General features: G+C 55.7%; 220 protein-coding genes, 3 tRNA genes, 1 other RNA gene, 1 pseudogene and 1 other annotated feature (2 of these 226 only partly in view). Of the genes and pseudogenes, 96 read left to right on the top strand and 129 right to left on the bottom strand.

Features of this window, described 5'->3' with window-relative positions:
• The 6 genes from P6287_RS09155 to P6287_RS09130 form a co-directional block, all read left to right on the top strand.
• A protein-coding gene (locus P6287_RS09155) for a mandelate racemase family protein (RefSeq protein ID WP_277974832.1) crosses the window boundary here: on the top strand, positions 1–829 show its 3' portion. Its footprint begins 326 nt before the window's first position; the window shows 829 of its 1,155 coding nt (coding positions 327–1,155); the start codon falls outside the window, past its left edge; its stop codon occupies positions 827–829.
• A 61-nt stretch (positions 830–890) separates the two neighbouring features.
• Positions 891–2,522: an ABC transporter substrate-binding protein gene (locus P6287_RS09150; RefSeq protein WP_277974831.1), complete on the top strand. Its 1,632-nt coding sequence runs from the start codon at positions 891–893 to the stop codon at positions 2,520–2,522.
• Complete coding sequence (locus P6287_RS09145; protein ID WP_064741146.1) at positions 2,519–3,544, top strand: ABC transporter permease; 1,026 nt, start codon at positions 2,519–2,521, stop codon at positions 3,542–3,544. The genes P6287_RS09150 and P6287_RS09145 overlap by 4 nt, the downstream gene beginning before the upstream one ends.
• On the top strand, positions 3,541–4,446 hold the full coding sequence (locus P6287_RS09140; protein ID WP_101764467.1) for an ABC transporter permease: 906 nt from the start codon (positions 3,541–3,543) through the stop codon (positions 4,444–4,446). The genes P6287_RS09145 and P6287_RS09140 overlap by 4 nt, the downstream gene beginning before the upstream one ends.
• On the top strand, positions 4,418–5,284 hold the full coding sequence (locus P6287_RS09135) for an ABC transporter ATP-binding protein (RefSeq protein ID WP_277974830.1): 867 nt from the start codon (positions 4,418–4,420) through the stop codon (positions 5,282–5,284). Before P6287_RS09140 ends, P6287_RS09135 begins: the two co-directional genes overlap by 29 nt.
• An 18-nt stretch (positions 5,285–5,302) precedes the next feature.
• Positions 5,303–6,058 (top strand): ABC transporter ATP-binding protein, encoded by a 756-nt coding sequence (locus P6287_RS09130; RefSeq protein ID WP_168197477.1) that lies wholly within the window; start codon positions 5,303–5,305, stop codon positions 6,056–6,058.
• A 636-nt stretch (positions 6,059–6,694) separates the two neighbouring features.
• Here P6287_RS09130 and P6287_RS09125 read toward each other — a convergent pair.
• Positions 6,695–7,333: an RpiB/LacA/LacB family sugar-phosphate isomerase gene (locus P6287_RS09125; protein ID WP_277974829.1), complete on the bottom strand. Its 639-nt coding sequence runs from the start codon at positions 7,331–7,333 to the stop codon at positions 6,695–6,697.
• 128 nt (positions 7,334–7,461) lie between these two features.
• Between P6287_RS09125 and P6287_RS09120 the strand changes: the two genes are divergently transcribed.
• Complete coding sequence (locus tag P6287_RS09120; protein ID WP_101764470.1) at positions 7,462–7,791, top strand: cupin domain-containing protein; 330 nt, start codon at positions 7,462–7,464, stop codon at positions 7,789–7,791.
• 16 nt (positions 7,792–7,807) lie between these two features.
• On the opposite strand, the gene P6287_RS09115 is transcribed toward P6287_RS09120, so the two are convergent.
• From P6287_RS09115 to P6287_RS09060, 12 genes are all read right to left on the bottom strand, one after another.
• Positions 7,808–8,305, bottom strand: coding sequence for a protein disulfide oxidoreductase (locus P6287_RS09115; protein WP_277974828.1), 498 nt, complete (start codon positions 8,303–8,305; stop codon positions 7,808–7,810).
• Positions 8,302–9,024: a DsbA family protein gene (locus P6287_RS09110; RefSeq protein WP_110866094.1), complete on the bottom strand. Its 723-nt coding sequence runs from the start codon at positions 9,022–9,024 to the stop codon at positions 8,302–8,304. Before P6287_RS09110 ends, P6287_RS09115 begins: the two co-directional genes overlap by 4 nt.
• Positions 9,024–11,024, bottom strand: coding sequence for a protein-disulfide reductase DsbD domain-containing protein (locus P6287_RS09105; RefSeq protein WP_277974827.1), 2,001 nt, complete (start codon positions 11,022–11,024; stop codon positions 9,024–9,026). The genes P6287_RS09110 and P6287_RS09105 overlap by 1 nt, the downstream gene beginning before the upstream one ends.
• 49 nt (positions 11,025–11,073) lie before the next feature.
• Complete coding sequence (locus P6287_RS09100) at positions 11,074–11,430, bottom strand: hypothetical protein (RefSeq protein WP_101764474.1); 357 nt, start codon at positions 11,428–11,430, stop codon at positions 11,074–11,076.
• A gap of 224 nt (positions 11,431–11,654) precedes the next feature.
• Positions 11,655–12,449: an SDR family oxidoreductase gene (locus P6287_RS09095; protein ID WP_277974826.1), complete on the bottom strand. Its 795-nt coding sequence runs from the start codon at positions 12,447–12,449 to the stop codon at positions 11,655–11,657.
• A gap of 124 nt (positions 12,450–12,573) precedes the next feature.
• Positions 12,574–13,158, bottom strand: coding sequence for a glucokinase (locus tag P6287_RS09090; RefSeq protein ID WP_101764475.1), 585 nt, complete (start codon positions 13,156–13,158; stop codon positions 12,574–12,576).
• The gene (locus P6287_RS09085; protein ID WP_101764476.1) at positions 13,155–13,592 is read right to left on the bottom strand and encodes a PTS sugar transporter subunit IIA; all 438 of its coding nucleotides are present in this window, start codon (positions 13,590–13,592) and stop codon (positions 13,155–13,157) included. The genes P6287_RS09090 and P6287_RS09085 overlap by 4 nt, the downstream gene beginning before the upstream one ends.
• A gap of 9 nt (positions 13,593–13,601) precedes the next feature.
• Positions 13,602–13,871, bottom strand: coding sequence for a hypothetical protein (locus P6287_RS09080; RefSeq protein ID WP_277974825.1), 270 nt, complete (start codon positions 13,869–13,871; stop codon positions 13,602–13,604).
• Positions 13,872–13,933: 62 nt separating this feature from the next.
• Positions 13,934–14,776 (bottom strand): class II fructose-bisphosphate aldolase, encoded by an 843-nt coding sequence (locus P6287_RS09075; RefSeq protein WP_101764478.1) that lies wholly within the window; start codon positions 14,774–14,776, stop codon positions 13,934–13,936.
• Positions 14,763–16,136 carry a PTS sugar transporter subunit IIC gene (locus P6287_RS09070; RefSeq protein ID WP_008110085.1) on the bottom strand — a complete coding sequence of 458 codons (1,374 nt, stop codon included), beginning with the start codon at positions 16,134–16,136 and terminating at the stop codon, positions 14,763–14,765. Before P6287_RS09070 ends, P6287_RS09075 begins: the two co-directional genes overlap by 14 nt.
• On the bottom strand, positions 16,129–16,443 hold the full coding sequence (locus tag P6287_RS09065; protein WP_008110086.1) for a PTS sugar transporter subunit IIB: 315 nt from the start codon (positions 16,441–16,443) through the stop codon (positions 16,129–16,131). Before P6287_RS09065 ends, P6287_RS09070 begins: the two co-directional genes overlap by 8 nt.
• A 10-nt stretch (positions 16,444–16,453) precedes the next feature.
• Positions 16,454–17,434, bottom strand: a complete 981-nt coding sequence (locus tag P6287_RS09060) for a 6-phosphofructokinase (RefSeq protein WP_101764479.1) — start codon at positions 17,432–17,434, stop codon at positions 16,454–16,456.
• Positions 17,435–17,867: 433 nt separating this feature from the next.
• Between P6287_RS09060 and dld the strand changes: the two genes are divergently transcribed.
• Positions 17,868–19,568: a D-lactate dehydrogenase gene (gene dld / locus P6287_RS09055; protein ID WP_277974824.1), complete on the top strand. Its 1,701-nt coding sequence runs from the start codon at positions 17,868–17,870 to the stop codon at positions 19,566–19,568.
• Positions 19,569–19,665: 97 nt separating this feature from the next.
• On the opposite strand, the gene pqqF is transcribed toward dld, so the two are convergent.
• The 8 genes from pqqF to P6287_RS09015 form a co-directional block, all read right to left on the bottom strand.
• The gene (gene pqqF / locus P6287_RS09050; RefSeq protein ID WP_277974823.1) at positions 19,666–21,984 is read right to left on the bottom strand and encodes a pyrroloquinoline quinone biosynthesis protein PqqF; all 2,319 of its coding nucleotides are present in this window, start codon (positions 21,982–21,984) and stop codon (positions 19,666–19,668) included.
• Positions 21,984–23,123, bottom strand: a complete 1,140-nt coding sequence (pqqE, locus tag P6287_RS09045; protein WP_101764482.1) for a pyrroloquinoline quinone biosynthesis protein PqqE — start codon at positions 23,121–23,123, stop codon at positions 21,984–21,986. The genes pqqF and pqqE overlap by 1 nt, the downstream gene beginning before the upstream one ends.
• Entirely contained in the window at positions 23,110–23,388 is a 279-nt protein-coding gene (pqqD, locus tag P6287_RS09040) for a pyrroloquinoline quinone biosynthesis peptide chaperone PqqD (protein WP_061720121.1), read from the bottom strand. The genes pqqE and pqqD overlap by 14 nt, the downstream gene beginning before the upstream one ends.
• Positions 23,389–23,392: 4 nt before the next feature.
• Positions 23,393–24,148 (bottom strand): pyrroloquinoline-quinone synthase PqqC, encoded by a 756-nt coding sequence (pqqC, locus tag P6287_RS09035; protein ID WP_101764483.1) that lies wholly within the window; start codon positions 24,146–24,148, stop codon positions 23,393–23,395.
• Positions 24,145–25,071 (bottom strand): pyrroloquinoline quinone biosynthesis protein PqqB, encoded by a 927-nt coding sequence (pqqB, locus tag P6287_RS09030; protein ID WP_277974822.1) that lies wholly within the window; start codon positions 25,069–25,071, stop codon positions 24,145–24,147. Before pqqB ends, pqqC begins: the two co-directional genes overlap by 4 nt.
• A gap of 55 nt (positions 25,072–25,126) precedes the next feature.
• Complete coding sequence (gene pqqA, locus P6287_RS09025) at positions 25,127–25,198, bottom strand: pyrroloquinoline quinone precursor peptide PqqA (RefSeq protein WP_002905689.1); 72 nt, start codon at positions 25,196–25,198, stop codon at positions 25,127–25,129.
• A 148-nt stretch (positions 25,199–25,346) separates the two neighbouring features.
• Positions 25,347–26,372 carry a dipeptidase gene (locus tag P6287_RS09020; protein WP_277974821.1) on the bottom strand — a complete coding sequence of 342 codons (1,026 nt, stop codon included), beginning with the start codon at positions 26,370–26,372 and terminating at the stop codon, positions 25,347–25,349.
• Between the two features lie 78 nt (positions 26,373–26,450).
• Positions 26,451–27,383 (bottom strand): ABC transporter substrate-binding protein, encoded by a 933-nt coding sequence (locus P6287_RS09015; RefSeq protein WP_277974820.1) that lies wholly within the window; start codon positions 27,381–27,383, stop codon positions 26,451–26,453.
• 322 nt (positions 27,384–27,705) lie between these two features.
• On the opposite strand from P6287_RS09015, the gene leuA reads away from it, so the two are divergent.
• Positions 27,706–29,391, top strand: a complete 1,686-nt coding sequence (leuA, locus tag P6287_RS09010; protein ID WP_277974819.1) for a 2-isopropylmalate synthase — start codon at positions 27,706–27,708, stop codon at positions 29,389–29,391.
• Here the strand turns inward: leuA and P6287_RS09005 are convergent.
• Positions 29,342–30,124 (bottom strand): helix-turn-helix transcriptional regulator, encoded by a 783-nt coding sequence (locus P6287_RS09005; protein ID WP_101764486.1) that lies wholly within the window; start codon positions 30,122–30,124, stop codon positions 29,342–29,344. The genes leuA and P6287_RS09005 overlap by 50 nt on opposite strands.
• A 1-nt stretch (position 30,125) precedes the next feature.
• Complete coding sequence (locus P6287_RS09000; RefSeq protein ID WP_347343283.1) at positions 30,126–31,079, bottom strand: NAD(P)-dependent oxidoreductase; 954 nt, start codon at positions 31,077–31,079, stop codon at positions 30,126–30,128.
• 129 nt (positions 31,080–31,208) lie between these two features.
• Between P6287_RS09000 and pqqU the strand changes: the two genes are divergently transcribed.
• The 3 genes from pqqU to P6287_RS08985 all read left to right on the top strand — a co-directional run bounded on the left by pqqU (position 31,209) and on the right by P6287_RS08985 (position 34,130).
• Positions 31,209–33,320 carry a TonB-dependent receptor PqqU gene (gene pqqU / locus P6287_RS08995; protein WP_277974817.1) on the top strand — a complete coding sequence of 704 codons (2,112 nt, stop codon included), beginning with the start codon at positions 31,209–31,211 and terminating at the stop codon, positions 33,318–33,320.
• A 133-nt stretch (positions 33,321–33,453) separates the two neighbouring features.
• Positions 33,454–33,705, top strand: a complete 252-nt coding sequence (locus tag P6287_RS08990; protein WP_101764487.1) for a type II toxin-antitoxin system prevent-host-death family antitoxin — start codon at positions 33,454–33,456, stop codon at positions 33,703–33,705.
• Positions 33,705–34,130 carry a type II toxin-antitoxin system VapC family toxin gene (locus P6287_RS08985; RefSeq protein WP_101764488.1) on the top strand — a complete coding sequence of 142 codons (426 nt, stop codon included), beginning with the start codon at positions 33,705–33,707 and terminating at the stop codon, positions 34,128–34,130. Before P6287_RS08990 ends, P6287_RS08985 begins: the two co-directional genes overlap by 1 nt.
• Positions 34,131–34,191: 61 nt before the next feature.
• On the opposite strand, the gene P6287_RS08980 is transcribed toward P6287_RS08985, so the two are convergent.
• The 3 genes from P6287_RS08980 to P6287_RS08970 all read right to left on the bottom strand — a co-directional run bounded on the left by P6287_RS08980 (position 34,192) and on the right by P6287_RS08970 (position 35,855).
• Entirely contained in the window at positions 34,192–34,746 is a 555-nt protein-coding gene (locus P6287_RS08980; protein WP_277974816.1) for an isochorismatase family protein, read from the bottom strand.
• 17 nt (positions 34,747–34,763) lie between these two features.
• A complete protein-coding gene (locus P6287_RS08975; RefSeq protein WP_192411906.1) occupies positions 34,764–35,189 on the bottom strand; it encodes a MarR family transcriptional regulator in 426 nt (141 codons plus the stop codon).
• 120 nt (positions 35,190–35,309) lie between these two features.
• Entirely contained in the window at positions 35,310–35,855 is a 546-nt protein-coding gene (locus P6287_RS08970) for a helix-turn-helix domain-containing protein (RefSeq protein WP_137385718.1), read from the bottom strand.
• A 96-nt stretch (positions 35,856–35,951) separates the two neighbouring features.
• Between P6287_RS08970 and P6287_RS08965 the strand changes: the two genes are divergently transcribed.
• From P6287_RS08965 to P6287_RS08950, 4 genes are all read left to right on the top strand, one after another.
• Positions 35,952–37,130 (top strand): benzoate/H(+) symporter BenE family transporter, encoded by a 1,179-nt coding sequence (locus P6287_RS08965; protein ID WP_277974815.1) that lies wholly within the window; start codon positions 35,952–35,954, stop codon positions 37,128–37,130.
• A gap of 152 nt (positions 37,131–37,282) precedes the next feature.
• On the top strand, positions 37,283–38,626 hold the full coding sequence (locus P6287_RS08960) for an SrfA family protein (RefSeq protein WP_277974814.1): 1,344 nt from the start codon (positions 37,283–37,285) through the stop codon (positions 38,624–38,626).
• Positions 38,627–38,628: 2 nt separating this feature from the next.
• Positions 38,629–41,601 carry a virulence factor SrfB gene (locus tag P6287_RS08955; protein ID WP_277974813.1) on the top strand — a complete coding sequence of 991 codons (2,973 nt, stop codon included), beginning with the start codon at positions 38,629–38,631 and terminating at the stop codon, positions 41,599–41,601.
• On the top strand, positions 41,598–43,970 hold the full coding sequence (locus P6287_RS08950; RefSeq protein ID WP_277974812.1) for a virulence factor SrfC family protein: 2,373 nt from the start codon (positions 41,598–41,600) through the stop codon (positions 43,968–43,970). Before P6287_RS08955 ends, P6287_RS08950 begins: the two co-directional genes overlap by 4 nt.
• 1 nt (position 43,971) lies before the next feature.
• On the opposite strand, the gene P6287_RS08945 is transcribed toward P6287_RS08950, so the two are convergent.
• The 3 genes from P6287_RS08945 to P6287_RS08935 form a co-directional block, all read right to left on the bottom strand.
• Positions 43,972–44,244 carry a barstar family protein gene (locus P6287_RS08945; RefSeq protein ID WP_176971878.1) on the bottom strand — a complete coding sequence of 91 codons (273 nt, stop codon included), beginning with the start codon at positions 44,242–44,244 and terminating at the stop codon, positions 43,972–43,974.
• Positions 44,245–44,246: 2 nt separating this feature from the next.
• Entirely contained in the window at positions 44,247–44,681 is a 435-nt protein-coding gene (locus tag P6287_RS08940; RefSeq protein WP_277974811.1) for a ribonuclease domain-containing protein, read from the bottom strand.
• 86 nt (positions 44,682–44,767) lie between these two features.
• Entirely contained in the window at positions 44,768–45,115 is a 348-nt protein-coding gene (locus P6287_RS08935; RefSeq protein WP_008110158.1) for a helix-turn-helix domain-containing protein, read from the bottom strand.
• A gap of 293 nt (positions 45,116–45,408) precedes the next feature.
• On the opposite strand from P6287_RS08935, the gene P6287_RS08930 reads away from it, so the two are divergent.
• Both P6287_RS08930 and oqxB read left to right on the top strand, forming a co-directional pair.
• Positions 45,409–46,563 carry an efflux RND transporter periplasmic adaptor subunit gene (locus tag P6287_RS08930; RefSeq protein WP_192411913.1) on the top strand — a complete coding sequence of 385 codons (1,155 nt, stop codon included), beginning with the start codon at positions 45,409–45,411 and terminating at the stop codon, positions 46,561–46,563.
• Positions 46,564–46,581: 18 nt separating this feature from the next.
• Complete coding sequence (gene oqxB / locus P6287_RS08925) at positions 46,582–49,734, top strand: multidrug efflux RND transporter permease subunit OqxB (protein WP_277974810.1); 3,153 nt, start codon at positions 46,582–46,584, stop codon at positions 49,732–49,734.
• Positions 49,735–49,847: 113 nt separating this feature from the next.
• Here oqxB and P6287_RS08920 read toward each other — a convergent pair whose 3' ends face one another.
• Positions 49,848–50,333 (bottom strand): Rrf2 family transcriptional regulator, encoded by a 486-nt coding sequence (locus tag P6287_RS08920; RefSeq protein WP_008110154.1) that lies wholly within the window; start codon positions 50,331–50,333, stop codon positions 49,848–49,850.
• A 158-nt stretch (positions 50,334–50,491) separates the two neighbouring features.
• Positions 50,492–51,691 (bottom strand): MFS transporter, encoded by a 1,200-nt coding sequence (locus P6287_RS08915; RefSeq protein WP_277974809.1) that lies wholly within the window; start codon positions 51,689–51,691, stop codon positions 50,492–50,494.
• A gap of 156 nt (positions 51,692–51,847) precedes the next feature.
• Between P6287_RS08915 and tus the strand changes: the two genes are divergently transcribed.
• From tus to P6287_RS08895, 4 genes are all read left to right on the top strand, one after another.
• Positions 51,848–52,777, top strand: a complete 930-nt coding sequence (gene tus, locus P6287_RS08910; protein WP_101764501.1) for a DNA replication terminus site-binding protein — start codon at positions 51,848–51,850, stop codon at positions 52,775–52,777.
• Positions 52,778–52,870: 93 nt separating this feature from the next.
• Entirely contained in the window at positions 52,871–53,434 is a 564-nt protein-coding gene (locus P6287_RS08905; RefSeq protein WP_101764502.1) for a fasciclin domain-containing protein, read from the top strand.
• A gap of 43 nt (positions 53,435–53,477) precedes the next feature.
• On the top strand, positions 53,478–54,032 hold the full coding sequence (locus tag P6287_RS08900; RefSeq protein WP_277974919.1) for a sigma-70 family RNA polymerase sigma factor: 555 nt from the start codon (positions 53,478–53,480) through the stop codon (positions 54,030–54,032).
• On the top strand, positions 54,029–54,673 hold the full coding sequence (locus P6287_RS08895; protein ID WP_101764504.1) for an anti-sigma factor: 645 nt from the start codon (positions 54,029–54,031) through the stop codon (positions 54,671–54,673). Before P6287_RS08900 ends, P6287_RS08895 begins: the two co-directional genes overlap by 4 nt.
• 89 nt (positions 54,674–54,762) lie before the next feature.
• Here the strand turns inward: P6287_RS08895 and fumC are convergent, their stop codons facing one another.
• Positions 54,763–56,160, bottom strand: coding sequence for a class II fumarate hydratase (gene fumC, locus P6287_RS08890; protein ID WP_101764505.1), 1,398 nt, complete (start codon positions 56,158–56,160; stop codon positions 54,763–54,765).
• Between the two features lie 197 nt (positions 56,161–56,357).
• Between fumC and manA the strand changes: the two genes are divergently transcribed.
• Together manA and P6287_RS08880 are read left to right on the top strand one after the other, a co-directional pair.
• Positions 56,358–57,533 carry a mannose-6-phosphate isomerase gene (gene manA / locus P6287_RS08885; RefSeq protein ID WP_277974808.1) on the top strand — a complete coding sequence of 392 codons (1,176 nt, stop codon included), beginning with the start codon at positions 56,358–56,360 and terminating at the stop codon, positions 57,531–57,533.
• A gap of 132 nt (positions 57,534–57,665) precedes the next feature.
• On the top strand, positions 57,666–59,165 hold the full coding sequence (locus tag P6287_RS08880; RefSeq protein WP_277974807.1) for a YdgA family protein: 1,500 nt from the start codon (positions 57,666–57,668) through the stop codon (positions 59,163–59,165).
• Positions 59,166–59,191: 26 nt separating this feature from the next.
• Here the strand turns inward: P6287_RS08880 and malI are convergent, their stop codons facing one another.
• Positions 59,192–60,220: a Mal regulon transcriptional regulator MalI gene (gene malI, locus P6287_RS08875; RefSeq protein ID WP_210081619.1), complete on the bottom strand. Its 1,029-nt coding sequence runs from the start codon at positions 60,218–60,220 to the stop codon at positions 59,192–59,194.
• A 174-nt stretch (positions 60,221–60,394) separates the two neighbouring features.
• On the opposite strand from malI, the gene malX reads away from it, so the two are divergent.
• The 3 genes from malX (at position 60,395) to add (ending at position 64,276) form a co-directional block, all read left to right on the top strand.
• Complete coding sequence (malX, locus tag P6287_RS08870; protein ID WP_110866061.1) at positions 60,395–61,981, top strand: maltose/glucose-specific PTS transporter subunit IIBC; 1,587 nt, start codon at positions 60,395–60,397, stop codon at positions 61,979–61,981.
• Positions 61,981–63,159 (top strand): MalY/PatB family protein, encoded by a 1,179-nt coding sequence (locus P6287_RS08865; RefSeq protein WP_277974806.1) that lies wholly within the window; start codon positions 61,981–61,983, stop codon positions 63,157–63,159. Before malX ends, P6287_RS08865 begins: the two co-directional genes overlap by 1 nt.
• 118 nt (positions 63,160–63,277) lie before the next feature.
• Complete coding sequence (gene add, locus P6287_RS08860) at positions 63,278–64,276, top strand: adenosine deaminase (protein ID WP_277974805.1); 999 nt, start codon at positions 63,278–63,280, stop codon at positions 64,274–64,276.
• Positions 64,277–64,342: 66 nt separating this feature from the next.
• On the opposite strand, the gene P6287_RS08855 is transcribed toward add, so the two are convergent.
• The 5 genes from P6287_RS08855 to P6287_RS08835 all read right to left on the bottom strand — a co-directional run bounded on the left by P6287_RS08855 (position 64,343) and on the right by P6287_RS08835 (position 70,128).
• A complete protein-coding gene (locus tag P6287_RS08855) occupies positions 64,343–65,383 on the bottom strand; it encodes an oxidoreductase (RefSeq protein WP_061720150.1) in 1,041 nt (346 codons plus the stop codon).
• Positions 65,384–65,460: 77 nt separating this feature from the next.
• Positions 65,461–66,378, bottom strand: a complete 918-nt coding sequence (gene araC / locus P6287_RS08850) for an arabinose operon transcriptional regulator AraC (protein ID WP_101764513.1) — start codon at positions 66,376–66,378, stop codon at positions 65,461–65,463.
• 67 nt (positions 66,379–66,445) lie between these two features.
• Entirely contained in the window at positions 66,446–67,432 is a 987-nt protein-coding gene (gene araH, locus P6287_RS08845; protein WP_008110235.1) for an L-arabinose ABC transporter permease AraH, read from the bottom strand.
• A 17-nt stretch (positions 67,433–67,449) separates the two neighbouring features.
• Entirely contained in the window at positions 67,450–68,970 is a 1,521-nt protein-coding gene (gene araG, locus P6287_RS08840; RefSeq protein ID WP_192411919.1) for an L-arabinose ABC transporter ATP-binding protein AraG, read from the bottom strand.
• Between the two features lie 174 nt (positions 68,971–69,144).
• Positions 69,145–70,128 carry an arabinose ABC transporter substrate-binding protein gene (locus tag P6287_RS08835; RefSeq protein ID WP_101764515.1) on the bottom strand — a complete coding sequence of 328 codons (984 nt, stop codon included), beginning with the start codon at positions 70,126–70,128 and terminating at the stop codon, positions 69,145–69,147.
• A gap of 365 nt (positions 70,129–70,493) precedes the next feature.
• Between P6287_RS08835 and P6287_RS08830 the strand changes: the two genes are divergently transcribed.
• Together P6287_RS08830 and araA are read left to right on the top strand one after the other, a co-directional pair.
• Positions 70,494–72,179 carry a ribulokinase gene (locus P6287_RS08830; RefSeq protein ID WP_101764516.1) on the top strand — a complete coding sequence of 562 codons (1,686 nt, stop codon included), beginning with the start codon at positions 70,494–70,496 and terminating at the stop codon, positions 72,177–72,179.
• A gap of 12 nt (positions 72,180–72,191) precedes the next feature.
• Positions 72,192–73,694 (top strand): L-arabinose isomerase, encoded by a 1,503-nt coding sequence (gene araA / locus P6287_RS08825; protein WP_277974804.1) that lies wholly within the window; start codon positions 72,192–72,194, stop codon positions 73,692–73,694.
• A 194-nt stretch (positions 73,695–73,888) separates the two neighbouring features.
• On the opposite strand, the gene yjfF is transcribed toward araA, so the two are convergent.
• From yjfF to ytfQ, 4 genes are read right to left on the bottom strand one after another with little or no spacing between them, the layout of a single operon-like run.
• Positions 73,889–74,875 (bottom strand): galactofuranose ABC transporter, permease protein YjfF, encoded by a 987-nt coding sequence (gene yjfF, locus P6287_RS08820; protein WP_101764518.1) that lies wholly within the window; start codon positions 74,873–74,875, stop codon positions 73,889–73,891.
• Positions 74,872–75,888 carry a galactofuranose ABC transporter, ATP-binding protein YtfT gene (gene ytfT, locus P6287_RS08815; protein WP_101764519.1) on the bottom strand — a complete coding sequence of 339 codons (1,017 nt, stop codon included), beginning with the start codon at positions 75,886–75,888 and terminating at the stop codon, positions 74,872–74,874. Before ytfT ends, yjfF begins: the two co-directional genes overlap by 4 nt.
• Entirely contained in the window at positions 75,881–77,401 is a 1,521-nt protein-coding gene (locus P6287_RS08810; protein WP_277974803.1) for a sugar ABC transporter ATP-binding protein, read from the bottom strand. Before P6287_RS08810 ends, ytfT begins: the two co-directional genes overlap by 8 nt.
• Before the next feature lie 56 nt (positions 77,402–77,457).
• Positions 77,458–78,414 carry a galactofuranose ABC transporter, galactofuranose-binding protein YtfQ gene (ytfQ, locus tag P6287_RS08805; RefSeq protein WP_008110249.1) on the bottom strand — a complete coding sequence of 319 codons (957 nt, stop codon included), beginning with the start codon at positions 78,412–78,414 and terminating at the stop codon, positions 77,458–77,460.
• 674 nt (positions 78,415–79,088) lie between these two features.
• Between ytfQ and ydgT the strand changes: the two genes are divergently transcribed.
• The 9 genes from ydgT to nth all read left to right on the top strand — a co-directional run bounded on the left by ydgT (position 79,089) and on the right by nth (position 86,355).
• Positions 79,089–79,304 carry a transcription modulator YdgT gene (ydgT, locus tag P6287_RS08800; RefSeq protein ID WP_167391211.1) on the top strand — a complete coding sequence of 72 codons (216 nt, stop codon included), beginning with the start codon at positions 79,089–79,091 and terminating at the stop codon, positions 79,302–79,304.
• 110 nt (positions 79,305–79,414) lie between these two features.
• Positions 79,415–79,858, top strand: coding sequence for a DUF2569 domain-containing protein (locus P6287_RS08795; protein WP_101764523.1), 444 nt, complete (start codon positions 79,415–79,417; stop codon positions 79,856–79,858).
• Between the two features lie 123 nt (positions 79,859–79,981).
• A complete protein-coding gene (rsxA, locus tag P6287_RS08790; protein ID WP_101764524.1) occupies positions 79,982–80,563 on the top strand; it encodes an electron transport complex subunit RsxA in 582 nt (193 codons plus the stop codon).
• On the top strand, positions 80,563–81,141 hold the full coding sequence (gene rsxB / locus P6287_RS08785) for an electron transport complex subunit RsxB (RefSeq protein ID WP_110866053.1): 579 nt from the start codon (positions 80,563–80,565) through the stop codon (positions 81,139–81,141). Before rsxA ends, rsxB begins: the two co-directional genes overlap by 1 nt.
• On the top strand, positions 81,134–83,332 hold the full coding sequence (gene rsxC / locus P6287_RS08780; protein WP_277974802.1) for an electron transport complex subunit RsxC: 2,199 nt from the start codon (positions 81,134–81,136) through the stop codon (positions 83,330–83,332). Before rsxB ends, rsxC begins: the two co-directional genes overlap by 8 nt.
• A complete protein-coding gene (rsxD, locus tag P6287_RS08775; RefSeq protein WP_101764527.1) occupies positions 83,333–84,391 on the top strand; it encodes an electron transport complex subunit RsxD in 1,059 nt (352 codons plus the stop codon).
• Positions 84,392–84,393: 2 nt separating this feature from the next.
• Positions 84,394–85,029, top strand: a complete 636-nt coding sequence (rsxG, locus tag P6287_RS08770) for an electron transport complex subunit RsxG (protein ID WP_101764528.1) — start codon at positions 84,394–84,396, stop codon at positions 85,027–85,029.
• On the top strand, positions 85,022–85,723 hold the full coding sequence (locus P6287_RS08765) for an electron transport complex subunit E (RefSeq protein ID WP_008110261.1): 702 nt from the start codon (positions 85,022–85,024) through the stop codon (positions 85,721–85,723). Before rsxG ends, P6287_RS08765 begins: the two co-directional genes overlap by 8 nt.
• Positions 85,720–86,355, top strand: a complete 636-nt coding sequence (gene nth / locus P6287_RS08760; protein ID WP_277974801.1) for an endonuclease III — start codon at positions 85,720–85,722, stop codon at positions 86,353–86,355. The genes P6287_RS08765 and nth overlap by 4 nt, the downstream gene beginning before the upstream one ends.
• A gap of 142 nt (positions 86,356–86,497) precedes the next feature.
• Here nth and P6287_RS08755 read toward each other — a convergent pair whose 3' ends face one another.
• Positions 86,498–87,187, bottom strand: a complete 690-nt coding sequence (locus P6287_RS08755) for a CTP synthase (RefSeq protein WP_277974800.1) — start codon at positions 87,185–87,187, stop codon at positions 86,498–86,500.
• Positions 87,188–87,840: 653 nt separating this feature from the next.
• Between P6287_RS08755 and dtpA the strand changes: the two genes are divergently transcribed.
• The 3 genes from dtpA (at position 87,841) to gstA (ending at position 91,080) form a co-directional block, all read left to right on the top strand.
• Positions 87,841–89,346 (top strand): dipeptide/tripeptide permease DtpA, encoded by a 1,506-nt coding sequence (dtpA, locus tag P6287_RS08750; protein ID WP_101764531.1) that lies wholly within the window; start codon positions 87,841–87,843, stop codon positions 89,344–89,346.
• A gap of 147 nt (positions 89,347–89,493) precedes the next feature.
• Complete coding sequence (locus P6287_RS08745) at positions 89,494–90,375, top strand: LysR family transcriptional regulator (RefSeq protein ID WP_192411927.1); 882 nt, start codon at positions 89,494–89,496, stop codon at positions 90,373–90,375.
• Positions 90,376–90,474: 99 nt separating this feature from the next.
• Positions 90,475–91,080 carry a glutathione transferase GstA gene (gene gstA, locus P6287_RS08740; protein WP_192234504.1) on the top strand — a complete coding sequence of 202 codons (606 nt, stop codon included), beginning with the start codon at positions 90,475–90,477 and terminating at the stop codon, positions 91,078–91,080.
• Positions 91,081–91,193: 113 nt separating this feature from the next.
• Here the strand turns inward: gstA and pdxY are convergent, their stop codons facing one another.
• The 5 genes from pdxY to anmK form a co-directional block, all read right to left on the bottom strand.
• Positions 91,194–92,054, bottom strand: a complete 861-nt coding sequence (gene pdxY / locus P6287_RS08735) for a pyridoxal kinase PdxY (protein WP_192411928.1) — start codon at positions 92,052–92,054, stop codon at positions 91,194–91,196.
• A 56-nt stretch (positions 92,055–92,110) separates the two neighbouring features.
• The gene (gene tyrS, locus P6287_RS08730; protein WP_008110275.1) at positions 92,111–93,385 is read right to left on the bottom strand and encodes a tyrosine--tRNA ligase; all 1,275 of its coding nucleotides are present in this window, start codon (positions 93,383–93,385) and stop codon (positions 92,111–92,113) included.
• Positions 93,386–93,524: 139 nt separating this feature from the next.
• On the bottom strand, positions 93,525–94,181 hold the full coding sequence (gene pdxH, locus P6287_RS08725; RefSeq protein ID WP_101764536.1) for a pyridoxamine 5'-phosphate oxidase: 657 nt from the start codon (positions 94,179–94,181) through the stop codon (positions 93,525–93,527).
• Positions 94,182–94,201: 20 nt separating this feature from the next.
• Entirely contained in the window at positions 94,202–94,531 is a 330-nt protein-coding gene (locus P6287_RS08720; RefSeq protein ID WP_192411930.1) for an MliC family protein, read from the bottom strand.
• A gap of 9 nt (positions 94,532–94,540) precedes the next feature.
• On the bottom strand, positions 94,541–95,662 hold the full coding sequence (anmK, locus tag P6287_RS08715) for an anhydro-N-acetylmuramic acid kinase (protein ID WP_101764538.1): 1,122 nt from the start codon (positions 95,660–95,662) through the stop codon (positions 94,541–94,543).
• A 275-nt stretch (positions 95,663–95,937) separates the two neighbouring features.
• On the opposite strand from anmK, the gene slyB reads away from it, so the two are divergent.
• Positions 95,938–96,405 (top strand): outer membrane lipoprotein SlyB, encoded by a 468-nt coding sequence (gene slyB / locus P6287_RS08710; protein WP_008110282.1) that lies wholly within the window; start codon positions 95,938–95,940, stop codon positions 96,403–96,405.
• Positions 96,406–96,445: 40 nt separating this feature from the next.
• On the opposite strand, the gene slyA is transcribed toward slyB, so the two are convergent.
• Positions 96,446–96,883 (bottom strand): transcriptional regulator SlyA, encoded by a 438-nt coding sequence (gene slyA, locus P6287_RS08705; RefSeq protein ID WP_007892783.1) that lies wholly within the window; start codon positions 96,881–96,883, stop codon positions 96,446–96,448.
• A 151-nt stretch (positions 96,884–97,034) separates the two neighbouring features.
• Between slyA and P6287_RS08700 the strand changes: the two genes are divergently transcribed.
• The 3 genes from P6287_RS08700 to P6287_RS08690 are packed head-to-tail and all read left to right on the top strand — an operon-like array spanning position 97,035 to position 100,140.
• Positions 97,035–97,271 (top strand): DUF1656 domain-containing protein, encoded by a 237-nt coding sequence (locus tag P6287_RS08700; RefSeq protein WP_008110284.1) that lies wholly within the window; start codon positions 97,035–97,037, stop codon positions 97,269–97,271.
• 6 nt (positions 97,272–97,277) lie between these two features.
• The gene (locus P6287_RS08695; protein WP_277974799.1) at positions 97,278–98,135 is read left to right on the top strand and encodes an HlyD family secretion protein; all 858 of its coding nucleotides are present in this window, start codon (positions 97,278–97,280) and stop codon (positions 98,133–98,135) included.
• A gap of 7 nt (positions 98,136–98,142) precedes the next feature.
• Positions 98,143–100,140, top strand: a complete 1,998-nt coding sequence (locus P6287_RS08690) for an FUSC family protein (protein ID WP_277974798.1) — start codon at positions 98,143–98,145, stop codon at positions 100,138–100,140.
• Here P6287_RS08690 and P6287_RS08685 read toward each other — a convergent pair whose 3' ends face one another.
• The 4 genes from P6287_RS08685 to P6287_RS08670 form a co-directional block, all read right to left on the bottom strand.
• On the bottom strand, positions 100,141–100,608 hold the full coding sequence (locus P6287_RS08685; protein WP_137385686.1) for a hypothetical protein: 468 nt from the start codon (positions 100,606–100,608) through the stop codon (positions 100,141–100,143). It abuts the gene before it with no gap.
• 130 nt (positions 100,609–100,738) lie between these two features.
• The gene (gene sodC, locus P6287_RS08680) at positions 100,739–101,257 is read right to left on the bottom strand and encodes a superoxide dismutase [Cu-Zn] SodC (protein WP_277974797.1); all 519 of its coding nucleotides are present in this window, start codon (positions 101,255–101,257) and stop codon (positions 100,739–100,741) included.
• A gap of 80 nt (positions 101,258–101,337) precedes the next feature.
• Positions 101,338–102,234, bottom strand: coding sequence for an aldo/keto reductase family oxidoreductase (locus P6287_RS08675; RefSeq protein ID WP_277974796.1), 897 nt, complete (start codon positions 102,232–102,234; stop codon positions 101,338–101,340).
• A gap of 71 nt (positions 102,235–102,305) precedes the next feature.
• Positions 102,306–102,545, bottom strand: coding sequence for a DUF1289 domain-containing protein (locus tag P6287_RS08670; protein ID WP_008110296.1), 240 nt, complete (start codon positions 102,543–102,545; stop codon positions 102,306–102,308).
• A 228-nt stretch (positions 102,546–102,773) separates the two neighbouring features.
• Between P6287_RS08670 and eptA the strand changes: the two genes are divergently transcribed.
• The 5 genes from eptA (at position 102,774) to rnt (ending at position 107,478) form a co-directional block, all read left to right on the top strand.
• A complete protein-coding gene (gene eptA, locus P6287_RS08665; RefSeq protein WP_277974795.1) occupies positions 102,774–104,411 on the top strand; it encodes a phosphoethanolamine transferase EptA in 1,638 nt (545 codons plus the stop codon).
• Positions 104,412–104,450: 39 nt separating this feature from the next.
• Positions 104,451–105,047 carry a TetR/AcrR family transcriptional regulator gene (locus P6287_RS08660; RefSeq protein WP_137385683.1) on the top strand — a complete coding sequence of 199 codons (597 nt, stop codon included), beginning with the start codon at positions 104,451–104,453 and terminating at the stop codon, positions 105,045–105,047.
• A gap of 49 nt (positions 105,048–105,096) precedes the next feature.
• On the top strand, positions 105,097–106,194 hold the full coding sequence (locus tag P6287_RS08655) for an alkene reductase (RefSeq protein ID WP_277974794.1): 1,098 nt from the start codon (positions 105,097–105,099) through the stop codon (positions 106,192–106,194).
• Positions 106,195–106,294: 100 nt separating this feature from the next.
• The gene (gene gloA, locus P6287_RS08650) at positions 106,295–106,702 is read left to right on the top strand and encodes a lactoylglutathione lyase (RefSeq protein ID WP_007892766.1); all 408 of its coding nucleotides are present in this window, start codon (positions 106,295–106,297) and stop codon (positions 106,700–106,702) included.
• 107 nt (positions 106,703–106,809) lie between these two features.
• On the top strand, positions 106,810–107,478 hold the full coding sequence (gene rnt, locus P6287_RS08645; RefSeq protein ID WP_110866034.1) for a ribonuclease T: 669 nt from the start codon (positions 106,810–106,812) through the stop codon (positions 107,476–107,478).
• Positions 107,479–107,513: 35 nt separating this feature from the next.
• Here rnt and P6287_RS08640 read toward each other — a convergent pair whose 3' ends face one another.
• Positions 107,514–107,849, bottom strand: coding sequence for a Grx4 family monothiol glutaredoxin (locus P6287_RS08640; protein ID WP_175501675.1), 336 nt, complete (start codon positions 107,847–107,849; stop codon positions 107,514–107,516).
• A gap of 364 nt (positions 107,850–108,213) precedes the next feature.
• Here P6287_RS08640 and P6287_RS08635 point away from each other — a divergent pair, with 364 nt between their 5' ends.
• Complete coding sequence (locus tag P6287_RS08635; RefSeq protein ID WP_110866033.1) at positions 108,214–109,005, top strand: C40 family peptidase; 792 nt, start codon at positions 108,214–108,216, stop codon at positions 109,003–109,005.
• A gap of 56 nt (positions 109,006–109,061) precedes the next feature.
• On the opposite strand, the gene P6287_RS08630 is transcribed toward P6287_RS08635, so the two are convergent.
• The gene (locus tag P6287_RS08630; protein ID WP_007892756.1) at positions 109,062–109,151 is read right to left on the bottom strand and encodes a YnhF family membrane protein; all 90 of its coding nucleotides are present in this window, start codon (positions 109,149–109,151) and stop codon (positions 109,062–109,064) included.
• A 274-nt stretch (positions 109,152–109,425) separates the two neighbouring features.
• On the opposite strand from P6287_RS08630, the gene purR reads away from it, so the two are divergent.
• A complete protein-coding gene (gene purR, locus P6287_RS08625; RefSeq protein WP_101764549.1) occupies positions 109,426–110,451 on the top strand; it encodes an HTH-type transcriptional repressor PurR in 1,026 nt (341 codons plus the stop codon).
• On the opposite strand, the gene punR is transcribed toward purR, so the two are convergent.
• Positions 110,448–111,359 (bottom strand): DNA-binding transcriptional activator PunR, encoded by a 912-nt coding sequence (punR, locus tag P6287_RS08620; protein WP_101764625.1) that lies wholly within the window; start codon positions 111,357–111,359, stop codon positions 110,448–110,450. The two genes, purR and punR, sit on opposite strands and share 4 nt — an antisense overlap.
• 110 nt (positions 111,360–111,469) lie before the next feature.
• Between punR and punC the strand changes: the two genes are divergently transcribed.
• Positions 111,470–112,672 carry a purine nucleoside transporter PunC gene (punC, locus tag P6287_RS08615; RefSeq protein WP_210081603.1) on the top strand — a complete coding sequence of 401 codons (1,203 nt, stop codon included), beginning with the start codon at positions 111,470–111,472 and terminating at the stop codon, positions 112,670–112,672.
• A 302-nt stretch (positions 112,673–112,974) separates the two neighbouring features.
• Positions 112,975–114,123: a cyclopropane fatty acyl phospholipid synthase gene (cfa, locus tag P6287_RS08610; protein WP_110866031.1), complete on the top strand. Its 1,149-nt coding sequence runs from the start codon at positions 112,975–112,977 to the stop codon at positions 114,121–114,123.
• A gap of 51 nt (positions 114,124–114,174) precedes the next feature.
• Here cfa and P6287_RS08605 read toward each other — a convergent pair whose 3' ends face one another.
• A complete protein-coding gene (locus tag P6287_RS08605; protein ID WP_101764552.1) occupies positions 114,175–114,819 on the bottom strand; it encodes a riboflavin synthase subunit alpha in 645 nt (214 codons plus the stop codon).
• Between the two features lie 197 nt (positions 114,820–115,016).
• Between P6287_RS08605 and P6287_RS08600 the strand changes: the two genes are divergently transcribed.
• The 6 genes from P6287_RS08600 to P6287_RS08575 all read left to right on the top strand — a co-directional run bounded on the left by P6287_RS08600 (position 115,017) and on the right by P6287_RS08575 (position 119,073).
• The gene (locus tag P6287_RS08600; RefSeq protein ID WP_222233545.1) at positions 115,017–116,390 is read left to right on the top strand and encodes an MATE family efflux transporter; all 1,374 of its coding nucleotides are present in this window, start codon (positions 115,017–115,019) and stop codon (positions 116,388–116,390) included.
• 134 nt (positions 116,391–116,524) lie between these two features.
• Positions 116,525–116,601, top strand: a tRNA-Val gene (locus P6287_RS08595).
• A 3-nt stretch (positions 116,602–116,604) separates the two neighbouring features.
• Positions 116,605–116,681, top strand: a tRNA-Val gene (locus P6287_RS08590).
• Between the two features lie 20 nt (positions 116,682–116,701).
• A tRNA-Val gene (locus P6287_RS08585) sits at positions 116,702–116,778 on the top strand.
• Positions 116,779–117,120: 342 nt separating this feature from the next.
• On the top strand, positions 117,121–118,533 hold the full coding sequence (pykF, locus tag P6287_RS08580; protein WP_277974793.1) for a pyruvate kinase PykF: 1,413 nt from the start codon (positions 117,121–117,123) through the stop codon (positions 118,531–118,533).
• 303 nt (positions 118,534–118,836) lie between these two features.
• Positions 118,837–119,073: a major outer membrane lipoprotein gene (locus P6287_RS08575; protein ID WP_007892735.1), complete on the top strand. Its 237-nt coding sequence runs from the start codon at positions 118,837–118,839 to the stop codon at positions 119,071–119,073.
• Positions 119,074–119,148: 75 nt separating this feature from the next.
• Here P6287_RS08575 and P6287_RS08570 read toward each other — a convergent pair whose 3' ends face one another.
• The 7 genes from P6287_RS08570 to sufA all read right to left on the bottom strand — a co-directional run bounded on the left by P6287_RS08570 (position 119,149) and on the right by sufA (position 125,762).
• Positions 119,149–120,135 (bottom strand): L,D-transpeptidase family protein, encoded by a 987-nt coding sequence (locus P6287_RS08570; RefSeq protein WP_101764555.1) that lies wholly within the window; start codon positions 120,133–120,135, stop codon positions 119,149–119,151.
• A gap of 61 nt (positions 120,136–120,196) precedes the next feature.
• Positions 120,197–120,613: a cysteine desulfuration protein SufE gene (gene sufE, locus P6287_RS08565; RefSeq protein WP_101764556.1), complete on the bottom strand. Its 417-nt coding sequence runs from the start codon at positions 120,611–120,613 to the stop codon at positions 120,197–120,199.
• 20 nt (positions 120,614–120,633) lie between these two features.
• The gene (gene sufS, locus P6287_RS08560) at positions 120,634–121,857 is read right to left on the bottom strand and encodes a cysteine desulfurase SufS (RefSeq protein WP_277974792.1); all 1,224 of its coding nucleotides are present in this window, start codon (positions 121,855–121,857) and stop codon (positions 120,634–120,636) included.
• Positions 121,854–123,131, bottom strand: a complete 1,278-nt coding sequence (gene sufD / locus P6287_RS08555) for a Fe-S cluster assembly protein SufD (protein ID WP_277974791.1) — start codon at positions 123,129–123,131, stop codon at positions 121,854–121,856. The genes sufS and sufD overlap by 4 nt, the downstream gene beginning before the upstream one ends.
• Positions 123,106–123,852 carry a Fe-S cluster assembly ATPase SufC gene (sufC, locus tag P6287_RS08550; protein WP_008102973.1) on the bottom strand — a complete coding sequence of 249 codons (747 nt, stop codon included), beginning with the start codon at positions 123,850–123,852 and terminating at the stop codon, positions 123,106–123,108. Before sufC ends, sufD begins: the two co-directional genes overlap by 26 nt.
• A gap of 34 nt (positions 123,853–123,886) precedes the next feature.
• Positions 123,887–125,380, bottom strand: coding sequence for a Fe-S cluster assembly protein SufB (gene sufB / locus P6287_RS08545; protein WP_101764559.1), 1,494 nt, complete (start codon positions 125,378–125,380; stop codon positions 123,887–123,889).
• A 7-nt stretch (positions 125,381–125,387) separates the two neighbouring features.
• On the bottom strand, positions 125,388–125,762 hold the full coding sequence (gene sufA, locus P6287_RS08540; protein WP_277974790.1) for a Fe-S cluster assembly scaffold SufA: 375 nt from the start codon (positions 125,760–125,762) through the stop codon (positions 125,388–125,390).
• A 390-nt stretch (positions 125,763–126,152) separates the two neighbouring features.
• Here sufA and P6287_RS08535 point away from each other — a divergent pair, with 390 nt between their 5' ends.
• On the top strand, positions 126,153–126,557 hold the full coding sequence (locus tag P6287_RS08535) for a hypothetical protein (RefSeq protein ID WP_101764560.1): 405 nt from the start codon (positions 126,153–126,155) through the stop codon (positions 126,555–126,557).
• A 30-nt stretch (positions 126,558–126,587) separates the two neighbouring features.
• Here the strand turns inward: P6287_RS08535 and P6287_RS08530 are convergent, their stop codons facing one another.
• Entirely contained in the window at positions 126,588–129,641 is a 3,054-nt protein-coding gene (locus tag P6287_RS08530; protein WP_277974789.1) for an FAD-binding and (Fe-S)-binding domain-containing protein, read from the bottom strand.
• Positions 129,642–129,846: 205 nt separating this feature from the next.
• Between P6287_RS08530 and ydiK the strand changes: the two genes are divergently transcribed.
• Together ydiK and rprA are read left to right on the top strand one after the other, a co-directional pair.
• A complete protein-coding gene (gene ydiK / locus P6287_RS08525; protein ID WP_101764562.1) occupies positions 129,847–130,959 on the top strand; it encodes an AI-2E family transporter YdiK in 1,113 nt (370 codons plus the stop codon).
• A 343-nt stretch (positions 130,960–131,302) separates the two neighbouring features.
• An RNA gene (rprA, locus tag P6287_RS08520) (antisense sRNA RprA) lies at positions 131,303–131,410 on the top strand.
• Positions 131,411–131,509: 99 nt separating this feature from the next.
• On the opposite strand, the gene ppsA is transcribed toward rprA, so the two are convergent.
• Positions 131,510–133,897, bottom strand: coding sequence for a phosphoenolpyruvate synthase (gene ppsA / locus P6287_RS08515; protein ID WP_277974788.1), 2,388 nt, complete (start codon positions 133,895–133,897; stop codon positions 131,510–131,512).
• 449 nt (positions 133,898–134,346) lie between these two features.
• On the opposite strand from ppsA, the gene P6287_RS08510 reads away from it, so the two are divergent.
• Together P6287_RS08510 and P6287_RS08505 are read left to right on the top strand one after the other, a co-directional pair.
• Positions 134,347–135,174: a pyruvate, water dikinase regulatory protein gene (locus P6287_RS08510; protein WP_110866022.1), complete on the top strand. Its 828-nt coding sequence runs from the start codon at positions 134,347–134,349 to the stop codon at positions 135,172–135,174.
• 195 nt (positions 135,175–135,369) lie between these two features.
• Positions 135,370–136,416: a 3-deoxy-7-phosphoheptulonate synthase gene (locus tag P6287_RS08505; RefSeq protein WP_277974787.1), complete on the top strand. Its 1,047-nt coding sequence runs from the start codon at positions 135,370–135,372 to the stop codon at positions 136,414–136,416.
• A gap of 7 nt (positions 136,417–136,423) precedes the next feature.
• Here P6287_RS08505 and P6287_RS08500 read toward each other — a convergent pair whose 3' ends face one another.
• The 16 genes and pseudogenes from P6287_RS08500 to P6287_RS08425 form a co-directional block, all read right to left on the bottom strand.
• On the bottom strand, positions 136,424–137,863 hold the full coding sequence (locus P6287_RS08500; protein WP_277974786.1) for a protein adenylyltransferase SelO: 1,440 nt from the start codon (positions 137,861–137,863) through the stop codon (positions 136,424–136,426).
• A 98-nt stretch (positions 137,864–137,961) separates the two neighbouring features.
• Entirely contained in the window at positions 137,962–138,705 is a 744-nt protein-coding gene (locus P6287_RS08495; RefSeq protein WP_101764567.1) for an EAL domain-containing protein, read from the bottom strand.
• Between the two features lie 314 nt (positions 138,706–139,019).
• On the bottom strand, positions 139,020–139,478 hold the full coding sequence (locus tag P6287_RS08490; protein ID WP_101764568.1) for an NlpC/P60 family protein: 459 nt from the start codon (positions 139,476–139,478) through the stop codon (positions 139,020–139,022).
• Between the two features lie 69 nt (positions 139,479–139,547).
• Positions 139,548–140,294: a vitamin B12 ABC transporter ATP-binding protein BtuD gene (btuD, locus tag P6287_RS08485; RefSeq protein WP_277974785.1), complete on the bottom strand. Its 747-nt coding sequence runs from the start codon at positions 140,292–140,294 to the stop codon at positions 139,548–139,550.
• Complete coding sequence (locus P6287_RS08480) at positions 140,295–140,840, bottom strand: glutathione peroxidase (RefSeq protein ID WP_110866017.1); 546 nt, start codon at positions 140,838–140,840, stop codon at positions 140,295–140,297.
• A 39-nt stretch (positions 140,841–140,879) separates the two neighbouring features.
• The gene (gene btuC, locus P6287_RS08475) at positions 140,880–141,863 is read right to left on the bottom strand and encodes a vitamin B12 ABC transporter permease BtuC (RefSeq protein WP_277974784.1); all 984 of its coding nucleotides are present in this window, start codon (positions 141,861–141,863) and stop codon (positions 140,880–140,882) included.
• 90 nt (positions 141,864–141,953) lie between these two features.
• Positions 141,954–142,316, bottom strand: coding sequence for a DUF2502 domain-containing protein (locus tag P6287_RS08470; RefSeq protein ID WP_277974783.1), 363 nt, complete (start codon positions 142,314–142,316; stop codon positions 141,954–141,956).
• 190 nt (positions 142,317–142,506) lie between these two features.
• Entirely contained in the window at positions 142,507–142,809 is a 303-nt protein-coding gene (gene ihfA, locus P6287_RS08465; protein WP_007892687.1) for an integration host factor subunit alpha, read from the bottom strand.
• 4 nt (positions 142,810–142,813) lie between these two features.
• Positions 142,814–145,201, bottom strand: a complete 2,388-nt coding sequence (pheT, locus tag P6287_RS08460) for a phenylalanine--tRNA ligase subunit beta (RefSeq protein ID WP_277974782.1) — start codon at positions 145,199–145,201, stop codon at positions 142,814–142,816.
• Between the two features lie 14 nt (positions 145,202–145,215).
• Positions 145,216–146,199, bottom strand: a complete 984-nt coding sequence (gene pheS, locus P6287_RS08455) for a phenylalanine--tRNA ligase subunit alpha (protein ID WP_101764574.1) — start codon at positions 146,197–146,199, stop codon at positions 145,216–145,218.
• Positions 146,200–146,270: 71 nt separating this feature from the next.
• Positions 146,271–146,396 (bottom strand) — a sequence feature (Phe leader region).
• Positions 146,347–146,391, bottom strand: coding sequence for a pheST operon leader peptide PheM (gene pheM, locus P6287_RS08450; protein WP_106120997.1), 45 nt, complete (start codon positions 146,389–146,391; stop codon positions 146,347–146,349). (Overlaps the previous feature by 45 nt.)
• Before the next feature lie 116 nt (positions 146,397–146,512).
• Positions 146,513–146,869, bottom strand: coding sequence for a 50S ribosomal protein L20 (rplT, locus tag P6287_RS08445; protein ID WP_007892678.1), 357 nt, complete (start codon positions 146,867–146,869; stop codon positions 146,513–146,515).
• 170 nt (positions 146,870–147,039) lie between these two features.
• A complete protein-coding gene (rpmI, locus tag P6287_RS08440; protein ID WP_004157374.1) occupies positions 147,040–147,237 on the bottom strand; it encodes a 50S ribosomal protein L35 in 198 nt (65 codons plus the stop codon).
• Positions 147,238–147,336: 99 nt separating this feature from the next.
• Positions 147,337–147,888: a translation initiation factor IF-3 gene (gene infC, locus P6287_RS08435; protein WP_036621995.1), complete on the bottom strand. Its 552-nt coding sequence runs from the start codon at positions 147,886–147,888 to the stop codon at positions 147,337–147,339.
• Positions 147,884–149,821 (bottom strand): annotated as a pseudogene (gene thrS / locus P6287_RS08430) (threonine--tRNA ligase). The gene infC and the pseudogene thrS overlap by 5 nt, the downstream one beginning before the upstream one ends.
• A 246-nt stretch (positions 149,822–150,067) precedes the next feature.
• Positions 150,068–150,829: a DUF481 domain-containing protein gene (locus tag P6287_RS08425; protein ID WP_101764576.1), complete on the bottom strand. Its 762-nt coding sequence runs from the start codon at positions 150,827–150,829 to the stop codon at positions 150,068–150,070.
• A 331-nt stretch (positions 150,830–151,160) separates the two neighbouring features.
• Here P6287_RS08425 and ghoS point away from each other — a divergent pair, with 331 nt between their 5' ends.
• On the top strand, positions 151,161–151,451 hold the full coding sequence (gene ghoS, locus P6287_RS08420; protein WP_277974781.1) for a type V toxin-antitoxin system endoribonuclease antitoxin GhoS: 291 nt from the start codon (positions 151,161–151,163) through the stop codon (positions 151,449–151,451).
• A gap of 89 nt (positions 151,452–151,540) precedes the next feature.
• Entirely contained in the window at positions 151,541–152,434 is an 894-nt protein-coding gene (locus P6287_RS08415; RefSeq protein WP_277974780.1) for a fructosamine kinase family protein, read from the top strand.
• Between the two features lie 4 nt (positions 152,435–152,438).
• Here P6287_RS08415 and P6287_RS08410 read toward each other — a convergent pair whose 3' ends face one another.
• Complete coding sequence (locus tag P6287_RS08410) at positions 152,439–152,975, bottom strand: YniB family protein (RefSeq protein WP_192233631.1); 537 nt, start codon at positions 152,973–152,975, stop codon at positions 152,439–152,441.
• Positions 152,976–153,117: 142 nt separating this feature from the next.
• On the opposite strand from P6287_RS08410, the gene hxpB reads away from it, so the two are divergent.
• From hxpB to P6287_RS08380, 6 genes are all read left to right on the top strand, one after another.
• A complete protein-coding gene (hxpB, locus tag P6287_RS08405) occupies positions 153,118–153,786 on the top strand; it encodes a hexitol phosphatase HxpB (protein WP_101764580.1) in 669 nt (222 codons plus the stop codon).
• A 157-nt stretch (positions 153,787–153,943) separates the two neighbouring features.
• Complete coding sequence (gene kduI / locus P6287_RS08400) at positions 153,944–154,780, top strand: 5-dehydro-4-deoxy-D-glucuronate isomerase (protein WP_277974779.1); 837 nt, start codon at positions 153,944–153,946, stop codon at positions 154,778–154,780.
• 13 nt (positions 154,781–154,793) lie between these two features.
• Entirely contained in the window at positions 154,794–155,555 is a 762-nt protein-coding gene (kduD, locus tag P6287_RS08395) for a 2-dehydro-3-deoxy-D-gluconate 5-dehydrogenase KduD (protein ID WP_277974778.1), read from the top strand.
• A 140-nt stretch (positions 155,556–155,695) separates the two neighbouring features.
• A complete protein-coding gene (locus tag P6287_RS08390; protein WP_192413536.1) occupies positions 155,696–156,286 on the top strand; it encodes a metal-dependent hydrolase in 591 nt (196 codons plus the stop codon).
• A 150-nt stretch (positions 156,287–156,436) separates the two neighbouring features.
• Positions 156,437–157,828 (top strand): L-cystine transporter, encoded by a 1,392-nt coding sequence (locus P6287_RS08385; RefSeq protein WP_008102914.1) that lies wholly within the window; start codon positions 156,437–156,439, stop codon positions 157,826–157,828.
• Between the two features lie 241 nt (positions 157,829–158,069).
• Positions 158,070–158,453, top strand: a complete 384-nt coding sequence (locus tag P6287_RS08380) for a DUF6515 family protein (protein ID WP_101764583.1) — start codon at positions 158,070–158,072, stop codon at positions 158,451–158,453.
• Positions 158,454–158,508: 55 nt separating this feature from the next.
• On the opposite strand, the gene osmE is transcribed toward P6287_RS08380, so the two are convergent.
• Entirely contained in the window at positions 158,509–158,844 is a 336-nt protein-coding gene (gene osmE / locus P6287_RS08375) for an osmotically-inducible lipoprotein OsmE (RefSeq protein ID WP_007892614.1), read from the bottom strand.
• Between the two features lie 192 nt (positions 158,845–159,036).
• On the opposite strand from osmE, the gene P6287_RS08370 reads away from it, so the two are divergent.
• The 3 genes from P6287_RS08370 to cho all read left to right on the top strand — a co-directional run bounded on the left by P6287_RS08370 (position 159,037) and on the right by cho (position 162,143).
• The gene (locus tag P6287_RS08370; protein WP_192413540.1) at positions 159,037–160,227 is read left to right on the top strand and encodes a multidrug effflux MFS transporter; all 1,191 of its coding nucleotides are present in this window, start codon (positions 159,037–159,039) and stop codon (positions 160,225–160,227) included.
• A 117-nt stretch (positions 160,228–160,344) separates the two neighbouring features.
• Entirely contained in the window at positions 160,345–161,172 is an 828-nt protein-coding gene (gene nadE / locus P6287_RS08365; RefSeq protein WP_101764585.1) for an ammonia-dependent NAD(+) synthetase, read from the top strand.
• A gap of 110 nt (positions 161,173–161,282) precedes the next feature.
• Positions 161,283–162,143: an excinuclease Cho gene (gene cho / locus P6287_RS08360; RefSeq protein WP_101764586.1), complete on the top strand. Its 861-nt coding sequence runs from the start codon at positions 161,283–161,285 to the stop codon at positions 162,141–162,143.
• A 78-nt stretch (positions 162,144–162,221) separates the two neighbouring features.
• On the opposite strand, the gene spy is transcribed toward cho, so the two are convergent.
• The 6 genes from spy to P6287_RS08330 all read right to left on the bottom strand — a co-directional run bounded on the left by spy (position 162,222) and on the right by P6287_RS08330 (position 169,117).
• On the bottom strand, positions 162,222–162,719 hold the full coding sequence (spy, locus tag P6287_RS08355; RefSeq protein ID WP_137385657.1) for an ATP-independent periplasmic protein-refolding chaperone Spy: 498 nt from the start codon (positions 162,717–162,719) through the stop codon (positions 162,222–162,224).
• 317 nt (positions 162,720–163,036) lie between these two features.
• Positions 163,037–164,032: a succinylglutamate desuccinylase gene (gene astE, locus P6287_RS08350; protein WP_101764588.1), complete on the bottom strand. Its 996-nt coding sequence runs from the start codon at positions 164,030–164,032 to the stop codon at positions 163,037–163,039.
• 45 nt (positions 164,033–164,077) lie between these two features.
• The gene (gene astB, locus P6287_RS08345; protein ID WP_277974777.1) at positions 164,078–165,406 is read right to left on the bottom strand and encodes an N-succinylarginine dihydrolase; all 1,329 of its coding nucleotides are present in this window, start codon (positions 165,404–165,406) and stop codon (positions 164,078–164,080) included.
• Positions 165,406–166,872 (bottom strand): succinylglutamate-semialdehyde dehydrogenase, encoded by a 1,467-nt coding sequence (gene astD / locus P6287_RS08340; RefSeq protein WP_277974776.1) that lies wholly within the window; start codon positions 166,870–166,872, stop codon positions 165,406–165,408. Before astD ends, astB begins: the two co-directional genes overlap by 1 nt.
• Positions 166,869–167,900: an arginine N-succinyltransferase gene (gene astA / locus P6287_RS08335; RefSeq protein WP_217546841.1), complete on the bottom strand. Its 1,032-nt coding sequence runs from the start codon at positions 167,898–167,900 to the stop codon at positions 166,869–166,871. Before astA ends, astD begins: the two co-directional genes overlap by 4 nt.
• Entirely contained in the window at positions 167,897–169,117 is a 1,221-nt protein-coding gene (locus P6287_RS08330; RefSeq protein WP_222181873.1) for an aspartate aminotransferase family protein, read from the bottom strand. The genes astA and P6287_RS08330 overlap by 4 nt, the downstream gene beginning before the upstream one ends.
• A gap of 878 nt (positions 169,118–169,995) precedes the next feature.
• On the opposite strand from P6287_RS08330, the gene P6287_RS08325 reads away from it, so the two are divergent.
• Positions 169,996–171,069 carry a porin gene (locus P6287_RS08325; protein ID WP_277974775.1) on the top strand — a complete coding sequence of 358 codons (1,074 nt, stop codon included), beginning with the start codon at positions 169,996–169,998 and terminating at the stop codon, positions 171,067–171,069.
• A gap of 90 nt (positions 171,070–171,159) precedes the next feature.
• Here P6287_RS08325 and P6287_RS08320 read toward each other — a convergent pair whose 3' ends face one another.
• The 7 genes from P6287_RS08320 to P6287_RS08290 all read right to left on the bottom strand — a co-directional run bounded on the left by P6287_RS08320 (position 171,160) and on the right by P6287_RS08290 (position 178,873).
• Positions 171,160–172,596, bottom strand: a complete 1,437-nt coding sequence (locus P6287_RS08320) for a YchO/YchP family invasin (RefSeq protein ID WP_277974774.1) — start codon at positions 172,594–172,596, stop codon at positions 171,160–171,162.
• 399 nt (positions 172,597–172,995) lie between these two features.
• Positions 172,996–173,793 (bottom strand): glucose 1-dehydrogenase, encoded by a 798-nt coding sequence (locus P6287_RS08315; protein ID WP_101764596.1) that lies wholly within the window; start codon positions 173,791–173,793, stop codon positions 172,996–172,998.
• Positions 173,794–173,804: 11 nt separating this feature from the next.
• The gene (locus tag P6287_RS08310; RefSeq protein WP_192413550.1) at positions 173,805–174,872 is read right to left on the bottom strand and encodes an ABC transporter permease; all 1,068 of its coding nucleotides are present in this window, start codon (positions 174,870–174,872) and stop codon (positions 173,805–173,807) included.
• Between the two features lie 20 nt (positions 174,873–174,892).
• Positions 174,893–176,413 carry a sugar ABC transporter ATP-binding protein gene (locus P6287_RS08305; RefSeq protein ID WP_101764598.1) on the bottom strand — a complete coding sequence of 507 codons (1,521 nt, stop codon included), beginning with the start codon at positions 176,411–176,413 and terminating at the stop codon, positions 174,893–174,895.
• A gap of 9 nt (positions 176,414–176,422) precedes the next feature.
• The gene (locus tag P6287_RS08300; protein ID WP_277974773.1) at positions 176,423–177,034 is read right to left on the bottom strand and encodes a DUF2291 domain-containing protein; all 612 of its coding nucleotides are present in this window, start codon (positions 177,032–177,034) and stop codon (positions 176,423–176,425) included.
• A gap of 42 nt (positions 177,035–177,076) precedes the next feature.
• Positions 177,077–178,012 carry a D-ribose ABC transporter substrate-binding protein gene (locus P6287_RS08295; protein WP_101764600.1) on the bottom strand — a complete coding sequence of 312 codons (936 nt, stop codon included), beginning with the start codon at positions 178,010–178,012 and terminating at the stop codon, positions 177,077–177,079.
• 63 nt (positions 178,013–178,075) lie between these two features.
• Positions 178,076–178,873 (bottom strand): GolD/DthD family dehydrogenase, encoded by a 798-nt coding sequence (locus tag P6287_RS08290; protein ID WP_192413554.1) that lies wholly within the window; start codon positions 178,871–178,873, stop codon positions 178,076–178,078.
• 377 nt (positions 178,874–179,250) lie between these two features.
• Between P6287_RS08290 and P6287_RS08285 the strand changes: the two genes are divergently transcribed.
• The gene (locus P6287_RS08285; RefSeq protein WP_277974772.1) at positions 179,251–180,069 is read left to right on the top strand and encodes a DeoR/GlpR family DNA-binding transcription regulator; all 819 of its coding nucleotides are present in this window, start codon (positions 179,251–179,253) and stop codon (positions 180,067–180,069) included.
• Positions 180,070–180,196: 127 nt separating this feature from the next.
• On the opposite strand, the gene cheZ is transcribed toward P6287_RS08285, so the two are convergent.
• The 15 genes from cheZ to otsB form a co-directional block, all read right to left on the bottom strand.
• The gene (cheZ, locus tag P6287_RS08280; RefSeq protein WP_101764603.1) at positions 180,197–180,838 is read right to left on the bottom strand and encodes a protein phosphatase CheZ; all 642 of its coding nucleotides are present in this window, start codon (positions 180,836–180,838) and stop codon (positions 180,197–180,199) included.
• Positions 180,839–180,847: 9 nt separating this feature from the next.
• A complete protein-coding gene (gene cheY, locus P6287_RS08275; RefSeq protein ID WP_008102871.1) occupies positions 180,848–181,237 on the bottom strand; it encodes a chemotaxis response regulator CheY in 390 nt (129 codons plus the stop codon).
• A gap of 39 nt (positions 181,238–181,276) precedes the next feature.
• Entirely contained in the window at positions 181,277–182,326 is a 1,050-nt protein-coding gene (locus tag P6287_RS08270) for a chemotaxis response regulator protein-glutamate methylesterase (protein ID WP_008102868.1), read from the bottom strand.
• Entirely contained in the window at positions 182,323–183,198 is an 876-nt protein-coding gene (gene cheR, locus P6287_RS08265; RefSeq protein WP_101764604.1) for a protein-glutamate O-methyltransferase CheR, read from the bottom strand. Before cheR ends, P6287_RS08270 begins: the two co-directional genes overlap by 4 nt.
• A gap of 103 nt (positions 183,199–183,301) precedes the next feature.
• Complete coding sequence (locus P6287_RS08260) at positions 183,302–184,978, bottom strand: methyl-accepting chemotaxis protein (RefSeq protein WP_137385648.1); 1,677 nt, start codon at positions 184,976–184,978, stop codon at positions 183,302–183,304.
• A 226-nt stretch (positions 184,979–185,204) separates the two neighbouring features.
• Positions 185,205–186,866, bottom strand: coding sequence for a methyl-accepting chemotaxis protein (locus tag P6287_RS08255; protein ID WP_192233601.1), 1,662 nt, complete (start codon positions 186,864–186,866; stop codon positions 185,205–185,207).
• A 317-nt stretch (positions 186,867–187,183) separates the two neighbouring features.
• Positions 187,184–188,863, bottom strand: a complete 1,680-nt coding sequence (locus P6287_RS08250; protein ID WP_277974771.1) for a methyl-accepting chemotaxis protein — start codon at positions 188,861–188,863, stop codon at positions 187,184–187,186.
• A 170-nt stretch (positions 188,864–189,033) separates the two neighbouring features.
• Positions 189,034–189,531 (bottom strand): chemotaxis protein CheW, encoded by a 498-nt coding sequence (gene cheW, locus P6287_RS08245; protein ID WP_008102858.1) that lies wholly within the window; start codon positions 189,529–189,531, stop codon positions 189,034–189,036.
• 22 nt (positions 189,532–189,553) lie between these two features.
• Complete coding sequence (gene cheA / locus P6287_RS08240; protein ID WP_217546858.1) at positions 189,554–191,524, bottom strand: chemotaxis protein CheA; 1,971 nt, start codon at positions 191,522–191,524, stop codon at positions 189,554–189,556.
• 10 nt (positions 191,525–191,534) lie between these two features.
• On the bottom strand, positions 191,535–192,566 hold the full coding sequence (gene motB, locus P6287_RS08235) for a flagellar motor protein MotB (RefSeq protein WP_101760735.1): 1,032 nt from the start codon (positions 192,564–192,566) through the stop codon (positions 191,535–191,537).
• On the bottom strand, positions 192,563–193,450 hold the full coding sequence (motA, locus tag P6287_RS08230) for a flagellar motor stator protein MotA (protein ID WP_007891047.1): 888 nt from the start codon (positions 193,448–193,450) through the stop codon (positions 192,563–192,565). Before motA ends, motB begins: the two co-directional genes overlap by 4 nt.
• A 132-nt stretch (positions 193,451–193,582) precedes the next feature.
• Complete coding sequence (gene flhC, locus P6287_RS08225) at positions 193,583–194,161, bottom strand: flagellar transcriptional regulator FlhC (RefSeq protein ID WP_101760736.1); 579 nt, start codon at positions 194,159–194,161, stop codon at positions 193,583–193,585.
• On the bottom strand, positions 194,161–194,511 hold the full coding sequence (flhD, locus tag P6287_RS08220) for a flagellar transcriptional regulator FlhD (protein WP_008102850.1): 351 nt from the start codon (positions 194,509–194,511) through the stop codon (positions 194,161–194,163). Before flhD ends, flhC begins: the two co-directional genes overlap by 1 nt.
• 1,057 nt (positions 194,512–195,568) lie before the next feature.
• On the bottom strand, positions 195,569–197,008 hold the full coding sequence (gene otsA / locus P6287_RS08215; RefSeq protein WP_101760737.1) for an alpha,alpha-trehalose-phosphate synthase: 1,440 nt from the start codon (positions 197,006–197,008) through the stop codon (positions 195,569–195,571).
• Positions 197,005–197,793, bottom strand: coding sequence for a trehalose-phosphatase (gene otsB, locus P6287_RS08210; RefSeq protein WP_101760738.1), 789 nt, complete (start codon positions 197,791–197,793; stop codon positions 197,005–197,007). Before otsB ends, otsA begins: the two co-directional genes overlap by 4 nt.
• 541 nt (positions 197,794–198,334) lie before the next feature.
• Between otsB and P6287_RS08205 the strand changes: the two genes are divergently transcribed.
• From P6287_RS08205 to P6287_RS08180, 6 genes are all read left to right on the top strand, one after another.
• A complete protein-coding gene (locus P6287_RS08205; protein WP_101761029.1) occupies positions 198,335–198,625 on the top strand; it encodes a hypothetical protein in 291 nt (96 codons plus the stop codon).
• Positions 198,626–198,786: 161 nt separating this feature from the next.
• A complete protein-coding gene (gene fucO, locus P6287_RS08200) occupies positions 198,787–199,938 on the top strand; it encodes a lactaldehyde reductase (protein ID WP_277974770.1) in 1,152 nt (383 codons plus the stop codon).
• A gap of 322 nt (positions 199,939–200,260) precedes the next feature.
• Positions 200,261–201,139: a manganese catalase family protein gene (locus tag P6287_RS08195; protein ID WP_101760741.1), complete on the top strand. Its 879-nt coding sequence runs from the start codon at positions 200,261–200,263 to the stop codon at positions 201,137–201,139.
• A gap of 133 nt (positions 201,140–201,272) precedes the next feature.
• Positions 201,273–201,470, top strand: coding sequence for a hypothetical protein (locus tag P6287_RS08190; protein WP_101761030.1), 198 nt, complete (start codon positions 201,273–201,275; stop codon positions 201,468–201,470).
• Complete coding sequence (locus tag P6287_RS08185) at positions 201,471–202,280, top strand: hypothetical protein (RefSeq protein ID WP_101760742.1); 810 nt, start codon at positions 201,471–201,473, stop codon at positions 202,278–202,280.
• A gap of 95 nt (positions 202,281–202,375) precedes the next feature.
• Positions 202,376–202,636: a hypothetical protein gene (locus P6287_RS08180; protein WP_101761031.1), complete on the top strand. Its 261-nt coding sequence runs from the start codon at positions 202,376–202,378 to the stop codon at positions 202,634–202,636.
• A gap of 34 nt (positions 202,637–202,670) precedes the next feature.
• On the opposite strand, the gene P6287_RS08175 is transcribed toward P6287_RS08180, so the two are convergent.
• The 4 genes from P6287_RS08175 to P6287_RS08160 all read right to left on the bottom strand — a co-directional run bounded on the left by P6287_RS08175 (position 202,671) and on the right by P6287_RS08160 (position 204,148).
• The gene (locus P6287_RS08175; RefSeq protein WP_101760743.1) at positions 202,671–202,937 is read right to left on the bottom strand and encodes a biofilm development regulator YmgB/AriR family protein; all 267 of its coding nucleotides are present in this window, start codon (positions 202,935–202,937) and stop codon (positions 202,671–202,673) included.
• A 62-nt stretch (positions 202,938–202,999) separates the two neighbouring features.
• Positions 203,000–203,290, bottom strand: a complete 291-nt coding sequence (locus P6287_RS08170; RefSeq protein ID WP_101760744.1) for a hypothetical protein — start codon at positions 203,288–203,290, stop codon at positions 203,000–203,002.
• Between the two features lie 120 nt (positions 203,291–203,410).
• Entirely contained in the window at positions 203,411–203,656 is a 246-nt protein-coding gene (gene ycgZ, locus P6287_RS08165) for a regulatory protein YcgZ (protein ID WP_007891089.1), read from the bottom strand.
• A gap of 213 nt (positions 203,657–203,869) precedes the next feature.
• Positions 203,870–204,148 (bottom strand): hypothetical protein, encoded by a 279-nt coding sequence (locus P6287_RS08160; RefSeq protein WP_137385641.1) that lies wholly within the window; start codon positions 204,146–204,148, stop codon positions 203,870–203,872.
• A gap of 196 nt (positions 204,149–204,344) precedes the next feature.
• Between P6287_RS08160 and P6287_RS08155 the strand changes: the two genes are divergently transcribed.
• From P6287_RS08155 to umuC, 3 genes are all read left to right on the top strand, one after another.
• On the top strand, positions 204,345–204,857 hold the full coding sequence (locus tag P6287_RS08155) for a GNAT family N-acetyltransferase (protein ID WP_101760746.1): 513 nt from the start codon (positions 204,345–204,347) through the stop codon (positions 204,855–204,857).
• A gap of 140 nt (positions 204,858–204,997) precedes the next feature.
• Positions 204,998–205,420 carry a translesion error-prone DNA polymerase V autoproteolytic subunit gene (gene umuD, locus P6287_RS08150; RefSeq protein WP_101760747.1) on the top strand — a complete coding sequence of 141 codons (423 nt, stop codon included), beginning with the start codon at positions 204,998–205,000 and terminating at the stop codon, positions 205,418–205,420.
• Positions 205,420–206,682, top strand: coding sequence for a translesion error-prone DNA polymerase V subunit UmuC (gene umuC, locus P6287_RS08145; RefSeq protein ID WP_110865986.1), 1,263 nt, complete (start codon positions 205,420–205,422; stop codon positions 206,680–206,682). The genes umuD and umuC overlap by 1 nt, the downstream gene beginning before the upstream one ends.
• 160 nt (positions 206,683–206,842) lie before the next feature.
• Here umuC and P6287_RS08140 read toward each other — a convergent pair whose 3' ends face one another.
• Together P6287_RS08140 and P6287_RS08135 are read right to left on the bottom strand one after the other, a co-directional pair.
• Complete coding sequence (locus P6287_RS08140) at positions 206,843–207,160, bottom strand: HigA family addiction module antitoxin (protein ID WP_137385638.1); 318 nt, start codon at positions 207,158–207,160, stop codon at positions 206,843–206,845.
• Positions 207,160–207,441: a type II toxin-antitoxin system RelE/ParE family toxin gene (locus tag P6287_RS08135; RefSeq protein WP_192413560.1), complete on the bottom strand. Its 282-nt coding sequence runs from the start codon at positions 207,439–207,441 to the stop codon at positions 207,160–207,162. Before P6287_RS08135 ends, P6287_RS08140 begins: the two co-directional genes overlap by 1 nt.
• A gap of 212 nt (positions 207,442–207,653) precedes the next feature.
• Between P6287_RS08135 and P6287_RS08130 the strand changes: the two genes are divergently transcribed.
• Complete coding sequence (locus P6287_RS08130; protein ID WP_110865985.1) at positions 207,654–207,905, top strand: hypothetical protein; 252 nt, start codon at positions 207,654–207,656, stop codon at positions 207,903–207,905.
• A 4-nt stretch (positions 207,906–207,909) separates the two neighbouring features.
• Here P6287_RS08130 and P6287_RS08125 read toward each other — a convergent pair whose 3' ends face one another.
• From P6287_RS08125 to P6287_RS08115, 3 genes are all read right to left on the bottom strand, one after another.
• Complete coding sequence (locus P6287_RS08125; protein WP_277974769.1) at positions 207,910–209,469, bottom strand: sensor domain-containing diguanylate cyclase; 1,560 nt, start codon at positions 209,467–209,469, stop codon at positions 207,910–207,912.
• A gap of 271 nt (positions 209,470–209,740) precedes the next feature.
• The gene (gene katE, locus P6287_RS08120; RefSeq protein ID WP_110865983.1) at positions 209,741–212,005 is read right to left on the bottom strand and encodes a catalase HPII; all 2,265 of its coding nucleotides are present in this window, start codon (positions 212,003–212,005) and stop codon (positions 209,741–209,743) included.
• A 270-nt stretch (positions 212,006–212,275) separates the two neighbouring features.
• Positions 212,276–213,409, bottom strand: coding sequence for a glutathione-independent formaldehyde dehydrogenase (locus tag P6287_RS08115; protein WP_277974768.1), 1,134 nt, complete (start codon positions 213,407–213,409; stop codon positions 212,276–212,278).
• A 222-nt stretch (positions 213,410–213,631) separates the two neighbouring features.
• On the opposite strand from P6287_RS08115, the gene P6287_RS08110 reads away from it, so the two are divergent.
• Positions 213,632–214,024, top strand: coding sequence for a NirD/YgiW/YdeI family stress tolerance protein (locus P6287_RS08110; RefSeq protein WP_137385635.1), 393 nt, complete (start codon positions 213,632–213,634; stop codon positions 214,022–214,024).
• 190 nt (positions 214,025–214,214) lie between these two features.
• Positions 214,215–214,829, top strand: a complete 615-nt coding sequence (locus P6287_RS08105; protein WP_192413569.1) for a response regulator — start codon at positions 214,215–214,217, stop codon at positions 214,827–214,829.
• A 66-nt stretch (positions 214,830–214,895) separates the two neighbouring features.
• On the opposite strand, the gene P6287_RS08100 is transcribed toward P6287_RS08105, so the two are convergent.
• From P6287_RS08100 to P6287_RS08080, 5 genes are read right to left on the bottom strand one after another with little or no spacing between them, the layout of a single operon-like run.
• The gene (locus tag P6287_RS08100) at positions 214,896–220,457 is read right to left on the bottom strand and encodes an ATP-binding sensor histidine kinase (protein WP_277974767.1); all 5,562 of its coding nucleotides are present in this window, start codon (positions 220,455–220,457) and stop codon (positions 214,896–214,898) included.
• Positions 220,454–220,840 (bottom strand): response regulator, encoded by a 387-nt coding sequence (locus P6287_RS08095; protein ID WP_101760756.1) that lies wholly within the window; start codon positions 220,838–220,840, stop codon positions 220,454–220,456. Before P6287_RS08095 ends, P6287_RS08100 begins: the two co-directional genes overlap by 4 nt.
• A 41-nt stretch (positions 220,841–220,881) precedes the next feature.
• The gene (locus P6287_RS08090) at positions 220,882–221,133 is read right to left on the bottom strand and encodes a XapX domain-containing protein (RefSeq protein ID WP_217546879.1); all 252 of its coding nucleotides are present in this window, start codon (positions 221,131–221,133) and stop codon (positions 220,882–220,884) included.
• 2 nt (positions 221,134–221,135) lie between these two features.
• The gene (locus tag P6287_RS08085; RefSeq protein ID WP_192413577.1) at positions 221,136–221,378 is read right to left on the bottom strand and encodes a DUF1427 family protein; all 243 of its coding nucleotides are present in this window, start codon (positions 221,376–221,378) and stop codon (positions 221,136–221,138) included.
• A 55-nt stretch (positions 221,379–221,433) separates the two neighbouring features.
• Positions 221,434–222,126 carry a hydrolase gene (locus P6287_RS08080; protein WP_101760759.1) on the bottom strand — a complete coding sequence of 231 codons (693 nt, stop codon included), beginning with the start codon at positions 222,124–222,126 and terminating at the stop codon, positions 221,434–221,436.
• A gap of 196 nt (positions 222,127–222,322) precedes the next feature.
• Here P6287_RS08080 and P6287_RS08075 point away from each other — a divergent pair, with 196 nt between their 5' ends.
• From P6287_RS08075 to P6287_RS08060, 4 genes are read left to right on the top strand one after another with little or no spacing between them, the layout of a single operon-like run.
• Positions 222,323–224,200: an amidohydrolase gene (locus tag P6287_RS08075; RefSeq protein WP_277974766.1), complete on the top strand. Its 1,878-nt coding sequence runs from the start codon at positions 222,323–222,325 to the stop codon at positions 224,198–224,200.
• A 3-nt stretch (positions 224,201–224,203) separates the two neighbouring features.
• Entirely contained in the window at positions 224,204–224,623 is a 420-nt protein-coding gene (locus tag P6287_RS08070; RefSeq protein WP_192413581.1) for a DoxX family protein, read from the top strand.
• Positions 224,610–226,235 carry an MFS transporter gene (locus P6287_RS08065; RefSeq protein ID WP_110865975.1) on the top strand — a complete coding sequence of 542 codons (1,626 nt, stop codon included), beginning with the start codon at positions 224,610–224,612 and terminating at the stop codon, positions 226,233–226,235. Before P6287_RS08070 ends, P6287_RS08065 begins: the two co-directional genes overlap by 14 nt.
• A gap of 36 nt (positions 226,236–226,271) precedes the next feature.
• The gene (locus P6287_RS08060) at positions 226,272–227,093 is read left to right on the top strand and encodes an alpha/beta hydrolase (protein ID WP_101760762.1); all 822 of its coding nucleotides are present in this window, start codon (positions 226,272–226,274) and stop codon (positions 227,091–227,093) included.
• A 390-nt stretch (positions 227,094–227,483) separates the two neighbouring features.
• Here P6287_RS08060 and P6287_RS08055 read toward each other — a convergent pair whose 3' ends face one another.
• On the bottom strand, positions 227,484–227,972 hold the full coding sequence (locus tag P6287_RS08055) for a GNAT family N-acetyltransferase (protein WP_192413583.1): 489 nt from the start codon (positions 227,970–227,972) through the stop codon (positions 227,484–227,486).
• Between the two features lie 95 nt (positions 227,973–228,067).
• On the opposite strand from P6287_RS08055, the gene P6287_RS08050 reads away from it, so the two are divergent.
• The gene (locus tag P6287_RS08050; protein WP_110865973.1) at positions 228,068–228,994 is read left to right on the top strand and encodes a LysR family transcriptional regulator; all 927 of its coding nucleotides are present in this window, start codon (positions 228,068–228,070) and stop codon (positions 228,992–228,994) included.
• 9 nt (positions 228,995–229,003) lie between these two features.
• Here P6287_RS08050 and P6287_RS08045 read toward each other — a convergent pair whose 3' ends face one another.
• Entirely contained in the window at positions 229,004–229,429 is a 426-nt protein-coding gene (locus tag P6287_RS08045; protein WP_110865972.1) for a DCC1-like thiol-disulfide oxidoreductase family protein, read from the bottom strand.
• 45 nt (positions 229,430–229,474) lie between these two features.
• On the bottom strand, positions 229,475–230,533 hold the full coding sequence (locus tag P6287_RS08040) for a nitronate monooxygenase (RefSeq protein ID WP_277974918.1): 1,059 nt from the start codon (positions 230,531–230,533) through the stop codon (positions 229,475–229,477).
• 109 nt (positions 230,534–230,642) lie between these two features.
• Here P6287_RS08040 and P6287_RS08035 point away from each other — a divergent pair, with 109 nt between their 5' ends.
• Positions 230,643–230,686: the 5' end (the start) of a flavin reductase family protein gene (locus P6287_RS08035; protein ID WP_101760766.1), read on the top strand. Its footprint extends 511 nt past the window's final position; only the first 44 of its 555 coding nucleotides appear in the window; the start codon lies at positions 230,643–230,645; its stop codon lies beyond the right edge, outside the window.

Genomic DNA, 230,686 nt, shown 5'->3' with positions numbered 1-230,686 from the left:
GGATTTGATTGGTCGCAAGCTCAAACAACCGGTCCACAAACTGCTTGGCGGTTATCGCGAGAAAATTCCCGCTTACGGCAGCACCATGTGCGGCGATGAGCTGGAAGGCGGTTTATCCACGCCCGATGAATACGCGCAGTTTGCCGAAAAACTGGTCGCGCGCGGTTATCAGGCCATCAAACTGCACACCTGGATGCCGCCGGTTTCGTTCGCGCCCAGCACCCAAATGGACATCAAAGCCTGCGCCGCGGTGCGCGAAGCGGTCGGCCCGGACATCGCCCTGATGCTCGACGGCTATCACTGGTACAGCCGCAGCGAGGCGCTCACCATCGGCAAAGCGCTGGAAAAACTCAATTTCGCCTGGTTCGAAGAGCCGATGGAAGAGGAAAGCATGGCGTCGTACGCGTGGCTGGCGGAAAACCTCAGCATTGATGTGCTCGGCCCGGAAAGTCTCGGCGGCAAACACCACAGCCGCGCCGATTGGGTGCGCGCTGGTGCGTGTGACATTCTGCGCGCCGGTGCTAACGGCGTCGGCGGCATCTCCGCCACCATGAAGGTCGCCAGCCTGGCCGAAGCCTTTGGTATGGATTGCGAAGTACACGGCAACGGTGCCGCCAGCATCGCGGTGGTCGGCGCTATCCGCAACTGCCGCTGGTACGAACGCGGTCTGCTGCATCCGTTCCTCGATTACGAACAGCCGCCGGCCTATCTCAACGCGCTGGTCGATCCCATGGACGCAGAGGGTTTTGTCCATCTGCCAACGCGTCCCGGACTTGGGGAGGACATCAATTTCGCGTGGATTGAGACACACACGCTAAATCGCTGGTAAGCGCCCAACACAAGCAGTACGGCATAAAAACGATAAACCTCTGACCTGCTGGACTTTGCTTATGAACCTGATGAACCCCTGCAGAGCGTGGTGCGCCGCGCTGCTGCTGCTCACCTGTAGCCCATCGTTGCTGGCGGCCACGCCAGACGACCAGCTGATTGTGGGCATGAACATGAATAACCTGCTAACGCTCGACCCCGCCGCCATGACCGGCAACGAAGTGGTCGGCATTGTCGTCAATCTCTATGACGGTTTAGTCGAGTTAGATCCGCAACAGCTCACCAACGTGCGCCCGGCGCTGGCGGAGCGCTGGGAGATCAGCCCCGACAATCGTCAACTCACCTTCCATCTGCGTGACAATGTCACCTTCCACTCCGGCAATCCGTTGAGCAGCGCCGATGTAATCTGGTCGATGCGTCGCGTGCTGCACCTGAACCTGGCGCAGGCCTCGGTATGGAAATCTTACGGCTTCAGCAAAGAGAACGTGGATGAGATGATTAGCGCGCCGGATGCGCGCACGGTAGTGATTCGCCTGCCCAAGCCTAACGATCCCAAGCTGGTGCTCTATTCGCTGGCGGCGCTCGGCAGCATGGTGGTGCTCGACAGCAAAACCGTGCAGGCGCAGGCGGTGAATAACGATTGGGGCAATCGCTGGCTCACCACCCACGAAGCGGGTTCCGGACCGTTCCGCCTGGATGTGTGGCAGGCCAAAGATGTGCTGCGCATCAGCCGCGATGCCCACTACTGGCGCGGTGCGCCGAAGCTGACGCGTGTGGTGTTCCGTCATCTGCAGGAGTCGCAAACCTTGCGTCTGATGATGGAGAAAGGCGATCTCGATATTGCCAGCAACATGGCGATCCCCGATGTAAAAGCGCTGCGCCACGATCCCGATCTCACCATCGACGCGGTACAAAAAGGCACGATTTATTACCTGGCGATGAGCATGAAGGACGATCACTTCGCCCATCCGCAGGTACGCGAAGCGCTGCGTTATCTGGTGGATTATCAGGGGATTAACAAAACGCTAATGGCCGGTTACGGCACGCTGCATCAGCGGCCAATTCAAGCCGGCATGCCGGCAACGCTGCCCGATCCTGGCTACAAGCTGGATGTGCCGCGCGCCAAAGCCTTGCTGGCCGCCGCCGGTTATCCCAACGGGTTTGATACCACGCTGCGCGTGCTGGCCGATCAGCCGTTCCTCAATGTCGCGATTGCGATTCAGTCCACGCTGATGCAGGGCGGCATTCGCGCCAAAATCATTACCGGCACCGGTAACCAGATCTACGGTGCGATGCGCGATCGTCAGTTCAATCTGCTGGTCGGGCGCGGCGGCAGCGGCGTGGAGCCGCATCCGCACTCCAGCCTGCGCGCGCTGGTGTACAACCCCAACAACGCCGACAGCGCGCGCCTCACCAATTTTCAGGGCTGGCGCACCGGTTTTTATGACGCGCAGCTGAACAGCATGATCGATAAAGCGCTGCTGGAGCGCGATGTAAAACAGCAGCAGCAGGATTACTTCGCTATCCAGCAGCGCTACGACCAGCTGATTCCGGCGCTGATGCCGATCTCGCAAATGACCGATTCGGTGGTGGTGAATAATCGGGTGCAGGATTACGTGCCGCATCCATCGGCCACCACTTTCCTGCGTGACGTATGGAAAACGCCAGACAGCCTGGCGGGAGGTGCGCAATGAAGCTGACAAAAAGCCACTGGCGGCGCCTGCGTAGCCGCACCGTTCAGGTGGCGATCACGCTGTTTGGCCTGCTGTTGCTGACCTTCTTTATTGGTCGTGTGATGCCGCTCGATCCGGTGCTGGCGATTGTCGGGCCGGATGCCGATCACAACACCTATCAGCAGGTTTATCACCAACTCGGCTTCGATAAACCGCTGTGGGTGCAGTTTGGTATCTATCTGCAAGGCCTGCTGCACGGCAATCTGGGGCTGGCGCTACTGACCGGGCAGCCGGTGATCAACGATATCCTGCGCGTCTTCCCGGCCACGGTAGAACTGGCGACGCTGGCGATTGTGATTGGTACCGGCCTCGGCGTCCCGCTGGGCGTGTGGGCCGCCGCACGCCGCAACAGCGTGATTGACTATCTGGTGCGTATCATTAGCCTGGCGGGTTACTCCACGCCGATCTTCTGGGTAGGCATGGTCGGTCTGCTGCTGTTTTATGCCCATCTCGGCTGGGTCGGTGGCGCGGGCCGTGTCGATTTCAGTCTCGATGGCATTGTGCCGCGTCGCACCGGTTTTCTGCTGATCGATGCCTTGCTGGTGGGCAACTTCACGGTGTTCAGCAATGCGCTCAATCACCTGATTCTGCCAGCGTCCCTGCTCGGCTTTCACTCGCTGGCTTACATCAGCCGCATGACGCGCAGCTTTATGCTGGCGCAACTGTCGCAGGAGTTCATTTTGACGGCGCGGGTGAAAGGACTCAGCGAATGGCAGGTGATTTGGCAGCACGCGTTCCGCAATATTCTGGTGCAGCTGCTCACGGTGGTGGCGCTGGCGTACGGCTCGCTGCTGGAAGGCGCGGTGCTGATTGAAACCGTGTTCTCATGGCCCGGTTTTGGGTCCTATCTCACCGGCAGTTTGATGCTCGGCGATATGAATGCGGTGATGGGCTGCGTGCTGGTGGTCGGCCTGATATTCGTGCTGCTCAATCTTCTCTCTGACCTGCTCTATCAGGTGTTCGATCCGAGGACCAAAGTATGACGATTTCTCTCGATACGCCGTTAGCCAGCCAGACGCGCGAACGGCTGGCGCGCTGTCGCCGCACCGGCGCGCGCATCGGCCATTTTCTCGGGCAAATGGCGCGCAACCCGCTAACCGCGATTGGCGGCGGCATCATTTTGCTGCTGCTGGTGGTGGCGCTGTTCGCACCCTGGATCGCGCCCTACCATCCGCTGATTCAGGATCTCAACAACGCGCTGACGCCGCCCAACGCGCAGCACTGGTTTGGCACCGATGAATTTGGCCGCGACATCTTCAGCCGTCTGGTATGGGGCGCGCGCATCACGCTGTATATCGTGCTGCTGGTCTCGATCACCGTGGGTCCGCTGGGCTTGCTGCTCGGCGTCACCGCCGGTTACTTCGGCGGCAAAGTGGATAGCGTGTTGATGCGCGTCACCGACATCTTCATCTCCTTCCCTAGCCTGGTGCTGGCGCTGGCGTTTGTCGCCGCGCTCGGTCCGGGGCTGGAGCATGTGGTGATCGCCATTACGCTCACCGCCTGGCCGCCGATTGCCCGTCTGGCGCGCGCTGAAGCACTGTCGCTGCGTCAGGCCGACTTTGTCTCCGCGGTGCGCTTACAGGGCGCCTCGTCACTGCGCATTTTGTGGAAACACATTGTGCCGCTGTGCCTGCCTTCGGTGATTATCCGCATCACCATGAATATGGCGGGCATCATTCTCACCGCTGCCGGACTCGGTTTTCTCGGTTTGGGCGCGCAGCCGCCGGATCCGGAATGGGGCGCGATGATCGCCAGCGGCCGCACATACATGCTGGAGTGTTGGTGGGTGGTGACGGTGCCAGGTCTGGCGATTCTGATCAACAGCTTAGCGTTCAACTTCTTAGGAGATGGCTTACGTGACATCCTCGATCCCCGCAGCGAATAGCGCTGCACCGTTGCTCGACGTGCAGGATTTACAGGTCAATTTCGTCAATGGCCGGCTGGTGACGCCCGCCGTGCGCGGCATCTCCTTCCAGTTGGGCAAGGAGAAACTGGCGATTGTGGGTGAATCCGGTTCCGGCAAATCCACCGTTGGCCGCGCGCTGTTACAGCTGCATCCACGCAGCGCGCAGGTCACGGCACAGCGCATGCAGTTTGGTGAGATGGACCTGCTGCGTGCCACGCCGGCGCAGATGCGCGCCATTCGCGGCAAGCGCATCTCCATGATTATGCAGGATCCGAAATATTCGCTGAATCCGGTGGTACGCGTGGGTGAGCAGATTGCTGAAGCCTGGCGCAGTCATCATCCCGGCCAGCGCGAGGTTGCGCGGCAGCGGGCGATGGAGATGCTCGACGTGGTGCAGGTGCGCGATCCGGGCCGCATCTATCAATGTTATCCGCACGAAATTTCCGGTGGTCAGGGCCAGCGCGTGATGATCGCCATGATGCTGATTACCGATCCCGAGCTGCTGATTGCCGACGAACCCACTTCGGCGCTGGATGTTTCGGTGCGTTTGCAGGTGCTGGCGCTGCTGGATGATTTGGTGAAACAGCGCGGTCTGGGGCTGATTTTTATCAGTCACGACATCAATCTGGTGCGGCGTTTCTGTGACCGCGTGCTGGTGATGTATGCCGGGCGCGTGGTGGAGTCGCTGGCGGCCAGCGAACTCGATCAGGCGCAGCATCCCTATACGCAAGGCCTCCTCGCTGCACTGCCCGATATGGATCAGCGTCGCGCGCGTCTGCCGGTGCTGCAACGTCAGGCCAGCTGGCTGCAACCCTAAGGAGCAATGATGAACGAGATGATCCGCGTGAGTAATCTCAACCTCAGTTTTGGTGAGGAGGAGCGACGTAATCAGGTGCTGTTCGACGTCAATTTGTCGATTCATCAGGGTGAAATCTTTGGCCTGGTTGGCGAATCCGGATCGGGCAAAACCACGGTGCTGAAGTGCCTCGCCGGGCTGTTCACCCACTGGCACGGCGAGCTAGCGATTGAAGGCGTGCCGCTGGCACATCGTATCGCGCGCGAGCGCTGCCGCAGCGTGCAGATGGTGTTTCAGGATCCGTACGGATCGCTGCATCCACGCCACACCATCGGCGATATTCTCGAGGAGCCGCTGCAGATTCACGGCATCGGCCAGCGTCAGCAGCGCGTTATCGCCATGCTGGAGAAAGTTGGCCTCAATCGCGCGTGGCAAACCCGCTATCCGCACCAACTTTCTGGCGGTCAGCGCCAGCGCGTTGCCATCGCCCGCGCGCTGATTCTCGAACCGCGCGTATTGCTACTGGATGAACCGACCTCGGCGCTGGATGTCTCGGTGCAAGCCGAGATCCTCAATTTGCTTAGCGATCTGCAGCAGCAGGAGAAGCTGACCTACTTGATGGTGACGCACGATCTCGGCGTGGTGGCGCATCTGTGCCATCGCGTGGCGGTGATGCAACACGGCAAAGTACTGGAGACGCTGGATGTCGATGCGCTGGTGCACAATCGCGCGCAAGTAGCCTATACGCAGATGCTGGTGGATGCGAGCCGGCAGGATAACGGGGTTTTGGTGTAGGGTCGCCATTTATGGCGTAATCCTTACTGATAAGGACATTTTGCTTTGAATAGGTAGCGGGCTCTGACACATCTGCTGCGTCACGGGCCGTCCTCGCGCCGCTAGCGCCTCTGGCAAAGATGCCCTTTTCAACTACACGCACTGAAGTTTAAGCAGGCCGGGGCCGCTTTTGGGCCGGCAATCCGCAGCGCTGAACGAAGCGAGGAAGCCAGGAGAGCCCGCAGGACGCGGGCGAAAGGCGGAGTCGGGACAAGGATGTCCCGTCTACGCCGGTCCGTCAGGCAGACGAGCGAAGTGAAGGTACCGCGATAGCGGCGCGAGGACCGCAGGACCAAAAGTGGCACCGGCCTGCGTACTCGTCACTGGCTTAACTAACATGCATTACGTCGTCTGTGGTGACTTGAATGAACAATTGAGACGTCTGCAACGGTTGGTCGGTAGGATAAATACGCGTGACTGTTGAATCGAAGGGATAACAAAATCGAGTGCTTCACTGACTCTGAAGCTGCCTTACTCTTAGCGTTTTCTCCGACATTTTTTCCGACATTTCCTCCGACATTTTGATGCCGGAGTGCAAATGAAGAAGGACATAAACAACAAAGCCAGGTTTCCCTGGCTTCGCTCAAACCGTTTTGATTACTGCGTCAGTTCACGCACAAAATCCACGATCTCCTGATTCTGCCCATGTTCAAACAGGCAATGCTGCAGGCGCGGGCCGCTCACGGCGGTTTTCACCAGCTCAGGATCGATGGCGCGCAGTGAATCAAGGTAATTCTCTTTCAGCAGCGCCGCTTTCACTTCGTTCAGAATGCCCGCATTACGCACCTGCGGCTCTTTGCGCTCTGGCGGGTAGCCGTGCCCTTTTTCACCGGTAAAGGCTTTTTCGAAAATAAAGCGCAGGTTTAGTTCCGCGCCCCAGCCGAAGCCTTTGGCGAACGGCAGCGACAGCGCATTGCCGTTGTTGATTTGCGCAAAAAGGTAAGCATCCGCCGGATCGATGCAGTAGCCGCACACCACGCCGGGATGCAGGTTGAGCGACATCAACGCGCCCTGGCCGGTACCGCAACCGGCCACCACGAAGTCCACCGCTTTGCTGTTAAGCAGTACGTTGGCCATGATGCCGAGGTGAATATAGGTAAGATGGTGATCCTGTTCGTCGCTCATACCGACGTTAAACACCTGATGCCCGAGCGGTTGCGCCACAGACTGAAGCTCTTTCAACACCGTTGCGTTCTTCGCAGCCTGGCTGTTTTCCATCATCAAAGCGATTTTCATGATCCATCCTCAGATTAAATTGAAACACTGTTTCATTTTAATCAAAGAACGTTAAAATGCAGCCTTTAAATGCCTTTTTGACTGTGAGTTAAGTCACATATTGACGATGCAACCTGCAAGGAGAAATCATGTTTATCTTTAAAAGCGCAACCCGACTGGACGATTTAGGCAACGGCGTAACGCGCCGAATACTGGCGCACGGCGGCACCCTGATGGCGGTGGAAGTCACCTTTAAGCAGGGTGCCGTCGGTCCGCTGCATCACCATCCGCATGAGCAGCTCACCTATGTGCTGTCCGGACGTTTTGCCTTCACCATTGATGGCGTTACCAAAGAAGTGAGCGCCGGCGATACGCTGTATAAAGCGCCGAACATTGTGCACGGTTGTGTGTGTCTGGAAGCGGGCGTATTGCTGGATACCTTTACGCCGCAACGCGAGGATTTTCTGGCGGCACCTTAACGTGCCGCCAGAACGATTAGCGGGAAGCCCACCAAAGTCGCAGTTTCAGCCCCCAACCGCTGGTCCAGCCGTTGCTGGTGCTGATGACTTTGCCCTGATGCAGCACGATAAAGGTCGGCGTGGCGTTGATATCCCAGCGCTGGCCGATTGCCCCGCTCTCATCATTGATCGCCACGCCTTGCAGCCCTTTCTTCTCCAGCCAGGTTGCCACGCGCGCGTCACTGCCGGAACGCAGCGCCACGCTCACCACCTTGTCACCTTCCTGACTCATCGCCGCCACGGTTGGCGTGGTGAGTTTGCACACCCCACACCAGGTTGCCCAGACGTACACCAGCACTGGCCGTTCCTGACTGAGTTCCGCCAGATTCACCTCACCTTGCAGCGAGGTCAGCGGTTGTTGCGCCAGGTCGGCAGGCAGCTGCGGTGCCCGCATCCAATCCATGCCCCACAGCGCAGCCGCGACAATCAGCACCAGCAGCAGTGCCTCACGCAGCCAGCGCTTTAATCGACTCATTGCTTCGCCTGCAGCGCGCCTTTCACTGCCGCTTCCAGCTGCTCATATGGCACCGCGCCGCTGATCATCTGGTCGCCCACCAGCGTGGCTGGCGTGCCCTGAACGCCGAGCTGCTGCGCCAGCGTCAGGTTGCTGTTGATGGTATCGAGGCTCACTTTGCTTGGCTCTTTCAGCTTGATGCCGGTTTTCTCCAGCGCCGCGTCGATGCTGGCGTTATCGTGATTGCCCTTTTTCGCCATCAAACGCTCATGCAGCTTTAGGAAGTTTTTCGGCTGTTGCTCCCACACGGTGAGCGCCAGACGCGCCGAGGTGAGAGAGGTTTCAGCACGGTACGGCAGCGGTTTAATCACCACCGCCACCTGCGGATAAGCCTTAATCAGTTTTTCGATATCGGCTTCAAACTTCTTACAGAACACGCAGTTGTAATCGGTGAAGTAGACCAGCGTCAGCGCCGGTTTTTCAGCGCCAATGCGCGGTGAACCGGCGTCGTTGAACAGCGCATCGTGGTTTTTCTTCACCATCTGCGCCACTACGTTTTGCTGCTGTTGCGCTGCTTCTTTATCAAAGGCATCAGCGGCTTCCGCCAGAATCGACGGATTCTGCACCAGGGTTTCACGGATCAGTTCTTTGATGCGCGCTTCCTGCTCAGGCGTAAAAGGCGCGGCCGCCAGTGCAGGCATGGCAAGGAACATCAGTGGCAGTAACAGGGATTTCTTCATTATTTTTTCGCCTCAGAGAGAGTGGAGATCACCGCTTCACGACTCAGCAGCGGTGACAAAATCTGGCCTTGCGGCAGTGCCGGGCCATAAATTTGGTTAAAAGGGATCGCCACGCGGTCGCGGCGGCGCAGGAATTCACCAATGGCGGGATCGGGCTGCGTCCAGTCGCCGCGTAGCAGCACCACGTCATCGGCTTTGAGCGCAGCACGCACATCGGGCTGATTCAGGACGCGAGATTTATTCACTTTACAGGTGATGCACCAGTCGGCGGTGACATCGACAAACACCCGTTTATCCTGCTCAAGTGCCTGATGGATCGCCGCTTCGGTCAACGGCTGCCAGTGCAGCGCCTCCTCTTCCGGCGAGATACGCGTCATCAGGAACAGCGCTCCGGCCAGCGTCAGGGTGATAAACACCACGCCCGCCTGCTGCAGCGCGCGACGTTTCACCAGCCAGCCACACAACACCACGAGTAACACGCCCGCCAGCACCAGCGCGAAGGTGCTGCCCCAATGCGGCACCAGCAACGTCACCAGCCAGAAGGTGGCGAGCAGCATCAACAGGCCGAGCACGCTGCGCAGATGCAGCATCCAGCGCCCCGGACGCGGCAGGCAGCGCGCCATGCCCGGTAACGCCGCCACCAGCAGCCACGGCAAACTCATGCCAACACCGAGCGCGACAAACAGCAGCCATAGCTGCGGCAGCGGTGCCGTCAGCGCATAAGCCACCGCCGTACCGAGAAACGGCGCGCTGCACGGCGTGGCCAGCAAGGTGGCAAACGCGCCCTGGCCGAAGTGGCCGAGCAAGCCGTCGCCGCCCTGCGTCGCCAGTTTGGTATTCAAACCCGACGGCAAGCGGAAATGCAGCAGATCAAACAGGCTGGCGCTAAACAGGAACATCACCAGCACCATCACCAGCAGGAAGCCGCTGCTCTGGAACTGAATGCCCCAGCCCAGCGCCTGACCGCTGAGTCGCAGTCCCGTCATCAGCAGCGCCAATAGCAGGAAGGAGAAAATGATTCCGGCGCTGGAGGCGAGAAACTGCTGGCGCGTCTGACGCTGCGTTTGCCCTTGCTGCTGCACCAGGCTGCTGAGCTTGATCGCCAGCACTGGCAACACACACGGCATCAGGTTGAGGATCAAGCCGCCGAGCAGCGCCAGCAGCAACACAGACCATAAGGTTTGCGCCGCATCGCCGGACACCAGCGTTTCCGCGCCGATATTTATCGCGCTTTGCTGCGCAATGCCACCATCCGCAACCACCAGCGACAGCGTTTTGCCGCGCAGATCCGGTGCCGCTTCGCCCCATTCATCGGTGACCGCTACGCGCGCGCTGAGCGTGTCGCCATTCACACGGATCGTCGGTGCCGCCAGCATGCTGCCTGGCGGATAATCGAAGAACAGTTCAGGTTGTTGCCAGCCGCCCTGACGCTGTGCGCGGATCTGCAATTCGCCACTTACAAAGCTGGCGTCGAGTTGATCGGTTAAGCCGCTAGCCGCCGGGATGCGCCCCATCGCCTCGGCGAAATCGCGGGCAAAATCGGCGTCTGCGGGCTGCGTCAGATCGAGGCTGAACGGGAAGTCGGTGAGGATACAAACGTCGCTACAGGTTGAGAGCGTCAGCGTTCCCGCAAGTTGCTGGCTCGACAGTTTCGCCAGCGCGATCGGCAGCGTGATATCGCCTTTATAGCCTTGCGTGGTCAAGCCGCTGACGTCAAAACGCTCGGGCGCGGGCCAGAACCATTGCGCCTTGACCGCCGGGGTTTGCCAGCGGATTTCCGGCGCAACGCCGCCTTCGCCTGGCGTGCGCCAGTAGGTTTTCCAGCCGGGTTGCAGGCGAATATCCAGCAGCAGTTGCTGATTATCGTTGTGGCTGGCGCTGCGCAAGCGCACTTCGGCGTGGCTGTTTTGCGCATTGCGCAGCCAGCCAGTATCTGCCGCCTGCGCAGTGATCGCGCAGCTCGCCAGCAGGAGCAGCAGGCTCCTGATCAATACAGTCATGTGAATTCTCCAGTGAATAACAGGGTTTACGCGATGTAACGCGCAGGTGTTATTCCCGGAAGACGCAAAAGGTCAGATGCCGCCGTCGCAGAGGTGGAAACAGCGGTGCGCGGCGATAGCCGACGCAAGTGGTGGTTTGTGTGAAGGTGGCGATCAGTGCCAGCAGCAACAGCAGGAAAGGCAATGCGGTATCAAGGATTGGCGCGGCGGCACTCAGCGATTTTGCGCTCAGCGCACAGGGTTTTTCGCTGCCGCTGGCATCATCACTGCTGTTGGTGTGCGCGGACGCGCTGACCTGCGCTAAAGGTGCGGAAGGCAAATTGAAGCTGCGCTGGACGAGACAAAACGCCAGCACCAGACAAACCAGTGCCAGAATCCATTTTGCGCGTGATAGCGATATCGTCATGCCGCAGCCTCAGAGAAAAGTGCGGGTATTTTAAGCATCTGCAGCAGAAACACCAAGCTTTGCTGTGTAAACTTTTGTCTTTGTGGTGCTCAACGCAGATCCGGCATCGTAGCGGCGCGATTTATCGCGCATCTAAACGAAGGCATATTATCCATCTAAACACGACGCAATCTATGGCGCCGCTACGATGATTGCGTCCATCAATATTTTATCGTTATACGGCGTTAAACAATATCATCCACCACGCCACCATCGACGCGCAGCGCGGCACCGGACGTCGCCGACGCCTGTTGCGAGCAAACATACACCACCATATTCGCCACCTCTTCCACCGTGGCGGCGCGTTGGATCACCGAACCTGGCCGCTGCGCCATCACAAACTCTTTCGCCAGCTCTTCCAGCGGCTTACCGGTGCGCTTCACCTCATCTTCCATCATCGCGGCAAAGCCATCAGAGAGCGTTGGGCCGGGCAACACGCTGTTTACCGTCACGCCGCTGCCCGCCACCACTTTTGCCAGACCGCGCGCCAGCGATAGCTGCGCCGTTTTACTCACGCCGTAATGCAGCATATCGGCGGGAATGTTCAAGGCTGATTCCGAGGAGATAAACACCACGCGGCCCCAACCACGCTGCACCATCTCCGGCAATAAAGCCCGTGACAGGCGCACGCCGGACATCACGTTGGTTTGCCAATAGGCGTCCCAGGTGTCGTCATCCACTTCATAAAAATCCTGCGGACCGTAAATCCCGGCGTTATTCACCAGAATATCAATTGGCGGCAAGCCGTTAAGCAGTTGCTTTACGCCCTGGGCACTGCCGAGATCGGCGATAAAGGTGTGAATTTTGGCGCCCGCCACTAATCCGTTGAGCTTCTCGCGCGCACGACTCACCGAGGCTTCACTGCGCCCGTTCAGCACCACTTCCGCCCCGCTGGCTGCCAGACCTTGTGCAATGGCAAAACCGATACCGCCAGTTGATGCGGTAACTAAGGCTGTTTTTCCGTGTAAATCGATATTCATCGTGCTTTCCTCTGTGAGCGTAATCACAAAGCCTGGTTCAGACAGGAGAAGATGCATTGACGAATCATGCGATGGTGCTGTCGGCCACAGGGCTGATGTGCGTTCAGCCTGCTGCCGACATTATTTAGCCCGAGGCCGATAAAGCCGGTTGAGCGCTGATCGGCAGCCGCAGTTGACGCTGTAACCAGGCGCAGGCTGCCGCCTGATCCGGATTGCGTGCGTTAAGCTGCAACACCGGACCCAGCGCCATCGGTTGGGCGGTTTCTGCTAACTTGCGCAGTTCTGGCAGATACTCCGCGCCCGGATGTCCCGGCATGCGATCGGTTAAACGAGCCTGATAACGCGCTACCGCCTCATCCGGCGTGATCGCCAGCCACAGCTCCAGCACCCGCGTCACGCCCGCCTGCTGCAATCCCTGCTGCAGCACCTCTTTCGGCTGGAAGCCAAACCAGGCATCGATGACATAGATACAACGCGTCGGCGCTTGCGCCACCACTTGCCAGATCGCCTGATACGCCGCACAACCTAACTGGCGATTGCGCAGGCGATCCACCGGCGCAAAGCTGGCCATAAAAGGCTCTTTCAGGCTATCCAGCGTCAGCACCGGAAAGCCGAAATGCTCGGCCAGCGCGCGCGTTAGCGTGCTTTTGCCGGAAGCCGGAATGCCATTCACCAGCACGACAATTTTCTCTTCTGTGTCGGTTGTCATAGGATTTCTATCACCTCCGCGGCACTGCTGGCCTTTCGCAGTCGCACCAGCGTCTCCTCATCCTCCAGCAGCGTAACAATCGCGCGGATGCCCTCTTCAATGTGGGCGTTACTGTCACGCGCACCGAACATAATCACGATGTCGGCTTTGTCACTGCCGTCGAATGAGATCGGCTCATCCAGCACAATCATGCTGAAACAATCTTTCAGCACGCCGGCCTCCGGCCGCGCATGGGGAATGGCGATGCCCTCCTCAAACACGTAATAGGCGCCATGCTCCAGCGTGTTAGCGATCACCGCTTCCGGGTAACTGGCTTTGATGTAACCGCCATTCACCAGCGGCAGCGCCGCCAGCGCGATCACTTCGCGCCAATCCCTGGCGCTGATCCCCACCTGAATCGCACTTGCCTCCTGCAGCAGCTGTTTAATACTCATACTGCCTCCTTAAAACGATTTGCGAATGGTGTTACGCAGTTCATCAATTTTGACAAACAACGGATCAATTTCCTGACGATAGTGTCGACTTTTGGCAAAGATATTTAATGCACGATTATATTCCAGCATTAATTGTTTTTGCGTGTCTGCCGCCTGCGGATTACTAGCCAACTGTTGTTCCAGTTCGCTTATTTTCCCGCTGATGGTTTCAGCCTGAAGATCTATTTCCTGTGAATCCTGGCTCTTATTATCAGAGCCCTTTTTCAAGAATCCAAACATAGCATCTCCTGCCCCGAATGGCGCCGGGCACCTCAGGTTGTTACGTCATGAGTAAGTCGGAATTAGCGGAACAGTTGAATCTTTTCTACCAGCACATTGGTAACGGCATCGTTGGCCGGCACAAGGAAATTACGCACGCTGTCGTTGACCTTGCCCTTTTCAAACGTCTGCTTGCAGTTTGCAACCCACTGCACATTCATCTCGGTGCCAACGTTGACTTTCTCAATCCCGCTGCGCACTGCAAGACGCATATCTTCATCGCTGACGCCGGTACCGCCGTGCAGCACCAGCGGCGTTTTAGTGGCATCGGTAATTTCCGCGAGGCGCTGATGCTGAATATGGGCTTTACCGGTGTACAAGCCGTGCACCGTGCCGATGGAGATCGCCAGCATATCGACGCCGGTTTCATCGACAAAGCGTTTGGCTTCATCGACGGTGGTAAACGCCGCATCGTTCATTTCCACCTCTTTGCCATCTTCCGAACCGCCAATCGCGCCCAATTCCGCCTCAACCGAAACCGCCAGCGGGCGCGCCATATCAATAACACGGCGCGTATTGGCGATGTTCTCTTCAATCGGTAAATGTGAACCGTCATACATAATTGAACTGAAGCCCGCATCCAGCGCGGTTTGGATAGCGTCCAAATCCGAACAGTGATCGAGGTGCAAACAGGTCGGCACGTTACGGCTTTCAGACAATGAGCGAATCGCATCCACCAATAATTTATGTCCGAGATATTTGGCGGTTCCGGTTGAGATCTGAATCATTAATGGGCTATTCGTTTTCTCCGCTGCTTTAAAAAAGGCGGGCAACATTTCCAGGCAGTGCAAATTAAAGGAACCGAGCGCTTTAAATTCACGTTCTTTAGCCACCTGTAACAGATCGGTAAAGTTATAAAGTTTCATGGAGCTTTTCCTCATGGGATTTAGACTTGGTGGATTTTCCGTTAACAAACCAGGCGATGAGAGTAATAAAGGCGATAAACAGCGCGACGAACAGCCAGTTATTCTGGAATGCATGGCCGAGCACCAGGCCGGTACTGATGACATCCGAATCACTGAAGGTGACGCCGGTAAAACCGTAGCTTTCCAGCATCGGCACCAGAATCGCCGGCAGGAAGGTAATGAACAGACCGTGCACGAAACCGCCGATCATTGCGCCGCGACGCCCACCGAGCGCATTACCGAACACGCCTGCGGTGCCACCGGCAAAGAAGTTAGTCAGCAATCCTGGCAGAATCATCGCCAGACCAAACATCGGGAACACCAGCATGCCAACCACCGAACCCAGCGTGGTGGCGAGGAAGCCGACGATCACCGCGTTCGGGGCGTACGGGAACATCACCGGGCAGTCGAGCGCCGGTTTTGCATCCGGCACCAGACGCATGGCGATACCACGGAAAGCCGGCACCAGTTCGTTCAGCAACAGACGCACGCCGCTATACAGCACGAACACACCGCACACGAACTGAATCGACTGCATAAAGGCGTACATCAGGTAGTTCATGCCGTTGCTGTACTGGCCGATAAATTCCGGACCGGCGGCGACCGCAGGGATCAGGTACATCGGCACCATCACCACCGCCATCGACAGATAGGTGTCCTGCAGGAATTTAAAGTTGTCGGGCAGTTTGAGATCTTCGGTGGAGCGTGACCCTTTGCCCACCACCTTTGCCACCGCCGCCGTTAGCAGATAGCCAATGGTGCAGAAGTGCCCGAGCGCCACGTCGTCAGAATCGGTGATGCGGCGCACCACCGGTTGGGCCAGCGCAGGCATCACCACCGCCATAATGCCGCCAAAAATGCCGCCGGTAAGGATCAGAGGTAAACCTGTCAGCCCCGCTTTATAGCCAATCACCGCACCGATGGTCGCCATCCACAGCAGCGCCTGTCCGGTAAGGAAGATGTATTTGAACGGTGTCAGACGCGCAATGATGATGTTGACGATAAAGATCACCAACAGCGTCAGCGCCACTTCTGAACCCAGCTCGCGGTTTGCTAACCCGGCAATGGCGGCAACGTCGGTGATATAACCCTGCATGCCAAAGCCGTGGGTGAAAATGGTGTTCAGGAAGGTCAGCGTACCGACAATAATGTTGATACCGGCCATCATAATTAAGAAACCGAGCAGGGTTTTAAAGGTGCCTTCCACCACCTTGCCCGCCGATTTTTTTTGCAGTAGCAGACCAATCAGGGCAATAAAGGCGATCAGTATCGATGCCTGCCCCAATAAGTCTTTTACCAGGAAGTCGATGACACTATTCATGATTAGCAACCTTTAAGTTACGTTCTTTCATAAACGCCACGATTTTCTCTTCAATTTCCGCTTTGTCGGTCAGCTTATTGAGAATAATCACCCGCTTGATCTGTTCCGGGCTGGCATCGGCATTTAACACATCAGCAAAGGCTTTCTGGGTTAAAATCATGTCGGATTTAAAGGCGTTGGCTTCAGAAATGGTGGTGTGATCAATATCAGCATCAATTTCGAGTTTCTTTAATACTGACTTGGCGCTCATTTCAATCGCAAAGCTTGAACCCAAACCACATCCACAGACACATAATATTTTCAGCATGGCTATTTCCTCACAGAATTTGCAGTTGTTTAGCGAGTTTATAATGATGCCCTTCCGTATCGACCAGGCGTTTTTTCATGCTTATTAAATCAATCGGAATCGGTCGATTACTGCCATTAATAATCACCGCTTTATTGCGCATTCCCGACTGAATACAACGCGCGACTTCACTGGCCATAATGGTGCCCTGATAAATCTCTTCACAGGTAGGATCGCCATTACGCAGGCCATAACCGATAATCGTTTTACGAATACGCACACCAATTAACGGTTCAATTTGTTTGATTAAGGTATCGATCGCGCCCTGAAAGCCCGGCGAATATTCACGGGTATAGCCTTCCGAGCACAAAATTATCACGCTGTTCTGCGCCGCCAGCCGCTGCGTGATGCGTTCCGCCAGCTCCTGCGGTGCAATCTGGCATTCCGGGATCAGCGCGAAGTCGGCATTGGATTTGATCGCTGACTGCAAGGTTAATTCACCGCAATAACCGCCCAGCAGCTCCACCATAAATACACGACCGGTTAAGGCGCGGCCGGTATTACGTAACTTCGCCACCTCTTTTAACACCTGCTCACAGGCGGTGGAGAAACCGATGCTGTAATCACTGCCAAAGACATCGTTATCGATGGTCATGCCGACGCCAAAACAGTTGACACCAAATTCGCTCAGCGTATGCAGGAATTGTAATGAGCCGTCTCCGCCCGCCATAATTAATACATCGATGCGCAGCGATTTAAGGTGTTTGGCGATCATCTCATATTCCGGGCGAATTAATTTCCTGCTGGTTCGTCCCGATTGCATCACCGGAATAGCGGCGATGGCGTAATCCACTAAATCACGTTGGGATATTTCCTGATGATTGTTTTCCAGCAAACCTGGAATACCACCATTAAATAACACCATTTCCGCTTGAGTTAAGCGCGATATTTGATACACAAAGTTATTAATCCCGGTGACATCGCCACCGCTGATCACCATGCCAATTCTCATTGTCATCATCCTTTATGCTGTGCGTCTGGAATTCATTCTTCCGATTAACCGCATTGTTATTTGCAACGAATGTCACACTTTTGCGATGAATTTCCCGAGTGAGATAATTGACAGCATCCAACAAAGGCTTATTTTTGTGATGTAAATCACATGGCATTTTTTACCTTAAAACCTTAATAACAAATAAAATCATAGGTTTATATTTATTTTGCGTAGTAAAATCAGCAACCCAAATAAACGCCCTCTTCGCGATTTTTATTTCGATCTATTTTGTGATTTCCCGCGCATTTTTATCGGTTCCTGCCGGTTATTTCGTAAAGTAAAAAGGGATAATGATTCCGTGCGTTATTTACGCGTCAGGGCCAGTGAATGATTGACTCAGTGCAGCTGCGCTTGTCCAATACCGTGGCAGATAAAGAATAAAGAAGAGAAAATGAGCATGCAGAAGGATATGTTGCGGAAGTTGGCCGCGGTGGTAGGTGACAAACAGTTATTAACCCATGCGGATGATAAAGCCTGGTACATAAAGGGGTTCCGCGTCGGGCGCGGTGACGCGCTGGCGGTGGCGTTACCGCAAACCTTGTTGCAGCTGTGGCAAACACTGCAGGTGTGCGTGGCGCACGATGTGATTGTGTTGATGCAGGCGTCAAATACCGGCGTCACCGGCGGCTCAACGCCCGACGGCAATGATTACGACCGCGATATCGTGATCATCAGCACCCGCCAGCTCAAAGGCGTGCAGGTGATCGATCAGGCGCGCCAGGTGATCGCCTTCCCCGGCACCACCTTGACCGAACTGGAGCACACCTTACAGCCGCTCGGTCGAGAGCCGCACTCGGTGATTGGATCATCCTGCATCGGCGCGTCGGTGGTCGGCGGGATCTGTAATAATTCCGGCGGCTCGCTGATTCGGCGCGGCCCCGCGTTTACCGAAAAATCCCTGTTCGCCCGTATTCATGAGGATGGTCGTCTGGAGATGGTTAATCATCTCGGCATCGAGTTGGGCGACACGCCAGAAGTGATGCTTGAAAACCTGGCGCAGCAGCAGTATCACACCGGCGAGCAAGCCGATTGGCAGGGTAAAATCTGGGCCGATGACTACGCCGACCGCTTACGAGATGTGACCGCGGATTCCCCAGCACGCTTCAATGGCGATCTGCGCTACTTGCACGACAGCTCGGGCAGCGCCGGTAAAGTGATGGTTTTCGCTGTACGTTTGCCCACCTTCGAAGCCAGCGCCGGCAGCGACACCTTCTACATCGGCACTAACGATGAGAACGTGCTGGTGGCGCTGCGCCGTTTCCTGCTAACCGAAATGAGCGAACTGCCGCTGCAGGCGGAATATATTCATCGCAACGCCTTCGATTTAACCGTGCGCTACGCCAAGCATATGTATCTGGCGATTCGCAAACTGGGCCCGCAGGCCATTCCGCAGATGATGGCCAATAAAGCCAAATGGGATGTGCACGTCAGCCACCTGAAATTCCTGCCGCGCAATTTTGTTGATCGGGTGCTGCAATTCTTCAACCAATTGACGCCGAGCTTTATCGCGCCGCGCATCATGGATTACCGCAGCGAGTATCAACATCATCTGATGATCAAAGTAGAGTCGCCGCAAACCGCCGAATTACAGCGCTTGTTACAGCAGTTCTTTGCTGAGCAGCAAGGCGGCTTTTTCCGCTGCAATACGCGTGAAGCGGCGGATGCGTTTTTAGTGCGTTTCGGCGTGGGCGGCTGCACCATTTCCTACTGCGATGCGCTGGGCTATAACCCCAACGAGCGGCTGGTGGCCTTCGACGTGGCGCTGCGTCGCAATGATGACGCGTGGCGTTTGACGCTGCCCGATCATCTGGCGGCGCAGGTACAGGTTGATTCGTGTTGCGGGCACTTCTTCTGCTTCGTCAATCATCAGGATTACGTGCTGAAATCCGGCTACGACGCGAAAGTGTTTAAGGAAGAGGTGAAACGGTATCTGGAACAGCGCGGCGCGAAGTATCCCGCCGAGCACAATGTCGGGCACCTTTATCAGGCGTCGTGTGAGCATGTCGCGCACTGGAAACAGCTTGATCCCACCAACAGCTGTAATCCAGGGATTGGTAAAACCAGTAAGAAGAAGTTTTGGCGGGAGATGTAGCATCGCACGTAGAGTGCGCATTCATGCGCACTCGGTCACCATAAATAGCGACCCTACGTAATGACGAATGATTTCACGTACGTTTCGGTTGAATCTTTCAGCTTTGATTGACCAAAATCAACCAGCGATGCCGTTCGCGCAGCAGACGCTGATGCAGTTGCTCAAGCTGCTGCAGCGTCAGTGCCTGAATAGCCGCGCGATTGAGAGTGGCCAGGCCGTGCTGCTGGCGCAGGGTTTCGAGTGCGGCCTCGCCATTGTCTTTGCTTGCGCATTGCGTCATTAAGCTTGCCTGCCATGCCGCCAGCTTTTGCGGCGAGATTGCCGCGATCTCGGAGACCATCTCACGCATAAAGCGTTTGCAGTGACCCAGCAGCGCGCGCCAGGAGATATCCGGTGATTGCAGCGCCAGCATCAAGCCATCCACATCCGCCACCCGCTGATAGCGCGCCGACACCACATAGCCAATTTGCTGATCCACGCGCAACCGCTGGAAGAAGCGCGTTTCCAGCATCAGCGCCAGCACGCGTAAAGCGGCCAGGCTGGCATCGTCGGCCTGCGGTAACGGCATAAACAGCAGCAGCGCCTGATCGCGCCCGTCGCAGGCGATGGGCACGATGCCGTGTTGCAGTCGTGCCGGCGGCGTGTCGCGCGCCAGATCCGGCGTAAAATCGCTGAGCAGATGCGCCACGCGCTGGCTTAATGCGGTATTGGTGCCGCACCATGCCGCCAGCCATTGTGGCGCGGGTAATGGCTTGATCAAGCGAGTGGGCAACGCGGCGAGCAATTGACGAATCACAATCGAAGGGGTATTCGCTGCGGGTTGCGCCAGCATCGGCGTGTTCAGCGCCAGTAATGCCTGATGCACGCTAAACAACGCGCGATCGGCGGATGCAGGCAAATTGAGCAGCAGCTGCCAGCTGGCATGCGTCTGTTGCCAGCTGCCGTTGCCACCCGCGTGGCGCAATTCCGCCAGCAACGGGCGTAACTGGCGCTGCCGCGACTGCGCGTCTTCCTCACTCAAGGTCTGATAAAACGCCGGACGCAGCAGCAGCGTTTCAACCTGTTTTACCGGTGCAATCAGCGGCAACGGCTGCGCCACGGGCGAGAGACGAGGGAGCGGAACAGCGGCTGAAGCAGGATAGAAGTGAAACGCTGCGGGTTTGGTCGCAGCCAACGACGGCGGCAGCCACTCGGCCAGTTGCAAGGTAAAGCCCTGCGTGTGATGCGGTGCGCCGTCAATCTGTTGCTGGGTGAGCAGACGCGTGCGCGGACAATCTGGCAACGCTGCGGCAAAATCCGTGAAGTTGTCTGGCAGCGCGCAACCCGGCGCGAAGCCCAACGCCCGGCCGCGCAACTGTTCCAGCGGCGACAAGGTCGCGAAATCTTCCTGCGCGAGCTGTGCGTAGTGCTGCAGCTGAATCGCATTACATTCAGCTAACGCAGCCAGATGCTGCCAAACGCGTTGCTCAATCTGTTGCGCCTGCGCCAGGGAAATGCGCCTGGCGCTAAAGCGCAGCGCCAGTAACGCTTGCTGCTCATCTTGCCATAACCAATGCGCGTCAAAGGTTTCGCATAACGCCTCAACGCGCAACTGCGCCAGCAAGATGCCGGGCGCTTCGTCCTGCCAGAATGCTGTTAATAAGGTGACATTGTCACGCACAGTCTGCTCATCGCCCGCGACCAACATCGTCAGCCAGAAATTTTCTTCACCGCCTGATAGCAGTAAACGATCGCCTTGCAACAGCGTAGCTTCAACAGCCGCAGCGCGTTCACCACCCGCCAACAAACTGCCGCCGAAGCGTGCCGCCAGCTGTTCGAGCTCATCCAGTGATTGCGGGCCTTGCAGCCAAAGTTCCATGTTTTCAGCGCAATACAAGCGGCTATGGAAATCGCGTAGTGCGAACTGCAACGCCGTGACATTGTCACCAAAAGCCTGCCGACTGCCGACGCGGAAGCGCTGGAAACGTCCCGGCAACTTATCCAGCACGGCAGCTTCACTCAGGGTGTCGGCATGGTTTTGCAGCAGTTGATACTCAGCCTCAATCACCGCCGTTTCCTGCTGAATGGCCTGCGCCGTCAGCAACGGTGCCGCTAACATGTCACACAGCCGCTGCACGCCCGCTGACAACGCTGCGGCTGGGAGCTGAAAGAAATAGGCGCTGCGGCTCAACTGCGTGGTGGCGTTCACCTGGCCGCCCTGCTGCTGCAGCCACGGCATCAGGCGATCGTCGCCGTGAAAAGCTTCGCTGCCGCAAAACAGCAGATGTTCCAGCAGATGTGCCAAACCCGGCCAGCGATCCGCTTCATCCAGACTGCCGGCCTGCACGCGCATCAGCGCCGCCGCCTCACGCGCGTCGGGCTGATGATAAAGATGGCAGCGCAGGCCGTTGGCGAGCGTAAGCTGGCGCGCGTGCATCAGGTGACGCGCTGCTTAAAGATCAGTTCGGAGTTACTGCGATTGCGGAACTGCAGCTGCTGGATTTTGATGTCGCTGCAGTTGGCTTCACGTCGTGCTTCGAGGATCTTGCCGTGATGCGGCGATTTGCTGCACACCGGATCGGTGTTATCGGCATCGCCGGTCAGCATAAAGGCCTGACAGCGACAGCCGCCAAAGTCTTTCTCTTTTTCATCGCAGGAGCGACAGGGTTCCGGCATCCAGTCAAAGCCGCGATAGCGGTTAAAACCAAAGGAGTTGTACCAGATATCGTCCAGCGTGCGTTCCAGCACCGACGGGAACGCAACCGGCAGCTGACGCGCGCTGTGGCACGGCAACGCGGTGCCGTCAGGCGTGACGCTGAGGAAGATCGATCCCCATCCGCCCATGCAGGGTTTCGGCCGCTCTTCATAGTAATCCGGCGTGACGAACAGCAGATTGGTGAGATTGCCGCTGGCGCCCATGCGCTGACGATAATCGGCCACCACCGCTTCGGCGTTGGCGATCTGCTCGCGCGTCGGCAGCAATCCTTCACGATTGAGCTGCGCCCAGCCATAGAATTGGCAAGTCGCCAGCTCGACATCGTCGGCTTCCAGTTCGATACAGAGATCGATGATTTTGTCGATCTGGTCGATGTTATGGCGATGCAGCACGAAATTCAGCACCATCGGATAGCCGTGCGCTTTCACCGCTTTCGCCATCTCCAGCTTCTGCTGGAAGGCCTTTTTTGACCCGGCCAGCGCCGCGTTCAGCGTTTCATCGCTGGCCTGGAAGCTGATCTGGATATGATCGAGTCCGGCGTCGGCAAAGGCGTCGAGTTTTTTCGCCGTCAGGCCGATGCCGGAGGTGATCAGGTTAGTGTAGAAACCGAGATCGCGCGCGGCGCGGATCAGCTCCGGCAGGTCTTTACGGGTAAGCGGTTCGCCGCCGGAAAAACCGAGCTGCACGCTGCCCATGGCGCGCGCCTGACGAAACACCTCAATCCACTGTTCGGTGGTCAGCTCTTTCTCCTGCTGGGAAAAATCCAGCGGATTGGAGCAATACGGACACTGCAGCGGGCAGCGATAGGTCAGTTCTGCCAGCAGCCACAGCGGTGGCGTCACGCTTTTACTCGGGTTCACGACACTGTATCCATTTTTGTTCGATGGCGGATTGCAGGAACTCTTTGACGTCGTCGCCGACACCGCCCGCGTCCGGAAAACGCGCATCCAGCGTGGCAACGATCGCCGCCACATCCTGTTTGCCATCCACCAGTTCGAGGATCGCCACGGCGGTCTCGTTCAGTTTGGCCATGCCTTCCGGATAGAGCACCACATGGCTATCCTGCGCCGCTTCCCACTGCATGCGGTAGCCGCGACGGAAAGCCGGAATCACATTATCTTTCATGTTGTTATACCAGTCTTGTGCTGTGCCAGGACACCTGATCGGTGACCGTATGATAAGGCGGACGTTGCAGCGCATACGCCATGGTCATGGCATCGAGCATGGTCCAGAGAATATCGAGTTTAAACTGCAGGATCTCCAGCATGCGGTTCTGCTGTTCGGCGCGGGTAAACACCTCAAGCGCCAGCGCCAGCCCATGCTCCACATCGCGGTTCGCCTGGCTCAAACGGCTGCGGAAGTAGAAATAGCCTTCCTCTTTGATCCACGGATAGTGCTGCGGCCAGCTGTCGAGACGCGACTGATGAATCTGCGGCGCAAACAGCTCGGTGAGCGAGCTACAGGCCGCTTCCTGCCAGTTAGCACGGCGCGCGAAGTTCACGTAGGCGTCCACCGCAAAACGCACGCCCGGCAGCACCAGCTTCTCTGACAGCAACACGTCACGTTCCAGCCCCACCGCCTCACCCAACTGCAGCCAGGCTTCAATCCCGCCTTCGTGACCGTTGCTGCCGTCGTGATCGAGGATGCGCTGTACCCATTTACGCCGCGTCGCCGCATCCGGGCAATTCGCCATGATCGCCGCATCTTTCAGCGGAATATTGGTTTGATAGTAGAAGCGGTTCGCCACCCAGCCCTGAATCTGCTCGCGCGTCGCCTCGCCATTGTGCATGGCAATGTGATACGGGTGATGAATGTGGTAGAACGCGCCTTTATCGCGCAGCGCCTGCTCAAACGCGGCGGGCGATAATGCTTCAGTGATGATCACGATGCAAACTCCTGCAGATGAATCGCCATGCCATCCCAACTCACTTCAATGCCCTGCTGCGTCAAATAGGCGCGCTGCGGCGATTGCTCATTAAGGATCGGATTGGTGTTGTTAATGTGAATCAAAATCTTGCGTTTGGCCGGCAGCGCAGCCAGCAACGCCATTAAACCTTGTTCTTCGGCCAGCGCTAAGTGGCCCATCGCTTTGCCGGTATTGTTGCCAACGCCGGTAGCGAGCAGCTCGTCGTCCTGCCACACCGTGCCATCAATCAACAGGCAATCGGCTTTTTGCAGCCACGGCATGATCACCGCATCCGGCTCGCCGAGTCCCGGCGCGTAGAGCAGCGTTTGGCCGTTGGCGGTGTTTTCAATGAACAGCGCCACGTTGTGGCCCGGCAGCGGGCGATCGCGATACGGCGAATACGGCGGCGCGTTGCTGAGAATCGGAATCGCGGTGAACTGCAAACGGTGGCAGACATCGACGCGGAACGGCTCCAGCGGCGTTAATGCATGATGCTGCAGACCGCCATTCCAGTGCTGCAACATGGTGAAAATCGGGAAGCCGCTGGTGAGATCGCCATGCACTTCCGGCGTGCACCACACCTGATGCGGACAGCCTTCGCGCAGGCTCAGCAAGCCGGTGGTGTGATCGATTTGGCTGTCGGTGAGAATGATGCTACCAATCGCCGTGCCGCGCAGCACACCCTTTTTGATCAGTTCTGGCGTGTGGGCGATTTGCTGGCTGATGTCCGGCGAAGCGTTGCACAGCACCCAATCTTCACCGTTGTCGCTGACAATGATCGAAGATTGCGTGCGCGCCTGCGCCTGAATGCTGCCGTTGCGCAGGCCGCTGCAATTGGCGCAGTTACAGTTCCACTGCGGGAAGCCGCCGCCCGCCGCTGAACCGAGGACTTTAATAAACATGAACGTTGACCAAAGAGAGAAAACAAAATGCCCGCACGAACGGCGGGCAGAAGTCTTAGCGGTTGGAGATGTACAGAGTCACTTCCAGGCCCAGACGCAGGTCAATAAACGCAGGTTTTTTCCACATAATGGTCTTCCTCATAAAACAAAAACGCAGAGAGATCTCTGCTGAAGAGGATTGCGACTGTGACTTAGATCACATCGCAATCCGTACGCGCGCAGATGTTGCGCCAATGTAGCGAGCAGATCAACCCTGATTCGGTAAGGGAATGGTGCTAATCCTGCCAAATTTGTTGCAACACGCGCTGCCAGTTGCCCCATGCAAGCTGCTCAAGTGCTGTTTGATCGTAGTCGAACGAACGCAACAACGCATAAAGATGCGGTAATCCGCTCACATCTTTCAGCGCCTCAGGCACGCTGATGCCATCAAAATCGGAGCCCAGCGCCACATGATCGCGGCCCATTATCGCGATCAGGTGCTCAACATGTTTAACAATTTCGATCAATGCGGTGTCGCTGTCGCGTTTTCCGTCGCTGCGCAGAAAAGCGTTGCCAAAATTCACGCCCACCACGCCGCCGCTGTCGCGGATGGCGCGCAGCTGATCGTCGGTCAGATTGCGTGGCTGCGCGCAGAGCGCGTGCGCATTGGAGTGCGTCGCCACCAGTGGCGCGGTTGACAGGCGCGCGGTGTCCCAGAAGGCTTTCTCGTTCATGTGCGACATATCGATCAACATACGATGGCGATTGGCAGCGGCGATCAGCTGCTCACCTTGTTCGGTCAAACCTGGCCCGCTGTCCGGTGAGTTGGGGAATGATCCGCTGACGCCTGCGCCAAAGCGATTGGGCAGATTCCAGAACGGCCCGATGCTGCGCACGCCCGCCTGGTAAAACGCATCAAGCGCTTCACCCTCGCCATCAAACCCGTCTGCGCCCTCAATATGCGCCACCAGCGCCAGCACGCCGTCCGCGCGACAGGCGGCAATATCAGCGGTGTTAAGGCATAACCGCGCCCGCCCATCAGATTGCGCCGCGAGCGTTTTCAGGATGTCGAGCTGCTGCCAGAGAATCGTCAGCGGATCGAGATTTTCCTCCGCACGCTGCGGCGCGACCTCTTTGACATAGCGCGCTGGCGGCACAAACATCGCGAACAGCCCACCGGCAAAACCGCCCTGCTGCATGCGCGGAAAATCGAGGTGGCCTTTTTCGATGCCGTGAAAAAAGGCCTGCGCCGGATCATCGCGATGATGCAGCCACAGATTAAGAAGCAGGTCGTTATGACCGTCGAAGGTTTTTAGCAACATGAGGGGATCTTTGACGAAACAACATGGCGCCATGCTACGCGCGCGCTGCTGTTTCGCCAAATGCGGGCGCACAAAGGGTTAGTTCTGCGCAACCTTTAAGCCGTGATAAAAAGTCGGTTTCACATCAAGATGCTGCTGGATCAAACCGTATTTCTGGTAGAAATCGGCGGTCTCCTGCTGCTGGGCGATGGTGGCATCATCAATGCTCTGCCAGTGCGATTTGCGGCGTGAGAAGGATTTCGCCGCCGCCTCTTTCGGGAAACCGATGATTTTTGCCAGCGTGGTGGAGTACTCATCGACATGGCTGTTGGCCCAGCGATCGGCGGCGGCTAAGCGATTGACGTAATCCTGCAGCGCCGCGCGTTTGGCTTCATCGTTTAGCGCGGCGTCGGTGGCCGCGAGGAAGCTGTTGCCGCTGGACAGGCCGACGCCGTTAACCAACACGCGTCCGGTGTGGGTCACTTCCGCCAGCGCGGTATAAGGATCCCACGTTGACCAGGCATCCACCGAACCGTTTGCCAGCGCGATGCGCGCATCCGCCGGCGTTAAGAAGCGCCAGTTGACCTCTTTATCGCTGACGCCCGCCTGCTCCAGCGCTTTGAGCGCCTCAAAGTGACCAATCGATCCGCGTCCGGTAGCGATGTTTTTGCCCTTTAGCTCAGCAACGGTTTTGATGGGTGAATCCGGGCTGACCAGCACCGCCAATCCTTCGGGCACCGATTTGCTCACCGCCACCGCTTTCACCTGCGAACCGGCCGCCAGCGAGAACAGCAGCGGCGCATCGCCAATAATACCGGCATCCACCGCACCGGCATTTAGCGCTTCCGCCAGCGGTGCCGCCGCCGGGAACTCGGCCCATTCGATTTTATAATTGAGGTTGTTCAACTGCTGCGCCGCTTCCATTTCGGCGTGCATATTTCCCTTTTGATCGGCAATGCGCAGCGTCACGGTTTCTGCCGTCGCCGCACCGCTGGCTGCCACGATCAATAGTGCCAAAGCTGCTCTTTTCATTGTGTTTTATCCCATCGCGCAAAACTCCAGCCTAACCCGCGCGTGCCAAATGACCGATGCCGATTTCGCATGAGATATGCCGCGTGGCGCATAAAGACTATGCATGCAATCACCGCAATTATCGTAGCGGCGCAATTTATTGCGCAATGTCGGGAGGAGCGCGGTGTCGCCTGAAAAATACGCGATTAATCGCGCCGCTACAGAGTGTGCGCGCAAGAGTCTGAACCCGGTTGTCAGTTATGCGCGAATGATTGTCAGCAATGCGCGAGCCGCGCCACGCGATGCTGGGCGAGACTGAACGCCATATCACAAGGAGATCGTTATGCTCACGCAACCCGCTGCAAAATACCGTCCGTTTCCGGTCATCGACTTACCGGATCGTCAGTGGCCCTCGCGCCAGCTGACGCAGGCACCGCGCTGGCTCTCTACCGACTTACGCGATGGCAATCAGGCGCTGGCGACGCCGATGGACAGCGCGCGCAAGCTGGAGTTCTGGCAACTGCTGCTGCGCTGTGGCTTTAAAGAGATTGAGGTGGCCTTTCCGGCGGCATCGCAGACCGATTTTGATTTTGTCCGTTTGCTGATTGAGCAGAAGCACATTCCAGACGATGTGGCGATTCAGGTGTTGACCCAGGCGCGCAGCGATCTGATTGATCGCACCTTCGACGCGCTGCGTGGCGCGCCGAACGCCATTATTCATCTCTACAACGCCACCGCGCCGCTGTTCCGCGAGCGCGTGTTCCGCCAGAGCAAAGCCGAGATTATCGAACTGGCCTGCGCCGGTGCGCGTCAAATTCGCGCCCGTTGCGAAGCGCAAAAGGATACCGCGTGGACCTTCGAGTATTCGCCAGAAACCTTCTGCTTTACCGAACCGGAGTTTGCGCTGGAGATTTGCGAAGCGGTGGCGGCGATTTGGCAACCGGGCCCGGCGCGTCCAATGATCATCAACCTGCCCGCGACCGTCGAAGTGAACACGCCGAACGTCTATGCCGATCAGATTGAGGTTTTCTGTCGCCACTTCAGCCAGCGATCGCAGGTGTCGATCAGCGTGCATCCGCATAACGATCGCGGTACCGGCATCGCCTGCGCCGAGCTGGCGCTGCTGGCGGGTGCCGATCGCGTGGAAGGCTGTTTGTTTGGCAACGGCGAGCGCACCGGCAACGTCGATATCGTTACGCTGGCGCTCAATCTCTACACTCAGGGCATCGCGCCGCAGCTCGATTTCAGCGATATCCAGCAGGTGCTGGAAGTGGTGACGCGCTGCAACCAGCTGCCAGTGCATCCGCGTCATCCGTATGCCGGTGAACTGGTGTTTACCGCCTTCTCCGGTTCGCATCAGGATGCGATACGCAAAGGCTTTGCCGCCCGTGCTGAGCGTGAAGAAGCAATCTGGCAGATGCCGTATCTGCCGCTCGATCCGCTGGATATCGGCTGCAGCTACGAAGCGGTGATCCGCGTTAACAGTCAATCGGGTAAAGGCGGCGCCGCCTGGCTGCTGGAGCAGAATCACGGTCTGCAGCTGCCGCGCGGCTTGCAGCAGGATTTCAGCCGTCTGGTGCAACAGCAAACCGACCAGCACGGTCAGGAGATGACCCATCACGCGCTGTGGCAGCTGTTTTGTCAGCATTACGGCTTAACACAGCCCGCGCGTTGTTTGCTGGAAGCGGAAAGTCACAGCGACGATAAAGGCGAAACGCGCCTTAGGGCGCGGCTGCAACAGGGCGCGCAGCAGTTGATGCTGGAAGGTAAAGGCAACGGCTTGCTCTCAGCCGCCGTTGCCGCGCTGCGTCAGCGCTATGACGTAATCATCACCATTGAGGATTATCACGAACACACGCTGGGCAAACGCAGCGACAGTCGTTCGGTGACCTACATCAGCTGCATTAATGCACGCGGTGAACGCGCGTGGGGGGTAGGCATTGATAATGATGTGGCGCGCGCTTCACTGCAGGCGCTGCTCAACGCAGCGCACGCTTTTCTGCCGCAGGAAAGTAGTTCGCTGGCGTGACGCCGAGCACGCGGCGAAACATCGCGCTGAAGGCGCTCGGGCTGTCATAACCGAGATCGAGCGCCACCGTCAGCACGCTATCGCCCTGCGCTAAGCGGGTTAACGCCACGCTCAGTCGCGCGCGGCGCACCCAGTCGCTGAATTGTAACCCGGTTTCGCGACTGAAATGGCGCGCCAGCGTGCGTTCGGCCACGCAGAGTTGCGTAGCCGCGCGGGCCAGCGTCCAGTTTTCCCCGGGCGCTTGCTGGATCTGCTGGCACAAACTCAGCAGCCGCTCGCTCTCCGGCAGCGGCAGACCAAACGGCAGCACATCCATCACGCGGATCTCATCGAGGATCAGCTCGTAAATCCGCTCGGCGCGGCTGCCGGGAACGTACTGCTCCGGCAGCGCCAGCGCGCTAACAATCAACTCACGCAGCAGCGGCGAAATCTGCACCACCTGACAACTGGCGGGCAGATCGGCGCGCGCCAGCGGATCCACAAACAGCGTGCGCGCGGCCACCGCGCCAACTATGTGCAGTGCGTGACGCGTCCCCGCCGGCAGCCAGACGCCGCGACTCGGCGGCACAATCCAGCTGCCGTGCTGCGTTTCCACTTTCACCACGCCGCTCAGCGTGTGGATCAGCTGGGCGCAAGCGTGGTGATGCCACGGCTCCGCGTCGCCATGCGCATAATCGTGCGCATAGGGCACCAGCGGACGATAGGCGAAGTCGAAGTTGAGCCGCGCACTCATGTTAGCGTTTCAGATATTGATAAACCGCCGCCAGATCCTGCTCGCCGTAACCGGCATCTACCGCTTGCTGCCAGACATCCACAATGTTTTCCAGCGCCGGCAGTTTGCTATCGCCCGCCGCATCCAGCGCCAGTTTGGCGTCTTTCAGCGCCCACACCAGATGCATCTGCGGCGTGAAATCGCCGCTGGCAATCATGCCAAGTTTCATTTTGGCGTACGGTGCCGCCAGCGGACCGCCATCCAGCACTTTCCACAGATCGTCGGTGCTGAAACCAAACTCTTCCGCCAGACGCGTACTTTCCGCCAGGCTCTGCATCAGACCAATCAGCCAGCTATTCACCACCAGCTTCATGCGCGAACTGGCGCCCGCCTCGCCCAGCCATTGCGTGCCTTTACCGATCGCGGCGAACACCTGCTCTGCGGCCTGCGCGTTGCTCTGATCGCCGCTGGCCATCACCAGGATTTGCGCATTCTCTGCTGGCGCTTTGGTGCCGGAAACCGGTGCATCGATAAACACCACGTCCGGACGCGTGCTTTTGAATTCCGCGATCAGTTGATCGTTGGCGGCCACGCCGATGGTGCCCATCTGGCAAATTGTCGCACCCTGCTTGAGCGCGGAGCTGGCGTCGTTCAGCGCCTGACGCGTGGTATCGCCGTCGGCCAGCATGGCGATCACCACATCCGCGCCACTCACCGCTTGCGCAGCGCTGTCGGCCAGCGTGATGCCTGCATCCAGCAGATCTTCGCCTTTGGCACGCGTGCGGTTCCAGCCGCGCACCGTGAAGCCTTTTTTCAACAGGTTAGCGGCAAACGCATGCCCCATCGCGCCCAATCCCAGTACCGCGACCACAGGTTGTTGACTCATCATTCCCTCTCTTTTGTGCCTTAAGACAAAACCGCCAGACTGACAGAATTTCCCTGTCGCAGCCAGGCCAGAGATGCGATGAAAAAACATTTTCAACGCCGCAATGATGAATAATCCGTCATACTATTTACGCTTTTCAAACAAATGATAAAACGATTAACATACGTGCCATTAATGTTCCATTCGGTACATTCCACGCCCTTTTTACGGTCTTTCATAATGAAAATAGCTTTACTGCGACAGGCTTCGCTGCTGATGCTGCCTGCGATGTTACCGGTCTCGGCGCTGGCGGCAAACGCGGCCAGCAACACCATGGTGGTGAGCGCGGCGCCGTCCGCATCCGGACTGTCTGAACTGGATACGCCAGCGGCAGTTAGTGTGGTGTCCGGCGACGATATGCGCCACGCGGCACCGCGCGTCAATTTGTCAGAAAACCTCAGCAGCGTGCCCGGTTTGCAAATTCAAAACCGCCAGAACTATGCGCAGGACCTGCAGATTTCGGTGCGCGGTTTTGGTTCGCGTTCCACCTTTGGCCTGCGCGGCATTCGTATGTACGTCGACGGGATCCCCGCCACCATGCCCGACGGCCAGGGACAAACTTCCAACATCGATATCGGCTCCATCGATCACATCGATGTGCTGCGCGGCCCCTTCTCGGCGCTGTACGGCAACTCGTCGGGCGGTGTGATTAACGTTGAAACCAAAACCGGACAGCAACCCACCACGCTGGAAGCCAGCAGCTGGTACGGCAGTTACGGCAGCTGGCGCAACAGCGTTAAAGCCAGCGGCGCAACCGGCGACGGTACGCAAGCCGGCGACGTCAACTACACGGTTTCCGCCTCGCGCTTTACCACGCACGGCTTCCGCGATCACAGCTCGGCGCAGAAAAACCTCGGCAACGCCAAACTCGGCGTGCGCATCGATGATGTCAGCACCCTGACGCTGCTGTTCAACAGCGTGCACGTTGAAGCGCAGGACCCGGGCGGTTTGACCGCCGAACAGTGGAAAAATAATCCACGCCAGGTCGCCAGCAACGTGAGCTTGTACGACGCGCGTAAAACCGTCGATCAGACGCAAGCAGGCCTGCACTATCAGCGCCAGATGAGTGAGAACGATGACCTGAGCGTGATGATGTACGCGGGTGAACGTGATACCACGCAGTATCAATCCATTCCTAAAGCCACTCAGCTGCGCGCAGGTTATCCCGGCGGCGTGATTGCTTTGTCGCGTCATTATCAGGGCATTGATACCCGCTGGACGCACCGCGACGCGCTGTTCACCATTCCGGTAACCTTCACTGGCGGGCTCGACTATGAAACCATGACTGAGAAGCGTAAAGGTTATCAAAACTTTAACGGCGACGAGTTGGGCGTACAGGGCGAGATGCGTCGTAATGAACGCAACCTGATGTGGAACCTCGATCCCTATCTGCAAACCGCGTGGCAGCTAACCGATAAACTGTCACTGGATGCAGGCGTGCGTTTCAGCACGGTGAATTTCGACTCCAATGACTATTACGTCACCGACAGCGATCCCGATGACAGCGGCAATCGTCGCTATCACCGCTGGTTGCCTGCCGCTGCGCTGAATTACGCCATTGATAACAGCTGGAACGCCTACGTTTCTGCTGGCCGCGGCTTCGAAACGCCGACACTGAATGAGTTGTCCTATCGCGCCGCCGATCAGGCCGGACTGAATCTCAACCTGCAACCTGCCACCAGCGAAACGGTTGAACTGGGCAGTAAAAAACGCATCGGCAACGGACTGTTAACTGCGGCGATTTTCCAGACTGACACCAAAAACGAGATCGTTTCCGACAGCAGCTTTGAAGGCCGCACCAGCTACAAAAACGCCGGTGAAACCCGCCGTCGTGGATTGGAGCTGGGCCTCGACCAGCAATTCGGCGAGAGCTGGCGCTTCAAAGCCGCATGGACCTTGCTGGATGCCCGCTACCGCTCTAACGCCTGCGGCACCGAAAGCTGCGACGGCAACCGCATTCCCGGCATTGCCCGTAACATGGCTTACGCCGGACTGGCTTACGCGCCCGATCAAGGCTGGTATGCCGGAACCGATATGCGCTACCTGAGCGATATCGCGGCGGATGATGAGAATGACGTGAAAGCGCCGTCTTATACCGTGGTCGGCGTGAACAGCGGTTATAAGTGGCTGGTGCAGAACTGGACGTTGGATCTATTTGGCCGCGTCGATAACCTGTTTGACCGCAACTACATCGGTTCAGTTATCGTGAATGAAAGCAACGGTCGCTATTACGAACCGGCGCCGGGTCGCAATTACAGCGTGGGCCTGACGGTGAGTTATGCGTTTCAGTAAATAAACGCGTTGGATAGATGATATTAAAGCCCTGCAAGCCGCTTGCGGGGCTTTTTATTGGTTAAATATTGTCCAGCACGGCATATTGCTTTATAGTTATGTAGCAACATCACTACATATCATGGAGGTCGTGATGACAGTGACGAGAATCAGCAGTCGAGCTTTTAATCAGGAGGTATCCCGGGCCAAGAAAGCCGCCGAGGAAGGCCCGGTTTATATTACTGACCGTGGCAATCCTGCACATGTTTTACTGACATTCGAAGCGTATAAAAAACTCACGGGTTCAAACCGAAGCATCGTAGATTCACTCGCCATGCCGGACGGCGTAGATATCGATTTTGAGCCAGAACGTGCGACCATAATCAACAGGGATGTGGAGTTCTAATGCGCTATTTGCTGGATACCAATGTTATTTCAGAATTACGTAAGGCAGGGACGCCTAAAGCCAATCCTCAGGTGATTGCCTGGGCTAAAAGCATTGATGCTGAAGAGATGTTTATTTCAGCATTGACGCTGATGGAAATTGAAAAAGGTATCCTTAAGTTCGCCCGTAAAGACCCTCAGCAAGCCCATCATTTACAGCGCTGGTATCAAGAGCAGGTTCTGACAGAATTTGCCTGGCGCACACTTTCAATTGATAGCAGCGTGGCCCGCCTTTGCGCTCAGCTGCATATTCCTGATGAACGCCCACACACCGACGCGCTGATCGCGGCGACAGCGATTCATCACGAGCTGATTCTGGTCACGCGTAACGTACGGGATTTTGATACCACTGGCGTGATGTTGCTGAATCCATGGCAGGAACGGTAGGCTCGCCATTCATGGCGTCCTGCAAGCCAGGTGCGCATGAATGCGCACCCTACGATGTTCCTTACTTCAACAACGCCAGCACATCATCGGTGGTGCCGGTTTCGCCCAGCCGCGGGAAGATACGCTCGACGCTGTTTTTATGCGTTTCGGCATTCAGGCAAGTCATGGCGTCGGTTGCCAACGTGACGTTGTAACCCAGCTCATACGCCTGACGCGCCGTGGATTCCACGCCGATGCTGGTGGCGATGCCGCAAATCACCACTTGTGTGATGCCACGCTGCTGCAGCTGCTCGTGCAGATCCGTATTATGGAAAGCGCCCCAGGTTTTTTTGGTAACGATGATGTCGCCGCGCTGCTGCGCCAGGTCCGGCACCAACGTCGCCCAATCGGCGGGCAAATCGCCAGCGTGTTTCGGCTGCTCATTACGGCCAGGCGCGCCGCCCGCAACGTTGACCAGCACCACCGGGCGCTTTTTCCCACGGAATGCATCGGCCAGACGCGCTGAGCGCTCAATCACTTCATGCGCCTCTAACGGTGCGACCGGCAACGCAACAATACCGTTTTGCAGGTCAATCACAATCAGCGCGATGTTGTCGTCAAGTGTAGTTAAAGCCATGTTGAGTCCTCTCAGGATTATTGGTCGGCAAGTCGTTGCAGTAAGGGAAGCGCGGCCAGCAGCGTGTGCTGTTCCTGCGGGTTCAGTTGCGTTGCGATGCTGTTGAGCAGCCAGTCATCGCGTTGTGCGCGGTTGGCAGCAATCAGTTTCAGGCAGGCATCGGTGGGTTGATAGCGGGTTTTGCGGCCATCCAGCGGATCGGCTGCACCCTGCACCATACCCAGCGTCTGCAGGCTCGCCACGGTGGCGCCCATCGACTGCGTGCGCACCCCTTCCAGCGTAGCCAATTCTGTTACCGTCATCGCGCCATCGCGCACCAGATAGCCAAGTACCGACACCTGCGGCCAGGTGAGATCGCCCGGCGGCGCCGATTCACGCAGGCGACGCGCCAGTTTGCCATTGATGCTGCGCAGTAACGCCGCCGCGCTGTTGAGGTCGCTCATGGCACCTTCTCCTTACTGATGAGCCGCGAGTATATAAATACGAAGGCAAACTGGGTAGTTTACCTTCGTATCAATTTGTAATTGTGCCGGATTGTTAGGTAGGCGCCATGCATGGCGATCCTAGGCGCGCTGCAGATAATGAATCAAACTGTGGAAACGCAGCGGCGTGCTGAGAGGATTGCGGTAGCTGTGCGGCGTATCGGCGGCGAACTGGCTGGCCTGGCCCGAAAGCAAGCGGCGCCATGTGCCTTCCACGCCCAGCAACAATTCGCCTTCCAGCACCACAACCTGCTCAATCACCCCGCTTTCATGCGCTGATGAATCACTCTGCGCGCCACCCGCCAGCGTCACTTCCAGCAAATCAAAACGCAGTCTGGCGTCGTACGGCAGCAGCGGCTTAACCTGCATCTGCGCGTTGGGCTGGCTGAAGGTCGCCACGCTGCCCGGCGGTTGATCGCTGCCCTGCACAAAGAAGGAAAACGGCACGTTAAAGCCAGTGGCAATTTTCCACAGCGTCGCCACCGTGGGGCTCGATTCGCCGCGCTCGATCTGGCCGAGCATCGCTTTGCTCACGCCGGTGCGATCCGCTGCCAGCGTCAGGCTCCAGCCGTTGGCCTGACGCAGCTGTTTCAGCGCCAGACTCAAATGTTGATGCAAATTTTCCATGTGTTCTCCCGAAAAGCTCGCGCGCAGTGTAGCACTTGTGCGCTATAACGCTCCATGCCACAATGTGCGTTATAACGCACAATCGGATGTGACCTGATGACAACCGCCACCACACGCAGTGCCTTCTCTTTTCCGATGCTGATTTCGGGTTTTATCGCCGTACTGGTGGGCTACAGCAGCACGGCAGCGCTGATCTTCCAGGCGGCGCAGGCGGCGGGCGCTTCGCCGACGCAGATTGGCGGCTGGCTGTCGATGCTCGGCGTAGGTATGGGGTTGGCCTCGCTCGGCTTATCGCTATGGACACGCATGCCGATCCTCGCGGCCTGGTCGACGCCTGGCGCGGCGCTGCTCGCCACCAGCGTGCAGGGTTTGACGCTGAATGAAGTGGTGGGCGTGTTTGTCGCCACCAACCTGTTAATTGTGTTGTGCGGCGTCACCGGTCTGTTCGCCCGCCTGATGAATCACATTCCGCAATCGCTGGCGGCCGCGATGTTGGCCGGGATTCTGCTGAAATTTGGCATCGGCACCTTTAGCGGTTTGCAGAGCAATTTCGCGCTGTGCGGCAGCATGTGTCTGGTGTGGTTGTTGAGCCGCCGCTGGCTGCCGCGCTACGCCATCATTCTGGCGTTGATCGCGGGCGTGCTGGTGGCGCTCGGCCAGCAATCGATCCACTTTCCGCCGCATGCGCTGGCGATCAGTCGGCCGGAATTCATCATGCCGCAGTTTACTCTGGCGGCGCTGATTGGCGTGGGTTTGCCCTATTTTCTCGTCACCATGGCGTCGCAAAATGCGCCCGGCATCGCCACCTTGCAGGCGCACGGCTATCAGCCGCCGGTATCAGCGCTCACCGGCTGGACCGGCTTTATCGCTTTAGTGCTGTCGCCATTTGGCGGGTTTTCGGTGTGTATCGCTGCGATTACCGCTGCTATCTGTATGGGCGACGATGTCGATCCGAATCCGGCGCGCCGCTGGATGGCATCGGCATTGGCGGGCGTGTTCTATCTGCTGACCGGATTTACCGGCGGATTGATCGCCATCATGCTGAGCGCCTTGCCGCCGGTGTTAATTGCCACGCTGGCGGGCCTCGCGCTGCTGGCCACGCTGTCCGGCAGTTTGCAGCGCGCCTTAGCCGAACCGGATCAGCGCGACAGCGCCATCGTGGCGTTTCTGATCACCGCCAGCGGTATTTCGCTGCTCGGCATCGGCTCCGCCTTTTGGGGTTTGCTCGGCGGCATGCTGACCTATGTGATCCTTTCCCCGCGCAGCCGCGCTTAAAATTTCAGCAATCTTCTCTGCACGCGGGAAAAACGCCCTGTTTTTCCCCCTTTATCAGCCGTTTGATTTCGCTGCATTTGGCTTAAGATCACTATCATCGCCAAAAACACACACTGTTCTGCCTCAGACAACCACCGATAAGGGCCCAACGAGTGGCAAAAACTTTTCTGCGCAGCGGCAATCTGGACACGGTACTGGCACTGGGTGAAAACGGCCAGCCGGTCTGGACGTCCGCGCTGCAAATCCGTGAAACCCTGCGCCTGCGCCGCCAAACCACGCTGGCCAATTGCCTCGCGATCCCGCAGGTCAACGAGCGCGGTGACCGCCTCGATTGGTACGCCCCGTTTACTGGCAAAGTAAAATCCTGGCTGGGTGCCAGCGATCACGAGCGCCGTCAGGCGCTGGAACTGCTGACGCTAAACCAGCAGGATCTGCAGGCGCTGAGCCTGCGCGCCCGCGACGCAGAGAATCCGGCGATGCGCTTGTTTGGTGCGTTGCTGAGCAAAACGTTGCAGTTCCCGGATCAGCAGTACGTTTATCTGGTGGATGGCAAACCGGTGATCACCTTCTGGGGCTTTGTTGATCCGCAGGCGCGTTCGCGTGATGACGCGCTGGCCTGCCTGCGCGATTCGCTGGAAGATGCGCTGCCGCCGCTGCTGCCAGAACCGCCAGCACCTGCTCCGCTGGTGGTTGCGCCGGTAATTGCGCCGCTGATCGAGGTGCCGCCTGCTGCTGCTCAACCGCTGATCGAGCCGGAACCTGAAGCCGAAGAACCGGCGGTTGAGGACATTGCTGAGGCCGCGCCTGAACCGCTACCCGAACCTGTCTCGCCGCCACGTCGCGCCTTTGCCGTGCGTCCGTTGATGCTGCTGTTGCCGGTTGCGGCGCTGGTGGCTGCGGGCGTCGCCTACTGGCTGCACAGCGCGCCGCAATCAGCTGCGATTCGCGTTGCGGATGTGCCGGTGCCGGTGAGTAAGCCGCCTGCCGTGATGGTTAAAGCGGAAAAACTCGCCGCCACGCTGCCACAAACCGCCGCCACCGTCGTTGCCGCCGCGCCGGTTGCCACACCTGTCGCGCCGCCTGAGGTAGTGGCTGAACACACCGAACCGGCCAAAGCCGATGATTTGGTGATGACAACCGAAGATGCGCGCGTTGGGTCGGTGAAATTTATTAACGGCACCTGGCGCGTCACGTTGCGTCAAACCAATCTGCCGACCGGCAAACCGCCAAGCCTGCGCTATCAAATCCGCAACGGCAAAGGCACCGCCACCATTACCCAGGGCGACAACATCCGCTGTAAAGCCGATGTCACCGCCGCGATGACCAGCGCCGGCAGCATGGAAGTGCGCAGCCGCTATACTGCGACCTGCAGCGATAAATCGCGTTACCGCATGCCGGAACTGGTGTGTAAAGCCGGTGATGGCATCGCCAGCTGTACTGCGCAATACGGCGCAGATCAGGTCTTCCCGTTGACGATTAAGCGTGAGAGTAAGTAAACATGTTGGCTCCCCTCATCGATGACAAACAGAAAATCACGCTGATTGAAGATAGCGGTGTGCAGTTTCTTGATTTTGGTTTGCGTTTACCTGCGTTGCAGGCTCGCCGCCAGTTCGTGCGTCAAACCGCCAACGGCCCGCTGCTGCGTCTCAACGTCGACGGTAACAGCGGCAAGTTCCTGCTCTATCCGGAAGATGGCGGCGCGGCGGAAGTGGTGCGTCCGGAAACGGATATCGCGCTAGCCGATTCCCTGAAGCTGCTGGCTCATCAATGGCTGCCGCTGCCGGTGCTGCGCTGCACCAGCGGACGTCGTTTTATCGGCGGCCCGGACAACTGGGCACGTCTGCATCTGGCGCCGCTGGCGCAACCCGACGCGGCAGGCAACACCCATCGCATCACCCTCGCCTTTGATACGCGCATTGTGTCTGAGCAGGATGGCGGCGAGCAGCACGGTTTAAGCAAAGCCGATGCGCAGAACGGCGTCAGTTTCGCCCTCGCCTGGCACAACTACGAGCTGGGTGAATTCCTCGACCATACGTGGGTTGATGGCTGGCTGCGTGAAACCTTTAGCCAGCAGGTGCATGCGCTGGAATCACGCCGTGAGCAGGAGCTGAACCAGGCGCTGCGTGAATTCGAATATCAGGCACACTATCTCAACCTGCTGGAACTGCTGGGCGAACAGCTTGATCTGGCGGAAATCTACATTCAGGCAACCTCGCTGCAAACCCCGGCGGTCAACGTCGATATCATTCTCGACGTCGGCAACTCGCATACCTGCGGCATTCTGGTGGAAGATCACGCCGAAGAGAGCAGCGGCCTGCGTCAAACCTACGAGCTGCAGCTGCGCGATCTCTCCGAGCCGCATCAGGTTTACAACGAGCTGTTCGACAGCCGTCTGGAGTTTGCTGAAACCCGTTTCGGCAAGGCCAACTTCTCGCTGGAGAGCGGCCGGGAAAACGCTTTTATGTGGCCGTCGCTGACGCGCGTAGGCCGGGAAGCCAGCCGTCTGGCGTTGCTGCGTGCCGGCACCGAAGGCAGCACCGGTTTGTCCAGTCCGCGCCGCTATTTGTGGGATGAAGCGCGCTATCAGCCAGGCTGGCGCTTCAACGCCAACGGCAGCAGCGATGAGCCGCAAGCCACCGCGCTGCCGTTCACCTTATTGATTAACGACGAAGGCCAGCCGCTGCACGCACTGGCGGAAGATGACCGTCTGCCGGTGTTCTCCGCCAGCTACAGCCGCAGTTCGCTGATGACCTTTATGCTGTGCGAACTGCTGGCGCAGGCGATGATGCAGATGAACAGCGTGGCGCAGCGCCAGCGCATGCCGCAAAGCCAGGCGCCGCGCCAGCTGCGTCATGTGATCCTGACGCTGCCGTCTGCGATGCCAAAGCCGGAGCGTGAGATTTTCCGTCGCCGCATGCAGGAAGCCATCGCGCTGGTATGGAAAGCCGAGGGCTGGCATCCGTCCGAAGAGGAATTTACCGCCGCCAGCCAGGCAAACAGCCTGCGACCGGTACCGGATGTGCAGATGGAGTGGGACGAAGCCACCTGCGGTCAAATGGTGTGGCTGTTCAACGAAACTCAGGTCAACTTTGCCGGCCGCGCAGAAGATTTCTTCAGCAGCATGGCACGCCCGGATCGTCCGCGTGAAGTTGACGAGCTGCCGGGTAAAAGCCTGCGCATCGCCTCGATTGATATCGGCGGCGGCACCACCGATTTAGCCATTACCCAATATCGTCTTGATGACGGCCAGGGCAACAACGTCAAAATCACCCCGCGCTTGCTGTTCCGCGAAGGCTTCAAAGTCGCCGGTGACGATATTCTGCTGGACGTGATTCAGCTGTGGATTCTGCCAGCGTTGCAGCAGAGCTTGCAGAAAGCCGGTTTGCAGTTGGCCGAACCGCTGATGAACAAGCTATTTGGTCACGACAGCCGTATGGACGGACAAGCCACGCTGCGTCAGCAAGTGACGCTACAGCTGTTTATTCCGCTGGCCCAGGCGGTGCTGGAGCAGTATGAAAATTGGGATCCGCTCGACAGCCACAGTGAAATCAACGCGCTGTTCGGCGAGCTGGTGCCGCAAAAACCGGCCAGCAGCGTGCTGGCGTTTGTGAATGGCGAAATTCAGCGCACGCTCGGCGGCGACAGCCGATTCGATCTGCTCGAAGTGCCGCTGGTGGTCAGCATGGCGCAGTTGCACGGCGAGTTCCTGCAACACCGTATGGCGATCATTCCGGCGCTGCGCGCGATGTGTGAAGTGGTGTCGCTGTATCAGTGCGATGTGCTGCTGCTCACCGGTCGTCCGTCACGCTTCCCTGGCATTCAGGCGCTGGTGCGACATCTGCAACCGCTGCCGGGCAGCCGTATTTTGTCGCTGGAAGGCTATCACACCAGCGACTGGTATCCGTTCAACAAGCAGGGCCGCATTGATAACCCGAAATCCACCGCCGCAGTCGGCGCGATGCTGTGCCTGCTGGCGCTCGATCTGCGCCTCAGCAGCTTCTGGTTCCGCGCCGGTGATTTCGAACCGTACTCCACCATTCGCTATCTCGGCGTGCTGGATGAGACCTCGGCGCTCAGCGACGATAATCTGTGTTACAGCGAGATCGATCTCGACAGCAGCAGCTTCGCGCTGGATCGCAAAAGCAGCTTCCGCATTCGCGGCAACGTTTGCCTCGGCTTCCGCCAGCTGGAGAACGATCGCTGGCCGGCCTCGCCGCTGTATAGCCTGAGCATTGTGGACCCGACGCTGGCGCGTCAGGTTGCCGGCGAAAGCGTACTGCGCATTAAGCTGGCGGTGCAGCCCGGCCCGGCTAATCTCGGCCCGGAGCGTTTGGTGCTGAGCGATGCGCGCATGGATGACGGCACGCGTGTGCCGCTGGAGCAACTGAGTCTGAAACTGAACACGCTTTCTGCTACCGGCAACGCGAATGCGCAATATTGGATCGACAGCGGGAGCGTCTGCAAACGATGAGAACTGCCAAAAAAGCCTCGCCGGTTACGCCCGCGAAACGTCTTAGCCTGATGCAGGAAACGCTGGATGGCGCGCTGAACTGGGTGGAAACCCATCAGGCGCACACGCCGCGTCTGGCAATGGAAGCTGAAACTCTGACGCTGCAGCTGCGCCGCGCGCGCGTGGAGAGCCATGCATTGGCGCGCCAGCTGGCGCGTCCGGTGACGCTGGCGCTGTTTGGCCAGTCGCAGGCGGGCAAAGCCTGGCTGCTGAGTGAGATGGTCGGTGATGCCCAGGGCCAGTTAATTGCGCGCCTTGGCGATAAAACCCTAAATTATTTCCAGAACATCAATCCCGGCAATCTCGATTTCGCCATCGCCACCCGCTTCAGCCACCAGCGTGAAACGCAATCCAACGCCTGGCCGCTGGAGATGACGCTGCTGAGCGAAGTGGAACTGATTCGTTTGATGCTGGCCTGTGCCAACACCGAACTGCAGCCGGACACGGCGCAGATCGATGCCGCGTTGCAGCGTTTGCAGCGCCACCGTCAGGATGAAGCGCAGCCTGGCCTCGATAGCGATGCGCTGATCACGCTATGGGCGTGGAGCCGTCGTCACCATCGTCATGCCGAGATTCTCGATCGTCACTTCTGGCCGCAGGCGGTAGCGCTGGCGCCGTGGCTCAACGTGGACGACCGCGTGCAGCTGTTTGCCCTGCTGTGGCCGGGACAGAACGCCTTGAACGAAAGCCTGCGCAGCCTGATGCATTTGCGCCACCAGCTGCGCCATGCGCCGCGCGTGTTAGCGCCACTCAGCATGCTGGTGGATGATGCCGCGCTGCCAGCAGAAAAACTGATTGGCAATGATGCCGACTGGCAGGAGATGATCGAAGTGTGTCCGATCGTCGCCAATCGCGTGGGGAAAGCGCAGCATGTACCGCTTGGATTGCTGTCGCTGCTGACGCTGGAGATCACCTTGCCGCTCAGCTCCACGCCGCGTCAGGCGCTGTACGATGATGCGGATATGCTGGAGCTGCCTGCACCGGGCACGCCAGCCGATCGCGCGCAACAGGATGAACTGTCGCAGTTGCGCAAACGCGATCCGCTGCGCGCCACGCTGCTGGAACAGAAACGTGCGCTGCTGCCGGGCCTGTACGCCGCGCGTCAGGGCATTGATCTGATGCTGATCTGTACCGCCGCCAGCCAGCGTCACGACACCGATGTCGCCGCCAGCGCGCTGCGCGAGTGGCACATACACCAAACCATCGCTGCCAGCGGTGAGAAGCCGCGTCTGATTTGGGCGATCACGCCACATGATGCGCGCTATCAGCAGCAGCAGATTAACGTTGATGAAGCGGTGCAACGCCAGATTGGTCAGCCGGGACAGAGTTGGGGGTCGATGCTGGCGCTGGATCGCGCGGGCGTCGATCGCATGGGCAGCTGGTTGCAGGATGAGATGCAGCCGGAAGCGCGCCGTGAGCGTTTAGCGTTGCAGCTCAGCGCGCTACAGCACAAGCTGGTGGAACGTTTGCAGCCGTGGACCGAATCCAGCGCCACGCCAGAACAGGCAGCTCGCAAGCAGGCGATTTCCGATACGCTGCTGAAATGCTTGCAACATCGCACCGGTTTGCACGGCGAACTATTGGAGCGTTTGCAGCCGTCGCGTGAAGCGGTGCGTCAGCTGTGGCTGAGCCAGAGCAGCAGCCATCACATTCAGCACAGCGCCAAAACCGCGGCCGCTGAGCAGAGCTATTTCGGCATCGGCTTCGAGTTCGATCTGTTTAAAGATGAGCCGGTCGCTGCCGCTGAGCCGCGCAGTTCGGGCGGTCAGCGCGATCAGCAGTTCCCGCAGCAGGTGTTTGCACTGTGGCTGGAGCACTTGCGTCAGTTGCCGGAGAGCCGCAGCCTGCTGGCGCTGCTCAACGTCGATAAGCCGACGCTGGAGATGCTGGTGGAAGAGTTAATAACCGCTAGCTTCCGTCTCAAGGTGCTGAGCAAACTGCAAAGCGCGCTTAACGAGCCGGATGCGCAGGCCAGCGCCCATGAAGCGCGTACCGATCGTCAGGTTTCACGCGCCATGACGGTGCTGGGAGATTTTGTGGCGTGGCTGGGCTTTTTACAGCGCCCGGAGAGCGAACGTCCTGAAAGCCGCGTCAATCGCGGTCAGACGATTTTCGCCCGTCCGCCTGCACCGAGCGTCAGCTTCTCGCCGGGACAGCGTTTGACGCGTCTGTCGGCCGCTCCCGCCAATCATACCGCTTACTACATCTATGACTGGCTGGTGGGGTTGAATTCGGTGATCGTTGAGAACAACGGCTACACCGGCGGCGGTGATTTGCCCGCTAATGCCCGCCAGATGCTGGCAATTTTGCTGTTACCGCTGCACGCGTAATTTATTCTCCACGCACCAGGCGCAGCTCGCCTTGCAACTGCTGCTGCGCCTCCTCCAGTAACGCCAGCACCGGCGCAAATTCGGCACTCTCGCTGGCGTCATCGGCATGCGCTAAATAGAAGGTGGCCGGCAGCGCCATGCCGCCGGTCAGCCAATCCCATAGCGCATCAAGATTGTTACCGAAATCCACTGGGCAGGCACTCTGCTGCACCAGCGCGCGGTAAAACGCCTGGCGATCTGACAAGTTTTCAAAGTCAAAATGGAGCGTCAACATGGTTAAGGCACCTGTTTGAAGCTGCGATAGTGATCGGTGGTGAGGAAAATCAATCCATCATTTGAGTAAAGCAGACGATCGGCATCGCGGTGGCCGCAATCGTAATTCACGTCAGCTTCATACCATTGCCTGCCCGCCCGCATCGGCAGTCTTCTTTCGCGGTTGCTAAAGCGATCGCCACCAATCGCGCGGCCCGGCAACACTTCACACAAGTTGCCCTTGCTGGGATTCCAGCCCTGACGACGCGCTTCATTTTTGGTGAGATAGAGATCGGGTAATGTGTGATGCTGCTGCACCCAACGCGCCACGGTGTTGGCATCGGTGAGCTGCGAAATATCGGGGTGGCTAGCTGACCATTTATCGGACAAACGCGGTTTTAGCCCGAGCCACAACGCGGCCAGGATCAGAATTAAGGCAATCCAGAGTTTTTTTGACATGGTGGCATCCTGAAAAACAGGACGACGATAATAACAGATTTAGGGCAGGGAAAAACGCGGGCCAGCAAAGCTGGCCCTGGCGGGGTTTACTGCATCGCGCTGGCGGATGGCGCGGCGTGACGACGCCATGCCCCCGGCGCTACGCCATACTGGCGTTTAAAGCTGCGGTTAAACGACTGCTGCGAGTCGAAACCGAGTGAAATCGCTACGTTAAGAATCGGTTCATTGCTGGTGGTCAAGCGATCCGCTGACTTCTTCAGCTTCTTCTCACGGATGTATTCGCCCAGAGGCAAACCTGTGTGCTCTTTGAACATACGCTGCAGGTGCCATTTCGAATAACCGGCGCGCCCCGCTACGGTATCCAGATCCAGACGCGTTTCAATATTGTTGTCAATCCAGTCAATCAAATCGTGAATAAATGCGGTGGTCATCATCTCGTTTTCTCCGGTCGCCGTTGCGAACAGTATCAGTATCAGTTGCAATTACACTTTAAGGTTGAACGACTATGCCAGTTAATGCAAGTTTTATTATTGCATTAAATGCCGCACTACGCGTAGGGGCTTTGATCCTTCTGCAACGTAATGATCAAAACCGCACATAAAGTGTATCAGATATTCTTGCAGATGCAGTTTGAGCAAGCCTACACTCGTGGCGTTTTAATGCAATCATAAAAGTTGCAGATTTTTCGTACGTCTCCTTTCATTTTCACCAAAGCGGAATAACAACAATGCATCTGCAAACGTACAGGGTTCAATGGGCGGTAAGCCTGTCAGGAGTGATGTTGCTGGGAAGCCTGCTGGCCGGTTGCGATCGCGGTGTGGCGCAAAACGCCCCGCCGCCACCGCCCGAAGTAAGTGTCGCGCAGGTGGTAGAGCAGAAAGTCAGCCAATGGGATAGCTTTAACGGCCGTTTCGAAGCGGTGCAGAGCGTGCAGCTGCGTCCGCGCGTTTCGGGCTATATCGATCAGGTTAATTATCGCGAAGGCGATGAGGTGAAAAAAGGTCAGGTGCTGTTCACCATTGACGATCGCACCTACCGCGCCACGCTCGAGCAGGCGCAGGCCGAACTCGCCAACGCGCGCAGCCAGGCTACGCTGGCCCGCAGTGAATCGGCGCGTACCGATAAACTGATCGGCACCAATGTCGTGTCACGCGAAGAGTGGGAACAGCGTCGCTCGGCGGCTAATCAGGCGCAGGCCAGCGTGCTGTCAGCACAGGCGGCGGTGGATATGGCGCAGCTGAATCTTGATTTCACCCGCGTTACCGCGCCGATTGAAGGTCGCGCCAGCCGTGCGATGATCACCACCGGCAACTTAGTGACCGCCGGTGACAGCGCCAGCGTGCTGACCACGTTGGTATCGCAGGAACGTATGTACGTCTACTTCGACGTCGATGAAGCCACCTATCTGCATTATCAAGCGATGGCGCGTAAAGGCGAAAATCGCGGGTCGCTGCCGGTAGAAGTAGCGCTGACCGGCGAAGAGGGTTTTCCGCATCGCGGCACCGTGGATTTCCTCGATAACCAGCTGACCGCCAGCACCGGCACCATCCGCATGCGCGCCTCGCTGGATAATCAGCAGCGTCAGTTCACACCGGGCCTGTTTGCGCGCGTGCGCTTGCCGGGCCGGGCCGACTTCACCGCCCTGTTGATTGACGATAAAGCTGTGCTCACCGATCAGGATCGTAAGTACGTTTACGTGGTCGATGCGCAAGGTAAAGCCCAGCGCCGCGATATTCAGGCCGGCGAGTTAGCCGATGGTCTGCGTATTGTGCAGCAAGGCCTGAAGCCCGGCGACAAGGTAATCGTTAACGGCTTGCAGAAAGTCTTTATGCCTGGCATGCCGGTGAACGCCCAACCGGTGGCGATGCGCTCCGCTCAATAACCTTCGAGACTGCCTTTTATGGATTTCTCCCGCTTTTTTATCGACCGACCGATTTTCGCCGCGGTGCTGTCGATTTTGATCTTTACCACCGGACTGATCGCCATTCCGCTGCTGCCGATCAGTGAATATCCCAACGTGGTGCCACCGAGCGTGCAGGTGCGCGCGGAATATCCCGGTGCCAACCCCAAAGTGATTGCAGATTCTGTGGCGACGCCGCTGGAAGAAGCCATCAACGGGGTAGAAAACATGATGTACATGAAATCCGTGGCGGGTTCCGATGGCGTGCTGGTCACCACCGTGACCTTCCGTCCGGGCACCGATCCGGATCAGGCGCAGGTTCAGGTGCAGAACCGCGTGGCGCAGGCTGAAGCGCGTCTGCCGGAAGAGGTGCGCCAACTCGGCCTCACCACGCAGAAGATGTCGCCGACGCTGACGCTGGTGGTGCACATGTTCTCGCCGCACGGCAAGTACGATTCTCTCTATCTGCGTAACTACGCCACCCTGAAGGTGAAGGATGAACTGGCGCGCCTGCCAGGCGTCGGTCAGATTCAGATCTTCGGTGCCGGTGAATACGCGATGCGCGTCTGGCTCGATCCCAATAAGGTGGCGGCACGTGGCTTGACCGCCTCCGATGTGGTCAGCGCGATGCAGGAGCAGAACGTGCAGGTGTCTGCCGGCCAGCTTGGCGCGGAGCCGCTGAAGAAACAGAGCGATTTTCTGCTGTCGATCAACACCCAGGGTCGTCTTGAGAGCGAAGAGCAGTTCGGCAACATCATCCTGAAAACCGCTGACGACGGCACGCTGGTGCGCCTGCGTGACGTGGCGCGCATCGAGATGGGTTCTGGCAGCTACGCGCTGCGTTCACAGCTCAACAACAAAGATGCGGTCGGCATCGGTATCTTCCAGGCGCCGGGCGCCAACGCCATCGATCTGTCAAATGCGGTGCGCGACAAAATGGCCGAACTGGCCACCCGTTTCCCGGACGATGTGCAGTGGGCCGCGCCGTACGACCCAACGGTGTTCGTGCGTGACTCGATCCGTGCCGTGGTGCAAACGCTGTTCGAAGCGATTGTGCTGGTGGTGCTGGTGGTGATTCTGTTCCTGCAAACCTGGCGCGCCTCGATTATCCCGCTGCTGGCGGTGCCGGTTTCGGTGGTCGGTACCTTCAGCATCCTTTATCTGCTCGGCTTCTCGCTCAATACCTTAAGTTTGTTTGGGCTGGTGTTGGCGATCGGTATCGTGGTGGATGACGCCATTGTCGTGGTGGAAAACGTCGAACGTAATATCGAGCAAGGCTTGTCGCCGACGGCGGCGGCGCATCAGGCGATGCGGGAAGTGTCCGGGCCGATTATCGCCATCGCGCTGGTGCTGTGTGCGGTGTTCGTGCCGATGGCGTTCCTGTCCGGCGTGACCGGTCAATTCTATAAGCAGTTTGCGGTGACGATTGCCATTTCAACGGTGATCTCCGCCATCAACTCGCTGACACTGTCACCGGCGCTGGCGGCGCTGCTGCTGAAGCCACATGATGCCGCAAAGGATATGCCGACGCGCATTATCGATCGCCTGCTCGGCTGGCTGTTCCGTCCGTTCAACCGCTTCTTCCAGCGCAGTTCGGATGGCTATGAATCGCTGGTGGGTAAAACCTTGCGTCGTCGTGGCGCGGTGTTCGGCGTCTACGTGCTGCTGCTGGCCGGTGCGGGCTTTATGTTCCATACCGTGCCGGGCGGCTTTATTCCGACGCAGGACAAGCTCTACCTGATTGGCGGCGTGAAGATGCCGGAAGGTTCGTCGCTGGCGCGTACCGATGAAGTGATTCGCAAGATGAGCGAGATCGGCATGAACACTGAAGGCGTGGCTTATTCGGTCGCCTTCCCCGGTTTGAACGCGTTGCAGTTCACCAACACGCCGAATACCGGCACGGTGTTCTTCGGTTTGAAGCCGTTCAGTGAACGTACGCGCACCGCCGCGGAAATTAATGCTGAGATCAACGCTAAGATCTCGAAAATCCAGCAAGGCTTTGGCTTCTCGATTATGCCCCCGCCGATTTTAGGTCTGGGACAAGGTTCGGGTTATTCGCTGTATGTGCAGGATCGCGCGGGGCTCGGTTACGGTGCGCTGCAAACCGCCATCAACACCCTTACCGGTGCGGTGTTGCAGACGCCGGGCATGATGTTCCCGATTTCATCCTACCAGGCCAACGTGCCGCAGTTGGATGTGCAGGTGGATCGGGATAAAGCCAAAGCGCAAGGCGTGTCGCTGACCGAACTGTTCAGCACGCTGCAAACCTATCTCGGATCGTCGTACGTCAACGATTTCAATAAGTTTGGTCGCACCTGGCGCGTGATGGCGCAGGCGGACGGCGATTTCCGCGATAGCGTGCAGGATATCGGTAACCTGCGTACCCGCAACGATCGCGGCGAAATGGTGCCGATTGGCAGTATGGTGAATATCACCACTACATACGGCCCGGATCCGGTGATTCGCTATAACGGCTATCCGGCGGCTGACCTGATTGGTGATGCCGATCCGCGCGTGCTCTCTTCGGCGCAGGCGATGCAGAAGCTGGAGGAGATGTCGACGCAGGTGCTGCCGAACGGCATGAACATTGAATGGACCGACCTAAGCTATCAGCAATCAACGCAGGGCAATACCGCGCTGATCGTCTTCCCGGTCGCGGTCCTACTCGCATTCCTGGTGCTGGCGGCGCTGTATGAAAGCTGGACGCTACCGCTGGCGGTGATCCTGATTGTGCCGGTGACTATGCTCTCGGCGCTGGTCGGCGTGTGGCTGACCGGTGGCGATAACAACGTGTTTGTGCAGGTTGGGCTGGTAGTGCTGATGGGACTGGCGTGTAAGAACGCGATTCTTATCGTCGAGTTTGCGCGCGAGCTGGAGATGCAAGGCAAGAGCATTGTCGATGCAGCGCTGGAAGCCTGTCGTCTGCGTCTGCGTCCGATCGTTATGACCTCGATTGCCTTTATCGCCGGTACTATTCCGCTGATTCTTGGTGAAGGTGCAGGTGCAGAAGTGCGCGGCGTAACCGGGATTACCGTGTTCTCCGGCATGTTGGGCGTGACGCTGTTTGGCCTGTTCCTGACGCCGGTGTTCTATGTGACGCTGCGTAAGCTGGTGACGCGCAAGCAACCACAGGCTGAAGTGCAAACTGTGTAAGGGTTTTAGGTGAAATGAACAATCCGGGCCGATGTGCCCGGATTTTTTTTGCGTGCAGATTGAGGCAATAAAAAAGGGCGTCATGAATGACGCCCTTACGGATGAGAGTGGTTTTAGCGGCCTTTTTTACACAGGTCGGCGAGTTCGAGATCGGGCAACTCTTCGCAGTTGCTGGTGTCGTTATGCTTCAGTTCGGCTAGCGCGTCAGCTACGGTGCGGGTTTCCAGCACTTTCAGCGACGCTTCTTCAGCCTCTTCAGCAATCGATTTGAAATACCAACACAGGTTGGCACTGACCAGACAACGCGGTGCCACGTCGGGACGTGACGCCCAGAGTTTTTTATCTTCAATCACAGAAGTATAAATGTCGCGCAGTGTGATTTCGGCGGCCGGGCGACCCAGATGAATGGAACCGGTGCGGCCAAGCGTTGAGACGATGATGCCGTCACGCGTGAGCGGAACCATAAGTTTCCGAATGAAACTGGGGTTCGCTTCAAGACCATACGCCAATATGGCACTGGTCGAGCGTTTGCCCAGTTGCTCCGCCATCGCTACGCTCAAAACCATCTGCAAAGCTGTCGGGAAGCGGTAATCAAGCATTTCAATATCCTGAGTTGCGGTTATCTTGTTGTTTTTATGCCGCGACAGTGAGTAATCAATGAGCAATAAATATAACAAACACTGTTGCTTTTTAGAAGTCAACGCCCGTGATCCAGGCACGTATTCCCCATTTAATCGGGCAGAAGCGCACAGGCTGCTTAGTTTATCACTCCCCTTTCCGACTGTGGGCTGGCCTGCGGCAATTTCTGCTGCAAAAGCGCGACCAACAGCACGTTAATCAACGCCAGAACGCATAGCAACCACAGCGTGGCGCTGGCACCGAGGTGCTGAAACACATAGCCACCAACCAGCGGCGTCAAGGCCTGGCCAATCAAGGCGGGACGCGCCATGCGCCCTAACACAATCGCGTAGGCCTCTGGTTTGACCATCACCAGCGGTAAAGTTCCCCGCACAATGGCACGCAAACCATTTCCGGCACCGTACAGCACCATGCTGAGCACCGCAAACTGCGGATAACACGCCAGCAGCAACAAGCCGAGCGCCACCAATCCCACCGAGAAAAAGGTGGTCCAGATCGGGTGACCGCGCTTGAAGGCGATGTCTACGATGCGCGATGCCACCTGACACGGACCGAGAATCGCACTGATGGCCAACGCCGACGCCAGCGTGTGACCGCTGGCCTGCAGCAAGGTGATCAGCTGCACCGAAATCGCCGTCATGATCACCGATGCGAGCGTGAAAATGCTGCACAGCAGCCAAAACAGTGTCGGTGCCAGTTCGTTGCCTTGCGCGGTCGGTTTTGCTTTGGCGGCGGCGATTTTCGCTTCTGGCGCGGGTAGCGCGTAGAGATAGGCGGGCAACACTGAAACACATAACAATCCGGCGATGGCAAAACAGGCGTTACGCCAATCCAGCCAGTGAATCAGCAGCGCGGTGCCCGGCCACACGATAGTGGTACAGAAGCCAGAAATCAGCGTAATACCGGTTATCGCGCCGCGTGCCTGGCCGCCATAGAGCGTGCCGAGCGTGGCAAACAGCGCATCGTACAGGCCCATCGCCATACCTACGCCGATAATCAGCCAGGCAAACAGAAACAGCGGCAGATTGTGGCTTAATCCCATGATCACCAGACCGATTGCCATCACCGCCCCGCTCGCCGCCAGCAATGCGCGGCCATAGGAGCGGGAAATCAGTCGCCCACTCAGCGGCGCCAGCAAACCGGAAATCAGCATGCCGAGCGATAGCGCGCCATACACCCATTGCTGCGACCAGCCGGTTTCCGCCACGATCGGATTGGCCATCACCGCCATCAAATAGAAGGATCCGCCCCACGACAGGATTTGTACTACGCCAAGCGTAACTATGGAGGCGGCAGGTGGCTTTGGCTGAGGCTTCACAACATTATTCCGTTAGCAGGCAAAGCATTGTTATAACACGTTCATCCAGCTTGAAAAATCCCACGTTTCCCTGCTTAACAAAATCCCTGCGCAATGCTGGCAGACCGGCACCCAAGCCAGTACACTGAAAGCATGTTGTAACTATGGAGGCGTTTTATGGCTCGTTATGATTTGGTTGCCGATCTGCACGAATGCGTTAATGCGCTGGAGGCGGGATTGGGCGCGTTACGTCAACACATTGAGCAGCAACCGCTGTTGATTGCGCGCGTGTTTAGTCTGCCGGAAATCGAGAAAGGCCGCGAACATGATGAAATTGAACGCATCGCGGTGACGCAGCATCTTGGTAAAACGGCACGCGACATGGCGCTAATGCATTACTGCCGCCTGTTTATGCAGCATCAATCGGAAAAGCTCAGCACCAAAGCCGCCGTGCGCTTGCCGGGCGCGATTTGCATTGAAGCCGACGGCGATGTGCATGCGCAGATTACGCAGCAGGTTGCCGAGATTAATACTTTGAAGCAGCGGCTGGAACAGCTGATCACCGTGGAGTCGGGCTTGCCGAGCGAGGCGCGCTTTGAGTTCGTCCACCAGCATCTGCGCGGGTTAATTACGCTTAACGCCTACCGCAGCGTCACGCTGCTCAACGCGCCGGACAGTTTGCGCTTTGGCTGGGCGAATAAAAACATCATCAAAAACGTCACGCGTGATGCGGTGGTAGAACAGCTGGAGCGCAGCCTGAAGGCCAATCGTGCGCAGGCACCGTGGACGCGGGAACAGTGGGCGGAGAAAGTGCAGCAAGAGCTGGAAGCAATCCTCGCGTTGCCAGCCGGTGCGAAGCTGAAAATCAAGCGTCCGGTGAAGGTGCAGCCGATTGCCCGCGTATGGCGCGCCAGCGAGAAGAAACAGGTGCAGCTTGCCTGCCCTTCTCCGCTGCTGGTGCTGTGCCGCGATCGCACGCAGGTGCCGATTCTGGGAGAACTGCTGAACTACGATGCCGATAACGTTGCCTGGCGTCATAAACCGCTGGCCGAGCCGCTGCATCTGATCATTCCGCGCCTGCATTTGTGGAGCGATCGGCTGGCGTAAAATTTATTTTTAAATCGCTGCATCCAATTCGCAGGCTGCCCTCGTATATCAGAGTGTGAGCAACTTCTTCGCTCCCTACTACGAGGATTTATGATGAAAAAGCTAATGAGCATTGCAGTCGTATCCAGCACTTTACTGTTCACCGCAGGTGCATTTGCCGCCATGAATGATGACTCCGTGATGGTCGGCGGCGCAGCGATGTATCCGCAAAAGAACATCGTTGAAAACGCGCTGAACTCCAAAGATCACACCACGCTGGTTGCTGCTGTTAAAGCGGCGGGTTTGGTGGAAACCCTCGAAGGTAAAGGTCCGTTTACTGTCTTCGCGCCAACCAATGCGGCCTTCGCCAAGTTGCCTGCGGGCACCGTTGATAGCCTGGTCAAACCGGAGAACAAAGCGAAGTTGACCAGCATCCTGACTTATCATGTGGTGGCCGGTAAATACGACATGAAAGCGCTGGAGAAAAAAATTAAGCAAGGTGGCGGACATGCCGAGCTGAAAACCGTCAACGGCCAACCGTTGTGGATTATGAATAATGGCCCGCACAATATTCAGCTGAAAGATGGTCAAGGCAATGTGGCGAATATCAGCACTTATGACGTCAATCAGAAAAATGGTGTGATTGATGTGATTGATACCGTCTTGATGCCTAAGTAATTGCCTATACTCGGATTGGGCATTTTAGCCAACCGGGAAGATGATGGATAACAGGCTTGCAGAACGGTTAGACAACTTATTGCCGGCGATCGCAAAAGGCGATCGCCGCGCGTTTGAGCAACTGTATCGACTTACGTCGCCGCACCTGTTCGCCCTCGCCCTGCGCATGCTGCGTCAGCAAGGTTGGGCGGAAGAGGTGCTGCACGATTGCTACCTCACCATCTGGAACCGCGCCGCCTCTTACGATGATGCCCTGAGCGCGCCGATGACGTGGATGACGCACATTGTGCGCAATCGCTGCATTGACGGGTTACGCAGCGGACAGGCGCGCCTGACGCTGGAGGCAGAAGAGTTTAGCGACCTGCTACCAATCACCAGCGAAGACGAACAGAATAACTGGCACGATCCGGCACAAGCCGATCGCCTGCGACACTGCATTGGCCATCTGAGCAGCGAACAGCAGCAAAGCATCACGCTCGCCTATTATCAGGGGATGTCCCACAGTGATATTGCCGCCTGGCTGCAACAGCCGGTTGGCTCGGTAAAAAGCTGGATTCGCCGCGCGCTGGAGCATCTGCGGGAGTGTGTGGGCCTATGAACGATAAATTACAACGCGATGAGGCCTTATCAGCCGAGTATGCGCTGGGCACCTTGAGTGGGCTGGCGCGTTTGCGCTTTGCACGCAGGTTGCGAAACGAGCCCGCGCTCGCGGCTAATGTTGCGCGCTGGCAAGCCCTGCTGGCGGGCCTGGATAATCAGCTTGCGCCCGTCACGCCACCGGAAAAGGTGTGGAAAAAGATTACATTGAGTTTGCCCGAGCAACGCGTCATTCAACCCAAACGCCATTATGCGGGCTGGCTGGCGGCTGCCAGTGTCGCGGCGTTCGCCCTGCTCGCCTCACTTTTCCTGCAGCAGCCGACGTTAACGCCGTTGACGGTACTGAACGACGCCCAGCATCAACAGCAATGGGTGGTCAGCGCGGACAGCAAACTGGCGCAGCTGAGCCTGACGCCGTTACATCCTGTGACCATCGCCGATAACAACAGTTTGCAGCTGTGGCTGATTCCGCCAGGCAAAGCGCCGATTTCATTGGGTTTGTTGGATAATCAGAAGGCAACGGATGTTGCGTTGAATAGCACGATTTCCCGCTCAGGCATCATTGCCATCAGCCTTGAACCGCGCGGCGGCTCGCCAACCGGGCAGCCAACCGGTCCGGTGTTGTATAGCGGGCAGCTATAAATCACCGCACAATCCGTAGCGGCGCGATTTATCGCGCAATCAATTGCGCCGCTACGAGGGTGCTACGTCTGCCAGTTTTTAACAGCGGTTTACTGCTTCATGCTGCCCACCATCTCCTCCGGACGCACCCACTCATCGAACTGCTCTTCGGTCAGATAGCCCAGCTTCAGCGCCGAGCCTTTCAGCGTCAGGCCTTCTTTATGGGCTTTCTTGGCGATTTCCGCCGCTTTGTCGTAGCCGATATGGGTATTCAGCGCCGTCACCAGCATCAGCGATTCGTTCAGCAGCTGATCGATGCGCTCGCGTACCGGTTCAATGCCAATCGCGCAGTGGTGATTGAAGCTGTCCATGCCGTCGGCCAGCAGACGCACCGATTGCAGGAAGTTGTGGATCACCATCGGACGGAACACGTTGAGCTCAAAGTTGCCGGACGCGCCGCCAATATTCACCGCCACGTCGTTGCCCATCACCTGACAACACAGCATGGTCAGCGCTTCGCACTGCGTGGGGTTCACTTTGCCTGGCATGATCGAGCTGCCTGGCTCATTTTCCGGGATCGCCAGTTCGCCAATGCCGCAACGCGGGCCAGAGGCCAGCCAGCGCACGTCGTTGGCAATTTTCATTAGCGAAGCTGCCAGGCCTTTCAGCGCACCGTGCGCGTGCACCAGCGCATCGCAGGTCGCCAGCGCCTCGAACTTGTTCGGCGCGGTGACAAACGGCTGTTTGGTCAAATCGGCCAGCGCTTTAGCGACGCGAACCGCGTATTCCGGATGGGTATTCAGGCCAGTCCCGACCGCGGTGCCGCCCAGCGCCAGCTCCGCTACGTGCGGAATACTGTTCTCAATGTGTTTGAGATTGTGCTCAAGCATCGCTACCCAGCCGGAGATCTCCTGACCGAGAGTCAGCGGTGTCGCATCCTGCAAGTGGGTACGACCAATCTTGACGATATCTTTGAAGGCGTCGGATTTTTCACTCAGCGTCTTTTTCAACACGTGAATCTGCGGAATCAGTTGCTCCCGCACGGCGATGACCGCGGCCACGTGCATGGCGGTGGGGAACACATCGTTGGAGCTTTGGCTTTTATTCACGTCGTCATTTGGGTGCACCAGACGCGACATGCCACGCTCGCCGCCAAGAATTTCACTGGCGCGGTTGGCCAGCACTTCATTCATGTTCATGTTGGTCTGGGTGCCGGAGCCGGTCTGCCAAATTGCCAGCGGAAACTCCTCGCTGTGCTTATCGGCCAGCACCTCGTCGGCGGCCTTAAGAATCGCCTGAGCGCGGTCGGCCGGAAGCAAGCCGAGATCCTGGTTCACCTGCGCCGCCGCGCGCTTGGTCAGCGCCAGCGCATGCACCAATGCCACGGGCATTTTCTCGGTTGAGATTTTGAAATGTTCCAGCGAACGCTGGGTTTGTGCGCCCCACAACTTATCTGCCGGTACTTCGATCGGTCCCATTGAGTCTTTTTCAATGCGATTGGCTGCCATGACTACGTCTCCTTAGCTCAGATTTTGAGGTTTCCGCTCTAAACGCCTTCCCGCGACGCCATTGAGCGAGCAAGATTGTCACATACAAGAATTTAACATTATGCGAGCCTATCGCCTTTATTGCACTTATTCGTGTATTTTCTATGGCACTTTCTGCTTTAATAAGCCTATTTACTTACGGTTATTAAGGGTAAACGATGCAAAAATTGAACAATTCGCTGCAAAATTACGCCTGGGGCAGCAAAACTGCGCTGACCGAACTCTATGGCATCGAAAATCCACAAGGTTTGCCGATGGCGGAACTGTGGATGGGCGCGCACCCGAAAAGCCCGTCTACCGTTGAGGTCAACGGCGAAGTGCGTTCGCTGCGTGAGGTAATTGATGCCGACAAAGTCGCCATGCTCGGCAAAGCGGTGGCTGAACGTTTCGGCGAGCTGCCGTTCCTGTTTAAAGTGCTGTGCGCCGATCAGCCGCTGTCGATTCAGGTGCACCCCAGCAAAGCCGCTGCCGAACAGGGTTTTGCGCGTGAAAATGCCGCGGGCATTCCGCTGAGCGCTGCCGAACGTAACTATAAAGATGCTAATCACAAGCCCGAGCTGGTGTATGCGCTGACACCCTTCCAGGCGATGAACGGTTTCCGTGAGCTGCATGAGATTGTCTCGCTGCTGGAGCCGGTGGCCGGTGCGCATCCGCAAATCGCTCACTTCCTCGAAAACGCTAACGAAGCCAATCTGGCAAAACTGTTCGCCACGCTGCTGTCGCTGCAAGACGAGGCCAAATCGCGCGCCATCGGCGTACTGAAATCGGCGCTAAATGCGGGTGAAGGCGAGCCGTGGCAGACCATCAAATCTATCGCCATCGATTATCCGGATGACAGCGGTCTGTTTTCGCCGCTGCTGCTCAATGTTATTACCCTGCAGCCGGGTGAAGCGATGTTCCTGTTTGCCGAAACGCCGCACGCCTATCTGAAAGGCGTGGCGCTGGAAGTGATGGCGAACTCCGATAACGTGCTGCGCGCCGGTCTGACGCCGAAGTTCATCGATATCCCTGAACTGCTGGCTAACCTGAAGTTTCAGGCAAAACCGGCCGCGACGCTGCTGACGCAGCCGCAGCGCGACGGCGAAACCCTGAACTTCCCGATCCCGGTTGAAGACTTTGCCTTTGCCATTCATGGGCTTTCCGCTGCGCCGCAAACGCTGGCACAAAACAGCGCTGCTCTGCTGTTCTGCATTGAAGGTCAGGCGATAATTGAGAAGTCCGGGCAACAGCTGGTGCTGAAGCCGGGTGAATCCTGCTTTGTCGCTGCCAATGAGTCGCCGGTCAACGCGGCAGGCACCGGACGTCTGGCGCGCGTGTTTAATACGCTCAACTGAGATCCGGCTGACGCTGCCAGCATTAACTGCTATTCTTTTAAACTATTAATTTAAAACGCCTGCGGGCGTTTTTCTTCACCCGTCGCGCACCGATCAGCGGCGTGCGGACGCAAGGATAAGGACGACACAGCGATGAAAAAGACCCAGGTTGCCGTAGGTGTGATTGTGGCGCTCGGCGTGATTTGGACTGGTGCTGCATGGTTTACCGGTAAACAACTGGAAAGCCATATGGATGAGATGTTGCAGAACGCCAACGCGCAGCTGAATGCTTACGCGCCGAACAGCCGTTTGACGCTGAGCTATCAGGATTATCAGCGTGGCGTGTTTAGCAGCAAAACCAAATTGGTGGTGCAGGCCAGCTCGCAAACCAATGACAATCCGCTGTTGAAGCCTGGTCAAAGTATCGTGCTGAACGAAACGATCGATCATGGCCCTTTCCCGTTCGCCCAGTTGAAGCGCGGCAGCCTGATCCCAAGTATGGCGTCCGTGCATACCGAACTGGAAAACACCGATGCGGTGAAGAAACTGTTTGAACTGACCAACGGCAAATCGCTGGTCAACGCTGATACCCGCGTCGGCTACAGCGGTGCGACCAATACCGATCTCAACCTGCTGGCGGTGGATTATAACAATCCGCAGACCGGCGATCGTCTGGCCACCAATGGCGGCACGCTCAACATCAGCGCCGACAGCAAAGGTGACAAAGTCAGCCTCGACGGCGACTTCTCCAGCATCGCGGTCACCAGCAAAAACCAGGTCGAACTGCCGGTGCTGTTTACGCTGAATGGCCTGAAACTGAGCGGCGATACCCATCTCAGCCCGGAAGGCGTGCGCGTCGGCGATCAGTCGATCTCTCTGGATAAACTGGATGCCAGCATCAACGGCCAGGAAGGTTTGTCGCTGGAGAAGCTGAAAACCACCTCGTCCTTCGACAATAAAGAAGGCAAGATTGGTGGCCAGCTGGATGTCGATGTTGACAAAATTACCCTGCAGAAGCAGCCGTTTGGTGAAGCTAAGCTGGCGATGAAGTTTGCGCAGTTTGATGCGCAGGCGGTGAAAGCCTTCTCCGATACTTACAACGCGCAGATGCAGGATCTGCTTAACCAGCCGGGCGTGGCGGAAGATCCGATTCGCTATCAGGCCAGCGTGCAAACCATTCTGCGTAATAACCTGCCAACGCTGTTGAAAGGCTCGCCAACGCTGAGCATCGCGCCGCTGAGCTGGAAAAATGAAAAAGGGGAAAGCACATTTAACCTGAACGTGGGCTTTAACGATCCGGCCACCGTGAGCGGCGAAGCTCAGAGTTTGGGCGCTGCAGTGGATCGCGTGCTGAAAACCCTCGACGGCAAGCTGGCGATCAATATGCCAATGGCAACAGAAACCATGCGTCATGTCGGTTTGGCGGAAGGTTATCAGGGTGACGATGCGCAGAAGCTAGCGGATCAGCAGGTTAAGGGTCTAGCAGCGATGGGCCAGATGTTCCGCCTGACGCAGCAGCAGGATGACAACATCGTCACCAGCCTGCAATACGGTAACGGCCAGGTCACCATGAATGGCGACAAGATGACGCTGGAGCAGTTTCTGTCACGCTATATGCTGGGCGCACCAACCAGCGAAGGTATGCCAGAGTAATTCATGGGGCGGCCAACTGGCCGCCCTTACACTTCGCCGCGCATTAGCTGCGGCGGCACAATCAAACTCTGAATCTCCGCTTCCGGCTGCGCCAGCCGCCGCAACATCCGCTCCGCCGCCCTTCTTCCTACATCACGCGCTTCACTACTGACAAAGGTCATGGTGGGATCGTGCAGCTCCCGCTGCGGATCGTCATTAAAGCCCACCAGCGCCAGCTGCTGCGTGTAGTAGCTATCCACCGCGCCTTCACCAAAGGTTCGCCCACAGCGTAACGCGCCAAAATAGCAGCCGAGCGCGGTGCTGCCGTTATGCGCCAGAATCGCGGTGATGCCGGGATGTTGACGCAACAACTGCAGCGTTAACGCGGACACGCTTTGCTGGCGATCGTCGCACTCGATAATCCAGTCGGACCGGAACGATAGGCCATATTGCAGCAAAGTGGCGCAATAGCCGCCAATCCGCTCGGCGCGCGTCAGTGACGATCCCAAACCGCCCATCCAGGCGATGCGCTGATGTCCCTGCCGAATCAGATACTCCGTTGCCATGCGCGCCGCCTGGCTGTTATCGGGCCGCAGTGAGTCGACATTGTCGAGGCTGCTGGCGCGCGAAGCGCAAACCAACGCGATGTTTTGCTCCTGCGCCTGCGGCACTAGCGTTTCTGCTTGCGCCGCCGCGCCGCCAAGCACAATGCCTTCTGCGCCCTGCGCCACCAGCGTGTCAAAACAGCGTTTAAGGTGTTGTCCGTGCTGACCGCTTTGTGTCAGCACCAGCACTTTGCCCTGCTGCTCCAGCACTTCACTGAGTCCGGCCGTCATCGCGGCATAAAAGGGCTGGCTGAGATCGCGCACGATCAGGCCGATCACGCCGCTTTCGCCGCCGCGCAAAATCGAGGCTGAGCGATTACGCACGTAGCCAAGCTGCTCAATCGCCTGATTAACGCGTATGGCCGTAGCGGGCGAGATGCGCCCTTTGCCGGAGAGCACCAACGACACGGTAGAGACCGACACCCCGGCGACCAACGCCACATCATGAATAGTGGTTTTCTGCTGGGACATAGTGTTCCGTTACCGACGTCCAAATTCAAAGAGATAAAACGTTACACTGATTGCACCAAAAATAAAGCCTGCAATTAGTCACTCTTTGTGATTATAGCCACAAAAATAAGTGGTAAAACGTTTTATCATCCTTGACCACATTGAAGCCTTTTACTTTTATTGCCAGGAGAATCTATGTCCGCCAGCCGCCCCAAAATGTCACTTTGGGAGTTTTTCCAAAGTCTGGGTAAAACCTTTATGTTGCCCGTCGCCCTGCTCTCGTTCTGCGGCATTCTGTTAGGAATTGGCAGTTCCCTCAGCAGTCATGACGTCCTGACGCTAATTCCTCTTCTCGATCAGCCTTTCCTGCAATACCTGTTTATCTGGCTGGCGAAGATCGGCTCTTTTGCCTTTAGCTATCTGCCGGTGATGTTTGCCATTGCCATTCCGCTGGGTATGGCGCGCGAGAATAAAGGCGTCGCCGCCTTTGCCGGTTTTGTTGGCTACGCGGTACTGAACCTGAGTATCAACTTCTGGCTCAACATCAACGGCATTCTGCCAACCACCGATGCGGCGGTGCTGAAAGCCAATAACGTACAAAACATTCTCGGCATTCAGTCCATCGACACCGGTATTCTCGGCGCGGTGATCGTCGGTATCGTGGTGTTCTGGTTACATGAGCGCTTCCACAACATTCGCCTGCCAGATGCGCTGGCGTTTTTCGGTGGGACGCGTTTTGTGCCGATCGTTACGGCGATGGCGATGGGCGTGCTGGGCCTGGTGGTTCCGCTGATTTGGCCATTCTTTGCACGCGCGATTACCGGCCTCGGCTGGGTGATTAACAGCGCCGGTGAATTTGGTCCGATGATCTTCGGTACTGGCGAACGTCTGCTTTTACCTTTTGGCTTGCAACACATTCTGGTGGCAATCATCCGCTTTACCGATGCGGGCGGCACCATGGATGTGTGCGGTAAAAGTGTTAGCGGTGCGTTAACTATCTTCCAGGCGCAATTGGCCTGTGCGGATACCCACGGCTTCGCCGAGAGCGCCACGCGCTTCCTGTCGCAGGGTAAAATGCCAGCCTTCCTCGGGGGTTTGCCGGGTGCGGCATTGGCGATGTATCACTGCGCCCGTCCGGAAAACCGTCATAAAATTAAAGGCCTGCTGATTTCCGGCGTGGTGGCTTGCGTGGTGGGCGGTACCACTGAACCGCTGGAGTTCCTGTTCCTGTTCGTCGCGCCGGTGCTGTATTTGATCCACGCGCTGTTGACCGGCTTGGGCTTCACCGTAATGGCGATGCTGGGCGTGACTATCGGTAATACCGACGGCAACGTGATCGACTTCTTCGTCTTCGGCGTGCTGCACGGCCTCTCCACCAAATGGTATTGGGTGCCGGTGATTGCTGCGGTGTGGTTCGTGGGTTATTACGCCATCTTCCGCTTTGCTATCAGTCACTTCAACATCAAAACGCCAGGCCGCGAAGTGGAAACCAACAGCGTGGCGCAGCAGGTTAATCGCGCGGCTGTGGGTAAATCTGGCTTTAATACGCCAGCGATTCTGTCGGCGCTGGGCGGCGTGGAAAACATCGCCTCACTGGATAACTGCCTGACGCGTCTGCGCATTACCGTGGTCGATATGAGCAAGGTGGATGATGCAACGCTGAAAGCCAACGGTGCGATTGGCGTGGTGCATGTAAATGCGACCAATCTGCAAGTGGTGATGGGCCCGCAGGTGCAGTCGGTCAAAGATGAGATGGCACACTTGATGAGCGCGACGGTGTAATGATGCAGGATTTCACTTTCAATCAGGTGGTGGATCGCCGCGGTAGCTGGTGTACGCAGTGGGATTTCGTGGCCGATCGTTTCGGCGTGGCGGACTTGCTGCCCTTCACTATCTCCGATATGGATTTCGCCACCGCGCCATGCATCCTCGAGGCGCTGCAACAGCGCCTCGCACACGGTGTGTTTGGCTACAGCCGCTGGCAGCATGATGATTTTCTTTCTGCCATTCAACATTGGATGCGCAGCCGTTTCGCTACCGAAGTGGCGGCAGAATCGCTGGTTTATGGCCCGTCGGTGATTTATATGGTGGCACAGCTGTTGCGCCACTGGACGCAGCCGGATGATGAAGTGCTGATTCACACCCCCGCTTACGATGCGTTTTATAACACCATCAATGGCAATCAGCGTCGCGTGCTGGAGCTGCCGCTGCAGCGCCACGCTAACGAATGGCTGTGCGACATGACGCAGCTGGAAAGTTTGCTGGCGCGTCCGCGCTGTAAAGTGATGCTGCTGTGCAGTCCGCACAATCCTAGCGGCAAAGTGTGGCGCGAAGATGAGCTGCGCCAGATGGCGGCGCTGTGCGAAAAGCATGGCGTTAAGGTGATTAGCGATGAAATTCATATGGACATGGTGCTGAGTGATGCGCAGCATACGCCCTGGAGCCAGGTAGCGCAGTCCGCCTGGGCGCTGTTCACCTCGGCCTCCAAGAGCTTCAACATTCCGGCGCTGACCGGCGCGTGGGGCATAATCCCTGATGAGCGCGATCGTCAGGCGTGGTTCCATGCGCTGAAGCAGCAGGATGGCTTATCCTCGCCAGCGGTAATGCCGCTTGCCGCTACCATCGCCGCTTATCGCGCGGGCGCGCCGTGGCTGGATGCGCTGCGCGCCCATTTGCGTGGCAACATGCAGCATATCGCGCAGCGCCTGAACACGGCTTTTCCGCAGCTTAACTGGCAACTGCCTGCCGCGACTTACCTGGCGTGGATCGATCTCAATCCGCTTGGCATTGACGAACAGGCGCTGCAACAGCGTCTGATTCATCAACACAAAGTGGCGATCATGCCGGGTTCGACCTACGGCGCGGCGAGTCGCGGTTATCTGCGTCTCAACGCCGGTTGCCCGCGCAGCAAACTGGATGATGGACTGGATCGCCTGATTGCCGGGCTAAAATCGTTCTAAAATGCCATGGATGCTGATTAATTCAGCATCCGTTTTGCTGTTTGCGCAAATCGCTGGCGCTGTTGCGCAAGATGTTTTTATAATCCTCTGCACTTTATGAAACTTAAGCGAGTGCGCCATGATTGATCCCAAACTCCCCCTTACCGACATCCACCGCCACCTTGATGGCAATATCCGCGCACAAACCATTCTCGACTTAGGTCGTCAGCATAATCTTGCGCTGCCCGCTGAAACGCTTGATGCATTGCGTCCGCATGTGCAGGTCACGGCTAATGAACCGGATCTGGTGAGTTTCCTGCAGAAACTCGACTGGGGCGTAAAAATGCTGGGCGATCTTGATGCCTGTCGTCGTATCGCGCTGGAAAACGTCGAAGATGCGGCGCGCGCTGGCATTCACTATGCGGAACTGCGCTTCTCACCGGGCTACATGGCGATGACGCATCAACTGCCGATTGCCGGCGTGGTTGAGGCGGTGATTGATGGTGTGCGCGCCGGCATTCAGCAATACGGCGTTGATGTGCGTCTAACCGGCATTATGAGCCGCACCTTTGGTGAAGAAGCTTGCCTGCGCGAGCTGGAAGCTTTGCTGGCACATCGCGAGGGCATCACCGCCGTCGATTTGGCCGGTGACGAGCTAGGCTTCCCAGGCAGTGAATTCCTCAGCCACTTTAATCGTGCGCGTGACGCCGGTTTCCGCATTACCGTTCACGCCGGTGAAGCCGCAGGCCCGGAAAGCATCTGGCAAGCGATTCGCGAGCTGGGCGCGGAGCGTATTGGTCACGGCGTGAAGGCGATTGAAGACCGTGCATTGATGGATTTCCTTGCTGAGCAGCGCATTGGGATTGAGTCATGCCTCACTTCGAATATTCAGACCAGCACCGTTTCGTCGCTGAGCAGCCATCCGCTGAAAACCTTCCTGCAGCACGGCATTCTCGCCACCATTAACACCGACGACCCGGCGGTTCAGGGCGTTGAGCTGGCCCATGAGTATGAAGTGGCGGCACCGCAAGCGGGATTGACGGCAGAAGAGATGCGTCAGGCACAGGATAATGGTGTAACCATCTCGTTCCTGAGTGATGCAGAGAAAGCCGCGCTGCGCGCGCGCGTAGCGGGATAAAAAAAGGTGCGCATAACGCGCACCTTAGATCGTAGGGTCGCCATTCCTGGCGATCTTTTAACAGAATTAACGCAACGACAGGGTCTGACGCTTCTCGGCGGACTGCAAGCCCAGCTCGATCAACTCCATCACCTGAATCGCCTCTTCTGCCTGCACCGGATTCGCACCTGTGCCCGCAATCGCATCACGGATACCTGCGTAGTACGCCGGATAGTTACCTGGCAAGGTCAGCAGCTCTTTCTCCACCATCACATCGCCTTCCGCCAGCGTCAGCGTGCCGTTGCGCATGTCGTAGCCCCAATCTTCCTGCGGCGGACGTTCACCCGCTTTCAGACGATCTTCCTGCGGATCCAGCCCGTATTTCACGTAGCTGCCGCGCGTGCCGTGCACCACAAAGCGCGCGGATTCCGCCGCCACCAGCATGCTGGCATGCAGCACCACGCGACGCGTAGGATAGGTCAACACCGCATGGAAGTAATCGGTGGTTTGCGCGCCCGGACGCAGCTCTGCCATATCGACATTGATCGCGACCGGCGTGCCAAACAGCTGCAAAGCTTGATCCAGCACGTGCGGTCCGAGATCGAACCAAATGCCGCTGCCTGCGCCTTTCATTTCACGCCAGCGCTGACGCACTTCCGGACGGAAACGGTCAAAGTGGGATTCGAAGTAACGCACTTCGCCCAGCGTACCGTCGTTCAGCAGGGATTTCAGCGTCAGGAAATCGCTGTCCCAACGGCGGTTATGGAACACCGACAGCAGCAGACCTTTGGCTTTGGCCAGCGCATCCAGCTCACGTGCTTGTGACAACGTCACGGTAAACGGCTTATCGACCACCACGTGTTTACCGGCGTTGAGTGCCGCTTTGGCTAATGGGAAGTGGGTGTCATTCGGGGTCGGAATAACAATCAGTTGCAGTGTCGGGTCGTCCAGCAGCGCTTGTGGATCAGAAACCACCTGCACTGACGGCCAGTCAGCATGCACTTTGCTGGCATCGCTGCTTGAGATCGCCGCCAGCTCAACATCCGGCGTACCGGCGATCAAGGGTGCATGAAAGGTTTTGCTGGCAAAACCGTAGCCGATTAGGCCGACACGTAATTTATCGCTCATTCTCATTCCTCTTGTTCGTTACCAGAATGATTTAAGACGAATCGATCTATAAGAACAAGGCGGAATCACCTGAAAACTCAGGAAATAGCACTCCGTGCGGATTGCCAGCTCTCGTGCGCCACCAAAGCATCCTGCGCATCCTGGCTGCGGCGGCGGAAGTCGCTGGGGCTGACGCCAACGCGTTTGCGGAACACGCGTGAGAAGTAAAGTTGGTCATCGTAGCCCACTTCACGCCCGACGGAAGCGATCGGTTCCTGAGTGGTTTGCAGCAGCAGTTTGGCGCGGATCACCCGCTGATCTTCGCGCCAGCGCAGCAGATTAATGCCCATTTGCTCGCGGAACAGATGCGCCAGCCGTGACGGCGACAGGCAAACATGGCGCGCCACTTCTTCAATCTTCACTTCACCCGCCAGATGATTGGTGACGTACTGGCAAGCTTCAATCACGCGCGGATCGCGGATCTGTTGATGGCTACGCGGATCCTCTTCCACCGCGCGCAGCAGCAAGCGCTCCAGCAGATTCATCGCCAGCTCTTCGGCGAAGCGACGACCGGAGTTGTGGGTTTGCTCGATGCTGGCGAACAGGCGATCAAACTCGGCACGCTGCGCTTCTGACAAATGCAAGCGCCCCACGCCCTGGCTCTCATCCTGCCACTGCAACCAATCGGTCCAGTAAGCGCGCGGGCGGAAATAGACCCAGCGATGGAACCAGCACGGGCTGTCTGGCGCGCGGCCGTAATAGTGCGGGGTTTTCGGTTGAAACAGCAGCAGATCGCCCGGCTCGCAGTCGAAGGCAGATTCGCCATCAAACACGCGCCCCTGACCTTTAATGGTCAGATTAAGGATGTAGCCTTTCATGCCGTGCGGACGATCGATAAAGAAATCGAGTGCGTCATTGGCATTAATCGGCGTTAAGCCTGCCACCAGCCAGGCATTGAACGCATAGCCCGGCAATAAGGGATTCTGCTGCTCACTTGGGGGTTCGCGATGGTACATAATGCCCTCACTTTTCGGTTTCGCGGCGCTGAGCGTGCCCACTTTCCGACACGCTCAGCCTGGGTTATCAGGCGGCTTTACTTTTCTGTTTGTAGCGGTCAAAAATCACCGCCGCTAACAGTATCAAACCGCGCACTACATACTGTGAGAATGGCGAGATATTCAATAAATTCATCGCATTCTCAACCGTGCCCAGAATCAGCACGCCCGCCACCACATAGGAAATTTTGCCAATGCCGCCTTTCAGCGAGACGCCGCCCAGCACACACGCTGAAATCACAATCAGCTCGTATCCGAGCGAGGTCATGGGCTGGCCGCTGGTCATGCGCGACGCCAGGATGATGCCCGCCGCCGCCGACACTAAACCGGACAAGATGAAGATGATGATACGCGTGCGTACCACCGGCACGCCGGCCAGACGCGCTGCTTCTTCATTGCCGCCAATCGCCAGCGTGTTGCGACCAAAGGTGGTTTTGTTCAGCAGGAAACCGAACAGCACCATGGTAGCGATGGTGAGCCAAATCGGTGCCGGCACGCCGAGCCAGTTGGCGTAACCGAGGGTAAAGAAGCGCTCGTCTTCAATCCCCACCGCTTTGCCGTCGGAGAAGATGTAAGCCAGGCCGCGCACAATCTGCATGGTGGCCAGCGTAGTGATCAGGGCGTTGATTTTCAGCCGCGCAATGACGAAGCCGTTGATAAAACCGGTGGCCATGCCGAGCAGCAAACCCGCTGCCACGCCAATCCACAGGCTTTCGGTCATGTTGATCACCACCGCGGTGACCACACCGGCGCAGGCAATCACCGACGCCACGGACAGGTCAAAGTCGCCGGAAGCCAGGCAGAACAGCATGCCGCACGCCACCATGCCGGACATCGACATCGCCAGCCCGAGCCCTTTCATGTTGATGATAGAACCAAAGTTCGGCACGAAAATGGCACACACGATAAACAGCAGTGCGAACACCACCAGCATGCCGAAGTTGTCCCAAATCCGCCCCAGTTGCAGCCCGTTGCGCTGCACCGGTGGCGTGTTGGAAGTGGTAGATGAAGCCATTATTACTCTCCTTTACATCAGGCCACGGCGGCCGCTTGAGTGGTTTTCGGCATCGCCAGGCTCAGCGTCAGCTGCTCTGTGGCCGTGTCATGGGACAGTTCACCGGCAATGGAACCTTCACGCATCACCAGAATGCGGTCGGCTAATCCCATCACTTCCGGCAGATCGCTGGAGGCAAACAGCACCGCAATCCCCTTTTTCGCCAGTTGATAAATCAGGTTGTAGATTTCGTGTTTGGCACCGACGTCAATGCCGCGCGTCGGCTCATCGAGCAGGATCACGTTCATCTCTTCCGACAGCCAGCGGCCCAGAATCGCCTTCTGCTGGTTGCCTCCGGAAAGATTCATGATCAGCTGCTGCGGGCCTGGCGTTTTGATGTTGAGTGAACGAATGTGGATATCGGCGTTTTTCGCTTCCCAGCTCGGTTTGATCAGGCAACCAGCGGTGAGATTGTGGCGACGCGCGCTGATGTTGATGTTATCGCGCACCGAATGCACCGGAATGATGCCTTCAGATTTGCGATCTTCCGGGCACAGCATGATGCCGGCGCGGATGGCGTCGATCGGCTGGCGAATGTTGAGCTTTTTGCCATCCAGCGTCACGCTGCCGCCGCGCAATTTAGTGGCACCGAACAGCCCTTTCATCAGTTCACTGCGTCCCGCGCCCACTAAACCAAACAGGCCAACGATTTCACCGGCACGCACCGTCAACGAAATCGGCGTGCGCACGCCCTTTGCCTCCACCGCGTCCAGCTGCAGACGCACCGGGCCCAGTTCACGCGGCGCGTAACCATAAATATCCCCCAGATTGCGCCCCACCATCGCCTGCACCAAATCATCGTGATGGGTGTTTTTCATGTCGGTGAAGGTGCGCACGTAGCGGCCATCTTTAAACACGGTGATGGCATCGCTCAGGGCAAAAATCTCCTCCATGCGATGCGACACGTACAACACGGTGCGGCCCTGCTCGCGTAGCTGACGGATGACGCGGAACAAGTGATCAATTTCGCGCGCCGACAGCGAGCTGGTCGGTTCGTCAAAAGCGATGATGCGTGCGTTACGCGCCAGCGCTTTGGCGATCTCCACCATCTGCCATTGGCCGAGCGACAGATATTTCAGCGGCATGTCCGGATCGATATCCATGCCAAGATTTTGCAGCTGCAAACCGGCTTCATAGCGCAGCAGTTTGCGATTCACCAGACCGCGCTTGTGCGGCAGCTGGCCGAGATAGATATTTTCCGCCACGCTCATTTCCGGCACCAGATGCAGTTCCTGGTAAATGATCGCCACGCCGGCATCCAGCGCATCCACGGTGGTGTTGAAACTCTTCGGCTGGCCTTTAATGCGGATCTCGCCGCCGCTGGGCTGGTAGCTACCGCTGAGGATCTTCAACAGCGTTGATTTACCGGCACCGTTCTCCCCCATCAGCGCGTGCACTTCGCCGGCACGGCAGCTGAATGAGATGTCCTGCAGCGCTTTCACGCCGGGAAAGGTTTTGCTGATGCCATGAAACGACAGAAAGGCTTGATCTATGTTCATGGTGACTCCTCTAAGCCTTCATGCTTCGCACTGTAACTGCGTTGGCTGCGTGAACTTACCCCGGTCACTTACAAAAGTAAGCTCCCGGGGATAAGTGCACTTGCCGCCTTGTTACAGCACGAATCATTTTGGCTAAACATTTAGATGGTGCTGCTCAAACAACGAACAACGTGATTACTTCAGCCCTTTCTTATCCAGCTCGGCTTTGAAGTTATCGCGGGTAATCAGCACCACATCGGTGACCTCGGTGAACTTCGGCGGCTCCTGATCTTTGGTCACCCAGTTGTAGAGCATCTCGCTGCTCTTATAACCGTGCACGTCCGGGCTTGGCAGCAGCGAACCGTAGAAACCGGTGGCGGATCCTTTCGACAGCTCACTCACCGCATCAACACCGTTAATGCCGATACCGATCACATCGGGCGCTTTAAAGCCCTGGCCTTCGGTGGCGCGAACGCCGCCCAGCACGGTGTTATCGTTCATGCCGAGAATCAGCCAGTGTTTCACTTCCGGATGCTGCACCAGCAGCGAGTTACCGGCGTCAAAGGCGCCTGGGATATCATTGGATTTGGTTGGCACCTGATAGATCTGCTTCTCCGGGAAACCGGCGGCTTTCAGCGCGTCCATCGAACCGCTGGTGCGACGGCGTGCGGTGTCGAGTTCGTTGGCGGTGATGGCCATCACGCCGGTCTCTTTCACATCCCAGCCGCGTTTCTGCATCTCTTTATACAGTTCCTGCCCCTGACGCTCGCCGATCTTGGTTGCCGCCATCATCACCAATGGCACGGTATCCATCGGCTTGCCTTTGGCGGTCACGAACTGATCATCGACGGCAATCACTTTCAGACCGTAACCGCGCGCTTTGGCGACAATCGCGGAGCCGAGTTTCGGATCTGGCGTACAGATGACGAAGCCTTTCGCGCCGCTGGCGGCCAGGCTGTCGATGGCGTTGAGGGTTTTCTCACCGTCGGGCACGGCAATTTTGATCACTTCAAAGCCGAGATCCTTGCCGGCTTTATCCGCGAATTTCCATTCGGTCTGGAACCAGGGTTCCTCCGGTTGTTTAACGAGGAAACCGAGTTTCATGGTCTCGGCGATAGCGGATTGTGACATAACCGCAGCGAGACCTAGCGCCGCCAGCGTTTTAGTGAATTTATGCATGATGCTCTCCGGCATAATGTTGTTTTAGGCTGTTATTAACCAATCGGTGTAAACGCTACCAATTAAACCATTCTGTGGGGTACAGCTAAAAATCAGCGCGTTAGCGCAAAGGTTGTACAAAGACTGCGCAAACGCTGGGCTAGTTGTAGCGGGAATGGACAGGAAAAATGTAGAGCGGTATCACATCCCAAAACGATGACAAAATCCTCCATATATTCAGCAAATTTAACCGGTCGTTAACTTTTGCAGTGGATCACACATCCCCGCCGATGGCAGAAAAGTGCATATTCTCAGCGACTGATGACTAACCGCTTCTGCTGCCCCATTCCAGGATAGAGCCAGATAACTCACACAGGAGAATCCCAATGGGTGCTGGCGCCATAACAATTGGGCTGGATTTTGGCAGTGACTCGGTGCGTGCGCTGGCCGTGGACTGTCACAGTGGTAAAGAGCTGGAAAAAGCGGTGGTCAACTATGCACGCTGGGCCAACGGCGAATTTTGCGATGCGCACGCCAACCGCTTTCGTCACCATCCGCAGGACTATATCGATGCGTTAGAACAGGCGATTGTCACCGTGGTTAACGCCTTAACGCCTGAACAGCGCGCCGCCGTAGTGGGGATTGGCGTGGATTCCACCGGCTCGACGCCTGCGCCCATCGATCGTGATGGCAACGTGCTGGCGCTGCGCCCGGAATTCGCCACCAACCCCAACGCGATGTTCGTGCTGTGGAAAGATCACACCGCGATTGAAGAAGCCGAAGAGATCAATCAGCTGTGTCGTAGCGGTCGTTTCAACGACTACACCCGCTATATTGGCGGCGTCTATTCGTCGGAGTGGTTCTGGGCCAAGATACTGCACGTGTCACGCGCCGATGCTGCGGTACGTGAAGCGGCAGTGTCTTGGGTGGAACTGTGCGATTGGGTGCCCGCGCTCCTCAGCGGCACTACCGCACCCGCGCAGCTGCGTCGTGGACGCTGTGCCGCCGGGCACAAATCACTGTGGCATCCGGAGTGGCAAGGTTTGCCGCCGGCTGACTTCTTCCGCGCGCTCGATCCTCTGTTGGTCGAGCAGCTTGATTCCCCCTTGTTCGCAGACACCTGGACCGCCGATGTGCCGGTGGGCACGCTCAGCAGCGAATGGGCGCAGCGCCTCGGCTTATCGCAACAGGTGATTCTTTCGGGTGGCGCGTTTGACTGCCACATGGGCGCGGTTGGTGCCGGTGCGCAGCCTTACACGCTGGTAAAAGTGATTGGCACCTCAACCTGCGACATTCTGATTGCCGACAGCGACACCGTTGGCGACCGCGCCATCAAAGGCATCTGCGGCCAGGTGGATGGCAGCGTGGTGCCGGGCGCGATTGGCTGCGAAGCCGGTCAGTCAGCGTTTGGCGATATTTATGCCTGGTTCAGCCGCCTGCTTGGCTGGCCACTGCAGCAGGCGGCGCAGCACCATCCGGAGCTGCAACCGCAGTTAGCCGCGCTGCAAAAAGATCTGATCCGCAACCTCACCGAAGCCTGGGCGGCCAATCCGCAACTCGATCATCTGCCGGTGGTGCTCGACTGGTTCAACGGCCGCCGTACGCCAGACGCCAATCAGCGCTTGAAAGGTGTGATCACCGATCTCAATCTCGGCACCGATGCGCCCGCGCTGTTTGGTGGCTTGATCGCCGCCACCGCGTTTGGCGCACGCGCCATCATGGAGTGTTTCGAACAGCAGCAGATTCCGGTGCAGAGCATCCTGACGCTCGGGGGCATCGCCCGTAAATCCCCTGCCATCATGCAGGCGTGCTGCGACGTCATGAACCGTCCGCTGGATATCGTCGCCTCTGACGAATGCTGTGCGCTCGGTGCGGCCATTTTTGCCGCCGTGGCCGCGGGCGTGTATGCCAATGTGCCTGCCGCCCAGCAGGTAATGGCCAGTCCGATTGATGTGACGCTGCAACCCAACGCCGCGCGCGTGGTGGTTTATCAGCAACTTTATCAACGTTATCAAAACTGGTGCCAGGCTGCTGAACCGCAGTACGCCGCGCGCACCGCATCCGCTCAGTAAAGGAGAGATTTAATGGGACAGCACAACGCACAACAGGTGTGGTTTGTTATTGGTACGCAGCACCTTTACGGCGCGGAAACCTTGCGTCAGGTGGAACAGCACGCCCGCCAGGTGATGGACGGATTGAATCAGGCCGGCACCTTGCCGGTGTCGCTGGTACTGAAGCCGCTGGTTAAATCACCAGACGAAGCGCTGGCATTGTGCCGCGACGCTAACCACGATAATCAGTGTGTCGGCATCATTACCTGGCTGCACACCTTCTCGCCGGCCAAGATGTGGATTGGTGGCCTGAGCATTCTGAATAAGCCGCTGCTGCAATTCCATACCCAGTTCAACGCGGAGATTCCGTGGGACAGCATGGATATGGACTTTATGAACCTTAACCAAACCGCGCACGGCGGCCGCGAGTTCGGCTTTATCGGCGCGCGCATGGGTTTGCAACACAGCGTGGTTACCGGTCACTGGCAGGATAAAGCCAGCCAGCAGCGCATCGGACGCTGGATCAATGCCGCGCTGGCAAAACAGGCCAGCCAGCAGCTGAAAGTGGCGCGCTTCGGCGACAACATGCGCGAAGTGGCGGTGACCGAAGGCGATAAAGTCGCGGCGCAGATTCAGTTTGGTTACTCCGTGAATGGCTGGGGCGTGGGCGATTTGGTCGAGGTGGTGAATAGCGTCAGCGATGGCGACGTCAACGCGCTGATCGATGAATACGAAAGCCAATATCGCTTCACCGATGCCGCCGCCGTCAATGGCGACAAACGTCAAAACGTACTGGATGCGGCACGCATTGAGCTGGGTCTGAAACGTTTCCTCGAAGCCGAGGGCTGCAAAGCCTTTACCACCAACTTCCAGACTTTGCACGGCATGACGCAACTGCCCGGTTTGGCGGTGCAGCGCTTGATGGGCCAGGGCTATGGATTTGCCGGTGAAGGCGACTGGAAAACCGCCGCGCTGCTGCACATTCTCAAGATCCAGGCAGGCACACGCGCGGGCGGTACTTCCTTTATGGAGGATTACACCTATCACTTCTCACCGGGCAATGATTTGGTGCTGGGCTCGCACATGCTGGAAGTGTGCCCGTCCATCGCCAAAGAGGAGAAGCCGCTGATTGATGTGCAGTTCCTCGGCATTGGCGACAAAGCCGATCCGGCGCGCATGATCTTCTCCACGCCGGCCGGACGCGCGGTGAATGCCAGCGTCATCGATCTGGGCGATCGTTTCCGTTTGCTGGTGAATGTGGTGGATGCGATCGAACAGCCCAAACCGCTGCCAAAATTGCCGGTGGCCCGTGCGCTGTGGCGTGCCCAGCCGTCGCTGGCCACCGCATCAGAAGCCTGGATTCTGGCCGGCGGCGCGCACCACACGGTGTTCAGCCAGGCGCTGGATCTGGATGATATGTATCTGTACGGCGAGCTGAATGGCATTGAAGTGCTGGTGATTGATGAGGAGACGCGCTTACCGGCATTTAAAGATGCGCTGCGCTGGAATGAGGCGTATTACCGCCTGGCACGTTGATTTCGTCCTCTGCGATATTCCCCTCATCCTAGCCTTCTCCCGCAAGCGGGAGAAGGAACCGTTTTATAAACGCTGTCACTCCGAACTCAACGTATGCTTTTGCTTCAGGAAAGAGTGCTGCTTATCGCTGCACCGGCGGCTCCCTCTCCCGCGCGCGGGAGAGGGTTGGGGTGAGGGAAAGGCGGGTGAAGAAGTTAAGAGGTCAAACGCTTAACAGGTGCGTTCTGCTGGCGATCCCACATCACGGTGAGCAGGCGTTGCAGCGCGATAAACGCAAACAGCAGAATGCCGATGGCGATCTTGGTCCACCATGAACTCAAGGTGCCGTCGAAGTTAATCCAGGTCTGAATCAATCCCTGAATCAACACGCCGAACAGCGTGCCCAACACCGTGCCCACGCCGCCAGACAACAAGGTGCCGCCAATCACCACCGAGGCAATCGCGTCCAGTTCCACACCCAATCCCGCTAGCGCATAGCCTGCCGAGGTATAAATGGAGAACACAATGCCCGCTAATGTCGCCAGCGTGGTCGACAACATATAAATCCTGATGGTGGTCGCGCGCGTAGACACGCCCATCAACTGCGCCGAAGTCAGGCTACCGCCAATCGCATACACCTGATTACCAAAGCGCGTACGGTGCGCCAGAATAATCCCGCCGAGTACCACCACCAGCATAATCAGCGCCAGCAAACTCAGGCGTCCGCCGCCGGGGATCTTCCACGCCAGACTCGACAGCGTGGTATAGAGCGGATGATCGATAGGAATCGAATTCTCCGACACCAGATAGCTGCAGCCGCGCAGGAAAAACATCCCCGCCAGCGTAATGATAAACGCCGGGATTTTCAGCGCATCGATCAGCCAGCCCATCATCGCGCCAAACAGCGCGCCCATCGCCAGCACCAGCGCAAACGCCAGAAGCGGATCGAGATGATAATCGCCAATCACCCGCGCCAGAAACACGCCGCTAAAGGCAATCACCGCGCCCACCGACAGATCAATCCCGCCGGACAAAATCACGAACGTCATCCCCACGGCGATAATGCCGAGGAAAGCGTTATCGGTGAGGATATTGCAGATCACGCGCGTTGAAGCAAAGCCGGGAAATTGGCTCAGGCAAAACAGATAACCCGCCACAAACACCAGCAGCGTGATCATCAATGGCAGATGACGTTTCATCATTTCGGGCGTCTCCGTTTCAACATGGCAATAAAGCGTGGCGACTGCAGCAGCAATACGCACATCACCACCACCGCTTTCACCACCTGATTGAGTTCAGGCTGGAAGCCGGACAGCAAAATACCGGTATTCATCGATTGAATAATCAACGCGCCAATCAGTGACAGCACCAGATTGAAGCGCCCGCCCATCAGCGAAGCACCGCCAATCACCACCGCCAGAATGGCATCCAGCTCCAGCCACAAACCGGCATTATTGGCATCGGCACCGCGAATATCCGCAGCGACGATCATGCCCGCCACCGCCGCGCACATGCCGCTAATCACATAGGTCGACATCACCACCAGCCAGCCATTCACGCCGGCATTGCGCGCCGCGCGCAGGTTGATACCGACCGCTTCGATAAACAGTCCGAGCGCGGTTTTGCGCGTCAGCAGCCACACCACGAGCGCCACCAGCAGCGTAATCCATACCGGCACCGGCAGCAGCCACAGCGAACCGCTACCAAACCACGCCAGGCTATCGCTGTTGAAGGTAACGATTTGGCCCTGTGTAATCAGCTGCGCCACGCCGCGTCCCGCCACCATTAAAATCAAAGTGGCGACAAACGGCTGAATTTTTAGTAGCGCCACCAAAATGCCATTCCATAAACCGCAGGCCAGGCCGGTACCGAGCGTCGCCAGAATGATGAACGGCAAACTGTGCCCCGCCACCGTCAAGGTCGCCGCCGTTGCGCCGGCAATCGCCATTACCGCGCCCACCGACAGATCGATGCCGCCGGTGGCAATCACCAGCGTCATGCCAATCGCCAGCAGCGCCACCGGCGCGGCGCGATTGAGGATATCAATCGGGCTGCCGAACAAACGGCCATCCTGAATGTGAATGGCAAAAAAGTTATTCGCCACCAGGCTATCCACCAGCAGCACCAGAATCAGCGCCACAATCTGCGGCATGCCAGGCGGCAGCTTCGGCTTACGCCGTTCGGGTTTGTCATGTGTCATAGGGGATTCAAGCATGTTGTACTCCTCCATCGGCGATGGCGTTGACGATCGCGGCCACCGACAGCTGCTCCAGCGGGATTTCGGCCACCTGCTTCAAATCGCGCATGATCAACACGCGATCGGCATAGCCCACCAGTTCTTCGAGTTCAGAGGAGATAACCAGCAGCGCCAATCCGTCGGCGCACAGGGTTTCAATTAAGCGAATGATTTCGGCATGCGCGCCGACATCGATGCCGCGCGTTGGCTCGTCGAGGATCAGAAATTGCGGTTTGGTCACCAGCCAGCGCGAAAGCAGCACCTTCTGCTGATTGCCGCCGGACAACAGCTCAACCGGCTGATCGGCATGCGGCGTGCGAATGCCGAGGCTCTTGATAAAGCGCTCGGCGATCTCCTGCTGCTCACGACGCTTGATCGGTCGCAGCCAGCCGCGCTGCGCCTGCAGCGCCAGAATGATATTTTCGCGCACCGACGCGCCACCAATGATGCCGTCGGTTTTACGATCTTCCGGACAGAAACCCATACCGAGGCGCGAAGCCTTGGCGGGCGTGCGGATGTTCTGCACTTTGCCCTTGATGGTCGCGGTGCCACGATCCGCCCGGCGAATGCCGAACAGCACTTCGGCGGTTTCGGTACGGCCTGAACCGAGCAGTCCGGCCAGTCCCACCACTTCACCCGGACGCACCTGCAGGTTGAACGGTTCAATGGTGCCCTTCTTGCCATAATCTTCAAATGACACCACCGGCTGATTGCTGCGCAGCGTGCTGCCCTGACGCTGCAAAGCGGTTTCCAGCAGCTCGCGTCCCAGCATCAACTTGATCAGTTCAATCTGCGGCAGCGTGGCGGTATCGCGCGTGGCAATAAACTGGCCGTTACGCAGCACGGTGATGCGATCGGTAATGCGGTAAACCTGGTCGAGAAAATGGGTAACAAAAATCAGGCTCATCCCTTTGGCTTTTAGCTGCGCCATCAAGGTAAACAGCATTTCGACTTCATTAGCATCGAGGCTGGCGGTCGGTTCATCAAGGATCAGCACCTGCGCGGAGAGATCGACCGCGCGGCAAATCGCAATGATCTGCTGCATCGCCACCGAGAAATGGCCCAGCGGACGCGTTACGTCGAGTACAAAGCCGTAGTTGCGCATCAGCGCATCGGCATCGCGCACCATGCGCTTACGATCAATCATGCCTAAGCGCCGCGGCTCGCGGCCAATGTACAAATTATCCGCCACCGACATATTCGGCAGCAGGTTCACTTCCTGATAAACCGTGCCAATGCCCATCTCCTGTGCATCAGCGGTGTTGTGCGGCGTAATCGCCTTGCCGTTCAGGGTTACCGTGCCGGCATCACTGGTATACACGCCGGTCAGAACTTTAATCAGCGTGGATTTGCCCGCGCCGTTTTCGCCCAGCAACGCCATGATCTCGCCCTTGCGGATGCTGAACGAGACATTATCCAGCGCCTTCACGCCGGGAAAGCCTTTGCTGACGCCGCTAATGGTCAGCAGTGCGGTTTCATCGGAGGTGCTCATCAGGTTCTCCCTCGCCTTACGTCATCAAAAACCGCCCCGAAGGGCGGTTGCGGGGATCAGTAACCCATGCCTTTTTTGGTATCGAGCTGCGCCTGTGCGGAGTCCGGCAGATACAGTTTCGATTCTGTTTTGATGATTTTCGGCGGCATCGTGCCGTCCTTCTTGAATTTCTCCAGCGCGTCGAATGCTGGACCGGCCATATTAGGCGTCAGCTCCACGTTGGCATTGGCTTCACCGGCCAGCATCGCTTTATAGATATCTGGCACACCATCAATCGAACCGGTCAGGATATCTTTGCCTGGCTTGAGGCCAGCTTCTTTAATCGCCTGAATGGCACCGATCGCCATATCATCGTTATGCGCGTAAACCATGCAGATATTCTTGCCGTTGTTTTCCGCCTTGATAAAGCTCTCCATCACCTCTTTACCTTTACTGCGGGTAAAGTCACCGGACTGCGAGCGAATCACTTTGATATTGTCGTGGCCGGCGATGGCTTCGGCGAAGCCTTTCTTACGGTCAATCGCCACGCTGGCGCCGACGGTGCCTTGCAGCTCGACGACGTTACATTTTTTGTCCGCGACCGTTTTCACCAGCCAGTCGCCAATCAACTTGCCTTCCAGCACGTTGTCCGCAGTGACCACCGCCATGTACAGCGATTTGTCTTTCACCACGATGGCGCGATCGAGTAAGAACACCGGGATTTTGGCGTCTTTGGCTTCTTCCAGCACCGGTTCCCATCCCGTTTGCACCACCGGCGCAATGAAGATGGCATCAACGCCCTGCGCGATGAACGAGCGCACCGCTTTGATTTGGTTCTCTTGTTTCTGCTGGCCATCGGCGATTTTCAGCGTGATACCGCGCTTTTGCGCTTCACTTTTTGCCACATTGGTTTCTGCTGAACGCCAGCCAGATTCCGACCCAACCTGTGAGAAGCCCACCGTCATATCAGCAGCCAACACCGACGTACTCAGTGCCGAGCTCACCATGGCGGTCAAGAGTAAACGTTTCCACATAATTTCATTCCTCTGAAGGGAGTGTGTTGTAGGGGTACAAAACGCGAATTAAGCCTGGCTGAAAAGCGCGTAAACAAGCGCGACATACTTCACAAATCAGAGTGAATTAAAGGAGTTACGTGAACAGGCAATGCTTTATAGATCGTGGCATTATGGACAAAATGCCTGCTAATTATTGCGGAGGGCGTTAAATAAATGTAATAAACAGAATCGGTTATGCTTCTCACTTCTGGAAACGATTACAGCGGGCGCGTAAAGAATGGTTATGGTCTGCAGCGACAATCAATTATTGGTTTTGTGACTGCTCGCACAGAATGTGAGTGCCGGTTTCACGGCGTGTGCATAAATTTGCTGACCAGAGCGGAATAAACAGCGGATTCATTCGCAGCACGATCGCAAATACCTATTATAGAGACGGAGAAATAACGGCTTTCCAATAATGTGTTAATAGCGTGTGATTTTCTCACAAGCCCGCTAAATACCGGCCTCAATTTGCCTTAAATCGTACTTTATATGCGCGTTTAAAACGCGTAAAAGGCAAAAAAGTGTCGTTTCATGAGCGAATTAGCGCATGTTGTCTGAATTTTGTATTTTTTTATGAGTCGCGTATGGACTCTCGCTGCGTGCTCCCTATACTTGGGCACTTCCAAGTACTTTATATTTAAATGGCAATCATGACTGCATTAGATTACCTGCTGAAATTCCGCAAAGTGAATAATCTCGATAGTCTGGAAAAACTCTACGACCATCTGAATTATTCGCTGACTGATGATAAAGAGATCATCAATATGTATCGCGCTGCCGACCATCGACGTGCTGAACTGGTCTCTGGCGGACGTCTGTTCGATATGGGCCGCGTGCCGAAAACCGTCTGGCGTTACGTGATCTAATTGATTTATCCCCTCTCTATCTGCGCTCTTGCGTTGTCCAGGTCGGGCGTGCCCCGTTTGGACATGATACGCTCTGCATCGCCCTCTTCTCTGCAAACAGGATCTTGTCGATGACCCAACTGGTGAACCCGCCACGTATTGCTGGCTGGCTACTGCTGCCGCTGGCGTGGCTGATCATGACCATGCTGACCAGTGCGCTGGTGGTGGCGATGTATCTGAGTCCGCTGTTTAAACCCGAATTACGCACGACGCTGTTCTCACACGGCGGCACTTTGCTGACGCAATGGTCGATCTCGCTGCTGACTGCTGCGGTGGTATGGGCGTATAGCATTTGGGTGTGCTGGATTTTCTGTAAACGTTCGCGTCGCTTACCGCGCCATTACATTCTGTGGCTGCTGATGACCATCTTGCTGGCGTTAAAAACCTTTGCCTTCACGCCGGTGGCCGATGGCAAAGCGATTCAGACTTTACTGCTGTCGCTGCTGGCGGCTGCGGTGTTTGTGCCCTATTTCAAACGCTCTCAGCGCGTAAAACAGACGTTTATCCAGCCATAATGACGTGAGTTTCGTCAGCAATTTAATTCTGAGTGCTCTCAATGCTCACACAAACCCGTTGAAGGTTGAGATGCACCTCTCAATTCCGGATAATAGACGCCTTTCGGCTTCCCAGGTTAAAAAATGACCGATTACTTACTTCTCTTTGTTGGCACAGTGCTGGTGAACAACTTTGTGTTGGTCAAATTCCTCGGCCTTTGCCCATTTATGGGCGTGTCAAAAAAACTGGAAACGGCCATTGGCATGGGACTTGCCACCACTTTCGTGATCACGCTGGCGGCGATCTGCGCCTGGCTGGTGAATCACCTCATTCTGGTGCCGCTTGATCTGGTCTATCTGCGCACCCTCGCCTATATTCTGGTGATTGCTGTTGTGGTGCAGTTCACCGAAATGGTGGTGCGTAAAACCAGTCCGTCGCTCTATCGCCTGCTGGGTATCTTCCTGCCGCTGATCACCACCAACTGTGCGGTGCTGGGCGTGCCATTATTGAGCGTTAACCTCAATCACACCTTCCTGCAGGCGGCGCTGTATGGCTTCAGTGCGTCACTCGGCTTCTCGCTGGTGATGGTGCTGTTCGCTGGCATGCGCGAGCGTCTGGTACTGGCGAATGTTCCCGCGCCGTTTAAAGGTAACTCGATTGCGCTGATCACCGCTGGTCTGATGGCGCTGGCCTTTATGGGCTTTACCGGGCTGGTGAAATTCTAATGACCGCGATTTGGATTGCGATTATCGCGCTGGCTGCATTGGGCCTGGTGTTTGGTGCCCTGCTGGGTTACGCCTCACGTCGCTTCGAGGTGGAAGAAGATCCGATTGTTGAGCAGATCGATGAGATTTTGCCGCAGAGCCAGTGTGGTCAGTGCGGCTATCCCGGCTGCCGCCCGTATGCCGATGCGGTGGGTAACAACGGTGAAGCGATCAATAAGTGCGCGCCCGGCGGCGAGCAGACCATGCTCAAGCTGGCCGCGCTGCTCAACGTTGAACCGCAACCGCTCGACGGCGGCGCAGACGTGCTGGAGCCGATACGTACCGTGGCATGGATCGATGAAGAGAACTGCATCGGCTGCACCAAATGTATTCAGGCTTGCCCGGTGGACGCCATCGTGGGTGCCACGCGCGCCATGCACACCGTGCTGAGCGATGTCTGCACCGGCTGCGATCTCTGCGTTGCGCCTTGCCCGACCGATTGCATTGAGATGCGCCCGGTTGCCACCACCACGGCCAACTGGAAGTGGAATCTCGACACCATTCCTGTACGGGTGATCCCGGTAGAAACCCATGCTTAATTTGTTAAACCTGTTCCGCAAAGAGAAGTTGTGGGATTTTCAGGGCGGCATCCATCCGCCTGAGATGAAAACACAGTCCAACGGTACGCCGCTGAGCCAGTTACCCCTGCCTGAGCGCTTTATCATTCCGTTAAAACAGCATATCGGCCATGAAGGCGAGATTTGCGTGGCGCCCGGCGACAAAGTGCTGCGCGGCCAGCCGCTGACCTTTGGCGGCGGACGCATGCTGCCGGTGCACGCGCCAACGTCCGGCACCATCGAAGAGATTGCGCCACACATGACGGCGCACCCTTCTGGCCTCTCCGAGCTATGCATTTTCCTGCGTGCCGACGGCGAAGATCGCTGGACCACGCTCGATCCGCAGCCCGATTACCGCGCCCTGTCGCGTGAAGAAGCGGTAAAACGCATTCACAATGCGGGCATCGCCGGATTAGGCGGCGCGGGCTTCCCGACCGCCACCAAACTGCGCGGCGGCCTGCGCGGCGTAAAAACCCTGATCATCAACGCCGCCGAGTGCGAGCCGTACATCACTGCCGATGACCGTTTAATGCAGGATTGTGCCGCCGAAGTGTTGGAAGGCTGCCGCATTCTGGCGTGGGTGTTGCAGGCGGAACGCGTGCTGATCGGCATAGAAGATAACAAACCGGAAGCCATTGCCGCGCTGAAACAGGCATTGGGCGGCGATCGTGAATTGCAGATTCGTGTGATTCCGACCAAGTATCCGTCTGGCGGCGCGAAACAGCTGACGCAGATTCTCACCGGCCTCGAAGTGCCACACGGCGGACGTTCCACCGATATCGGTGTGCTGATGCAAAACGTCGGCACCGCGTGGGCGGTAAAACGCGCCATCGTAGACGGCGAACCGATCACCGAACGCGTGGTGACGCTGACCGGCGCAGCGCTGGCGCGCCCGCGCAACGTCTGGGGACGTCTCGGTACGCCGATCAGCCACCTGCTGCAGCATGCCGGTTTTACGCCGGGATCGCGCCAGATGGTGATCATGGGCGGCCCGCTAATGGGCTTTACCCTGCCGTCGCTGAACGTGCCGCTGGTGAAAATCTCCAACTGTATTCTGGCGCCGTCGGCCAGCGAAATGGGCAACGATCAGCAAGAGCAATCCTGTATCCGCTGCAGCGCCTGCGCGGATGCCTGCCCAGCGAAACTGCTGCCGCAGCAGCTGTTCTGGTACAGCCAGGGCGGCGATCACGAAAAAGCACGCGCGCACAATATTGATGACTGCATTGAGTGCGGCGCCTGCGCTTACGTCTGCCCGAGTAACATTCCGCTGGTGCAATATTACCGCCAGGAAAAAGCCGAACTGCGCGCCATCGATCTTGAAGCGAAACGTACCGCCGAAGCGAAAGCGCGTTTTGAAGCGCGTCTGGCACGTCTCGAACGCGAAAAACAGGCGCGTGAAGCGCGTCATGAACAGGCTAAACAGCGCGTGGCGCGTAGCGATCAGGGTGAACTCGACGCCGCCGTGGCACGCGTGAAAGCGCGTCAGGAAAAAACGCCGGAGCAGGATGCTGCGGAACGCGAAGCGCGTCATGCACAAGCCTTAGCGCAGCAGGCCGAGAAGCAAGCTGAAACGCAGGCGCTGAGTCGTCAGTCCGGCGATCCGCGTAAAGCGGCGGTGGAAGCGGCAATTGCCCGTGCGAAAGCGAATAAAGCGGGCGCACCAGCGGCTGACGTCGCGCTTGCCGAGCCGCCAGCTGATGCGCCTGCGGCAGAAGTCGATCCGCGTAAAGCGGCGGTGGAAGCGGCGATTGCGCGTGCGAAGGCGAAAAAAGCTGCCGCTGCGGCAGAACCTGCACCCGCTGAGCCGCCAGCTGTCGCGCCTGCTGCTGAAGTCGATCCGCGCAAGGCCGCCGTTGAAGCGGCGATTGCGCGTGCGAAAGCGAAGAAAGCCGCCGCTGCCGCACAACCTGCTGAACCGGCATCCGCCGAGCCGCCTGCCGACGCGCCTGCTGCTGAAGTTGATCCGCGCAAGGCCGCCGTTGAAGCGGCGATTGCGCGTGCCAAAGCGAAGAAAGCCGCGGCTGCCGCTCAGCAGGCTGAAGCCACATCTCCTGAAGTGGAGGCTGCTGCCTCTCCTGACTCCGCCGACCCACGCAAAGCGGCGATTGCCGCTGCGGTCGCCCGTGCCAAAGCGCGTAAAGCGCAGCAGCAGCCTTCGACGACTGAGGATTAAATGGCTTTTCGTATTGCAAGTTCTCCCTATACCCACAACCGCCGCAGCACCGGCAATATCATGCTGCTGGTGGTGTTTGCCGCGCTGCCGGGCATGGCCGCACAATGGTATTTCTTTGGCGTCGGTTTCTTAATTCAGGTTTTGCTGGCCACCGCCACCGCGTGGGCCACCGAAGGGGCGATTCTGCGCCTGCGTAAAACGCCGGTGGTGCCGACCTTATCCGATAACTCTGCCCTGCTCACCGCGTTGCTGCTGGGCATCAGCCTGCCGCCGCTCGCGCCGTGGTGGTTGGTGGTGTTAGGTACCATTTTCGCCATCGTCATTGCCAAACAGCTGTACGGCGGTTTGGGGCAAAACCCGTTTAACCCGGCAATGGTCGGTTACGTGGTGCTGCTGATCTCCTTCCCGGTGCAGATGACCAGCTGGCTGCCGCCCGATAGCCTGCAGGCGATCAAACCCGGCCTGCTGGATTCGCTCAGTATGATCTTCACCCACCACACGCTGGCCGGTGAAACCATGCAGCAGCTGCAGCTCGGCGTTGATGGCGTCAGCCAGGCGACACCGCTCGATACCTTTAAAACCGGCCTGCGTGCTGGGCACAGCGCCGAACAGCTGCTTGCGGAGCCGATTTATAGTGGCGTGTTAGCCGGTGTTGGCTGGCAGTGGGTTAACCTCGGTTATCTGCTGGGCGGCGCGCTGCTGCTGGCAAAGAATGCTATCCGCTGGCACATTCCGGTCAGTTTCCTCGTCTCGCTGGCGTTCTGCGCCACGCTGGGCTGGGTGTTCTCGCCGGAGTCGCTTAACTCACCGCTGATTCACCTGTTCTCCGGTGCCACCATGCTCGGCGCGTTCTTTATTGCTACCGATCCGGTGACCGCCTCCACCACCAATCGCGGCCGCCTGGTTTACGGCGCGCTGATTGGTTTGCTGGTGTGGCTGATTCGCAGCTTTGGCGGCTATCCGGACGGCGTCGCCTTCGCGGTATTGCTGGCCAATATTTGTGTGCCGCTGATTGATTACTACACTCAGCCGCGCGTTTACGGCCATCGCAAGGATTGAAGATGATCGAAGCTATTCGTAAAAATGCGGTGACGCTGGCGGCCTTTGCGGTGATCACCACCGGCGTGACGGCGGTGGTTAACTATGTCACCAAGCCGACGGTGGAGCATCAGACAGCGCTACAACAGAAAAATTTGTTAGATCAGGTGGTGCCGACCGATCTGTACGACAATCACATCCAGCAAGAGTGTTATCTGGTGACCGATGCGCTGGCGCTGGGCAATGATCGCCCGCACCATCTCTATTTAGCGCGTAAAGGCGATCAGCCGGTGGCGGCCGCGCTTGAGACCACCGCGCCAGACGGCTATTCTGGGGCGATTCAGATGCTGGTCGGCGCCGATTTCCACGGCAAAGTGCTGGGCGTGCGCGTGGTTGAGCACCATGAAACGCCGGGCCTCGGCGATAAAATCGAACTGCGTATTTCAGACTGGATTAACAGCTTCAATGGCAAAGTGATCCACGGCGCGGATGACAAAAATTTTGCGGTGAAAAAAGACGGCGGTGAATTCGACCAATTTACCGGCGCAACCATTACGCCACGCGCGGTGGTCAACGCCACCAAGCGCACCGCGCTGCTGATTGAAACACTGCCAGCGAAGCTTGCTTCGCTGCCTGAATGTGGAGATGCAAATGAGTGAAGCCAAGAATTTACTGGTCGGCGGCCTGTGGAAAAATAACTCCGCGCTGGTGCAGCTGCTCGGTCTCTGTCCGCTACTGGCAGTGACCTCAACCGCGACCAACGCCCTCGGTTTAGGCCTGGCGACCACGCTGGTGCTGACCATCACCAACAGCGCAATTTCCGCCTCGCGTCGTTGGGTGCCGGCCGAAATCCGTATTCCGATTTACGTGATGATCATCGCTTCAGTGGTGAGCTGCGTGCAAATGCTGATCAACGCCTATGCGTACGGTTTGTATCAGTCGCTCGGCATCTTTATCCCGCTGATCGTCACTAACTGCATTGTGGTGGGTCGCGCCGAAGCGGTCGCCTCAAAGAGCAGCATTCCGCTCTCGGCGCTGGACGGTTTTGCCATCGGCATGGGCGCAACCTGCGCGATGGTGACGCTGGGATCGATTCGTGAACTGATTGGCAGCGGCACGCTGTTCAACGGGGCGGATCAGCTGCTGGGGCCGTGGGCCAAAGCGCTGCGTATTGAAGTGGTGCACTTTGATTCGCCGATGCTGCTGGCGATGCTGCCACCGGGAGCCTTTATCGGCCTTGGCATGCTGCTGGCGGCAAAATACCTGATCGATCAGAAGATGAAACAGCGTGCGGCCACCCGTGCGGCAGCGCCTGAAGCGGAGCCGCAAGGCGCAACCGGGAAAGCGGTGTGAATAAAGAGAAACGCGCGCAGATCCTGACGCGCCTGCGTGATGAGAATCCGCATCCGACCACAGAACTGAACTTCAGCTCGCCGTTTGAGTTGTTGATTGCGGTGTTACTCTCCGCGCAAGCCACCGACGTCAGCGTCAACAAAGCTACCGCGAAGCTCTATCCGGTGGCGAATACCCCGGCAACGATGCTGGCGCTGGGCGTGGATGGCGTGAAGGAGTACATCAAAACCATCGGCCTGTTTAACAGCAAGGCGGAGAACGTCATCAAGACCTGCCGCATTCTGCTGGAACAGCACGGTGGCGAAGTGCCGGAAGATCGTGCGGCGCTGGAAGCGCTGCCGGGCGTCGGGCGTAAAACCGCCAATGTGGTACTGAATACTGCTTTCGGCTGGCCGACCATCGCCGTTGACACCCATATTTTCCGCGTCAGCAATCGCACCCGCTTTGCGCCGGGCAAGAATGTGGAAGAAGTGGAAGATAAGCTGCTGAAAGTGGTGCCGGCGGCGTTTAAAGTCGATTGCCATCACTGGCTGATTCTGCACGGTCGCTATACCTGCGTGGCGCGCAAACCGCGTTGCGGATCCTGTCTGATCGAAGATCTGTGTGAATTCGACGCTAAAACCGAACTCTGAATCGCGGGCTCTGACACATCTGCTGCGTCACGGCAAATGTGCCCTTTTCAACTGCGCGCACTAAAGCTTCATAGCGGGCCCCGGCCAGCGCACTCGCTGCTGGCTTAACTGACACGCATTACGCCATAGACCAGCTGCGTTTTTAACCTGCGGCTGCCTGCAACCAGGCGACCACCAGCGGCGACAGCCGGTTTTGTAACGCCGCCCTTTCGGACTGGAACAAGGTGGCGACAAAGAACGGGTGATCGGTCAATTCAATGCCGCGCACGTCGCCTTCCAAATCCCATGACGTGATCTGCAGATTCTGCGTCGCCAGCGCTGCGCTGAACTCGGCGTTGACGCCAAAGTTGCAGTGGTAACCCTCATCGCTCTGTAACGCACCGTAAGCCCGAGCAATACGTGAACCCGGCTGGAAGGTCACGCTGCCACGCTGTTCCACCAGCGAACAGGCCAGTGGCGCAATCACCCAGCGACCGCTAGGATCGGTTTCCGCATGCGCCGCATCTTCCCAGCCCAGCACATTGCGCGCGTACTCAACGATGGCGTACTGAAATCCGCCGCACGAGCCCAAAAATGGCTTACCGCTTTCCCGCGCCCAGCGAAGGGTGGCAAACACGCCCGCATCATTGAGATAAGGACTGCCCGGAACCAGCCAAATCGCCTGGTAATCATTGAGGTTGTGCTGATTGAGTTCCGGCGTGGCGATCCAGTCGGCACTGACGTTGAGTGAAAGGGTTTTTGCAGCGAGTTGTACAGCGGGAGGAATGGCCTGATGCGCAACGGCATTAGCACGGTAATCGCCAATCAGGGCGACACGAATCGACTTCATCATGACTACGTCCTTTCAGGGAAAAAAGGAGGTTACAGCAAAGTTAACCCGCTGTCTAAACGCCTTTAAACGTCGATTTGTGCGGCTTTCTTTTGCACGCATTGCGCTTATGGACGCCTGTTTATCTGCCAAATAAGGTGTCAGACCGCGCTAATCTTCGCCAGATGTCAGCTACGCAAACGTTTTCTTCTTTTACCCTGATAATTAATTCGTGGTTTTGTGCGCAGGATCAACTAATTAGCGTTCTGGAATCTTTTGACTGCTTATTACGCTCACCAATCAAGCTGTTGTGCTTATTATGCGCACAACGGCAATAATAATATCTGTATAAATTATGAACTTTAGCGTTATATTCTGATAAAGCCGCCCTGAGCAGTTTATATCAGGAAAATGATCTTCCCGATCTGCATTTCACCTGTTTATCCTGATATAATTCCACCCAGCGAGATTTAACACTGATTTACAACTTTGTATAACGGCATTAACCCTACCTATTGCAAGTATTTCAGCGTGCAGAAAATGCTTGCCCTGTTGGACTGATTCAGCCAAATTAGTCGCCGTTTTTCCTTTCTAATAACAATGTTGCGCGGGATTACCCAGCCCGACGCAGACTTAATTCCTGTCGCAAAACAGGCTATGTTAAAACTGAGGTATACGTGTCAACTGCAAACAAACACACTGACGGGGCGCCAAGCCTCAACGCTTTTAAGCAACCGAAAGCGTTTTATCTGATCTTCTCCATCGAACTGTGGGAACGTTTTGGTTACTACGGCCTGCAAGCCATCATGGCGGTTTACCTGGTTAAACAGCTGGGCATGTCCGAAGCGGACTCCATTACGCTGTTCACCTCGTTTAGCGCGCTGGTGTATGGTTTAGTCGCCATCGGCGGCTGGCTCGGCGATAAAGTGCTGGGTACCAAACGCGTCATCGTGCTCGGCGTAATGGTGCTGGCGCTGGGTTATGCGCTGATTGCCTTCTCCGGACATGACACCTCAATGGTGTATATCGGCATGGCGACTATCGCGGTAGGTAGCGGTTTGTTTAAAGCTAACCCGTCTTCCCTGCTGTCGACCTGCTACGAGAAAGATGACGCGCGCCTCGACGGTGCCTTCACCATGTTCTACATGTCGATCAACATCGGTTCGCTGTTCTCGATGATGCTGACGCCGTGGCTGGCCGCGAAATATGGCTGGGGCGCCGCGTTCTCGCTGTCGGTTGTCGGTCTGGTGATCACGCTGCTGAACTTCCTGTTCTTCCAGCGTGTCGTGAAAAACTACGGATCCAAGCCGGATTTTGCCCCGCTGCAGATGGGTAAATTGCTGATGACGCTGATTGGCGTGGTAGCACTGATTGCGCTGGCGGCCTGGCTGCTGCATCACCAGAGCATCGCACGTATGACGCTGGGCGTCATCGCCGCAGGTATCGTGGTGATCTTCGCCAAAGAAGCCTTCGCGCTGAAGGGGGCCGCACGTCGTAAGATGATCGTGGCCTTCCTGCTGATGGTTGAAGCGATTGTGTTCTTCGTGCTCTACATGCAGATGCCGACCTCACTTAACTTCTTCGCTATCCGCAACGTTGAGCACGCGATTCTCGGCATCACCTTTGAGCCGGAGCAGTTCCAGGCGCTGAACCCGTTCTGGATTATGCTGGCAAGCCCGATTCTGGCCGCGGTGTACAACAAGCTTGGCGATAAAATGCCGATGCCACACAAATTCGCCTTCGGTATGGTGCTGTGTTCAGCGGCCTTCCTGGTGCTGCCGTTTGGTGCCAAATTTGCCAACGAAGCCGGTATCGTCTCAGTGAATTGGCTGATCCTTAGCTATGCGCTGCAGAGCATTGGTGAGCTGATGATTTCCGGTCTGGGCCTGGCAATGGTGGCACAGCTGGTACCACAGCGTTTAATGGGCTTCATCATGGGTTCGTGGTTCCTGACCACCGCGGGTGCGGCAATGATTGCCGGTAAAGTCGCGAACCTGATGGCGGTGCCGAATGATGTGACCGATCCACACACGTCACTGGCGGTCTACAGCCATGTGTTCCAGCAGATTGGTATCGCCACCGGCGTGATCGCCCTGCTGATGTTAATCACCGCGCCACTGCTGAACCGCATGACGCAGGATGATAGTCAAACTGAACTGAAACGCGCCAGCGCCAATCAGTAAGCAGAAAGCCGGGCGTGTCCCGGCTTTTTTCTACCGACTATTTCGCCGCCATTCACATTTCCTTTAACGATTTCTGCTACCCACACTTCGCTTTTTGCTCGCTTAACTTCATGATGTCGGCTCACTGTTAATCTGAGTGGAATAAGCATGGACAGGTTTGATGAGCTTGAGGTATTTGTCGCGGTTATCCAGCAAGGCAGTTTGGCCGGTGCCGCACGTTTGTTACAGCGATCGCCACCGGTGATCACGCGCACCCTCAACACTCTTGAAGCCCGCCTCGCCACCACTTTGATTGAACGCACCACGCGCCAGCTGGCACCCACCGAAGCTGGCTGGCAGCTGTTTGAGCAGGCACAGCGCGTGCTGAGCGATTATCAGCGCGCCATCGACAGCGCTCACCACAGCGGCCTGCATGGCTTGCTGCGTTTAACCGCGCCGGTGCAGTTTGGTCGTCGCCACGTCATGCCCCTGGTGAATGCCTTCCTGCAACAGCATGCGGAGATGCAGATTGAAGTGGTGCTCAGCGACAGCTATCAGGACCTGATCGAAAACGGCCTCGATATCGCGCTGCGCATTGGTGCACTGCAGGACTCTTCGATGGTGGCGCGTCAGGTTGGCACTGTGCGTTCAACGCTGGTTGCCAGCCCCGACTATCTGCAACAGGCTGGCACGCCTGTTCATCCCACTGAACTGACTCAACATGCGTTAGTGACGAGCTTGCGCCATACGCGCGAGTGGCGCTTCGCTCACGACCTGCGCGTGCGCATCACGCCGCGTCTGCGGGTTAATGACGTGGAGAGCCAGCTGGAAGCGCTGCGCAGCGCACACGGCATCGGACGGCTGCTGTCGTATCAGGTTCTTGACGATATCCACAGCGGGAAACTGCTGCGCTTGCTGCCAGAATGGGAACCCGCGCCGCTTCCGGTGCAGTTAGTGACCCAGCGTGTGAAGAATATGACGCCTAAAGTGCGGCAATTTTGGGCTTTTGCGCTCGAAAAGCTGCCGTTACTACCATGCTTTGCTGAATAAACCTGAACGGTGACCGCAATTCCTGATCGCAGTCACGGGTAAATATCCCTGGCAGACTTATGCTGCTTTGATCACCACAACACTTAAGGAGAAGCCATGATGAAACTCTATTGTAAGCCCGGTGCCTGTTCGCTATCACCGCATATTGTCGCGCTGGAATGCGGACTCGACTTCACCCAGGTGAACGTGGACCTGCAGAAGAAAGTGACCGAGCAGGGAGAAGATTACTGGCAGATTAACCCGAAAGGACAAGTGCCGGCGCTGCAGTTTGACGATGGCAGCATCCTGACCGAAGGCGTGGCGATTGTACAATATCTGGCGGATCTTAAGCCGGATCGCCACCTGCTGGCACCGACCGGCAGCCTGACGCGCTATCACACGCTGGAGTGGTTGAGTTTTGTCAGCAGCGAACTGCACAAAAGTTTTAGCCCGCTGTTCCGTCCGGATACGCCGGAAGAGTACAAAACCATTGCCCGTGCGCAGCTGGAGAAAAAGTATCAGCAGGTGAATGAGGCGTTGCAGGATAAACAGTGGCTGCTGGGATTACGCTTTACCGTTGCCGATGTGTATCTGTTCGTGGTGACGCGCTGGGCTAAAGCCATCAAGCTGGATTTAGCGGGGCTGGATGCGCTGGAAGCCTGGTTTAATCGGGTTGCAGAGCGCCCAGCGGTGCAGGCGGCATTGAAGGCGGAAGGTTTGGTTTAATCCGGCGCTATTCTTCGTCGGGTCGCTATCAGTGCGTACGCCCCAGATCGTTGGATCGTCATTCATGGTGAGCTGAATGGCAGGTGCGCAGGACTGCGCACCTCACGGGGAATTTACAGCTTTTCAGCGGCGAAATGCTGTGTCGGCTTGGCAATCGCATCCTGCGCGGCCACCAACTGCAATTCGTACTCGCCCATTTCGTGGGTTTTCAGCATCACTTCATAAACCGCCGCGGTGATGTGCTCGAGCGCATCCTGCAGCGACTTGCCGTGCAGCAGATCGACCAGCAGCAGACCGCTGGTGAGATCGCCCACGCCAACCGGCTGACGCACGCCAAAGTCCACCAGCGGACGGCTGATGTGCCAGCACTCATCGGCGGTCACCAGCAGCATCTCAAAACGATCGCTACGACGTCCGGCACGCGCCAGATGTTTCACCAGCACCACTTTCGGGCCTTTGCTAATCAGTTCTCGTGCCGCAACCACCGCTTGCTCGACGTTGGCCACTTCATGGCCGCTGAGCATCTCCAGCTCCAGCAGGTTCGGGGCGATGATGTCACTGGCGGGCAACGCCATTTTACAGTGAAACTCCGCCACGCCCGGCGCCACGATGCAGCCTTTCTCCGGATGGCCCATCACCGGATCGCAGAAGAACCACGCATGCGGATTGGCTTCTTTCACCAGACGCACGATCTCCAGAATCTGTTCGCCCTGCTCCGCCGATCCCAAATAGCCGCTCAGCACCGCATCACAGGTTTTCAGGCGGTCAACTGCCGCAATGCCTTTAACGACGTCGGTCAAATGCGTGGCGGGCATCACGGTGCCGGTCCAGTGTCCATATTGAGTGTGATTAGAAAATTGCACGGTATTCAGCGGCCAAACGTTTGCGCCCATGCGGCGCATCGGGAATTCGGCAGCGCTGTTACCGGCGTGTCCGTAAACAACGTGAGATTGAATTGCGAGAATATTTTTCATTTTGCCCTGTACTGCTGTCTTGCCATAAAAAAGGGCCGGAAGCCGGCCCTGAACGCTTACTGCCAGTTAATCAGGCAGTAATGTTTTTTACCGCGACGCAACAACGTGAAACGTCCAAACAGTTTATCGCTGTCGCTGAAACGATACTCCGCATCTGACTGTTTTTCGCCATTCAGCGATACCGCGTTAGAACCGATCATGGTGCGAGCCTGGCCGCGTGATGGCACCAGCTCAGCCGCCACCAGCGCCTGCTGCAAATCGTCTTCTGCCGTCAGCGTGATGGTTGGCATGCCGTCCTGCGCCAGCTGCTCGAAGTCCGCTTCGGTCATCGCGCTCAGGCTGCCGGAGAACAGGCTCTCGGTGATGCGTTTTGCCGCAGTTAAGCCGCTTTCGCCGTGCACCAAACGCGTCACCTGCTCAGCCAGCACGTATTGCGCACGTGGCGCTGTGCCGCTGTTTTTGTCTTCTTCTTCCAGCGCATTGATCTCTTCAATGCTCATGAAGGTGAAGAACTTCAGGAAGCGATATACGTCGGCATCCGCAGTGTTGATCCAGAACTGGTAGAACTTGTATGGACTGGTTTTCTTCGCATCCAGCCACACTGCGCCACCTTCGGTTTTACCGAACTTGGTACCGTCAGACTTGGTGATCAGCGGTACGGTCAAGCCCCACGCCTGCTGCTGATGCAGACGACGCGTCAGATCGATACCGGAGGTGATGTTGCCCCACTGATCGGAACCGCCAATCTGTAGCACCACATCGTGACGCTTGTTCAGCTCCGCAAAGTCATAACCCTGCAGCAGGTTGTAGGAGAACTCGGTGTAAGAGATGCCCTGATCTTCGCGGTTCAGACGCTGTTTCACCGCTTCGCGGTTGATCATCTGATTCACTGAGAAGTGCTTACCGATGTCGCGCAGGAAGGTCAGCACGTTCATGCCGCCAAACCAATCGTAGTTGTTCGCGGCAATCGCGCTGTTGTCGCCGCAATCGAAGCTGAGGAAAGGCGCGACCTGGTTGCGGATCTTATCCACCCACTCGCCAACGGTTTCAGCGGTGTTAAGTTTACGTTCTGCTGCTTTAAAGCTGGGATCGCCAATCAGACCGGTGGCACCACCCACCAGCGCGACCGGCTTGTGTCCGGCATCCTGAAAACGTTTCAGGCAGAGCAGCGGCACCAGATGGCCCAAATGCAAGCTATCAGCGGTAGGATCGAAGCCGCAATAGAGTGCAATTGGCCCTTGCGCCAGTCGCTCTGCTAACGCTTCTTCATCCGTTACCTGGGCGACTAAGCCCCTTTCTTGCAATTGTTGTATCAGGTTACTGCTGGTCATCACTGACTCCAAATTGATCAGACTGCACCTAGGCTGGTACACAGCTTTCCGCTGACGTGCGGAGACGAAAAAAAAGAGGGCTATAGCATAAAGCGCTGACGCCAACTGCGCCAGCGTTGAAAGGGGATAAAACGCAGTTTTACGGGGCTAAACGGTCAATCGACCAGCCATTGTCATTACGCTGGTAGAGGAAGCGATCGTGCAGGCGATGTTCGCCGCCCTGCCAGAACTCCACGGTGTGGAATCTAACACGATAGCCGCCCCAGAAACTCGGCAGCGGCACGTCGCCCTGCTGGAATTTCTGTTTGAGTTCGAGGAACTTGCCTTCCAGCACGCCGCGCGCCGAGATGCGGCTTGATTGCTTCGACACCCATGCGCCAATCTGGCTATCACGCGGGCGGCTGCTGAAGTACTTCAGTACCTCCAGCGGCGACAGTTTTTCCACTTCGCCCAGCACCATCACCTGACGCTCAAGGAAGTGCCATGGAAAGTGCAGCGAAATACGCGGATTCTCTGCCAGCTGCAGCGCCTTGCGGCTGCCGAGATTGGTATAGAACACCATGCCTTGCTCATCGTAATGCTTCAGCAGCACAATGCGCTGATAAGGTTGGCCGCTGCTGTCAACGGTGGCGACCGTCATTGCCGTCGGATCCGGCAACTGCGCGGTGCAGGCCTGCTGCAGCCACTGCTCAAACAGCGCCAAAGGGTTATCGGGCAGATCTTTACGTCGCAGCCCGCCGCGGGTGTATTCACGACGCAGATGGGCAATATGTTGCAAGCTGTCACTGTCGCTCATGCTGTTTCTCTTTCTCACGTTTACTGAACGGAGGTATCCGCGTTCTGCAATTCACAATCATTAATCACGATTTTGTTATTACGTTCAACAAAAGCGCCATTGCCTTTTGACCAGAAGACGTAAGTGCCGTCGCTGTAGCGCGCACCAGAGGCCGACACCGTTTGTGCCAGCGTCAGGGGCTTACCATCCAGAATAAAGCTCACCTGCTGCTTCGCGTTATCCTGAGTAACCGTCAGCGGCAAAGTCCCGCACTGATAGCGCAGCTGTTGCGGCGCCTCTTCCTGCTTATGCATCATGCCGCAGCCACTTAATAGCGCCACGCTGCTCAGTATCATCATTATTTTTTTCATTTTTACCTCTTAACGACCAAGTCGGGGATTGGCGGGGTAAATTGCGCCCAATACGCTCATGTCCCGCGCGCCCGTTACCGCTGGCAGGTTGCCCGGTAACCCATTTAATGTGCGAAACGCCAGCCACGCAAAGGCCAGCGCTTCCATATCATCACCGCTGATGCCCGCTTCGTCGGTGGTACCGACTTCCGTTCCCGACAGATGCGTGGCCAGCCGCGCCATCAGCAGTGGATTTCGGCTGCCACCACCGCAGACCAACAGACGATCGCAACCGTCGTTGAGCTGCACCTGCTGCGCAATGGTTAACGCCGTCAGCTCGGTCAGCGTAGCCTGTACATCCTGTGGCGCCAGCGCCGGGAAACGCTGCAACTGCTGCTCGATCCAGCTGAGATTGAAATATTCACGCCCGGTGCTTTTTGGCGGCGGCAGTGCAAACCACGGATCGCTGAGCATCAACTCCAGCAGCGCTGGAACCACCTGTCCGCTGCGCGCCCAGGCGGCATCTTTGTCGTACGGCAAACCTTTGTTGCGCCAAATCCACGCATCGATCAGCATATTGCCCGGCCCGGTATCAAAACCGCGTACCGGCTGGCCGGGGAGCAGCAGTGACAGATTAGCGATGCCGCCGATGTTCAGCACCATGCGGCGCTCAACGCTGTCCATCAACAGCGCCTGATGGAAAGCCGGCACCAGCGGCGCGCCCTGCCCGCCGAGCGCCATGTCGCGGCGACGAAAATCCCCAATCACCGTGACGCCGGTTGCCGCCGCGATCTGGTTGTTATCGCCAATTTGCAGTGTATTCGGCGCATCACTTTGCGGCTCATGCCACACCGTTTGTCCGTGGCAGCCAATCGCCATGATGTCGCTGGCCTCCAGCGATTGCTGGTGCATCAGTGTTAAAACCGCCTCGGCGAACAGCTTGCCCAGCCGCGTATCCAGCTGCCCGAGCTGCGACAGCGTCAAGGTTTGCCCCTGACAAATGGCCAGCACCTGCTGGCGCAATTCCTGCGGGATGGGATGACAATAGCTGGCCTGCTGCGCCACCATTTGACCATCAATGGCCGCCAGTACCACGTCCACGCCATCAAGGCTGGTGCCGGACATCACGCCAATATAGCGTCCTGATTTCATAGCGGTTCACTCCCTTAACATCGTCTGGCTTAAGCCTGGCAAATTACCGGGTCTAATTCTATGATAAAATTCCGCTTTTCAGCGTCACTGCACAGTGCATTCCAGCTCAGCAATATTTTCGTTGGGTAATTGAATTTTTGTTGAGGGACGATGGTCTATGCTTCGCCCCAGCCGCGTTTTATACGGACTTAGCGTCATTTGCCAGTTTTCTGTCTTATACTCTGTGCAGTACAGGATGAGAAACATGGCGTTTTTTTGCATTAAGGAGCGTTCTGATGATTAAGCGTTTTGTAGCCGTGGCGTTGACCGGCTTAACTCTGGCAGGTTGTGCCAACGACAGCACCCTTTCCGGTGACGTTTACAGCGCCAGCGAAGCTAAACAAGTACAAAGTGTTTCCTATGGCACGCTGGTTTCTGTTCGTCCGGTGAAAATCCAGGGCGGCGATGAAAACAACGTGATTGGCGCAATTGGTGGTGCAGTACTGGGCGGTTTCCTCGGTAACACCATTGGCGGCGGCAGCGGTCGCAGTCTGGCAACCGCTGGCGGTGCGGTACTCGGTGGCGTAGCCGGTCAGGGCGTTCAGGGTGCGGTCAACAAATCTGACGGTGTCGAGCTGGAGATCCGCAAGGATGATGGCAACACCATCATGGTGGTGCAGAAGCAAGCTGCCACTCGCTACTCGGTTGGCCAGCGCGTCGTGATGGCGTCAAACGGCAGCCAGGTTACCGTTTCGCCACGTTAAGCGAACAGATAAAAAAAACCGACGCCTGGCGTCGGTTTTTTTATTTCTCGCGGTTATGAAACTCAAGAATGTTTTTTTCCAGCCGCGCAATTAGCGTCACCATCTGATTGATCTCCTCCAGGCTGATGCCGGAAAGGATGTCATCGCGCGTGGCATCAATCACATTCTCAACCTGCTCGATAATCGGCTCAGCCTGCTTGGTCAACTTGATGCGCTTGGCGCGACGATCGTTGGCGCAGGTCGCGCGGGTGATCAATCCTTTCTCTTCCAGCTGATCCAGCGTGCGCACCAGTGAAGGCTGCTCAATGCCGATCGCTTTGGCCAGCTGAATTTGAGACTGCTCTGGCGGGAGTTGATGAATATTGTGTAGCGTCACCCAGTGTGTTTGTGTCAACTCAAGCGGTTTTAAACGCTGATCGATTAACGCGCGCCAAATGCGCACCAGACGAGACAGATCGGTTCCCAAGGGCGTATCCATTGCATCTCCTTATAATTAGCTTGCTAGCTATTAAGCCAGATTTTACACTATTCTGCGAGTTTACCTGGCAAATTACAAATACCAGGCCTGCATATACGCTTGCCGTCTACGCGCTATTTAGATGATTCCCGGTCAAAAAGGATGATGACACGTGTCCCTAACCGCCTTTTCTCCCAGCGCCCCGCTTACCGACCTGGTGTTCGGTGCGTCGCTGTTTTTCCCGCCGCTGTTTAAAGCGGTGTTACTCGGTTTCTTTTTCTGGTTGTTGATTCACCCGCTGATACGCGGCTGGATCTACTCCGGCGATGTCTGGCACCCCACCTTGATGGACCTTTCCCTGTTTGTACTGTGCGTCGCTGGCGCATTGTGGTTACTGAGCCTCGGATAAATCACTATGAAATTCAACCCTTTTAAGTATTTTTCAACCCTGGTGATTTTTGCGCTGGCCCTGCTTGCCGGATGGTGGATGTGGAATTACTACATGCAATCGCCATGGACGCGTGACGGCAAAGTGCGCGCCGAGCTGGTGGATATCACGCCGGAAGTGTCCGGTCGCATCATCGCTCTGGAAGTGCGCGACAATCAGTTTGTGCATAAAGGCGACGTGCTGCTGAAGCTCGATCCGGTGCCGTGGCAAATTGCGCAGGCCAACGCCGAAGCCCAACTGGCTAAAGCGCAGGCCGATCTGGCCAAAGCGCAGCATGAAGCCAATCGCCGCGCCAGCCTGCCGCGCAACGTTATTTCAGCGGAAGATATGGATGCCGCCCGCTTAACCGCGAATGCCGCCGCAGCGACGGCAAAAGCGGCGCAGGCTAGCCTCGATCAGGCACGCTGGAATCTTGATCAAACCACCATTACCGCGCCCACCGATGGCTGGATCAGCAACCTGACGCTGCGCACCGGCAACTATGCCAGCGCCGGTACGCCGCTGTTTGCGCTGGTCGACAGCCACTCTTACTACGTGATGGGCTATTTCGAAGAGACCAAGCTGCGCCATATTCAGCCCGGCGCTGCCGCGCAAATTGTGTTGTTCAGCAACGGCGCACGCTTGCAGGGTACAGTGGAAAGCATCGGACGCGCCATTTATGACCAAAGCGTCGCCAGCGATGGCGGGCTGGTGCCGGATATCAAGCCTAACGTGCCTTGGGTGCGCCTGGCGCAGCGCGTGCCGGTGCGTATTCGCTTAGACGCGTTGCCGGAAGGCGTGCCGCTGGTGGCGGGCACCACCTGCACCATCTCCATCGCCCACTGAGGTTGTGATGAATTTTCAGTGGCTGGCCTGGCAAAATCTGCCATGGATAAAAGCAAGTTGGGGCGAGTGGCGCTACGCGCTGCGTAATGGCATCGCGATGTGTCTCGCCTTGACCATCGCCTATGCGCTGCAACTCGATCAACCTTACTGGGCCATGACCTCGGCGGCGGTGGTGAGTTTTCCCACCGTCGGCGGCGCCATCAGTAAAAGTCTCGGGCGCATCGTTGGCAGTTTGCTCGGTGCCAGCGCCGCGCTGCTGATCGCCGGACACACGCTGAACGAACCCTGGCTGTTTGCCTTTTTCATGGCCGGGTGGCTGGCGTTCTGTACCTGGATCGCCAATCACTATCAAAATAACGTGGCCTACGCGTTTTCGCTGGCGGGTTATACCGCCGCCATCATTGCTTTTAGCAGTGTCAACATCACCGATGTCACTCAGCTGTGGGATATCGCCCAGGCGCGCGTGTGCGAAGTGATCTCCGGCATCCTGTGTGCCGGATTGATGATGATGATTCTGCCTAGCACCTCAGATGGCAACGCGCTGATGAGTTCACTGCGTCAGATGCACGCGCGTTTGCTGGATCATGCGGTGTTATTACTGCAGCAAAGCAGCACCGATAACGTGCGCACCGCCCATGAGAATGTCATTAGCCAGATTCTCACCATGAACCTGCTGCGCATTCAGGCGTTCTGGAGCCACTATCGCTTCCGCCGCCAGAACAACGTGCTGAACTATGTGCTGCACCAGCAGTTGCGTCTCACCAGCGTACTCTCCAGCCTGCGCCGCATGTTGCTGAATTGGCCCGATGCGCCACCCGAACTTTACGACGCCATGGCCAAACTGTTGCAGGAACTGGCGCAGCCGCAGTGCGACAAATACCGTTTGGCGCTGATTCTGCGTGGCATCACGCCATCAGCAACCGGTGATTACCGTCAACGCGCTTTCGTCCAGCGACTGCGTTATTTCTGCTGGGTGTATCTCAATGTGAATCGCTGGATTCGCCTGATTGAACGCGCCGATGCCGATACCCGTTTTCAGCCGCCATATGCGCCCTCGCTGGCGCGCGAAAGCGACAGTGCTGAAGCCGGCTGGAGCGCGCTGCGCACCTTCAGCGTCATCATGCTGGGAAGCGCCTTTTGGATCACCACGCAATGGGATTCCGGTGCCGCCGCCCTGACGCTTACCGCCATCGCCTGCGTGCTATACTCCTCCGCGCCCTCGCCCAGTGGCAGCGTCTCGCTGTTGCTGAAAACCTTGCTGTGGCTGTCGCTGTTTAGCTTTGTGCTGCAGTTTGGTTTGATGGTGCAAATCAGCGCGCTGTGGCAGTTTTTACTGGTGCTATTCCCGCTGCTGCTCACCTTGCAGTTGTTCAAACTGCAGCAGAAGAAACGCGCCGGGATGTGGGGGCAATTCATTGTTTTTATGGGATCCTTTATCGCCGTCACCAATCCGCCGGACTGGGATTATCAAAGCTTCCTCAATGATAATATCGCCAAGGTATGCGGCGTAATGCTAGCGTGGCTGGCGTTTCAGGTGCTGCGTCCCAGTTCCGATGCGCGTCGCAGTCGTCGGCATATTCGTGCCCTGCGCCATGCGTTTCTCGATCAGCTTCGCCGCCATCCGCGCCTGAGTGAAAGCCACTTTGAATCGCAGATTTATCATCACATCAGTCAGCTCAGTAACAGTCGTGACGAGCAAGCGCGCGTCTGGCTGCTGCGCTGGGGCGTGGTGTTACTGAACTGTTCCCACATTGTCTGGCAGCTGCGCGAATGGCAGCCGACGTCGGCTACGCTCAGGCAAATGCGTGATAGCAGCCTGCAGGATCTGCAACGAATTATAAGTCTGCGCGGCGTGCATCACACCGCGCTGCAGGCCACGCTGGATGAGCTGGAAACCCTGATTGAGCAACTGCAGCAACAGGAGAGCGAAGCCAATACGCTGGCGGGCATTTTGTGGCGCCTGCGCTGCTCACTGGCCCAGTTAGCGCAGGCGGTACCGGATTGATTACTGACAATATTGCGTGGTCTGACGATTAAAATCATCCTGCAACTGCTGCAGCGATTTCTGTCCTTCAAAGCGGGTTTTATCCTGATCGGACATCGGTTCAATCACCAGCGCCTTCTCCTCTGAAGAGTAGATAAAGCGGCGAGACAAAGTGGTGCCGGTGAAACTTTTGCCCTGAATACCGCCGCACACCACTGTCATCGCATGACGATAAGTTTCGCTGTGGGTGAAGTTGGTTTCGGTGGCGCTGCGCAAGACATTTTCGCAGCCATTGGCTTCGAGCCGATGAAGGGTGTGCTGGGTCAGCCATTCACGGCCACGCGCAATCTTCTCACAGCCGACGCGCAGCGGATTGGTATCAATGGTGCGTTGCAGTTGTCGACTGGCATCTAAACGCAGCTGTGTGTCGTTGGGTTGATCGCATCCCACCAGCAATAAACATAACAACATCATCCCACGCGCTTTCATTCCTGCCCCTGAAGGTTTTATTCCTGAATCAATATCATAGGACGGAAAAACCGCGGAGAGTAGCAAGAAAATGGGTCAACTTTTTTCAGCGTGAGGAAAGGGGGGCGACAAGCTGCTGCCGCCCAAAGCATTAAATTACGCCGCAGGCAAAACGCGCCCCGCCGCCGCCAAGCGGTTGCGGATGGTCGGCATGATTATCGCCGCCCACATGCACCATCAAGGCTTTACCTTTGATTTCACTCAGGGATTTGATGCGTGGTGCAACGACCGGATACGTCGCCTTGCCATCTTCTGTGACAAACAGCGCGGGTAAGTCGCCAAGGTGACCATCGGCATACGGGCCAAGATGCTTGCCGGTTTTTTGCGGATCGAGATGTCCGCCCGCCGCACCGGCCGCCACCGTTTTACCGTCCGACTCGCCCGGTTCACAGCTGCCTTTAGCATGGACGTGGAAACCATGAATGCCGGGTTTCAGGCCGCTTAACGCTGGGGTAAATTGCACACCGTATGGCGTTTCGCTAAGCGTGACGGTGCCAATCGCTGCCCCGATGCCTTGCGGCGTGGTTTCATGCAACGTGACTTCTTCTGACGCCGCCTGCGCACCCGCGGCGCAGGCCAGAGCCAGCATAACAATGAGGGTTTTCTTCATAACGTCTCCTTACGGTTAGATTCCCTCTAAGCCTGGACTGCTTTCATCCAGGCTGCCGTAATTTGACGCAGCTTTACGCTTTAGGGCACATCGTAGCCGATGGCGGCTTTACGGATGCGGAACCATTGCTGGCGATCCAGCGTCAATTGGCACGCGCCAACCGCCTCTTTTACACGTTCGATTTTACCTGATCCAATAATCGGCAGCGGACGGCTTGGCAGCTTCATCACCCATGCATACACCACCTGCTCGATATTGCTGGCGCCGATCTCCTGCTTCACCTGCTCCAGCTCATCGCGCAGCGGCTGATAATGCGGATCGTTAAACAGGCGACCGCCGCCGAGACATGACCACGCCATCGGTCGGATGCGATTTTGCTGGCACTGATCGAGTGAGCCATCCAGCAGCGACGTTTGCTCCAGCGGAGAGATCTCCAGTTGATTGGTGACCAGACTGAACGGCAAACGCGATTGCAGCAGCGTGAACTGCGAGGCGGTGAAGTTGGAGACGCCAAAATGGCGTACTTTGCCGCTCTGATGCAGCGCCATAAAGGCTTCTGCGATTTCATCCGCGTCCATCAACGGATCCGGGCGATGAATCAACAGCAAATCGAGGTAATCGGTATGGAAATGGCGCAGCGAATTTTCGGCGCTGTGCAGAATATGGCTGGCTTCGGTGATGTAGTGACCAATGCGGTGTTCAGGCTTCGCGCGCGTTGCAATGCCACATTTGGTGACGATTTGCAGCTTCTCACGTAACCCTGGCGCGAGGCGCAGCGCGTTACCAAAGGCGGCTTCACATTGGTAATCGCCGTAGATGTCGGCGTGATCGACGGTGGTGATGCCCAGCGCTAAATGGTGCTCAATAAATTGCACCACTTGCTGCGGCGTCATGCCCCACTCCATTAAACGCCAGTAACCGGCGATCAGCGGTGAAAATGAGGGTCCCTGCGGTGCAATAGCCTGCGCTTGTAACATGGTTAAACTCCCTAAACACGGTTCCAGATGACGAAAGCGGGAGTATAACGGAAAGGCAAATCATCGTTTTCTTAAAACAGTTCCGGTTGTTGTGGATCATGATCTTCATCCACTTTTTGCTGCCGTTGCAGGCGCAAAAAGCGTTGCCGGCACAAGCGCAGCACATCGCGCTTTTGCGCATCGCTGAATTTCATCCAGTTAAAGCGCTCTTCCCGGCTGCGTAAACAGCCACGACAATAGCCACGCGCGTCACTCTGGCAAATACCACGACACGGGCTGGGAACAGGGAAGAACTCGAGTTGCTCGGCCACATCCACTCCGCAGTTAACATCTCATATCACATTGATAACAGCTTAATGACATTGTGCAAAGCGTAGACGCCCATTGCGCATAATCAAGCCATCGCGGCGCCTGGTTACGCCTGTTTACCAAATAGCCAGCATTTATCGGATTTGGATGGTTTATGTTTACTCTTGGTTAAGGTTTTCCTCAGCTTGTCTTCATACGATTGTCACACGACTTCTTACCGTTGAGTTTTCATGAGATTCCCGACCACCCTGCAGTGCGGCACCAGCGGATTTAACCTTATTGCTGCGCTGTTCTTCGCACTAGTTTTAAATGCCCTGTTCTTGCTGCGTGCCTGGGAAATGATTCCTTACGATCATCCCCACGATTATCTGTTCGCCGCCAGTATTCCGCTGGTGCTGGCCTCGGCTTTCTATTTTATTTTCTCACTTGCTGCCTGGCCTTATCTGCGCAAGCCGTTGCTGATTGTGCTGGTGTTCGTCAGCGCCGCCGCCAATTACTTCATGCACAGTTTTGGCACGGTGATCGACACCAATATGATGCAAAACGTCTTTGAATCCGACCCGCAGGAAGCCTCAGCGTTGTTCAGCAGCCGCTATCTACTCTGGATGTTATTGATGGGGATGGTGCCGGTGGCGCTGATTTGTGGCGTGCGTATTCGTCGTGGACCGCGCTGGTGGTGGAATCTGCTGCAACGCCTGACGGGCGCACTGGGCGCAATATTGGTGATACTGCTGATGGCGGCGCTGTTTTACAAAGATTACGCCTCACTGATTCGCAATAATAAAAACCTGATCAAGATGATTACCCCGGCCAATATCGTCAGCGGCACCGGCCACTATGTCGATCAACGCTATCTGCAAGGTAGCCAGGCGCTGGTGAAAATCGGTAAAGATGCACATAAAGGTGCGCTAATCTCCGTCGCAACCCGTAAAACGCTGGTGGTGTTAGTGGTAGGCGAAACGGCGCGCGCCGAGAACTTTTCGTTGGGTGGTTACGCGCGAGAGACCAATCCAGAATTGAAAAAACAGCAGGTAATTTACTATCCCAACGCCAGTTCCTGTGGCACAGAAACCGCCATTTCGGTGCCCTGTATGTTCTCGAATATGCCTCGCATGCATTACAACGCCAATCTGGCGCACCACCAGGAAGGCGTACTCGACATCCTCGCCCATGCGGGCGTAAGCGTACTGTGGCGCGAAAATGATGGTGGCTGTAAAGGCGCCTGTGACCGCGTGCCGCACACCGATATGACGCAGTGGAAACTGCCGCAATATTGTCACGATGGTTTTTGCCAGGATGAGGTGTTGCTGCATCGTCTTGATAACTATGTTGCCAGCCTGCACAACGACGGCATTATCGTGCTGCATCAGATGGGCAGCCACGGCCCAGCCTATTATCAGCGTTATCCGGCTGAGTTCCGCCGTTTTGCACCCACCTGCGATAGCAAGCAGATTCAGGATTGCGATCATCAGGCGCTGGTGAATACCTACGATAACTCGCTGCTGTATAGCGACGACATGCTGAGCCGCACCATCGATAAGCTTAAAGGCCTAAGCGATCGCTTCAATGTGGCGCTGGTTTATCTCTCCGATCATGGCGAATCGCTTGGTGAGCGCGGGATGTATCTGCACGGCGCGCCTTACCTGTTTGCGCCTGCGCAGCAAACACACATTCCTCTGCTAATGTGGATGTCACCGGGATATGCGGCGGCAAACCACATCAATGATGCCTGTTTACGCCAGCAAGCGGCTGACGCCAAGGTTTCGCAAGATAATCTTTTCCATACGGTTTTAGGCATGTTCAATATCCAGACGCAGCAGTATCAGCCGCAGCTGGACATGATCAGATCGTGCCAAACTGCCGCCTGAGGGTTGCGTTAGACTGACTGGTCTAATAACCTGCGCCCCATGAATAAGACTCTGCAACGCAACGATACCCGTGAACACCTGCTCGCTATTGGCGAGCAGGTTTGTTTACAGCGCGGCTTTACCGGCATGGGTTTGATCGAGATGCTGGCGCTGGCAGAAGTCACGAAAGGCTCGTTCTACCACTATTTCGGTTCGAAAGAGGCCTTTGGCGTGGCGCTGATTGAGCGCTACTTCAGCCATTTCCAGCAGCAGATTGATCAGCAGTTGAGTCTGCCCGATTTAACGCCGACCGAGCGCCTGTTAGCGCATTTCCGCTATGGCGAACGGCTGTTTATCGAGCAAGGTCATATTGTTGGCTGTCTTGGCGTAAAGTTGTCAGCCGAAGTGTGCGATCTCTCTGAGCCGATGCGCGATGCACTGCAACAGGGTGCCAACGCCATTATCGCTGCCTACACGCGCTGTTTGAATGAGGTGGCGGCTGAGCAGCCGCTGCCGTTTGGGCAAACGCCGCAGCAGCTGGCGCAGCGCTGCTACTTGCTGTGGCTCGGAGCCAGTTTGCAGAGCAAGATTTCCCGAGAGCCGGGCCCGATTAGCCTGGCACTCGACACCATCGAACAGTGGCTGATAAGTCACTGATTTTTAAAACCCCATTTACTAGACGACCGGTCTTCCTGGAGCATTCAATATGGCGAGTAAGCAGCTGTTCTCCCCACTTAAAGTGGGCGCGATTACCGTACCGAACCGCATTTTCATGGCCCCGTTGACGCGTCTGCGCAGCATTGAGCCGGGCGATATCCCTACGCCGCTGATGGCTGAATATTATCAACAGCGCGCCAGTGCCGGTTTGATCATCACCGAAGCCACCCAGATCTCTTTCCAGGCAAAAGGCTATGCCGGTGCGCCAGGTCTGCACACACAGCAGCAAATTGCCGCGTGGAAAATGATTAACGAAGGCATTCATGCCGCCAACGGTCACAGCGCTGTACAACTGTGGCATACCGGCCGCATTTCTCATCACAGCGTGCAGCCAGAAGGCAAAGCGCCGGTCGCCCCATCCCCACTAGCGGCAGGTACGCGCACGTCCCTGCGCGCCGCGGATGGTTCTGTTTATCGTGAAGACACCTCCGTGCCACGCGAGTTGTCAGTGGCTGAAATTCAGCAAATCGTTAAAGATTTTGGTCAGGCAGCTGCTAATGCGCGCGAAGCCGATTTCGACCTGCTGGAGCTGCACTCCGCGCACGGCTATCTGATGCATCAGTTCCTCGCACCCGGCTCAAACCAGCGTAGCGATGGGTACGGCGGTTCGATTGAAAAGCGTGGCCGTTTCGCACTGGAAGTGGTGGATGCGGCGATTGCTAACTGGTCTGCCGATCGTATCGGTATCCGCGTTTCGCCAATCGGTGTTTTCCAGAATCTGGAAAATGGCCCGGAAGAGGAAAAAGCGGCGCTGTGGTACATCGCTGAATTGGGCAAACGCGGCATCGCCTATCTGCACCTTTCTGAGCCAGACTGGGCGGGCGGACAGCCTTACAGCGATGCATTCCGTGAAAAAGTGCGCGCCCTGTTCACAGGCGTGATCATCGGTGCAGGTGCTTACACCGTTGAGAAAGCCGACGATCTGATTGCGCGTGGCCTGATTGATGCGGTGGCGTTTGGTCGCGACTTTATCGCCAACCCGGATCTGGTTGCCCGTCTGCAGCAGGATGCGCCACTCAATCCGCAGCGTCCTGAGAGCTTCTACGGTGGCGGCGCGGAAGGTTATACCGATTATCCAACCCTGTAAGAAAATAGCTGCCGCGGCGGATAGGCGGCAGCGTTATTTCATCAGTGTCTATACTAAGTTGCTTGTCATGCACTGATGACGTTTTAAAAAAGAGGATGTTATGCGTTTACTTCACACCATGTTACGCGTTGGCGATTTGCAACGTTCAATCGATTTCTACACCCGCGTGCTCGGCATGCGCGTGCTGCGTCAAAGCGAAAACACCGAGTATAAATACACTCTGGCATTCGTTGGCTACACCGAAGAGAGCGAAGGCGCGGTGATTGAGCTGACTTACAACTGGGGCGTGGATAAATACGATCTCGGCAACGCTTACGGCCATATCGCGCTGGGCGTGGACAATGTGGCTGACACCTGCGAACGCATTCGCAGCGCGGGCGGCAACGTGACGCGTGAAGCGGGCCCGGTAAAAGGCGGTTCGACTATTATTGCGTTTGTTGAAGATCCAGACGGCTACAAAATCGAGCTGATTGAAAACAAACATGCCGGTCACGGCTTAGGCAACTAAGGTTGCCCGTCAGCCTGCTATTTGCAGGCTGACTTCCCTCTCCTGCTGCACCCTCCTGCGATTTTTGCCATAATGCGCGCTGCCCTATTTATTGCCATGAGATCCTGATGTCTGAATCGAACGCTTTAAACGCTCTCCACCAACGCTTCCGCGGTTTTTATCCTGTTGTGATCGACGTTGAAACTGCGGGTTTCAATGCACAAACCGATGCACTGCTGGAAATTGCAGCCACCACGCTGAAAATGGATGAAGACGGCTGGTTGCACCGTGATGAAACGCTGCACTTCCATGTGGAACCGTTTGAAGGCGCCATTCTGAATCCTGCGGCGCTGGCGTTTACCGGCATCGATCCCACCAATCCGCTGCGCGGTGCGGTAAGTGAATATGAAGCCCTGCACGCGATTTTTAAAATGGTGCGCAAAGGCACCAAAGATAGCGGCTGCAATCGCGCCATTATCGTGGCGCACAATGCCACTTTCGATCTCAACTTCGTGATGGCGGCCGCCGAGCGCGCCAGCCTGAAGCGCAATCCGTTCCACCCGTTTGCCACTTTTGATACCGCGGCACTGAGCGGTTTAGTGCTGGGGCAAACCGTGTTGGCGAAAGCCTGTAAAGCGGCGGGAATGGAGTTTGATAGCACGCAAGCGCATTCGGCGCTGTATGACACCGAGCAAACCGCGACGCTGTTCTGTGAGTTGGTGAACCGCTGGAAACGCCTGGGCGGCTGGCCGCTGGCTTTTAGTGAAGAATCCGCAGATGAGGCGTCTGCCGGGTAACTAAAGAAAAGGCCGACATGTGTCGGCCTTCTGCATTATTCCGCTTCTTTATACTTCTCAGCGGTCTCTTTCAGCAGTGGCTGAAGTTCACCGCGCTGGAACATCTCAACGATGATGTCGCAGCCGCCGACCAGTTCACCGTCGACCCACAGCTGCGGGAAGGTTGGCCAGTTAGCGTATTTCGGCATTTCAGCGCGAATATCCGGGTTCTGCAGAATATCCACGTAAGCGAAACGCTCGCCACACGCAGAAAGCGCCTGCACGGCTTGCGCCGAAAAACCACAGCTTGGCAGCTTTGGCGAACCTTTCATGTACAGCAGAATCGGGTTTTCTGCGATCTGACGCTGAATTTTTTCAACAGTACTCATTATTGCCTTCCTTAATCTTCTACTTCGTGTTTGTTTATTGTAGCGATTTCGCTCCCGGACTGAAAACGGGATTTTGCGTTTGCACTGGCTAATCGCCATGTTTGTTAAGTTAACGCATGACAAATAACATTTTCATATCATTAATTGGCATTAATAAATTAATAATTAGCAATAATTTCGCTGTGTTAACCAGCTGAAATCGCTCATTTTTGCTACAGAATCAATCTGGTAACATATTAATAGAAAAAGGCCTTACCTTTTGTAAAAAAAGTGGATTAGAATTGCCTCGGCGCTGGTCACTTGATCAGATTTCTCTCACTTTAATGCAGTCTGCTATGATTCAGCCTGCTTAACCTGTAATCGGATTATGCGTCTACTAATTACGCTTTTCATACTGGCTTTTGCCCAACTGTTCTTTAATGTGGCCGCTGCATCTCCGCATGCGCCCGTTAACGCCAGTTCGCTTAAAGCAGAGAAAAAGAGCGCACGTGAAGACGAGCGCCGCAAACGACGTCCGGTAAAAACCACCACCAAAAAATCGCGTCTGACCGCTGTTCAAAAATTCAAGCTCAAAAAACAGAGCAAAACAGACATCGCGCTGCACAAAACCACCAGCAAAAAATCCCCGCTGAAACTCTCTGCTAAGAAATACGGTCATCAACGTTTAGCGAAGAAAACGCCCGAGATCGCCGTCGATGATGAAGCGTTAGCGCTGACCGGCATCAAAATGAGTAAAGCGCACCGTCAGCGTTATCAAAAAGCGCGTGAAACGGCGATGACCAAATTAATGGGTCAACTCGGCAAACCTTATCAGTGGGGCGGCGCTTCGCCACACACTGGTTTCGATTGCAGCGGCCTGGTATGGTACGCCTATAAAGATCTGGTGAAATTCAAACTGCCACGCACCGCCAATGAGATGTATCACCTGCGTGATGCGGCACCGATTAAGCGTGAAATGCTGGAGAAAGGCGATCTGGTGTTCTTCCGCATCAACAATCGCGGTACCGCCGACCATGTCGGCGTTTATCTTGGCAATGGCAAATTCATTCAGTCGCCGCGTACCGGCAAAGATATTCAGATTAGCGCATTGGGTGAGGATTACTGGCAGAAACACTATGTGGGCGCGCGTCGTATGATGACGCCAAAAACCATTCGCTAGTTGTTGCGCAACAGAAATAAAAAAGCCGGATGCTGTTCTCAGCTCCGGCTTTTTTGTTAGTGCATGATCGCGGTAAAGCTGAAAGCGATAATCATCAACAGTGCGCCAACAGTGGTCATTAGCGCCAGCTTCAGGTCGGTATTCATCACAACTCCTTAGTCGCACAATTATTAGGGTTAAGACGATTTTCGCATAGCAATAGGCAAAAATCTCGTGTTATCCGCGCCAGCTTGCTAGAATCGCCGCCTTTCGTTGCGCAACAGATTTTGCGCAGGCTGTAATTACAGCGTGATGAAGTGATTTTGCCTGCTTGAACATGCCGTTTTGCCCGCTTTTTTGGGCTGTAAAAGCATTAGCAGACGCAAACGTTTAACAATATACTTATCAGTAAGTTGCGATAAGCCCAGGAGCACCATTTTCATGGCAACAATTAAAGATGTCGCAAAACGCGCGGGTGTCTCAACCACCACGGTTTCGCATGTCATCAACAAAACGCGTTTCGTTGCGGAAGAGACGCGTAACGCCGTATGGGAAGCGATCAAAGAATTACACTACTCGCCGAGTGCCGTGGCGCGTAGTCTCAAAGTCAATCACACTAAAACCTTGGGTCTGCTGGCGACCTCCAGCGAAGCGCCCTACTTCGCTGAAATTATCGAAGCGGTGGAGAATCGCTGCTTCGAACGCGGCTATACGCTGATTCTCGGCAATGCGCACAACGATCTGCAAAAGCAGCGCGCTTACCTGTCGATGATGGCGCAAAAGCGCGTCGATGGTCTGCTGGTGATGTGTTCGGAATATCCAGACGATTTGCTGCAGATGCTGGAAGAGAACCGCAATATCCCCATGGTGGTGATGGATTGGGGTGCATCACGCGGTGATTTCACCGATACCGTGCAGGACAATGCATTTCAGGGCGGCTATCTCGCCGGGCGTTATCTGATTGAACGTGGCCATCGCGATATCGGTGCCATTCCTGGCCAAATGGAGCGCAACACCGGCGGTGGACGTCATGCTGGCTTCCTGCAGGCAATGAACGAAGCGGGCATTACGGTGCGTCCCGAGTGGGTGGTTCAGGGCGACTTTGAGCCTGAATCGGGCTATCTGGCGATGCAACAGATCTTAAATCAGAAACAGCGTCCAACCGCGGTGTTCTGCGGTGGCGATATCATGGCGATGGGCGCGATTTGCGCTGCTGATGAGATGGGTTTGCGCGTACCGCAGGATATCTCGGTGATTGGCTACGATAACGTGCGCAACGCGCGCTATTTCACACCAGCGCTCACCACCGTGCACCAGCCGAAAGCTGAACTAGGCGAAAAAGCGCTGGAGATGCTGCTGGATCGCATCACCAGCAAGCGCGAAGATCCGCAAACTATCGAAGTCCAGCCAACGCTGATTGAACGCCGTTCGGTGGCGTACGGTCCGTTCCGCGACTACCGCCGCTAAGCCGACACTTCGCTGAGCCATTCGTGGTTCAGCGTTTCCGCATCCCCGAGATAAGCCAGTAACCACGCCAGCGCCGGTGACGCGCGCTGTTCTGACCAGCTGACGCAGCACGGACTGTCCGGAAACGCCTGCGGTAGCGCCAGCTCGACCAGTTTTTGGCTGTCCAGCAGTGGACGCGCCAAATGGCCAGGCACCATGCCGACGCACAATCCTGCCAGCAAACAATCCATCCCGGTTTCCCACTCTGGCACCACCAACCGCCGCTGATTATCCAGCGTCCATGTCATACGGCGCGGTAACGCACGCGAGGTATCTTCCAGCACCAGCGATGGCCACGCCCGCAAGGTTTCATCATCCAGCTCCTTGCTGTTAACCAGCGGATGATCAGGGCTCACCACACAACGCCAGTTCAGCGCGCCCATATCCTGAAAGGCAAAACGTCCGCCCACCGGAATGGCCTGGGTTGCGCCAATCGCCACATCCACCCGACCATCAGCCAACGCATCCCACACGCCGTTGAACACTTCGTAGCTGATAATCAGCTCCATATCGGGAAAATGGCGATAGAAGTCCTTCACTAACTGTCGCGTGCGCTGCGGTTTTACAATGCAGTCAACCGCGATGCTCAACTCGCCGCGCCAGCCATTTGCCAGTTGCTGACACTGTCGGCGAGTGGCCAGCATTTTTTTGATAACAGATCGGCCTTCCCGCACAAAATGCTCGCCCGCCGCTGTCATCACCACTTCCCGATGCTGGCGCTCAAACAGCGGCACCGCCAGCCAGGTTTCCAGCTGGCGCACAGTATAACTGACGGCAGAGGGCACGCGATGCAGTTCCTGCGCTGCCGCGCTAAAACTGCCGGTGCGCGCTACTGCATCCACCACTTCAAGCGCATATTCTGACCACATAAATTTGCCTTCAAAAATTTTAACAGCACCATGCAAATATTAGCGTTTCACAAAGCGCGCCGCATCCTTTTACACTCCCCGGCGTTCACCCTGCCCAAAAGAGAATCAACATGTTGTCGTCTAAAGCATTTATGCCTTATCTCGCCGTGCTCAGCATGCTCGGCTTTCTTGCCACGGATATGTATTTGCCCGCCTTTGGCGATATGCAGCGTGATTTTGCTAGCGCACCCGGCACCATCAGCGCCAGCCTGAGTCTGTTTCTCGGCGGTTTTGCCTGTGCCCAGGTATTTTGGGGACCGCTATCAGATCGTTATGGACGTAAGCCGATTTTGCTGGCGGGCCTTGCCATCTTCGCCCTCGGTTGTCTGGGAATGCTGTGGGTGACCGATGTCCGCCTGATGCTGGCGCTGCGTTTTATGCAGGCGATTGGCGTGTGTGCGGCTGCCGTAAGCTGGCAGGCGCTGGTGGTGGATCACTACCCAAAAGCGAAAGCCAATAAAGTGTTTGCAACGATTATGCCGCTGGTTGCGCTGTCTCCGGCGCTGGCACCGCTGCTCGGCGCCTGGCTGATCGGCCACTTCCACTGGCGCAGCATCTTTATCACGCTGACGCTGGTTGCCGTAGTGTTGCTGATCGGTACGCTGCAGTTAACCTCACCTAAGCGCGAGAAAGTCGCCTCAGGCAAACAACCCGGCTGGTTGACTTTGCTAGGTACCCGCGTCTACAGCGGTAACGTCTTAATCTATTCGGCATGTTCGGCGAGCTTTTTCGCGTGGCTGACGGGCTCACCTTTCATTCTCGCCGCAGCTGGCCTGACGCCGGGCGATATTGGCCTGAGCTATATTCCGCAGACCATTGCGTTTCTGATTGGCGGCTTTGGCTGCCGCGCGCTGTTAAATCGTTATCAGGGCGCGCAACTGCTGCCGTGGTTGCTGGTGCTGTACAGTCTGAGCATCCTAAGTCTGTTTGTCATCGCCCTGATGCCTTCAGCGCCGCTGTTTGTGCTGCTGATGCCCTTCTGCGGCATGGCGCTGGCCAATGGCGCGATCTATCCGATTGTGGTGGCCAGCGCATTAGCGCCCTTCCCGCACGCCACCGGTAAAGCGGCAGGATTACAGAATTTATTCCAGTTAGGATTGTGCTTTGTCGCCAGCCTGCTGGTCTCCGCCGGCCTTGAGCAGGCGCTGTTCAACACCACATTAGTGATGGTGGCCACCGTGGTACTGGCGTGGGTGGGCTTTGTCTGCCAGCGATCGGCAAACGCACAAAGTGATATTGCCCACACTTCCCGTCCCTGCGAAGATAATCTCTAAGCCAACGCTTTTCGTTAGCAAACTAACGATAACCCGTTGAATATTGACCCGCGTGAGCATATACTCAGTGGGTCAGTAATTCTGTATTAAATCAATAATATAAATGTAATACCTTTAGCGACACTGTCGCGGGATGGCGTCTGCACGATACTCCAGTGCGGCGTCCAACTTTTCTATTCAAATTCATGCCTCTGTAAAACGTCGGATTTCTGGCGCACGGATTTTCCGTGAGTTCTCTCACAGGTCTTGGGAAATTGGCTATTCTTTTTCTCAGGTTCAGATCGGAAGGTGATGGAGAAGCTATGAGTTCATCTGTTATAGAAGAAGTGAGCCTTGAAGAAAACCACTGGTTTCGGATCGTCAATGAACTGCTAGAGCGTGCTGATATTGCAGTTAATGGCACTCGTCCCTGGGATATTCAGGTAAAGCATCCAGATTTTTTTAAACGCGTGCTCGAGGAAGGATCGCTCGGATTAGGTGAAAGTTACATGGATGGTTGGTGGGAGTGCGAACAGCTTGATATGTTCTTCCATCGCGTTTTAAAACACCATCTGGATAAACAATTACCGCGGCATTTTAAAGATACGTTGCGCATCGCGGCCGCGCGTCTTACTAATTTGCAATCGAAAAAACGCGCCTGGATTGTGGGTAAAGAGCATTACGACCTGGGTAATGATCTATTCTCACTGATGCTTGACCCCTATATGCAATATTCCTGCGGCTACTGGAAAGATGCTGATACGTTGGAAAACGCGCAGCAGGCCAAACTGGATATGATTTGCCGCAAGTTACAACTTGAACCGGGCATGACGCTGTTGGATATCGGTTGTGGCTGGGGCGGACTGGCGGAATATGCCGCACGCCATTATGGCGTCACGGTGCATGGCGTCACTATTTCTGCAGAGCAACAAAAACTGGCACAACAACGCTGTGAAGGACTGGATGTCACTATTTTACTGCAGGACTATCGCGACCTGAATAATCAATATGATCGCATTGTTTCTGTCGGAATGTTTGAACATGTCGGGCCGAAAAACTATGCCACTTATTTTGATGTTGCTGACCGCAATCTCAAACCAGACGGCATATTTTTACTGCACACCATTGGTGCCCTCACAACGGATATGAATGTCGATCCGTGGATTGATAAATATATCTTCCCGAACGGTTGTCTGCCGTCGGTCCGTCAAATCGCTGATGCCAGTGAGCCACATTTCGTCATGGAAGATTGGCACAACTTTGGCGCAGATTACGATACGACGTTAATGGCCTGGTATGAACGTTTTCAGGCGGCGTGGCCGCAGCTGGCTGAGAAATATGGCGAACGTTTTAAACGAATGTTCGACTATTATCTCAACGCCTGCGCCGGTGCGTTTCGTGCCCGTGATATTCAGCTGTGGCAGGTAGTATTCAGTCGTGGCAAGGACGGCGGATTACGCGTAGCGCGTTAATGAGCTTACAGAAATAAATCAAGGCGCCGCAGGGCGCCTTTTTTAGCGCCATTATTCTGCGCTGGCAATCTGCGCCAGTGCAGCGGCTTCACGCTGCGCTAATACGCGTTCAACGGTTTCCACAATGGCCTGCGTATGAGGATCAATCTCAATATTGACCTTCTGACCAAACTTCTTCGCGCCTAACGTGGTGCGCTCCAGCGTTTCCGGAATCAGATGCACACAGAACTTGCTTTTGGTAACGTCGCCAACGGTCAAACTAATTCCGTCGATACCCACAAAACCTTTATGCAGAATATATTTGATCTGCGTGGCGTCCTGTAATTTAAACCAGATTTCGCGGTTGTTTTCTGACTGGATGATTTTGCAGATTTCCGCCGTGGTCATAATATGGCCAGACATTAAATGGCCGCCAATTTCATCACTGAACTTCGCTGCACGCTCAATATTCACTACATCCCCGACCTGTAATTCACCCAGGTTGGTAATGCGCAATGTTTCTTTAATCAGATCGAAGCTAACCCGATCGCCATTAATCTCGGTCACAGTCAGGCAGCAACCGTTGTGGGCTACCGATGCGCCCAGCGCCAGTCCCGGTAACAGGTCATCCGGTAAGCGCACAATATGGGTACGAAACAGATCTTTCTCTTCAATGCCGACAATTTCTGCCGTGCCTTGCACAATTCCAGTAAACATAATCTTAGCCTCTGCAAAGTTTGCGTCAGTTTATCACAGCTTGTCGGCGGCAGCTTAATTTGGCGGAGTTCAAACTTTACACAAATTGCTAAACAAAATGCGATCAACGTTTGGCGGAAGCCAGCGCTGCCGCTACACTGTGCGCGCATTCTTTGGGGATTTCGCCCCGCTCTCTTCATTAATTAAGCAGGTGTAACGTGCAGAAGTATTTTACCGAAGCGCGTCAATTGCTGGCCCTCGCGATCCCCGTCATCCTTGCTCAGGTGGCCCAGACTGCGATGGGATTTGTAGATACTGTTATGGCCGGTGCGGTAAGCGCCACGGATATGGCCGCCGTCGCTGTCGGCACCTCTATCTGGCTTCCCGCCATTCTGTTTGGTCATGGTCTTCTACTGGCTTTGACGCCTACCGTTGCGCAACTCAACGGTTCAGGACGACGCGAACGTATCGCGGAACAAGTACGCCAGGGATACTGGATGGCAATCGGTGTTGCACTCCTGATTATGGTGGTGCTGTGGAACGCCGGTTATCTGATTAACACCATGCATGATATCGATCCTGAATTGGCCGCCAAAGCCGAAGGATACCTGCATGCGTTGCTGTGGGGCGCACCGGGTTACCTGCTGTTCCAGGTGATGCGCAACCAATGCGAAGGTTTGTCGAAAACCAAACCGGCGATGCTGCTCGGCTTCCTCGGCCTAATGGTGAACATTCCGCTCAACTATGTGTTCATTTACGGCCATTTTGGTATGCCGGCCTTAGGCGGCGTCGGCTGCGGCGTGGCGACGGCATCGGTCTATTGGGTGATGTTCCTGGTGATGCGCTTCTGGGTGAAACGCATGGCAAGCATGCGCGACATCCGTATGAAAACGCGCTGGTCTGCACCGTCACGTGCGATTTTGTCACGCCTGTTCACGCTGGGTTTGCCGGTGGCATTGGCGCTGTTCTTTGAGGTGACGCTGTTTGCCGTGGTGGCGCTGTTGGTATCACCGCTCGGTATCGTGAAAGTGGCCGGACACCAGATTGCACTCAACTTCAGTTCGCTGATGTTCGTGTTGCCGCTGTCGCTCGGCGTCGCCACTACCATTCGCGTTGGCTATCGGCTGGGACAAGGTTCGGCCGAACAGGCGCGCGTTGCTGCGTGGACCGGGCAAGGCGTCGGCATCAGCATGGCGGCCATCACCGCACTGTTTACCGTGATTTTCCGTCACGATATCGCTGGCCTGTACACGGCAAATCCAGAAGTCATTACCCTTGCGGCACAGCTAATGTTGCTGGCGGCGATTTATCAGTTCTCAGATTCAATTCAGGTGATTGGCAGCGGTATCTTGCGCGGTTATAAAGACACGCGCTCGATCTTCTTCATCACCTTTATCGCCTACTGGGTGCTGGGTTTGCCGGTGGGTTATGTACTGGCGATGACGGATTGGGTATTGCCGAAGTTGGGTCCCGCCGGTTTCTGGTGTGGCTTTATTATCGGCCTGACCTCCGCAGCGGTGATGATGATTTGGCGCATCCGTCGTTTGCAGCGCCTGCCTGCGCAGGTCATCCTGGCGCGCGCTGCGCGCTAAGTGGCTGGTAACGGCGAAAAAAACGACGCATAGCACAGTTGCTGGTCAGTCGTAGGGGAAAAACACTTTTTCCCCTTGCCAGCATCACGGCCTGCCGTTAATATTCGTCCCCGCTGTCGCCCTGACAGCGTGTTGCGCTCTTAGCTCAGTTGGTTAGAGCACCACCTTGACATGGTGGGGGTCGATGGTTCGAGTCCATTAGAGCGCACCAAGTGCGTCCGTAGCTCAGTTGGTTAGAGCACCACCTTGACATGGTGGGGGTCGGTGGTTCGAGTCCACTCGGACGCACCAATTTTGTGAATTTCCTCAATGCGCTCTTAGCTCAGTTGGTTAGAGCACCACCTTGACATGGTGGGGGTCGATGGTTCGAGTCCATTAGAGCGCACCACTCTGGTTTTATCTCCTTGCGCAACACCTTTTTCTTGATCTGCATCGTCTATATCGCGCCGCTTTTATATTGGTTTTCGCATACTTAGCGACTATACTATGCCGCGTTGTTCCACCTGAAAGGTTTCAGCGCTAACGTGCCTATGCAAACAACTCCAATGATTTGCGCAACACTGATCACTCAGTTCCCTCGCGTACTGCATAACTTCTCTGCACGCTTTGCTTTCGTCTCCTATTCTTATTTCTGTGAAATCCGATCCAACACCATAAATATTCTCACTTCGGTGCCGTGCGCATCGAATCCCGACCTTTATCATCCATCACAACTTATAGAAAACCTGACATGAAAAAGACCAAAATCGTTTGTACTATCGGTCCAAAAACCGAATCTGAAGAGATGCTGACCCAACTGCTGGAAGCGGGCATGAACGTGATGCGCCTTAACTTCTCGCACGGGGATTACGCTGAACATGGCCAACGCATTACCAACATGCGTGCCGTTATGGAAAAAACCGGTCGTCAGGCCGCTATTCTGCTGGACACCAAAGGTCCGGAAATTCGTACCATGAAATTGGAAGGCGGCAACGATGTGTCGTTGAAAGCCGGCCAGACCTTCACCTTCACCACCGATCAGTCAGTCATTGGTAACAGCGAACGTGTTGCCGTGACCTACGCCGGCTTCACTGAAGACCTGAAAATTGGTAACACCGTTCTGGTTGACGATGGCTTGATCGGTATGCAGGTCACAGAAGTGACTGAGAATTCAGTAATCTGTAAGGTCCTGAACAATGGCGATCTGGGTGAGAACAAGGGCGTTAACCTGCCAGGTGTCTCCATTCAGCTGCCTGCACTGGCGGAAAAAGATAAGCGCGACCTGATCTTTGGTTGCGAGCAGAACGTTGATTTCGTCGCCGCTTCGTTTATTCGTAAGCGTTCTGACGTGCTGGAAATCCGTGAGCACCTGAAAGCGCATGGCGGCGAGCATATCCAGATCATCTCGAAAATCGAGAACCAGGAAGGCCTGAACAACTTCGACGAGATCCTCGAAGCCTCAGACGGCATCATGGTTGCTCGTGGCGACCTCGGCGTTGAGATCCCGGTTGAGGAAGTGATCTTCGCGCAGAAGATGATGATTAAGAAATGTAATAAAGCACGCAAAGTGGTCATCACCGCGACGCAGATGCTGGATTCCATGATCAAGAACCCACGCCCTACCCGTGCGGAAGCCGGCGACGTGGCGAACGCCATCCTCGATGGTACCGATGCGGTCATGCTGTCTGGTGAGAGTGCTAAAGGTCGTTATCCACTGGAGTCGGTCACCATCATGGCGACCATCTGTGAGCGTACCGATCGCGTGATGAAATCGCGCATTGACTCGCTGCAGGACTCACGCAAGCTGCGCATCACCGAAGCGGTATGCCGCGGTGCCGTTGAGACTGCAGAGAAGCTGGAAGCACCACTGATTGTTGTAGCCACCGAAGGTGGTAAATCTGCTAAAGCTATCCGTAAGTATTTCCCGGATGCCACCATTCTGGCGCTCACCACCAACGAAACCACCGCTCGTCAGCTGATTCTGAGCAAAGGTATCGAAACTCATCTGGTGAGAGAAATTGCCTCAACTGATGATTTCTACCGCATTGGTAAGGAAATGGCGCTGGAAAGCGGATATGCGCAGAAAGGCGATGTGGTGGTAATGGTTTCAGGTGCATTAGTACCAAGCGGAACGACAAATACCGCGTCTGTACATGTAATCTGATTAGTAACTGAATTTTTATTTAAAAGCGCCTTTAAAGGCGCTTTTTTTATTGCAGAGGTAATACAAAAGCCAGAAATTTCCAATCGAAATTAACTATTCAAAATCTCGTATGATTAAGGTTAGTCCGATTAAATCTCTCTGTTTTAGCTAATTATTTTCATCATGTTCTGTTAAATGCTGTTTCTTTGAGCGAACGATCAAATTTAAGCATGTTCTCATCAAAAATTTATTCTCAACTCAAAAAGCTTTGTGTAATACTTGTAACGCTACATGGAGATTAACTCAATCTAGAGGGTATAAAGAATGAATCGCACTAAACTGGTACTGGGCGCTGTAATCCTGGCTTCAACTATGCTGGCTGGTTGCTCAAGCAACGCTAAAATCGACCAACTGTCTTCAGACGTTCAGACTCTGAACGCTAAAGTTGATCAGCTGAGCAACGACGTGAACGCAATCCGTTCTGACGTTCAGGCTGCTAAAGATGACGCAGCTCGTGCTAACCAGCGTCTGGACAACCAGGCTCACTCTTACCGTAAGTAAGAGTTCTGGTTTGAAAAATGGTGCCCATGTGGCACCATTTTTTTTGTCCTGATTCTGCGATGCTCTGGTCCGAATTCAGGGCTGCGCTACGGCCTCACCACGCTGCTCCATTGGTACTGCGCTTTCATCTGTCACCGGCTCACCGCTGCTCACTAATACCGGCATCCCGGAACGTCGGGCTATCGCTTCCTTGATCAACGCCGTATCACTCTTCTCGCTCTTCGAGAAGGCTTTCAGCTGCGCTGACTGCGCAATCGGCATGGTTTGCGGATCGTCCTTATCATTACGTGATAACGGCTGATGCACTTCAACGTAGCGCTTACCGTCGGGTTCTATCGCATATTTGATGGGCTGATTGATCACCTGCACCCGCGTCCCTTTCGGCACGCTGTTGAACAGCGCTTCAATATCATCCGGTCGCAGGCGAATGCAGCCAGAACTTACGCGCATGCCAATACCAAAGTCAGCATTGGTGCCGTGAATCAGATACTGACCGGTTCCACGCGCCAGACGCATCGCAAACAGCCCCATTGGGTTATCAGGCCCGGCTGGCACCACGCCCGGCAAGGTAATGCCCTCTTTGGCGTAGCGCTTGCGGATATTGGTGGTTGGCGTCCAGGTAGGATTCGGGATTTTCTGGCTGATGCTGGTGACCATGGTTGGCGTCATGGCGCCTAATTGACCGATCCCGATCGGATAGACGACCACACGATCTTCACCTTTCGGATAATAGTAAAGTCGCAGTTCCGCGAGGTTAATCACGATACCTTCCCGTGGTGCATCGGGTAGCAGCATCTGCAGTGGCACGGTTAATTGTGTGCCAGCCTTGGGCAGCCAGGGATCAACGCCTGGATTAGCTTCAAGCATGCCGAGCATGCCTATCTTATAACGTGCGGCAATGCTCTCCAGCGGCCGCTTGTCATCCGGCACGGTGGTCAGGGTGTTTTCGCCAATCAAACGGCTGTTATCGGCCGGTAGGGGATATTCCGTAGCAAATGCAGGTGCAGAGAGTCCGCAACAGGACAACAGCAATGCACCGGCTAAACGTAAGGCTGGTTTCATGCAATTTTCTCTTTGTCGGATAGAACAGACCCCGGTCAAGCCGGGGTCAGGAGAGTGTAACTTAGCTGAGGGTCTGAGCGTTATGCCGGATCGCGCGGATCATCGCTTCCAGCCCCTGCGAACGCGAGGGAGTGAGATGTGAGGTCAGCGCCAATTCGCCGAACCAGTGGCGCACATCGAGATCGAGAATCTCTGACGCCTTAAGCCCTTGATACAGGCTAAATACCACTGCAATCAACCCTTTAACGATGGCGGCATCGCTGTCGCCTTCGAGGGCGATGGTGCCATCGGCCTGCGGGGTCATGCGTATCCACACCTGGCTCTGACAACCTGAAATCACGTGTTCCGGCTGCTGTAAGCTTTCGGAGGATTCTGGTAATTTCCCACCGAGTTCAATAATGTAGAGGTACTTCTCTTCCCAGTTTGCGCAACGATTGAAGTTACGCACTAATCTCTCTTTATCTGGCAAATTCGCCATGAATCACTCCTGAAGTCTGCTCAACCGCCCAGCAGACGATGAATACGGGTCAAACCTGCGGCCAGACGATCGGCTTCTTCTTCGGTGTTGTACAGCGCGAAGGAGGCACGACACATGGCCGGCACCGCATAATGACGCATCAGCGGCATCGCACAGTGATGGCCGGTGCGGATCGCAATACCGTATTGATCAAGGAAACTGCCGACATCAAAGGCGTGATGGTTGCCGAGGTTGAAGGCCACCACGCCGCTGCGACTTTCCGGACCGTAAATCACCAGATCCGGCACTGAAGCCAGTTTATCCAGCGCATAACGCATCAGCATCGATTCGCGCTGATGAATCACGTCCAGGCCCAGTTCGCTGATCCACGTTAACGCCGCACCCAAACCAATGATGCCGCCGGTATTGGGCGTGCCCGCTTCGAAACGCCATGGCGTAGTGTTAAAGGTGGTGCCGGTTGGCAGCACAACCTCCGAAATCATCGAACCGCCGCCTTCCCAGGGTGGCATGATCTCCTGCAACGCTTTACGCGCATACAGCACACCAATGCCAGTTGGACCATAAATTTTATGGCCAGAGAAAGCGTAGAAATCGCAGTCAATATCCTGCACATCCACCGTGTGATGCATCACCGCCTGCGCGCCATCCACCAACGTAATCACACCAGCGGCTTTCGCTTGTGCCACGATAGTTTTTACGGGATTGACGGTGCCGAGCACGTTAGAAACGTGGGTGACCGCCAGCAAACGGGTGCGGCTATCAATCAAGCCGCTCAGCTGTTCCAGCGCCAGCTCGCCCTGCGCATTCAGCGGCAAAACGCGAATTTCTGCGCCGGTACGCTGCGCCACTATTTGCCACGGCACGATGTTAGCGTGATGCTCCATCTCGGTGACGATGATGTTGTCGCCCGGCTGCAACTGACTGCCGCCCCAACTGTTCGCCACCAGATTGATGGCTTCCGTGGTGCCTTTGACGAAAATAATCTCTTCTGGCGAAGCGGCGTTAAGAAAACGCGCTGCCTGATGACGTACGTTCTCCATGTCGGTGGTCGCCTGCGCGCTCAACGAATGGATACCACGGTGCACGGCCGCATAGCCGTGCTGGTAGAAATAACTTTCCGCATTGATGACCGCGAGCGGGCGCTGTGCGCTGGCCGCGCTATCAAGGTAGGCCAGCGGATGTCCGTTGACCTCACGTTTCAGAATCGGAAATTCCGCTCTGATGCGTTCGAGATCGAAACTCATGACTCAACTCCCGGGATGCGCGCGGCAATGCGCTGCAGCACCACCTGACGCAATACCGGATTTTCCAGCGTTTCGGTGAGTTCAGCGGCAAAGGCATGGATGATCATACGCTGTGCGGCAGTCTCATCGATGCCGCGCGAGCGCAGGTAGAACATCTGCTCTTCATCAATACGACCAATGGTCGCACCGTGGCTGCACTTCACGTCATCCGCATAGATTTCCAGCTGCGGCTTGGTGTCCACTTCAGCCAGACGGCCCAGCAACAGGTTGTTGTTAGTCATCTGTCCATCGGTTTTCAGCGCGTGCTGCGCCACTTTGATCATGCCGTTGAACACCGCACGACCTTTATCGCGCGCGATGACTTTATGCATTTGACGGCTGGTGCAGTAGCCTTTGTTGTGTTCCAGATAGCTGCGGGTATCGCACACTTCCTGATTCACCGGCAACGACAAGCTGTTGATCGCCAGATTGGTATTTTCGCCATTCAGCTGCGCGCTGGTGTTGTGACGCGATAAGCCCGCACCCAGCAGGAAGCTGGTAGTGGCCACATTCGCATCGCGGCCCATCACCACATCATTGTGCGCGAAGTGGTAAGCCTCCTCGCTCTCAAATGACAGTTTGATGTGCTGCAGTTTGGCATTGTCGGCCACGTCGAAAGTGAAACGCGCGCCGGTAAAGTGCGCCACGTCATTCAGCGTGACATAGTGCTCAATCACTTCCGCTTCTGCGCTGGCTTCCAGCTGCAGATGGTGGCGATGGTGCACGGTGTTAGTGCCCGCATCCTGACCGCTGGTGATGTGCAACAGATAAAGCGGTTTAGCCGCTGATTTACCACGCGCCAGACGAATTGTCGTGGCTTCTTCTGCCAGACTTTCAGTCAGATGCAGGAACACTTCCGGCTGAATCGGTGCCGGTAGCGGACGACGCTCAGAAGCCTGCGCATGCTGAATTTCAAACAGGCCGGTATCACGGCTGCTCAATTCAGCCTGAAAACGACCGTCAACAAACACCAAACGCACCGCATCAACCGGCAGCGCCAGCGCTTCAACTTGTTCCGCGCTCACTTCCTGCGGCTGCGGCAGCACAAACTGCTGCGCCAACAGGCCATCAAGCGGCGTGTATTTCCAGTTTTCATGCTTACGCGTCGGCAGGCCGACACGCATCAGTTGCTGCCAGTGCTGCTGCGCCTGCAAAGAACGTACGTCACCGCGCGATTCAAACAGATGATGCCACTGCTGCAGGGCGTTATCACTCTTGGTCGGTAAGCCAGCCATAGCCTTGCTCCTCCAACTGTTTCACCAGCGAGAAGTCGCCAGATTTAACGATCTTGCCCTGATACAGCACATGTACGTGGTCTGGCTTGATGTAATCCAGAATACGCTGGTAGTGCGTCACGATGATGAATGAACGCTTACCGTCGCGCAGGCTGTTTACGCCTTCTGCCACGATTTTCAGCGCATCGATATCCAGACCGGAGTCGGTTTCATCAAGGATGCACAGCTCAGGTTCCAGTGCCGCCATCTGCAGGATGTCGTTACGCTTCTTCTCACCACCAGAGAAGCCCACGTTCACTGAACGGGTCAGCAAATCTTCTGGCATCTTCAGCAGCTGGATTTTATCTTCGATGAAATCCTGGAAGTCGAAACGGTCCAGCGGCTCCTGCTCACGGTATTTACGTACCGCGTTGACCGAGGTCTGCAGGAAAAACTGGTTGCTGACGCCCGGAATTTCTACCGGATACTGGAACGCCATGAAGATGCCTTCACCGGCACGCTCTTCTGGCTCAAGCTCCAGCAGGTCTTTGCCCTTGAAGGTGACAGAACCGCCAGTGACTTCGTAATCTTCACGGCCAGCCAGCGTTGCAGACAGGGTACTTTTACCTGAACCGTTCGGTCCCATGATGGCGTGGACTTCGCCCGGTTTCACTTCGAGGTTCAGACCGCGCAAAATCTCTTTGTCTTCAACGCTAACCTGCAAATCTTTAATGCTTAACATACTCTTTCCTTCACATTGCTTCCGGCAACGGGCATCAGCCCACACTGTGCTCAAGGCTGATAGCTAACAATTTTTGCGCTTCCACGGCGAATTCCAGTGGCAGCTCGGAGAAAACGTCTTTGCAGAAGCCGTTGACGATCATTGAGATCGCATCTTCTTCGCTGATGCCACGCTGCAGGCAGTAGAACATCTGATCTTCACCGATGCGCGAGGTGGTGGCTTCGTGCTCCAGATGGGCGGTGTTGTTGCGCGTTTCCACATATGGGAAGGTGTGCGCACCGCACTCGGCACCAATCAGCATCGAGTCACACTGGGTGAAGTTACGCGCGTTGGTCGCGGTTGGCATAATTTTCACCAGGCCACGATAGGTGTTCTGACTCTTACCGGCAGAGATACCTTTGGAGATGATGGTCGACTTGGTGTTTTTACCGATGTGAATCATCTTGGTACCGGTATCCGCCTGCTGGCGGCCTGCGGTCAGTGCGACCGAGTAGAACTCACCGATCGAGTAATCACCGCGCAGAATGCAGCTTGGATATTTCCAGGTGATCGCCGAACCGGTCTCAGACTGTGTCCAGGACATCTTGCTGTGATCGCCTTCGCACAGAGCACGTTTGGTCACGAAGTTGAGGATACCGCCCTCGCCTTCGCCGCCTGGGAACCAGTTCTGTACGGTGGAGTATTTCACTTCAGCGTTTTTATGGATGATCACTTCTACCACTGCGGCGTGCAGCTGATAGGTGTCACGCACAGGCGCAGAGCAACCTTCGATGTAGCTGACGTAGCTGTCTTCATCGGCGATCAAAATGGTGCGCTCGAACTGACCAGTTTTTGCCGCGTTGATGCGGAAATAGGTCGACAGCTCCATCGGGCAACGTACGCCTTTCGGGATATAAACGAAGGTACCGTCAGAGGCCACAGCGGAGTTCAGCGCAGCGAAGAAGTTATCGTTTGGCGGCACGACGGTGCCGAGATACTTCTGCACCAGCTCAGGGTGATCGTGAATCGCTTCGCCGAACGAGCAGAAGATGATGCCCTGCTCCGCCAGCTTGCCGCGATAGGTGGTTGAAACGGAGACGGAGTCGAAAATCGCATCCACCGCCACTTCACGACCTTCACGCACCGGAACGCCTAACTGGTTGAACGCGTCTTCCACTTCCTTCGTCAGGTAGTCGCTGGACGCGACGCTGCCGGAGGTTTGCGTGGCACCGGGTTCAGAAGCACAGCTGTCATCGCAGTTGCCGCAGGACGGCGCGGAATAATAGCTGTAATCCTGATAATCCAGTTTCTCGTAGTGCGCTTTCAGCCAGTGCGGCTCTTCCATTTGCTCCCAGGCGCGGAACGCCTTGAGACGGAATTCAAGCATCCATTCAGGTTCGTTACGTTTAGCCGAAATGGCGCGCACCACATCTTCATTGATGCCGTGGGCAAATTCTTCAGTTTGTAACTGGGTAAAGAAGCCCTCTTTATAGTTGAGCTTACCTTCCCACATTTGTACATCGTCAGATGCTTCGCTGTGTCGTGACATATTTCACTTACTCGACGCCAAAGCTTTCACCGCACCCGCAGGCGTGTTGAGCTTTAGGGTTGTTGAATTTAAAAACCTGGTTAAGACCTTCGCGGACATAATCCAGCTCGGTACCGTCAACAAACGGCATCGCCTGAAGTGGCACAAACAGTTTTGCGCCGAATTGCTCAAACTGCAGGTCGTCATCGGCAGGATCTTTCACCAGGTCCATAACGTACCCAAAACCGGCACAGCCGGACGTTTTCACACCCAGTTTCAAGCCCTTGACTTCAGGGTCTTGTTCTACCAGGTTAAGAATCTGTTTCGCTGCCGATTCGGTCAGCGTGAGCCCTTTCCAGACGAAATCTTCGGGTGAAAAAGAGTCGGCATTTACTGATGACATTGTGCTACCTCATATGTCTGGGCCTTTTCAGGCTATCCCCCTATGGTAGTGATATCAGATATCACTTCAACCTCTTGTTTTGCAGGGATAATCATCTCGTGCTGTTTTTTACTGCTGCTTTATTAAGCATAGTCGCTTCAAAGCAGATTGACGGCAGCATTCCCGTGCGCGCCTGACCAACGTAACCCGTTAAATTTTCGTAAAATTTTCCAAAACCAATTTTACGTTTCCATCCTGATTGATAGGTTACGCCTTTCTACTATGTAAAGAAATTGTTATTGCCGATTTTAGTAACAGGCAGAGGAAATCAATAAAATTTCACAGCGGGAATTGCATTCCTGACGCGGTTTAATATGATAATGATTATCATTAACCTAAAAAGGTGGCGATATGACGCTTACCGTCTCAGCCTGGTTACAACATAAAATCGACGAGTATAAGTTTTCGGTGCGTGATATCACCGTTGACTTCTACATGGCTCAGGCAAAGCTCAACCGCACTGATTGCACGCTCGACCAACTGCGTCGCTTTAACGACACCTGTCTTGATATGGCAGAAATCTGCGAAATCAATGGCGACGATCACAGCTTTCTGCATGCCATGGGCAAGCTCCATCATCGCTTAGTGCAGGAGATGGGCAATGCCGATCGTGACCGTTTGTTCCGGATTCAGGCCTATCAACTGGCGCGCCTGTCATTAACACGCTTGTGTCATCAACTGGCGCTCAGCGGCGAGTGGGATCAAGCCACCCGCCTGCAGAGTGATTTTGTTCGCCACGCAGGCTGGATATTCTAATCCAGCTTTGTGACGTCTCCTACAATTTGTTTACATCATTTCCAGTAATGCTTGCAGTGGATGACGCATGCCATTGCCTTCTGCGCGTTTTACCTGGCTACGACACGAAAAACCGGTTGCCAGACAGCGCTGACGCGGCAGCTTTTGCAATTGCGGATGCCAGGACAGCTCATAAATCCCCAGCGAATTCTCCAGGTTTACGCTTTCATGGCCATAGGTTCCCGCCATTCCGCAGCAGCCCACATTGACGTTTTCAAGCTTCGCACCAAAGCGCGCAAAAATGCTCTGCCACTGATTCGGCGTGGACGGTAGCGCGGTCACTTCGGTGCAGTGCGCAAACAGATACCAGGCTTCGCCGCTGGCGGTTTGCTCCGCACGTGCCGACAAGGCGGTTTGCAGCCACTCATGCACCAGCTGCACGTTAAACTCGCCGCGCTGCTCGCCCAGCACCTGATGGTACTCATCGCGGTAACAGAGCACGGTCGCCGGATCGACACCGACCATCGGCATGCCCAGTTTTGCCACGCGATTGAGAAAATCAGCGGTTTTGCTGGCGGTGCGCGCAAAGCGCTGCAGGAAGCCTTTCACATGCTGCGCCTTGCCATTCGGTGAGAACGGCAGCAGCACCGGACGATAACCGAGTTTCTCAATCAGCTTGACGAAATCGGTGACCAGCTGTGCTTCGTAATAGCTGGTAAAGGGATCTTGTACCACCAGCACGCAGTTTTCGCGTTGCGCTGCATCCAGCGCTTCTAACTGCTCCAGCGTCAGGTTCATCGCCGGATGGCCGCCTAACTGCTGCTTGAGGCTCGGCGATGACAGCAGCGGCAAATCCACCATGCCGATATGCTTTTTGCTCAGCTCGCGCATCCACGGCTGCTTGAGGAAAAAGTTGAACACCTTAGGCGCTTTGGCCATCAGCGGCGCGTAACTCTCCACGGTGGCTACCAGATGATCGCTCATCGGGCGCAGATAGCGGGTGTGATACAGCTGCAGGAAGCGTGAACGGAAGTTCGGCACATCGATCTTGATTGGGCACTGCGTCGAGCAGGCTTTACACGCCAGGCAGCCCGACATCGCCTCTTTCACTTCGTGTGAGAAGTCATATTCGCCCTGATTTGCGTGCCAGGTATTACGCGTGCGCTGAATCAGCGTACGCAAGCTGGCGCCCTGTTTCGGCAGCGCCTGCTCAAGTTGGGTAGGATCCACGCCCTGCTCGGAGAGCAAACGCAGCCATTCACGCGTGAGTGTGGCGCGCCCTTTCGGCGAGTGAATGCGGTTGCGGGTAATTTTCATCGACGGGCACATTGGGCTACGTGCATCGAAGTTGAAGCACAAACCGTTGCCATTACACTCCATCGCACCGCGCCACTCGTTGCGCACCGTAACCGGAATCTGCCGATCGTAGGTGCCGCGTTTCACCGCATCAACCTGCATCATCGGTTCATCACTGCCGAGCGGCGTACAGATTTTGCCGGGATTCATGCGGTTGTCAGGATCGAACGCGGCTTTGATGCGGCGCAGCTCATTGAATAACGTTTCGCCAAAGAATTCCGGGCTGTACTGCGCGCGAAAACCTTTGCCGTGCTCGCCCCACAATAAACCGCCGTAGCGCGCGGTCAGCGCCACCACTTCATCAGAGATCTGCTTCATCAGCAGCTCCTGCTGCGGATCGCACATATCCAGCGCCGGACGCACATGTAGCACACCCGCATCCACGTGCCCAAACATGCCGTAGCTCAGGCCGTGGCTGTCGAGCAGCGCGCGAAAATCGACGATGTAATCCGCCAGCTGTTCTGGCGGCACCGCGGTGTCTTCCACAAACGGAATCGGCTTGGCGCGCCCTTTGGCGTTCCCCAGCAGGCCAACCGCTTTTTTGCGCATATTATAGATGCGCTCAATGCCGCCTAAATCGTCACACAGTTGATAGCCAATCACGCCGCCCAACTGCTGCTGCATCAGCTCATCTAAGCGCTGACATAGCGTGCTGATCTGCTGCTCAATCAGTTCGCCATCATCACCTGCAAACTCCACGATGTTGAGCCCCAGCAACTGTTTATCTGGCACATCGGTAATCAATTCATTTACCGAATGCCAGACGATATCTTCTCGCGCCAGATTCAGGACTTTCGAGTCAACGGTTTCCACCGACAGCGCTTTGGCTTCTACCATAAAAGGGGCGTTTCGCAGGGCCGAGTCGAACGAATCGTATTTGATGTTGACCAGACGGCGCACTTTAGGGATGGGCGTGATGTCGAGGCGCGCTTCGGTAATAAAGGCCAATGTGCCTTCCGCGCCGCACAGCAAACGCGTCAAATCAAACGTCTGCAAATCGTCGCTGAACACATGACGCAGATCGTAGCCGGTCAGGAAGCGATTGAGCTTGGGGAATTTCTCCAGAATCAGATCGCGCTGTTCGCGGCAGCGACTCAACACCAGCTGGTAAATGCGCCCTTCCGTGGTCGGCGTGCTGGCCAGCTGTTCCGCCAGTTCAGTCGGGATGGCGCGCGTATCAAGGATATCGCCACCCAGCAGCACTGCACGCAGGCCTTCAACATGATCGGAGGTTTTGCCATACACCAGCGAACCCTGGCCTGAAGCATCGGTGTTGATCATGCCGCCGAGCGTGGCGCGGTTGCTGGTGGAGAGCTCCGGCGAGAAGAAGAAGCCATACGGCTTGAGCCACGCATTGAGCTGATCTTTCACCACACCCGCTTCAACCCGCACCCAACCTTGCTCGGTGTTGATTTCCAGGATGCGGTTCATGTAGCGCGACATATCCACCACGATGCCCTGATTCAGCGACTGTCCGTTGGTGCCGGTGCCGCCACCGCGTGGCGTAAACACCAGGCTGGTAAAACGGGTTTCACCGGCAAGGCGCGCAATCAACGCCACATCCGCCGTCGAGCGCGGAAACAGCGCCGCATCAGGCAGCAGCTGATAAATACTGTTGTCGGTGGCAAGCGAGAGGCGATCGGCATAGCTGGTGGCGGTATCGCCGGTAAAGCCTTGCTCTTTCAAGGACTGCAGGAATGTCAGCACCAGTTGAACGAGGCCCGGTGCCTGAGAAATCTGTGGGATCATTATTGAGTGACCGAGATGTTGTAAACGTTTGCGTCGTGATTTTTTTCAGCCCTTGGTTTTATCATACTTTTCTGCTGGCTGCTGTTTTTTCAGGAAAGCGCGCCGCCGTCGCTGCTTTTCCTGTTTAATTTTCAGGAAATAGATCATCATTAATCAGGGCTGTTCAGCCCCACTCTGAAGGATTCAATCGAGGTTAACCGTTGTGATGAAAGACCTGCAACGCGGTATGGATTTACCGCAAATGCTGTTTTCACTGATGTTCATTCTAATCATGATCATCGCCAGTCTGTGGGTGGTGCAGCCCTTTATTCTTGGCTTCGCCTGGGCCAGCATGGTGGTGATCGCCACCTGGCCGTTGATGATTCGTCTACAGCACATGTTGTGGGGACGCCGCTCGCTGGCGGTGATCGCCATGACCATATTGCTATTACTGCTGTTTATTATTCCTATCGCCCTGCTGGTCAGCAGCCTGATTGATAACAGTGCGCCGGTGATCGCCTGGGCAACGCAGCGCCATCTGGTAATGCCTGACTTCGATTGGTTGCGACAGATTCCCTACGTCGGCAGGAAACTCTACTCGAGCTACCACAAATTAGTGGATGGCGGCGGCGCGGCGATGCTGAATCAGGTGCAGCCTTATATTGGTCGCACCACCGGCTTCTTTGTGGCGCAGGCCGGCCACTTCGGCCGCTTTATGATGCACCTCATCGTGATGCTGTTGTTCAGCGTGCTGCTCTACTGGCGCGGCGAGCAGGTGGGCCACGGCATTCGTCATTTTGCCTATCGCATGAGTGGACGCCGTGGCGATGCCGCAGTGCTGCTGGCCGGTCAGGCGATTCGTGCTGTGGCGCTAGGCGTGGTGGTCACCGCGCTGGTTCAGGGCGTGCTCGGCGGTATTGGTTTAGCCATTTCCGGCATTCCTTACGCCACGCTGTTAACCGTGTTGATGATTCTGACCTGCCTGGTGCAGCTCGGGCCGCTGGTAGTGTTAGTGCCAGCGATTATCTGGCTGTACTGGAGCGGCGATACCACGTGGGGCACGGTGCTGCTGGTGTGGAGTTGCGTGGTGGGTACGCTGGACAGCGTGTTGCGTCCGGTGTTGATTCGCATGGGTGCCGATTTACCAATGATCCTGATTCTTTCCGGCGTTATTGGCGGATTGATTGCTTTCGGTATGATTGGGCTGTTTATCGGTCCGGTGGTCCTGGCGGTTTCTTATCGTCTGGTTTCAGTGTGGATGCATGAAGCGCCCGAACCGGATGACGATGTGCAGACCGCCATCGAAGCGTTGGCCGATCACGAAGAAGAACTACATTAAGCGTTCCCCGCCGGGTCGCCATTCATGGCGACCTCATTCACATTAACGCCCACTCAGCGAAGATACACTATCTCTCAGTTTTACACTGGCCTTACTTTAACCCGCCTAATGCCCCAACATCGCCACCGCGCATTTCTTACTGATAATAATTTTTTTTCATAAGCGGTTTTTAAGAAAAAACGCAGTTTTAGGCGCTTTAGGCGGAATTCTCTTACGGAATGATTATTTTTACAGCTGAATTGCCGCTTAGCGGGGAAGAAAAAGGCCACGAAAGGTTATCAGCTTTAAACTAATAAGAGGATTCTTAAAGACGCCAGCGAGCCTGATCAATAACATGTTTCCTATGTTTTGAATCAAGCTACTGATTTTTAAACAACCTTATTCCCCTGAGTAAAGTGAAGAATTGCTGTGTGTAGTCTTTGCCCATCCCCTGTGATGGGCTTTTTTTTGGCTTTTTTTCAGACAAAAAAACAAGGCCAGCAGCGCTGACCTTGATAATTACACTAATGACACGTCAAATTCTCATCTGATGCATCAAATTATCGCCCGGTTAATGTTTGGATGCGTTCAGCTCTGCCAAACTCAACCAGGTTTCAACCACGGTATCCGGATTAAGCGACAGGCTATCAATGCCCTGCTCCATTAACCATGCCGCAAAGTCCTGATGATCCGACGGTCCCTGACCACAAATACCGACGTATTTACCCTGTTTTTTCGCCGCTTTGATCGACATCGATAACAGCGCTTTCACGGCATCATTACGTTCATCAAACAGCGCGGACACCACGCCAGAGTCACGATCGAGGCCCAGCGCCAACTGCGTCATGTCGTTAGAGCCGATGGAGAAGCCATCGAAGTGCTCGAGGAACTGCTCAGCCAGCAAGGCGTTGGACGGGATCTCACACATCATGATCACTTTCAGGCCATTCTCGCCGCGCTTCAGACCGTTTTTCGCCAGCTCGGCGATCACCGCTTCGGCTTGATCGACGGTACGCACGAACGGAATCATGATTTCAACGTTGGTCAGCCCCATTTCGTTACGCACGCGCTTCACCGCTTCGCACTCCAGCTTGAAGCAGTCGCGGAAGTTGTCAGCAACGTAGCGACCGGCGCCACGGAAACCGAGCATCGGGTTCTCTTCTTCCGGCTCATAACGCTCGCCACCCACCAGGTTGGCGTATTCGTTGGTTTTGAAATCGGAAAGACGAACAATCACCCGTTTCGGCGCAAATGCGGCACCCAGCGTCGCAATCCCTTCGGTTAGACGGCCGATGTAGAACTCAATCGGGTCATCAAAGCCTTTCATCATCTGACGAATCTGCTGCTGCAATTCCGGCGTTTGCTGATCAAACTCCAGCAACGCTTTGGGATGCACGCCAATCATACGGTTGATAATGAACTCCAGACGCGCCAGGCCAACACCTTCGTTCGGCAAGCAGGCGAAATCGAAAGCACGATCCGGATTACCGATGTTCATCATGATCTTCAGCGGCAGTTCCGGCATGGTATCGACCTGCGAGCTGGTAACTTCGAAGTCCAGCAGTTCGTCATAGACATAACCGGTATCACCTTCGGCGCAGGAAACCGTGACTTTGTGGCCATCTTTCAGGTGATCGGTGGCATCGCCACAGCCCACCACCGCCGGAATGCCCAGCTCACGCGCGATGATCGCTGCATGGCAAGTACGACCGCCGCGATTGGTGACGATGGCTGAGGCTTTCTTCATGATCGGTTCCCAATCGGGATCGGTCATGTCGGTTACCAGTACATCGCCTTTTTCAATGCGATGCATCTCGCTGATGTCGTGGATGACTTTGACTTCACCGGCACCGATGCGATGACCAATGGCGCGGCCTTCGACCACCACGTTGCCTTTGCCCTGCAGCGTATAACGTTCCATCACCTGACCGTTGGAGCGCACCGTTTCCGGACGCGCCTGCACGATGAACAGTTTGCCGGTGTGGCCATCTTTCGCCCATTCAATGTCCATTGGGCGTTTGTAGTGCTGCTCAATCAGCACCGCCTGACGCGCCAGCGCCTGCACTTCGTCATCGGTTAAGCTGAAGCGATCGCGCTGTTCCTGCTCGACATCTTCAATCCGCACCTGCTCGCCATGCTCCTGCGAATCCGCATACACCATGCGCAGCTTTTTTGAGCCCATGGTGCGGCGCACAATCGCCGGACGATTGGCGGCCAGCGTTGGTTTATGCACGTAGAACTCGTCGGGGTTCACCGCGCCCTGCACCACCATTTCGCCCAAACCAAAGGCGGAGGTGATAAACACCACTTGATCAAAGCCCGATTCGGTATCAATGGTGAACATCACGCCCGACGAGGCGAGGTCCGATCGCACCATGCGCTGAATACCGGCCGAGAGCGCCACGCCGCGATGGTCGTAGCCCTGATGCACACGGTAGGAGATGGCACGATCGTTAAATAAGGAGGCATAAACGTGCTTCACCGCGATGATGACCGCGTCATAACCCTGCACGTTAAGGAAAGTCTCCTGCTGGCCGGCAAACGAGGCGTCGGGCATATCCTCGGCGGTGGCTGACGAGCGCACCGCAAAGGAGGCGTCGGCATCATCAGCAGAGAGTTGTTCGTAGGCGCTACGAATTGCCGCTTCCAGTTCAGGCTGGAATGGCGTATCGATCACCCATTGACGAATCTGTTTACCCGCTTGCGCGAGCTCAGCAACATCATCAACATCCGTTTTATCCAGCAAATCATAGATCCGCTGGTTCAGTCCGCTTTGATCGAGGAACAGATTAAACGCGTAAGATGTGGTCGCATAACCGTTGGGTACGGAAACACCCAGCGACGACAAATTCGTAATCATTTCTCCAAGGGAAGCATTCTTGCCTCCCACCCGATCAACATCATGCATGCCAAGCTGGTTGTACCAGAGCACTAGCGACTGTTGGTCTTGATTGGACATTGAGATTATCCTTTTAAATGATGTGAATACACATGGAACATTTTGCTATTCGCCAAACCAGCCTGGCACAACCGATTAATAAAGACTAAGTGTTGAATCGTTAAAGCAGGAAAAGAAAGACAAAATCGGATTAGTACTTAGAATTAATTGTGTTGCGCAACCGCCCTATTTCACGCTAATGGATTGCTGTAGCGATATTTTTCCCCTTTTCAGAGGGTTAGCGATTGATTTTTGTTGCGCAACGCCCTCACACTTTATTTCATGCGCGAAAAGGAAAATGCGCGAAAATAATGCTTTTCAAAACAGCATTTCATCTAATATTGATTATTCACTGATTCATCTTTGTGAGCGCAATAGCGGACAATATGGATATTTCATTTTATTATTATTTAAAATGAAATGTTGTCATCGATAATTTGGGCATTGCTACGCAAGAGGATATTTGCACTATGAACACTGAACGCAGCGTATTCTACATCTCTGATGGCACCGCCATTACCGCCGAAGTGCTGGGCCATGCGGTGTTATCCCAGTTCCCGGTGATAACCCACAGCGTGACGCTGCCATTTGTCGAGAATGTGCAACGCGCTCAGGCGGTTAAAGCACAGATCAACGCGCTTTACCAGCAGAGCGGCGTGCGCCCGCTGGTGTTCTTCTCCATCGTCACACCCGATGTCCGTGAAATTATTCTCGAAAGCGAAGGCTTTTGTCAGGACATCGTGCAGGCGCTGGTCGCGCCGTTGCAGAGCGAACTCGGCGTGGCGTCAATGCCGGTGGCGCACCGCACGCACGGTTTGACCGCCAGCAACCTCGGCAAATATGACGCGCGCATTGCCGCCATCGATTACACCCTTGCGCATGATGACGGCATTTCCCTGCGCGGCCTCGAAGATGCGCAGGTGATTCTGCTCGGCGTGTCGCGCTGCGGGAAGACGCCCACCAGCTTGTATCTGGCAATGCAGTTTGGCGTGCGTGCCGCTAACTATCCGTTTATCGCCGATGATATGGATAACCTGAAACTGCCGCCGGCGCTGCGTGCACATCAGCATAAGTTGTTTGGTTTAACCATCGACCCGGAACGCCTGGCGGCGATTCGCCAGGAGCGCGCGGAAAATACCCGCTACGCTTCGTTGCGCCAGTGCCGTCTCGAAGTAGGCGAAGTGGAAGCGCTATTCCGCACCAACCAGATTCGTTATCTCAACAGCACCAACTATTCGGTGGAAGAGATCGCCACCAAAATCCTCGATATCATGGGTCTGAGCCGCAGCATGTATTAGGTTTCTCTGCCGGTCGCCATAAGTGGCGACCTCCCGCCACATACCGGACCTGTATTGCAATCGTAAAGTCTGGCTTCCGTCTGGTTTTAAGACCTTTGTTTTTAGCAGGTTGAATTCGCAGGCTATTAGTTTATTGTGATCACCATCACTTCCCGGTATTTCACCGCTGCGAAGAACAAATTTTTGAGAATCTCAATGAATAAGACTGATGAACTGCGTACCGCGCGCATCGGTAGCCTGCTGACTCCGGCTGCGCTCGCGCATGAACACCCTATTTCGGCAGAGATTGCCGCCAACGTCACTGCCTCCCGCCAGCGCATCGCGCGCATTCTGACCGGTGAAGATCCGCGTCTGCTGGTGATTATTGGCCCTTGCTCGCTGCACGATCCTAAAGCGGCGATTGAGTATGCTGAACGTCTGAACGTGCTGCGTGAGCGCCATAAAGATCGTCTGGAAATCGTGATGCGCGCCTACTTTGAAAAACCGCGCACCGTGATTGGCTGGAAAGGCCTGATCTCCGATCCCGATCTGGATGGCAGCTACGATGTAAACCGCGGCATCGCCATTGCGCGCAAACTGCTGCTGGATATCAACGCGCTGGGCATGCCAACCGCCACTGAATTCCTCGATATGGTAATCGGCCAGTTTATTGCCGACCTGATCAGCTGGGGCGCGATTGGCGCGCGTACCACCGAAAGCCAGATTCATCGTGAAATGGCGTCAGCGCTCTCCTGTCCGGTCGGTTTCAAAAACGGCACCGACGGTAACGTGCAGATCGCGGTCGATGCGATTCGCGCCGCGCGTGCCAGCCACATGTTCCTGTCACCGGATAAAAACGGTCAGATGACCATCTATCAAACCAGCGGTAATCCGCATGGTCACGTAATCCTGCGCGGCGGTCGTCAGCCGAACTATCACACCGAAGATGTGGCGGCGGCAGCGGCCAATCTGCGCGACTTCAATCTGCCGGAGCAATTGGTGGTCGATTTCAGTCACGGCAACTGCCTGAAGCAGCACGGTCGTCAGCGTGACGTTGCCGATGATGTGGCGGCGCAAATCCGTGCCGGATCCCGCGCGGTTGCGGGCGTGATGATCGAGAGTTTCCTGCAGGAAGGGAATCAGAAAGTGGTGAGCGGTGCGGCGCTGACCTATGGTCAGTCAATCACCGATCCGTGCCTCGGCTGGGAAGACAGCGCCGAGGTGCTGGCAAAACTGGCTGCCGCGGTCGACAGCCGTTTTTAATGCTGAGCTAGCTGGAACAACTCACTTCCAGCGTTTTGCCCCACTCTGGTGGCCGTTGGCGCAACTCTGCACTGACGGCCGCATCGCTAAACGGTTGCTGTAACGCGCTATGCAGCTTCGCTAACGCCGTGGTCTCGCCGCTCTCGACCTCTTCAATCACCTGCTGTGCCAGATAGTTGCGTAACACCAGCGCCGGATTAGCCGCTTTCATCACCGCCTGACGCTGCGCATCGCTGGCGTGGTCTTGCAACAAACGCTGGCGATAATCGCTGTACCAGCGATCAAAGGCCTCACGATCAATAAACTCATCACGCAACGGCGAACGGCTTTCATCTTGCTGCGTGTTGCTCAGCATGCGGAAGGTCAGCGTGTAATCACTGTGTTCCGCCGTCATCATCGACAGCAAGCCGGTCAGAAGCGTGTTGTCATTGGCATCCGCCGTCAGCAATCCGAGTTTGGCACGCATTTTCTCCCCCCAAACGCGCATCAGCTCACCTTCATAATGACCCAGCGCCTGCTTAAGCTGCTCGGTAGTCATCAAGCCCGACAAGGCATGCGCCAGGCGATTAAGGTTCCACAAGCCAATCATCGGCTGATTTTCGAAAGCGTAACGGCCCTGATAGTCACTGTGATTGCAAATGTAATCCGGCTGATAGTCGTCGAGGAAACCGTAAGGGCCGTAATCCAGCGTTAAGCCCAGAATCGACATGTTATCGGTGTTCATCACGCCGTGCGCAAAGCCAACGCTCTGCCAATGGGCGATCAGGCTGGCCGTGCGTTTAACGATATCGGTGAACCACAGCAGGTAACGATCCGCTTCATCCTTGAGCTGCGGCCAGTGATGGCGAATGGCATAATCCGCCAGCTGGCGCACTTTGTCTTGTTCACCGCCGTAATAGAAATGCTCAAAATGACCGAAACGCAGATGGCTGTCGGCAATGCGCATCAGCATCGCACCGCGTTCCTGGGTTTCGCGTAGCACCGGCTCATCGCCAATGGCTAACGCCAGCGCGCGCGTGGTGGGAATGCCAAGATGGTGCAGCGCTTCAGACGCGAGGAATTCGCGTACGCTGGAGCGGATCACCGCGCGACCGTCACCCATGCGCGAATAGGGCGTTAATCCGGCCCCTTTTAAGTGCCAGTCGAGCTTACGACCGTTTACCAGCTGCTGTTCACCCAACAGAATGCCGCGCCCATCGCCCAGCTGTCCGGCCCAGACGCCAAACTGATGGCCACTATAAACCTGCGCCAGCGGCGACATGCCGGGCAGCATTTCGCGTCCTGACCACACGCCATGCCCGCTGCCGGCGAACAGCGCATCGTCTAAACCCATCTCTTGTGCCAGCGGGGCATTGTGATAAAACAGCCGTCCGCCCGCTAATGGCGTTGGGTCCAGCGCGGTGTAGAATCCGGGTAATTCTTGCTGCCAGCTATTGATAAATTGCATCGACACTCCGGAAGGTGCGCTTAAATCAGGCACCCGCAATAAGTTATAAGATAACAGAGAGTGTAACGCCGACGCGGCGCGGAAGACAGGCGAAAGGGTTACTGCTGCGAAGGCGTGTGTAAATTCAGGTCGGAATAGATGAGATCGTCAAGACGTTCAGCTTTCACTACCGGGAACAGGCTGCCCTGTAGCTGCGCACCACTCAACGTGGTCATCTTTTCCATCATGTGGTTATCGTCAATACCACAAATAATGATCTGGTCCGCAAAATCGGAAAAATTATTGATAACTGTCTGAATAAAAGGCGTAAACGAGGCGCGCTTGGCCAGGTTGTGAATAAAGGCTTTATCCAGTTTTAACACGCTAAACAGATTATCGTACACCGCGGTTGCCGGTGCTTTTCCTGCGCCAAATTGTGAAAGCGATAAACGAAACTCACTTTGTAATGCTGCAAGCAATGGATGGGATTTACCCAAAGATAATTGCGGAAACGTTTCGCTGATATCTAAAACAATAAAAGGGATTTGTCGGAATTTCCTTAACAGAAATTCGCTGGCTAAAAGTGTATTGGCCATAGAATCATCAATACGTACCAACGCGGTAATTTGATTAATCTCAAAAAAGTCGCGGTACTTTTCCAGCAATGAAAGCTGGCTCTGCAGCAAACGTAATTGCTGCGCATCGTCCAATTGCGGCAACAGCAAATCCTGCGGCAGCGTAATAGGTGCGCTGTCGTGGACAAATTGCGTCACCAGCTCGACCGCAGTCAGCTGGCCCGCCAGAGAGTAAACTGGATAAAACCAGGTTTCCGACTGATAGTCGGCAGACAAATGGACTTTCATTTTTCAAGCCAGAAGCAATGGCAATTGGCGCATCGTATATCAACGAATTCCACCAGGCAATAGGACCAAACGTTTGAAGAGGTGCCGTTTTAGGTCTTATTACGCTGATTTAAGCCGCAAATAATACTTAAGCCAAATAAGCCGGGGTTAATGTCCATACCAATTAAATAAATTTAGCTTTATTATTAGTATTAAATCGATGGCGGGTAAAGTGCCATTTTAAATGATAGTTAAATATCGGCAGAATTCAGATTTAATTCAGGGTGAGATACCCTTTCTTTTTTCGCGTCTTTATTAAGCGATAACAACGCTATTTAGATGCGACGCGCCTGCCAAAATACTTTACGCCAGTAAACATTATCCAGCGACGAGCGGATCACACCCTGGCTGGTCGAGGCGTGAATAAAGGTGTTGTCGGTATCGTAAATACCGACGTGCAAACCGTTTTCTCCACTGCCGGTTTTGAAGAACACCAGATCGCCAGGCAGCAGATCGCCCTTGTCGATGCGCGTACCAATGTCGGTTTGATCAATGGTCGAGCGTGGCAGCTGCATATCGAATTTATCGCGGAAGGTGAGATAGACGAAGCCGGAACAATCCACGCCACCGCGGCTTAATCCGCCATAGCGATACGGCGTTCCCCGCCAGCGGCTCAGCTGATCGTTGAGTTGGGCAATCACGGTGATAGAGTCAGACAAACGGCCATTCGGCGGCGGTGCATGATGGCTACAGCCCGCCAGCAACAGTGCCAAAATCAAAATTGTCAGCCGCATCCGCCTCTCCCTTTCTCCCTTGTCCGGCAGACACTGTAGCGGCAAAGCGCTACGGCACGCAATCCTCTGTCAGGGAATAAACAGCAGCGGACCTTGTGCGGTATCAATTTGTTCAAACGGGGTTTGGTAAAGCGGCGCTAAATGCGCAGCGGTCAGCACCTCGCTGGCCCTGCCCTGACGGACAACCGCGCCTTGATGCATTAACCACACGCGCTCGGCATGGCGCAGGCTGTGGTTGAGGTCGTGCCCGCTGGCAACAATCGCCAGGCCGCTGCAACACAGTTCAGCCAGCAGCTTATCGACCGCGCGTTGCTGCGCCACGTCGAGTGCACTCATCGGCTCATCCAGTAGCAGGAGTTTGCCGCGTGGATTGATCGCCGGATGAACCTGCAACACCACGGCAGCCAACCGCACGCGTTGCCATTCGCCACCAGAAAGCTGCGTAAGACTGCGCGTCAGTTTGTCCTGCAGCGCTAACTGCGCGAGCACGTCTTGTAACACGCAGTCTGTTTTCGCCGTTTGTGCGGTGATATGCATGCGTAAGTAATGCCACACCGGCATTTGTCCCGGCGCCATCTGCTGTTGCGGCAGCCAGCCGCGCAGCGGGGCCAATGCTGCACCGTTTAACGTGGACAGCGGCGCGCCATCCAGCAGAATGCTGCCCTGACTCGGCAACAAACCGGACAGCGCGTTGAGCAAGGTACTTTTGCCGGCGCCGTTCGGCCCCACCAGATGCACTAATTCACCGGCGTTAACGCTAAGTTCAACGGGAGCCAGCCGCCCTGTGACGCTGACTCCCTGACACTGCAATAGCATTTATTCGGCCAGCGCCTGCTCTACACTTTTCAGGATGATGGGATCGTCTGGCGTCATATCCGGTGAGAAGCGCGCAATGACTTTGCCCTGCTTATTAATAAGGAATTTTTCGAAGTTCCACAGGATATCGCCTGGCGCTTTCGGCGCGCGCCCTTTGCTCTCCATGCGCTCGAGGAAACCGCTGCCTTCCGGGCGTTGCGCCACCGGCTGCGCCGCCGTCAGCTGCGCATAGAGAGGGTGACGATGCTCGCCGTTGACATCGGTTTTATCGAACATCGGGAAAGTGACGCCGTAAGTGGTGCTGCAAAAGGTTTTGATCTCTTCGTTACTGCCCGGCTCTTGCTCGAGGAACTGATTGCATGGGAAGCCAAGCACGCTGAACGGCTTATCCTGCCAGGCTTTCTGCAGCGATTCTAACTGCTCATACTGCGCCGTCAGGCCACATTTAGATGCCACATTGACTACCAGTAGCACCTTGCCCTCATAGGCCGCCAGCGTGGTTTTTTCACCGTCCAGCGTAACCAGTTCTGTCTGATAAATGCTCATAGTCGATTCCTGTTGTTGATAACACGTTGCCAGCCAAAGCTAGCGCGAAGACTTCACTAATAACATGATAAACAGCGGCGCGCCGAGCGTGGCCGTTACCACGCCAATCGGCAGTTCGGCAGAGGTTAACACCAGCCGCGCAATAATATCCGCGCCAAGCAGCACTGCGGCACCGGCTAACGCCGCCGCAGGCAACAAATAACGATGATCGCTAAAACCGCTGAGACGCAATAGATGCGGGATAACCAGACCAATAAAACCGATCGCACCCGCCATCGCTACGCTCACGCCCACCAGCCAGCCCATCGCCAGCACCAGCAGGTTGCGCCACAGCAGCAGCGGTAATCCGAGCTGACGTGCCGAGGTTTCGCCCAGCGCCAGCAAATTCAACGTGCGTGCGGTGGCGATCAGCAGCAGCGTTACCGGCAGCAGCGCCAACATCATCCAGCCATAGCGCCAGTCAATGCCGCTAAAGCCGCCCATCATCCAGTACATCAGCTGACGCAGATCGAGGCTGGTGCTAAAATACACTGCCCAAGTCATGATGGCGCTACAGATAATGCCAAGCGCCACGCCGGTCAGCAGTAAGCGGCTCACTGAGAGTTGTTTGTGAGCGAAGTGCAGCAGAATCAGCGTGATCAGCAGCGCACCGGCCATGGCCGCCAACGCTAAGCTCCATAGCGAACCGTTACCGAGCATCACGCCTAATACCAGACCAATCCCCGCCCCGTTAGACACGCCAAGTAAGCCGGGCTCCGCCAGCGGATTGTTAAACAGCGCCTGCATCACTACGCCGCACACCGCCAGCGCTGCACCCACCAGCAGCACCGCCAGCGTGCGCGGCATGCGCAGTTGCCAGACGAACAGATCGCCTTCCGCCGAAAACCATTGTGTGGGGGAGATCCAGCTGTCGCCGGCACACAGGCTAAGCCCGATGAGCAGCAATAGCAGCGCAATGAGTGCGATGAGCCAGCGCTGGCTGCGGCGATTTGCCTGGGAAGCAAGCTGATCCAGCAGAGTCATAGATAAGATTGGCTGAGAAAACAGAGATTTGATTGTAGTGGGATTACAGCAAAAAGAAAGCGGCGCTGTGGAGGCGCCGCTGGAGAAGCCTTACTGATGCGGAGGGAGCGGCTGACCGTGATTATCACGCTTCTGCTGATTGTCACGCTGGTCGTGATGCTGCGGTTGCGGGTGACGTTTGTCGTCGCGGTGCGGTCCATTACCCGGATGCTGCGCCTGCCAGCCGTTACCGTTCCAGTAACCGTGCGGACCTTTGGTGCCGATGCGCTGGTTATGGTGCTGTTTCCACCACGTTGGCGCACGCCAGTCGTAGCCATCCCAATAGTAGCCGCGCTTATCCTGATCGCCGATATGCACCGAAACGCCCGGTGTGTTGATGTTGACGGAAACATTGGCGCTAGCCAGCAGCGGCATGCCTAACAAGACACTTAATAAAATTGCTGTCTTTTTCATTATTCAAACCCTTTGCTCTGTGATGGCGCTGTTATAACAAAAGTGTTGATGTCGTCACTATCGGTGAGGCCCGATTTTCGCCTTATTTTCCGGATACTTACTAAATCCTTACATCGTGAATAAATCGTGTAGAGCGGCCAGATTTAAGGCAAAAAAAAGGCCGCTAAGCGGCCTTTTTGTCGTACTGAAATTAGTCAGCATCCTTGGGTGTCGCGTTCTCGACGCGACTTTTCAACTTCTGTCCCGGACGGAATGTCACCACTCGGCGCGCGGTGATAGGAATATCTTCCCCCGTCTTCGGGTTACGGCCCGGACGCTGGTTTTTGTCACGCAGATCAAAATTACCAAATCCGGACAGTTTTACCTGTTCTCCGTTTTCCAACGCGCGGCGAACCTCTTCAAAAAAAAGTTCTACCAACTCTTTGGCATCGCGTTTGCTCAACCCGAGTTTTTCAAACAGGTACTCTGACATTTCAGCTTTTGTAAGCGCCATAGGTTCAATCCCTCAAGGTTGCCTGGAATCGCTCTTTTAATGCCGCAACGCATTTGGCAACGGTCGCGGCAATCTCCTCTTCTTCGAGTGTCCGGCTGGTATCCTGCAAAATCAGGCTAATCGCTAGGCTCTTTTCACCTTCGTTTACGCCCTTACCACGGTACACGTCAAACAAGTTTACGCCAACTACCTGATTTACGCCAACTTTCTTACACTCCGCAATGATATCTGCTGCAGGCACATTTTCAGCCACCACAACGGCGATATCACGACGGTTTGCCGGGAAGCGAGAAATCTCGCGCGCATCAGGCAGGACGCGGTCTGCGACCTTATTCCAAAGCAGTTCAAACACTAAGGTGCGACCATTCAGATCCAGCTTACGTTCCAGCTCTGGATGAACCACCCCGATAAATCCGATTCGTTCGCCGCGTAAATAAATTGCGGCGCTTTGTCCTGGATGCAGCGCCGGATTGGCTTCCGCACGGAAGGAAATCTCATCAAGTTTACCGGTCAAATCCAGCAGCGATTCTAAATCGCCTTTCAAATCATAGAAGTCAACCGTCTGACGCGCCAGATCCCAATGCTCTTCATAGCGATTGCCGCTTAAAACGCCGGCCAGCATAAGATCCTGGCGGATACCCAGATCGGCCTGTGTATCAGGAACAAAGCGTAAACCGCTTTCAAACAGGCGTACGCGGCCCTGCTGACGGTTTTGGTTATACACCACCGCGCCCAGCAAACCGGTCCACAGCGACAGGCGCATTGCCGACATATCGCTGGAGATTGGGCTGGGCAGGATCAGCGCCTCTTCGCCCGGATGCAGCAACTGCTGCAGTTTGGGATCAACGAAGCTGTAAGTAATCGCTTCCTGATAACCTTTATCTACCAACAGATTTTTCGCACGCTTCAGCGACAGGTCGGCTTCACGATGCTGCGTCATGATCAGGCTGGCTTTCACCGGCACATCAGGGATGTTGTTATAGCCGTAAACGCGCGCCACTTCTTCGACCAGATCTTCTTCGATAGCCATATCGAAACGCCAGCTTGGCGCAACGGCTTGCCACTCTCCTGCACTCACTTTCACTTCGCAACCCAAACGCGTCAGGATGTCAGTAACCTGTTCGTCAGCAATGACATGGCCAATCAAACGATCGAGCTTTTCACGGCGCAGCGTGATGGTGGCGCGTGGCGGCAGCGCGCTCGCGTCAGTTTGGTCAATGACCGGGCCCGCTTCGCCGCCACAGATGTCGAGCAACAGTTGCGTCGCGCGTTCAATCGCTTTGTGCTGCAACGCTGGATCGACGCCACGCTCGTAACGATGTGACGCGTCGGTATGCAGGCCCTGACGGCGAGCGCGGCCGGTGATCGCCAGCGGATCAAAGTAGGCGCATTCGAACAGCACATTTTGCGTCTCTTCATTGACACCGGAATGCTCGCCACCAAAGATGCCGCCCATCGCCAGCGCTTTGTGGTGATCGGCAATCACCAGCGTGTCGCTGCTGAGTTTAGCTTCGGTACCATCCAGCAGCGTCAGCACTTCGCCCTCTTTTGCCATACGCACCACGATGCCGCCGTCGATGCGGTCGAGATCGAAGGCATGCATCGGCTGACCAAGCTCCAGCAGTACAAAGTTGGTGATATCGACCACCGGATCGATTGAGCGAATACCGCAACGACGTAGCTTCTCACGCATCCACAATGGCGTAGCGGCTTTAACGTTGACACCTTTCACCACGCGGCCAAGGTAGCGCGGGCACGCGGCGGTGGCATCAACACGAATCGGGAAGGTATCGTTGATGGTGGCTTTTACCGGCTCAATTGCGGGTGCCGTCAGCGGCAAACCGTTCAATACTGCTACATCACGCGCAATCCCGATGATGCCCAGACAATCGGCGCGGTTTGGCGTGACGCTGATTTCAATGGTGTTGTCATCCAGCTGCAGATAACTGCGGATATCGGTGCCAATTGGCGCATCGGCTGGTAGCTCGATGATGCCGTTGTGATCGTCGGAAATACCCAGCTCAGAGAAGGAGCACAGCATGCCTTCAGACGGCTCGCCACGCAGTTTTGCTGCTTTGATTTTGAAATCGCCCGGCAGCACAGCGCCAACGGTCGCCACCGCCACTTTCAGGCCCTGACGGCAGTTTGGCGCGCCGCAGACGATATCCAACAGGCGCTCGCCACCGACGTTGATTTTGGTGACGCGCAGTTTGTCGGCGTTCGGATGCTGGCCGCACTCAACCACTTCACCCACCACAACACCGTGGAACGCACCGGCAACCGGATCCATGCCGTCCACTTCAAGGCCGGCCATGGTGATTTGCTCAGACAGCGCAGCGCTGTCCAGGGCTGGATTTACCCATTCGCGTAACCAGAGTTCACTGAATTTCATTGGATAACCTGCCCTTATTTAAATTGTTTGAGGAAACGTAAATCATTTTCGAAGAAGGCGCGCAGATCGGTCACACCGTAGCGCAGCATGGTGAGACGCTCCATGCCCATGCCAAACGCAAAGCCCGAATAAATTTCCGGATCGATGCCAACATTGCGCAATACGTTCGGGTGCACCATGCCGCAACCCAGCACTTCCAACCACTTGCCGTTTTTACCCATCACGTCTACTTCTGCGGACGGTTCGGTGAACGGGAAGTAAGAAGGACGGAAGCGAATTTGCAGATTCTCTTCGAAGAAGTTGTTGAGGAAATCGTGCAGTGTGCCTTTTAGGTTGGTAAAGCTGATGTCTTTATCGACAATCAAACCTTCCATCTGGTGGAACATTGGCGTGTGCGTCTGATCGTAATCGTTACGATAAACACGGCCTGGCGCGATGATGCGGATTGGCGGCTGCTGGTTTTTCATGGTACGGATCTGCACGCCTGAAGTTTGGGTGCGCAGCAGACGCGTGGCATCAAACCAGAACGTGTCGTGATCGGCACGCGCCGGGTGATGGCCGGGAATGTTCAGCGCATCAAAGTTGTGGTAATCGTCTTCAATTTCCGGACCTGTTACCACCGCGAAACCCAGTTCGCCGAAGAAGGTTTCGATACGATCGATAGTGCGGGTCACCGGATGCAAGCCACCATTCTCAACGCGGCGGCCAGGCAGCGACACGTCGATGGTTTCCGCAGCCAGACGCGCATTCAGCTCCGCACTCTCCAGCGTCTCTTTGCGCGCGGTAAGGCGGTCCTGCACTTGCTGTTTGGCCTCGTTGATGACCGCACCCGCAGCCGGGCGCTCTTCTGCCGGCAGTTCACGCAGGGTGGTCATTTGCAGCGTCAGATGCCCTTTCTTACCCAGAAATTCGACGCGCACGGCGTCCAGAGCAGCGATATCCGCCGCCTCGTCGATGGCGGCCGTGGCACGAGCCACCAGGTCTGCGAGTTGGGACATGATTTCCTCTTCTTCCAGCCGGGCTGGTCAGTTCTCGTTGGGATCAGATGATCCGATTAAGTGTCGCCAGAAACAAAAAAGCCTCCACGAGGGAGGCTTTCAGCGCGATTTTTCGTTTCTTTTCTTATGCGCAAAAGCCCCTGATGTTCAGGCGCTAAAGTAAAAAAAGAAACGGAAAATAGCAGCATTCATGCTTGCGTTACCTTGTCATATTTAGAAACCGCACTATTGAAATGCGCAGCGGCCAAAATGTCAATCTTTTGCGTGAGTTGCGGGTAATAAAAAAGGGAGCAAGCTCCCTTTTTCAACTGACTTACGCCAGAGCTGATTTTGCTTTTTCAACAAGTGCAGTAAATGTCACTTTGTCGAATACAGCGATGTCAGCCAGAATCTTACGGTCGATTTCAATAGAGGCTTTTTTCAGGCCATTGATGAAACGGCTGTAAGAGATACCGTTCTGACGAGCCGCAGCGTTGATACGCGCGATCCACAGTTGACGGAACTGACGCTTACGTTGACGACGGTCACGGTAAGCATACTGACCAGCTTTGATAACAGCCTGGAAGGCAACGCGGTATACACGTGAACGTGCACCATAGTAGCCTTTAGCTTGTTTTAAGATTTTCTTGTGACGTGCGCGAGCAATTACACCACGTTTAACGCGAGCCATGTGAGCTCTCCTATATCATATTCTGTGATTTCCCTTCATCTTTCGTGCCGCAGCGGCGTTGGCTGTCTTCATTCATCCCAGTAACTTACTGATGTAAGTTAAGGGATTCATTCAGTTGCCGCCTTGCTGCAATCCGAAATCTTTCGGGAATTAAACTAAAAAAAATTTACTTATGCGTACGGCAGGCAGGCAATAACCAGACCCAGATCGCCTTTAGACACCATGCCTTTCGGACGCAGGTGACGTTTACGCTTAGTAGACTTTTTAGTCAGAATATGACGCAGGTTCGCGTGCTTACGCTTGAAGCCGCCAGAAGCGGTCTTCTTGAAGCGCTTAGCGGCGCCACGTACAGTTTTAATCTTTGGCATTTTTACAAATATCCACTTCGCATTGTTAATAAAATGAATCAGACAGGCGAATAAAAATCCGCACAACGCAAGCGCTGCGCGGCATTATTACTTGAAGGCCTACTGTTTCTTCTTAGGAGCGAGCACCATGATCATCTGACGACCTTCGATCTTCGAAGGGAAGGATTCGACAATCGCCAGATCCATGTCTTCACACAGATCTTTACGGACGCGGTTAAGCACTTCCATACCGATCTGCTGGTGCGCCATCTCACGACCGCGGAAACGCAGCGTGATTTTGGCTTTATCACCCTCTTCCAGAAAGCGAATCAGGTTGCGTAGTTTGACCTGATAGTCGCCATCATCGGTACCAGGACGGAATTTGATTTCCTTAACCTGGATAACTTTCTGCTTCTTCTTCTGTTCCTTAGAAGACTTGCTTTTTTCATAAAGGAACTTGCCGTAATCCATGATACGGCAAACCGGCGGTTCGGCGTTCGGGCTGATTTCAACTAAATCTACGCCGGCTTCTTCAGCTTTCTCAATGGCTTCACGCAGGGTGACAATGCCAAGTTGCTCGCCGTCTACGCCAGTTAAGCGCACTTCGGTGGCACGGATTTCGCCGTTGATACGGTTCGGACGTGTTGGTTGTACTCGTTTTCCGCCTTTAATAACCTGTTTCCTCTAATTGGTGAAGATGTCGGCTGCGAATCTCTTGTTGCAGCTTCTCAACAAACACATCTACGTCCATGCTCCCAAGGTCTTTACCACGGCGGGTGCGCACGGCAACTTTGCCTGCTTCCACCTCTTTGTCACCGCAAACCAGCATATAAGGGACGCGACGTAATGTGTGCTCGCGGATTTTAAAGCCTATCTTCTCGTTTCTCAAGTCTGCTTTGACACGAATGCCAGCATTCTGCAATTTCTTCGTCAATTCACTGACGTATTCTGACTGACTGTCGGTGATATTCATCACCACAGCCTGCACCGGCGCCAGCCAACTCGGGAAGAATCCAGCGAATTCTTCGGTCAGGATGCCGATAAAGCGCTCCATTGAACCGAGAATTGCGCGATGGATCATTACCGGTGTCTGGCGGTCGTTGTTTTCGCCGACAAAAGTCGCGTCCAGACGCTTCGGCAGGGAGAAGTCTAGCTGAACGGTACCACACTGCCAGGCGCGGTCGAGACAATCGTACAGGGTAAACTCAATTTTAGGGCCGTAGAAGGCACCTTCTCCCGGCTGATATTCGAATGGAATATCATTCTCTTTCAGCGCTTCTGCCAAATCCACTTCCGCACGATCCCACATTTCGTCGGTACCGATACGTTTTTCCGGACGGGTCGACAGCTTCACCACGATTTTTTCAAAACCGAGGTGCTGTACATGTCGTATACCATGCGGATACAGCTGTTCACCTCATCACGTACCTGATCTTCGGTACAGAAGACGTGAGCATCATCCTGGGTAAAGCCGCGCACGCGCATCAGACCATGCAAGGCACCTGATGGCTCGTTACGATGGCAGCTACCAAACTCCGCCATACGCAGCGGCAGGTCGCGGTAGGATTTCAGACCCTGATTAAAGATCTGAACGTGGCCTGGGCAGTTCATCGGCTTGATGCAATATTCACGGTTCTCTGAAGAGGTGGTGAACATGGCTTCTTTATAGTTCTCCCAGTGCCCGGTTTTCTCCCACAGCACGCGGTCCATCATGAACGGACCTTTCACTTCCTGATAGTCGTACTCTTTCAGCTTGGTACGCACAAACACTTCCAGCTCGCGGAAGATGGTCCAGCCGTCATTGTGCCAGAACACCATGCCCGGTGCTTCTTCCTGCATGTGGTAGAGATCGAGCTGCTTACCGATTTTACGGTGATCGCGCTTCGCCGCTTCTTCCAGACGCTGCAGATAGGCAGCCAACTGCTTTTTATCCGCCCAGGCCGTACCGTAAATACGCTGCAGCATTTTGTTGTCGCTGTTGCCGCGCCAGTAAGCCCCGGAGATTTTCTGCAGTTTGAAGTGATGGCAGAAACGCATATTCGGCACGTGCGGACCGCGGCACATGTCGATGTATTCTTCATGTTGATACAGGCCAGGACGATCGTCGTGGCTGATGTTCTCGTCAAGAATGGTGGTTTTGTAGCTTTCGCCACGCTCAGCAAACACGTCACGTGCTTCCTGCCAGCTCACCTTTTTCTTCACCACATCGTAGTTGGTTTCAGCCAGCTGGTGCATACGCTTTTCCAGCCGCTCAAGATCTTCCTGGGTTAAGGTATGTTCCAGGTCAACGTCATAATAGAAACCGTTATCAATCACCGGGCCGATCGCCATTTTGGTGTTTGGCCACAGCTGCTTAATCGCATGCCCTAACAGGTGCGCGCAAGAGTGACGAATGATTTCTAAACCGGCGTCGTCTTTAGCGGTAATAATCGCGACCTGAGCGTCCTCGGTGATCGGAATCAACCGCATCAACCAATTCGCCATTCACGCGACCCGCGATGCAGGCTTTCGCCAAACCCGGTCCAATATCCAACGCAATATCCATCACGCTGACCGGACGGTCAAAGCTGCGCTGGCTGCCATCAGGAAGAGTAATTACTGGCATTTCATATCCTTAATTGCAGTGGTAAGCCACACGAAAGCCTACATGCAAAAATGAGTTTCATAGTGTGTAACCCGGCGTGATGTCAGACCCACGTTGTCGGAATGACGCCAGGAATGTAAAGCGGCGATGATAATAGCAGCTTTCGCCGCCGATCAAAACCCGTGCAGAGATTCGCTAAGCTAAAGAGAAATAAAAAAAACCGCTGCGAGGCACAGGCCTGGCAGCGGTGATTCACATCCGTCTCGCTTACATTGAGTATGAGAGCTGGATCGTGGTTTTGGTATCGGTACGATCCGGCGCAGATTCTGGCGGATTATTGTTCCAGGTCACGTTGTAGCCTAGCTTCAGCGCGAAATGGGCATTGATGGCCACCTGCAGCGCGGTTTCTGAGTTCAGCGTGGTGTCTTCACCGAAGCTGCTCAGCACAGAAACACCCTGGATAAATTTGGTGGTATCTGTCAGCTGCCATTGATAGCTCACTGCACCATAACCCAATGCTTTGGTTTCATGGCCGCCATCATGGAAATCGTCGTAACGCACACCCGGACCGAATTCAGCACGCAGTGAGTGAACCGGGCCGCTGAGGATCTGGCGACCGTAACCGGCGGTCAGCACATCGCGTGAGTCATAACCGTTGAAACGGTCGCTTAGCCAGCTTGCCTGGCCAAACAGGTAGTCAGCGCTGTTGAGGTTATAACGGCTACGGCCACCAATGTTGTAAGTCTCAGATGAACGCTCATCGTTTGAGGAGTTGTTTGCGGCGTTGCCCCACAGACTCAATGCGGTATTGGTTTGATACCACGTCATATTGGTAGACGCACTCAGCGAAGAACTGGTGGTGTTTCCAGTTTGAGCCAGGTAACCCGCTGACGCGCTGCCTTCAAACGGCTTTTTCGCCGTTGCAGGGTCATCCATGGAGGTGAAAACGGCGTTATCTGCAAAGGCCTGGTGACAAAATGCTCCAGCAGAGAGCAATAAAACAGCGGACAGCTTGTTAAAGGCTTTCATTAAAAGTAACCCGTACGACAGTTTAAAAAACGAAGAGTCTGAAGCGTTTCTCCGGCCAATCAATGCAATTTACCGTAAGTTTTGTAAAAAAGTATGTATCCGCATAAAAAACCAGGAAAGCCGCTGGACCGCTCTTTTAATGGGACTTTTCCCATTTTCGCTGCGCATTATAGGGGGCAATTACTCAAATAGCAGCCTGAAGGCTACACGATTTTTCTGAACTCTTTTGACAAAGCTTTACCTGCTATTTTCACTAATGAATTGGCTAAAATTCGCTCTATACTGCGCGCTGGTCTACGCTGAAATCTGTTCGATAACAATGAGGTGAATAATGAGTGACCATGATGTCAAACGTTACATTGTCACGTTAAAATATCAGGAAAGTGGACTCGGCGACGTGCAGTCAGTGAACAGTGCCATGATCAATGGCGGATACAGCACCACCTTCAGCGATGATGAAGGTCATCCACATGAGTTGGGCACCAATAGCTTCGGCATTGTCAGCGCGTTAGAGGAGCATGAAATAGCAGAGCAAGCCGCGGGATATGCCCAAATCGCGCTCGATCATAAACTTGAGGTCACCGTCATCACGTTAGAGGCGTTTCTGAAACAACAATCCTGACGCAGTGCAAAAAACGGCATCGACGCCAGGTTTGCTCAGGTTTTGCGCGTTACAATCGAACTCACGCAGCGAACAAAGAGGATTACCCGATGTGGTCAGCCATTAGTCGTCTGTTAAGCGAGTACGCCGGTGATGCCGAAATCACCGACCGTCAGGAACTTCCCGGTGGCGATGTCCATCCCGCCTGGCGCATCCGCTATGGCGAGTTGGATGTGTTCGTCAAATGTAACACCCGCGATATGCTCACCTTGTTCAGTTGGGAAGCCGATCAACTCGACCTGCTGGCGCGCACGCAAACCGTTCGCGTCCCGAAAGTGTATGGCGTTGGCAATGATCGTGATACCAGCTTCCTGCTGCTGGAATATATTCCGCCTCATCCCTTTACCGCACAGAGCGCTTTCCAGCTCGGCCAGCAGTTGGCGCATCTACACCAATGGAGCGAGCAACCGCAATTTGGTCTCGATTTCGACAACAACATCACCACCTCACCTCAGCCGAATAGCTGGTTACGCCGCTGGTCAGTGTTCTTCGCTGAGCAGCGCATCGGCTGGCAGCTGCAACTGGCCGCGGAAAAAGGTGTGCACTATGGCGATACCGAACTGATTGTTGATTGTGTGCAGCGCACGTTAGCCAACCACCATCCGCAACCTTCTTTATTACACGGCGATTTGTGGCCCGCCAACTGCGCCGGCGGCGCAGAGGGTCCGTGGTTGTTTGATCCCGCCTGCTATTGGGGTGATCGCGAATGCGATTTAGCGATGCTGAGTTACTACGCCGATTTGCCGCGCCAGATTTATGATGGCTACCAGGCGATTTGGCCACTGGAAGACGGATTCTCGCAGCGTCAGCCGGTGTATCAGCTCTATTACCTGCTGAATCGCGCCAATGTTTTCGGTGGCAACTGGACGGGCGAAGCGCAGTTCGCCATCGGCCAGTTGTTAGATGAAGATGTGTTGGGCGAACGTCAGGCCAGACCGGCCTGACGTGTTACAGCATGCCGAGCAGTTTCAGCACAAAGTAGCCCGCGATAGCGATAATGATCGGCAGGATATAGAGCGGGAAAATCTGCAAGAAAATGGTGTGACGCGGGATGTGGATTTTCTCTTCCAGCTGCGCTCGCGTGCGCCCTTCACTGCCTTTGGCCTGTTCCATGATCAGCTGATCTTCAATCCCCTCTTTAATATGGCGCGACTGACGCCACATGCGCGCACCTGAAGCCTGCAGCGCAATGCCGATAAAGATCAGGATGTAGATCAGCCAAAACCCGATATTCGCGCCACCGTTAAATTCCGGCACCGGAGAGTTCTGCCAAAACACATTAAGAAACGGCGTATTGAACTTCACCATGTCAACCATGACATGCACAAAATCGAGCATCACGGCATCAATGCCCGGCTGCTTTTCACTGTGCTTAAACATAAAGCCCAGCAGCGAAATCATCGTGGATAACAATGCGGGTATAAAAATCACCCAGCCAGCCACTCGCTTAAGGATGGCGATGCGGCCAGCCTGTTGGTAAGTCATGGTGTCTCCCTGAACCAAAAATAGTTTTGCCTAAGTCTACCTGCACTACTGCAATTTTTCCTGAAAAATGCGTGGCCTGCCGCAAGTCGGCTTTATCCGGCTCTCGTGCTATGGTAAGCCAAATTTCTAAGGGAGCAGTTATATGTCATATCGTCGTCCTGTATTGGCCGCCATCTTTGATATGGATGGATTGTTGATCGACTCAGAACCGCTGTGGGATCGCGCGGAACTGGATATTTTCGCCAGCCTTGGCGTGGATATCACCCGCCGCCACGAGTTGCCCGATACGCTGGGTCTGCGCATCGATCAAACCGTGCGCATGTGGTTTGAAGCGCTGCCGTGGAGCGGCCCGGATCAACAGGAAGTGACGCAACGCATCATCGCCCGCGCGCTGGCGCTGGTGGAAGAGACGCGTCCGCTGCTGCCTGGCGTGGAGCAGGCGCTGCAACTGTGCCAGCAGCAAGGTTTGAAAATCGGCCTCGCCTCCGCCTCGCCGCTGCACATGCTGGAGCGCGTGCTGGAGATGTTTGACCTGCGCAAATACTTTGATGTGCTGGCGTCCGCGGAAGCGCTGCCGTACAGCAAGCCGCATCCGCAGGTCTATCTCGACGCCGCAGCCAAACTGGGTATCGATCCGCTTAACTGCGTCACGCTGGAAGATTCTTTCAACGGCATGATCGCTACCAAAGCCGCACGCATGCGTTCAATTGTGGTGCCGGCGGCCGAGCATCGTGAAGATGCGCGTTGGGCGCTGGCCAATGTGATTCTTGATGATTTAACCCAGCTCAAACCCGAACATCTGCACGGTTAATAGCAGCCCGCTTAACGCGGGCTTTTTTATGCAACTTGATCGCGCACGCAAATAAATAAAACATCGTTTCATTTTTATTGAATTCACATCTCATCCTGCCTAAGATGCCCAAAGACCCGCATCGGGACCACTTCCTTTGACTCTTGAGAGGCCTGAGATGGACATTCGTCAAAGCATTCATAGCGAGCATGCCAAAACCCTGGACACGGACGGCTTACGCCGTGAGTTTCTGATCGACAAGATTTTCGACGCCGACAATTACACCCTCACTTACAGCCATATCGATCGCATCATTATCGGCGGCGTGATGCCGGTGCAGAAACCGGTGACTATCGGCCATGAAGTGGGTAAGCAGCTGGGCGTAAGTTACTTCCTCGAACGCCGAGAACTCGGCGTAATCAACATCGGTGGACCCGGGGTGATTGAAGTGGATGGTAAATCCTGGGAGATTGGTCAGCAGGAAGCGTTGTATGTCGGACAAGGCGCGCAGAGCGTGATTTTCCGCAGCAGCGATGCCAGCCGCCCGGCGAAGTTTTACTACAATAGTGCGCCGGCACACACCCATTATCCAGACAAAAAAATCACCCTCGACGAGGCAGTGAAAGCCACGCTCGGCGACGCGGCCACCTCGAACCGCCGCACCATTAACAAATTCATCGTGCCCGACGTGTTGCCAACCTGCCAGTTAACCATGGGATTAACCCGCCTTGATGACGGCAACTTGTGGAACACCATGCCGTGTCACACCCACGAACGTCGCATGGAAGTCTATTTCTATTTCGATATGGCCGACGACAGCGCCGTGTTCCACATGATGGGCCAGCCGCAGGAGACGCGTCATCTATTGGTCCATAACGAGCAAGCGGTGATTTCACCGAGCTGGTCGATTCATGCGGGCGTGGGAACGCAGCGCTATACCTTTATCTGGGGCATGGTGGGCGAAAACCAGGTATTTGATGACATGGACCACGTCAACATCAGCGCACTGCGCTAACAAGGAGCGAATCATGATACTCAACGCATTTAATCTTGCAGGCAAAATCGCGCTGGTCACCGGCTGCAATACCGGTTTAGGACAAGGTATGGCGCTGGGTCTGGCGCAGGCGGGATGTGACATTATTGGCGTTAACCGCGCCGGACCGGATGATACGCAGGCCAAAGTTGAGGCATTAGGCCGCCGTTTTTGGTCAATTCAGGCCGATCTGACCAAGCCGTCCATCGTGCCGCAAATTGTTGAACAGGCGGTGGCGCTTGCCGGTCGCATTGATATCCTGGTGAATAACGCCGGCATCATTCGCCGCGAAGATGCACTCAACTTCAGCGAGCAGGATTGGGATGATGTGATGAACATCAACAGCAAAAGCCTGTTCTTCCTGTCACAGCAGGTTGCGCGGCAGTTTATCGCGCAAGGCAGTGGCGGCAAGATCATCAATATCGCCTCGATGCTGTCGTTCCAGGGCGGCATTCGCGTGCCTTCTTATACCGCATCAAAAAGCGCAGTGATGGGGTTAACCCGTTTGATGGCCAACGAATGGGCGAAGCACGGCATCAATGTTAACGCCATTGCACCGGGCTACATGGCCACCAATAACACGGAACAGCTGCGCAGCGATGAGTCACGCAACGAGGAGATTTTAGGCCGCATTCCATCAGGTCGCTGGGGCATCCCGGACGACATGATGGGCCCGATTGTGTTCCTCGCCTCCAGCGCCTCCGACTATGTGCAAGGTTATACGTTGGCCGTCGACGGCGGATGGTTAGCGCGCTAGGCTAACCTGTTCTTTTCCCGCGTCATTGTGACGCGGGAAACTGAAAAATATTAACGCTTCGTTACAGCGTCACCATTCTCATTCACTGGATAAATCCCTATACTGGATGCATCGACAGTTTTATGCAGCCAGGTTTCATCATGACGGCCGAAGGCCATATCATTTTTGCCATTGCCAGCGCCATTTTTGCCAAGCGCGCGGAGCTTACGCCAGTATTGGCCAGCGCCGACTGGTGGCATTTAGTGCCTGCTGCGCTGTTAACCTGCCTGCTGCCCGATATCGATCACCCTAAATCCGTGTTAGGCCAGCGCTTAAAGTGGCTATCGCATCCCATCGCCCGCATCTTTGGTCATCGCGGTTTTACCCACAGTTTGCTGGCGGTGGCGGTGAGTTTGTGGCTATTCCAGATCAATGTACCCGCCGACTGGTTTCTTCCCGCCGACGTGCTGCAAGGCATGACGCTCGGCTATCTCAGCCATATTGTCGCCGATATGCTCACGCCCGCCGGCGTGCCGCTGCTGTGGCCCTGCCGCTGGCGCTTCCGTTTGCCCATCCTGAATAGTCAAAAAGGTAACCAGCTGGAGCGAGCACTTTGCCTGGCGCTGGTCGGTTATGCGTTGTGGTTCCCGCCCGGCATGCCCTCTTTTGGTGCCAACGGCTGGCCGGAGCAACTGTTCAATACGCTACAAAACGGCGTCGGTCGGTTGGTTAATGGTCAAAACGGTCAATAAGCAGTCGAATCAAGCGTTAAAGTTATAAAGCATTCTTTTTGGGTATAAGCCCGCCCCACGCTGAACTGATAACATTCCAAATATTCCCTAACCGGGACTTACTGTTTTTCGTACCATCCCAGGATGGCGCGTCACACTCTGGAGTTGAGCATGGATTTTCCCCTCATTATTAATATCGTGGCGTTTATCGCACTACTGATTCTGCTGAATCGGATTGGCAACCAAAGCTGGAGCCTGTCCAAACGCGTGCTGACCGGTTTGGTTTTCGGTGTGGCCTTTGGTCTGGCTCTGCAAACCATCTATGGCGAAAACAGCCCAACCGTGAAAGCGTCGATTGGCTGGTTCAATATCGTCGGTAACGGCTACGTGCAATTGTTGCAGATGATCGTGATGCCGCTGGTGTTCGCCTCGATTCTGAGCGCGGTCGCACGTCTGCACAATGCCTCATCGCTGGGTAAAATTAGCGTGCTGACCATTGGCGTGCTGCTGTTTACCACCGCAATCTCCGCGCTGGTCGGCGTGCTGGTGACCGGCCTGTTTGGCCTTAGCGCTGAAGGTCTGGTGCAAGGTGCGCAGGAAACCGCGCGTCTGAGCGCGATTCAGAGCAACTACGTGGGCAAAGTGGCTGATCTCAGCACGCCACAGCTGCTGCTCTCCTTCATTCCGAAAAACCCGTTTGCCGATCTGGCGGGCGCCAATCCCACCTCGATCATCAGCGTAGTGATTTTCGCCGCCTTCCTCGGTGTGGCGGCGCTGCAACTGCTGAAAGATGACAAGGTAAAAGGCGAGCGCGTGCTGGTAGCGATCGATACCCTGCAATCCTGGGTCATGAAGCTGGTGCGTTTGATCATGAAGCTGACGCCGTACGGTGTGCTGGCGCTGATGACCAAAGTAGTAGCCGGTTCCAACCTGCAGGACATCATCAAGCTGGGTGGCTTCGTGGTGGCCTCTTATCTCGGTCTGGCGATCATGTTTGCCGTACACGCGCTGCTGCTGTCGGTTAACGGCATCAACCCAATGCGCTTCTTCCGTAAAGTATGGCCGGTGATCACCTTCGCCTTCACCAGCCGTTCCAGCGCCGCCAGTATTCCACTGAACGTGGAGACTCAAACGCGTCGCCTGGGCGTGCCAGAATCGATCGCCAGCTTCTCGGCGTCATTCGGTGCCACCATCGGCCAGAACGGCTGTGCCGGTCTCTATCCCACCATGCTGGCGGTGATGGTTGCGCCAACCGTGGGCATCAACCCGTTTGATCCAATGTGGATTGCAACGCTGGTAGGTATCGTGACGCTGAGTTCTGCCGGTGTGGCTGGCGTCGGCGGCGGCGCCACCTTCGCCGCGCTGATCGTGCTGCCGGCGATGGGCCTGCCGGTCACGCTGGTCGCGCTGCTGATCTCCATCGAACCGCTGATCGATATGGGGCGTACCGCGCTCAACGTTAATGGTTCAATGACCGCCGGTTCACTCACCAGCCGCTGGCTCGGATTGACCGACAAGAAAGTGCTGGAGAGCGACGAACACGCCGAACTGGCACACCGCTAAATTGATGAGTTGCAACAACGGCAGATCGCAAGGCCTGCCGTTTTTTTATGCCTGCGATATGCTCCATAAGGTCGCCGTTTATGACGACCTTCCCCGCTTTCCTCCCCAATTCAACCCAATCATGGCGCTAGCGTCAGGAAAGCGTTAAGCATGGTAAACAGAGGAAAAATCAGCTGCTTTTCGCTTGAGTTTTCGCTCAGTAAAGCCAATTCTGCTGTTAATCACAGCAGGAGAATCACCGATGAAAACAGTTATCGCCTCGGTGCTGGCGTTAACCTTATTAACACCAGCCATCAGTTTTGCCCATCCCGGCGGTTGGGGCCCCGGCCCAGGCCCGCATTGGGGTGGAGGTCCACGTTGGGGCGGTCCCGGCCCGCTGCGTTTCCTACCCGAAGCAGCAACCGCCGTGTTGCTGGGCGGTCTGACCTATTACATGCTGAACGGTAACTACTATCAGCGTCAGGGCGACACCTATGTGGTGGTGCAGCCGCCTGAAGCCCCGCCGGGCGGCGGTATGCGCGTGCTGGATTTCAACGGCAAGCGTTATTACGTGCAGGAAGGTCACTACTACCAGCGCGAGATTGGCGGCGAGTATATCGAAGTGCCGCGTCCTTACGGTTTATAAGCGCCCCAACGAAAAACGGCCCGTCAATGACGGGCCGTTTCTTATTCTGCTGCGATTACTGAGCCGCTTGCGGATCGGTATCGTAGTCTTTACAGCTCTGGAAACCGTAGTTCATGACGCGACCGGTGTCGTTATAGCTCACGAAGTAGGTCTGCGGTTTGCCGTCGCGCTCGCCAATCACGTAAGTCTGGCAAGTGCCGCGAGCGTGAACCATGGTGATTTCAGTAGACGCTGGGCCGGCAATCTGGCGAACCTGATCGCGCGTCATGCCTTTCTTAACATCCTTCACTACCGGCTTGGTTACGTAGCTTTCGGCTTTGTCATAAGTCGTACAACCAGACAGGGCTGCCAGCGTCATAGCGGCAGCGATACATCCCATCACTTTATTCATGTTGTTGTTCCTCGTTTTTTTGTCCGTGTGAAATTAGCCTGGAACATAAATCCAGATTTATCAACTTTATGGGATAAATTTAGCTAAATTCCGAAGCGTTAGGATTTGGTAAAAATGCTGTGTTGATGCGCTACGGTTCGTATAATCACCCGCGAAAAAATACCTATAGCAATGAATAAAGACAGAGGATTAATGACACCTGCACCTTCTCATCGGCTGGTTTATGCCATCACGCTGGGCCTGCTCGCTGCGCTCGGGCCACTTTGTATTGATCTATATCTGCCGGCGCTGCCGGAGCTGGCGCGCGATCTGCACACCGAAACCGCCACGGCGCAGCTGAGCCTCACCGCTGGCTTGCTGGGTTTAGGTGCGGGTCAATTGCTGTTTGGGCCAATGAGCGACAAGTTTGGTCGCCTCCGTCCGCTGCTGTTATCGCTGGTGCTGCTGTTTATTGCCTCGATTGGCTGTGCGCTGGCAAAAGACATCCACTCGCTGCTGGTAGCGCGTCTGTTTGAAGGTTTGGCAGGCGCCGGCGGCGCGGTGCTGTCGCGTGCCATTGCCCGAGATATGTACAGCGGCCATGAGCTGACGCGTTTCTTTGCACTGCTGATGCTGGTCAACGGTTTAGCGCCGATTGGTGCGCCGGTGCTGGGCGGCGCCTTGATGACGGTGCTTAACTGGCGCGGCATTTTCGTGGTGCTCGGCTGCATCGCCGTCATGCTGATCTTCCTTGCCCGCTGGAAATTGCACGAAACTTTACCGCCAGCGCGCCGCAGTCAGGGCTCGATCTTTTCCGCCTGGGCGGCGCTCGGCCAGGTCGTCACACATCGGCAGTTTATGGGCTTCTGCCTGACGCAAGGTTTTATGATGTCCGGCATGTTTGCCTATATCGGCGCCTCGCCGTTTGTATTGCAACAGCTGTACGGCCTGACGCCGCAAGCCTTTAGCTTCTGCTTCGCTGCCAACGGCTTCGGCCTGATTATTGCATCACAAACCAGTGCGCGCCTCTGTCCGCTGTGGGGAGAATATCGCGTACTGAAAGGTGGCCTGACGCTGGCGTTTGTTGCGTCGAGCTGCTTGCTGCTGGCGGGACTTACCGGCGCAGCGCTGCCAGTTCTGCTGGTCGCGCTGTTCTTCACCATCGCCAGTAATGGCGTGATCGCCACCACCGCTTCTTCGCTGGCGATGCAGAGCCAGGGCCAGCGCGCGGGCAGCGCCTCGGCGGTGATTGGCGTCGGCATGTTCACCTTTGGTGCCATCAGCGTACCCATTACCGGCCTGGGCGGCACCTCGGTCGCGAGCATGACCGGCACCATCTTTGGCTGCTTTATGCTGGCGATTGTGTCGTTCAATCTGCTGGTGCAGAAGGCAAAAAACGTCTGATTTGCCAGCAAATAACCTGAACAACCAGCCGTGCGGCTTGTTGTTTGTGGGGAGAGGCGTTAGCTTTAGCAGATGATTCGCATTGTGCCGTCAGGCTACTGACTTGAGGAGAGGTTCATGTCACTGCAACAGGAAATCATTGAAGCCCTTGGTGTAAAACCGGTTATCGACCCGCAGCAGGAGATCCGCGTCAGCGTTGATTTTCTGAAGTCTTACCTGAAAGCCCATCCCTTTTTGAAAACGCTGGTACTCGGCATCAGCGGCGGCCAGGATTCGACACTGACCGGCATTTTGTCGCAAACCGCGATTCGCGAACTGCGTGAAGAGAGCGGCGATAACGATTACACCTTTATTGCCGTGCGTTTGCCGTATGGCGTGCAGGCCGATGAGCAGGATTGTCAGGATGCGCTGGCATTTATCCAACCCGATCGCACGCTGGTGGTGAACATCAAAGAAGCGATCCTGGCCAGCGAACGTGCCTTGAAAGATGCGGGTATTACGGTATCGGATTTCGTGCGCGGCAATGAAAAAGCACGTGAGCGCATGAAAGCGCAGTACAGCATCGCCGGCATGACCAAAGGCGTGGTGGTCGGTACTGACCATGCGGCAGAGGCGATCACCGGATTCTTCACCAAGTACGGTGACGGCGGCAGCGACATCAACCCGATCTTCCGCCTGCATAAAGGCCAGGGCAAACAGCTGCTGAAAACGCTGGGCTGCCCGGAACACCTCTATCTCAAGCATCCCACCGCCGATTTGGAAGATGATCGTCCCGGCTTGCAGGATGAAGTGGCGCTCGGCGTGACTTATCAGCAAATCGATGCCTACCTGGAAGGCAAAACCATCGATGCCGCCGCGGCAAAAACCATTGAAGGCTGGTATCTGAAAACTGAGCACAAACGTCGCCCGCCGATCACCGTGTTCGACGACTTCTGGAAGAAGTAAGTGCATGGCGTTTCCCGCCGTCCGGGCGGGAAACTTTCTCATCGCCGCTGACTGGCGAGAAAAAGCACAGTTTGATACACTGGATGAACAACCAGTAATTGGAGTGTGCTTTGGTCAGACGTGCAGCCAGCCACCGCCTCGATTTCGATGCGGCAGCCATCTATCAATATCCCGAACATCTACGTCAGTGGCTGGAAGGTTTACCCAACCAGCCGGGCGTCTATACCTTTCACGGTGAAAGCGAAAATCTGCCGCTGTATATCGGCAAAAGCGTCAACCTGCGCAGTCGGGTGATGGCGCATTTCCGGGCGCCGGATGAAGCCAAAATGCTGCGTCAGGCGCGGCGCGTCACCTGGATCCCGACCGCTGGCGATGTCGGCGCTCAGCTGCTGGAAGCGCAGATGATCAAAACGCAACAGCCGCTGTTTAATAAGCGCCTGCGTAAGAACCGCCAGCTCTGTTCGCTGCAGCTGGGCGACGGTGCGCCGCAGGTGGTGTATGCAAAGGATCTCGACTTCTCCCGCTCGCCCAATCTTTATGGCCTGTTTCGCAGTCGCTTTGCCGCGCTGGAGAAGCTAAAAGCCATCGCCGATGAGCAGCGCTTGTGCCACGGCTTGCTTGGGCTGGAGTCGTTGCGTCCGGGACGCGGCTGTTTTCGCGCTGCACTAAAACGCTGCGCCGGTGCCTGCTGTGGTAACGAGTCGGTTGCTGAGCATCAGCAGCGCCTGCATGCGGCATTAGAGCAGATGCGCATTCAATGCTGGCCGTGGCAAGGCCCGGTTGGCATGGTGGAAACGGGGACAAACATTACGCAAATCCATGTGATCGATCACTGGTTCTGGCTGGGATCGGTCAGCAGCGAGGCCGAAGCGCGCCAGCTGCAGCGCGCCTCGCACGGCTTTGATCATGACGGCTACAAAATTCTCTGCCGTCCGCTGCTTTCTGGTGTGTTCCCGCTGATCGAGCTTTAAAACAAAACCGCCGAGGTTGCCCAAAGCATCAGATGCGATGGACAACCCCGGCGGTCTCTATTCCGTTAGTGAAGGAACTTATTCAGCATCAGCCGGCGGTGGTGGCGTTTTGCCATCGTGCGGGCCTTTCTCGGTTAAGCGCTTCTCAAAGTTCGCGTTGTACTGTTTCTTCTGCTCTGGCGTCAGCACGTTGTAGATCTTGTTCTGGGTTTCCATCATCTGCAGCGCACGATCTTTGGCATTCGCCGTCATCTTCTCAGCCTGCGCTTCGGCTTTCGCACGGTCAAAGGTATCGGAAGCGATGATGGCATGGTCAGCACGACGCTCTTCCAGCGACGGGCGTTTCATCTCTTTATGTCCATCACGCAAAATCGTTTTGATCTGCGCTTTCTGCGCATCGGTCAGGTTCAGACCTTTAAACATCATCTCCATACCGTGATGGCGCATCGGCGGCTTGTGCATCGGTTTTTCGCTGCCTGCTGGCGGCGGAGTCAGGTTGTCTGCCGCTGCATGGACGATATTTGCAGCACCAAAAGCCATTGCGGTAGCCAGGAACACAGAAGTTAATTTACGCATAATATTGTCCTTACTTATCAGTTTAATGACGACAGCCTGTGTCGCGTCTTCGGAAACAAGCATACGACGCTGAACGTCAACTACTCAGAGGCTGAGTAAAGCCCTGAAAGCATAAAAGACTGAGATCAGGCAATCATGGAGAGAAAGAGAAGAAATGCATGAGGAATTGAAAAAGTTTATGACAATCAAGGGAAAAACGCAGGAATTAAGGAGGAGTGTAACGGTATTGTCGGTTTTCAGGAAGGGAAATGTCGGCGCGTTGATGCCCTCACCCTGGCCCTCTCCCGCCTGCGGGAGAGGGTTAGGGTGAGGGAAAATCACAACGCCAGCGCCTGCGTCTGTTCATTCTCCTCCACCAGCATCAGCCCCGCGCGCAATCCTGGCGCGACATTCGGATTGGGAAACAGCACATACTCGCGCGCCTGCTGCACGTAGTAACGCCGGTCACCCTCCTCCGCCAGCAGCGTGCCCTGCGGGAAAGCGGTGAAGTTCAGCGTCTCCGGCCCCATGTGCAACACAAACTTATCGCCGTGCCGGGTCAGCTGTTGCGCCACGCGATAATGGCGAGGCTGCTCACGCACCTCCGGCAAGGCATCGCCATACAGCAACGCCGCCAGCGCCCGCTGTACGCCAGCAAACTGGCTTAAATCGTTCTCACCAAACGGCAAAGCCTTGCCCAGCTCCAGCGTGCAGCTCGCCGCATTATGGTGCTCGCAGCTGTAATGGGTGAAGGTGCCGCCCGGTGAACGATGGAACACCAGCGCCTCCATTTCTGCCGCGGCCAGCCAGTGCATAAACGCCTCGGGCCACGGATTGGGATTCAGCGGCATCACGCCAAAACGCGCATGATACGAGCCGCGAATCGCGGTATGCAGATCGAGGTGCCAGCGCACTTCATGATCGAGACAGGCGCGCCAGAAACTCTCCAGCTCCTGCTCCAGCTGCAGCACGCGCTGCGCTTCGGGTACATCGGCCACCTGCTGCCAGCGTCCACCAAACAGGCGATTGATATCATGTTGCTGATAGCGCTTGCCGCTGCGCAACGCGGCGGGATTACCCAAAATCACCAGTAAGCGCACTGCCAGCGGCTTCTCGCCTTTTAAGAGTGGCGTCAGCAACAGATTGAGAATCTCAACCGGCGCGGTTTCATTGCCGTGAATGCCCGCAGAGAGCACCAGCGCCTGCTGTGTGGGCGTATGCGGCGTGAGGGACATCAGTCCCTCGTTGTGCCATTGCCAACTGAGATGATCGTTGCTGCCCTCTCTTTGCTGTGGCGGCTCACCAGACAAGGTCTGCTGTAAAAAATCCTGCATGTTCACTCCTTTTTAACGACGTGGGGCGAACCTCTCACCCCGGCGTTAACGCTGAAACGCGTAGACACTGCCTAAGTCTAGCAGCTTCGTCAGCTCATCCAGCGCGGTGCGCCCTTCACGCAGCAGTTGCGGGTCGGCTAAATCGGCCTGAGTTAAGCGATCGCGGTAGTGGCGATCCACCCAATCGTTGAGCGTGGCAAACAGGCGATCGTTCATCAGTACCGCCGGATTCAGCGCCTGACGCTCGGTTTCGGTTAACACCACGCGCAGACGCAAACAGGCCGGACCGCCACCGTTAAACATGCTTTCACGCAGATCGAAAACTTTCAATTCACGGATCGGCCCGCCGCTCTCCACCAGCTCGGTAAGATAACGCCACACGCCTATATGCTGGCGTGACTCTTCTGGCAGCACCAGCAGCATACCGCCGTCGGCGCGCTGCAACAGCTGGCTATTAAACAGATAGGTGTTGACCGCATCGGTTACCGATACTTTATCGCGCGGCACTTCAATCGGCTGGAAACCGCTAACGCGGGCGGCGATGTCACTCAGCAACTGCGGCTGGTTCACAAAGGCATCCTGATGGCAGAACAGCACCTGCTGATTGCTCACCGCAATCACATCGTTATGAAACACGCCCTGATCAATCACCGCTGGATTTTGCTGGGCAAACAGCGTGCGTTGCGCATCGAGCTGATGCAACCGCGCCACCGCTTCGCTGGCTTCCCGCGTTTGACGCGCCGGATAACGTGCTGGCGTTGCGCCCTGCTGCTGACCATCACGGCCATAAATAAACAGCTGCACGCCCGCATCACCGTAATCACTGCCGAAACGATTGTGATTGGCCGCGCCCTCATCACCAAACTGCGCCACCTGCGGCAGCGCATCGTGCACGCAGAAGTGCTGCGGATGACGGAAAATCGCGCGCAGCAGATCGGCAGTTTCCGGCGCCTCAATGGCGCGATGGAATTTGTTATTCAGATTGGCGACGGTGAAATGCACGCGACCATCGGCGCTATCCGCCGACGGTGACACCGTGGCGGCATTCGCCACCCACATCGCTGAGGCTGAGCTGGCCGCCGACAGCAGCTGCGGCGCGTGCTTCGCCGCCTGCGCCAGCACCTGCTCATCGCTGCCGCCAAAGCCGAGCTGGCGCAGCAGCGGCAGATTAGGACGTTCGTGCGGCGGGATCACGCCCTGTACGTAGCCCATATCCGCCAGCGCTTTCATCTTCAGCAAACCCTGCTTCGCCGCCAGACGCGGGTTTGAGGGCTGCAGCTGATTGCGCGTCGAGGCTTCGTTACCAAACGACAATCCCGCGTAATGATGTGTCAGGCCGACCAGCCCATCAAAGTTCGCTTCAAATGCTTGCATTATTTCGCCCCCTGCACGGAGAAATCGAGGCCCGGCGCTAAGCTGCCCGGCAGCGCCAGGCTTGGGCTCTCCAGCGACGCCATTGGCCATGCACAGTAATCGGCGGCGTACCACGCGCTGGCACGATGATTCCCGGATGCGCCAATGCCACCAAAGGGGGCGGTGCTGGCCGCGCCGGTCAGCGGTTTGTTCCAGTTAACGATACCGGCGCGCGCCTCCAGCAATAGCTGATCAAACTGCGCGCGCTGCGGCGAAATCAGACCGCACGACAAGCCATAGCGGGTATTATTGGCGATAGCAATCGCCTGCTCGAAGCTGTCGTAACGAATCACCTGCAGCAACGGACCAAAGACTTCTTCATCCGCTAAATCTTTCACTTCGGTCACATCAATGATGCCCGGCGTGATGATGGCACTGTCGCGGTCCGGCCAGTGCATGCCGAGCAACACTTTCCCGCCCTTTTCCACCTGCTGCTGCCAGGCGGCAAAAATATGTCCAGCGGCGGCAGGGGAAATCACGCTGCCCATAAACGGCTGCGGTTCGGCATCCCACGCGCCAGGCTGCAAGCGCGCACTGACCTCAACCAAACGCTGCAGGAAGGCATCGCCCGCCGCACCGCGCTTCACCAGCAGACGACGCGCACAGGTGCAGCGCTGTCCAGCGGTAATAAAGGCCGACTGAATGGCGATGTGTACCGCACCATCAAGATCAGAAGGATCTTCAACAATCAACGCATTGTTGCCGCCCATCTCCAGCGCCAGCATTTTTTCTGGCTGCCCGGCAAACTGACGATGCAGGTGATAGCCGGTGGCGGCGCTGCCGGTAAACAGCAGGCCATCAATTTGCGACGCATTGGCCAGCGCCTGGCCGGTTTCACGACCGCCTTGCAGCAGCGCCATTACGCCCGCTGGTAAACCGGCTTGCTGCCACAGCTGCACGGTTTTCTCCGCCGTCAGCGGCGTCAGCTCGCTCGGCTTAAACACCACGCAGTTACCCGCCAGCAGAGCTGGCACGATATGGCCGTTCGGCAGATGGCCGGGAAAATTATACGGACCAAACACCGCCAACACGCCGTGCGGACGATGGCGCAGCGAGCTCTCTCCATCGGCCTGTTCGCCGGTGCGGCTGTGATAGGCCTTAATCGAAATGGCGATTTTGTTGATCATCGCCTGCACTTCGGTCAGCGTTTCCCAGCGCGGCTTGCCCGTTTCCTGGGCGATGGTTTCCGCCAGCGCGTTTTTGTGGCTTTCAAGCAGACGGGCAAACCCTTCCACCAGCGCCTGACGCTCCGCAAACGGTTTTCTCGCCCACTGCGGGAACGCCGCGCGCGCCGCTTCGCAGGCCGCAGCCACTTGTGCTGCCGATGCCGCTTTGCCCTGCCACAGCGTTTCGCCGCTAACCGGATTGAGTTTGTTCAGGGCGTCAGCGCCGCCGGTCACCCATTGACCTTGAATAAAATGCGTCATGCTTTTTTCTCCTCGCGACACAGCGTGACCACACGCAGTTGATCGCCAATGTTGCAATGCAGCGCCGCGCGCTGGCTTTCAGTCAGTTTTACCGTGCCGGATGCCATATCCACCGGCAGCAGCGCCACGCGGAAATGCTGAAAATCCGCGTTGGCCACCAGACACAGCGGCCAGCTTTCATCGGCTGCACCGCTCTCAGCGGTTAACTGGCGACTCTTGCGAATGGCACGAATGCGATCGATTTCGCACTCCAGCGTCGGGCCGCCGTCGAAGATGTCGACATAGTTGAGATAGCGGAAACCTTCCGCCTCCAGCACCGCACGCGCGGGCGCGGTTTTCGGATGGACTTCGCCAATCACTTTTTGCGCCGCTTCAGACAGGTAATGAATGTAGAGCGGATGTTTGGGCATCAGCTCGGCGATAAAGGCTTTTTGCCCGGTGCCGCTCAGAAAGTCGGCTTTGCTGAACTCCATCGAGAAGAAGCGGCTGCCGACGCTGTCCCAGAATGGCGAGTGGCCATTGTCATCACTGACGCCACGCATCTCCGCCACCACATGTTGCATAAAGCGGTCGCGGAAGTTGGCCATAAACAGAAAGCGCGATTTCGACAGCAGATGGCCATTTTTTCCATCGCGGTAATCGGGATCGAGGAACAGCGTGCAGAGTTCGCTGCTGCCGGTGTGATCGTTGCTCAGCGATAGCGTCGGCAGGCTGGCGTAAACGTTCAGCTCTTTCGAGGCGTGTACCTGCGTGCCAACGCGGAAGTTGTACCAGGGATCCTGCAAACCCACCGCCGCTTCGATGGCGCAAATGCCGACGGCACGATTATCCTCGCTGTCGGCCAGCACAAACACATAGCCTTGTTCGGCTGGCGGCAGCGCACCTTGCCAGGTGAGCAGCGAACGCTCAATACGGGCTTTGAGCGTTTCGCTATCCGCGGGCAGCGAGGTTAAGCCGCCCCCGGTTTTGCCCGCCAGCGACAACAACTGCGAGAGATCGTCACGTTCGACGGGGCGAATCACCATCATGATGTGGCTCCTTTGAGCACGCGTTCACAGGCACGTTCGAAGCGCGCCAAACCTTCTTTAACTTCGCGCTCGCTGATGTTCAGCGCTGGCGCAAAACGTACCACGTTGGCACCTGCTATCAGCACCATTACGCCCTCTTCGGCCGCGGTGAGGTTGAACTGTTTGGCTTTACCGGCGAAATCGTCGTTTAGCACGGCGCCAATCAATAGACCCAACCCGCGCACTTCTTTAAATACCGGCAGACGCTTGTTCAGTTCCTGCAACGCCGTAACAAACCATTGATGACGCTCGGCCACGCCGGCCATAAATTCCGGCTGATTAATCAGCTCCATCACTTTACCCGCGACTGCGCCCGCCAGCGGGTTGCCGCCGTAGGTGGTGCCGTGCGTGCCCACGCCCATCACCTGCGCCAGATCTTCACGCGTCAGCATTGCGCCAATCGGGAAGCCGCCACCCAGCGCTTTGGCGGTGGTCAATACATCCGGCGTCACGCCGTAATGCATATAGGCATACAGCGAACCGGTGCGACCCACGCCGCTTTGCACTTCATCAAAAATCAGCAGCGCATGATGTTTGTCGCAGAGTTCACGCAGTCCGCGCAGGAAAGCGGGATCGGCTGGCAGGACGCCGCCTTCACCCTGAATCGGCTCGACGATCACCGCGCAGGTTCGGTCATTGATCAGCCCGGCCGCCGAGGCCAGATCGTTGAAATTAGCGTGTTCGACCGCCGGTGGCAGCGGCGCAAAATCCCGGGAATAGGCCGGTTGTCCGCCTGCTGTCACGGTAAACAGCGTGCGACCGTGGAAAGCATTATTAAAAGCAACGATGCCATTTTTCTCAGCACCGAAACGGTCGTGTGCGGTTTTACGTGCCAGTTTCAGCGCCGCTTCATTCGCTTCAGCGCCGGAGTTACAGAAGAACACGCGATCGGCAAAAGTGGCATCAATCAACTGCTTGGCGAGACGCAGGATCGGTTCATTGGTGTAGCCGTTACCGGTATGCCACAGTTTGCCGGCCTGTTCGATTAGCGCCTGCTGCAACGCCGGATGCGCATGTCCCAATGCGTTAACCGCAATGCCACCGGCAAAATCGATATACTCTTTGCCTTGCTGATCCCACAGCGTTGAACCTTCCGCGCGGACCGGAATAAAAGCCGCGGGTGCATAAACTGGCATCATCCATTGATCGAAATTCTGACGTGAAACCTGCAGTGACATAGCCCTTTCTCCTGCTCCACACCCGGTGAAGCCTTTTGTTTTGAAATTGTTAAAAATGTTAAGTGGCAGCTCTACTGTATATTGCAGATAGCGTGCCAGCCAGCCGCAAAAATGCATAACCGTCTTATCACTACGTAATATCAATAACTTAACAGGTACTGATATTCACTTTAATTGCATAAAAAGTGAATATCAGTCTGATGCAGGCTGAATAGCAGTAATTTATTTAGCGGATTTATGCATCGGCAAAATGAAATATTGCTTTTGTGATCGGGCAGGAAATATTTCGCCAAATTAATGCGATAAACGCACTTTTTTGGGGCGCAATGTGCCTGATTGGTGCAGGAAAGTGATAGCGCGGTGCAAATTTAGCGGCCGGGGAATTAATCGGGTTTTAACATTTGCCTCGCGGGATTGAATATTATTTCACCAGTTCATTGTTTAGCTAAGAGGTAAATAACATTTTGTGACCAAGGTTATTATCAGAACAGAAATAAAAGGACACAAAGCCATGAAGCCGATAATTACTCTGCTAATGATTAGCTGGATTCAGATATTTGCTATTGAACAATAATGCATAGGCTTGTGCTATTTCACGAACAAGCTACTGATTTTATTTACGCATCTTTAAATTTAAAGTTATTCAATAAAATCATATGCATAAATATTAAAATCATCATTACACATGTTGTCTTATGGATAAGTTTAACCAATACAAAATTCCACATAATGGAAATTAAGATTAAAAATCACACAAAAAGTTAACGAGAAATATTTAGTTACATATATTGCACTGTCGATCTTGAACCTTTTGTGTCATTTTCTTTTCACCCCGCAGATGGGGACAAAATTAAAAAATATCACAGGGTAAAAATTAAATGATGAAGCGCTCCTTACTGGCAGCAGTGATGCCTTTACTGCTGGGACTCTCTTCGGCTCAGGCCGCCGAAATCTATAACAAAGATGGCAACAAGCTGGACCTGACTGGCAAAATTAACGTCTCGCATCTGTTCTCCGATAACGAAGGGTCAAATGGTGATACCTCGTCTTATACCCGTATTGGTTTTAAAGGCGAAACCAAGATCAACGATCAACTGACCGGCTACGGTCAATGGCAGTACCAGTACAGCCTGAGCAACTCTGAAGGCAGCGATGCCAACAGCGGTAACAGAACCCGCCTGGGCTTTGCTGGCCTGAAGTTTGGTCAGTTCGGCTCGATCGATTACGGTCGTAACTACGGTTTGATTTATGACGTGCTGGGTTACACCGATATGCTGCCCTTCTTTGGTGGCGATCAAGGTTACTCTGATGGGTTCCTGTCTAGCCGCTCAGGTGGCGTGTTGACCTGGCGCAACAAAGATTTCTTCGGTCTGGTGAAAGGCTGGAACGTTGCTGCACAGTACGAAGGTAAAAACGATCGTAACGATGCAAACGTTGCCGTACGCCGTTCGAATGGTGATGGCTTCGCGCTCTCCACTTCATACGACTTCGATTTCGGTCTGAGCGTGGTTGGCGCTTACGCGAGCCTGGATCGTACCAATACGCAGAACCAGGCCTTACGTGGCGAAGGTGAGAAAGCACAGCACTGGACTGCGGGCCTGAAATACGATGCTAACCAGATTTACCTGGCAACCATGTACGGCGAAACGCTCAACGCAACCCCAATCACTGGTGGCTTCGCTAACAAAGCCGTTAACTTTGAAGCCGTTGCGCAGTATCAGTTCATTAACGGACTGCGTCCTTCAATCGGCTATGTTTCATCGAAAGGCAAAGAGATTGAAAATATTGGTGATGTCGATCTCACCAAATACGTCGCTGTCGGTGGAACCTACTACTTCAACAAAAACATGTCTGTGTACGCTGAATACAAGATCAACCTGTTGAAAGATGATAATGCGTTGGGCATCGCTTCTGATGATGTCACCGCTGTGGGTCTGATTTACCAGTTCTAAGTGGCAATACCCTCATGGCTGTTCGGCTAGTGTCGGCTGAATATGCGCAAAGGGCAGCGAAAGCTGCCCTTTTTTATTGGTGCGAGGCGATTACGGCGCCATCAAATCAAAGCGATCATCATCGCCCTGATCCAGTGAGAACGGCGGCTGCAATTGCAGGACGATCTCGTTCGAGGTGACGCGATTCTGTTTACTGTCTTCTAACACCACCAACAAGCGATAGCTGTTGTGCGCGCCCGGCGAGCTATCCCACGCGGGCAGGATCACGCTCCAACCCTGCGGATCGTTGGGATTGGCACCCGGCGTCAGGCTCAGCGCCTGGGTATCGCCCTGCCACATCACTTTAGCGATCGGATTGGTGCTGCGGATTTGCAATTTCAGCGGCAAACTTTCTCCGCCATTCAGCTGCCACGGCGGCGTAGCGAGAAACACCGACAGCGTTTTACGCTGGCGATATTCCAGCACCGGCGTATAGCTGCGCGTCACGTTATCGTAGCGACTGCCGCGCAGTGAGTGCGCAGCCGCTACGTTATCCGGACTCAGCTGCTGGCTGAGCGCCACGCCAAAGCGATAGTTGAGGCGCAAGCCGAGCTGATCCTGGCTCTCACCGCTGTCGCTGGTTTTATGGCTGGCGGATAAGGTTACCAGTGGCACCGGCGTGTAGGTGACGCCAAAGGTCAACGCCGATGGGTTATGGTAGCGATTGCCGGAGCTAAACAAATCGACGTTATCGCCCAGATATTGCTGCCAGCTTACTGACGCACCGAGTTGGCGATAGTGCGGCAAATAGCCTTGCGTGGTGAAATCATAGCCGCGCGCCATGCGCTGCTGCTGGAAGGGATTGCGATCCTGCCAACCTGAGAGCGGCGTATAGTAGTTGGCGGAGAAGCGCAGATAATCGCCCCACGCTTCGGTACCCAGCGAAGCGCGCTGTAGGCCACTGCTGAACATGCGATCGACAAAACCGTTATAGCCCAGCAGCCATTTTCCTGCCACCCAACGTTGCCCGAGGCCAGCATTGCCGACCAGCCCATCATCAGTTTGATGAAAGCCAACCTGACTGAAGGTCAGATAGCGATAGTTATCCGCCCAGGGTGTCAGCAGCGACGCACCGCTGCCGGCAAAATTGCCCTCCATATCCACATTGAAATCGATTTGAGCATTGCCATACGGTGACAACAGCGACTGGCCTTCATCAACCAGTCGATTGCCCACTTCATCGCGGAAATGGTTAAAGGCCCACAGCCCAGCCTGCTGGCCAAGGGCATTGTCGTCCGTACTGTTCTGGCTGGCTTCACCAATGCTTTTGGCAATAGTCGCCAGTTTTTTGTTGAATGCTTCCGTTTCATCCTGATAACCCAATGCAGGCAACTGATCGGCCATTTTCTGGAAACGTGTGGGATCGCTAAACGGCGCATCGGCGAGTTTAGTGTCAGAGATCAACGCCAGCGCAGGCGCGGATGCGGCAAGTAGTGAAAAACCAGAGAGATAACGCACGCTTTTGGGTGATAACAAAGTAAATAACATAGCTAAAAATAGGGTTCGACCCGGTTCAGAATTAGAGGTGGCTCACAAAACTGCATAAGTCTACCCTAGCATATTCTGATGCAAGTGCCGGACATGTCTGGTTTCGATTAAGGCAGAAAACGAAAAAATCAGAATGTAGGTAAGCAGGCGACGCAATGTGTTGTGCCCTGCTTGCCCATCAAGAGGTGACCTCTCAAATCATTGAGCGCGCACATTGTAGCGGCGCAATGCATTGCGCGATAAATCGCGCCGCTACGGAAGGTGCGGAGATTTGATACAGCGCTTAACTGATCGGCATTACGCAATTCACTGCGCGATGAATCACGCCGCTCCGGAAGGTGCGATCATGAGGCTTCATGTTTAGCATGACGCCATCAATGGCGACCCAACAGCGAACTATCAGGAGAAAATCAAACCGCCATCCACATTAATGGTCTGCCCGGTGATATAGCGCGCATCGTCAGAGGCGAGGAAAGCCACCAAGCCAGCGACATCTTCCGGCTGCCCTGCGCGTTTAAGCGGGATGTTTTCCACCCATTCGGCCATCAGTTCGCCTTTGCCATACTGCTTTTTATCGCTGCTGAGGATCTCGCCCCACACGCGATCGTTGTAGTCCCACATTTCACTCTCGATGATGCCCGGACAGAAGGCATTCACCGTGATATGCCACGGCGCCAACTCCAGCGCCAGGCTTTGAGTAATACCGATCACGCCCATCTTGCTGGCGGCATAGTGCGGCGTATAAATGAAACCCTGCCGTCCCTGACCGGACGAGGTGTTGATCAGGCTGCCGCTGCCCTGTTTCACCATATATTTCGCCGCTTCCCGGCAGCACAGCCACACGCCCGTGGTGTTCACCGCAAGGATCTTCTCGAAGTCACTTTTGGGCATCGCATCGAAACGATCGATGGTAATCACCCCCGCATTCTGAATCGACACATCAATGCTGCCAAAGCGCTCAGCCGCCTGCTGATAAAGCTGCTGTACCTCCGTTTCATCGGTAACATCGACCTGCAGCGCCAGAACCTCACTGCCAAACTGCTGTTCGATGGCCTGCGCGGTACTGAAAACGCGTTCCGAATTCGACACCATCACCAAACGCGCCCCGTCGCGGGCAAAGCGCGCTGCAATGCCCGCGCCAATGCCGCGGCAGGCGCCGGTAATCACCACCGTCTTTCCACTAAAATCGCGTGTCATATTGCCTCCTGTTATCCATGTGTCGCTTCAGGCAGGGCGGCCGATTGCTGCTTTTTTTCATGTCTGCGCAGCAGCACCACCTTACTTTGTAATTTTTGCTGGAACTGATCGATCACCACCGCAGTGACAATCACCAGGCCTTTGATCACCATTTGCCAGAAATCGCTGACGCCCATCATCACCATGCCATCGGCGAGAAACACGATGACAAAAGCACCGATAATCGAGCCTGAAACGCGACCGCGTCCACCCGCCAGCGCCGTGCCGCCCAGCACCGTGGCACCGATGGCGTCCATCTCGAACATGTTGCCGGTCATCGGGTGCGCGGTTTGCAGCTGCGACGCCACAATCAAACCGACCAGCGCGGCGCACAAGCCGGAAAAGGCGTAGACAAACACTTTGACCTTGATAATCGGCACACCCGCCAGGCGCGCCGCCGATTCGTTGCCACCGGTGGCATAGATGTAACGACCCAGCGGTGTTTTACGCGTCAGATACAACCCCAGCAGCAGGAAGCCGAGCATCATCCATATCGGGATATACACGCCCAATATCGAACCCGAACCGAGCAGGGCAAAGCCGGTATTACCCAGTGCTGGCGTGCCGACAAGGTTGGCGTAGGTGCTGCCATCGTTGAACAGCAGCGCGGCGCCGCGTGCCACGTACATCATGCCGAGCGTACAGATAAACGGCGCTACGCCGAGTCGCGTCACCACCGCGCCATTAATCAATCCCAGCGCCACGCCGAACAGCGCCACCACCAGAATCACTTCGGGCACATTGAAAAACAGTACGTTGCCGCCCCACAGCGGTAAGCCGTTTGTGAGCAGCGCACCCGCCACCATGCCGCATATGCCCGCCACCGCACCGACCGAAAGATCGATGCCGCCAGTCAAAATCACCAGCGTCATGCCAATCGCCAGCAAGCCGGTAATCGCCACATGCTGCGTCATGATCAGCAGGTTGGAGGTGGTGAGAAAGTTAGGCACCATAAAGCTGAAGAAACTCACCACGATCAGCAAGGCAATAAAGGTACGCGCCTTAAGCAGGTACATATAGATCAGGTATTTTTGATTCATCGTTTTACTCTCCAGCGGGCTCAATCATGTGGCGTTGAGGCGCTAATCAGGGCTTCGCGCGTGGCCGCCGCGCGCGGTAAATCGGCGGTGATGCGACCATCCGCCATCACCAGAATGCGGTCAGCCAGCGCCATCACTTCATCCAGTTCGGAGGAGGAGAACATCACCGCCAATCCCTGCTGCGCCAGGTTGCCAATCAGGTGATAAACATCGGTTTTTGCCCCCACATCAATGCCGCGCGTGGGCTCATCCAGCAGCACCACCTGCGGCCCGGTCATCAGGGCTTTGCCCAGCACCACTTTTTGCTGATTGCCGCCGCTTAAGGAGGTGATCGGCAGCTCGGGATCGCTGACCTTGATGGCGAGATGGCCAATCATTTCATCCACACGGCGCTGCTCGTTGTGCGGATTGAGCTTGCGCCAGCAACGGCGGAAACCCCGCAGGCTGAGATCGCTGAGCGTCATGTTGGCGGTGATCGACATCAGCTGTACCACGCCTTCGGTTTGACGATCTTCCGGCACCAGCGCGATGCCTTTTTTCAGTCGCTGCTGGAAACTGCGCTTCTCCAGCGCTTCGCCGTTCAGACTGACGCTGCCCGACTGACAGTGCATCATGCCAATCAACCCTTTGAACAACTCGGTGCGCCCGGCGCCAAGCAAACCGTAGATGCCAATCACTTCGCCTTTTCGCAGCGAGAAAGAGACATCATTGAGCTTGTAACCGCCGTTTTGATGCAGCGCGGTCAGCCCGTTGACGCTGAGTACCGTTTCACCCTGCGTCGCCGGTTGGTAATCGAAGTGTTTCTTCTTGTCGCCCACCATCTGCTCGATGATCCACGGAATCGAGGCGTCGCGGACTTCGCGTTCGCTGATGAAGCGTCCGTCGCGGAAGATGGTGATGTGATCGCCAATCTCCATCAGCTCTTCCAGCCGATGTGAGATATAGATAATGGTGACGCCGCGCCGTTTAAGCTGGTCGATGACGTTGAACAGCACTTTCACTTCTGACTGGCTGAGTGCGCTGGTCGGTTCATCCATGATCAGCACGCGCGTGTCCTTGGACAGCGCGCGGGCGATCTCCACCAGCTGCTGATGGCCGATACCGAGTTCAGCCAGCGGCGCGTAGGGATCGACATCCAGCTCCAGCCGTTCCAGCAATGCTTTGGCGAGCGAATACTGATACTTCTCGTTGATCACGCCGCGCTGGAAAAACTCATTGGCCATGAAGATGTTGTCCATCACGTTCATATTGGGAAACAGGTTCAGCTCCTGAAAAATAATGCTGATGCCCTGTTTTTCCGCCTGATGCGTGGAGCTCAGCGACACTGCTGCGCCGTCCAGCAGAATCTCGCCGGATGACGGGATCTCCACGCCCGCCAGCATTTTCATCATGGTGGATTTGCCGGCACCGTTTTCGCCAATCAGCACGTTAACTTTATTGCGATAGACGCGGTAATTGACCTGATCCAGCGCGGTGACGCCGGGATAGATGCGCGACACGTTGCGGGTTTCAATGATCACGTCATGTTGAGGCTGTTGCATATCCGCTCCTTACTGACGTGTAATCGCCGCAGGCGTCACATTCGGCACCTGTTCCGGCGTATCAAAGCTGCTAAACACGCCAGCCAGCTGCACTTTGTCACCCACTTTGGGCTTGAAAGCACTCATCATGTTCGCCGCTTGCTGATTGATCGCGCGACTGTAATCGCCGAACAGCACCTGATCGTTAAAGTCCTGATAGCTGGCACCTTTGTAGGCATCGCGCAACACCGTGCCGGGAAAAATCGGGCCAACCTGCACCGTGACAGTGTCACCGGACACATCTTTCACTGTCATCCGACCGTTACGCGACGTGGTGTTAACCGCCGTGATTTCACCGCTCACGTTGACACTGAACACGCACGGGTTCTCATCCTGACTGCGATAGCCGTAGGTTTTACAAGCGCTATCAAAATCTTTGGCGGATTTCAGCGCATTCAATAACTCGGCCACCGGCTTCGCATCATGTTGAATTTGCGGTACCAGCTTCTGTTGCCACGTTTGGGCAATATTGCCCATTTTGGGATTGGGAGGATTTTTCAGGTCGGCCAGCTCCTGCTGCGACACAATGCGGCAACCGCTAAGGATCACGACAGGAAGCAGTAACCAGAGTCGTCTGTGCATCACATTCTCCTGGGCGCCCGATCTACGGGCGCACCGCATTGATTACGACTTGAAGTTAAAGTCCTGCACGCCTTTGGCGTTGTCTGGCGTAATGAGAATGCCGCGGAACATCACGCGCTGCTTCTCAGGCTTGGTGCCTTTCTGAATAAAGTTGTCGAGGTCGGTCACGCCCTGCGCGGCGATGGCTTGCGCCTGCAGCATCACCGTGGCTTTCAGATCCCCTTTTTCCACCGCGTCACGTTCATCATTGCTGCCGTCAATGCCGACCACGATGACGTCGTTACGGCCTGCGGCTTTCAATGCCGCAATCGCGCCCAGCGCCACGGGGCCGTTACCGCAGATCACGCCTTTTACATCCGGATGCGCCTGCAGAATGCTGTCCATGATACGTTTGCCGTCAATCAGCGTGCCTTTGGCATCCTGACGCGCCACGCTTTTCATATCGGAATATTGGTCAAGCACCTGATGGAAGGATTTGGAGCGTGTGACGCAGTTGTTGTCGGCGAGGTTACAGGTGAGTTCCGCGTAGCTGCCCTTTTCCCCCATCTTCTCCACAAACACGTTTGCCACGTCGGAGCCGGCCTGGAAGTTGTTGTGGGTGATCTGCGCCAGCGCCACGTCATCCACCGGGATTTCGCGGTTGATCAGCACCACCGGAATGCCGGCATCTTTGGCTTTTTTAATCGCGGCGACGCTGGCGGTGGAGTCGGCGTTATCCAGCACGATGCCCTGCACCTTTTTGCCGATGGCGGCATCAATCAGTTCACTTTGCTTTTTCACATCTTCGCCATGCGACAGCACGCTGGTTTTATAGCCCAGCTCCTGCGCTTTGAGGTTGGCACCTTTGGCTTCGGAGGCGTAATACGGGTTATCCAGCGAGTTCACCAGAATCATGATGGTGCCTTTATCGGCAGCGAAACTGGCTTGTGAGATCAGGCAACTGGCAATAGCAGTTAACAGCAGGGTACGTTTTTTCATGGTGAGGTTCTCTCATTGTTATAGTGGGTCACGCAGGGTCAGCCGTTCTGGTGTTGGCGCGGCTTACCAGATGGTAAAGCCACCGTCGATCATCAAATCTGCGCCGGTGATCATGTCGCTGCCGTTGCTAGCGAAGAACAGCACCGCGGCGGCGATTTCGTCGGTATAGGCAAAGCGTCCCAGCGGGATCAGCTTTTTCATCTGCTCGCCCTTCTCACCGCGCCAGGCTTTTTCACCCATCGGCGTCAGCACCACGGTGGGCGATAAGGTATTGACGTTAATGCGATAGGGAGCGAACTCTTTGGCCATCACTTTGGTCATGCCGAGCAGACCGGCTTTGGCGGAGGTGTAAGCAACGTGGTTGTCGATAGCGATGGAGGCGGCCTGCGACGCAATGTTGATGATTTTGCCGCCGTTACCGGCGCGCACCATGCGTTTACCGGCCTCCTGCGAGCAGAGGAAAGGACCGGTGAGATTGACGTCGATCTGCTTCTGCCACTCGGCAAAATCGGTTTCTAACACCGGTTGCAACATCACGTAGCCCGCGCAGTTCACCAGGATATCAATCTGACCGTAATGCTGTTCGACGCGATCAAATGCCGCTTCAACCGAGGCCGGATCGGTCACGTCGCAGCACACCAGCAGCACGCGATCGGCAGCAAATTGATCCTGCACGCCCGCCACTTTGTCGCTTTCGAAGGGCGGATAGAGCAGCGCCAGCCGTGCGCCCTTCTCCAGCAGCATGGCGTTACTGGCCATCGCAATCCCGCCCAGCCCGCCGGTGACTACCGCCACTTTGCCGGTTAAATCCTGCTCAATGTTCACGCCGTAGCGCAGGTTAACGTCATATTCCCCACTCATCGTCTCTCTCCATAATGGTGTACGGCGGCGCTGGTTATTGCTGGCCGGGTTATCGTTTTTTACAAATATCATTTTCGAACAAAAATATAAGCTATCGATTAATAATGGTTTGTGGAGGAGATCAAATTTCATACAAATTGCAGCAATAAAAATTATCTTCATGATTTTGTTGAATTTGCAAAATTCCCCGCGTTCAGGACATGGAGCGAGCTGCTGACGGCTTTCTGCGAAATCAATCGCATAGCAAATGATGATTTTCATTCGAAAATGAATGTTTCTGGAAGCTACCTCGCAAATGGCCAAATCGCAGAGTAAAATCAGCTCGGGTTTCCTTATTGGCGAAACCCGACCGTGATTGGAAAGAGGGAGCATTTCGATTGAAAAGCAAAACTGAGCAGCTGGCAGATATGCAGCAGCGCCGTGAGAAGATTCTGGAGATGATCCGCGAAGACGGTACCGTCACGGTTAAAGCGCTAACCGATACCTTCGGCCTGACCGAAGCCACCATTCGCACCGACTTGCGCATGTTGCAGCAAGAGGGGCACGTACAGCGTTATCACGGCGGCGCCACGCTGATGACCGGCAAGCAGAATACCGGCGCGATGTTGCTGGAGCGTCAAACACATCTGGAAGAAAAACAGGCGATTGGCCGCCTTGCCGCTCAGCATGTGGAAAATGGCGACACGGTGATTTTCGATTCCGGTACCACCACCACGGCGATTGCCGAGGCGATCAGCCATATTCGTCGTTTATCGGTAATTACCACGGCGGTGAATATCGCGCTGAAGCTGGGCGGCGAGCCGGGTATCAATATTTTGCTGACCGGCGGCACTTTTAAGTTCCCGACGCTTTCGACTTCAGGTGAGAAAGCCGCCTCGTTTTTCGAAAACGTGCTGGCGGAGAAGCTGTTTCTTGCCACGGCCTGTATCTCACCGCGTCTCGGTTTGAGCTTTCCCAGCGAGACCGATATCAAGGTGAAAATGGCGATGATCAAGTCAGCCAACAGCGTGTATGTGGTGGCGGATTCCAGCAAGATCGATAAGGTGTCGATGTTCGCGCTGCCGTGCGACTGGAGCCATATTCACTATCTGATTACCGATAGCGGCATTTCGCCGGCGCAGGTCGCGGCGTTTGAGGCGTTAGGCGTGCAGGTGTTGGTGGCGCAGTCGGCGTTGGCGCAGAAGCGCGCGGTGTAAGGTGCGGTGCGCGCTGTCCCTCACCCGGCCCTCTCCCGCAAGCGGGCGAGGGAGACGCTGCCATATGCAGGCCCGAACGGTTCCCTCTCCCACCTGTGGGAGAGGGTTAGGGTGAGGGCAAACGTGTTTAAAACCCTAAGCTATCCAGCAGGTCATCAACCTGATCCTGGTTCGCCACCACGCCGGGTGCATTGGCGTGGATCTGCGGACCGTTCAGCAGGCTGTTGCCCTCTTTACGCGCCGCGGCGTTGGCTTCTGGCATATTCTCCAGTAGCACCATCAACAGCTGACGCTCGATCTCCTGGATCACATCCATCATGCGCTTGATCACCTGACCGGTCAGGTCCTGGAAATCCTGTGCCATCATGATTTCGAGCAACTGCTTATTGGTGTACGACGTGTGTCCCGGAACGTCAGTCAGGAACTGGCGCGTATCCGAAACCAACTCGCGCGCATCTGTCAGTTCAATCGGATTTTCAAACCACGCATCCCAACGGCCTTTCAGCTGGTTGGCGCCGGCTTCCATTTGGTCCTGGTGTGGCTGCGCTGCTTCAACGCAGTTCAACGCACGTTCTGCCGCTTGCGCCGTCATTTGCACAACATAATCCAGACGATCGCGCGCATCAGGAATCGCTTCCGCCGCTTCAGCAATTGCCTGGTCTAACCCCAGCTCACGCAAACTGTCACGCAACATGCGCGTTAGTGAGCCGATGCGGGTAATAATGTCGTGTGCCGAGGCTTCTTCGGTTGATTTCGGAAGGTCGCTCATCACATCTCCTTACATACCCAGTTTTTCGAATATTTTGCCTAACTTCTCTTCCAGCGTGGCCGCCGTGAACGGCTTCACCACGTAGCCGCTGGCGCCCGCCTGCGCGGCCGCGATGATATTCTCTTTCTTCGCTTCCGCGGTCACCATCAGCACCGGCAGTTTGTTCAGCGTGGCGTCAGCACGGATGGTTTGCAGCAGCTCCAGACCGTCCATGTTCGGCATGTTCCAGTCGGAAACCACGAAATCAAAGCCACCGGCACGCAGTTTGGTCAGCGCATCGACGCCATCTTCTGCTTCTTCAACGTTATTGAATCCAAGCTCTTTCAGCAGGTTACGGACAATACGACGCATCGTATTGAAGTCATCCACCACCAAAAAGCGCATATTTTTATCAGCCATATCTACTCCCGTGTTGTCTCGTCCAGCAGGACGGGCTCGTTAAATTCGCAATGCCTGTCCGGCGCTAATTTTCGCCAGCATGTGCTGACTGATGTGGCCTAAATCGACCACTTCACTGGTGCCGCCCATCGCAATCGCTTCGCGCGGCATACCAAATACCACGCAGCTGGCTTCATCCTGCGCGATGGTCCAGGCGCCCGCGCGATGCATTTCCAGCATCCCGGCCGCGCCGTCGTTACCCATCCCGGTCAGAATCACACCCACCGCATTTCGTCCTGCGTGCACCGCCACCGAACGGAACAGCACATCCACCGATGGCTTGTGTCGGTTCACTGGCGGACCATCATTCAGTTTCACCACATAGTTGGCCCCGCTTCGGCCCAGCTCCATGTGCATGGCGCCCGGCGCGATATAGGCGTGGCCGGGCAGAATACGCTCGCCGTCTTCCGCTTCTTTCACGGTGATTTGGCACAATTTATTCAAACGCTCGGCAAAGGAACGCGTAAAGCCTGGCGGCATATGCTGGGTAATCAGCAGCGCCGGGCTGGTCGCCGGCAGCGGCTGCAGCACATGGCGAATCGCCTCGGTGCCGCCGGTGGAAGAGCCGATGGCGATCAGCTTTTCACTGCTCAGCAACGGGCCGGCTTTCAACGTGACCGGCATTGGCGTGGAGGCACGCACATGCAGCTTGGCGCGCGCGGCGGCGCGGATCTTGTCAGCAATCATCTGGCTATACGCCAGCATGCCTTCGCGGATGCCGAGCTGTGGCTTGGTGACAAAATCCACCGCACCCAACTCCAGCGCGCGCAGCGTCACTTCTGAACCTTTACCGGTCAGCGAGGAGACCATCACCACCGGCATCGGACGCAGGCGCATCAGCTTCTCGAGGAAATCGAGGCCATCCATGCGCGGCATCTCCACATCCAGCGTCAATACCTGCGGGTTGTACTGTTTGATTAAATCCCGCGCCACCAGCGGATCGGGCGCACTCGCGACCATCTCCATATCGGGATGGCTGTTGATGATTTCGGTCATCAACTGTCGCATCAGCGCAGAGTCATCCACGCACATCACGGTGATTTTGCTCATCGTCTTTCCTTGCTCAGTCCATAGACTGTCTGTCCACGCAGCCAGAACTCTTTGCTGATCTGACTAAAGTTCTCTGAATGCCCGGCAAACAGCAGACCGCCGGGTTTCAGCAGAGGCACGAAACGGCGCAGAATCTGTTCCTGCGTCTCTTTATCGAAATAGATCATCACGTTGCGACAGAAAATTGCGTCGAACGGACCCGGCAACGCCCAGTCGTGTGCCAGTAAATTCAGTTGCGTATAGTTCACCATGTTGGCGAGGTCGGAACGCACGCGCACCATGCCTTCATGCGGACCGGTGCCGCGCAGGAAAAAGCGCTGCAGCTGCGACTGCGAAAGCGTACGTAGCTCTTCCTGGCGATACACGCCGGCCACGGCTTTCTCGAGCACCTGGGTATCGATATCGCTGGCGTGGACCTGGAATTTACCCGGACCGGTGCCCAGCGTTTCCGCCAGCGTCATGGCGATGGAGTACGGCTCTTCGCCGGTTGAGGCGGCGGTGCTCCACACGCTGTAGTTACCCGTGCGCTTACGCGCATGATCCGCGAGGATCGGGAAGTGATGCGCCTCGCGGAAGAAAGAGGTCAGGTTGGTCGTGAGTGCGTTGATAAACGCCTGCCACTCCGCACTGTTTTGGTCTTGCTCCAGCAGCGCCAGATAGCGGCCAAAGTCATCAATATTCAGCATGCGCAGACGACGCACTAAACGGTTGTAAACCATCTCGCGTTTGTGGTCGGCCAGCACAATGCCCGCACGCTGATAGATCAGCTGGCTAATGCGACGAAAATGCGTATCTGAGAGCGGTAACCGCTGCACCATTTGCGAGAGCAGCGTGGTCGCTTCACTTTGATCCAATAACGTCGATTTCTTCATTTCAGGTCACCCGGCAACAAACTGTTTAAATTGTGATACTGCGGTTGCTACTGTGCTGCCAGTCGCGCCATTCTCATGGGCCGCCTTGCGGCGGCCACAAGGATTAAAAGGTTTCCCAGTTATCGTCAGTGCTACGTGCGCCTGCCGGTGCCAGTGCTTTTGGCGTGCCGGAACGCAAATTTTTTGCCGCTGTAGATACGTTAACGGCCTGAACGACAAATTCTTTACCGATATTGAACACCGCAACCGACTGTTTCAGTCGGCTGGCCTGATCTTCCAGCGCGGCCGCCGCCGTTGCCGACTCTTCGACCAGCGCGGCGTTCTGCTGCGTCACGCGATCCATCTCGTTCACCGCCAGACCGACCTGATCGATACCACGGCTCTGCTCGTCCGACGCCGAGGCGATTTCGCCCATGATGTCGGTGACGCGCGTGACCGCATTCACGATGTTGGTCATGGTTTCCCCGGCGCTCTCCACCAGCACGGAACCGGTGTTGACGCGGCTGACCGAATCCTCGATCAATCCTTTAATTTCTTTCGCCGCCTGCGCGCTGCGCTGTGCCAGACTGCGCACCTCGCCCGCTACCACGGCAAATCCACGTCCCTGCTCACCGGCGCGTGCTGCTTCTACCGCAGCGTTCAGTGCGAGGATATTGGTCTGGAAGGCAATGCCATCGATCACGCTAATGATGTCAGCGATTTTCTTCGAACTGCCGGTGATCTCTTTCATGGTAGTCACCACGCCATCCACCACTTTGCCGCCCTGCTGCGCGGTCTCCGAGGCGGTGAGCGCCAGCTGTGACGCCTGACGGGCATTTTCGGCGTTCTGCTTCACGGTGGCGGTTAACTGCTCCATGCTGGCAGCGGTCTCTTCCAGCGAAGCCGCTTGCTGCTCGGTACGCGAGGAGAGATCGTTGTTGCCCATGGCGATTTCACTCGCACCGGTGTAGATCGCATCGGAACCGTCACGCACGGTACGCACCGTCCGCGCCAGCTCTTGCTGCATCTCTTGCACCGAGGTGAGCAGCTCGCCCATCTCGTTGCGCACCGTGATCTCCACCTGCTGCGTCAAATCGCCACGCGCGATGTGACGAATGTGCTCGATGCTGTGCTTTAGCGGACGGATCAGCACCGTACGCATGCCGCTCCACACCAGCGCAATCACCAGCAAGGTCACCAGCAGCGTGCCGACCACCAGCATGATGGATTGGTTGTACGCCGCCTCATTGGCTGCAATGCCCTGATTGGCGAGCACAATGTTGTAGCTCAACCATTCGTTGTAATCCTTAGCAAACTTGTCCTGGAATCCCTGCGTCGGCTGATCGACAAATCCTTTGAAATTTCCACTACTGAGGAAATCGATCAACTCACCCAATGCTCCGCGATAGGCGTTGTAGTTGGCCTGTAACGTCAGCACGTTCTCGGCCTTTTTGCCCTTTTCAGACAGGTTGGCGTTAAATTCGGCAAAACCCTCATCAGCGTGCTTCAACTCCTCACTCGCCAGCGCCACCAGATCTTTCACGGTTGCGCCTGAGCCAGCCTGCTGACTGTCCAGCAGGTAACGGATCCCCGCACGGTTCAGCGTGTTACGCGCCTGAACCAGCGATACCCATGAGGTGCCCATTGCCCGCTGCAGCGTGCTAAGACGCTGGTTATAGGCAAAATTTTCTTTATCGGCTTTGACCGTGGAGTAGAACACTCCACCGGAGAACAGCTGCAGTAAGGCAAACAGCGCCAGCACGCACAGCAGACCGGATACAACACGAATACGACTAAACATAAACACCTCATTGGTTGGCGGATCGCCTCTGTTATCGGCTTTTCTGAGGGGATCTTTATGTGTGTTCGCAGGGGTTGGACCAGCGGGGGGTTGATGGGTGCTCGCTGTCCCTCACCCCGGCCCTCTCCCGCAGGCGGGAGAGGGAGACGCTGCCACATGCAGGCTCGATCGGTTCCCTCTCCCACTTGTGGGAGAGGGTTAGGGTGAGGGGCAAACAACTCAAAACTTAAAACGTCTCCCAGTTACCCTCACTCACCGGCGCGGCAGCCGCTTTGCGCGGTGCGCTGGCGATCTGGCGCACCGTGCTCGCCTTTGGTTGCGCCTGTGCGGCGCGCGGAATGCGGAACACCGATACCGACTGGCTCAGGCGGCTCGCCTGCTCTTCCAGTGATGCGGCGGCGGCGGCGGACTCTTCCACCAGCGAGGCGTTCTGCTGGGTGACGCGGTCCATCTCGGTAACCGCTTGTCCCACCTGATCGATACCACGGCTCTGCTCATCCGATGCCGAGGCGATTTCGCCCATAATATCGGTGACGCGCGTGACGGCGCCGACGATATCGTTCATGGTTTCTCCGGCGGTGCCGACCAGTTGCGAGCCGTTGTTGACGCGGTTCACCGAATCTTCGATCAAGCCTTTGATCTCTTTCGCCGCCTGCGCACTGCGCTGCGCCAGGTTGCGCACTTCACCAGCCACTACAGCAAAACCACGGCCCTGTTCACCGGCGCGTGCTGCTTCTACCGCCGCGTTCAGCGCCAGGATATTGGTCTGGAAGGCGATGCCATCGATCACGCTGATAATGTCGGCGATCTTCTTCGAGCTGCCGGCGATATCCTGCATGGTACGCACCACGCCATCGACCACCTCGCCACCTTTGCGTGCGGTATCGGACGCGCTGAGTGCCAGCTGCGACGCCTGACGCGCATTCTCGGCGTTCTGTTTCACCGTCGCGGTGAGCTGCTCCATGCTGGCCGCTGTCTGCTCCAGCGAGGCGGCCTGCTCTTCGGTACGCGCCGACAGATCGTTATTCCCGGCGGCGATTTCGCTGGCGCCGGTGAAAATCGCATCGGAACCGTCACGTACATTGCCCACGGTGCTGACCAGCGACTGCTGCATTTCATGCAGGCTTCCCGCCAGCTGGCTCATTTCGTTGCGCCCTTCTACCACGATATTTTGCGTGAGATCGCCCGCAGCAATATGGCGAATATGCGCCAGCAGCTGGTGCAGCGGCTGAATCAGCACGCTACGCAGGCCGAACCAGCAGCCAACGATCACCGCAATCACCACCAGCGCCACCGACGCCAGCAGCCACATCATGGTGTGGAAGGCGCGCTGATTCTGCGCCACGCCTTCTGCCGCCAATGTGCTTTGCTCAGTGCGCCACTCTTCGTAAGTGGCTTTCATCGCGACCTGTTTAGCTTCGATATTCTGCGCAAACATGCCTTGCAGATCGTTGGCTTTCAGGCGATCCAGCATCGCTTTCAACCCGTCGTTGAAAGCGGCGTAGTTCGCTTCCAGCTTATCGCGCAGCGCGTCTGGCAAGCCCGGCGTGGCTGGCAAGTCGTAGTAGCGTTGATAGTGGCCGGCAGCCACGTTGAGCTGTTTTTCGGTCTGGGCGATTAAGGCACTCAGCTGGCCGCCATTCGACTGCGCGGCCATGGTGCCCTGCATACGCAACATGGCGCGGTTGAGCACGGTGCGGGTTTGGTTCAGTTCAATCCAGGCGTCTGACATCGCGCCAACGTTGTTGGAAGAGATCTGCGCTACCGCAAACGCCTCTTTATCTTTTTGTAAGGCGGACCAGAACAAGCCACCCGACAGTAATTGTAAAGCGCCAAACACCAGTAATACGGCGATTAAACTGGTCACTACATTGATTCGTTTTAACATGGGATCTCCAGGGATGCGTTTCGGCTCCCCCAGTTATCGACCGGCAATCTGAATTTTTCAGGGTGCTTAAGCTACTTTACGAATTAAAACTCTGCGTTTAAGCATGATTGCAGTGTTTTATAACTAAAGAAATTAACAGTAAAAAAAATGCGCCTTTATCGGGTGAGCGATAAAGGCGCATTGGGTGGTGCGGGTTGTCCCTCACCCTAACCCTCTCCCACAAGTGGGAGAGGGAACCGATCGAGCCTGCATGGGGCAGCGTCTCCCTCTCCCGCGTGCGGGAGAGGGCCGGGGTGAGGGACCGACCACTCCGAAACTTAAAACGTTTCCCAGTTGCTGTCCCCAGCCGCGGCGGTCAGCGCTTTACGCGGTGTGCCGAGCGTGGGGGGTGCGATCTGCGGATGACGCACGCCGCTTCTGGCCTGCGGCTGCGTTTGCGCCGCGCGCGGTACGCGGAACACCGCCACCGACTGGCTCAGGCGACTCGCCTGCTCTTCCAGCGAGGCCGCCGCCGCGGCAGACTCTTCCACCAGCGAGGCGTTCTGCTGCGTCACGCGATCCATCTCCGTCACCGCCTGGCCGACCTGATCGATACCACGGCTCTGCTCATCCGATGCCGAGGCAATTTCGCCCATGATGTCGGTGACGCGCGTTACCGCATTAACGATATCGCTCATGGTCTCACCGGCGGTGCCCACCAGTTCAGATCCGCTGTTCACGCGGCTGACGGAGTCTTCAATCAACCCTTTAATCTCTTTCGCCGCCTGCGCGCTGCGCTGGGCCAGATTACGGACTTCACCCGCGACCACCGCAAAGCCACGGCCTTGCTCACCGGCGCGCGCCGCTTCTACCGCCGCGTTCAACGCCAGAATATTGGTCTGGAAGGCAATGCCATCGATAACGCTGGTGATGTCGGCGATCTTCTTCGAACTGCCGGCGATGTCGCTCATGGTGCGCACCACGCCTTGCACCACGTCACCGCCCTTTTGCGCGGTTTCGGAAGCACTCAACGCCAGCTGCGACGCCTGACGCGCGTTTTCGGCGTTCTGCTTCACGGTGGCGGTCAGCTGTTCCATGCTGGCGGCGGTCTGCTCCAGGGAAGCCGCCTGCTCTTCGGTACGTGCCGAGAGATCGTTGTTGCCCGCGGAGATTTCGCTCGCTCCGGTAAAGATGGCATCCGAACCGTCACGCACATCACTCACCGTGCGCACCAGCGACTGCTGCATCTCATGCAGGCTTTCCGCCAGCTGGCTCATTTCGTTGCGTCCTTCGACCGCGATGCGCTGCGTCAAATCGCCCTGCGCAATGTGCTGAATATGCTGGATATTCTCATTAAGCGGCTTGATGAGGATTTTGCGCATGCCAAACCAGCACAGCACAATCACCGCCACCACAATCGCCAGCACCGCGCCTAACAGCCAGATCATGTGATCGTAGGCTGAGCTGTTGGCTTCGACGCCCGCCGCAGTCAGGCGATCCTGATCGGCACGCCATTGGCGGTACTCTTTCAGGAAGGCGTTTTGGCTTGGCGCAACCGGCGCTTTGGCTGCCTGATCAAGATCTTTTGCGACCAACGCGTCCTGCAACTGGCCTAGCGCGCTGGCATAGGCGGTATAGGTTTGATCGAGACGTTTGTTGAGCGCGGCATCCTGTCCCGGCGTGTCCGGCGTCGCTTTAAACAGCTGGTAGTTATCGGCGGCCTCTTTCTGGAAGGCTTTGCTGTCGCCGTACAAACCGGCGATGTCCGCTTCGGTACCGTTCAGTTTGCTGGTTGCCATGCGCAGCTGAATGCGGGTTAACACTACACGGCTCTGATTGAGGCTCATGTAGGCGTCGTTGATGGCGGCGGTGTTTTTGCTCGCCAGTTGTGAAACGTTAAAACTGTTTTTGTCATCGCTTAGCGCTTTAAAAAACAGTGAGCCGGATGCCAGCTGTAAAAAGCCAAACACTAACAACACCAGCAATAAGCTGGTGACAACGCGAATTCTCGTAAACATAGTTTGCCCTGGAAAATGAAGGAAAAATTCGTACCGATCGGTTATCGACCAGGGGCGGAGAAGATTGAGGGATATTACAGCGATTTTTTGCGGATTTATTGTTGATTTGTAAGGAATTAATTAATGTGTGTAATGATAACGGGCCGCAGCAGCGCGGCCCGTTGCGGGGATTAGGCAGTACGCAGGTTATCCACCAGCGCCATCTCTTCGCTGCTCAGCAGCTTTTCGATGTCGACCAGAATCAGCATACGTTCACCCAGCGCACCCAGACCAGTCAGGTACTCGGTGGACATGGTGACCGCGAACTCCGGTGAAGGACGAATCTGCTCTTGCGTCAGCGACAGCACATCAGAAACGCCATCCACCACAATGCCCACCACGCGATGCTCAAGATTCAGCACGATCACCACGGTGTTCTCGTTGTACACCACATCCGGCTGCGAGAACTTCACGCGCAGGTCGATGATCGGCACGATCACGCCGCGCAGGTTGGTGACGCCTTTGATGAATTCCGGCGTGTTGGCGATGCGGGTTACCTGATCGTAACCGCGAATCTCCTGCACTTTCAGAATGTCGATGCCGTACTCTTCGTCACCCAGTGTGAAAACTAAGAATTCCTGGCCCACGGTTTCGCCAGCGATTTTGGTCACGGTTGCCATGTCAGTCATTTTTTTACCCTTTCGTTATCTATTACGCTGCGGCACCGGCCACACGCTTTTCACGGTTCAACGATTGCAGTGCTGAGACATCCACAATCAGCGCCACGCTACCATCGCCTAAAATGGTGGCGGCAGAGATGCCCGGCACTTTGCGATAGTTGCTTTCAAGGTTTTTCACTACCACCTGATGCTGACCAATCAGCTGATCGACCAGCAGCGCATAGCGACGGCCTGCGCTTTGCAGAATCACCACAATGCCTTGCGTGGCGTCGGTTTTGGCGTTCTGCACCTCAAACACATTCCACAGTTCTACCAGCGGCAGATATTCGCCACGCACTTCCAGCACGCGCTCGCCACCGGCCAGCGGTTTCAGCTCTTCAGCGGTTGGCTGCAGCGATTCCATTACCGCGTTGAGCGGCAGAATGAACACTTCGTTAGCGACGCGTACTGACATGCCGTCGAGGATCGCCAGCGTCAGCGGCAGCAGGATGCGAATGGTGGTGCCCTTGCCCTGCTTCGAGGAGATTTCGACGTGACCGCCCATCTCCTGAATATTCCGTTTCACCACGTCCATGCCCACGCCACGGCCCGACACATCGGTGACCTGCTCAGCGGTGGAGAAGCCCGGCGCGAAGATCAGCATGCCGACTTCTTCATCGCTCATGCTGTCGCTGACCGGCAGGCCGGACGACAGCGCTTTAGCCAGAATACGTTCGCGGTTCAGACCGGCACCGTCATCGATCACTTCGATGCAGATGTTGCCGCCCTGATGTTCCGCCGACAGCGTCAGGTTGCCAACGGCGGTTTTATTCGCAGCCAGACGTTTTTCCGGAGTTTCGATACCGTGATCGAGGCTGTTACGCACCAGGTGCGTTAACGGATCGATGATGCGTTCAATCAGGCTCTTATCCAGCTCGGTTGAGCTGCCGAGCAGCGTCAGCTCCACTTCTTTGCCCAGCTTGCTGGCCAAATCGCGGACCAGACGCGGGAAGCGGCTGAAGACGTACTCCATCGGCATCATACGAATCGACATCACCGATTCCTGCAAATCGCGGGCGTTACGCTCCAGCTGACCCATGCTGTTCAGCAGGTCGCCGTGCGCCACCGGATCCAGCGCACCGGAGCGCTGTGCCAGCATCGATTGGGTGATCACCAGTTCGCCAACCAGGTTAATCAGCTGGTCCACTTTCTCGACGGCAACACGGATGCTGCTGGATTCGCTGCCTTTTGCCGGTGCGGCGGCACGTTTAGGTTCGCGCTTCACCGCTGGCGTGATATCGGTGACGGTGGCGGTTTGCGCCGGTTCAGCAGCCACTTCAGCAACCGGGGCGTCGGCAACGGCCGCCGCGCCTGTCGGGAAGTGAATCTGTGCTTCATCCAGCACAAAACAGAGCACCGCAACGATGTCATCTTTGCCGACGCCATCAATGGTAACGTCCAGCGAATTAGCGCCTTTCACCACGTTGCTGACGGTACCGAGATTGCCGAGCTCCTCCAGCATCAGCTCCGGCTCTTTCTCTTTCAGGTCAACCAGTTGCAGGCGCAGACCTGCGGCCGCAACTGGTGCTGCGATCTCAACCACTTCGGCGACTTTGGGCGCTTCAGGCGCAATGCCTTTCGCTTCCAGTGCCAGCTGACGCAGCGCTTCGCAGATATATTTAAAGCTTTCTGCATTCGGCTCCTGCGCCGTTTTATAGGCATCGAGCTGTTCTTGCATAATATCTTTGGTTTCCAAAAACAGGTTGATGATATCGGTGCTGAGCTGCATCTCGCCGCGGCGCGCACCATCCAGAATGTTTTCCAGGATGTGGGTGGTTTCCTGTAAAACCGTAAAGCCAAACGTACCGGCTCCGCCCTTGATGGAGTGGGCGGCGCGGAAGATGGCATTCAACTGCTCGGAATCGGGCTCCTGGGGATCAAGTCCCAACAGGTGTTGCTCCATATCCGCTAACAGCTCATCGGCTTCATCGAAAAACGTCTGGTAAAAATCGCTGATGTCCATGCTCACGGGATCACCTCGGCTGTGAGGGTTGGTCTGGTGTCACCGCGCTCGCCGTGGGCGTCGCCGCTGCCGCAGGGGCCGTTGCAGCAGTCGGCGCAGCCGGTGTTGCAGTGGAACCTGTTGGAGCAGTCGACGCAGCCGGTACAGCGGGTGCGGTAATGTTGGGAATCATTTGCGCCGGGTCGCTCACCTGAACGGCATCGCTCTCGGCATTCTCTTTTTCAATCGCCGCTTCGGTGTCGTGATTCAACACCAGCAGGCTAATGCGGCGGTTGACTGCATCATTAGCACCACGGTTTTTCAGCTTCATGGTGTCGGCCATACCGACCACACGCAGCATTTTGGCGCCGTCGAGGCCACCAATCACCAGCTCGCGCCGTGAGGCATTGGCACGATCCGCCGACAGTTCCCAGTTGCTGTAGCCACGATCGCCGTTGGCATACTGGAAATCATCGGTGTGACCCGCGAGGCTGATTTTGTTCGGAATATCATTCAGCACCGGCGCGATAGTGCGCAGGATGTCGCGCATGTAAGGCTCCACGTCCGCGCTGCCGGTTTTAAACATCGGGCGGTTCTGGCTATCGATAATCTGAATGCGCAGTCCCTCTTCGACCATGTTGATGATCAAGTGCGGACGCAGCGCTTTCAGACGCGGATCGGCTTCAATCAGCTGGTCGAGCTTTTCACGCAGGCGATTCAGGCGGATCTCCTCCAGCTTCTTCTTCTGCGCATCCATATCGACAATCTTCTTCACTTCACCCTTCTGCTGCGTCGGATCATCGCCGCCGCCGGGGATCGGACTTTCGCTGTCGCTGCTGCGCTGACCGCCGGTCAACGCCACTTTCAGCGGCGTTTTAAAGTATTCCGCAATCTGGACCAACTCTTTGGGGCTGGAGATGGAGAGCAACCACATCACCATAAAGAACGCCATCATCGCCGTCATAAAGTCGGCATAGGCAATCTTCCACGAACCGTGGCTCCCATGGTGACCTTTATGTTTGCGCTTTTTAACCAGCACAATGGGGCGATTGCCTGCTTTCATGAATTCTCATCCGAAGTTTGTTTCGCCGGGTTCTTGGCGTTACGCACGTGCTCTTCCAGCTCCGAGAACGACGGACGTTCAGCGGAGTAAAGCGTTTTACGACCAAATTCCACCGCTATTTGCGGTGCGTAACCGTTGAGGCTGGAGAGCAACGTCACCTTCACGCACTGCATCATCTTGGTGGTTTCGGCACATTTCTGACGCAGCACCGATGCCAGCGGAGAGATAAAACCGTAGGCCAGCAAAATCCCGAGGAAAGTACCGACCATCGCGTGCGCCACTAACGCACCCAGTTCGGCCGCCGGACGGTCGGCTGACGCCAGTGCGTGCACCACGCCCATTACCGCCGCGACAATACCGAAAGCCGGTAAGCCATCACCCACCGCCGAGATACTTTGCGCGGGGACTTCACACTCGTGCTCGTAGGTCTCAATCTCTTCATCCATCAACGCTTCAATTTCGAAGGCGTTCATATTTCCGCTGACCATCAAACGCAAATAATCGGTAATAAAATCGACTAACTGTTTATCGGACAAAATACGCGGATAGTTAGCGAAAATTTCACTCTGGCTGGGATCTTCAATGTCACGTTCTAATGACAACATGCCTTGCTGACGGGATTTCGCCATCAGACGATAAAGCAGCGCCATTAAATCCATGTATACGGCTTTGTTATATTTCGAGCCGCGCATTAACAATGGCAGCGCTTTTAATGTTTTCTTAATCGATTTGCCATTATTGCCGACTAAAAAGGCACCAATACCGGCACCGCCGATAATGATCAGCTCCGCCGGTTGATAAAGCGCGCCTAAATGTCCGCCGACCATCGCGTAGCCGCCCAACACGGAGCCGACGACCACGATATAACCCAGAATTATCAGCACAAAAAATCCTTACGTCCGTAACGTGTTGATGGAAGTTAAGCCAGAGAGCCGCAGGTGTTATTCGTTGATCGCAGGCAAAAAAAAAGCAGCGGTATTAACCGCTGCTGGATGTTTTCCACGATGCGAACAAACTTAAACGGCGCGTTTAACCTGTTCATCCAGCAGTTGTGGAAAGGTATCGGCAGAATCTGCAGAAAGTTTACGTCTTTTTACGGCACGTGATGGCGGCTGGCACAGGCTGCAGACAAAGCTGCCGATGGGCTGATGAGCGTGGTTAATAAAGCTGCCACCACAGCACTTACAGTCAGACAGTTCCAGCATGCCACTTTCAACGAATCGCACCAGGGTCCATGCACGCGTTAGCGCCAACAGCGGGCCCTCGTCCGATTGCGGACACTGCTCAAGATACAAGCGATAAGCTTTGATTACCGCTTCAACGCCACTGTTCAAGCCGGTTTTCAGCAAGAACTGCCAGGCGTTACAGAACATAGAAGAGTGGATATTTTGTTCCCAGGTCATGAACCAATCGGTAGAGAATGGCAGCATACCTTTCGGTGGTGGCGCACCACGCAACTCTTTATAGAGTTTAATCAGGCGACCACGGCTCAGCTGAGTTTCACTCTCCAGCATTTGCAGTCGTGCGCCCAATGTAATCAGCTCCATGGCCAGCTGAATATCACGCGCTTCCTGAACAATACTTTTTTCGCTCATTAAACGGCCCTCTTCTTCGCAGAGACGTCATCTTTAGACGCATTTCGCAGGAGACGGCTGGATAATAAAATACCGGTGTGGATTTGCTGTAAGTCATCCACACGTGACTCTTGAGTCAGGCGATTAATATGGTTGTGATCGGTAAATCGGAACTGGCAAACCAGTTGGTTGGTTTCCGCTAATTTTACCATCTCAGGTAAAGTTAATTGCGACAATGCATCAGCCATCGATTCATCGATGCCTAAACGAAACATTGCTGAAGCTTTTTCCTGGTTAATTAAACGCTGAGCAAGAAGCAAATATGACAGATTAATGTCATATATATGTTTTAGTAATTCTGATGTACCCATTTTTTTCCATCCTGATAGACGCGACACATATACGGCCACAGAATTAAATTGTTCTATGGTTCGGGCTGCTGGTTGGTAAATCTAAAGATGGCAAAAAATAATCAGGCTTGAGCCAACGTGCTCCTGACTGTTGCACTTTTCGTCAGGACACTGATCTGTAGTAATCAAAACTCCAGGCCATTCTTTGCTTGAGTTGTAACCATCTTCCGTGACGTCTGCTTACAGTTTTTTAAGACTAATCTGAAAACAAGGCAAATCTATATTGTCTGATTTCGACATACAACGTGAGTGGCGCGAAATTTTAGATAAAGTGTGATCTACGTCACACTTTTAAGGCAAATTTTTTCTCTAAACCTTCAGCAGCGCTTTTATGTTGTCCATTTTTTGCGCGATTTCTGATTATTTCCTTAATATTTTGCTGAAGTAAGGCGGATTTTAGGCTGTGCGGAAGATTGTCATTACAACGCGATCAGTTATCTGTTCTATGGCAATTAGGGTGCTATAACACGCCATATAAAGGATTATATGCAGCATAATACTCTGAATTAGCATGAAACTATTCGCTTCTAAATTAATCACTTACAGGGAATATTGCCCATGTGCCGTAAAGCGAGACGCTAGCGAAGCGTGAAGTCTGGGCGCAGAGCGCCAGGGAACTGTTAGTGGATTGTAGGGAGTGTTTAGCGCACGGCAGGGGATGTAACAGGGCGTTACATTAGAGAAATGAATGAATAGGCATTTTTCGGTTTGCTCCACGATGACTATCGGCGCACCACCTGAGATCTTTAGGGTTGCGAGGAAAAAAAGCTCTTTTTGCCTTTCTTTTGTGTGCTTTTTAACCAAATCGTGCGCTTTTTGCTGATGAGTCAGCGCATTAGCGCTTTAAGAAATGAAATCGATTTCGTGAAGTTACAGTGGCGCGTGAAAACGCTGTGCAGCGGAGCGTAAATTCAAAGAGGCGCGATAAATCGCGCCGCTACGGAAGTGTGCAATAAGTGAGCAAAGCACCCAATGTTAGCATTTACCGTAGCGGCGCAATGTATTGTGCAATTAAGCGTTACGCTAATTTCGGAAAGGTAGCGACTTTATTTACCGTACCGTGATCATCACTGCGTACCGGCAAAGTATTTAAATCTTTCAGGAAGCTTTCACGCCAGTGTGAAATATCCTGTTTGCGCAACACCGCCATCATGTCGTTATAACGCGAGATACGTTCGGTACGCGGCATGGTCAACGCGCGATCGAGCGCTGCCGCCACGTCATCACGATCGTACGGATTGACGATCAGCGCGGAAGTCAGCTCATTGGCCGCACCAGCAAAGCGGGACAACACCAACACGCCAGGGTTATCCGGGTCCTGCGCTGCTACATACTCTTTCGCCACCAGATTCATGCCGTCACGCAGCGGCGTAATCAAGCCGACGTTGGTGAGACGGAAGATCTTCATTAACAGACGACGATCAAAGTGCTGATTGAGGTAATAGAGCGGCGTCCAGCCCAGCGTGCCGTATTTACCGTTGATGCGCCCCGCTTCCGTTTCCAGCTGGTGACGGATGTCCTGATAAGCCTGCACATCGCCGCGCGAGGTGGGCGCAATTTGCGAGTAGCGAATTTTGCCGCGGTGCTGCGGGAAATTCTCCAGCAGGGCTTCGAAGGCCAGGAAACGCTCCGGCAACCCTTTAGAGTAATCCAGGCGCTCACAGGCAATGATATTCTGCAGATCGCCCAAATCGCGTTTCATCGCCGCCATTTTCGGTGGCAGCGGTCCTTCCGCCATCTCTTTAATGGTGTCTGGCTCAATACCAATCGGATAGACCTCAGTCATAAAGGTGTTACCGAAGGCACGATGCTTCTTCTCTCCTTTATTCTGCAGCTGCGTCAGCTGGCTCAGGCTATCAAGGAAAGCTACGCGGTCAGATTCTGTCTGGAAGCCCAGCAGATCGTAGTCGCACAGCATCTCCAGCAGCTCCTGATGCGGCGGCAGAGCATTGAAGATCTCTGGCGTCGGGAACGGGATATGCAGGAAGAATCCGATGCGGTTATTAATGCCCTGTTTGCGCAGCTCGGCGGCAAACGGCAGCAGATGATAATCGTGGATCCACAGAATATCGTCGGGCTTCAGCAGCGGTTTAAGGCGCTGCGCCAGCAAAGTATTGACGCGGCAGTAGCCATCCCAGGCTTCGCGCTGATACTGCACCAGATCGAGGCGATAGTGGAACGCCGGCCAAATCACGGTATTGGAGAACTGGAGATAATATTGATCATAATCGTTTTGATTAAGCGGCAGTGACGCATAGGTGATGCCGTCTTTTTCGATCTGCGTAAGTTCTTCATCTTCTTCTTCACCCGAGAACTCGCTGATCTCTCCGTTCCAGCCAAACCATAATCCACCGGTATCTCGCAGTGCATCTAAAATACCGACAGCAAGCCCGCCTGCGCTGGCCTTGCTACCATCGGGGATCGCGATACGGTTAGATACGACGACTAAACGACTCATAACCTAAACTCCTTACCAACATTGTCATGTTCTAGTTGTAATAATAGTTGTTCAAGCCAGTGCCATACGGCCTCAACGCTGTTGAGGCGATAGCGTGCATGGCTGGCCCCTTCACCGACTTTGACAGAGATCCCCTGCATGGCATTTACCACGAGGAATCCTTTTTCATCTGTCAGGTCGTCTCCCACAAATACCGGAATGCGTCCGGCAAAGGGTGCTTCCTGCATAAACTCACGTACGGCAGCGCCCTTATCGATGCCTTGCGGCTTCAGTTCCACCACGCATTTACCTGGCTGAAGCGCCAGCTCGGGAAAGCGTGCAACGGCGTCTTCGGCCAGCTGCATAATGGCGTTTTCGTACTGCGGCGCATTGCGATAGTGCAGCGCAAATGCCATGCCTTTCACTTCTAATAGCGTATCGGGCCACTGATCCAGCGTCTGCTGCAGTTCAGTTTGCAGTGTTTGCGCAATATCCCCCGGCAAGCTGTGGCGATGCACGCGGCCCGCCGCATCGCGGCGTTCTGCACCGTGCACGCCCGCGGCGGGGGCTTCGAGTGGCGCGACTAAGGCGTCGAGTTGCGCAATCGGACGGCCGGAAACCAGCGCTAAGGCGCCGTGGCTAAGATTGGAAATGTGTTGCAGCAGCTGGCGTACCGGAGCGGGAATGGAGACCGACTCGGGCTGCGACTGAATCGCTGCCAGCGTGCCGTCGACATCAAAAAAGAAGGCGTAGAGTCCGCCACTTAATGACGGCAAGGTGCTGTTGTGATTAACCGCGGAGGTCACGACTCTTCTCCTGTCTTGTGGAATTTGTCATTACAGGATGTTCGGAGGCTGGCTGGGTGATCGAGGCGGTTGCTACCGCAGAAGTGTGTGCGAGGAGGTTTTGCAGATAACACGGAATTTCGATAGATAACTCTCCACAAACAAACATCATGTAAACTCACTCGCCAGGCTGACTGCGAACATCGTCAGAATTAAGTGTAGACGCAGATCACGATATTGCCAGATACGCGCGGCCTGGCTATAGGATAAGTGGCCGTTTTAAGGCTTATGCCGCAAAAGAATCGCCTCAGCGCTTTTTCAGCCGTTTCGCTTATTTTTTAGCGTTGATAACGCCCTTCTCCCGCCTCAATTCCCGGATTATGCCGACTTGCATCCGCCGCGAGGATTATCATATGGTGCGTTTACCGTGCGGTTACAGCGCGGAAATAGCGCCCTGATCGGCATTGATCACGGCTCTTAGACCCATTCAGGCAGGAATCCGGATAATGGAAAACCGATCGACATCACATTTTTCACTTGTCGCGGCAGGTGAGCGAAGATGATCCCGCAAAGCTACAGCCAACGCGTTCACTTCTATTACTGCATTCTGGTCGCCCTGAAAATCAACGCCAAAACGAAGAAGTCTGGCGGCGTGCGCGGCAAGAATAACTTCCTGCTGAAATGGCTGCGTAATGCGCAGAACAACACCATTTTCCCGCCGGATATCACCAGCGAGATTGAGTGGCTGCGCGCCAAGATCATCAGCTCCGGGCCCGACACCGACCTGGAACCGATGCTGCAATATGTTTACGACACGGCGAAGCGTGCCGAGACGATGCGTTTAGGATCATGATTCCTTCCATTTATTCGACTCAATGGAAACCGCGATTTTATTGAGGCAACGCAATATCTGTATCGTCATTACCACGTAAATCTGGATACGGTTAAATCTTCTTATCTTGATGAATTTAATCGAAAAATCTTAAATCTGGCATCTACGTGAAGGTAATTAATATGATTAACAGAATGATCCTCAATGAGACCGCCTATTTCGGTGCGGGCGCGATTAATTCTATTGTCGATGAGATTCACAAACGCGGTTTTAACAAAGCGTTGGTGGTGACCGACAAGGATTTGATCAAGTTTTCTGTCGCCACCCGCATCACCGATCTGCTGGCGCAGCACGACCTCAGTTTCGCCATCTATGATGAGGTGATCCCCAATCCTACCGTTGAGGTGGTGCATGCGGGCGTCGAGGCTTTTCGTCGTTCGGGTGCCGATTATCTGATCGCGGTGGGCGGCGGCTCGCCGCAGGATACCTGTAAAGCCATCGGCATGATGATTGCCAATCCCGAGTTCAGTGACGTGCGCATGCTGGAAGGCGGCGCCGCCACGCGCAATCCCTCCGTACCGATCATTGCGGTGCCGACCACTTCCGGCACCGCAGCGGAAGTGACCATCAATTACGTCATCACCGATGAAGAGAAGAAGCGCAAGTTCGTCTGCTACGACCCGCACGATATCCCGGCGATTGCCATTATCGATCCCGACATGATGGCCAGCATGCCTGCCAACCTGAAAGCGGCGACCGGCGTCGATGCGCTGACGCACGCCATTGAAGGCTACATCACGCGCGGCGCGTGGGAACTTACCGACATGTTCCATCTCAAAGCGATTGAAATTATTGGCCGCTCGCTGCGTGATTCGGTTAAAGGCGTGCCTGCGGGCGTGGCGGATATGGCGCTCGGTCAGTACATCGCCGGAATGGGCTTCTCGAATGTTGGCTTGGGTCTGGTGCACGGTATGGCGCATCCGCTGGGCGCGTTTTATGGCACGCCGCACGGCATCGCTAATGCGGTTCTGCTGCCGCATATCATGGCGTTCAATGCCGAGCATACCGGCGAGAAGTACCGCGATATCGCCCATGCGCTGGGCATGGAAGGTGCCTATAGCTGTTCATTAGCCGATGCCCGTGCGCTGGCCATTGATGCGGTGATCACCCTAAACCACGATATCGGTATTCCGCTCAGACTACGTGATATCGGCATGCAGGAGCAGGATGTGGATGCGCTTGCCACCGCAGCTTTCGCCGATGTGTGTACGCCGGGCAATCCGCGGGAGTGCAGCGTGACGATGATCGCTGCGCTGTATCGTGAGTTGTTCTGATTAGGCGTTAACCAGGTCGCCATTAATGGCGACCGACGTGTTTTGTAGGTGCGCATTTATGCGCACCAGAACGACGCGCTTATTTAATTCATGCCAACATTCACCCTTTAAAATAATATTTATCTCGCGGCTTAAAATAAAATTAATTCAACCCGGTGCGCTTGCAGCAATGGGATGCCCGCTTAGTATTAATGAGGCGGCATGCAGTTGATGAGTACAAGGCTAAATTCACTCCTTCCCTCCTCCATTTCTTATCGTTATTTATTTTTAAACATCAGAATTAATTCTCTTTCTCCGTTTATTTTATTTTTTGAGGTGAGCTATGTTTCGACATGTAAAGCAGTTGCAATATACCGTGCGCGTTAATGCGCCCAATCCCGGCTTGGCCAATTTATTACTCGAGCAGTTTGGTGGTCCGCAGGGCGAATTAGCCGCTGCGATGCGCTATTTCATGCAGGGCTTAAGTGATGAAGATGCGGGTCGTCGCGAGATGCTGATGGATATCGCGACTGAAGAGTTGAGCCATCTGGAAATTATCGGTTCGCTGGTTGGCATGCTGAATAAAGGTGCCAAAGGCGAACTGGCGGAAGGCAGCGAAGAGCAAGGCGATCTTTATCGCTCCATCACCGGCGCGGGCAATGACAGCCATCTGACATCGATTCTGTACGGCGGCGGCCCGGCATTAACCAACTCTGCGGGCGTGCCCTGGACAGCGGCTTACATTGATACCATTGGCGAAGTGACAGCGGATCTGCGCTCCAACATCGCGGCCGAAGCGCGCGCCAAAATCCTCTACGAACGCCTGATCAACCTCACCGATGACGTGGGCGTGAAAGATGCGCTAGGCTTCCTGATGACGCGCGAAGTGGCGCATCAGCTGTCGTTTGAAAAAGCGCTCTACTCCATCCACAACAACTTCCCACCGGGCAAACTGCCGCCGATCGAGAAGTATGCGCACACCTACTACAACATGTCTCAGGGTGACGATATTCGCGGTAGCTGGAATTCGGATGAGAACTTCGACTATGTCGCCGACCCGCAGCCCGCAGTGGATGGTGGTGATGGCTCCGCCAGCGTGACGCTGCCGTCAAAACAGCTGAGCGATCTGGATACGCTGGCAACACGCACCGCTTCACAGCCCGATACCAATCCGATTACCGGCGCGGAACCCGGCAGTAAAACGCCGCTTACCAATCAGTAATTATCACAGGTCGCCCTAAACGGCGACCTGGCAGATTAATCCGGAAAACGCCCTTTCATTTCAGTTACCCGGCTGGGTTGTTGAGGGATGTGCCATAGTTGACGCTGGCATAAATAATAAGGATGGCTTGATGATGTTTGGTTTTTTAACTTCCCTGTTCGGTAGCCCGGAGTCATTAGTGCAAGTCATGACGCGCCAGGACATTCAGGAATCGATCGAGGAAGGCGACAGAATTATTATTGATGAAGATGGTAACGCTTCGGTTAATGCGTTGAGTCCTGAAGTGCAGCGCGATTTTGCCCATCATGTCAGCACATTAAAGGATATTTAAATGGGCACGGCGATATTTATGGTGATGATGGTTTGCGGCTATTGGTATACCAGCCGCGACATGTCGAGCCGTTTAAAAATTAAGCGTTCCTTTGGCTGGGATGTCTATTTTCTCATTGCGCTGTATGGCTGCATATTTGTGCTGCAAGGCGTGCTGGCAACCGCGATTATCTGGCTGATTCTGCTGGCCGCATCGGGCGTGAACAATGCGTTTGCGCTGACCTCGGCGGAGAATGTGCACTGGAACGTCGATTTCATGACGTGGAGCTTTTTAGGCATTCAGGCGCCGGTGGTGCTGATGCTGGCCTTTGCCATCCTGTTCTGTATGTATCGCTCCAACTGGGCGGTCAGCGCCCGGCTCAACGCCGGTGGACGCAAGGAGTTGTATCAACGCCTTTCCCGCTCCAACGGCATTGAACAGTTGCTATTGCAATGTATGGAAGAAGGCGAGCTGGCGTGGGTCACACTGAAATCGCGCCGTATCTATATCGGCATGATTCACGCGGCGACCTTTGAATATCCAAACACTGCCAACATTGTGTTGATCCCGATGCTGAGCGGCTATCGTGATTCACGCACGCTCAATCTGGCGATCGAGCATAATTACAGTCTGTGGTACCACAATCACAACATTGATTTCTCGTCCGCACCTAAAAGTGCCCTTGAGTTTCGTAAAGTGATTATGGTGCATCAAATAGAGAGTTTGTCGCTGTTTGATCCGGCCAGCGCCAGCGCATTAGCGATGGATAAGCAAAGCGGTAATAAACGCAAGTGGATGCGAAAATCCGCGCCCAAACGCGACTATCCCTGAATTTACTATTCAAAGATGCTGGCTTAATCGTGCAATTGCTTTATGTTGCACGGAGCCAGCAACATTCCATAATAAGTCAAAATAATAAGGGCATCATGATGGACTTTAAAAAGTTCGAGGACACTTTACAGCTGTGGGGGAATTTACACTTCACGGGAATTGAACTGCAACAGCGTGATAATAAAAGCGAAATTTACGCGACCGGCACTAATAATCATACCCAAAGCCAGCTGTATATTTGCACGCTTTCAACTGATGTCGCTTCACACGTCCAGTTAAAACAGTTTCGCACCTGGTTGCACAGAATTAATATTGGCAAAGCGAAGCGCCGATTAGCTCTCGCCAGAAAGGATTAATTCATTGTCCCCGCGCGGGGGACAGAGAGGAATATCAGGCGTCGTCAGGCGTGTAACCCACCACAATTTCCAGTGTTTTGCGCAGCACATCAGCTTCAGCATCACCTTCTGCGGTTTCCAGCGCCATAATCAAACAGAGAATAATCGATTTATTACTGACGCGCCCTTCCGTGGCCAGCACGTGGCGGATAACCCTATCCAATACGGCAGCTTCGTTTCTTAACGTACTGTCTGCATTGCGAAAATGCTCTGCCAGTTCGGTGTCAGGCAGTGCAGCGTAGAGGTTGTGATTTTCCGACATGATTCCAGTCCCGTGATTGTATCTACGCTCGAATTTACAGTGCCTAAATGCGAGCCAATCGGTCAATGTTTACGATTGTTACCAGACTGTTGGTTGTTACCAAACAGCTGAAGAACGTTGTCGCTTTGCGGCTGCTCTTCGCGCAGCTTTTTTCCCGCCGAAATACTGTTGCGTACATCGGTGATGGCGGCAGTAATCGCTGCACGCTGCTCTTCATCATTGCTCTGCTGCTTCATCAGCATCAGCTGATTCAACAGCGCTTGCGTATTGACCGGGCCCGTACGTTGCAACAGCGCCAGCGCCGCTTCGCCAATAATTTCATCGATTATTTTCTGGTGTTCACTTCTATTCATAACGAATTTTCATAACGAATCTCTGACCGCCGCTTCGCCCCGGTGCGGGGCGAAACCAGTGTGGGAGCGTATTCAGAGTAAAATTTTAATACTTGTACAAGTTTGACGTCTGACTGGCTCTCAGCTTTCACGTTCAAATAACAAGCCAATCAGCTGATGATAGTGATGCTCTTCTTCAGCATTGGCGGCCAGTTCCAGTCTGCGCAGCAGCTTGGTGCATAGCGATTTGCGGTTGAGGTTACGGCCTTCGCGTAAGATTTCAACCACGATCTGACCCAAGGTTTCCTGCTGCGATGGCAGCGACGCTTTGCTGAAATAGTTGGCAATGGCCTCGACTGAACTCGGCGTGTATCCGTTCTGACGCATAATTGACCCCAATAAATGAAAAAGTTAGATCATTTGACCTAAGTAAAGTTGTACAGATAGCAAAAAGCTGTACAAGGAGCTTACTCAAGATGCCAGGCAGGTTTTGTTGCAAAAAGTGCTAAGAAGTGTGAATTAGGACAATTAGAAAGCTTTTATTTCCAAATCTGTGCGCTCCGCGCCGAAAGTCATCGACGCGTGAGCCGGTTGGGATGGTCAGTTGTCGTCGGCATCGGCCGAAGGCATTCTGACACTGCCTTCCTGGCGACTCAATCCGCGCAATGCTGAATGGACGCGATTATCGCTGCCCGCCGGTTGACGGTGCGTGAGCAACCATTGCTGCGCCTGGGTAATACGCTGCTGCTGTTGACTGTTTTGCTCTTTTCTCGCCATGCGCGCGAGCTCTGCCAGCAGTGAGGAAACGCTGACTTCCTCACGGCGTACCAGTAATGCATAGGCCGCTTCGCCGATAATTTTAGGTTGCGAATCTGACATCTTCTACCTCCTGAGAATATGGGCTTACGCTTGCTTCTCACTCTTCATTATAGATCATCGGCCTGGCGCCTTGTTAACAGACAGCTCTGGTTATCTTGGGTTTTTGTTACTAACACGTTATGGTAACTGCCCTTCGGTGGCCTCTGCTCGCACCGACGACGTGATTAATAACAAGCATTAAGCAAGGAAATCTGGCATGGAGTTCACCATACGCAAAGCCACGGCAGAGGATGCAGAGCTGCTGCACCTGCTGGGCCGCATGACCTACAGTGCGCATTTCAAACATATGTGGGTTTCCGCAGACGAACTGGATGCCTTTATCGACAAGGAATACGGTCTGGCAGAGCTGAATAGCAGCCTCGCGGCGCCCAATGAGAGCTGGCTGATCGCCGAGACCGACAAGCCGATTGGCTTCGCCAAAGTCACCTGGAACACGCCAGTGCCGGATTCCGGCATGAGCGGCGCGTTGCTCAACAAGCTCTACCTCAATCCAGAAGAAACCGGCAAAAACTACGGCCGCTGGATGTTCGAGAGCATCATCAATGAGGCGCGCGACAAGCGTGAAGGCTACCTGTGGCTGGAAGTGTTAGGCGATAACGTGCGTGCACGTAAGTTCTACGAAGCCTTTGGTATGCAGCACATCAAAGACATTCCGTTTATCACCGCTTCACAGCAGAGCACCCTGCAGATCATGGGGATGATGATTTAAGCGCAGCGGTAAGCCCTTTGGCACAAAATAAATTTCCTTTGTTGCCAACTGTTTTGCAAATCATTACGGGTTCTGGCTTGATCAAACTGCCTATTCGACATTACTGTATACATATACAGTGACGATTTGAGATCGCAGCCATGCAGTTTTATCAGCCCGCGGAAATCCGCGCTATTCTCGCCTTACCTTTGTTCATCAGCCGCGTGCCCTGCGGCTTTCCGTCCCCGGCGCAGGACTACGTTGAACAACGTATCGACCTCAACGACTTTTTAGTCGATCACCCCAGTTCAACCTATTTCATTAGAGTCAGCGGTGACTCGATGATCGACATCGGTATTAATGAGGGTGACATGCTGGTGGTGGACAGTTCGCTCAAACCCAAACACGGTGACATTGTGGTGGCTTCGCTTTCCGGCGAGTTCACCGTGAAACAGCTGATGTTACAGCCTTACCTGCATCTCAAACCGATGAATACCGCGCATGCGGTGATCGCCATTCCTGACGCCGATGAGTTCGAAGTCTTCGGCATCGTTAAACACGTGATTAAAACCATAGGCCGCTGATGTTTGCCCTGGTGGATGTGAATTCGTTTTACGCCAGCTGTGAAACGGTGTTTCGCCCGGATCTGCGCGGCAAGCCGATTGTGGTGCTGTCGAATAACGACGGTTGCATTATTTCGCTAAGCAGAGAAGCCAAGGCGCTGGGCATTAAGATGGGCGCGCCCTACTTCAAACATCGGGAAGAGTTGATGCGCCACAAAGTGGTGGTGTTCTCGTCTAACTATGCGTTGTATGGCGATATGTCGCGCCGCGTGATGGAGACGCTGGCGCTGATCTCCACGCGCGTGGATGAGTATTCCATCGACGAAGCCTTCGTTGACGTCACCGGCATCAACGCCTGCATGACATTCGAACAGTTAGGCCGCGACATTCGCGACCGTATTTATCAGGACACCCATTTGCGCGTGGGTGTCGGCATTGCGCCGACCAAAACCCTCGCCAAGCTCGCCAACTGGGCCGCCAAACGCTGGACCAAAGCCGAGAACGTGATGGATCTCTCTTTGCCCCACCGTCAGCGCGAGTTGATGAAACTGGTCAAGGTTGAAGAGGTGTGGGGCGTGGGCCGGCGCTTATCGAAAAAGCTCAATCTGATGGGCATTACCACCGCACTGCAATTGGCTGAAACCCCGACCGCGCTGATCCGTAAACACTTTGGCGTGGTGCTGGAGCGTACGGTGCGTGAATTATGTGGCGAGTCTTGTCTGGCGTTTGAAGAGGTGATTCCCAACCGGCAAAATATCCTCTGCTCGCGCTCGTTTGGCGATCGCATTACCGAATATCAGGATATGCGCGAAGCCATTGCCAATTACGCGGCGCGTGCCGCAGAGAAATTGCGCAGCGAGCGGCAATATTGCCGTCATATCGGGACGTTTATTCGTACCAGTCCGCACGATCCGCATCATCCTTATTATGCTAATGCGGCCAGCCAAACCTTGATTACGCCCACCGCTGACAGCCGCGATATTATTCAGGCCACGCTCAACTGTTTAGATCGCATCTGGGTGCCCGGTAAGCGTTATATGAAAGGCGGCGTCATGCTGGGCGATTTCTTTAGCGATGGCGTGGCGCAGTTTGATCTGTTTGCGGAATATCAGCCGCGTCACAATAGTGACCAATTAATGGCCCTGATCGACAAGATGAATGCCCACCAGCGCGGTGCGTTATGGTTTGCCGGACAAGGCATTCAGAAACCCTGGTCGATGAAGCGCGAGATGCTGTCCCCGGCCTACACCACCCGGCTGGCGGATCTACCGGTGGCGAAGTAAGCGCTTCGCGCTTGAATTACACACATATCAATACACTCTTCAGTCCCTGACACAGCGTCATCACGACCGCAGAACCGGGTTCGTCTAAAGGTGTCTGAACCGACCAAAGAAAAACCGCGCCAGCCAGCGCGGTTTTGTACAGGTAACTGGCGTGGGTGCGTTACTTCGCTGCCCTGTGCGCCTCAGAAGCGGCATTCATACCTGGATGCAGATTGACACCGGAAACGTCCGTGGTTTCTCGTGCCTTGTGCAGGTCACATGCCGCCTGCATTGATAACCACAGGCGCGCCGCAATACCCAGCCCCGCCTCAAGCCGCACCGCCATTTCAGGGCTGACCGATGCTTTACCGCTGGCGACTTTACTCAGCGCTGAAGCTGATACGCCAAGCTCTTTCGCCAGTACGCGCAAGCCAATATTGTTATCTTCGATGTATTCGGTGATCAGACCGCCCGGATGCGGGGGATTGAACATTGCCATCAGTGGTAGTCCTCCAGGTTAAGAATATAGGCATCGCCGTCGGTGAATTCGAAGGTGATACGCCAGTTAGCCCTGACCGTTAATGAAAACAGGTTTTTCCTGTCCCCTTTCAGGGGATGAAAACGAAACCCCGGATAGTTTCTGAATTCATCCGTGGAGAGCGCTTCATCAATGACCAGAAGGCGAAGCCGAATGCGTTCTGCGTCCTGCGCCTGGACGCCGCTGATATCACCTTTCTCAAACAACTTTTGTAATCCCTTATGCTTCCAGCTTTTAATCACGTCACGCCTCCGCGTTTCCTGCTGAGAACAGCATATCATATGTTTCTCAACAGGAAACAGGTCTGGCTTTTTATTTTCGCAGCGCGTCACAGACTCAAGCCCTGAGCGGATCTGCCGGTAGCGAAGTAAGCGCTTCACGCTTGAATTACACGCATGCGAATGCGATATTCAGCCCCTGATACAGCCACAGCTTAATAACATCCGGAGAACCTATGGCGAATGAAGAACGCGTAAACGAGCTGGAAGCAACGGTAAACCAGCTGCAGATTGAAGTCGCTGCCTTGCGCGAGTTAATGATTAAGCAGGTGGCGGTAAATAACATCACCTTCAAAGGGAAATATGATGAGGTGATTATTCAACTGGCGAAAGAATATGAAGAGCGCGGCTTAGAGGACGAAAGGAATAGCCAGATGCACGAGGCGCTGCGTCAATATATCAAATACCAGCTGCCCGCCGTGGAATAAGCAATTATGCTTGCGATTCATCTATATTAATCCCTTTCACATCATCACGCCCTTCACGCTTTGCCCGGTACAAGGCGTGATCGGCGTACTCCAGCAGTTTTACCGCACTGAGGGTGGCAGACGTCGCAGTGGTGGCGCAGCCGGCACTGATCGTCACCTGGCCTTTGGGCGAAGAAATATGCGCAAGCTGCCTGATCCGCACCGCCTCAACCACCCGATGCGCAATCGTCATGCCCTCATCGAATGGGGTATCAGGCAGGATCAGCGCAAACTCCTCGCCGCCATAGCGCGCGGCGATATCGGAGCGCCGCGCCACCACGGAAGCGAGCACCTCAGCGATCGCTTTCAGGCACTTATCCCCGGCAATATGGCCGTAAGTGTCGTTGTAATGCTTAAAGAAATCGATATCCATCATGATCAGCGTGAGCGGTTTACCGCTGGCGGCGGCGTGGGCCAGCGCTTGATGCAGGAAACGATCAAACTCCCTTCGATTCGCCAGACCGGTTAAACCATCAACGTGCGCGAGTTGATTCAGGGCGAGGTTGGCGCTGTGCAGTTCGTCGCGCAGCTGAGTCAATTCCTGCTGATAGCGCAACACGCTACGCGCCTGACGCAGCTGGAAGACGCCGAGCAGCAAGATGGTCAGCAGCAGGATAATGCTGAGCAGAATATCCTGCGCCCGACGGTTAACCCACACATGGAACAGATCGTCACTGTTGTAACCGGCGGCGACGATAATCGGATAGCGATCGGAACGCGCAAAACCAAAGATCCGCGCCTGGCCATCCAGCACCGATTTCCACTGCCCGCTGCCGCGATCCATTTTCGCCAGCATCTCCTGAAACAACGGGCTGGCTGAAAGATTTTTGCCGATGTAACTGTCAGGCATCGGACGCGCGTACAGCACCGTGCTGTCAGCCAGCATCAACACCAGCACATCGCGCGCACCGAGCTCGTAATAGCTGTAGAAGCGACGGAAAAAATCGACCTTGATGGTGGCCAGCAGCACGCCCTTAAAGCCACCGCTGGCATCACTGACGCGCAGGGAAACGGGGATCACCAAATCACCGGTGCTGCGGCTGTTGATCACCGGGCCGATATGCACGCTGTTGCGCCGGTTATGGCGCTGAAAAGTGAAGTATTCACGATCGGAATTATTGATATTGTTGGGTGCGCGTTCGGCGGAGGTGGCGATCCACTTGCCATCTTGATCGTAGTAGAACAAGCCGTGTAACTGCGGTAAGCGGCGCTGTAATTCGCGCATGGTATTACTCAGGTCCGCGCCCTGAATGCGCGTTGCCAGCTGTAGCTGCAGATCACGCTGTACCTGGCGTAGCGACAGCTCGGTCTGCAGGAAGGTGTCTTCCGCCTGACGCGATTGTGATAACGCCAGATTCATCGCGGATTCCTGGGTTTGACGCACGGTCGCCAGCCAGTCTTCACGCAAGGTCCAGATACTCATACTGGCTACGGTGATCAACAGCAGCAGTCCAGAGAGCACAATGCTTTTCAGTAAACCGCCGTCAGAAGAAACCGGCTTATCCATTTTTCTTTTAAACTGCATGTTGTCCTCTGTCTTCCCCCACCAACAGAGTTAAGCAGGTAAACCACGCATCAGTGGACGAATGCGCTTATTTTTCGGGCCATCGATAACTCCTATGACCAGTTGCGAAATATTACTGTAGTCTGGTTCCACCACATTGAGTGGCAGCAACACACAGTACGCGTTTACACGATCACTTCGGTATGCATCTCGACCAGCCCGCTACGAGCGGGCTTTTTTTTGCCTAAGATGCAGGGAAAACGGGGCGGAGCAATCAACTCCGCCCCGCGCATTAGGCTGCGACGGTCAGCGCTTTTTTGCTGCGCGACCAGACGCGATGGGATGCCATGACAGAAAGGAAGTCCGCCATAAAGGTGCCCTCGGCTTTCACATCTTCCACCAGCCCTTCCTCGACCTCATTGTCCTGCACGTTGAACTGCGCCTTAAACCGGCGTGCATCACCGCTCAGACCGATGGCTTTGAGATGCTTGTAGGCTTCCAGCAGGAAGTAGCGCGCATCACCGCTCAGCAGCAACGCATCGATATTGCCATCCGGCACAATCACCGCATCAAAGGTCAGCGAAGGAAGACCGGTAAAGGTGGCATCAACCGGCAGCACCGAGCCATCATCCGCCAGCACTTGTCCCATGTGCGCTGCCAGAATTTTGGCATGCACGCCCTGCGCTTTCAGCGCCTGCAGTATCGCCAGCACGTCGGCGGCTTTCACACCGTCGCTCAGCAGTAACGCCACCTGACGGCCTTTGATATCGCCGCTCGGTTGCGCATACAGACTCAGGCTGTCATCTTTTTTCAGGCCGTTGACCTCTTTCGGCGGAACGGTGTTGAGCTGCTCATCACTCAGCTTCAGCCCCAGATTGGTGGCCACAGCCTGCGCCAGCGTGACGTCAATCTGCAGCAGATGATCGACCACGCGTTCGCGGATGTAAGGACGCGCTACCTTGCTGAGCTCAAACGAATAAGCGCCGATGATATGCTGCTGCTCTTCCGCGGTCTGGCTCAGCCAAAACAGCCGTGGCTGCGAGTAATATTCGCCAAACGATGGGCTACGCTCGCGCACCTTGCTGCCTTCCACCCGCTCCTGATAGCTCTCGAATCCGCCCTCTTTTGCCGCTGGCGGCACTTCACGTGGCCAGTTGTTGTTGATGGAGTTCGGTTCGTAGTTGGCCGGATTGGTATCGATTTCCGTGCGATGCATGCCCTGACGCTGGAAATTGTGGTACGGGCAAACCGGACGGTTGATCGGGATCTCATGGAAGTTCGGCCCACCCAAACGGCTGATTTGCGTATCGGTGTAGGAGAACAAACGGCCCTGCAACAGCGGATCGTTGGTGAAGTCCAGCCCCGGCACGATGTGGCCCGGATGGAACGCCACCTGTTCGGTCTCGGCAAAGAAGTTGTCCGGATTACGGTTGAGCACCATTTTGCCGACCAGTTCGACCGGCACCAACTCTTCGGGGATCAGTTTGGTGGCATCGAGAATGTCGAAATCGAATTTGAACTCGTCCTCTTCCGGGATCAGCTGCAGGCCGAGCTCATATTCCGGGAAGTCCCCGGCTTCAATCGCTTCCCACAGATCGCGACGGTGAAAATCGGGATCGCGGCCGGTCAGCTTCTGTGCTTCATCCCACAGCAACGAGGCTTTGCCCGCCACCGGTTTCCAGTGGAAACGCACGAAGGTGGCTTTACCCTCGGCGTTAATCAGGCGGAAAGTATGGATGCCAAAGCCTTCCATGGTGCGATAGCTGCGCGGAATGCCGCGATCCGACATCGCCCAGATGACGTTATGCAGCGTTTCAGGTTGCAGCGACACATAATCCCAGAAGGTGTCGTGCGCGCTCTGCCCCTGCGGGATTTCGTTGTGCGGCTCGGGTTTCACCGCATGCACGAAGTCCGGGAATTTATGCGCATCCTGAATGAAAAACACTGGCGTGTTGTTGCCGACTAAATCAAAAACGCCCTCATCGGTATAGAACTTGGTGGCGAATCCACGGATATCGCGCACGGTGTCAGCCGATCCTGCGCCACCCTGCACGGTGGAGAAACGCACGAAGACGGGTGTGATTTTTTCGGCATCGCTGAGGAAACCTGCTTTGGTGAGTTTTTCCAGCGAGCGGTAAGGCTGGAAATAGCCATGCGCCGCCGAACCGCGCGCATGCACGATACGCTCAGGAATACGTTCGTGGTCAAAATGCGTGATTTTTTCACGCATGATGAAGTCTTCAAGCAACGTGGGCCCGCGCGAACCGGCACGCAGCGAGTTCTGATCGTTGGCGATGCGCGTGCCCTGATTGGTGGTCAGGTCGGCGTTTTCACCATTTTTACGGTACTCATCGAGCTGCTCAAGTTTGCTGTTTTGCGTGGCGGGCGCTTTCAGGCTGCCGGGCGCGGTAGGCTGCTTGCCCGGCGGCGTCGGTTCAGCGGCAGGTTTATGTCCACCGCCTTGCGGTGCTAAATCACCTAATCCTGGCTCAGAGGTTTCTGGCCCTTTATGCGGCGCGGTATGGGTTAAATTCTGTTCTTTTTTATCTTTCGACATGTCACATGCTCCTCCAGTTAAGACCCTATTAACTGTAGAGCATAAAAACGTTTATATTTCGCTGCGCTTAGAAATGATGTTTAAAGAGATTAATGAGGTGGATGTAAAGTGGGATTATTTTAACCGAACCGTTTATTTTATTTTTTATTAATAAGATTAATCCTGATAAATACCGCTGCGCTTTATTTCAATTATTTTTCGCACCCTCCACAGGGTCGCCATTAATGGCGACCAAAAATACAACGCGGCGAAACATGCGCTATGAATGCGTTAAGGCTTCAAAATCACCTTGGTCCAGCCCGCATCGCGATCGTCGAAATGGCGATACGCTTCAGGTCCTTCGGCCAGCGACAATCGATGAGAAATAATACTCGCTGGATGCGCTTTGTCGGTGGCAATCAATCGCGCGAGCTGGCGGTTATAAGCTTTAACATTGGCCTGACCGGTACGAATCGACTGCCCTTTAAACCAGAAGCTGCCGAAATCGAACGGCATTTTACCCACTTTGGCTAACTCGCTGGCCGCGCCGGGATCCTGCGGGATAAACACGCCGACCACGCCAATGCCGCCGGTGGCTTTGGTGGAGGCGACCAGGCTATTCATGGTGGCGCTGTTGTCTTCGTGCCCATGCTGATTACAGCACTGATATCCCACGCATTCACAGCCGCAATCTGTGCCGCGTCCATCCGTCAGATCAAGGATTTGCTGCACCGCTGCATCGCCCACGGCATTGATGCCCGTTGCGCCCATCTGCTCCGCCAACGCCAGACGATCGGGATGCGTATCCACCACAAACACCTGCGACGCGCCTTTGATGATCGCCGAATGCGCGGCCATCAAACCTACCGGACCCGCGCCGTAGATGGCGACGCTATCGCCCGGTCGCAGGCCTGCCAGTTCGGTCGCGTGCCAGCCGGTGGGGAAAATGTCCGACAGCATCACGTAATCCTCCTCTTTCTCCACCGCATCCGGCGGCAGCAGCAAACAGTTAAAATCGGCAAACGGCACGCGCAACAGCTCGGCCTGGCCACCTTCCCACGCGCCCATTTCAGCAAAGCCGTAGGCGGCTCCTGCGGTGCCGGGATTGGCGGTCAGGCAGAAACCGGTCAAACCTTTCTCGCAATTTTCACAGAAACCACAGCCGACGTTGAACGGCATACAAACGTAATCGCCAACCTTAAGTCGCTCGACGCCACTCCCCACTTCCACCACTTCGCCAAGGTTTTCATGACCAAAGATGCGCCCCTGTTCAAAGCTGGTGCGCCCCTCGTACATATGTAAATCGGAACCGCAAATATTGGTGGTGGTAATACGAATAAGCGCATCGGTAGGACGCACAATTTTTGCATCAGGAACATTTTTAACCGAGACATCAAAAGGCCCGTTATAGACGATAGCTTTCATAATTTATTTTCCTGAGTGGCTAGCACTCTTAATTCGAATGAGCAGATAAGCACGGCGCTAATTTAACGTCGCGCTTAGCCAAAGAAATAAAAACCGCGTCTACATACCCTGGCATAAATAAGTCAGTTGTGCTTTTTTCAATTACCGCTGCGTTTGTCGTGCAGTCGCGCATATTTGTGCCAGACTTAACACCGTGTCAGCAGGAAAATCTATGGAGAGCGTATGAAACAGGTTGTTTTAGCTTCAGTAATCATGATGTTCAGCGTTGGCGTGAGCGCAGCGGAAGGCGGATACCAATCTGGTGAAACAGCACCGCCGCAGAAGAATCAGGATGCCGGTTATAAAGGATCGGAAGACACCGCACAAACCCCGATTTCACGTATTCGTGATTTCCGTCAGGGCGGCTATGTCACGCTCGAAGGCCATATTATTGAAAAGCTGAAAGGTGATAGCTACAAATTCCGCGATGATACCGGCACGATTATCATTAATGCTGAGAAGCCGGCCTTCAAAGAGAAAACCTATTCAGCCAGTGATAAAGTCCGCGTGAGTGGAAAAGTGTATGGGCGTGGCGAACAAACCACCTTGAGGGTATCGCGGATTGATGAACCTTAAGGTTACGCATTTATTACCTTAAGAATAGCGGGTGAGTGCATGGCTTTTCATCCTCACCCTTTTTAGGCCTAACAGCGCAGCAGATAATCACATTCACATATACGTTTTTCGCCATTCCTACAGCACTATTTTGCGGGTATATTAGCGCGCATGTAGTGAATAGAACTCGTAAGAGTCTGAATGAGTTTTTATGGATAGAACGATTTATATTGTTGACGATGACCCCGCTGTCATCAACGCGCTGCAAAATCTGCTGAGCTCAGAAGGCTACCTGATTTCGACCTTTACCTCCCCCGCTGAATTTTTACATCAGCCGCATTACCGCACCCCGAGCTGTTTAATTGTCGATATGAATATGCCGGGCCTCGACGGCTTTGATGTCTCGCACGACCTCACCGCACGCGGATACACCATTCCCACCATTTTCCTCACCGGCTTTGGCACCATTCCTCTGACGGTCCGCGCGATGAAGGCCGGCGCCTTTGAGTTTCTCACCAAGCCGGTGATGCCGGATGACCTGATACAAGTGGTATCCGCTGCCATGGCGCTGGCCGAAAAAAGCGCAGCACTCGCACAGGAAAGAGTTGTACTCACCGGGCGTTATCACTCTTTAACGCCACGGGAAATGGAATTGATGCTGCTTGTCATTCGCGGTTTATTAAATAAGCAGATTGCCGCCGAAATGGGCATCAGTGAAATTACGGCAAAAGTGCATAAACGCCGCGTAATGGAAAAAATGGCGGTGCGTTCAGTATCAGAATTAGTCAGAGCCGCTGAGAAACTTCATTTACTGCAAGATGAATAACGCGCGCGTTAAAGTGATAACGGTCCGATTTTCCTCCCGCGAAATAGCGCGGGAGGATCAGATAAACTATTTCCCCAGATTTAATGGCAGGGTAAAGCTAAATACGCTGCCACCCTGTGGGCGGTTTTCCGCACTCAGCACACCACCATGACGTTTGATGATTTCATTACTGATGGTCAGGCCCATTCCCATTCCTTCCGCTTTAGTGGTGTAGAAAGAGTCAAATATCTTGCCGATAACCTCTGCCGATAATCCGCTGCCGTTGTCGGCAACCTCTATACGAATATGATTCGCGTCAGGATTGGAGGATGAGAGCCGCAGAATACGCGCTCCGGCATTATCTGCCATCGCCTCAATGGCATTAATCACCAGATTCAGCAGCACCTGCTGAATCTGTACGCGCTCGCAAAACACCTCATCCCATGGCGCTTTAATATCCAGTTCAAGTGCCACCGAGCGGCGCTCAAGTTCCAGACGCGACAAGGTTAAAATATCGCGCGCCAGCAGATGCAGCCTGGCCGATGCATACTCCGCGACATTATTGCGCGTCAGTGACTGCAGGCCGCGAATAATTTCGCCAGCGCGCCGCCCTTCGTTAATGATCTCCTCAATGCTTTCACTGGCTTTCTCCAGCTGAGCCGGATCGCGTTTCAACCAGCGCAGGCTGGCGCCAGCATTGGCCACAATCGACATCAGCGGCTGATTGATTTCATGGGCGATCGATGAGGTCAGCTGTCCTACCGTGGTGGCGCGCGCCACGCGAGCCAGCTCGGCCTGGGCAATTCTGGCGGCATCTTCGGACTGACGCTGCGCGGTGATATCCGTCAGCGTGCCGAAATATTCGGCGACATCCGGCCAGTTCTCCACCGGCTCACCGATGCCTTTGATATAACGGCATTCGCCGTCATCACGGATGATACGAAATTCAGCCTGCATGCTCACGCCATGCGCCACGCTGGATTCAATCAGCGCTTTCAGGCACTGAAGATCGTCTGGATGCACCCGCCGCTGAAACTCGGCCATCGAGGTGCTCACCTGCCCGGCGGGCAGCCCCATGATGCGTTTATATTCGTCCGATATCAGCTGGATATCCGGCTCAAGATGCCAGTGCCAGGTACCGGTATTACTGATTTTTTCACCCAGCATCAGGGATGTCTGGCTGGCGCGCAGCTGTTTTTCAATTTTCCGCCGCTGGATGTTCTCCTCCACCAGCTCGGCATACAGCCGCGCCGTTTCCAGAGAAACCGCAGCCTGCGCGCCTAACATCGAGACAATGCGCGAGTGCTCCGCGGTGAAAACATCAGGCATCAGCCGGTTTTCCAGATAGAGCACGCCCACCATTTGCGCCTGGCGGAACATCGGCACACACATCACTGCCGCGCCAGAGGCAACCAGATAGTTATCCTGACTAAACGGGCTAAACACTTCCGGCCGACCGGTACGGATTTCCTGTCCGGTGCGGATCACCGCCGAGAGAATCGACAGCGGCAAATCAGTCGCTACCGGCAGTTCATTAACGATTTTGACTCTGACGCCCTCCACCGTGGAGGAGGCGCGCGCCTGAATTTCCGGCACATTGCCGTCGATGAGGCGGATCAAAATACAGTGCTGCGCGCCGGCGCGCTCCACCAACATCATCATCAAAATATGGATCAGCCGATCAAGATTGATCTCTTCGGTCAATGCGCGCATCGCCGTGACCAGGCTTTGCAGGTCGCTGATCACCGCGCTCTGCTCAAAGGTCACGGTGTTTAACGCGCTCTGCGGCGGGTGCGCCGCCAGATGCGGATAGTGCATTTCAAGCTGGCGCACCTTGGCGCCCGCGCCCCAGCGATCCCAGGCGGCAAGCGCGCCTTTGATGTAGCCCTCGGCGGCGAACGCCATGCCGCGCGCACTGGCGCAGCGCGCGGCCAGTTCGCATGCCAGACCGTTGATCGGATGAAACTGCCCTTTGCGCGACAGCTCAATGGCTTTTTCAAACTGCTCCAGCGCCGCGCCGCTGTTATCCTCCAGCCTGAGCAGTTCGGCGCGCAGTAGCGCCTCTTTGTCGGCGAAGGTGCCGGGGTTCTCCGTTGCCCAGGTGATGATTCTTTCAAGATGGCGCTGCAGTTGCTGCCGCTGCGTGGCATCAAGCTCATTCGGTTGCAGCGGTATGCTGAGTGAAAGCGCACTGTAGAGATGGAAATCCAGCATATGCACATGGCCGGGAATCACGTCTGTGAGCGGCGCAGCGTCGCTGAACTGGCGCTGAGCGGCGGCATACTCACCGGCAAAGAAGTGCGCCATGCCTTTATACAGCCGCGTCCAGAACTGCATCAAAAACAGCGGTTCAATGGCGTATTCGGGTTGCACCACATTTAGCGCGGGCGCATGGAAATCATCGCCGGACAAGGTCTCACCGGCTGGCTTACGCAGGAACATCACGTAATCCAGCTGCATGCCGAGTATCACTTCCACATCGCGATACTGCGCTTTGCGCACATAGACCATGCCGCGCATGATCGAAGTATGCACGCCATCAAGATGGTCACCGCGCGCCAGGCAATTCATGGTGAGATGACGCAGCGCCAGACACGCCGACGTGCGATCGCCAATATCAACCGCCACATCAAAAGTCGCTTTAGCGCACTCAATGGCGTAACTGAGCGGCATGGTCCAGACGCTCACCTGGTCCAGCGGCATCAGCGTGCGCGCTTTGTAGCTAACGAAGTCGTGCTTATACACCAGCTCGCGGGCCAGCAGCGCGCTGGCAAATCCTCGGCTGTATTCGTTGAACTGATCGCCACACACCACGCCGTACCAGGCAAGCGCCAGCGTGGAGGCACCGCTGATGCCCTTCTCCATCGTCAGATGCAGAAGTTTGCACAGGATGATGAACTGCAGCCGTGGGCTGATAAATGCGGCGAAGGTGCTGGCGCTGGCCATCAAATTCATCACCGCTTCGGTTTTATGGCAGGTCACTCGCGGCAGGGAACGGAAGCGCGTATAGGGATTTTTGCCAACCTCTTTTTTCAACCGTTGCCTGGCGACATCGCACTCGGCTTTATCCGGATAGCGCTGCAGATGAATGTCAAACACCGCCAGCCAGGCCAGCGCGGTTTCCAGCGCCAGCTGGCTGTCGGACTGACGCATATGAATTTCAGCAATTAGCGTCGCCGCTTCGGCTTTATCGGTGACCACACCGGGCGTGGCGAGAATCTCAGAGCTCAACGCCAGCGCGCCCGATAAGTTGCCGTTTAAAAACTCACACTCCGCTTGCTCAAACAAAAACGGGCCGCTCTCCTCCGCGCCTGACGCTGCGTTGAGCGCTCGGGCAGCGTGTAAGAAACGCAGCGCGGAAGCGTAATCGCCCATAATTTTCGCGCGTCGGGTGGCGTTTAATAAAAGCAGACTAAACGCAGCGGCATCAGGCGCTAAAAGTGCGCGGTTTTGCAGCGTGATGGTGTGATGCGCGGCACTGAACAGCAGCGCATGCGCATTATCCTGGCGCGCGGCCTGCATGTAATAGCGAGCAGCGGCAAAGTGAAAATCATCTTTTGCCGCCGACGAAAGCAACTTCAGCGCGGCCTCATGCATGCTGTCATGCATAAAGGTGTAGCTGTCATCGGTCAGCGAGATCAGCCGGGCCTCAGCCGCAGGGCGCAGCGTGGCGCGAAGGGCGCTAAGCGCCGTATCGAGGATGCCGGCCAACACCGGCAGATCGCCGCTACTGCCGATACAGGCCAATCGGCCCAGCAGCTGGCGCAGCGGCAGCGCGAGCAACTGCAGCTGTTGCAGCACGCTGGCGGCAACGTTCGCGGTGTAATGGCAGTTTCTCAACGCGTGCGGATTGTAGGTCCATTTATGGGATGCAGCGTGTGTGATGTGGTGATCGCGCACCGCCTGGCGGTAAAACTCACGCGTGGCGAGCGGATTCCCAGCGGTTTTTTCATGGATGATCTGCGCCAGCTCGGTGGTCTCCGCGCTGCGCGTGTGAAAAATGCCGCCCAGCCAGCTGGCGATATTTTTCACCGACAGCGGCTCGGGCGTGATATCCACAATGCGCGTGGCCGCCGCACGAATGCGCTCCAGGCTGGCATCCACCGTCGGACAGGGCAACGAGGCGCGATCGCGATGAGAAATCACCAGCAATAAGGGAATATCGTCGCTGGAGCGCAGCAAATTCTGTAGCAGCTGCAAGGTCGCCTGATCGGCCCAGTGCACGTCATCAATCAGCAGGATCAGCGGCCGCCCCGGCACCGTAAAGGCTTTCACCAGGCTGCAGGCCACCAGATTCAGGCGATTGCGTGCATCTAACGAGCGTGCATCCGCCTGCACGCTGGCTTTGTGGTTGAGCAAGATGCCCAGTTCGGGCACCAGATTAACGGCCAGCCCAACATAATTCCCCAGTTGGCGCGTGATGTGTGTTTTCCAGCGCGCCAGCTCTTCGGCGGGCAACCCGAGCAGATGCAGCGTCAGCGATCGAAACGCCGAGGTAAAGACCGCGTAGGGCAAAATGGGCGAGTGCTGGTCGGCTTTGGTCACCGTCAGCAGCGCGTTTTTTTCCCGCAGAATTTTAAGCGCCGAGGCCATCAGCGCCGATTTTCCGGCACCGGGCGCGCCGCCAATCGCCACCATGCAGTGTTTCCCGCTGCTGCACACCTCATCAAACGCCGCCAGCATCTCGCTGGCCTGAGCATGGTCGCTGTACAGCACATCGGATAACAGCGTTGTGGTTGGCACATCCTGTAAGCCCAGCGCGAAGGATTCAACTACGCCGTCAGGCATCAGGTTGGATTCACAGCGGCGCAGATCGGCCAGCACGCCTTCGACGGTTTGATAACGCTGCTCCGGCGATTTGGTTAGCAGGCGTAAAATGAGGGATGAGAGTACCAGCGGCACATCTTTGCGCAGCCGGTGCGGCGGCAGCGCTTCGGAGGCAATGTGATGGTGCACCCATTCAGCCGCGCCCCCTTCAGCGCTGCCATAGGGAAGCTTGCCGGTGAGTAATTCGTAAAGCACGATGCCCAGACTGTAGAGATCGCTGACCCGGCTGACCGCGTGCGCGGTGCGCGAGGTATGCTCGGGCGACATGTAGGCCAGCGTGCCGCCGGTCACCGAGGCGCGCAGCGGCTGCTGTGAGTCCGCTTCGATAAACGCCAGGCCAAAGCCGCCCAGCACCACGTCGCCTTGATCGGTAAAGAAGAAATTGGCCGGTTTGATGTCGCCGTGCACCAAACATTGCTGATGCAGCTTGCTGAGCGCATTACACAGCAGCACGGCGCAGCTGATGAACTTCTGAATTTTACCCGCTGGCAGGCGCAGATAATCCGCCAGGGTTTGGTAGCGAAACGCGGGATAAATCAGGGCGTAGCGCCCCTGATATAACGTGTGGCGCAGCGGTTTTAGCGCCCAGCTTTCTGCTAATAAGGCGCGCAGCGCATACTCATTTTTCAGCAGTTGCGTTACCGGAAACTCCGCCTCTTCGGCCGCAGCCGTGGCCAGCACGAAGCGTTCATCGGAGATCGGGTGACGGCATTCGATCCACTCAACCTGCCCTTCCTGCGCCAGCGGGGTGAAAACGATGTCATCCGCCAGCACCAGCGCCGCGTCATCCGCGATATTTAATGACAGGAAAAGCGTGCTCATTGGCGCGCTGCCTGGGAGGAAAACGCCAGACGGATATGTTCAAACAGCAGGTCGATATCAATGGGCTTTCGCATAAAGGTGATCGCGCCTAGATGGATGGCATACCAGAGCATATTCTCATCGCCATTGCCGGAGATGATAATTCCGGGTGGGTTCTCGCGACGCTGTACCAGCGCACGGAACAACTCAAAGCCCGACATGCCTTTGAGCTCAACATCAATAATAAACAGCGCAGCGTCATTTAGCGCCGTCTCGTCCGCTAATAGCGCTTCAGCCGACTCAAATGCCTGCGTTGCGTATCCTTCCGACTGAAGCAGATTGCTCAAACCACTGCGAACCGATCGTTCATCATCAACAACGACAATGCGCTGCGACAGCTGCATGCTGTGTTCCTTCATTATTATTCACTGCCTGCGGCGCGTCCTCAGGAGGTTTTGTCACTCGATGGCGGCGTGCCGCTGATTTTAGGCACACACTCTTGACGAAACCAGGCCAGCGTGACCGGTTGACGGTTTATCAGGCGCTTACACAGCGGGATAATCTGTTCGCCGACCAGCATACCAAACAGACCAAGCAGCGCAATCACGGGCGGCGCTGGGGAATTGACGTCGATAACGGCATAAATGATGCCAACTAAAATACCGACCGAGAGCGATATCGCATAGGTTTTCAGCATGTTCAACCCGCCTGTTTTGCGGTGAGCATGGCGGGAGGTAGCGGCCTGTCAGCGGCCATCGCGCGTGAGGTTTTATCGACGGGCGCTACGGGATGCGTCAATTTTCCACCCAGCGAACTGCCCACAATCATGCCCAGCAAGCCCACCAGCGCCACGGCGGGCGGCGCCGGCGATCGCACGTTGAGCAAGGCGTAAATCAGGCCGATAAACACACCCGCCGCCAGAGAAATCAGTAAAGGACTCACCGGTCCTCCTTGAAAAAAGAAAGGCGAGCCCGTAAGCGCTCGCCTGGGTGACGATTTAGCGAACGGGCGCAGCAACCGGTGCCAGCGTGCGATGCTCGCTCTTCTGACGCGATGGCGCTTTGTGCACCATGGTGTAAGCGTAATCAACGCCGATGCCGTAAGCACCGGAGTGCTCTTTCGCGATATCCATCACCGCGTTGTAGGTCTCTTTGTGTGCCCAGTCGCGCTGCCACTCCAGCATCACCTGCTGCCAGGTCACTGGGATCACACCCGCCTGAATCATGCGCTGCATGGCATAGTCGTGCGCTTCTTTGGTGGTGCCGCCGGAGGCGTCAGCCACCATGTAGATCTCATAATCACCTTCCAGCATGGCGCACAGCGCGAAGGTGTTGTTACACACTTCGGTCCACAAACCGGAAACAACAATTTTCTTCTTACCGTTGGCCGCCAGCGCATCACGCACTTTCTGGTCATCCCACGAGTTCATCGAGGTACGCTCAAGAATGTCCTGGCCGGGGAACACATCCAGCAGCTCCGGGAAGGTGTTACCTGAGAAGCTCTCGGTCTCCACCGTGGTCAGTACGGTAGGAATGTTGAACACCTTCGCCGCTTTTGCCAACGCGACCACGTTATTTTTCAATACCTGACGGTCGATGGACTGCACGCCAAACGCCATTTGCGGCTGCTGGTCAATGAAGATGATCTGGCAGTTGTGCGGCGTCAGTACTTCTAATTTACTGGTTGTCATTTTTGTATGCCCATTGAGGTGAATGTCTGGGCGCAGTGTAAGAACCTTTGGGCACACGAACCATTATCTATAGGTATAACTATACGAAGGTATACCTATCCTTTTGTATAACTAGACGCTTTCCGCACCGCCTGAACATAATCCCACCCAGTATTTCACCTGCGAAATTGGCAGGACCTCTTATTCAGGAGATTTTATGGTTACGTTAGGCAAAGCAGACATCATTTTGACCAATGGGCGATTTCATACCGTCGATCGCGGCAACCCGATTGCCGAGGCCGTGGCGATGCGCGATGGCAAATTTCTCGAAGTGGGTAGCCTGGCCGACGTGATGCAGCATCACTGCGAAGGCACCAAAGTGATTGACCTCAAAGGCCATACCGCCATTCCCGGCCTGAATGATTCCCACCTGCACCTGATCCGCGGCGGCCTGAATTACAACCTCGAACTGCGCTGGGAAGGCGTGCCCTCGATCGCCGATGCGCTGCGGATGCTGAGAGAACAGGCGCTGCGCACGCCGTCACCCCAGTGGGTGCGCGTGGTAGGCGGCTGGACCGAGTTTCAGTTTGCCGAGCGTCGCATGCCGACGCTGGATGAGATCAACGAAGCCGCGCCCGATACGCCGGTGTTTATCCTGCATCTGTACGATCGCGCCTTGCTCAACCGCGCCGCGTTGAAGGTCGTCGGCTACACCAAAGACACGCCCAATCCGCCGGGCGGCGAGATCCAGCGTGACAGCAATGGCAACCCGACCGGCATGCTGATTGCGCGCCCGAACGCCATGATCCTTTACGCCACGCTGGCGAAAGGGCCAAAACTGCCGCTGGAGCAGCAGGTCAATTCCACCCGCCAGTTTATGCGCGAGTTGAACCGCCTCGGCCTGACCAGCGCCATTGATGCGGGCGGCGGTTTCCAGAACTATCCCGAAGATTACGAAGTCATTGCCGAGCTGCATGAGAAAAAGCAGATGACGCTGCGAATCGCCTACAACCTGTTTACCCAACGTCCGGGCCACGAGCTGGAAGATTTCGAGAAGTGGACCGACATGCTGACACCGGGCCAGGGCAGCGACTATTTCCGTCACAACGGTGCTGGTGAAATGCTGGTGTTTTCCGCCGCCGATTTTGAAGATTTCCTCGAACCGCGTCCGGATCTGGCGCCCGGCATGGAAGATGAGCTGGAGCGTGTGGTGCGTCATCTGGTGGAGCATCGCTGGCCGTTCCGCCTGCACGCCACTTACGATGAATCGATCAGCCGCATGCTGGATGTGTTTGAAAAAGTGAACCGCGACATTCCGTTCAACGGCCTGCACTGGTTCTTCGATCACGCCGAAACCGTGACGCAGCGTAACCTTGACCGCATCAAAGAGCTGGGCGGCGGCATTGCCGTACAGCATCGCATGGCGTTCCAGGGCGAGTACTTTGCCGAGCGTTACGGCATTGAGGCCACTCGCCATACACCGCCGGTGGCGCGCATGCTGGAGACCGGCGTGCCGGTGGGTTTAGGAACCGATGCGACGCGCGTGGCCAGTTATAACCCGTGGACCGCGCTTTACTGGCTGGTATCGGGACGCACTGTGGGCGGCATGCAGATGTACGACGTCAACGCGCGCCTCGATCGTGATACGGCGCTGATGTTATGGACGCAGGGCAGCGCCTGGTTCTCCAGCGAGCAAGGTAAAAAAGGCCAGATTAAAATCGGTCAGCTGGCCGATATGGTGGTGCTGAGCAAAGACTACTTCAGCGTGCCTGAAGAGGAGATCAAAGGCATTGAGTCGGTGCTGACCGTGGTGGACGGAAATATCGTTTATGCCGCCGGCGCTTTCAGCTCGGAAGCGCCGCCCCTCATTCCGGTGCTGCCGGAATGGTCGCCGGTGGTCAAGGTTCCCGGCCAATATCGCAGTGCGCCACCGACCGCCACCACACGCGTGGGCATGATGCAGCAAGCGCATCACTGCAGCGGCCCGTGCGGCGTGCATACGCATTCTCACGAGATTGCGCGCGGCGCCAACCTGCCGGTTTCGGAAGAGAACGCCTTCTGGGGCGCGCTCGGCTGCAGCTGCTTCGCCTTCTAAACCATGAAACATTCACTCTCACAGCCGCCTCGCATTGATGCGGGGCTGTTCTTCCTGCGCCTTACCGGCTGCCTGCTGTTGTTGCACGTGCACGGCTTGCCAAAGGTGTTCCATTTCAGTGAAGAACTGACGCGTATCGAGGATCCCTTTGGCCTGGGTGCCTACTTCAGCCTGCTGGCGGCGATCGTTGCTGAAGTGGTCTGCCCGCTGTTTATCCTGCTTGGCATGTTTACCCGCCTCGCCTGCCTGCCGATTATCGGCGTGCTGCTGGTGGCGATGCTGTTCGTCCATCCCAACTGGAGCATAGCGGAAGGACAGTTTGGCTGGCTGCTGCTGATCATCTTCACCACGCTGGCGCTGACCGGCCCCGGTCGCTGGCGCGTGTTTGGCGGCGTTTCGGAGGTTGTTCATGGCGCAGGTTAATGACATTCATGACATCCCCGAGGCGGATCTGCCGCCCGTTTCGCAGACGGTTTCACCATGGCAGCCGCTGCGCCAGCGCGTGTTCCGCATGCTGTGGATCGCTACCGTGGTATCCAATGTCGGTTCATGGATGAACGACGTAGGCGTTAACTGGACCATGCTGACACTGAGCGCCGATCCGCTCTCGGTGGCGCTGGTGCAGGCCGCCAGCAGCTTACCGATGTTTCTGTTTGCACTGCCGTCTGGCGTGATGGCGGATATCGTTGACCGGCGTAAATACCTGCTGTTCTCGCAAATCTGGGTGTTTATTGCCGCCGCGAGCCTGACATTCCTTTCCTGGGCAGACCTGGTCACACCGATGGTGCTGCTGATTGCGGCGTTCCTGCTGAGTACCGGCGCGGCCATGAGTTCTCCGCCCTTCCAGGCCATCGTGCCGGATTTGGTCAGTAAGGAGGAGCTCGGCCCGGCGATTGCGCTTAACTCGCTCGGCATTAACATCAGTCGCGCTATCGGCCCGGCGCTCGGCGGCCTGATTCTGTCGTTTGCCGGTCCGTGGATGGTGTTTCTGCTGAATGCGCTTTCGGTACTCGGCGTGTTTCTGGTGCTGTATGTGTGGCAAGCACAGCCCAGCGTGCAGCGTTTGCCGCCGGAGCACTTCTTCCCGGCGGTGCGTGCCGGCGTGCGCTATGTGCATGCTGCGCCGGTACTGCGCAATGTGCTAGTGCGCACCATCGCTTTCTTTGTGTTTGGCAGTGCCGGTTGGGCGCTGTTACCGCTGGTGGCTCGACGCGAACTGGGCCTCGGGCCCGGCGGCTACGGCATTATGCTGGGTTGCATCGGCATCGGCGCGATTTGCGGCGCGCTGCTGTTGCCGCGTATGCGCAAACGCTTTAATCCCGATCAGCTGATGGTGCTGGCGAGCCTGATGTTTGCCATCACTCTGCTGGCGCTGGCGTTTATTCGTCACCTCTGGTTGCTGAATGCGTTCGAGTTCTTTACCGGCTTTGCGTGGATTGCAGTGCTTTCCACCCTCAATCTTGGCGCGCAGCGCAGTGCCGCCAAATGGGTGAAAGCCCGGGCGCTGGCGGTCTATCTGACGGTGTTTTTTGGCTCGATGACGTTAGGCAGCGCCATTTGGGGACAGCTGGCATCGACATTCAGCATTCCATTGTCACTGACTGTCGCCACTGTCGGCATGCTGCTGGCGAGCCTGACGGTGCTGCGCTGGCGGCTGGATCAGGATCCGGATCTGAACCTCGACCTCAGCACGGTCAGCGATCCCTTGCCCGAGCTGGAGATTCGTCACGATCGCGGGCCGGTGATGGTCAGCTATCATTATCAGATCAACCGCAGTGATGCGCATGCCTTTGCGGTGTGCATGCAGGATATGCGTCGCGTCAGACGACGTGGTGGCGCGCTGAACTGGTCTCTGTATGAGGACATGCTGCAACCCGACATGTTTGTTGAGACCTTTGTGGTTGGCTCATGGATGGAGCATCTGCGTCAGCGCGAGCGCTATACCATGAACGATCAAAAGATTCAGAACCGCGTGCTGGGATTCCATCAAGGCACTGCAGCTCCGGAAGTTCGTTATCTCGTGGCACCTGAATAAGGCGCTTTCATTCATCGACATTAATAAGGCCGAAACATGAGCACATTTAAGACGCAGGATGGTACGCAGATCTATTTCAAAGATTGGGGTACCGGCAAGCCGGTGCTATTCAGTCACGGCTGGCCGCTCGACGGAGATATGTGGGACAGCCAGCTGAATTTCCTGGCGGAGAAAGGCTACCGCGTTATCGCTTTTGATCGCCGCGGCTTTGGCCGTTCCGATCAACCGTGGGAAGGCTACAACTACGATACTTTTGCATCGGATATTAACGACCTGATTAGCCATCTGGATCTGCAAAACGTGACGCTAGTGGGCTTCTCAATGGGTGGCGGCGATGTGGCGCGCTACATCAACAATTACGGCACAGCGCGCGTGGATAGCTTAGTGCTGCTGGGCGCGGTGACACCGATCTTCGGCAAGGCCGATGATTATCCAGCAGGCGTCGATTTGTCGGTGTTTGAAGGCATTCGTCAGGGCTTACGTAAAGATCGCGCGCAGTTCATCAGTGATTTTGCCACACCGTTTTACGGCACCAACGCCGGTCAAACGGTTTCAGAAGGCGCGCTGACGCAGACGTTGAATATTGCGCTGCTGGCGTCACTAAAAGGGACGATTGATTGTGTTACCGCGTTCTCGGAAACCGACTTCCGTCCTGATATGGCAAAAATCGACGTGCCGACACTGGTGATTCACGGCAGCAACGACCAGGTCGTGCCGTTCGAAACCACCGGGAAAGTCGCCGCCGAAATGATCGCCGGCGCGCAGCTGAAAGTGTATGACAACGCACCGCACGGCTTTGCGGTGACGCATACCGATCAGCTCAACGCCGATCTGCTGACGTTCCTGCAATCGCTTTAACGGGAATAACATTAATCGGCCGGTTTGGCCTAATACTTGTCAGTTATGAAAGAATTTGGCTTTAAGGCTGCATTAATCGTGCGGGCTCTGACACATCGGCTGCGTCACGCACTGAAGCGTCGAAGCGGGCCGGGGGCAATTTTGGGCCGGCAATTCGCAGCGCTGAACGAAGCGAGGAAGCCAGGAGAGCCCGCAGGACGCGGGCGAAAGGCGAAGCCGGGACAGGGAAGTCCCGTCTTCGCCGGTCCGTTAGGCTGACGAGCGAAGTGAAGGAACCGCGTTAGCGGCGCGAGGACAGCCGGACCAAAAGTGCCACCGGCCTGCACACTCATCGTTGGCTTGGCTGACATGAGCATCAGGCCATTTTGGCGGGCCTTTTGTGGCAGAGAACTATTGCGGCGTGGCGGCAGCAAATTTCTCTAATGCCGCCCCGTCGAGCCGATAACGCACCCACTCATTTAACGGCAGCGCATCAATACTGAGATAGAACTCTCTGGCCGACTGATCCCAATCTAACGCACTCCACTCAATGCGGTTGCACTGATGATTGACCGCGTGCTGCGCGACATACTGCAGCAGCGCTTTGCCTGCACCGAGGCCGCGAAAATTGGGCGAGAAGTACAAGTCTTCCATATAGAGTCCGCGACGCCCCAGCCACGCCGAGTAGCTGCGGGTAATCACTGCATACCCGGCGGTTATGCCATCAATCTCGCACATCAACGCCTCGCTATGGCTTTCGGGATTGAATAGCGTCGTTCTGATCTCTTCAACGGTAGTTGATGACGGCTGTAATCCATGTTCATAAACCGACAACTCAGCAATCATGTCGTAAATGGCGTCCGCGTCTTCAGGATTGGCTGGCCGAATAGTCATCTTCATGCATTATTTTCTTATTTAATCAGATTGATGCTGCCCAGCATAATAGGTATTGTTCGATGAAATAAGTGCAATAAAATCAATGATAGGTGAATTTCATGCATCATGTGCTGCGTCGACTGGACTTGAATCTCCTCCCCGTTTTCGACGCAGTTTTCAGACATCGTTCAGTCAGGCTGGCGGCGATTGAGCTCAGTTTGAGTACTTCCGCGTTAAGCCACGCGCTGTCCCGATTACGTGAGTTTTTTAAAGATCCGCTGTTCTACCGCGAAGGCCACAAAATGTGTCCCAGCGTCTATGCCTGCCAGCTGGCGCCCTATATTGCCGAAACGCTAACCGGATTAAATCGGCATCTCAGCCCGCTGCAGCCTTTTGATCCGCTGACCAGTGATGACTGTTTTAGAATTGCGGTAACGGATTACACCGCTTTTTGTGTCTTTCCGCGGCTGATGCATGCGCTGACTGATACGGCACCCAATCTGAGTTTTGAACTCTGCCATTTGCCGCATAATCCGGCGCTGATTGAATTACTGGCGGGTGAAATCGATATGGCGCTGAGTTTTAGCGAGCCGGATAGCATGCATCATCCCGATCTCGACGAGACCGATTTATTCAGTGATGAATTTATGGTGATTGCCAATGCGCGACGCAGCAGTCTGAATCTTGACGACTATCTTGCCGCCGGGCATCTGGTGGTTACGCCGTGGAATGAAAAACAGGGATTACTGGATTCCCATCTTGCGCGCATTGGCCTTAAACGCCGCATCGCCATCAGAACGCCATCGATGCTGAGTGCGCCCTTTATTATCGCGGAAAGTGAATTGCTGATGGCGATCCCGTCTTTCGTTGCCAGTAAAATCAAACAGGCCGCCGATGTGACCTCATTCAGGCTGCCGTTTCCCGCGCCAAGGTTCACCGTGAAAATCTATTCACACAAACGCAGCGGTAAACGGGAACCTACGGAATGGATTAAATCGATGATGGCTAAAACCATTTCGCAGCAAGCGTTCCGTTTCGAGGATTAACGGACGATTTTACTGGTCTAAAAATCGTCCGTGATAATCGGATTTAATGGGGTAATGCTCGTTGTAGCGACCAAAAAGCCGATAGCGATTTAGCGCAATGCGGTCGTAACAATAATTGCTGATAACGTCAGGCATAAACCTCACGACAGACAAAACGCGCCACGGCCACGGCATATAATGCATGATGCGGAAAATTGCCTGCGCACGGAGCCAATGATTTTGCCCATCAATCAAAACGATGGTGCGAATATCTTCATCTGGCAGACCGACAAAACGTAATAGCGCTTTCCCCTGCTCACTCTGAACCGCCGCAAAACGTACATGGCGTGGAATGCGATGACGCAGGAGAAACATCACCCACGCGTTGCACAGTTTGCATACGCCGTCGTATAAAACGACCTGTTCTCCGGGATTTATCCCAGCTGGGTTTGTCATCATCGTCTCCTCAACCATAGAGATTGTCGCAGCAGATAAGCTGCGTTACGCCGCCTGCCACTCCGCCACCAGCGTGTTAATTAATTCTGCCGCCGGCATTTCCCGCGCCAGCGCGGCGCCCTGCCCGGCCCACTGCGCGCCAAAGCCGTGCGCGCCTTTAGCGGCGGCGGCAGCAGCGAGCGCTTTGCCCAGCGCGTAGGTGAGTGGATAAGGGGGAATGGCATCCTGCGCGAACTCGCGCGCCAACTGGCAAAAATCGTTGGTGAGACATCTTGCCGATCGGCCAGAAATGGCGGCAATCATCTCGGTGCTGTTGGCCTGCGCGCTTTTCAGCGCCTGACGATATGCCGCGTTGGCGGCGGATTCCGGGCACAGGATAAACGCCGTACCCAGCTGTACACCCGCCGCGCCCAGCTTGAGCATCGCAGCCATGCCCGCGCCATCCATCACGCCGCCGGCGGCAATCACCGGCAGCCGCGACGCCCGGCGAATCGCCTGCACCAGCGTAAAGGTGCTGAGCTGCTGATCGTCATTTTCTGGATGGAATATCCCGCGATGCCCGCCCGCCTCAATACCCTGCGCCACAATAAAATCGATGTCGGCAGCTTCGATGGCGTCTGCTTCAGCAACGCTGGTGGCGCTCGCCAGCGTGATAATGCCGCGACGTTTCAAGCGCTGCACAACCGCGGCGGACGGCAAGCCAAAGTGGAAACTCACTGCGGCGGGCGCGGTGTCCAGCAGGACCTCCAGCATCGCGTGGTTATCCACGAACGTTTGATAAATCTCTGACAGCGCATCGGGCGGTGTCGCTTCATAGCGAGCAAACACCGGCTTGAAACGAGCGATCCACGCCTGTTCTTGCTGAGGATTGCGCTGCACCGGCGCGTGGCAGAAGACGTTGACGTTGATGGGCGCGGCTGTCAGGGCGAGCGTTTTGCGGATCATGCTATCCGCCTGTTGCGGCGTTGAAGCGCCCACGCTGATCGAACCCAGCGCCCCGCTGGTGCTCACCGCCGCCGCCAGTTCCGGCGTCGAGACGCCCGCCATCGGCGCCTGAATGATCGGATAGCGAAGGTTAAGGGTCTGACACAGGATGTTGTTCATATTATTGGCCTGTTGGTAAGAGGTAGCCGATAACATGCCGCGATTTTTCGGCTCGGTAAAGGCTGGCATCTACACTTAATGTGTCTGTACCTACAACAGGAGAATCCCGATGCATAAAATCGACTTTCCGGTAAGCAAAGCGCGGAAGTATCT

Source organism: Pantoea sp. X85, assembly GCF_029623675.1.
Classification (GTDB): Bacteria; Pseudomonadota; Gammaproteobacteria; order Enterobacterales; family Enterobacteriaceae; genus Pantoea; species Pantoea leporis.
The sequence above is the reverse complement of the archived record's forward strand: the minus strand, read 5'-3'. Positions and strand labels throughout refer to the sequence as shown.

Coding starts and splice junctions, on each gene's coding strand:
- P6287_RS09150 (WP_277974831.1), top strand. CDS start 891: ATGAACCTGATGAACCCCTGCAGAGCGTGGTGCGCCGCGCTGCTGCTG.
- P6287_RS09145 (WP_064741146.1), top strand. CDS start 2,519: ATGAAGCTGACAAAAAGCCACTGGCGGCGCCTGCGTAGCCGCACCGTT.
- P6287_RS09140 (WP_101764467.1), top strand. CDS start 3,541: ATGACGATTTCTCTCGATACGCCGTTAGCCAGCCAGACGCGCGAACGG.
- P6287_RS09130 (WP_168197477.1), top strand. CDS start 5,303: ATGATCCGCGTGAGTAATCTCAACCTCAGTTTTGGTGAGGAGGAGCGA.
- P6287_RS09125 (WP_277974829.1), bottom strand. CDS start 7,333: ATGAAAATCGCTTTGATGATGGAAAACAGCCAGGCTGCGAAGAACGCA.
- P6287_RS09120 (WP_101764470.1), top strand. CDS start 7,462: ATGTTTATCTTTAAAAGCGCAACCCGACTGGACGATTTAGGCAACGGC.
- P6287_RS09115 (WP_277974828.1), bottom strand. CDS start 8,305: ATGAGTCGATTAAAGCGCTGGCTGCGTGAGGCACTGCTGCTGGTGCTG.
- P6287_RS09110 (WP_110866094.1), bottom strand. CDS start 9,024: ATGAAGAAATCCCTGTTACTGCCACTGATGTTCCTTGCCATGCCTGCA.
- P6287_RS09105 (WP_277974827.1), bottom strand. CDS start 11,024: ATGACTGTATTGATCAGGAGCCTGCTGCTCCTGCTGGCGAGCTGCGCG.
- P6287_RS09100 (WP_101764474.1), bottom strand. CDS start 11,430: ATGACGATATCGCTATCACGCGCAAAATGGATTCTGGCACTGGTTTGT.
- P6287_RS09095 (WP_277974826.1), bottom strand. CDS start 12,449: ATGAATATCGATTTACACGGAAAAACAGCCTTAGTTACCGCATCAACT.
- P6287_RS09090 (WP_101764475.1), bottom strand. CDS start 13,158: ATGACAACCGACACAGAAGAGAAAATTGTCGTGCTGGTGAATGGCATT.
- P6287_RS09085 (WP_101764476.1), bottom strand. CDS start 13,592: ATGAGTATTAAACAGCTGCTGCAGGAGGCAAGTGCGATTCAGGTGGGG.
- P6287_RS09080 (WP_277974825.1), bottom strand. CDS start 13,871: ATGTTTGGATTCTTGAAAAAGGGCTCTGATAATAAGAGCCAGGATTCA.
- P6287_RS09075 (WP_101764478.1), bottom strand. CDS start 14,776: ATGAAACTTTATAACTTTACCGATCTGTTACAGGTGGCTAAAGAACGT.
- P6287_RS09070 (WP_008110085.1), bottom strand. CDS start 16,136: ATGAATAGTGTCATCGACTTCCTGGTAAAAGACTTATTGGGGCAGGCA.
- P6287_RS09065 (WP_008110086.1), bottom strand. CDS start 16,443: ATGCTGAAAATATTATGTGTCTGTGGATGTGGTTTGGGTTCAAGCTTT.
- P6287_RS09060 (WP_101764479.1), bottom strand. CDS start 17,434: ATGAGAATTGGCATGGTGATCAGCGGTGGCGATGTCACCGGGATTAAT.
- dld (WP_277974824.1), top strand. CDS start 17,868: ATGAGCATGCAGAAGGATATGTTGCGGAAGTTGGCCGCGGTGGTAGGT.
- pqqF (WP_277974823.1), bottom strand. CDS start 21,984: ATGCACGCGCGCCAGCTTACGCTCGCCAACGGCCTGCGCTGCCATCTT.
- pqqD (WP_061720121.1), bottom strand. CDS start 23,388: ATGAAAGATAATGTGATTCCGGCTTTCCGTCGCGGCTACCGCATGCAG.
- pqqB (WP_277974822.1), bottom strand. CDS start 25,071: ATGTTTATTAAAGTCCTCGGTTCAGCGGCGGGCGGCGGCTTCCCGCAG.
- P6287_RS09020 (WP_277974821.1), bottom strand. CDS start 26,372: ATGTTGCTAAAAACCTTCGACGGTCATAACGACCTGCTTCTTAATCTG.
- P6287_RS09015 (WP_277974820.1), bottom strand. CDS start 27,383: ATGAAAAGAGCAGCTTTGGCACTATTGATCGTGGCAGCCAGCGGTGCG.
- leuA (WP_277974819.1), top strand. CDS start 27,706: ATGCTCACGCAACCCGCTGCAAAATACCGTCCGTTTCCGGTCATCGAC.
- P6287_RS09005 (WP_101764486.1), bottom strand. CDS start 30,124: ATGAGTGCGCGGCTCAACTTCGACTTCGCCTATCGTCCGCTGGTGCCC.
- P6287_RS09000 (WP_347343283.1), bottom strand. CDS start 31,079: ATGTTTTTTCATCGCATCTCTGGCCTGGCTGCGACAGGGAAATTCTGT.
- pqqU (WP_277974817.1), top strand. CDS start 31,209: ATGAAAATAGCTTTACTGCGACAGGCTTCGCTGCTGATGCTGCCTGCG.
- P6287_RS08990 (WP_101764487.1), top strand. CDS start 33,454: ATGACAGTGACGAGAATCAGCAGTCGAGCTTTTAATCAGGAGGTATCC.
- P6287_RS08985 (WP_101764488.1), top strand. CDS start 33,705: ATGCGCTATTTGCTGGATACCAATGTTATTTCAGAATTACGTAAGGCA.
- P6287_RS08980 (WP_277974816.1), bottom strand. CDS start 34,746: ATGGCTTTAACTACACTTGACGACAACATCGCGCTGATTGTGATTGAC.
- P6287_RS08975 (WP_192411906.1), bottom strand. CDS start 35,189: ATGAGCGACCTCAACAGCGCGGCGGCGTTACTGCGCAGCATCAATGGC.
- P6287_RS08970 (WP_137385718.1), bottom strand. CDS start 35,855: ATGGAAAATTTGCATCAACATTTGAGTCTGGCGCTGAAACAGCTGCGT.
- P6287_RS08965 (WP_277974815.1), top strand. CDS start 35,952: ATGACAACCGCCACCACACGCAGTGCCTTCTCTTTTCCGATGCTGATT.
- P6287_RS08955 (WP_277974813.1), top strand. CDS start 38,629: ATGTTGGCTCCCCTCATCGATGACAAACAGAAAATCACGCTGATTGAA.
- P6287_RS08950 (WP_277974812.1), top strand. CDS start 41,598: ATGAGAACTGCCAAAAAAGCCTCGCCGGTTACGCCCGCGAAACGTCTT.
- P6287_RS08945 (WP_176971878.1), bottom strand. CDS start 44,244: ATGTTGACGCTCCATTTTGACTTTGAAAACTTGTCAGATCGCCAGGCG.
- P6287_RS08940 (WP_277974811.1), bottom strand. CDS start 44,681: ATGTCAAAAAAACTCTGGATTGCCTTAATTCTGATCCTGGCCGCGTTG.
- P6287_RS08935 (WP_008110158.1), bottom strand. CDS start 45,115: ATGATGACCACCGCATTTATTCACGATTTGATTGACTGGATTGACAAC.
- P6287_RS08930 (WP_192411913.1), top strand. CDS start 45,409: ATGCATCTGCAAACGTACAGGGTTCAATGGGCGGTAAGCCTGTCAGGA.
- oqxB (WP_277974810.1), top strand. CDS start 46,582: ATGGATTTCTCCCGCTTTTTTATCGACCGACCGATTTTCGCCGCGGTG.
- P6287_RS08920 (WP_008110154.1), bottom strand. CDS start 50,333: ATGCTTGATTACCGCTTCCCGACAGCTTTGCAGATGGTTTTGAGCGTA.
- tus (WP_101764501.1), top strand. CDS start 51,848: ATGGCTCGTTATGATTTGGTTGCCGATCTGCACGAATGCGTTAATGCG.
- P6287_RS08905 (WP_101764502.1), top strand. CDS start 52,871: ATGAAAAAGCTAATGAGCATTGCAGTCGTATCCAGCACTTTACTGTTC.
- P6287_RS08900 (WP_277974919.1), top strand. CDS start 53,478: ATGGATAACAGGCTTGCAGAACGGTTAGACAACTTATTGCCGGCGATC.
- P6287_RS08895 (WP_101764504.1), top strand. CDS start 54,029: ATGAACGATAAATTACAACGCGATGAGGCCTTATCAGCCGAGTATGCG.
- fumC (WP_101764505.1), bottom strand. CDS start 56,160: ATGGCAGCCAATCGCATTGAAAAAGACTCAATGGGACCGATCGAAGTA.
- manA (WP_277974808.1), top strand. CDS start 56,358: ATGCAAAAATTGAACAATTCGCTGCAAAATTACGCCTGGGGCAGCAAA.
- P6287_RS08880 (WP_277974807.1), top strand. CDS start 57,666: ATGAAAAAGACCCAGGTTGCCGTAGGTGTGATTGTGGCGCTCGGCGTG.
- malI (WP_210081619.1), bottom strand. CDS start 60,220: ATGTCCCAGCAGAAAACCACTATTCATGATGTGGCGTTGGTCGCCGGG.
- malX (WP_110866061.1), top strand. CDS start 60,395: ATGTCCGCCAGCCGCCCCAAAATGTCACTTTGGGAGTTTTTCCAAAGT.
- P6287_RS08865 (WP_277974806.1), top strand. CDS start 61,981: ATGATGCAGGATTTCACTTTCAATCAGGTGGTGGATCGCCGCGGTAGC.
- add (WP_277974805.1), top strand. CDS start 63,278: ATGATTGATCCCAAACTCCCCCTTACCGACATCCACCGCCACCTTGAT.
- P6287_RS08855 (WP_061720150.1), bottom strand. CDS start 65,383: ATGAGCGATAAATTACGTGTCGGCCTAATCGGCTACGGTTTTGCCAGC.
- araC (WP_101764513.1), bottom strand. CDS start 66,378: ATGTACCATCGCGAACCCCCAAGTGAGCAGCAGAATCCCTTATTGCCG.
- araH (WP_008110235.1), bottom strand. CDS start 67,432: ATGGCTTCATCTACCACTTCCAACACGCCACCGGTGCAGCGCAACGGG.
- araG (WP_192411919.1), bottom strand. CDS start 68,970: ATGAACATAGATCAAGCCTTTCTGTCGTTTCATGGCATCAGCAAAACC.
- P6287_RS08835 (WP_101764515.1), bottom strand. CDS start 70,128: ATGCATAAATTCACTAAAACGCTGGCGGCGCTAGGTCTCGCTGCGGTT.
- P6287_RS08830 (WP_101764516.1), top strand. CDS start 70,494: ATGGGTGCTGGCGCCATAACAATTGGGCTGGATTTTGGCAGTGACTCG.
- araA (WP_277974804.1), top strand. CDS start 72,192: ATGGGACAGCACAACGCACAACAGGTGTGGTTTGTTATTGGTACGCAG.
- yjfF (WP_101764518.1), bottom strand. CDS start 74,875: ATGATGAAACGTCATCTGCCATTGATGATCACGCTGCTGGTGTTTGTG.
- ytfT (WP_101764519.1), bottom strand. CDS start 75,888: ATGCTTGAATCCCCTATGACACATGACAAACCCGAACGGCGTAAGCCG.
- P6287_RS08810 (WP_277974803.1), bottom strand. CDS start 77,401: ATGAGCACCTCCGATGAAACCGCACTGCTGACCATTAGCGGCGTCAGC.
- ytfQ (WP_008110249.1), bottom strand. CDS start 78,414: ATGTGGAAACGTTTACTCTTGACCGCCATGGTGAGCTCGGCACTGAGT.
- ydgT (WP_167391211.1), top strand. CDS start 79,089: ATGACTGCATTAGATTACCTGCTGAAATTCCGCAAAGTGAATAATCTC.
- P6287_RS08795 (WP_101764523.1), top strand. CDS start 79,415: ATGACCCAACTGGTGAACCCGCCACGTATTGCTGGCTGGCTACTGCTG.
- rsxA (WP_101764524.1), top strand. CDS start 79,982: ATGACCGATTACTTACTTCTCTTTGTTGGCACAGTGCTGGTGAACAAC.
- rsxB (WP_110866053.1), top strand. CDS start 80,563: ATGACCGCGATTTGGATTGCGATTATCGCGCTGGCTGCATTGGGCCTG.
- rsxC (WP_277974802.1), top strand. CDS start 81,134: ATGCTTAATTTGTTAAACCTGTTCCGCAAAGAGAAGTTGTGGGATTTT.
- rsxD (WP_101764527.1), top strand. CDS start 83,333: ATGGCTTTTCGTATTGCAAGTTCTCCCTATACCCACAACCGCCGCAGC.
- rsxG (WP_101764528.1), top strand. CDS start 84,394: ATGATCGAAGCTATTCGTAAAAATGCGGTGACGCTGGCGGCCTTTGCG.
- P6287_RS08765 (WP_008110261.1), top strand. CDS start 85,022: ATGAGTGAAGCCAAGAATTTACTGGTCGGCGGCCTGTGGAAAAATAAC.
- P6287_RS08755 (WP_277974800.1), bottom strand. CDS start 87,187: ATGATGAAGTCGATTCGTGTCGCCCTGATTGGCGATTACCGTGCTAAT.
- P6287_RS08745 (WP_192411927.1), top strand. CDS start 89,494: ATGGACAGGTTTGATGAGCTTGAGGTATTTGTCGCGGTTATCCAGCAA.
- gstA (WP_192234504.1), top strand. CDS start 90,475: ATGAAACTCTATTGTAAGCCCGGTGCCTGTTCGCTATCACCGCATATT.
- pdxY (WP_192411928.1), bottom strand. CDS start 92,054: ATGAAAAATATTCTCGCAATTCAATCTCACGTTGTTTACGGACACGCC.
- tyrS (WP_008110275.1), bottom strand. CDS start 93,385: ATGACCAGCAGTAACCTGATACAACAATTGCAAGAAAGGGGCTTAGTC.
- pdxH (WP_101764536.1), bottom strand. CDS start 94,181: ATGAGCGACAGTGACAGCTTGCAACATATTGCCCATCTGCGTCGTGAA.
- P6287_RS08720 (WP_192411930.1), bottom strand. CDS start 94,531: ATGAAAAAAATAATGATGATACTGAGCAGCGTGGCGCTATTAAGTGGC.
- anmK (WP_101764538.1), bottom strand. CDS start 95,662: ATGAAATCAGGACGCTATATTGGCGTGATGTCCGGCACCAGCCTTGAT.
- slyB (WP_008110282.1), top strand. CDS start 95,938: ATGATTAAGCGTTTTGTAGCCGTGGCGTTGACCGGCTTAACTCTGGCA.
- slyA (WP_007892783.1), bottom strand. CDS start 96,883: ATGGATACGCCCTTGGGAACCGATCTGTCTCGTCTGGTGCGCATTTGG.
- P6287_RS08695 (WP_277974799.1), top strand. CDS start 97,278: ATGAAATTCAACCCTTTTAAGTATTTTTCAACCCTGGTGATTTTTGCG.
- P6287_RS08690 (WP_277974798.1), top strand. CDS start 98,143: ATGAATTTTCAGTGGCTGGCCTGGCAAAATCTGCCATGGATAAAAGCA.
- P6287_RS08685 (WP_137385686.1), bottom strand. CDS start 100,608: ATGAAAGCGCGTGGGATGATGTTGTTATGTTTATTGCTGGTGGGATGC.
- sodC (WP_277974797.1), bottom strand. CDS start 101,257: ATGAAGAAAACCCTCATTGTTATGCTGGCTCTGGCCTGCGCCGCGGGT.
- P6287_RS08675 (WP_277974796.1), bottom strand. CDS start 102,234: ATGTTACAAGCGCAGGCTATTGCACCGCAGGGACCCTCATTTTCACCG.
- eptA (WP_277974795.1), top strand. CDS start 102,774: ATGAGATTCCCGACCACCCTGCAGTGCGGCACCAGCGGATTTAACCTT.
- P6287_RS08660 (WP_137385683.1), top strand. CDS start 104,451: ATGAATAAGACTCTGCAACGCAACGATACCCGTGAACACCTGCTCGCT.
- P6287_RS08655 (WP_277974794.1), top strand. CDS start 105,097: ATGGCGAGTAAGCAGCTGTTCTCCCCACTTAAAGTGGGCGCGATTACC.
- gloA (WP_007892766.1), top strand. CDS start 106,295: ATGCGTTTACTTCACACCATGTTACGCGTTGGCGATTTGCAACGTTCA.
- rnt (WP_110866034.1), top strand. CDS start 106,810: ATGTCTGAATCGAACGCTTTAAACGCTCTCCACCAACGCTTCCGCGGT.
- P6287_RS08635 (WP_110866033.1), top strand. CDS start 108,214: ATGCGTCTACTAATTACGCTTTTCATACTGGCTTTTGCCCAACTGTTC.
- P6287_RS08630 (WP_007892756.1), bottom strand. CDS start 109,151: ATGAATACCGACCTGAAGCTGGCGCTAATGACCACTGTTGGCGCACTG.
- purR (WP_101764549.1), top strand. CDS start 109,426: ATGGCAACAATTAAAGATGTCGCAAAACGCGCGGGTGTCTCAACCACC.
- punR (WP_101764625.1), bottom strand. CDS start 111,359: ATGTGGTCAGAATATGCGCTTGAAGTGGTGGATGCAGTAGCGCGCACC.
- punC (WP_210081603.1), top strand. CDS start 111,470: ATGTTGTCGTCTAAAGCATTTATGCCTTATCTCGCCGTGCTCAGCATG.
- cfa (WP_110866031.1), top strand. CDS start 112,975: ATGAGTTCATCTGTTATAGAAGAAGTGAGCCTTGAAGAAAACCACTGG.
- P6287_RS08605 (WP_101764552.1), bottom strand. CDS start 114,819: ATGTTTACTGGAATTGTGCAAGGCACGGCAGAAATTGTCGGCATTGAA.
- pykF (WP_277974793.1), top strand. CDS start 117,121: ATGAAAAAGACCAAAATCGTTTGTACTATCGGTCCAAAAACCGAATCT.
- P6287_RS08575 (WP_007892735.1), top strand. CDS start 118,837: ATGAATCGCACTAAACTGGTACTGGGCGCTGTAATCCTGGCTTCAACT.
- P6287_RS08570 (WP_101764555.1), bottom strand. CDS start 120,135: ATGAAACCAGCCTTACGTTTAGCCGGTGCATTGCTGTTGTCCTGTTGC.
- sufE (WP_101764556.1), bottom strand. CDS start 120,613: ATGGCGAATTTGCCAGATAAAGAGAGATTAGTGCGTAACTTCAATCGT.
- sufS (WP_277974792.1), bottom strand. CDS start 121,857: ATGAGTTTCGATCTCGAACGCATCAGAGCGGAATTTCCGATTCTGAAA.
- sufD (WP_277974791.1), bottom strand. CDS start 123,131: ATGGCTGGCTTACCGACCAAGAGTGATAACGCCCTGCAGCAGTGGCAT.
- sufC (WP_008102973.1), bottom strand. CDS start 123,852: ATGTTAAGCATTAAAGATTTGCAGGTTAGCGTTGAAGACAAAGAGATT.
- sufB (WP_101764559.1), bottom strand. CDS start 125,380: ATGTCACGACACAGCGAAGCATCTGACGATGTACAAATGTGGGAAGGT.
- sufA (WP_277974790.1), bottom strand. CDS start 125,762: ATGTCATCAGTAAATGCCGACTCTTTTTCACCCGAAGATTTCGTCTGG.
- P6287_RS08535 (WP_101764560.1), top strand. CDS start 126,153: ATGACGCTTACCGTCTCAGCCTGGTTACAACATAAAATCGACGAGTAT.
- P6287_RS08530 (WP_277974789.1), bottom strand. CDS start 129,641: ATGATCCCACAGATTTCTCAGGCACCGGGCCTCGTTCAACTGGTGCTG.
- ydiK (WP_101764562.1), top strand. CDS start 129,847: ATGAAAGACCTGCAACGCGGTATGGATTTACCGCAAATGCTGTTTTCA.
- ppsA (WP_277974788.1), bottom strand. CDS start 133,897: ATGTCCAATCAAGACCAACAGTCGCTAGTGCTCTGGTACAACCAGCTT.
- P6287_RS08510 (WP_110866022.1), top strand. CDS start 134,347: ATGAACACTGAACGCAGCGTATTCTACATCTCTGATGGCACCGCCATT.
- P6287_RS08505 (WP_277974787.1), top strand. CDS start 135,370: ATGAATAAGACTGATGAACTGCGTACCGCGCGCATCGGTAGCCTGCTG.
- P6287_RS08500 (WP_277974786.1), bottom strand. CDS start 137,863: ATGCAATTTATCAATAGCTGGCAGCAAGAATTACCCGGATTCTACACC.
- P6287_RS08495 (WP_101764567.1), bottom strand. CDS start 138,705: ATGAAAGTCCATTTGTCTGCCGACTATCAGTCGGAAACCTGGTTTTAT.
- P6287_RS08490 (WP_101764568.1), bottom strand. CDS start 139,478: ATGCGGCTGACAATTTTGATTTTGGCACTGTTGCTGGCGGGCTGTAGC.
- btuD (WP_277974785.1), bottom strand. CDS start 140,294: ATGCTATTGCAGTGTCAGGGAGTCAGCGTCACAGGGCGGCTGGCTCCC.
- P6287_RS08480 (WP_110866017.1), bottom strand. CDS start 140,840: ATGAGCATTTATCAGACAGAACTGGTTACGCTGGACGGTGAAAAAACC.
- btuC (WP_277974784.1), bottom strand. CDS start 141,863: ATGACTCTGCTGGATCAGCTTGCTTCCCAGGCAAATCGCCGCAGCCAG.
- P6287_RS08470 (WP_277974783.1), bottom strand. CDS start 142,316: ATGAAAAAGACAGCAATTTTATTAAGTGTCTTGTTAGGCATGCCGCTG.
- ihfA (WP_007892687.1), bottom strand. CDS start 142,809: ATGGCGCTTACAAAAGCTGAAATGTCAGAGTACCTGTTTGAAAAACTC.
- pheT (WP_277974782.1), bottom strand. CDS start 145,201: ATGAAATTCAGTGAACTCTGGTTACGCGAATGGGTAAATCCAGCCCTG.
- pheS (WP_101764574.1), bottom strand. CDS start 146,199: ATGTCCCAACTCGCAGACCTGGTGGCTCGTGCCACGGCCGCCATCGAC.
- rplT (WP_007892678.1), bottom strand. CDS start 146,869: ATGGCTCGCGTTAAACGTGGTGTAATTGCTCGCGCACGTCACAAGAAA.
- rpmI (WP_004157374.1), bottom strand. CDS start 147,237: ATGCCAAAGATTAAAACTGTACGTGGCGCCGCTAAGCGCTTCAAGAAG.
- P6287_RS08425 (WP_101764576.1), bottom strand. CDS start 150,829: ATGAAAGCCTTTAACAAGCTGTCCGCTGTTTTATTGCTCTCTGCTGGA.
- ghoS (WP_277974781.1), top strand. CDS start 151,161: ATGAGTGACCATGATGTCAAACGTTACATTGTCACGTTAAAATATCAG.
- P6287_RS08415 (WP_277974780.1), top strand. CDS start 151,541: ATGTGGTCAGCCATTAGTCGTCTGTTAAGCGAGTACGCCGGTGATGCC.
- P6287_RS08410 (WP_192233631.1), bottom strand. CDS start 152,975: ATGACTTACCAACAGGCTGGCCGCATCGCCATCCTTAAGCGAGTGGCT.
- hxpB (WP_101764580.1), top strand. CDS start 153,118: ATGTCATATCGTCGTCCTGTATTGGCCGCCATCTTTGATATGGATGGA.
- kduI (WP_277974779.1), top strand. CDS start 153,944: ATGGACATTCGTCAAAGCATTCATAGCGAGCATGCCAAAACCCTGGAC.
- kduD (WP_277974778.1), top strand. CDS start 154,794: ATGATACTCAACGCATTTAATCTTGCAGGCAAAATCGCGCTGGTCACC.
- P6287_RS08390 (WP_192413536.1), top strand. CDS start 155,696: ATGACGGCCGAAGGCCATATCATTTTTGCCATTGCCAGCGCCATTTTT.
- P6287_RS08385 (WP_008102914.1), top strand. CDS start 156,437: ATGGATTTTCCCCTCATTATTAATATCGTGGCGTTTATCGCACTACTG.
- P6287_RS08380 (WP_101764583.1), top strand. CDS start 158,070: ATGAAAACAGTTATCGCCTCGGTGCTGGCGTTAACCTTATTAACACCA.
- osmE (WP_007892614.1), bottom strand. CDS start 158,844: ATGAATAAAGTGATGGGATGTATCGCTGCCGCTATGACGCTGGCAGCC.
- P6287_RS08370 (WP_192413540.1), top strand. CDS start 159,037: ATGACACCTGCACCTTCTCATCGGCTGGTTTATGCCATCACGCTGGGC.
- nadE (WP_101764585.1), top strand. CDS start 160,345: ATGTCACTGCAACAGGAAATCATTGAAGCCCTTGGTGTAAAACCGGTT.
- spy (WP_137385657.1), bottom strand. CDS start 162,719: ATGCGTAAATTAACTTCTGTGTTCCTGGCTACCGCAATGGCTTTTGGT.
- astE (WP_101764588.1), bottom strand. CDS start 164,032: ATGCAGGATTTTTTACAGCAGACCTTGTCTGGTGAGCCGCCACAGCAA.
- astB (WP_277974777.1), bottom strand. CDS start 165,406: ATGCAAGCATTTGAAGCGAACTTTGATGGGCTGGTCGGCCTGACACAT.
- astD (WP_277974776.1), bottom strand. CDS start 166,872: ATGACGCATTTTATTCAAGGTCAATGGGTGACCGGCGGCGCTGACGCC.
- astA (WP_217546841.1), bottom strand. CDS start 167,900: ATGATGGTGATTCGCCCCGTCGAACGTGACGATCTCTCGCAGTTGTTG.
- P6287_RS08330 (WP_222181873.1), bottom strand. CDS start 169,117: ATGTCACTGCAGGTTTCACGTCAGAATTTCGATCAATGGATGATGCCA.
- P6287_RS08325 (WP_277974775.1), top strand. CDS start 169,996: ATGATGAAGCGCTCCTTACTGGCAGCAGTGATGCCTTTACTGCTGGGA.
- P6287_RS08320 (WP_277974774.1), bottom strand. CDS start 172,596: ATGTTATTTACTTTGTTATCACCCAAAAGCGTGCGTTATCTCTCTGGT.
- P6287_RS08315 (WP_101764596.1), bottom strand. CDS start 173,793: ATGACACGCGATTTTAGTGGAAAGACGGTGGTGATTACCGGCGCCTGC.
- P6287_RS08310 (WP_192413550.1), bottom strand. CDS start 174,872: ATGAATCAAAAATACCTGATCTATATGTACCTGCTTAAGGCGCGTACC.
- P6287_RS08305 (WP_101764598.1), bottom strand. CDS start 176,413: ATGCAACAGCCTCAACATGACGTGATCATTGAAACCCGCAACGTGTCG.
- P6287_RS08300 (WP_277974773.1), bottom strand. CDS start 177,034: ATGCACAGACGACTCTGGTTACTGCTTCCTGTCGTGATCCTTAGCGGT.
- P6287_RS08295 (WP_101764600.1), bottom strand. CDS start 178,012: ATGAAAAAACGTACCCTGCTGTTAACTGCTATTGCCAGTTGCCTGATC.
- P6287_RS08290 (WP_192413554.1), bottom strand. CDS start 178,873: ATGAGTGGGGAATATGACGTTAACCTGCGCTACGGCGTGAACATTGAG.
- cheZ (WP_101764603.1), bottom strand. CDS start 180,838: ATGAGCGACCTTCCGAAATCAACCGAAGAAGCCTCGGCACACGACATT.
- cheY (WP_008102871.1), bottom strand. CDS start 181,237: ATGGCTGATAAAAATATGCGCTTTTTGGTGGTGGATGACTTCAATACG.
- P6287_RS08270 (WP_008102868.1), bottom strand. CDS start 182,326: ATGAGCAAAATCACCGTGATGTGCGTGGATGACTCTGCGCTGATGCGA.
- cheR (WP_101764604.1), bottom strand. CDS start 183,198: ATGAAGAAATCGACGTTATTGGATCAAAGTGAAGCGACCACGCTGCTC.
- P6287_RS08260 (WP_137385648.1), bottom strand. CDS start 184,978: ATGTTTAGTCGTATTCGTGTTGTATCCGGTCTGCTGTGCGTGCTGGCG.
- P6287_RS08255 (WP_192233601.1), bottom strand. CDS start 186,866: ATGTTAAAACGAATCAATGTAGTGACCAGTTTAATCGCCGTATTACTG.
- P6287_RS08250 (WP_277974771.1), bottom strand. CDS start 188,863: ATGTTTACGAGAATTCGCGTTGTCACCAGCTTATTGCTGGTGTTGTTA.
- cheW (WP_008102858.1), bottom strand. CDS start 189,531: ATGACTGACATGGCAACCGTGACCAAAATCGCTGGCGAAACCGTGGGC.
- cheA (WP_217546858.1), bottom strand. CDS start 191,524: ATGGACATCAGCGATTTTTACCAGACGTTTTTCGATGAAGCCGATGAG.
- motB (WP_101760735.1), bottom strand. CDS start 192,566: ATGAAAGCAGGCAATCGCCCCATTGTGCTGGTTAAAAAGCGCAAACAT.
- flhC (WP_101760736.1), bottom strand. CDS start 194,161: ATGAGCGAAAAAAGTATTGTTCAGGAAGCGCGTGATATTCAGCTGGCC.
- flhD (WP_008102850.1), bottom strand. CDS start 194,511: ATGGGTACATCAGAATTACTAAAACATATATATGACATTAATCTGTCA.
- otsA (WP_101760737.1), bottom strand. CDS start 197,008: ATGAGTCGTTTAGTCGTCGTATCTAACCGTATCGCGATCCCCGATGGT.
- fucO (WP_277974770.1), top strand. CDS start 198,787: ATGATTAACAGAATGATCCTCAATGAGACCGCCTATTTCGGTGCGGGC.
- P6287_RS08195 (WP_101760741.1), top strand. CDS start 200,261: ATGTTTCGACATGTAAAGCAGTTGCAATATACCGTGCGCGTTAATGCG.
- P6287_RS08190 (WP_101761030.1), top strand. CDS start 201,273: ATGTTTGGTTTTTTAACTTCCCTGTTCGGTAGCCCGGAGTCATTAGTG.
- P6287_RS08185 (WP_101760742.1), top strand. CDS start 201,471: ATGGGCACGGCGATATTTATGGTGATGATGGTTTGCGGCTATTGGTAT.
- P6287_RS08180 (WP_101761031.1), top strand. CDS start 202,376: ATGATGGACTTTAAAAAGTTCGAGGACACTTTACAGCTGTGGGGGAAT.
- P6287_RS08175 (WP_101760743.1), bottom strand. CDS start 202,937: ATGTCGGAAAATCACAACCTCTACGCTGCACTGCCTGACACCGAACTG.
- P6287_RS08170 (WP_101760744.1), bottom strand. CDS start 203,290: ATGAATAGAAGTGAACACCAGAAAATAATCGATGAAATTATTGGCGAA.
- ycgZ (WP_007891089.1), bottom strand. CDS start 203,656: ATGCGTCAGAACGGATACACGCCGAGTTCAGTCGAGGCCATTGCCAAC.
- P6287_RS08160 (WP_137385641.1), bottom strand. CDS start 204,148: ATGTCAGATTCGCAACCTAAAATTATCGGCGAAGCGGCCTATGCATTA.
- P6287_RS08155 (WP_101760746.1), top strand. CDS start 204,345: ATGGAGTTCACCATACGCAAAGCCACGGCAGAGGATGCAGAGCTGCTG.
- umuD (WP_101760747.1), top strand. CDS start 204,998: ATGCAGTTTTATCAGCCCGCGGAAATCCGCGCTATTCTCGCCTTACCT.
- umuC (WP_110865986.1), top strand. CDS start 205,420: ATGTTTGCCCTGGTGGATGTGAATTCGTTTTACGCCAGCTGTGAAACG.
- P6287_RS08140 (WP_137385638.1), bottom strand. CDS start 207,160: ATGGCAATGTTCAATCCCCCGCATCCGGGCGGTCTGATCACCGAATAC.
- P6287_RS08130 (WP_110865985.1), top strand. CDS start 207,654: ATGGCGAATGAAGAACGCGTAAACGAGCTGGAAGCAACGGTAAACCAG.
- P6287_RS08125 (WP_277974769.1), bottom strand. CDS start 209,469: ATGCAGTTTAAAAGAAAAATGGATAAGCCGGTTTCTTCTGACGGCGGT.
- katE (WP_110865983.1), bottom strand. CDS start 212,005: ATGTCGAAAGATAAAAAAGAACAGAATTTAACCCATACCGCGCCGCAT.
- P6287_RS08115 (WP_277974768.1), bottom strand. CDS start 213,409: ATGAAAGCTATCGTCTATAACGGGCCTTTTGATGTCTCGGTTAAAAAT.
- P6287_RS08110 (WP_137385635.1), top strand. CDS start 213,632: ATGAAACAGGTTGTTTTAGCTTCAGTAATCATGATGTTCAGCGTTGGC.
- P6287_RS08105 (WP_192413569.1), top strand. CDS start 214,215: ATGGATAGAACGATTTATATTGTTGACGATGACCCCGCTGTCATCAAC.
- P6287_RS08100 (WP_277974767.1), bottom strand. CDS start 220,457: ATGAGCACGCTTTTCCTGTCATTAAATATCGCGGATGACGCGGCGCTG.
- P6287_RS08095 (WP_101760756.1), bottom strand. CDS start 220,840: ATGCAGCTGTCGCAGCGCATTGTCGTTGTTGATGATGAACGATCGGTT.
- P6287_RS08090 (WP_217546879.1), bottom strand. CDS start 221,133: ATGCTGAAAACCTATGCGATATCGCTCTCGGTCGGTATTTTAGTTGGC.
- P6287_RS08080 (WP_101760759.1), bottom strand. CDS start 222,126: ATGACAACCAGTAAATTAGAAGTACTGACGCCGCACAACTGCCAGATC.
- P6287_RS08075 (WP_277974766.1), top strand. CDS start 222,323: ATGGTTACGTTAGGCAAAGCAGACATCATTTTGACCAATGGGCGATTT.
- P6287_RS08070 (WP_192413581.1), top strand. CDS start 224,204: ATGAAACATTCACTCTCACAGCCGCCTCGCATTGATGCGGGGCTGTTC.
- P6287_RS08065 (WP_110865975.1), top strand. CDS start 224,610: ATGGCGCAGGTTAATGACATTCATGACATCCCCGAGGCGGATCTGCCG.
- P6287_RS08060 (WP_101760762.1), top strand. CDS start 226,272: ATGAGCACATTTAAGACGCAGGATGGTACGCAGATCTATTTCAAAGAT.
- P6287_RS08055 (WP_192413583.1), bottom strand. CDS start 227,972: ATGAAGATGACTATTCGGCCAGCCAATCCTGAAGACGCGGACGCCATT.
- P6287_RS08050 (WP_110865973.1), top strand. CDS start 228,068: ATGCATCATGTGCTGCGTCGACTGGACTTGAATCTCCTCCCCGTTTTC.
- P6287_RS08045 (WP_110865972.1), bottom strand. CDS start 229,429: ATGACAAACCCAGCTGGGATAAATCCCGGAGAACAGGTCGTTTTATAC.
- P6287_RS08040 (WP_277974918.1), bottom strand. CDS start 230,533: ATGAACAACATCCTGTGTCAGACCCTTAACCTTCGCTATCCGATCATT.